Raw genomic sequence first — 222,837 nt, forward strand, 5'->3', positions numbered from 1 at the left:
CCGGCGGCCAACTATCGCATCCGGCCCGACACCCGCCAGCACCTCCTGCACTACCCCCAGCTCTCGATGGTCAAGACACAGACCACCGAGCAGATCGGCTACGACGACCGGCCGGCCGCCCAGAACTTCACGGTCGCCGTCATGTCCTACGAGGGGTTCAACATCGAGGACGCGCTGGTGATGAACGGCGGCTCGGTCGACCGCGCGCTCGCCCGGTCGCACTTCTTCCGGACCTACGAGGGCGAGGAGCGTCGGTATCCGGGCGGTCAGGAGGACCGCTTCGAGATTCCGAGCGACGACGTTCGGGGCGCGCGCGGCGAGGACGCCTACACCCACCTCGACGAGGACGGCCTCGTCAACCCCGAGACGCGGGTCGACGAGAGTTCGGTGCTGCTGGGCAAGACCAGCCCGCCCCGGTTCCTCGAGGAGCCCGACGACATGGGCGGCCTCTCGCCCCAGAAGCGCCGCGAGACCTCGGTGACGATGCGCTCGGGCGAGTCCGGCGTCGTCGACACCGTGACCCTGATGGAGGGCGAGGACGGCTCGAAGCTCTCGAAGGTGTCGGTGCGCGACGAGCGCATCCCCGAGATGGGCGACAAGTTCGCCTCCCGGCACGGCCAGAAGGGCGTCGTCGGCCACATCGCGCCCCAGGAGGACATGCCGTTCACGGAGGAGGGCGTGGTGCCCGACCTCATCCTCAACCCGCACGCGCTGCCCTCGCGGATGACGGTCGGCCACGTGCTGGAGATGATCGGCGGGAAGGTCGGCGCGCTCGAAGGTCGACGCGTCGACGGCACGCCGTTCACCGGCGAGGACGAGGGCGAACTCCGTGGCGCGCTGGAGGACCACGGCTTCAAGTCCTCGGGCAAGGAGATAATGTACTCGGGCGTGACCGGCGAGAAGATCGAGGCCGAGATATTCGTCGGCACCATCTTCTACCAGAAGCTCTACCACATGGTGTCGAACAAGCTCCACGCCCGGTCGCGCGGTCCCGTGCAAGTCCTCACTCGTCAGCCCACCGAGGGGCGGGCCCGCGAGGGCGGCCTGCGCGTCGGCGAGATGGAGCGCATGGTGCTCATCGCCCACGGCTCGGCGCTCACGCTCAAGGAGCGCCTGCTCGACGAGTCGGACCGCGAGTGGATATACGTCTGTGCCAACTGCGGGATGAGCGCGGTCGAGAACGTCGACCAGAACCGCGTCTACTGCCCGAACTGCGACGAGGAGACCGACGTCCACGAGATAGAGATGTCCTACGCGTTCAAGCTGCTGCTCGACGAGATGAAGGCGCTGGGCATCGCGCCGCGACTCGAACTGGAGGACGCAGTGTAACATGTCTACGAATCAAACACCGAAGGAGATCGGCGAGATCAGCTTCGGGCTGATGGACCCCGAGGAGTACCGCGAGATGTCGGCCACGAAGATAATCACGGCCGACACCTACGACGACGACGGCTTCCCCATCGACATGGGGCTGATGGACCCCCGGCTGGGCGTCATCGACCCCGGGCTGGAGTGCAAGACCTGCGGGAAGCACTCGGGGTCGTGCAACGGTCACTTCGGCCACATCGAACTCGCCGCGCCGGTCATCCACGTCGGGTTCACGAAGCTCATCCGGCGGCTGCTCCGTGGCACCTGCCGGGACTGCTCGCGACTCCTGCTCACCGACGACGAGAAGGACAAGTACGAGGCCAAACTCGACCGCGCCACCGAACTCGGCAACGACGTCAACGACGTCACCAAGGCCGCCATCCGCGAGGCCCGCAAAAAGGACCGGTGTCCGTACTGCGGCGAGGTCCAGTACGACATCAACCACGAGAAGCCCACCACCTACTACGAGGTCCAGCAGGTGCTCACCAGCGAGTACTCCGAGCAGATCGCGGCCGCGATGCAGGGCAAGAGCCCCGACGGCGAGGACGACGAGGGCCGCGAACCCATGGCTCCGCAGGAGCTCGCCGACGCGACCGACATCGACCTCTCGCGGGTCAACGACATCATGTCCGGGGAGTTCCGTCCCCGCGAGTCCGACCGGAAGGCCATCGAGTCGGCGCTCGACGTCGACCTGACCGAGGAGGACATGAACAAGCTGATGCCAAGCGACATCCGGGACTGGTTCGAGGCGATTCCGGACGAGGACATCCGGACGCTGGGCATCAACGCCGAGCGCTCCCGGCCCGAGTGGATGATTCTGACGGTGCTGCCCGTGCCGCCGGTCACGGCTCGACCGTCCATCACGCTGGACAACGGCCAGCGCTCCGAGGACGACCTGACCCACAAGCTGGTCGACATCATCCGCATCAACCAGCGGTTCATGGAAAACCGCGAGGCGGGCGCGCCCCAGCTCATCATCGAGGACCTCTGGGAACTGCTCCAGTACCACGTCACCACCTTCATGGACAACGAGATTTCGGGCACGCCGCCGGCTCGCCACCGGTCGGGCCGCCCGCTCAAGACCCTCTCCCAGCGGCTGAAGGGCAAGGAGGGCCGATTCCGCGGCTCGCTGTCGGGCAAGCGCGTGAACTTCTCGGCCCGGACCGTCATCTCGCCCGACCCCACGCTGTCGCTCAACGAGGTCGGCGTCCCCGAGCGCGTGGCCGAGGAGATGACCCAGACGATGAACGTCACCGACCGCAACGTCGAGGAGGCCCGCCGGTACGTCTCGAACGGGCCGGAGACCCATCCGGGCGCGAACTACGTCAAGCGCCCCGACGGTCGGCGGCTCAAGGTGACCGAGAAGAACTGCGAGGAGCTGGCGACCAAGGTCGAGGCCGGCTGGGAGGTCAACCGCCACATGGTCGACGGCGACATCGTCATCTTCAACCGCCAGCCGTCGCTCCACCGGATGTCCATCATGGCCCACGAGGTGGTCGTGATGCCTCACAAGACGTTCCGGCTCAATACCACGGTGTGTCCGCCGTACAACGCCGACTTCGACGGCGACGAGATGAACATGCACGCCCTCCAGAACGAGGAGGCCCGCGCGGAGGCCCGCGTGCTGATGCGCGTGCAGGAACAGATTCTCAGCCCGCGGTTCGGCGAGAACATCATCGGCGCGATTCAGGACCACATCTCGGGGACCTTCCTGCTGACCAACGAGAACCCCCACTTCAACGAGACCCAGGCGCTCGACCTGCTTCGGGCGACTCGCGTCGACGAACTGCCCGAGCCGTCCGGTCACGACGAGGCCGACGAGCCCTACTGGACCGGCCGGGACATCTTCTCGGAACTGCTGCCCGACGACCTCAACCTCGAGTTCACCGGGACGGTCGGCGAGGACGTCATCATCGAGGACGGCCAGCTCGTCGAGGGCACCATCGCCGAGGACGAGGTCGGCGAGTTCGGCGGCGTCATCGTCGACACCATCACGAAGGTATACGGCAACACCCGCGCCCGCATCTTCATCAACGAGGTCGCGGCGCTGGCGATGCGCTCCATCATGCACTTCGGGTTCTCGATCGCCATCGACGACGAGTCCATCCCCGGTCAGGCCCAGGCCCGCATCGACGAGGCCATCGACAACGCCTACGACCGGGTCGAGGAGCTCATCGAGACCTACCAGAACGGCGACCTCGAATCGCTGCCGGGTCGGACCGTCGACGAGACCCTGGAGATGAAGATCATGCAGACGCTGGGCAAGGCCCGCGACTCGGCGGGCGACATCGCCGAGGAGCACTTCGACGACGACAACCCGGCCGTGGTGATGGCCCGGTCGGGCGCGCGCGGGTCGATGCTCAACCTGACCCAGATGGCCGGCTGCGTCGGCCAGCAGGCGGTCCGGGGCGAGCGCATCAACCGCGGTTACGAGGACCGGACGCTCAGCCACTTCAAGCCCAACGACCTGTCGGCCGAGGCCCACGGCTTCGTCGAGCACTCGTACACCGGCGGTCTCGAACCCCGGGAGTTCTTCTTCCACGCGATGGGCGGCCGCGAGGGGCTGGTCGACACGGCGGTCCGGACCTCCAAGTCCGGCTACCTCCAGCGCCGGCTGATGAACGCGCTGAGCGAGCTCGAGGCCCAGTACGACGGGACGGTCCGGGACACCAACAACCGCATCGTCCAGTTCGAGTTCGGCGAGGACGGCACCAGTCCCGTGAAGGTGGCCCACGACGCCGACACAGCCATCGACGTCGACCAGATCGCCGACCGCGTCATCGAGAGCGAGTTCGACTCCGAGGACGAGCGCCTGGAGTTCCTCGGCGAGAAGGCCCGGCCCACGAACCTCTCGGAACACGCCGAGACGCCCACGGTGGCCGACCGCGTGACGGGGGTGGAGTCGGATGACTGAACACGACGTCTCCGAGGACGTCGAACTCGTCATCGAGGACGCCGACCTCCCGCCGCGGCTCAAAGAGGAGGTGTACAGCACGGTCGCCGAGCGCGACGCGACCGTCGAGGAGGCCGACGAGATAGCCACGGTCGTCGCGAACCGCTACCGGGACACCCGGGTCGACCCGCTCGACCCCGTCGGCGTCGTCTCGGCTCAGTCCATCGGCGAGCCGGGGACCCAGCTCACGATGAACACCTTCCACTACGCGGGCGTCGCGGAGATCGACGTCACGCAGGGGCTGCCCCGGCTCATCGAGCTGGTCGACGCCCGGAAGACGCCGGACACGCCGATGATGAAGGTGTACCTCGACGAGGAGTACGCCACCGACCGCGAGCTCGCCCACCAGGTCGTCTGGCAGATAGAGGCGACCAAGATACTCGCGCTGGGCGACGTCTCGACCAACGTCGCCGACATGGTGGTCACCATCGACCTCAACCCGGAGACGCTCCAGGAGCGGTGGCCCACCGTCGAGCATACCGAGGACATCGCGGCCCGGGTCGCCGAGATAATCGAGGACTCGCTGGGCGTCTCGACCACCCAGCAGGGGACGAACGTCCAGTTCGGCCCCGAGGAGCCCAGCTACCGCGACCTGCTCCAGCTGGTCGAGGACCTGCGGGAGATAACGTTCAAGGGCCTCGAGGAGATTACCCGCGTGGTCATCCGCAAGGAGGAAGTCGAGGACGGCGAGGGCGAGGAGTTCGTCCTCTACACCGAGGGGTCGGCGTTCAGCGACGCCATCGAGATCGAGGGCGTGGACGCCAGCCGGTCGACGTGCAACAACATCCACGAGATATATCGCACCCTCGGGGTCGAGGCGGCACGCGAGACCATCATCGAGGAGACCCACAACACGCTGGCCGAACAGGGTCTCGACGACGTGAACGTCCGCCACCTGATGCTGGTCGCGGACATCATGACCAACCGGGGCACCATCGAGTCCATCGGTCGCCACGGCATCGCGGGCAACAAGGACAGCGTCCTCGCCCGCGCGGCCTACGAGGTGACGGTCAACCACCTGCTCGACGCCGCAATCCACGGCGAGGTCGACGACCTCAACGGCGTCATCGAGAACGTCATCGTGGGCAAGCCGGTCGAGATCGGCACCGGCGACGTCGACCTGCGGATGGGCTCGATGGCGGCCGAGGCCGAGCCCGAACCCTCCGACTGACGCATGCGCGTGACCCTCTCGGACGAGGCCCGCCAGTACATCGCGCTGTTCGAGGAGGAGACCGGCGCGACCGCTCGCGACTGCCTCGTAATCGAGGACGGCGACGACCCCGCGGACGGCGAGCCGGGCGCGGACGGCGAGCCGGGCGCGGACGGCGAGCGCGTCGTGTTCCTGGTCAAGCCGGGCGACATGGGCCGGGCCATCGGCTCGGGCGGCGAGACGGTCCGCGAACTCGAAGCGCGACTCGGCAGCGAGGTGACGCTGGTCGAGGACGCCGACACTACCGAGGCGTTCGTCGCCAACGCGCTCGCCCCGGCGGCGGTGTACAACGTCACCGTCAGCGAGGACGACGAGACGGTGGCGTACGCCGAGGTCGACGCGGCCGACACCGGCGTCGCCATCGGCGAGGGCGGCCGCAACATCGATATCGCCGAGCGGCTCGCCAAGCGCCACCACGACGTCGATGACATCCAGTTGACGTGAGGTCGGAGTCGGTGTTTCCATCGGTCTGACGGCTCGCCCCCGAAATTTTAGGCCGGACGCCGCCGTTTCCGAGGGAAAAGTAGTTTTTCGATAGCGGCGACGTTCCCGTGGGGATGGGAATGGATATCAATCGCACACGACAGACGGACGAGCTTCCGGACGTCGACGAGCGCGACCGGCGAAACTTCCTGAAGGTACTGGGCGTGACGGGGAGCGTCGGGGCCGCGAGCGAGCTCTCGCTGGCCGACCTCCGCGGGGCGGTCGGCGCGGAGTCCGGGGAGCTGGCGACGATGGGCGAGGCCATCCGCGCGGACCTCGCTGGCGGGCTCGACGCCGGCCGGCTCGACGCCGCAGTGGCCGGCATCGAGGCGGCCGCCGCCGAACTGCCCGCGGTCCGGGCGGCCGGATTTCCGGCCGAGCCGACGAGCGCGTACGGGGAGCTGACCGAACCGGCGTGGGACGCCTACCACCACCTCGCGGAGGTGGGGCTGTTCGCGTCGGCCGAGCGCCACCTGCCGGAGTTCACGCCCGAACACGTCCGCGCGACCGCCGCCGAACTCGTCCGGGCCGAACCCGCCATCGCGGCGCTGGCCGAGGTCGGACTCGACGAGCGCGAGCGAACCGCGGTGGTCGTCGACGCGGTCACCGAGAACCACCGGCTCGGCCAGTGGGTGTCGACCGCCAGCCTGCCGGCCGACCCGGAGGGGTACGACCCGTCGAACGTCGCACCGCTCCACCAGCGCGCGCTCGGCGGCGCGTTGCTCTGGATAGACGAACTCGACCACCACCTCTGGCAGCGCGAGGCCGTGCTGACGGAGGCCCACCTCGACCGGGCGACGTGGGACGTCAAGCGGATGCTCGGCGGGGCGTACCTGCTCGTCACGGCGGCGGCGGACCTCGCCGGCCCGGAGGAGCTGTCCGACAGTCAACTCACCGCCGCGCTCGCCGGCGGGTCGGCGGTCGCCATTCGGGGGCAGGAGGCGCTGGCCGAGGACGTGTTCCGCGTCTCGGACGCCGACCGCGCGGCCGTGGGAGGTGAGTCTGCGTGAGTACCGACCGACCCCACGCCAGAGTCCGGCGCACCGACGAGGGAACGGTCGTCGAGTACCTCGCCGACGGGCCGACGACGGTCCGCCAGAGCGACCAGCAGATTCCGGAACTCGACGTGACCCAGGAGATGCTGCTCGACGCCGGCGACGACCCCGAGAGCTGGCTGATGTACGGTCACGGCTACGCCCAGCAGCGGTTCACGACCGCCGACGTCGTCGGCCCCGACACCGTCGGCGAGCTCTCGCTGGCGTACACCGTCGAGACCGAGGAGTCGGGCCACCACGAGGGGACGCCCGTGGTCGTGCCCTCCGACCCGCCGGTCATGTACCAGACCAACGGCCCCGGCGTGTTGCGCGCGATAAACGCCCGGTCGGGCGAGGTCATCTGGACCTACCGGTACGCGCCAGACGACAACAACCCCGACCAGCGGCCCGCCATCTACTGTTGCGGGTCGAACAATCGCGGGGTCGCCGTGCTGGGCGACAGGGTGTACATGACGACGCTCGACGCCAGTCTCGTCGCCATCGACCGCTACACCGGCGAACAGCAGTGGTGGTACGACTCCGCGCCCACCGGCGAGGGGTATTCGGCGACGTGGGCACCCGTGATATACGACGGCTACATCCTCAACGGGAGCGCGGGCGGCGAGTACGGCGTTCGCGGGTTCATCGAGGCCATCGACGTCGAGTCGGGCGAGCGCGCGTGGCGGACGTGGATGACGCCCGAGGACCAGTGGATAGGTGACTCGTGGCGCAACGGCGCGGCCACCAACTGGATGACCATCACGGTCGACCCCGACGAGGACCTGCTGTACGCCAACGTCGGCAACCCCGGTCCCGACGTCAACGCCGCGGTCCGACCCGGCCCGAACGTCTACTCGGACTCGGTCGTCGCGCTCGACACCGCCTCGGGCGAGGTCGAGTGGTACTTCCAGGAGGTGGCCCACGACTGGTGGGACTGGGACGCCTCCACGCCGCCGGTGCTGTTCGAGGACGAGGTCGACGGGGAGAGCCGCCAGCTCGTCACTCACCCGGGCAAGACCGGCTGGAACTACCTGCTCGACGCCGGCGACGGGAAGCTCTACGAGCGCAGCCGGGAGTTCTGCCAGCACCTCAACATGTGGGCGCTGCCCCAGGAGACCCTCGAGGAGACGCCGTGGATAATGCCGTCGGCCGACGGCGGTTCGGAGTGGAATCCGTCGTCGTACAGCCCCGAGACGGGCTACCTCTACGTGAAGTCGATGAACTACCCGAGCAAGTTCCAGTGGGACGAGGTCGGCGAGTGGGAGTACCCCTCGACGTATCTGGGCGGGAGCTTCACCGTCTACCCGGAGATGGACGACCCCGGCGAGGCTCCCGTCGAGTGGAACCAGCAGCAGGCCGTCTTCTCGGCGGTCGACCCGGTGAGCGGCGAGGTGGCCTGGCAGGAGTTCTGGCCCGAGTTCGCGATGGGCGGCTCGATGAGCACCGCGACCGGGCTCACCTTCACCGGCAACGGGGCCGGCGAGTTCGTCGCGTTCGACTCGGCCACCGGCGACCGGCTGTGGAGCCACCAGTTCGACGCCTCGGTCAACGCCAGTCCGATGAGCTGGTACGACCCGGCCGAGGGCACGCAGTACGTCGCGGTTCAGGCCGGCGGGGGCGGCCTGCGCTCGGTCCAGGAGGGCAACACCATCGCGGTGTTCTCGCTGTCCGAGTAGCGCGGGCTCGCCGACCCCGCGGCGCGGGGACGCGCCCCCGCGAGCGACTCTACCGACCGGACCGGGGCTAAGCGGCGCACAGAACGCGTGGCCGAGACGCGCTCAGATTCCATAATCCGCCCCTATCGCGTCGTCTGCGCCCGTTTCGACCGCTCGAAAGAGGGAGGCTTAAGTAGCTCCGACGGGTAGGCCACGCCATATGGCGAACGGCAAGTACGCGGCTCGCAAGCTGAAGAAGGACCGCCAGAACCACCGGTGGTCCGACTCCGACTACGCCCGACGCGAGCGCGGCCTCGAGGAGAAGTCCGACCCCCTCGAAGGCGCGCCTCAGGGCCGTGGCATCGTCCTCGAAAAAGTTGGCATCGAGGCCAAACAGCCCAACTCGGCCATCCGGAAGTGCGTCCGGGTCCAGCTCATCAAGAACGGCAAGCAGGTCACCGCGTTCTGTCCCGGCGACGGCGCGATCTCCTTTATCGACGAGCACGACGAGGTGACCATCGCGGGCATCGGCGGTGCGAAGGGCCGCGCGATGGGCGACCTCGGTGGCGTCAACTACAAGGTCGAGAAGGTCAACGGCGTGTCGCTCATCGAACTGGTCCGCGGGAACGCCGAAAAGCCGGTGCGATAACCATGGCGGTCGAAGACCAGCCCGACCCCGACAAACCGGCGGGCACGGACGAAGACGGAGCCGCCTCGGCGAAGCTGTTCGGCGAGTGGGACGTCACCGACGTCCAGTACGAGGACCCCTCGACCGAGCGCTACATCACGGTCACCCCGGTCGCCCACACCATGGGCCGACACGCGGGCAAGCAGTTCAAGAAGAGCGAGGTCTCCATCGTCGAGCGCCTCGTCAACCGGCTGATGCAGACCGAGGACAACACGGGCAAGAAACAGCAGGCGCTCCGCATCACGCGCGAGGCGTTCGAGACGATTCACGACCGCACCGACGAGAACCCGGTGCAGATTCTCGTGACCGCCGTCGAGAACGCGGCCCCGCGCGAGGAGACCGTCCGCCTGAAGTACGGCGGCATCTCGGTGCCGAAGGCGGTCGACGTCGCGCCCCAGCGCCGGGTCGACCAGGCGCTGAAGTTCATCGCCGAGGGCGTGCACAGCGCCTCGTTCAAGACCTCGACCGACGCCGCCGACGCGCTGGCCGACCAGCTCGTCGGCGCGGCCGACTACGACGTTCAGACGTACGCGGTCAACCAGAAAGAGGAGAAAGAGCGCGTCGCGGCCGCCGCTCGCTGATCCCGATTCTCTCCGCGTTTCTCGCCCGCGTCGCCTCGGCCGACCGTCGCTCGCGACGAACCAGCATCTTTTAGGTCAGCCTAAACATCGTCGGCCGTATGGACGAGACGTCGACGCGGCGGGCGTTGCTCGCCGCCGCCGGCACGGTCGCGGTCGCCGGCTGTACGGGACGCGTCGCCGAGGAATCGACCACGAGCGCGGCCGACTCGACCGCGGCCGAAACCGTCGGGACCACTACGGCCGACGACGCGACCGAGACGCCCGAGTACGAGTTCGACCTCGCTCACGACGAGACAGCGTGGGAGCGCTACGACCCCGACTGGTCGGGCCGGACCACCCCGCCCGTCCCGGTCGACCTCGAACCGGAGGTGCTGGTCGAGAACCTCGAAATTCCGTGGGACCTGTCGTTCGCGCCGACCGGGGAGCTGTTCATCACCGAGCGCACCGGCCGCATCCTGCGGTTCGAGTCGGGCGAGGTGAGCGAGGTGACCGCGCCGGGCGGCGTCCTCGATGCCGAAGCGATGCCCACCGACGTCGACGAGCGGACGTGGTTCATCGAGGGCGGCGAGGGTGGCATGCTCGGGGTCGCGGTCCACCCGGCGTACCCCGACGCGCCGTACGTCTACGCCTACTACACCACTCAACCGGACGGCGAACCCAAGACCAACCGCGTGGTCAGGTTCGACGTGAGCGCCGCCGACCCCGCCGCCACCGAGCAGGTGCTCGTCGACGGGATTCCGGGCGACGCCATCCACAACGGCGGCCGCATCGCGTTCGGCCCGGCGAACTACCTCTGGGTGACGGTCGGCGACGCGGGCGAGAAGCAACTCGCGCAGGACCCCGACGCGCTCCCCGGGAGCGTCCTCCGACTGACGCCCGGGGGCGACCCGCATCCCGACAACCCCGACGCGGGCGACCCCCGGGTGTTCACCTACGGCCACCGCAACCCGCAGGGCGTCACGTGGCTTCCGGACGCCCGGCCCGTCGTCACCGAGCACGGCCCGAGCGGCCGCGACGAGACCAACCTCCTCCGGCCCGGCCACAACTACGGCTGGCCCGAGGTGCGGACTGCCGAGGAGTACGCGGCCGACGACGAGTACGCCCATCCGCTGACCAACACCGGCGAGGAGTCGTGGGGCATCTGTGGCTGTACCTTCTACACCGGCGACCGGGTGCCCGAGTGGACGAACCGGCTCGTGGTCGGGACGCTCATCGGGATGCACGTCAACGTCGTGACGCTCGACCGCGAGGGCGAGCAGCCGCCCCGCGACGACGGCGCGGAGGCGTTCGCCGCCGACTGGTACGACGACGCGCTCGCGGCGACCTCCCACCGAACGCTCGACGACGCGTTGGGCCGGGTCCGCCACGTCGAGCAGGGACCGGACGGCTACCTCTACGCCATCACGTCGAATCGGGACGGCCGGCCCACGGCCGACGAGCCGTTCCCCAGGGAGCGCGACGACGTGCTGGTCCGGTTGACGCCGGCGGACGAATAGTCAGTGCCGGCCCGCTCCGCGACTCGGCTCGTGGCTCCTCGCGGCGGTTCCGACGCCGCTTACTCGCCGGCGGCCCCGACGAGGACGAACCGACTCTCGGCGTCGCCGTTGTGAATCTGGCGGGTCGCGTCGGCCGGGATGCGGACGGCGTCGCCTGCCGACAGGGCTACGTCCTCGCCCTCGACGGTCACGGTGGCCGACCCCTCGACGAGGACGTACACCTCCTCCTGGCCGTCGTCGGCGTGGTCGTGTTCCATCCCGGTCCAGCCCGGGTCGGCCTCCAGCACGGACACGCCGGCGTTCTCGCAGTCGAGCGGGTCCCGAAGGAAGTGCAGTCCGTCGCCGACCGGTTCCACGTCCTCGTAGTCGACCTTGGTGTAGGACATCGACCGGGAGTTGGGACGCGACCGTGTTAAGCCTCCCGTCGGGTCGCGTTCGGATACCGCCGGTTCGGGTGACGGTCCGTTCTCGAACGCCCTCTGCGTGCTCTGGAACGACGCTAGAACCGCAACCACAGTCTCGAACGCCCTCTGCGTGCTCTCCGACAGCAGAACAGCAACTGTATCCGCGAAAGCCCTCGGCGCGCTCTCAAATAACAGAATTGCAATTAACTCTTCGAAAGCCCTCGGCGCGCTCGCGGTCGCTCCCCAGGATATTCGCGGCTCTTCACACCGCCCGCCGCGAATAGTTGCCTGCGGAGACGACCACGCGTTGCGCGAGCCCGCCTCGCCCTTTCAGTCCACCAAGGGCATCCGCACCGCAACCGCACCCGTACCGCGACGGCGGGCCTCACCCCTCCCCAGCCTCGGGGCGCACGAGCGCGCCCCTCCCTCGCGCGCTTGGGCGCGACCACTTGCGGGTCGCGCCAGCGCGCGCCGACCGTGGAACATCGAGTCAGTTCACCCCGACCTCGGAAGGTCGTCCCGTTCCGCCTCGCGTGACAGAGTTCTCTCCCGTCTCTGAACACTACCTTCCCTCGCGGTCACAGTTTCAAGTGACTGGCGTCTGCGAGTCCCGGCCCGCCATGGACGAAGCGCTCGAAGCCGTGGACCTCGTCGCGGACTTCGGTCTCGAAGGCATCGTGACGTGGCCGTTCCGACTCGTCGGGCTGGTCGTCCCCGTCGGCGTCGGGCTCCGGCTGTTCACCGACGTCGGGGCGCGTTTCTTCCCGGACGTCGGACTCCGGTCGAGCGGCCAGCGTCAGTCGGCCGCCCGCTGGCCGCCGCCGACCGCGTACTCCCGGGTGGCCTCGACCAGCGCCCGGCGGTACTCGCTCTCGTCGGGGTCCGGGCCGAGCGACGCGAACCGGCGCTTGAACGCCGCGAGGTCGACCTCGCGCGCGTCGTTGGCGGCCGCGTGCGCGAGGTCGTACAGTCGGTGGTCCGACCCCACGAGGTCGTGGCGCTCGACCAGCGCCAGCGCGAACGCGGCGTTGACCGCCGTCATCTCCGGGTCGGCCGTGCCGGTGAGGCGCAGGCCCTCCCGCGCCCGGGTCGGGTCGTCCTCGTCGCGCGGGGGCCGGTCGGCCACCGCCCGCGCGAGCTCGGATTCGAGGAAGGCGACGAGTTTGTCGGTCGGGCCGACCCGGAGGGTGATGTCGTCGGCGTAGATGTCCTTCATGTGGTTGGCGATCTGGTAGCAGTGGGTGACCCGGCGGCGCTCGACCGACTCGCCCGGGAGCGCGAGGAACAGGACCTCCTCGATGGACTGGGTGTGGGAGGGATGGGCCTGCTCGTGGCGGGCCATGTGGGCGAACTCGTGGAGCGCGAGTTCGCGGGCCATCGCGCTGGTGGCGGCCTGCCGGGAGATGTTCAGGACGTGTCGGCCCTCCGGGTGGGCGGTCCACGTCCGCTCGTCGGGGCTGTCCCGGACGTGGACGTGGACGGGGCGGTCGAGGTCGTGGCCGGTCTCGAACAGGTCCCGAGCCCGGAGAAACGGCGCGGGCGGACTCGGCCCGTGGACGCGAACCTCCATGGCTACCACTAACAGACCTCGGCGGATATGACTCTTGCGCTGGAGGAAGTCGGGGCGACACGACCGGTTCGTATCGGGAACAACCGGACGAAAGCAACGCTCGTCGGGCGAGGCGTCGCGTCGCGCCGGGCGGGGAATCCCCGCGCCGCCCGTGATGTCGACCGTCACTCGCTCACACGCTCGCTCGCGGCGAAACACTACGCTTTTCAACTTCCTTCGGGTAGGAAACCCATAATGGGTAGACGAAAGAAGATCGTCGAACAGTGCGAGCGACTGATGGACGAACCGAAGAACATTCGGAACATCGCCATCGCCGCACACGTCGACCACGGCAAGACGACGCTGACGGACAACCTTCTCGCCGGCGCGGGCATGATCGCCGACCAGGGCGAAGCCACGCAGCTGATGATGGACACCGAGGAGGACGAACAGGAACGGGGCATCACCATCGACGCCGCGAACGTCTCGATGACCCACGAGTACGAGGACACCGACCACCTCATCAACCTCATCGACACGCCGGGCCACGTCGACTTCGGCGGCGACGTGACCCGCGCGATGCGGGCCGTCGACGGCGCGCTCGTGGTCGTGGACGCGGTCGAGGGCGCGATGCCCCAGACCGAGACCGTCCTCCGGCAGGCGCTCCGGGAGGGCGTCAAGCCCGCGCTGTTCATCAACAAGGTCGACCGGCTCATTAGCGAGCTCCAGGAGGGCCCCGAGGAGATGCAGCGCCGCCTGCTCAACGTCATCGACGACGTGAACGAGCTCATCCGGGGCATGACCGAGGAGATGGACGACGTCGAGGACTGGACCGTCTCGGTCGAGGACGGGACGGTCGGGTTCGGCTCCGCGCTCTACAAGTGGGGCGTCTCGATGCCGTCGATGCAACGCACCGGGATGGACTTCGGCGACATCATGGAGCTCGAACGCGCCGACAAGCGGGTGGAGCTCCACGAGCGCACGCCCCTCTCGGACGTGGTGCTGGACATGGTCTGTGAACACTTCCCGGACCCCATCGAGGCCCAGCCCCGTCGCATCCCGCGCATCTGGCGCGGTGACGCCGATTCGGAGCTGGCGGAGGACATGCAGCTGGTCAACGAGGAGGGCGAGGTCGTGCTGATGGTGACCGACATCGGCATCGACCCCCACGCCGGCGAGATCGCGGCCGGCCGGGTGTTCTCGGGCACCATCGAGAAGGGCCAGGAGCTGTACGTCTCGGGCACGGCCGGCAAGAACCGGGTCCAGAGCGTCGGCATCTACATGGGCGGCGAGCGCGAGGAGGTCGACCGCGTCCCCGCAGGGAACATCGCCGCCGTCACCGGCCTGAAGGACGCCATCGCGGGCTCGACCGTCTCCAGCGAGGAGATGACGCCGTTCGAGTCCATCGAGCACATCTCCGAGCCGGTCATCACCAAGTCCGTGGAGGCCAAGAACATGGACGACCTGCCGAAGCTCATCGAGACGCTTCGCCAGCAGTCCAAGGAGGACCCCACGATTCAGATCGAGATCAACGAGGACACCGGCGAGCACCTCATCTCCGGACAGGGCGAACTCCACCTCGAGGTCATCACCCAGCGCATCGAGCGCAACCAGGGCATCCCGGTCAACACCGGCGAACCCATCGTCGTCTATCGGGAGGCCATCCAGCAGGCGACCGACACCATCGAGGGCATCTCGCCGAACCGCCACAACCGGTTCTACATCGAGGCCCAGCCCCTCGACCAGGAAATCGTCGACAAGCTGGCGCTCGGCGAGGTCAGCATGGACATGCCCGAACAGGAGCGCCGCGAGGCGCTCCAGGAGGCGGGCATGGACAAAGACACCAGCCAGAACGTCGAACACATCCACGGTCGCAACATCCTCATCGACGACACGAAGGGGATTCAGCACCTCAACGAGACGATGGAACTCGTCGTCGAGGGGCTCCAGGAAGCGCTCGACGACGGCCCGCTCGCGGCCGAACCCGTGCAGGGCGTGTTGCTCCGGCTCAACGACGCGCGGCTCCACGAGGACACCATCCATCGCGGTCCGGCGCAGGTCATCCCCGCGGTCCGGAACGCGGTCCACAACGCCCTCGCCATGGGCGAGGTCCGACTGATGGAGCCGATGCAGGACGTCCGCATCGACGTGCCCAACGACCACATGGGCGCGGCCTCGGGCGAGATTCAGGGTCGGCGCGGCCGCGTCGACGACATGTACCAGGAGGGCGACCTCATGGTCGTGGAAGGCATCGCGCCGGTCGACGAGATGATCGGCTTCTCGTCGGACATCCGGAGCGCCACCGAGGGCCGCGCGTCGTGGAACACCGAGAACGCCGGCTTCGAGGTCATGGCCGACAACCTCCAGCGCGACAAGATTATGGAGATTCGCGAGCGCAAGGGCATGAAGCTCGAACTGCCCGAGGCCATCGACTACTTCTGAGTTCGCGGCCTCGTCGCTCCCCGATTCTCCGCGGCTCGTTCGGGGCGGCCGACACGTCACCGCCGTAGCGTCCGGCGTTCGTCGGCCAGTATTGCGAGCGCCTGAAACCTTATGCTCGCAGGGCTGCGAAAAGAGAGGCGATGAGCGACGACGCCAGCGCCACTCCCCGGGCCTACACGGTCCGACTCGAACTGGTGGACGAACCGGGCGAGCTCCTGCGCGCGCTCGAACCCATCGCCGACAACGGCGGGAACCTGCTGTCTATCCTCCACGAGCGCGGGTCGCTCACACCACGGGGACACATTCCGGTCGAGGTCGACCTCGAATGTCCGCCCGACCGATTCGACGTCATCGTGTCGGCGCTCCGGGACGCGGGCGTCAACGTCATCCAGGCCGGGGCCGAGCGCTACGGCGAGGAGGTGACGGTGCTGGTGGTGGGCCACGTCGTCGAGACCGACCTCTCGGAGACGCTCTCGGCGGTCGAGTCGAACGCCGACGCGAGCGTGGCCGACCTGTCGCTGTCCGCGCCCGGCGGCACCAGCGACGTGTCCAGCGCGCGCCTCCGACTGGCGACCGAGGCGGGCAAGACCGGCGAGGTCCTCGCGGCGGTCCGCGAGGTTGCCGACCGGAAGGACCTCCGCGTGGTCGAACCCCTGACCGAACTGGAGGGGAGCAAATGAAGCTGGCAGTCCTCGGCGCGGGCGCGGTCGGGCGGTCGGTCGCGGAGCTGGCGGGCGAGTACGGCCACGAGGTCACCGCGCTGGCGGACTCGACCAGCGCCGTCGTCGACCCGGACGGTATCGACGTGGCGGCGGCGCTCGCGCTGAAAGACGAGTCGGGGCGCGTCGGCTCGGCCACAGCCGCGGAGGCGCTCGACGCCGAGTACGACGCGCTCGTCGAGGCGACGCCCACGACGCTCGGCGACGCCGAACCCGGATTCGGCCACGTCCGGACCGCGCTCGAGCGTGACCGCCACGTCGTGCTGGCCAACAAGGGGCCGGTCGCCGAGCGGTACGAAGACCTCCGTGCGGCCGAGCGCGACAGCGACGGCCGGGTCCGATTCGAGGCCACGGTCGGCGGCGCGATTCCGGTGCTGTCGACCGTCGAGAGCTACGGGCCCGAGACCATCACCGCCGCGCGGGGCGTACTCAACGGGACCGCCAACTTCGTGCTCTCGCGGATGGCGGCCGAGGGGCTGGGCTACGAGCAGGTGCTGGGCGAGGCCCAGGACCTCGGCGTGGCCGAGGCCGACCCCTCGTTCGACGTGAACGGCACCGACGCGGCCCTCAAGTGCGCCATCCTCGCCAACGTCCTGCACGACGGCGGCTACTCGCTCGACGACGCCGAGGTCGAGGGCATCGCGGACCTGCCGGGCAACGCGCTCGACCTCGCGGCCGAGGACGGCCGGACCGTTCGGCTCATCGGCGAGGCGACTTCCGCCGGGGTCCGGGTCGGACCCCGCCTCGTCCCCGAGAACGGGACGCTGGCGGTGTCGGGCACGCGCAACATCGTCCAACTGGAGACCGACCACGCCGGACGGCTCAACCTCAGCGGCCGGGGAGCCGGCGGACCGGAGACTGCGACCGCCGTGCTCGCGGACGTGAACCGACTCGCGGAGTGACGCCGCGACCGGCTCGATCGTGCGATACCGTACCAATAACCGCAAGAGGGCGACGGGTCGCCCAGCACTGCGTATCGAAATGGTTTTAACCGCTTCTGCCAAAAGATACCGACACAGCGCGTCTGCGCGTGAGATACAAATGAGCGACGAACGACACCAGAACCTGGCCATCATCGGCCACGTCGACCACGGTAAGAGTACGCTCGTGGGCCGACTCCTCTACGAGACGGGGAGCGTACCCGAGCACGTCATCGAACAGCACAAAGAAGAGGCCGAAGAGAAGGGCAAGGGCGGCTTCGAGTTCGCCTACGTGATGGACAACCTCGCCGAGGAGCGCGAGCGCGGGGTCACCATCGACATCGCCCACCAGGAGTTCTCCACCGACGAGTACGACTTCACCATCGTCGACTGTCCCGGCCACCGCGACTTCGTGAAGAACATGATCACGGGCGCGAGTCAGGCCGACAACGCGGTCCTCGTCGTCGCGGCCGACGACGGCGTCGCGCCCCAGACACAGGAGCACGTCTTCCTCGCGCGGACGCTGGGCATCAACGAGCTCATCGTCGGCGTCAACAAGATGGACCTCGTCGACTACGAGGAGTCCAGCTACAAGGAAGTCGTCGCCGAGGTCGAGGACCTGCTCAAGCAGGTTCAGTTCAACACCGAGGACGCCAGCTTCATCCCCATCTCGGCGTTCGAGGGCGACAACGTCGCCGAGGAGTCCGAGAACACGGGCTGGTACGACGGCGAGATTCTGCTCGAAGCCCTCAACGGCCTCGAAGAGCCCGAGCCGCCGACCGACGCCGACCTCCGGATGCCCATCCAGGACGTGTACACGATTTCGGGCATCGGGACCGTCGCGGTCGGTCGCGTCGAGACCGGACTGCTCGAAACCGGCGCGAACGTCTCGTTCCAGCCGTCCGACGTGAGCGGCGAGGTCAAGTCCATCGAGATGCACCACGAGGAGATTCCCCAGGCCGAGCCCGGCGACAACGTCGGTACCAACGTCCGGGGCATCGGCAAGGACGACATCCGCCGCGGTGACGTCTGTGGCCCGGCCGACGACCCGCCGAGCGTCGCCGAGACGTTCGAGGCCCAGATCGTCGTGATGCAGCACCCGAGCGTCATCACCGACGGTTACACGCCGGTCTTCCACGCCCACACGGCGCAGGTGGCGTGTACCATCGAGTCCATCGACGCGAAGATAGACCCGTCGTCGGGCGAGGTCGCCGAGAAGGACCCCGACTTCATCCAGTCGGGCGACGCCGCGAAGGTGACCGTCCGACCGCAAAAGCCCCTCTCCATCGAGCCGGCGTCCGAGATTTCCGAGCTCGGTAGCTTCGCCGTCCGCGACATGGGCCAGACCATCGCGGCCGGCCAGGTCCTCAGCGTCAACGAGCGATAACGCATGCAGCAAGCACGCGTCCGACTGGCGGGAACCAGTCCCGAGGACTTAGACGACATCTCGGACGAGATTCGCGAGATCGCGAGCAAGACGGGCGTCTCGCTGTCGGGGCCCATCCCGCTGCCGACCAAGACGCTGGAGGTTCCCACCCGCAAGTCCCCAGACGGCGAGGGGACCGCGACGTGGGAGCACTGGGAGATGCGCGTCCACAAGCGTCTCATCGACATCGACGCCGACGAACGCGCGCTCCGCCAACTCATGCGCATCCAGGTCCCGAACGACGTCTCCATCGAGATCGTCCTCGAGGACTGAGCGTCACCGCCGACGGACGACCCGCGTCCCTCGGCGTCGAACGCGGCCGAGGCCGTTCTCCGTTTCTCTCGCCGAACAGCCGCGCAGGCGCGACTCCCCTGTCTTTTTGACCGTGCCGCCCGAACAGCCGGGCGTGCAACCGCCGACGAACCCGGTCCGGCGGCGCGGCTGCCCGACACGTAGCCCCCGGTCCCGACCGACCGGAGGTGTCGCCCCGTGAGCCGTCGCCCGCCGCCCGCCGAGGAGTCCGCCCGCGAGTCGACTCGCAGTCCCACGCTCGAAACGCTCGCCGTCTTCGTCGCCGTGTTCGCGGTCCAGCAGGTCGTGGCGCTCGTCTCGCAGGGGCTGGCCGCCGGGCTGTTCGTCCTCGCGCCGCCGGTCTCGGCGCGACCGTGGACCCTCCTGTCGAGCGTCTACGCCCACGACGGGGTCGGCCACCTGCTCTCGAACGCGGTGGTCCTCGCGCTGGTCGGTTTCGCGGTCGAGCGCGTGACGACCCGGTGGCGCTTCCACGCCTTCTTCGCCGGCGTCGGCATGCTGGCGGGCGTCGCGCAGGTCGCGGCCACCGGCGTTCTCGGCCCGGGTACCCCGGTGTTGGGCGCGAGCGGTGCCGTCTTCGGGCTGGCGGGCTACCTGCTCGCGGGCAACGCCGTCACCGACGCGGTGCTGGGCCGGCTGCCGCTGAGCGGCCGGGCGAAGGTCGTCGTCCTGCTCGCGGTCGCGGTCGCGGTGACGCTGGTCACGGCCGCGCCGGGCGTGGCGCTGGTCGCCCACTTCACGGGGTTCGTCCTCGGCGCGGTCGCGGGGCGGGCGAAGTTGCTGGACGCGTGACGGCGGGCCGTCCCGAAACATAACCTTCTAATAAGTGCGGGCGCTACGGCTTACTGCGTTCGCGGGCTCGTAGATCAGCGGCAGATCGCTTCCTTCGCAAGGAAGAGGCCCCGGGTTCAAATCCCGGCGAGTCCACTACCTGCAATCTTTTTCCGGAATTCCGAAGTTCTCGCTCTGGAAAGGGCCTACTACGACATCCTACTCGGCGTTCTACAGGGTAAGAAACCGTGTTTTTTGCCGAATGGCGGAAGGGCTGTCTTCCACCCCTACGCCGTCCGGCGTTCAGGGAGAAGGAAGCCGACCTTTCACCCGAACAGGTAGAACTGGGATGAACGCTGTTACACGACGGGGACGCAAGGAATCGAGGGTCATATCCCAGATGCTCGGTTACCATTCGGACCTACTGTCGACCGCGTCCAAATAAGCTATCGGAGCTACAGTCCGAATCGGGTTCCACCTAAAGGAGTGCGTCTTTAACACAATCACTCGGGTGCATCGGTGCCGAATTTCCGACTCGATTGCACTCATTCGTGACCTAATATGGTGTTTCTGTCGACCTCCCAACTCACCCAACCCTTGAACGGCCCACAGAAATCAGGTAAACCGACTTCCTGGTTCGTCAGCATCGCCGAGTGTGGTGTACTCGACAACGGTGGAAGACCCCATCTCAAAGACGATAACGGAGTCGTCGGACTCAAGCTTCTCACGGATTTCGTTTTTCATTCCCGTCACTTGTCCCTCAGTAAGTTCCCCGTAGAAGACCGACTGTTGGACGTGTTCTAGACGTCTTCGGAGGAGTTTCCGGTAAATGCGTGTGCGGTCCGCAGGAACGTCGTATACTACGATGACCAGCATCTTACCACCAGCGCTCCGTTGGCCGGTACGGCTCGCTCGTTAGAACATGTTTCTTCAGGCTATACACGTCAGTCCGGACCAGCGTCTTGTAGCTCACTTTCCGGTTGAGTCGCGGATGTTCGACGGTCCGATCAAGCGTCTCCTCGTAAGCTTCGAGGACGGTCACTCGTCCGTCTTCGGTCAAAAGACAGCCGTCGAGGTCGCTCTCGAAGTCGTCGATCGCAATTTGTCGGCGATTGACGAGTCGGAACAACACTCTATCGGCGAGGATCGGCTTGAAGATGTCCGCGACGTCAAGCGAGAGCGTGAAGCGGCGCTCCCCCGGTTCATGAACGTAGCCAATTGTCGGATCGAGGGCGGTTTTTCGAATCGCAGAGACGCACGTAGTGTAGACCATCGAATTGAGAAACGAGACGAGCGCATTCGCTTCGTTCGTCGGTGGGTTGTACTCCCGTTTAGTCAACTCGAACGGATCTCGGAGAATCCGGTCGAAACATCGATAGTATATCTTTCGCGCTGTCGCCTCGACGCCGCGGAGTTCGTTTACGTCCGTGATTCCGTCCACTCGTTCGTTCTGTTCCTCGAGTCGGTCCACTGCGCTACCGAAATCCTCCTTTCGACCGTCGTAGTACTGGACGTTCGCCCGCATGTTGTGGATACTCGCGGCGACAATGTCCCGAGCGATACCAAGTCGGCGGTCGTGGTCGTCGTACGCTCGGACCTGCTCGACGACAGTGTTGCCCGAAACCTGCTCGCGCTTCGGGAGATACGAACCCTTGTAGTAGTCGTTCCAGCCGAACACGTGAACTGAAACGCCGTGATCGTTTAGTAGTCCGAGCGCACGCGTGTTGAAGTCGATCTGACCGTGCAGGTACAGCGTGTCAATGCTCTCGACCGGGAGGTACTTCGTCTCACCGTCGAGAGTATCGATGCGGAGCGTCCCTTCGTTCCGAGACAGTTCGCCGTCGGCGAACACGTGGTGATTGTCCTTTGGCATCGTTACACCCAGCAGATATCCTGATACAGGCAGGCGTCGCAGTACGGTTTCTTCTCGAGCTCCGGCGGTGTGTCCCGCTCGACGACCGAGATGATACCGCGCACGGTATCCTCGACCTCTGTGCTGGTCTCCTCGTCAAGTTCCACCTGCTCGCGCTTGCGCTCCTTGGGATACGCCAGTACACCGTCTTTCTCGACGTCGAGCACTTCGTCGAGATACCACAGGTAGTACAGCAACTGCATCCGGGCGGGCTTTTCGAGCGTCGAGGAGACCTTAACTTCCATCACGTCTCCGGAGTCGAGCAGGTCGAGTTGAATCCGACCGTTGATCTGGTACGACCGTCGCTGATCGTCGTAACTCGTCTCGTCGACGTGCGTCCCGCGTTGGATGTTCGTGGTTTCACGGTCGATGTCCAGCCCTCGAGACATGAACCACAACTCGCGCTCGCAGACGTGGTAGTATTGGACCATCAGCCCCGTAATCCGAACTCGCGGTTCGCGGTAAGGGTCGCGCTCGGCAGCGAGATACCTGTCGAGTACGTCGCCTTCGTTGGTCCCCGACATTTGAATTCAAAGACATATCTGTACGATAAAAATTCTTCGCAAGGGTTGGGATCGCCGACGGACAGATCTTCATTTCATTTGGATACATCTGGAACCGCCAGGGCCACGCGTCGGCCCAGGGCGGTATAGCGGCTTCAACCCCACGAGGGTACATCTGGAACCGAGTCGCCGACGTCCTTCCCCGCGAGGTCGAGTACGCTTCAACCCCACGAGGGTACATCTGGAACCTGTACCACGCCACCCCACGTTTATCAACGTAACCGCTTCAACCCCACGAGGGTACATCTGGAACACCCGTCGACCGACAGCGACAGCGACGGATCCGAGTCGCTTCAACCCCACGAGGGTACATCTGGAACCCGCTGCATGAGCGACAACTTGGTCAACCCGGCCGACGCTTCAACCCCACGAGGGTACATCTGGAACTCGAATCGCAACCCGGCCGTCGCCGTCCGGGACGGTGCTTCAACCCCACGAGGGTACATCTGGAACTTGATGTCGTGTCGCTCCGTCCACGTCTCGCCCTCGCTTCAACCCCACGAGGGTACATCTGGAACGAGCAGGTGGTCGATGATGGTGGGGGAGTCGTCGAAGCTTCAACCCCACGAGGGTACATCTGGAACGATGGGTGACGCGCTCCGACTGACGGAGAACTTCACGCTTCAACCCCACGAGGGTACATCTGGAACCTCGCGGATAGTTCGCCAGCCACTCCAACCGGACTCGCTTCAACCCCACGAGGGTACATCTGGAACCGGGGCCGTCCTCGCGGCCCTCGTCGCGCTCGCGCCGCTTCAACCCCACGAGGGTACATCTGGAACCGGGGCCGTCCTCGCGGCCCTCGTCGCGCTCGCGCCGCTTCAACCCCACGAGGGTACATCTGGAACTGCGACGCGAGGCGGGGACGTCGTCACATCCCAGCTTCAACCCCACGAGGGTACATCTGGAACCCGAGAGCGGCGGCCGCCGCAACCGGTGCAGAACTGCTTCAACCCCACGAGGGTACATCTGGAACTCGCCGCCCGTGAGGGCGAGCCACGACCATGCGGTGCTTCAACCCCACGAGGGTACATCTGGAACGCGCATCACCGAGACGCCCGACACCTACGACCGCGCGCTTCAACCCCACGAGGGTACATCTGGAACTCGGTTTCGCGTGGTCGGGAATCGGAGAGTTTTCGAGGCTTCAACCCCACGAGGGTACATCTGGAACGAGAGTGCGTCTCGGTCACGATTACTCGCACGATGCTTCAACCCCACGAGGGTACATCTGGAACGGCGTTGCCGGGGCGGCGATGGAGGCGCTGGTCGAGCTTCAACCCCACGAGGGTACATCTGGAACGCAGTCGTAGCTCATTCCCAGACCCCCGTTTCGCCGCTTCAACCCCACGAGGGTACATCTGGAACACGGTACTGCTGGAGTTGCGGGCGAACGCCCACGTCGCTTCAACCCCACGAGGGTACATCTGGAACTCGAAAACCGACCGAGCGCAACTGTCGTGGACAACGCTTCAACCCCACGAGGGTACATCTGGAACCGAGGTTTCGATTCCGGCCTACCAGCAGTTCCAGACGCTTCAACCCCACGAGGGTACATCTGGAACGATGCCGGGCGGCGACCGCCGTCGAAGCCGACGCTTCAACCCCACGAGGGTACATCTGGAACACGGAACTGCTAGAGCACAGTCCGGACCCGTCGACGCTTCAACCCCACGAGGGTACATCTGGAACCATGCCGGATTTCCCGGCTGTAGCGGTGCTCGTGGCCGAACCCACACAAGTGTTTCCGTCGACCGCCAATTCACCTCAAACCCCCGGGAGGTCGACGGAGAAGAGAATAACTAGAACGTGAATCGACTCGACGGACCGTCATCTTCGTCCGCAACGAAGCCACCGCCGTCGAGTTCGTACGCTCCGTAGCCTTCGTTCCCGCGATGGACGAACACGTCGACTCCGTCGCCGTCCGTTCGCGGGGAGCGATCCACGCGAACGTGGGTCGGCAGCGACTCCTCCAGATCACGCACCGGAATCGACACTCGAAGGTCGGCTAGTTCCGACAGCCGGCCGAACCCCTGGCTCGCATGGCGCTCGAACGCCTCACCAAGCTGGTCGATGCGTTCGCGGTCGGCGTCGGTGACTGCTACGATGAGGTCGACGGTTTCGTAGCTCTCGTCGATGAGCGACTGTCGGCCCAGTTCCTCCGCCCGACTTTCCTCGATCATCTCGACCAGTGCCTCGTTCGCCTTCGATTGGTCCTCCACGGCGTCGAAGTAGCGCGACACCGCCTCGTGTTCCAGTGTCACGCTGGAGAGTTCTCCCAACGCACAGTCACATAGGTCGATGAGTATCTCGGCAGCATCGCTGAGTAGACTTCCATCGTAGACGTACTCGGACGGCGGGTTCCGATCGCTTTCGTCGCCGGTTCTCCTCTCGTCGCTCCGTTCGTCGGCCGCCGCCCCATCGGTCTCGTCGTCCTCGACAGGGGCGAGCGTCCACACGGTTACCTCGCCGTTCTCCGGCCCCCACTCGAACGACCGATTGCACCGGCCAGCAGTCTGCACGACGCTGTCGAGCGGTGCGACGTCGCGGTACGCACGCGCGAAGCTCACGTCGACGCCCGCCTCGATGGCCTGGGTCGACACGAGTACGAACGGAACATCGGCCGTCGATAGCACGTCGGCGACGTGGATCAGGACGCGTCGATCCAGAGGGCGATATTGAGAGTTGAACGTTGCAACGTACCGCCGTCCCGCGCAGTCGTCAGTGGGACCCCAGCCCTCGTGCTCGACGCTCCGTTCGAAACCGAGTTCGCGGAGCGTCCGGTGGGCGAGCTCCTCGTGGTCGGGGAGTCCGTCCAAATCGGTGTCCAACTCCTCGAGAACGTCTGCGTACACGTCCCCGACGTGCGTCGGCTGACGGCCGCTCGCACGGAACTCCTTCTCGACGCGCTCGGTCAGTTCTCGCGAACTCCCGACGGTGTTGCAGACCGCGAGGACGGAGCGCCCGTCGACTGTCGTTTCCATCTCGCCCGTCCCCGCCGAAGGTGGACGCGTCGCGTCGACGATCTCTGCTGCAGCCGCCGCGTGGGAAATCGGTGCTCCACCGTCCTTCGGCGTGGTTGCTCGAACGGACTCGTGGACGGTATAGCGTACTCGGGCCACGGCCTCCGACGCACGACGTTCGAACGAACGAGAGTACGTGGAGTCGGTCCCTGCCGGTAGCAGTTCCGTCTCGGACCCGCCGTCCGGGGCAGTCAACAGCGACTGGGTGTCAAATTTACCCTCCGTGAACAGCGTCGGCTGTGTCGCGGTCATCGAGATGATGTGAGAGTCGTATTCGTCGTGCAGAAGCCGAGTGAGCCGCCGTATCGCGCCCCACCACCGAATCGGGAGCGCCTGCGGTTCGTCGAGGATCACGACAGCGTCACGTAGCGCGGATAGTTTCAGCCCCTGCGCGTTCGTCGGGCCCGCGAGGCTCTCGAACAGTTGGACGAACGTCGTGAGGACGACGCCCGAACGCCAACTCTCGCCGAGGAGTTCGGCTTTCGAGCGACGAGTGTCCGTTTCGACCTCCCCGTTCGTCACGTCCCCCTCGTCGTCGGTGTACGTGACCGTCTCTGCGAGGTAGTGATGGACGGTGAACTCGTTTTTCTCTGGATCGGCGTCGAAGATATCCTCGTCCTCGAAGATGTCCCGCGTCTGCTCGATGATTGACGTGTAGGGCAGGGCGTACACGACCGTCGGTTTTCCCTCGTAATCCCGTCGCTCGGCAATGGCGTCCCGGAGTTCGAATGCGCCGGTGATCCCGGTGAACGTCTTTCCCAGTCCGGTCGGGAGTGTGAGCGTTCCGACCTCGCCGTCGGCCAACTTCGGCGCGTTCGCTCGGACGCGCTGGCGTGCTGCCTCGCGCAGGACGTTCAGCGACGCCTCGTCGCTCGGATCGAAGTCGTCGGTGTCCATGGCTATCTCTCGTGCACCCGAGTCCTCTTGGAGCGTCTCGACGTAGTCGTCCAGTTCGTCGAGGTTGAGCGACTCCGGTTCGAGGTATTCGTCCTCGACACCGCCCGCGGCAGTTTTGTCGGCGAACGTCAGGCAGCTCCAGAGTCGCATTGACCGGTCGTAGAGATCGGCAGGGAGGTTCTCGTTGGAGGCTCTCGTTCGAGACGGGCCTTCCGTGACGGCGTCGAGCAGGTCGTCGAACAGCGCCCCGTTTTCGAATGCCTCCACGAACCCCTCCCACGAGGCGGCCCCGTCGGTTGCGGTCGCCAGTAGGTCTTGGGCGACTTCGCGGCTCGGGTCGTGCGACCGGACGTACCCGAGCTGGACAGTGGCCCAGTTTCTCGGTCCATCGTCCTGTTCTTCCTTTACTGAACGAACTGTCTTTTCGGCGAAGTTCGGAAGCCGCCCGTGATGCCGGAGGATGGCACCCCACGCGGCGAGGCGGTCACGCTCGGTCGCACTCATCGCACCGAGAGCGTAGTAAGCTGCAAACGCACCGAGTCGCGCGTGGTAGGTGTACTGTTGGGGCGACCGTTCGGGATACTCGCCACGAACGTACAACTGGAAGGTCGGTGCGACCTTGCCGAAGTCGTGGAGCCAGCCAACGCAGCGGGCGACCGCCTCCTCGGAAACGTGCGCTTCGGCCGGTTCGCCGGCGAACCGGCCCAGCCGCAGGGTTCGTTCGGCGACCGCTTCCGCGTGGTCCACGAGGAGTTCGTGGTTCGAGGACGCCGACGAGTCATCGTCGTTGTCCTCCGCTGGTCGGGAGATTATCTCGTCGGGAAGGTCGTCTGAGTTCATCTCTTACCGGGGAAACCGTTGGCGTTCATGGATCAAACTCGTCAGTAGAACGCCACTGTCCGACCGTCGACCTCACCGAGCGCGAGCCCGTCGCCAGTACTTTCGAGCGGTTCGTCGTTGGCGGTGAAGGCGTAATCGACGAACTCGGTCGTTCGGCGGTTGCGCCCGTCGGCCTCCATCGCGGCGGGGAGGCGCTCGACGTGGTGGGGCGTCCCCGGACTCGGAACGACCGTCTCGACGGCGTCCGGGATTGCCGAATGGACTTCGACGGTCGACTCGTCCGGGGAAAGTGCAGTCACCTCGTGCTCGACACCCGACGCGGGCGTCTCGACGCCGGCGAGCAGTTCTGACAACCCCAGCGATGGCGTGTAGTACGACGTGCCGCGTTCGAGGTGGTGTTTGAGCGCAGCGTGGAAGTCGGCGTCCTCGACCGCGACGTAGAGGCGATAGGCCGGATTCACGACGTACTCGTAGCTGTGAATCTGACGGTTGTCGGTGCTGTCGGGGAAGTTCACTTTGACCGTATTCTTTCCGCTCCCGCCCGCGCTGTCGAACGTCTCGTCGGGATTCGTACCGAGACCGAGACTCGGCTGAGTCGTGGTGCGGAGGTCGCCGACGACCTCGACGCCCAGGGCCGACACCGCCGGATCGAACACCTCGTAGTAGCTGTCGCGACCGACGCCGACGATGGCGGCGAGCAGCCCGGCCACGGTCGTCCGCGGCGGGAGTCGATACGTCTGCTTCGTGACCGTGCGGTCGATGCGCCTGAAGTGCGCCCAGTCGCCGCGCACGGTGCAGACCAGACACGAGTCCGGGACGCCGTCGACGACTACCGGTGGCGTCTCGCTTCGATTGGGGTCCGGGTCCGTCGGTATCGCGTTCGTGTTAGTCACGTCGAACCCTCATTCGGTGGTCGGAAGCGTCGCCTCGAACTCGTCGTACACGTCGATTTCGCTGGTCGGAACGCCGTGGTCGTCGAGCAGGTCGGCGAGGTCGGCGGCCGTCCAGTCCTGCTCGCCGTCGTAGCTCACGTCGAGGTACTCGTTGCCGACGACGTGGACCGTCTCGACATGGTCGGTCGCGTCCGCGAGTCGATCCACGAATGCGGTCACGTCGAGCGTCGCGTCGGTGACGTTTCGAAGTTCGGCGTCGGACTTCGAACGCTCGGGATCGAGGTCGAAGCCGTTGTGGAGGTCGCCCACGTGGTAGCCGTCGGTGGCGTACTCGACGCGGACGTAGAGCCGGGGCTCCTGTCCCACCTTACTCCGCGAGATGGTCTGGTTCTTCATCGCGCGCCAACACAGCGTGTCGAGTCGTTCGACATCGGTCGCGGTGAGATTCGTGTCGCTCGCGCCGTTCTCGTCCACGAGCCCGTGGAACGGGAAGATGGCGTACTTGAGTCGGTTGTCGTCGAGATCGAACCCGCCGGTCGACTTGTCGTCCTGTGTGGCGATGACGCTGGTCAGCGTGTTCGACTCCTCGTTCTCCTCGACCGCGTTGAGCGACCGGGCGGGGGAAAACTGAACTGGACCGGTGTAATTTCCGCCCTCAAACGCGTCGGCCACGGCGTCGAGGAGTTCGTCGTTGGTGTCCGCGTTGAAGCTCAGCGTCGCCCCGAAGTATCGTACGTCGGTCGCGGCCTCAAGGAAGTCGTCACGGATATCCTCGATCTCGTCCACTTCCTCGGCATCAGTCACATCGCCCAGCACGTCGAGTGCGAGCCGCGCCCGGACCTCGCTCTCGTCGCCACTCTTCTTGATAAACACGCCGTGGCCGTCGGCGTCGAGCTGGTCGCGGAGGTATCGTTTCAAGCGAACGTCCGTGACGACGGCTCGATTGGTAATCGGGTCCTTGCGGGGTCGGTTCTCGTCGAGGGGATTGCCGTTCGGGTTACAGTCCTGTGCGTCGGTGATGAAGACGATTTCGGAGCGGTTGTCGACCGTGTTTGATGTCATTGTGGGGGTTGTGTCGGTGTCGGTGTCAGTGTCGTCGCCCGTTTCGTCGTACCTGTCGAATGTCGTGTTCGAGTCGGTCATTCGTCGTTGAGGACGCCGAGTTCGTCCATGAGCTGGAATGCCTGGTTGCGAGCGTCCGCACCGTAGGTGAGGCCGAGCGCGTAGAAGAATCGAAGGTCGTCAACTGGGAGCGTCCAACTCTTCGGTGGCGCGTCGGCGAACGCATCCATCAGCAATCGCTCGGTCTCTGGGAACAGTTGCCCGGAGGTTCCGACCTCGCTGGCGTAGACCCCTGAACGTTGCGTGAGGTCGCTGTGTACCCGTTGTACTCGGTCGGAGGTCATCCGGTCGGCAGGATGCTGGTCGCGGAGCGTGCGGTTCATGTCTCGCTCGCGGGACTGGTGGTCGGCCAGTTGCCCGACGAGAACGCCAAAGAGGAACGCGCCCCGGCGCTCCTGATTGTTCTGTATCGCTGACCGCTCCTTGAGGAATCGTTCCAGTCGGTACTTTCGTGCGTGGTGGTGTTTCACGTCCCCGTCCGGCGCGAGGTCGTTCGGGTGCGGGAGCGATTCGTCGGGAGCGAGCGGATCGTCGGTTGTCTGGTCCATCGTGGTTCTTGAAGTCGCTTCGAGTTCGGGTCGGTCCTCGGGCGCGTCGAGTAATCCGGCGCGAGCGAGTGCTTCGAACTGGGCGAACTGCGTGAGTACCAGATACGTCGGGAAGGTACCCTCGCTGGCGTCGGTGTCGCTCGCGATTCGGTCGACGTACTGAGAGAGGAGTTTGTCCGCAGGAATCGCTTCGCCGGTCAGCATAGCCGCGACGAGCCACTCGCGGGGGTCGGTGGTCGTCGGGTCGTCCGCGTCCGGATACGCGAGCGTGTCGCGGGCGTAGCTTCCGTCGGTGATTGCTCGAAGCATCCCGTCTCGGGTCGTCTGCTCGCCGACGTGCCGCCAGTCGTCTTCCGGGGGCTGGCGGAAACCCGCGACCGAATCGAACGTGCTACCTTCCAGCACCTCGAGGTGAGCGTCGGCTACTTTCCGCGGCCAGTAGATGCCGGCGTTCGGCACCTCGTGGAGCACGTTGATGTCACCGCTATCGTTGCGAACGCCGATGACGTAAAATCGGAGTTCCTCGGCGAACTCCTCGTTGTTCTTCTCTGCCGACTCCTGTACGTTTGGAATAGTCGTCGCGTCGGCGTTCTCGATTGCGTCGTAGAGCCATCCTGCCTTCTTGGAGCCGCAGTCGACCACGTACGGGAGCGCGTACACGCGGAGGCCGTCACGAGTCCGACTACAGTCTTTCACTAGTGATTTTCCAGATTGAAGCAATAACGCGGCCTGCGAGGAGACAGGATGTGAGTGCCAAGCTCTCTGTGGCTTGAGTTCAGCAAACTTCTCGGAATGCTGAATGGTGAAGAAATCCAGTGGATCGTCTACTGTCCCAAACACTTCGCCCTGCTCACCAGTCACCATGCAGGTTCCCTCGCCTTTCGATGGCTTGTCTGCATTCTTCGTAGCCAGTTTGTGTAGCTTTCGTGCAGCCATTCCCTCATTTAGGATGGGGAGTTGGCCGGGGTAGTAGTACCCGTTATTGTCAGGGGATTCTTCCGGTGGATTACTGAGTGACCCCGTATCGAGTTTGACCGCTACAGTCGCTACCACTTTCGGCGAGTCTTCGCTCGGGAAGTTTGCTTCGAGATAGCGCTCGATTTCACCGTCGAGATCGTTACGCTCTCCGAGTGTTTGGAGGTCATGGATAATCCATCCATCCGAATGTTCATCAGCAACGCGACCGACCGCTGGTTCTTTTCCATTAGCGTTGGCCCAGGTCTCGAAACACTCCCGGCAATACCGAACTGCCGTACTGAGTGACGAACCCTTCTTTGACCCACGCCGAGTGATACTGTGGTCGACTGGTTGACCCCAAGGATAACTTGAGAAGCCCAATTTCTCGACCTCGCTCGGCTGCAGCGGCTCGACGGTGACTCCGTCGAGTACCGGCTCCTCACCGGTCAGGTCGACATTTACCGTGACGAGATACCGGTCCTCATCGGCGTCGGAGACGAACCCGTCGAGTTCACCCGGCGTGTAGTAGAGGTCGAACTCATCGGTAATCTCGCCAGCGGCCGCCTCGGTCATCGCGCCGTACAGCAGTTCTATCCGCCGGAGCGACGAGATGGGTCCGTCTGGCAGGTACTCGTCCAGCGTCTCGGGGTGGAGCCGGGACGTGCGCGACATCAACGACCCCCGTCCGTGGCTGCCTCGTCGGTCGTCGCCTTCGACGATGCGCCCGGCGGCCGTTTCGATCCCTTCTGGACGTTCAGGAACCCAAGTCCGAGCGCGTTGCGTTCCCCGATTCCGGCGTCGAGCGCGAGGTTGAGGTGGCGTCGGTGGTGGTCGTCGCGAACTCGATAGCCGAACCGCCACTTGCTCAGTACGTAGGTCATCTCGACGCCTTGGGTCACCTCGACCGGGACGGCGAACGTCTTGAGGAGATCGTATTCGTCGAAGAGGTCGCCCTCGCGATCGCTCGGGCCAGGCAGGTGGTCGTCACAGAACAGGTCGTGTTTCTGGTCGAGATTGTTCTCGAGCTGGGTCTTGAACGGCCGCAACGAGTGTTCGGGTTGCCAGAACGTCGCCTCGTCGCCCTCATCGTCGATGCCGTACTCGTCGGCCTTCCACGGCGGGATGCGAACGAGGACGCCGGTGCCGGTTTCGAGCGTGCCGCGCGTTCCCGGCTCACCCACGTCGGGGGCGACTGTCGTCACCTCCTCGACGCGGAACGGCATCTCGCCGACGTTGAACTCCCGGTCGGTGACGAGTCCGTCGGCGACCGACGCGAGTAGGTCCCGGTCGGTCGACGCGACGAGGACCGAGCGCTCGTCGTCCTCTTCGATGTCGCCCCACGGGAAGACGTTCGAGAACGAGAATCCGATGGGTCGCTCGGCGTCGTGGAGTTCGTCGTGTTTCGTGCCCCGAAGCCCCTTCCAGAGCCGCCCCCGAAGCTTGTGGTGGTAATCGTTTTGGTATGCCGCGTCCGCCCGAGCGCGTAGGCGTATCAGGAGGCGCACCGCACGCACCTCCGCGTATATCCAATTAATTCAACCATTGGATGCACCTCACGCTGTTAGCGGAAAGAATATGAATGTTTCGCACGTCCAAGAGGTCGGGGCATCTCACGAGCGTTCGACTACAGCAGCCGTCGAGTCGTGTCATGGTATCCGATACATTACTCCGTTACCCTGTATTCTCAATCTCCGTCGACCCCCTGGGGGTTTGGGGTGAATTGGCTGTCGACGGAAACACTTGTGTGGGTTCGGCCACGAGCACCGCTACAGCCGGGAAATCCGGCATGGTTCCAGATGTACCCTCGTGGGGTTGAAGCTGGTTCCGCGTGTGGACGTCACCCCACGACGGCCCGGTTCCAGATGTACCCTCGTGGGGTTGAAGCGAGTCCGGCTGGGGGCCGTGGAGGACGGTCCGCGAGCGTTCCAGATGTACCCTCGTGGGGTTGAAGCGTCTCACGGTCGACCTTCGTTCGGAACCGAAGGGTTCCAGATGTACCCTCGTGGGGTTGAAGCTTTTGCATCAAATCGTTCCGTCGGTTCCGAGAATGCGTTCCAGATGTACCCTCGTGGGGTTGAAGCGGACATCAAGTGGACTGAAGACGAGAACGGCACCCAGTTCCAGATGTACCCTCGTGGGGTTGAAGCGGCATCCAAGACCCTGATGGCGATTTCACCCAAGGGTTCCAGATGTACCCTCGTGGGGTTGAAGCCTCGAGGACGTCGACGTCGCGACCGACGGCGGCTCGTTCCAGATTTACCCTCGTGGGGTTGAAGCTCGCTCACCGAGACCGCGACCGGCATCGTCGGCCCGGTTCCAGATGTACCCTCGTGGGGTTGAAGCGACGACCGAGGCCTCGCCGTCGCCCTCTGCGGCGTGTTCCAGATGTACCCTCGTGGGGTTGAAGCGAATTCGAACCGGACCCCGACTGGTGGGACGAGGACGTTCCAGATGTACCCTCGTGGGGTTGAAGCATCGGGGACGAGGCTTGGCGGGCCGACGCCGAACACGTTCCAGATGTACCCTCGTGGGGTTGAAGCCTCCGGACGGACGAAGCGACCGGCCAGCAGCACCTCGTTCCAGATGTACCCTCGTGGGGTTGAAGCGTGAACGCGGTGATGCGTGGGGACGGCAACCCGGTGGTTCCAGATGTACCCTCGTGGGGTTGAAGCTGGTCTAACGATGACTGAAACGGTCAGCACGCTGGTTCCAGATGTACCCTCGTGGGGTTGAAGCACACCCAGTACTGGAGGGGGTCATCGTACTCCGCGGTTCCAGATGTACCTTCGTGGGGTTGAAGCGGCGGGATGCAAGGACAGGGCGCTCACGCGGCCATGGTTCCAGATGTACCCTCGTGGGGTTGAAGCACCGGCTTCTTGTTCGCGTCGGACTGGGCGAGACCGGCGTTCCAGATATACCCTCGTGGGGTTGAAGCGAGCTGCGAGGAGTACAACAGCCCCGACTACGACGTTGTTCCAGATGTACCCTCGTGGGGTTGAAGCGTCCACGACCCGTGGATTCCCAGCGAGTCCACTCGTTCCTCCCTCGCTTCGCTCGGTTGAGCAGTCGCGGACTCGCTCCGGAGCGCGGCGGCTTGCGCCCCCGTAACTCCGTCAGACGCCCGTCGTACGGCGAAACACAGGCTTTACCACCCGCGACCGCAAGGGAACGCACGATGAGTCTCAGGTGCTCGCTCCTCGGCCACAGTTACGGGGAGGCAGAAATCGAACGCGAACGCGAGGAGCAGGGAAGCGAGGTGGTCGTCACCGTCCGGGAGTTCGAGGAGTGTGCGCGGTGTGGCGACCAGAACGTCCTCAGCGAGAACAAGGAGGTCACCGCCATCGAGTCGCCCGCACCCGACCTCGAATCGGCGGAGTCCGACCCGGACGTGGGCCGGAGTGAGGCCGCCGGCGACGCCACCGGGGCCGCCGGCCGGGCCGGCGTGAGCGGCTCGACCGACCCCGAGGTCTCCGCCGCGGACGACGGGGCCGAGATCATGACGGACGACGGCGGCTCGGGCGGGACCGCCGGCGCGAGCGCGGCGGCCGATACGGGCGCGTCGGCCGACGCCGGCGCGACGGCCGACGCCGGTGCGAGTGGTGGGTCCGCCTCGACCGCGTCCGGCTCGGGAGCGTCGACCGCCCCGGCCGGGACCGACCCCGACGCGGGGCCGTCCGCGGCCGACGACGACGGCGTGATTCTGGACGACGAGGAGTCGAGCGTCGACGACGACCGCCAGCCCGGCGAGTGGCCCGAGGCCGAGACGACCCATCCGGCCGAGGCCGACGAGGGCGGGCACGCCGACTGGCCCGACGTCGGCCGGGAGGACGAGGGGTTCGACGCCGAGCCCGGCGGCGGGAGCGCGGACGTGGAGTTCGGCGGCGGACTCACCCCCGAGTCGGCGGGCGGGGTCAAGGACGCCGACGAGGTGGAGTTCGTCAACGCCGACGGCGACACGCTGGAGGCCCGCGACGCGGATGCGAGTCGGTCCGACCTCTCGTCGGGCATCTCGGCCGGCGCGGACGCACCCAGCCTCTCGGGGCCGGCCGACGACCCCGACGTCGACGCCGAGTTCGTCTGCCCGGAATGTGACTACCGCGAACCGGTCTCCGGGTCGTCGCTGCGCGCGGGCGACATCTGTCCCGAGTGTGCCCGGGGATACCTCGCCACGGAGTGACGCCGCGTTCGTCCACGTGAGCCTCGAAATCGCCGGATACAAGAGTGGACGCGACGCGAAAAGGGTTTACCACACCCTGTCCAAAGCCCGAGTAGCATGAAAGAGTACAAGATGCGACGCGGTGAGCATCTCGACGACCGCATCCCGGACATGAAGGCCACGGTCGAGGAGTACTTCGGCGAGATCACCGGCACCGAAGAGCACGACGGGCACGAACTCTACGTGGTCGGGGACCCCGACAACCCCGTCTTCGACAAGATTCTGGCCGGAGCGGCCGAGTACAGCGGTAAGAAGGACAAACTCGCGGTCCACTTCGAGGAGCGGCCCGCCGAGGACGTCATCGCCGAGGGCCACGCCGACGCCGCCGCCGACGCGGTCGACAAGAAGAACGACTTCCTGCTCGAAGCCACCGGCCGGGACGCCAAGGCCCGCCGGGACTCGATGAAGCGGCAGGTCGAGGACGACGCCGACAAGCCCGACGGCGTCTCGTAGTCCGCCCCGTCTTTTCTCCTCTCGAACGACCCGCCCGCGGAGCCGCCCGGCCGCCGGAACGGTCCTCAGAAGAAGTCGCCGCTGGGCGAGCCCTCGCCCCGGCCGCCCCGGCCGCCCTCGTTGCGGTCGATGCCCATCACGCTCTCGGGCTGGTCTATGTCCCAGTCGCCGGTGCCGTCGTCGGCGACCCGGACGGTCACGTCCTCGACGGCGTCGAAGTCGGCCGCGAGGTCGAGCTTGATGTTCTGGGCGGTTCGGGGACTGATGGCACACCCCGAGCACGCGCCACCCAGCTCCACGACGACCTCGCCGGTCTCGGGGTCGGCCGTCCGGACCGCGCTCTCGCCCCCGTGCATGCTGATGATGGGCATCTGCCCGGTCAGCCATCGCTCGACGCGGGCCTTCAGGGAGTCGTCGTCCTCGGTCATGGGTCGAGGCTACGGACCGCGCCGGTGTAGGACTTTGGGTTCCCGAACCGGCGGTCGGTGCCCAAGACATTACTACCGAGACCGTGGAGATTCCCGCATGGCACTCGACACCATCCTGCTCGCGGTCGGTCCCGGCGACGCCGACCGCACCGAGCGGCTGGCCGACGCGGTGGTCGACGTCGCGAAACCGGCGGGCGCGAGCGTGGTGCTGGCCCACGTCTTCACCGACGAGGAGTACGACGAGGTGCTCGACCACCTCGACTCGGACCCGACGGGCGAGACGACCCCCGACGAGGTGGCGGGTCGCCATGCCACGATTCGGGAACTCGCGCGAGCGTTCGACGAGGCCGGCGTCGCCTACGCCGTGCGGGGACGGGTCGGTTCCCACGGCGACAGCATCGTGGCGCTGGCCGAGGACGTCGGGGCCGACCGCGTGGTGGTGGGCGGGCGCAAGCGCTCGCCCACGGGGAAGGCGGTGTTCGGCAGCACGGCCCAGACGGTCATGCTCAACGCGCCCTGCCCGGTGACGTTCGTCCGGTCGGCGTGAAGCCGGACCGGGTCCTCGGGGCGGCCGCCCCGCGTGCCACCGAATAACGTACTCGCCGCCGAGTAAATGCCCGTAGTTAAGTGCGACCGGCCCGTCCTACCGGCCTGAATGGCGTACTACGCGGGCGTCGATCTGGGTGCGACGAACGTCAGGGCCGCCGTCGCCGACGACGAGGGGGACGTGGTGAGCGTCCACCGGCGGGACACGCCCGGCGGGCCGACCGGCATCGCGGTGACCGAGGCCGTCCTGGAGTGTCTTCGTCGGGCCTGCGCGACCGCCGAGGTGGCCCCCGACCGGCTTCGGGCGGTCGGCATCGGCTCCATCGGCCCGCTCGACCTCGCGGCGGGCGCGGTCGAGAACCCGGCCAACCTGCCCGACGCCGTCGACCGCATCCCGCTGACGGGGCCGGTGGGCGAACTCGTCGACAGCGACCGGGTGTACCTCCACAACGACACGGTGGCGGGCGTCATCGGCCAGCGGTTCTACAGCGACCGCAACCCCGACGACATGGTGTATCTGACCATCTCGTCGGGCATCGGCGCTGGCGTCTGCGTCGACGGACAGGTGCTGTCGGGGTGGGACGGCAACGCGGGCGAGGTGGGCCACATGGTCGTCGACCCGCAGGGCAGGCGGACGTGTGGCTGTGGCCGCGACGGCCACTGGGAGGCGTACTGTTCGGGCGAGAACGTTCCCGAGTACGCCCGCCTGCTCGCGGAAGACGTCGCCGACTCCGACACCGACCTGCCGCTGGATTCGCCGGCGTTCTCGGCGGTCGACGTGTTCGAGGCGGCCGGCGACGACGCCTTCGCCGACCACGTGGTCGACCAACTGGCCCACTGGAACGCGCTGGGCGTCGCCAACGTCGCGCAGGCGTACGCCCCGCTGGTCGTCTACGTCGGCGGCGCGGTCGCGCTCAACAACGAGGCGCTGGTGGTCGACCCCATCCGCGAGCGCATCGACGAGCTGGTGTTCAACAACGTCCCCGACGTGCAACTCACGACGCTGGGCGACGACGTGGTGTTGAAGGGAGCCATCGCGAGCGCGCTCACGGGCGGGACGGGCGACCGAAACCGCTCGTCGAGTTGATTCGCTTCGGAACGCGGTCCTCGCGACTCCGGTGGTTCTTCGGAGCGTTCGCGTGGACTTGTCTTCGCCGAGGATCGCGCTACTTCCATCCGCATTCGCCGCGTTCGCCTGGACTCGTCTTCGCCGGGTTCGCGCCACTCCCATCCGCAATTCGGCGTGCGCTGGCGCGGTCCTCGTGACCGCGCCAAAACGCGCGAGGGAGGCGAGCGCGTTCAGGCGCTCGCCGAGGCTGGGGAGGCGTGAGGCTCGCGGTTGCGGTTGCGGGTCTCATATGTCGAGGCAGTAGCTAGCTCCTTCGCATGGTCCCCCTCCGTTTCAGAACGAACAAAGCTAGCTTCTGCCTCCACCGATGAGTCGCCGCAGCCTCACACCTCCCCAGCCTCCTCGCTCACGTCCGTTCGCTCGTCCCTCGCGCGCGTTACTCGCGCGCGCCGGAGTTGACACGAGGCCGCGACGATGCGACTTGCGAGGACGCGATTTACGAGGCCGCGACTTGCGACTTGCGACGATGCGACTTGCGACGATGCGATTTACGAGGACGCGAAGCGCGAGACGGACGAGCGAACCGACGACTCGACACGGCCCACCGACGCCGACCCTTTATCCCGCTCTGGGCCGTGGCTCCGTCCATGCAGCGCCGCGAGTTTCTTCGGGGGGTAGCGGGGTCGGCCGCGCTGGGGGCGGTCGTCGGGAGTCCGGTCGCGTCGACGAGCGCCACGGCCCATCCCGGGCCGTACCGACCGTTCGGGAACGTCGCCGTCGAGCAGGCCAAGGAGGCCGTCGTCGGCCCGGACGGCGAGTACGTCTACGTGGCGGCCACAGACGGCTTCGCAGTGGTGGACGTGCGCGGACACTGGAATCCGCGAGTCGCGTTCGAGACGCGCGACCTGCTGGTCGACCGCGAGAACGGGCCCCTGCCGATGATTCAGGACGTGAAAGTCGACGGCGACCGGCTGCTGGTCGCCGGGCCGGCAAACCCCATCGGGGGCGACGCGTTGCAGGGGGTGCTGGTCTACGACGTGAGCGACCCCGAGAACCCCGAGCGGGTCGCGTTCCACGAGACCGACCACTCCATCCACAACTGCCACCTGCTGGACGGCGTGGCCTACCTCTCGGCCAACCACGGCGGGCGCAACGCCCTCGTGACGGTCGACGTCGGCGGTGACGACCCGACCGAACTCGGCCGCTGGTCGCTGGCCGACCGCGACGAGCGGTGGGCCGAGATTCCCACGGGGCTGTGGACCGTCCACGACGTCTGGGTGCGCGGAAATCGGGCGTACCTCGCCCACTGGGACGCGGGCGTCGTCGTCCTCGACGTGAGCGACCCCGCCAGCCCGTCGTTCGTCTCCAGATTCGCGGGGCGGTCGCTCGACGACCTCGCCGACGTCCCGCCCGAGGCGTCCCGGGCCCAGTCGCTCGCGCTCCCGGGCAACGTCCACTACGCGATGACCGACGACGCGGGCGACCTGCTCGCGCTCAACCGCGAGGCGTGGGCGGTCGACGGCGAGGGCGGCCCCGGCGGCGTGGCGCTGTGGGACGTCGCCGACGAGACCAGTCCCGAGCGACTCTCGACCGTCGCCCCGCCGCCGACGCCCGACGCCAGCCAGAGCGGGACGTGGACCACCTCGCACAACCTCGATCTCGTGGACGGCCGGCTGTTCACCTCGTGGTATCAGGGCGGCGTGAAGGTCCACGACGTGAGCGACCCCGCGAGCCCCGAGCAGATGGCGTGGTGGCGCGACCCCGACGAGACGGCGTTCTGGACCGCCACGCGCGCCACCGAGCAGTTCTTCGTCGCCACCAGCATCGGCGACTACCTCGGCGGCGTCGAGGGCGAGGCCGGCCTCTACACCTTCCCGATAGAGCGCGACGAGCAGAAGGACCCGCCGTCGCTGACCACGACCGCGACCGATGGGTCGGCTACTACCTCCGGCACCGCCACCGGGGACGGCGCAACCGCCCCGTCGACCACCGAGCGCGCCGCGCTCGACGCCGAGACGACCACGGGGTCGTCTGGCGCGGACGCGACGGGAAACGCGTCGGGATTCGGCGTCGCCACCGGCGTCGCGGCGCTGGTCGGGGCAGGCGCGTGGACGGCGTTCCGGGACTGAGCGACGCCGTGGATTCGCGGTTGGGACGGTCGTTGGGCTCGGCTCTCGGCGGGAGGGAGTTCCCGGCGCGCTGGTGCGAGTATCGACTGGGGGTATGCAACTCGACCGTCTACTCGGCGTACGCTAACTCGGCCCTCGACTCCCGGCGTGCGCTGGCGCGACCGCTTGCGGGTCGCGCCCAAGCGCGCGAGGGAGGGGCGCGCTCGTGCGCCCCGAGGCTGGGGAGGGGTGAGGTCCGCCGTTGCGGTCGCAGTGCGGTTACTCATCGGTCGAGGCAGAAGCTAGCTTAGTCCCGGCTCGACCCGCGAGTGACGGTGAGGCAAAGCTAGCTAGCTACTGCCGAGACGAACGAGAACCGCAACTACGGCCGTGGCCGCCACTATCCTTGAGCCAATGAGAATCCCGCCGCCCACGACCGCATCCGCAACGCCGTCCGCACCCGCAACGCCGTCCGCATCCGCAACGCCGTCCGCATCCGCAACGCCGTCCGCACCCGCAGCCGCGCCGCACCCACAACCACCTATCCCTGGACCTCACCCGAAACCCGAATCACACCGGCCTCACAGCGGCAGCCGGTCGATGACGCGGTCCACGAACGACTGGTCGTCCCCGTTCCGCTCGTTGGGGTCCGGGACCACGCGCTCGTCGGGCGTGATGAGGGTGCGCTGGTCGCCCGAGGTGGCGTCGATGAGGTCGTCGTCCTTGAGGTTGCCCAGCGCGGTTTCGAGGTCGTCGATGCTGGCGTCGACCTCCGACCGGAGCTCGAACACCGTCATTCCGTCGTCGTTCCGGTCGACGAGCGCGTCGAGTACCGCGACCTCCACCTCCTCGCGGTCCCGGTACTCCCGCTTTGCCTTCATACTCGGTCGTACGTTCGGCGGGGTTTTACCTTTATCTGAAAGTCGGCTCGCGGTCGTCCGGACCGGCTCGCCGCGGGGTCGACCGGAACCAAGCGGAAGCCTTACGCCCCGAAGCGACGCACGTCCGGGTATGGAAGTCAACTCCCGCCACCACCTCCGGAGCGACGAGGTGCGCGACGTGGAGGACCGACTGGCCGACCGCCTCGGCGTCGAGGTCGACGCCGACGCGTACGAACTCGTGGAGCTCGACGACTCGGCGTTCGACCTCGTGCTGGTCGACGGCGAGCCGAGCGTCCTCTACGTCGAGCGCGAGGCGAACGCCGCGGAGTCGAGCGGTGACGAACCGCGGGACTGCGAGCCGTTCCTGACCGTTCGCGGGGCCAACGACTACCCGCCCGAGCGCCGCGTGGTCACGGTCGACGCGGGCGCGGTGTCGTTCGTCAGCGACGGCGCGGACGTGATGCGGCCCGGCATCGTCGAGGCCGACGCCGACATCGAGGCGGGCGACCTCGTGGCCGTCGCCGAGGAGTCCCACGGCAAGGTGCTGGCGGTCGGGCGCGCGATGACCGACGGCGACGACATGGTGGGCGAGTCGGGGAAGGTCGTCGAGTCGGTCCACCACGTCGGCGACGACCTCTACGAGTTCGACGTGTAGTCGGCGGCGGTCCACCACCCCAGCGCTGCCACGCCCGCCCCGAGCAACAGCCCCGGCCCGACCGGGACCACCGCCTCGTCCGGGACCGCGCCGCCGACCGCGAGCGCGAGCGATGCCGGGACGCCCACGGGGAGCGCGCTCGCAAGTAGGGCCGCCCCGACCCGTGGCTCGACGCCGTCGACCAGCAACCCGTCACCCGCGACCGTCGCGCCGACCAGCACGAGAATCGACGCCCACACCGAGAGCGTCCAGCCCGCGAGGCGTCCGGCGAGGACGTAGGCCAGCGACCCCGCCAGTCCGGCGAGCAGTCCCGCCGCGAGAAGGGCGACCCCCGCAGTCGCCAGTCGACCCCACGCGCGGCCCGTCCGCGCGCGGTAGCCCGCCACGCCCGCCAGCGCCAGCCCGAACGCGGCGGGCGTGAGCAGGTCCAGCGTCCCGTAGCCGAGCACGGTCACGCCGCCGCCCGACGCGAACCAGAACAGCGGGAGCGCCGCCCACGCGACGCCGCCCGCGACGCCGGCGAGGCCCGCGAGGCGCACGGGAATCGACGAGCCCATCGTGTCCCTACTCGGCGTCTCCGTCCGCCGGTTCGGCCTCGGCGGCGTCCGGTTCGGCCTCGGCGGCGTCCGTCCCGTCGTCGTCCGCCGTCTCGGAGCGCTCGACCGCCATCTCGAACCCCTCGCGTGCGAGTTCGTACGTCTCGCGCAGGTCCGCCACCGGCGTCTCGGTCGCGTCGACCCGGAGGTCGTCGTAGTAGGGCTCCAGCTCGCGGTCCTCCGTGGTCTCGACCAGCAGGGCCGCGCTCTGGACGTGGAGGTCCTCGCGCTTGTCGCCGCCCTCGGCGTGGCCGGCTTCGAGCGCGTCTATCAGTCGCTCGGCGAGCGGCGCGTCGCCGCCCCGGTTCTCGCTGTAGGCCTCGGCCGTGGCGTCGACGACCGACTCTCCGGTCAGCAGGTTCCCGGCCACGGTGTACCCCTCGCGCTCGACGTGGCCGTACCAGTCGTTGCACTCCTCGCCCGAGAACGCGAACGTGCCCTCGGCGTCGACGCCGTGGAGCTGGCGCTGTGGGCTCCCATCGTCGGCGTTCAGCAGGGATTGGAGGGCGTCCCCGACCGCGAGGCCGTCGTCCAGATACGCGATTCCCTTCCGGCCGAGTTCGACGTTGACCAGACTCTGCGTGGCGACGGCCCCGTTCTCGCTCGCGAACGGACACAGCGTGCCGACGGCCGGCAGGCGAGTCGTCACCGCCACGCCGTACCTGTGCTGGTCGTCGCCCTCGCCGTCCTCGTACTCCTCGCGGACGCAGATGCTGAAGGTCACGGCTCAGCTGACGACGGGGCGGGCCAAAAAACGACGCGTCGCGGCAGGGCGGAACGGCGAGCGCAGGCGTCCTTACTGGATTTCGACCGCGAAGTCGTTGACCTCGCCGTACGCGCCCGTGGCGTCGGCGGCGTCGAAGCCGTTCCAGCCGAGTCGCACCCGGAGCAGGGTCTCGCCGGTCGCGGCGTTGCTCGGCACCGGGACGGTCGCGGTGTACGTCGCGGTGTCGTCGTCCACGTCGGACATGATTCGGGTCTCGCTCGCGGTCGACCAGTCCTCGTTCCGGTCCCAGTCGACGTAGACGTTCCCGTAGTGGCCGCCGAACCCGCCGTCGGAGTAGTCGAGCGAGACGGTGAACGAGCCGCCCGGACTCACCGTGAGCGGGCCCGAGCAGGTGAAGTCCTCGTAGGCGTTGCTGGCCGAACTCTCCGAGACCTGCCCGTCGAGGTCCACGTTGTCGATGTTCTCGGCACCGCTCAGGCCGGTCCCGGCCGGCCACAGGGTAGCGTCGAGACAGCCGCCACCGCCGCCGCTGCTGTTGACCGCGGCTTCCACGTCGAGCAGGCCGTTGCCCGACTCGTTGCTCCCGAGGCCGACGTTCTCGGCGGTGTTCTGGAGCGTGGTCCGGGCCTGCGTGTTGGTCTGGCCGTCGGCCATGAGCAGCCCGGCCGCGCCCGAGACGTGCGGGGCCGCCATCGACGTGCCCGAGAGGGTCCGGTAGCCGCCGTTCTGATACGTCGAGTAGACGTTACCGCCGGGCGCGGCGAGTTCGACCTGCGGGCCGGTCGACGAGAAGCTCGACAGCGTGTCGTCGTCGTTGGTGGAACTCACCGCGATGGCGTCGCCGTAGGCCGCCGGATAGCCCACGCAGTTCGAACACGGGCCGGAGTTGCCCGCCGAGGAGACGACCAGCACGCCGTTGCTGTAGGCGTAACTGACCGCGCTCTGGATGGTCGACGAGCCCGAACTCCCGCCGAGGCTGAGGCTGGCGACGTCGTATCCCTGATCGGCGACCCACTGGATGCCGGCCGCCACGTCCGAGAACGACCCGCTCCCGTTGCTGTCCAGCACCTTGGCGGCGTGGAGTGTGGCCTCGGGGGCGACGCCGACCACGCCCTCGGTGTTGTCGACCGCGCCCGCGATGCCGGCGCAGTGAGTGCCGTGACCGTTGTCGTCGTCCCACGACCCGGTACCGGTGAAGTCCTTGCCGGTCCCGACGTTGGCTTGCAGGTCGGGGTGGTCGGCGTCGATGCCCGTGTCGATGATGGCGATTTCGGCACCGTCGCCGGTGTAGCCGTCGGCGTTCGCCACGTCGGCGTCGACCCGGTCGACGCCCCACGTGAGGTCTTGCGCGTGCGCGTGGACCGTCCCGTTCTCCTCGACGAAGCGAACGTTGTCCTCCTGGTCGAGGCTGCTCGCGGCGGCCGGCGACGCTCGGATGGTCATCACGTCGAGGTTTCCGAGGTCCCGGACCACGTCGTCGGCCGCGCTGCGAACGGCCCGCCGAGCGCGCTCGCCGCGGAACCCGACGTTGATCTCCAGGGGCCCGCGCGCGCTGGCGAGACCCGTGACGCCGGTGGCCGCGACCGAACCGCCGGCCAGTTTCAGCACGTTACGCCTCGAAACCGGGTTATTTTCGTCTGTCATGCAAAAGAATGTAATACTACGTGCCATTTAGTTTTTTCCATAAAAATATTGTTGAAATTATCGGGGTCCGTCGCGGTGGTCGCGCCGGCTCGGGCGTCCCCGGTTGGCCGCCGATTCGGACGCGGCGAGGCCGCGGGCCGAATGAGCCCGAGGCGGGCGGTACCGACCGGCGCTGGCGTTCGCCGGCTCAGACGTCGAACGTCTGGACGTACCCTTCGGTCTTGCCCCAGTCGTTGCTCGCGGCGGCGCGGAACTCGTAGGTCCCGCCGTCGAGGCTGTTCGACGCGGTGTCCGAGTAGAACGTCAGCCCGCTCCTGGTCAGGGGCGGCGTGTCGTACGGGAGTCCGTCGCCTTCCGGGCCCCACTCGAACCAGACGTCGGCCGAATCGTCGCCGCCGACCGAGTCGAGGCGGCCGTTGAGCGTGGCGGAGCTACCGCTCACGTCGGCGAACCGCGTCGAAACGCTCGGCAGGCTCCCGCCACCGCCGCCACCGCCGCCGTCGTCGCCGTCGTCCCCGCATTCGGGGCAGGGCTCGTTCGCGGCCGCAGTTCCGACCAGCGAGACGCCGCCGAGGGCGGCCAGCGCCGAGCCGGACAGTTCGAGCACGCTCCGTCTGTCGTGGCGTTCCTCCGTCATACGTCCACAATCAACATAGGCTGCCACAAATATATTGTTGATAAATATCCTCTAAAATCTAGAATTTAGTCGATAGAAAGTGATAAATACGGCTCCGCGGGTCGCAACGCGAACAGAACGGCCGCTTGCGCCCGTCTGACGTAAGAACTATACCCCTCCGCTGGGCCCATGTCCGTATGGGACTCATGAGTGCGATCCTCGGGGACCGGGACGCGACCACCGCCGAGGACTACGTCGAACTCAACCTCGACGACTTCGACACCGCGTCGAGCGAGGCCGCGATGGAGGTACACATCGCCGAGATACAGGGCCAGCAGGACGTCATCGCCATCAAGGACGCGGTGTACGACGGCGATCTCGTGGTCGCGGACATCACTCGACTCCGGACCGAGGACACCACGGTCGACCGCATCACCAACGAACTCCAGCAGGTCGCCCGCGAGGTCGACGGCGACATCGTCCAGAAGGGCGACGACCAGATTCTCGTCGCCCCGACCGGCGTGAAGGTCAGCCGCGAGAAGCTTGGTCGCTGAGCGCGACCACCACGCGGTCTACGCCAGCGCGCGCTCGACGCTCGCCGCGACGCTCCGCGCTTTCTCCGCCAGTGCGTCCGGAACCGCGCCGTCCGCCACGGCCGCGTCGAGTTCGTCGTCGTCGACCCGCTCGACCGTCCCGTCCGGGTACTTCACCACGTCGACGTGGAGGTCGACGTACCGGGCGGCCTCGGGGAACAACTCGACCGGCGTGCAGACGTTGACGTAGGTCCCCTTGCTCTCGCCCTCGGCGCTCCGGTAGGCCGTGGGATACCACCACCGGCCCTCGCGGAACTTGGTGACCGCCGCGTCGCCCGACTCGCGTGGGGTCCCGAGCGCGTCGTACGTGCCCCCGCCCGACAGTTCCCGCCGGACCGTGACCTTCCCCTCCTCGGGTTCGCAGGCGGTCACCTCGCCCCGGCCCAGCGAGAAGCACCGACCGTCGGGCTTGCCGTGGCGGATGGCGAGTCGGTCGCCCTCGCTCGGCCCGAACTGCCGGAGCGCCGCGCCCGTGGGGAACTCGTCGGCGTCGCCGAACCCCGTCCCGAGGTCCTCCACGAAGTCGACCGCCGCGCTGGCCGACTCGTGGGCGGCTTTCACCCGGTGGTGGCCCGGCATCGTGGCCGTGACCGCGCGCCGGTCGGCGTCGAGGCCGAACCGGGACTCGCGGCCGAACCAGACCCACTCGGTCGCGGACGGTGCGAGCAGTCGTCTCGGGACGGACGCCTCGGCGGTGGCGTCCGGGCCCGCCGGCGCGTCCGCGAGGCCGGCGTCGACGGCTTCGGCCCGGTCGAGTGCCCGCGAGAGCGCGTCGTCCATCGCGTCGAGGCCGGCGTCGGCGGCCGCGTACTCCCAGCGGACGCCCCACTCGTCGGGCGGGTCGGTCGGGAGCATCTCGGTGGTCCGGGCGAGTTCGGTCCGGGTCGCCTCGTCGCCCGAAGCCACGACGCCGTCGACGCCCCGCGAGAGGCTGGCGACGCCGCCCAGAACCTGTATCTCGGTGCCGAGTTCGGGCCGCCGGTCGGTCCACGGGGGCGCGGGCTCGTGGACCTGCACCCGCACGCGGTCGCCCTCGTGGATTCGTCGGTCGACGCGCCCGTACGGGAGGTAGCCCTCCCGCTCGCCGAGGTCGAGGACCGCGCCGCCGCCGAGTTCCTCGGTCACGACGCCGTCGAAGACGGCCTCGCGGGGCGCGGGGTCGGTCCATCGGAAGGCGTCGAGGCCCGCGTCCGCGAGGTCGGCCGCGACCGATTCGACGAGTTCGGGGTCCCCGACGACGCCGACGCCCTGCCGGTCGTCGGTGGTCCGGACGCTGGCGTCGTACTCCTCGCCGGCGAACTCGGCGTCGAACCGCCGGCGGATGGGCGGGGAGGCCTGCACGACGTCGAACGCTTCGCGGAGGCGCTCGGTCAGCGCGGTGGCGTAGATGCCCCGGACTCGGACCCCGCTCATGGGTTGTGGCGGGCGAGGCGTGGGTCGGGTCGGTCGCGAACGGGACGATGGCGACCGTCGTCGCGCCGCGGTCGTCGCGTCGCGGTCGTCGGCCGCCCGGCGCGCGTCCGCCGGGCGACGGGTGGAGCGTGCATACGCGAGTGCTGGCGCGGTGGCCCCTTCGGTGTAGCGGTTCGGCGAGCGCGGGGCCAACCGCTCTTCTGTCGCATCACCGAAAACACTTTGATACTTACTGTTCCAGTTACTGGTATGGCTGTCCTGAGTGCCCTCCGACGAACGCCCGGTTCGCTCGCGCGCAACCCGGTCGTGTTCGTCCCGATGTTCGTGTTGCTCGCCCTGCAAGTACCCCAGTACGCCCTCCAGTCGGTGAGTCCGACCCTGAGCATCTTCGTCTCTCTCGGACTCTCGCTGGTGTTTCTGGTCTCCATGCCGTTCTTCCAGGCGGGCATCATCGGCATGGCCGACGAGGCCCTCGACGGTCGGACGTCGCTGAACACGTTCGTCGCCGACGGCAAGTCCAACTACGTCTCGATACTCGTCGCGTACCTGGCGATGCTGGCCATCAACTTCGTCATCGGGACGATAGGCTTCTTCGCGGTCGTCGGGGGCGGCATCTTCTTCCTCGACGGTGGCATGGAGTCCATCCCGACCTCGGTGTTCGCGGTCGTGGCCGTCGTCGTCGCGCTGGTCGCGCTGGGCTACCTCCTGGCCGTCTTCTTCCTCCAGTTCTACGGTCAGGCCATCGTCATCGACGACCTCGGGGCGGTCGAGGGGCTCAAACACAGCGCGGGCGTGGTCCGGCGCAACCTCGCGAGCACGCTGGGCTACACCCTGCTCGTGATGGTGCTGGGCGGCGCGGCCGGCCTCGTCTTCGGACTCGCGTCGGCGGTCGCCTCGACCGGTTCGACGGCGGTCGTCTCGTCGGGTTCGCTGTCGGGCGTGGGAGTCCCCGAACCCTCGCTCGGCATCGTCGTCGCGGGCGCGGCCATCGTGGTCGCCTTCGGGACGGCGCTCGGCGGCGTCTTCGGGGTCTACTCGGTCGCGTTCTACCGCGCCATCGACCGGTAGCCGACCGATTCCCACCCTTTAATCCCGCGCGGCTCCCCATATCCGGACACATGACTGTCATCGAGGACCAGCACGCCGACCTCGGCGCAGAGTGGGCGGAGTTGGGCGGCCGCCGGTTCCCGGCGGCGTACGGCCGGCCCGAGCGCGCTCACCGCGCGGTCCGGAACGTGGTCGGCGTCACGGAGATGCCCTACGGCGTAGTGGTCGTCCGGGGCGACGACCGCGTGGCGTACGTCGACAACGTGGTGTCCAACCGGGTGCCGGCCGACGACGGCGAGGGGGTCTACGCCCTCCTGCTCGACCCGCAGGGCGGCGTCGAACTCGACCTGTACGTCTACAACGCCGGCGAGCAGCTCCTGTTGTTCGTCCCGCCGGGCGAGGCCGCCCCGCTGGCCGACGAGTGGCGCGAGAAGGTGTTCATCCAGGACGTCGAAATCGACGTGGCGACCGACGAGTTCGCGGCGTTCGGCGTCCACGGTCCGAAGGCGACCGAGAAGATAGCCAGCGTACTCAACGGTGCCTCGTCGCCGGAAGAACGCCTCTCGTTCGCTCGCGGGCGGGTGTCCGAGGTCGGCGTCACCGTCGTCCGGACCGACGCGCCGACCGGCGAGGAGGGGTACGAGGTGGTCTGTACCACCGGGACGACGGTGAACGAGACGGGCCACGAGCGAGCGAACGCCGAACTCGTGTTCGACGCGTTGCTCAACCACGGACTGAACGCCGCGCCGTTCGGCAGGCGGACGTGGCACTCGCTCACGCTCGAAGCCGGGACGCCGCTGTTCGAGACGGAACTCGACGGGCGAATCCCGAACGTCGTCGGTCTCCGGAACGCGGTGGACTTCGAGAAGGGCTGTTTCGTCGGCCAGGAGGTCGTCTCCCGCGTCGAGAACCGGGGACAGCCGAGCCGGCGACTCGTCGGCCTCCGGACCGACGCGGTCCCCGAACCGGGCGCGGCCGTCTTCGACGGCGACGAGTCGGTCGGCGAGGTGACCCGCGCGGTCGACAGTCCCTCGCGGGGCGAACCCATCGCGCTCGCCGTGCTGGATTACGGCGTGGCCGACGACGACCCGGTCCTGACGGTTCGCGTCTCGGGCGAGGAGGAACTCGCGTCGCTGGTCGACCTCCCGTTCGTCGAGGGGAGCGATAGGTCGGCCCGACTGCCGGCGTACTGACCCGACGCGCGGCCGCCGCTCGCCGTTCTCACCCGTACTCGCGCGCGACGACCCGAACCAGCGTCCGCGTGAACCCGAGGACGATGGGGCCGACGAAGATGCCCGTGAACCCGAACACGAGGAGCCCGCCGAACATCCCCAGCACCAGCACGGCCGGGTTGAGCCGTGCGCTCCGGCCGCCGACCACCGGCCGGAGGTAGTTGTCGGTCAGATTCACGACGCCGAACCCGTACACCAGCAGGGCCGCCCCGCCGAGGAGTCGGCCGGCGAGCAGGAGGTACGCGCCCGCCGGCAGCCAGATGAACATCGACCCCACGAACGGCAGGACGCCGAACACGACCGCGAGCATCGTCCAGAACAACACGTTCGAGAACCCGAGGACGAACAGCGCGAGTCCCGTCAGCACGGCCTGCACCACCGCGATGACCAGCGTCGTTATCAACACCGCGTAGGTGAGTCGGTCGAGCTCCGCGAGCAGTTCGTCCTGCACGCGCTCGGGCAGCGGCGTCACGTCGCGGACCCACGCCACGGTCGACTCGCCGCCCACGAGCAGGTAGTACAGCGTGAACCCGAATATCGTCGCGCCGAGCGTCAGCTTCGAGACGCCGCCGAGGACCCCAGAGGCCTCGCCCACGACGCGGGTCACGCCCGACTGGACGAGCCCGGCCACCTCTTCGAGCGCCCGGTCGACGTACTCCAGCGGGTCGACCCCGACCGCGTCGACGACCAGTTGCCGGACCGACTCGACCTCCGCGCCGAGGTCGGCCGACCGGACGCTCTCGACGGCGGCCAGCGCCTGCTGGACCACCACCCGGAGCAACAGCGCGAGCGGCAACGCGAACAACACCCCCGCCGCCGCCATCAGGACGGCGGCCGACTTGCGCGGGCCGATTCGGGGCGCGAGCCTGCGCTGAAGCGGAAAGAGCGTGTACGCCAGCAACACCGCGAGCGCGAGGTAAGTGAAGAAGGGCCACACGACCAGCAACGAGGCGTACAGCCCGACCCCCAATAGGGCGAGCGCGAACGCCTTCTCGGCATCCATACCGCGCGTACGACGGCCGCCCGGAAAAAAGCGGGCGCGGAATCCGCTCAATAGACGATGCCGAGCATGCCGTTCGACGAGTCGAAGTCCGAGCCGTTGTACGCGTCCTGATTCTCGGTGCCGTACGAGCCCAGCGACTCCCACGCGTCGAGGAACTCCTGTCGGGAGCCGGCGAACTGCCAGTCGGGGTTCGTGATGTGGCCGTGGTCCCACGGGTCGTGGTGAGCGGCGGAGACGACGCCGTAGTCCTCCTCGTCGGCCGTCGGGACGTCGTAGAGGCGACCGTGCCACTGGGCGGTGATGCCCGTGGACTTCTTGACGTGCTTGTCCTGCTTCTTGGAGACGTAGTCGCTGCCGTCGTAGTAGAGGATGTAGCGGTCGCTCGACGGGACGATGTTACCCCAGTCGCCGTCGTCGACCATCTTCGAGCGCACCCCCTCGGCGTCGAATCCGAGATAGCGACGCCACGCCACGTTGACCGGCGCGGAGCGCTCGCTCACGCTGCCGGACTTGTAGACGTACAGCGGGCCGAAGTAGCTGGGCGAGTGATCGTCGGTTTCGGCGTCGTCCGTCTCGGCGTCGTCGGACGCGTTCAGTTCGGCGTGGATGGACTGCTCGGCGGTCGCGTGCTGGTCGAACGTGCCGAAGACGCCGACGTCGCGGTACTCGACCATGCTGGGACCGTCGGACTCCCGTACCTCCGCGGGCACCCGCTCGGCCGGAAGCGTGACCGGGTCGTACTCGACGGTCGCCTCGCCGAACGCTTTCCGGAGGTCCGGGCTCGTGAACTGCTCGTAGTGGCGGTACTCGTCGCCGTCGCGCTCGAACTGGTGGATGCGCTTGCCGGTCGCCCGGACGGGGCCGTCGCTCTCTCTCGCGGCGGCCGCGCCCGCTGGGACGGCCGCCGCGAGCAGTCCGGCGGCCGCGCCGCGAACGAATCGTCGCCGTCCGATGCCGGTCGAGTCGCCGTCTCGAACCATAGTACTTACCGAACTGTCCCGGGGAACTAAATTCTTTTCCCAGGTAGTTATATTTATTTTATTTATGAATATATCGGTCGCAGTACCGGCGGTTCGGGGTGGAATCGACAGGGTTTCGGCCCCCAGGTTCCTACCGAAACTCGAATGAGCAAGGACTACATCGACGTCCGGGGGGCCGAGGAACACAACCTCAAGGACCTCGACGTCTCCATTCCGCGCGAGTCGTTCAACGTGGTGACGGGGCTGTCGGGGTCGGGGAAGTCCTCGCTCGCGTTCGAGACGGTATACGCCGAGGGCCAGCGCCGCTACATCGAGAGCCTGTCGGCGTACGCCCGCAACTTCCTCGGCCAGATGGACAAGCCGCAGGTCGAGAACGTCGAGGGGCTGTCGCCCGCCATCTCCATCGACCAGAAGAACGCGGCCAACAACCCCCGGTCGACGGTCGGCACGGTGACGGAACTCCACGACTACTTCCGGTTGCTGTACGCCCGCATCGGGACGCCACACTGTCCGGAGTGTGGCCGAGAAGTGGGCGAGCAGAGCGCCCAGAACATGGTCCGGCGCGTCCTCGAACTCCCCGAGGGAACCAAGGCCAAGATAGCGGCCCCGGTGGTCCGCGACCAGAAGGGCGCGTTCGAGGACCTGTTCGACGACCTCGTCTCGGAGGGGTACAGTCGGGTCGAGGTCGACGGCGAGGCGTTCGACCTCGCGCTCGACAGGCCCGACCTCGACGAGAACTACGACCACGACGTCGACGTGATAGTCGACCGCGTCAGCGTCGACCCCGAGGCCCGGAGCCGCATCACCGACAGCGTCGAGACCGCCCTGGCGGAGGCCGACGGCGCGCTGAAGGTCGTCGTCCCCGACCCGCCGGCGGACGCCGCCGAGGACCTCGGCGGGGCCGCGGCGCGCTCGACTGGGGACCTCTCGGAGGGCGACGACGAGGACCGCCTCGTGGTGGAGTTCTCGGAAGACCTCGCCTGCACCCACTGTGGCATCGACTTCCGGGAGATAGAGACCCGGAGCTTCTCGTTCAACAGCCCCCACGGCGCGTGTCCGGAGTGTGAGGGCATCGGCGAGACCAAGGAGGTCGACGAGGACCTCGTGGTCGTCGACCCCTCGAAGCCGCTCAAGCACGTGTTCGAGCCGTGGAGCTACGACCGCACCTACTACCGTCGCCAGCTCGACAACGTGGCCGACCACTTCGGCGTGAGCGTCGACACGCCCTTCGAGGAGTTGCCCGAGCACGTCCGGGAGGCGTTCGTCTGGGGCACCGACGAGGTGGTCCACTTCGAGTGGACGACCAGGAACGGCACCCGGGAGAAAGACGAGCCGTTCGAGGGCGTGATTCCCAACCTCGAACGCCGGCACGTCGAGACCGATTCGGACAGCACCCGCGACCACATCGAGGAGTTCATGGCGGTCACGACCTGCCCCGAGTGCGAGGGCACCCGGCTCAACGACCAGAGCCGGTCGGTGTACGTCGACGGCACCTCGATTACGGCGGTCAACGAGCTGTCCATCGGCGACGCCCTGGACCACTTCGAGGGGCTGGAGGCGCAACTCGACGAGCGCGAGACCACCATCGCCGAGGAGATTCTGAAGGAGATTCGCGCGCGACTCGGCTTCATGGCGGAGGTCGGGCTGGAGTATCTGACCCTCGACCGCGAGGCCTCGACCCTGTCGGGCGGCGAGAGCCAGCGCATCCGACTCGCCACCCAGATCGGTTCGGGACTCGTCGGGGTGCTGTACGTCCTCGACGAGCCCTCCATCGGACTCCACCAGCGGGACAACGACCGGCTGTTGAACACGCTGCAGGAGCTTCGGGACCTCGGCAATACCCTGCTCGTGGTCGAACACGACGAGGAGACGATGCGCCAGGCCGACAACGTCATCGACATGGGTCCCGGCCCCGGCAAGCGCGGCGGCGAGGTCGTCGTCCAGGGCACCACCGAGGAGATAGAGGCCTGCGAGGACTCGCTCACGGGCGACTACCTCGCCGGCCGCAAGGCGATTCCGGTGCCCGACGACCGGCGCGACTCCGAGGAGACGCTGACGGTCGTGGGCGCGCGCCAGCACAATCTGAAGGACCTCGACGTGGAGATTCCGGTCGGGCAGTTCACCGCGATTACCGGGGTGTCCGGCTCCGGCAAGTCGACCCTGATGCACGACGTGCTCTACGAGGGGCTGGCCCGCGAGATGAACGACAACACCAGCGTCGACCCCGGCGACCACGACGCCATCGAGGGCGTCGAGCACGTCGAGAAGGTCCGGCTCATCGACCAGTCGCCCATCGGCCGCACGCCCCGCTCGAACCCCGCGACCTACACCAACGTCTTCGACTACGTCCGGGAGCTGTTCGCCGAGACCAAACTCGCCAAGCAGCGCGGCTACGAGAAGGGCCGGTTCTCGTTCAACGTGAAGGGCGGGCGCTGCGAGGAGTGTGGCGGCCAGGGCACCGTCAAAATCGAGATGAACTTCCTCTCGGACGTGTACGTCCCCTGCGAGGAGTGTGGCGGCGACCGGTACAACGACGAGACGCTGGAGGTCACCTACAAGGGCGCGACCATCGCGGACGTCCTCGACATGTCGGTCGAGGAGGCCTACGACTTCTTCGACCACGACCAGCGCATCGCCCGGCGGCTCGGCCTGCTCAAGGACGTTGGCCTCGACTACATGAAGCTGGGCCAGCCGTCCACGACCCTCTCGGGCGGGGAGGCCCAGCGGGTCAAACTCGCGGAGGAACTCGGCAAGAGAGACACCGGCGACACGCTCTACCTGCTCGACGAGCCGACCACCGGCCTCCACAAGCACGACGAGCGCAAGCTGATAGAGGTGCTCCAGCGACTCACCGACAAGGGCAACACCGTAGTCGTCATCGAGCACGAACTCGACCTCGTGAAAAACGCCGACAACGTCGTCGACCTCGGCCCCGAGGGCGGCGAGGACGGCGGGGAGGTCGTGGCCTCGGGCACGCCGGAGGACGTCGCGCGCGACGAGGACTCGTACACCGGTCGCTACCTCCGGGACATGCTCCCGGACGTCGACCTCGACGGCCCGCGCGCGGACCGCGAGCGGGCCGCGCCCGCGACCGACGACTGACCCGTCCGCTGCCGGCTCCCCGACGAGTCTCCCGTTTTGGCGCTCGGGGCCCGTATCGTCCGACTAACCCCCGGAACTTCCGCGTTACCCACCGTAAACGAGCGGTGTCGGTCGTCGCCGCCGAGCTAAGTACTGGATAACAAAGTACGCATCCGGAGAAATTGTCGTAGCGTGTTCGGACGGGTGGCGGCGGCATCGGCGCAACAAGCGATTGAGCGGCCTGAAGAGCATGAGCTCGGCTGACAACTCACCGGAACAGGAGACGCTGTCGGAGGACCTGATCTTCGACGTCCTCAAGAATCGGCGACGGCGATACACGCTGCATTACCTCAAGCAGCAGGAGCGCCCGGTCGAGCTGAGCGAACTCGCCGAGCAGGTCGCGGCGTGGGAGAACGACACGACGGTCGAGGGGCTGTCGGCCAACGAGCGCAAGTCGGTGTACACCTCCCTCTACCAGACCCACCTCCCGAAGCTCGCGGACGCGGGCATCGTCGACTACAACCAGAACCGCGGGGTGGTGGAACTGTCGGACAACGCCGCCCAGCTTGAGGGCTACCTCCGCCCGCAGGACGACTTTCCGTGGATACGGTACTACGTCGGGCTCGCGGTCGTGAGCGCGGTCCTCGTCGTGGGCGACCTGCTCGGCGTGCCGCCGTTCGACGCCATCCCCGACGAGATATGGGGCGTGCTCATCGTGGCGGCGTTCGCGCTCTCGGCGGCGACCCACTACCTCCGGCGGCGGCGACTCGCCGACCAGGAGGCACCGTCGAACGTGGAGGGGTAGACTCAGTCGGCGAATTTCCGACGCTGGGCTGGGGTCACGAAGTAGCCGTTTTCCCGGCGGTAATTGCGTCTATATCTCGAACTTCAGCTTCCGAAATCCGGCGCGTAAATCCGGCGGGTGCGAGTAACGCGCGAGGGACGAGCGTCGCAGAGAGCGACGACCGAGACGCACAGGAGGCCGGGGGACGGGGGTTGCGGTCGCGGTGCGGTTACTCATTGGCCTCGGTAGTAGCTAGCTACATCGGGATGAACGTTGGATGAGTCGAAGAAGCTAGCTATTGCCTCGACCAATGAGTAACCGCAACCGCACCGCACGGCACCGCGCCTCGTCCTCCCCAACCGCCTGCGTTGCTCGGCCGAAGGCCTGCGCTACTCGGCCCTCGCACGAGATGGCGCGACACGAGGTCGCGCCAGCGCGCGCCGGTTGGAAGGCGACGCCAGCGCGCGCCGGTTGGAAGGCGACGCCAGCGCGCACCAACTGGAAAACGACGCCAGCGCGCTGTGAGACGACCGACCGACCGAGCGCCGACCGGCGAGCGGTGAATACTTGGGTCCCAGCGACGTACGAGCGACCGATGTACGACTTCGTGGTGGTCGGGGTCGGACCGGCTGGGTCGCGGTTCTCCCGCCGGGCGGCCGAACGGGGGTACGACGTGCTGGCGCTCGAACGGGGCGCGGTCGGCGACCCGCTGGCCTGTTCGGGCCACGTCAGCACCGACGTCTGGGAGTTCACCCCCGAGGGCGCGCGCGACCGACTCCTCCAGAACGAGGTGTACGGCGCGCGGTTCCACGTCGGCGGCCCCGACAGCGACCACTACCCCTTCTACAAGCGCGAGGCCGTCTCGAACGTCATCGACCGGGTCGGCCTCGACCGGGAACTCGCCGACGCGGCCCGCGACGCCGGGGCCGACGTTCGGGAGAACCACAGCGTGCAGGCGGTCGACGAGCGCGCCGACCGCGTGGTGGTCACCGCCAGCACGCCCGACGGCACCGAGACGTTCGCCGCGCGAATGGTCGCCGGCTGCGACGGCCCGGTGTCGCGGGTCCGGTCGGAACTCGGCCTCCCCGGCCCCGGCGAGAAGCTACAGGGCGTGTTGGCCTTTTCGGAGGAGGACGACCCCGGGGACTTCGTGGACGTCCACCTGACTGCCCCGCGCTTTTTCGCGTGGCGCATCCCTCGGGGAGAGGCCGGCGTCGAGTACGGCCTCGCGGCCCCGCCGGGGTCGGACCCCTCCGCGACCGACCTGTTCGCCGAGTTCACCGACGACTACGACGTCGAGACCGCCGAGTTCTGCGCCGGCATGATTCCGGTCGGCCCGCCCGAGACGGTGACGAGCCGTCGCGGGTTCCTGCTCGGCGACGCCGCCGCCCAGACCAAGCCCTTTACCGGCGGCGGCATCCTCTACGGCATGACCGCCGCCGACCACGCCGCCCGAACTATCGACCCCGAGCGACCCGCCACCCTGCGGGACTACGAGGACGCGTGGCGCGACGAATTGAGTACCGAGATACGGCTGGGCCACTGGATTCGCAAGTGCTACTCGCTGCCCGAGCGCGTCCAGCACGCCGGGCTGTCGGCGTTCTCGGGCGAGATCGGGGTCCACATGGACAGGCCGACCTCCTTCTTCTCGGTCGAGCACCTGAAGAAGCTGTTGTCGGGGTGACTCCACCCAAACAAAGACGTACCGCCCGCGACAGCTTCCGGTATGCTCGTTCGAGAGGCGATGACGACCGACGTGGTGACGGTCCCGGCCGACGCCCCGCTCCAGCGGGCGGTCGGCCGGATGCTCCGCGAGGGCGTCGGCAGCGTCGTCGTCACCCGCGACGGCGACCCGGCCGGCATCCTGACCGAGACGGACACCCTGAAGGCGGGCTACCTCTCCGAGCGGCCGTTCACCGAGATTCCCGTGACGAAGGTGGCCAGCGACTCGCTGGTGACGATTCCGCCGGGCGTCACGGTCCGGACGGCCGTCGGCCGGATGCGCGACAACGAGGTGAAGAAGCTTCCCGTCGTCGAGGACATGGAGATCGTCGGCATCATCACCGTGACCGACGTGGTGCGCCACCACGAGGCGCTGGTCGACGAGGCGGTCCAGGTGGCCGAGGGGCGACAGGACTGGCCGCCCGAGTCGCGGGGCTGGCGCTCCGACGACTCCTGAACCGGGGCGGTTTGGTCCGGGGCGCACCCGGGCCCCGACCCGCGTTCGAAGCCCCGACTGGTGGGTTCATGGCGGTCGCGGCCCAACCCACCGACATGCTCCCGATAGCCGACGCCTTCGAGTACGACTACCGCGGCTGCGACCTCGTCTTCGGTCGGGGCTGTGCGGACCGACTCGGCGAGTACCTCGCCGACCGCGACTGCGACCGCGCGCTCGTGGTCTGCGGGTCGAACGTCGGCGCGAACCGCGACCTGATGGCCCCCATCGAGGCGGGGTTGGGCGAGCGGCTCGCGGGCGTGTTCGACGGGACCACGCCCGGCAAGCCCGCCGAGTCCGCGTTCGAGGCGATCGACGCGATGCGCGAGGTCGACGCCGACGTTCTCGTGGGCGTCGGCGGCGGCAGCAGCCTCGACGTGGCCCGGCAGGCCAGCGCGTTCGCGCCCGACGGCCGGGCGCTCGCCGACCTCCGGGAGGAAGCCCGCGAGCGCGGCGCGGTCGCGCCGCCGGATTCTGCTCCCGGCGAGCGCCCGCCGGTCGTCGTCGTTCCGACGACGTTCGCGGGCGCGGACGTGTCGGCCGGCGGGTCGCTGCGAGTGCTGTCGGCCGACGAGTCGCCGACCGACCAGCCCGTCCTCGCCAGCGGGACGACGATGCCGGTCGCCGACTTCGCGGACCCCGCGCTGTTCGAGACCACGCCCGCGAGCGTGCTCGCCGGGTCGGCGATGAACGGCCTCGACAAGGGCATCGAGACGCCGTACGCCCGTGACGCCAACCCCGCGAGCGACGCGACGGCGGTCCACGGCCTCCGCCTGCTGAGCGAGGCGCTTCCCGAGGTCGTCGACGGCGAGCAGGCCGCCGGCCCCGACGCGATAGAGCGGGCGGTCGTCGGTTCGCTGCTGGTCCAGCTCGACCGGAAGGTCTCGGTCGTCCACGCCGTCGGCCACGGGTTCGCCCGCCGGTACGACGTCCAGCAGGGCGCGGTCCACGCGGTCGTGGTGCCCCACGTCCTCCGATATCTCTTCGGGGAAGTGGACGCCGCTCGCGACCTGCTGGCCGAGGGCCTCGGCGTCGAGACCGCCGGTCGCTCGGACGACGAGGTCGGCGAGGCGGTGGTCGAGGCGGTCGCCTCGGTTCGGGACGCGCTCGGCGCGCCGACGCGGCTTCGGGACCTGCCCGAGACACGGGAGGCCGACCTGCCCGCCATCGCCGCGTTCGTCGTCGACGACCACCCGATGGAGCGCGCGCCGGCGGGACTCGACCCGAGCGCCCAGGCCGTCGAGGCGGTGCTGCGCGAGGCGTGGTGACGTTGGGCGGTCCGCGCGGGACTACACCGTCTCGGGCAGCCAGCCGCCGTCGACTTCGACGTTCTCGCCGCTGAGGTAGTCGCTGTCCTCGTCGAGGAAAAAGAGGACGGCCTGGGCCACGTCCTCGAAGCCGGCGGGCCGCCCGCGCGGGAGGTCCTCGGGGAACTCGTCGGAGTTCTCGACCACGTAGGGCGAGACCGCGTTGACCGTGATGCCGTCGTCTTGGGTGTCGCTGGCGAGCATCCGGGTGAACATCAACACGCCCTGCTTGGCGATGAAGTACGGCGCGTTCTTCGGGTTCACCATCCCCTTCTCGGCGCTCGCGTAGCCGACGTTCACGATGCGGCCCCACTCGCGCTCGCGCATCCCCGGTAGCGCGCGCTTACAGCAGAGGTAGGTGCCGTTGACGTTGGCCTGGAGGACGGTGTTCCACTGCTCGAAGCTAATCGTCTCCCAGTGGTCGGGCGCGAAGGGGCCGACGTTGTTCACCAGCACGTCGACCGTCCCGAGGTCGGCCTCGATTCGGTCGAACAGGTCGGCCACGTCGTCGGGGTCGGCCACGTCGCCCTGCACGGCGGTCGCGTCGGGCGCGCCGCGCTCGCGGGCCTCGTCGGCGACGGCCTCGGCGGCGTCGCGGCTGGTCCGGTAGTGGACCGCCGTCGACGCGCCCCGCTCGGCCAGCGCGTACAGCAGTTCGCGCCCCACGCCCGTCGCGCTGCCGGTCACCAGCGCGGTCCGGTCGGTCAGGTCGGGTCGTATCACGGCCGAGCGTTGGGACTCGGCACACATTGTTGTTGAGGCCCCGCGCTCGGCGGGCCATCGAACGCCGGTGGGTCCTCCGAGCGCGTCAGACCACGTCCGGGGTCGGGCGGCCGGCTCTCAGTCGTCGGCGGGGACCGAGCCGGTCCAGTTGGCGTCGGTCGTCGCGGTCGTCGGCTCCAGCGAGGGCGTCTCCGTCGCGTCGTCCGCGGCCGCCTCGCCGGTCTCGATTGCGTCGTCGGACGGCTCGTCGACTCGTCCGTCTCGGTTTGTGTCTGTCGATTCTTCCGGTCGTACGTCCTCGCCGTTCCCCTCCGGCGGGGCTGTGTACAGGATGCCCCGGCTCTCGCTTCGGTACGTCATCGTTGACGAGTTTCTCGGTCTTTCCGTATGAAAAAAGTTCTCCCCAACGTGTTAATGGTATCTAACCTCTATTAATACGTATTAGGTTTCTTCGGAGGCCAGATAGTTGGTTCTGGAATCCGAACGCCCGGGCATGGACCCAGACCGAGACCCGGTCGCGGAGAGCGCGACCGACTCCGCCGACCTCTACGACGTGGCGACGTGGGAACGCCGGAGCTGGCTCGACGCCGCGTCGACCGCCATCTACGGGCTGTCGAGCGCGGTCGCGCCGTACGTCGCCGGCCTGTTCGTCCTCCTTATCGTCGTGGTGGAACTGGTGCTGTTCGGGGTCGCGCTCGTCTCGTTCCGGAACCCGGTCGTGGCTGCGCTGGTCCTGCTGTCGATAGTGCCGGCGTTCGGGCTGGCGGCGTACATCTGGTACGCCGACGTCACCACGTCGGAGCCGCTGTCGCTGCTGGCGATGACGTTCCTGCTCGGCGTCCTGCTGGCGAGCTTCGCGGCCGTCATCAACACCACGTTCCAGTTGGTGTTCTCGCTGATTCCGCTCGTCGGGACCGTGCTGTTCTACTTCTTCGTCGTCGCGCCGGTCGAGGAGACGGTCAAGTGGCTCGCGGTTCGGCTCTACGCCTTCCGAAGCGACCAATTCGACGCGGTGGTCGACGGCGCGGTGTACGGCGCGGTCGCCGGCCTCGGGTTCGCCACCATCGAGAACGCCCTCTACATCACGCAGGGGTTCGCCGGGGCGACGGCGGCCGGGACCGACGCCATCGTCGGCGCGAGCCAGACCGCTGCCGCCCGCCTGCTCGCGGGACCGGGCCACGTCATCTACTCGGCGTTCGCGGGCTACTACCTCGGACTCGCCAAGTTCAACCGCGACGACGCCGGCCCGATAGTCATCAAGGGACTGCTCATCGCGGCGTTCATCCACGCGACCTACAACTCCGCCGTGACCTACCTCCCCGCGGCGCTCGAACTCCTCGGGGTCGCGGTCGCGCCGGGCGTGGCGTTCCTCGGGTTCGTGGTGGTGTACGACGGCGTGTTCGGCTACCTGCTCTACCGCAAGATCGCGCGGTACCGGAACGCCTACCGACAGGTCGACATGAACCGGGACGTGAGCTTCGAGGGGAGCGAGGACGAGGCATTCCGGGCCAGTGCCGCCGGAGACGCCGAGGCGTCGAGCGTCGACGACGGGAACGTCGACGCGGACGAACGCGGCGAGCGCGACCACGCAGTCACCGAGGACGCCGCCGGAGGGTCGGTTGCGGACGAACCGGACGGGACCGACGGCGTCGAGGCCCGCGAGGAAGACGCCGCCGACGACCGGCCCGCGAGCGATTCGGAGTGAGTCGAACTCCGACGACCCACAGCGGACCTTCTTTCAGTCGGTCCGCGACGCCTCGCGGGCGTCGCTCGCGTCCCCGGCCTCGTATCCGGCGTCGGCCAGCAGTCGCTCGGCGTACTTGGCGACGACGTCGACTTCCAGATGCACCGGGTCGCCCGGTTCCTTCCCCGAGAGGGTGGTCACGCGCCGGGTCTCGGGGATGACCGCGACCGAGAAGGCGTCCGCGCCGCGCTCGGCGACCGTGAGGCTGACGCCGTCGACCGCGACCGAGCCCTTGTCCACGACGTAGCCGTCGAACGCCTCGGGGATGGCGAATTCGTACTCCCAGTCTTCGCCCACCTGTCGGACGCCCGTGACCTCGCTGGTCGCGTCGACGTGGCCCTGCACGACGTGGCCGTCGAACCGACCGTCGGCGGGCATCGCCCGTTCGAGGTTCACCGGGTCGCCGACCGTCAGGTCGCCCAGATACGTCTTCTCGACGGTCTCGGTCGCCAGAAACACCTCGAACCAGTCCGGGCCGTACTCCTCGACGGTCAGGCAGGCCCCGCTGACGCTGACGCTCTGGCCGCGGTCGAGGTCCTCGGCCACCCCGTCGGCTTCGATGCGAAGGCGTCGCCCGTCGTCGGTCTCGGTCGCGGCGACCACCTCGCCCGTCTCCTCAACGATTCCGGTAAACATGTCATATCTGTGGGTTCGGTCGGATGAAAAGGGTTGCGGAAGTAGCGTCGCGGCGCTGTCGGGGAGCGTTGCGTGGCCGGTGTGTGGACGCCGTACGGGGCGCGGACGCGGTTGCGGGGCGGCGCTGTGCGGTCGCAGTTGCGGTACTCGGTGGCTCAAGTAGAAGCAGCGTCGTCGTTCCCTATCGTCGTCGTCCCCGCGTCGTCGTTTTGCCGTATCGCTCTCGCGTCATCTTTTCGCCGTATCGTTTCCGCGCCGTTCCCTGCCGTCGTCTCCACTTGTCCTCCTCTCGAATCGTTCGAGCTAGCTACTGCCGAGACCTCTGAGAGACCGCGCCGCATCCGCACCACTCAGTACCGCATCCGCACCGCCCAGCACCGCATCCGCACCACTCAGTACCGCATCCGCACCGCCCAGCACCGCATCCACCCGCACCCAGCCGTGTCGGTTCCGGCACGCCGGGGACTTTTTCACGCCCCGCCGGATACCAACCGGCATGAGCGACACGGGCATCATGGGGACCATCCAACTCGCCGCGACCCTCGTGTTCGCGCTCCCCGTCGGCCTGCTCGGACTCCAGTTCCTTCTGGACGGGCGACTCCTGTCGGGGACGGGGTTCGTGGTCGTCGCGGTACTGATGGTCGCGCTGGAGGAGTATCTGACCACGCCGAAAGACGTGCCGGGTGCGGTCGCGCGGAAGGCGGTCGGAACGGTGGCGAAGACGCCGGATGACGAGGAGTGAGGGGTGGGACGGCTCAGTCGTCGTCCGACCGGCCGCCGTCGGCGACCGGTGAGGCCGGCTCGAACTCCGAGTCCGTCTCGATGTCGGCGTCCGGGTCCGGTCCGACGTCCGGGTCCGCACCAGCCTCCGAATCCGCCTCGACGTCGGGGTCCACCTCGCTCTCGGCCTCGGCTCCGACCGACGCCTCCGCGTCGCGGACCTCGAACTGGTCGACGAGTTCCTTCAGCGTCCGCGCGGACTCCGAGACGGTCTTGACGTTGCGCGAGACGTCGTTGATGGCGGCGGTCTGCTCCTCGGTCGCCGACGAGACGGTGCTGGCCTCGGCGGCGGTCTGCTGGCTCACGCTCGACACCTCGTCGACCATCGCCACGACCTGTTCGGTCGAGACCGCCTGGTCGTCGGCCGCGTCGGATATCTCCTCGACGCCGTGCTCGGCCTCCTCGGCGACGTCGGCGATGTCGTCGAACATGTCGATCGCGTCCTCGATGGTCTCCGAGCCGGTTTCGACGCGCCGTTGCATCGAGCGCATGTCGCCGACCGTGTCGTCGGCCGAGTCCTGTATCTCGTCGATGAGTTCCTCGACCTCGTCGGTGGCGTCGCCGGCCTCGCTGGCGAGTTGCTTTATCTCGTCGGCCACGACCGCGAAGCCCTCGCCGGCCTCGCCGGCCCGGGCGGCCTCGATGGAGGCGTTGAGCGCGAGCAGGTTGGTCTGCTCGGCGATTTCGGTGATGAGCCCGACGATCTCGTTTATCTCCTTTATCTGGTCTTCGAGCCCCTCGACCTGTCCGACGGCGGCGTCGGCCTCCGACTCGATGGCGGCTATCTCCTCGGTGGCGTCGGCGGCGTGTTCCCGGCCCCGGTCGGCCAGGGCGGCCGCCTCGCTGGCGGTGTCGACCACGCCGTCGGCCGACGAGGCGACCTCCTCGATGGTCGCCGAGAGGTCGTTCATCTCGCCGGCGGCCGTCTGCAGTTTCTCGGTCTGTCGCTCGGCTCCGTAGGCGATCTCCTCGACCGACTCGGCGGTCTCCTGGCTGGCGGCGTCGATCTCCTCGGCGCTGGTGGCGGTCTGGTCGCTGACCCCCGCGAACTGGTCGGCGAGGTCCTTGACCTCCGCCAAACTGCGCTCGACCTCGGCCAGCCCGGCGTCGAGGTCGGCCATCACCTCGCCGTACTGGCCCGGCAGGTCGTCGTCGAGGTCCTGGTCGAGGCGGCCGTCGCGCAACTGCTGGCTGGCGTCGCGTATCCGGTCGAAGCTCCGGCCGAGCTGGTCGACCCCGGATTCGAGGTCGGCCAGCACCGCCCCGTACTCGCCGGGGAGGTCGGTGTCGACGTCCTGGTCGAGCTCGCCCGCCTTCACGTTCCGGCTGGCGCGTCGAATCTCGCCGAAGCCGGTCTGCAATCTGTCGATGCCCTCCTCGATGTCGGTCATGATGGCCCCGTACTCGCCGGGGAGGTCGGTGTCGACGTCCTGGTCGAGCTCCCCCTCGCCGAGGCCCCGGCTGACGCTCCGGAGCTCGTCGACCTGCCGCCGGAGGTTGCCCTGCATCTCGTCGAACGCGTCGACGAGCTCGCCGATCTCGTCGTCGCCCGCGTCGACCTCGATTTCCTCGTCGAACCGACCCTCCGCGAGCGCGGTCGCCCGGTCGCGGACGCCCTCGATGGGCGTCGAGAAGTACTCGGCCGCCTTGTACCCCAGCCCTAACACGACCACGAGGATGCCCCCGAGCAGCAGGAGGACGACGTTCCGCGCCGTCTCGGTCCGGTCGCTCAGCGCCTCGCCCAGCGCGAGGGCGGGTGCGTTCACGTCCTCCTCGGGGGCGGTCGCGAGCAGCGCGTACTCCCTGTCGCTGAACTCGAGGGGCGCGTACGACACGTAGTAGCCGTGTTCCCCGTCGTCCTCGGAGCGGGTGTACGTGTCGAGGCCAGTCTCGCCGGCCAGTATCCGGTTCTGGGCGACGGTCGCCAGCGCCCCCGCGTACGACTCGTCGCCGATGTTCGTCCCGACCACGGCCCGGTCGGGGTGGCTCAGCACTCGACCGTCGGCGTTGACGAGCGTCAGGTGGCCGGTCTCGGCGACGGTGACGGTGTTCGTCAGCCCCGAGATGATGCTGAAGTTGAACCTGAGCGAGACGACGCCCGCGAACTCGCCGTCGTGGTACACCGGCGTCGCGATGTACATCATCTGTCTGCCGTCGACCATCTCCACGTCGCCGACGTAGACCTCGCCGTCACCGAGCGACTCCGCGCCGCCGAACCACGCCTCGTCGGCGTAGGAGGTGTTCTCGACCGACTGGGAGGACACCTCGCCGGCCTCGTCCCTGACCGTTCGGATGACCCCCTGCCCGGTGTCGTCGGTCAGCACGATCTCGTCGTAGGCCGGCGCTTCACCGCCCTGGACGGTGACCGAACGCTCGTTCAGGTAACTCCGGAACGACTCGCTGATGCCGCTGCGCGCGTCCTCGACCGCCGCGGTCTGGAGCTCGTAGTAGTAGACGTTCGGCGCGATGACCCAGTCGAACTCCTCGTGGTAGGTGTAGGCGATGAACTTCTCCTCGGTCGGGTTGCCCGTCTGGGTTGTGTCCTCCCAGTCGTACTCGGCGACGCCCCACTCGCTCCCGTTCCGGACGGCCGGCGTCGACCGGATGCTTGACTGGACGTCGCTGTACATGGTCAGGCCGGCGTCGTCCAGGAGGTTGTACCCGTCTTCGAGGTCGTGATGGGCGACCACGTCACCTTCCAGGTCGGTCACGTAGGTATAGCCCGACGACCCGACGTAGCCCGGTTGGGCGGCCGCCGAGAGCGTGCCGTTCGGGGCGACGCCGTCGCCGTCGGTCCCGAAGAGCCGACGCTCGACCTCGTCTTTCACCTGCCGTTGCTCGGCCGCCGAGAGCTCGGCCCACTCGCGGCCGTCGTACTTGACGTCGAGAATCGTCCGCCTGGTGGTCTCGACGGTGTCGTGCAACTGCAGGGCGGTCCGGCCGACCTGCTGCTGGTTCTGCTCGCGAGTCAGTTCCATCTCGCCCGCGCTCGCGGCCTCGTAGTTGCGCATCGGCGTGGAGTTCGCGAGCGTGAGCGCGTCGATGCGTCGCGCGTCGAGCAGGTTCTCCAGCTCCTCGTGCCTGGAGTCGACGGTGGTGTTGAGTTCGCTGGTTATCTGGCGCTCGAGGTGGGCGGCGCTCTCGTCCTGGGCGTACGTCCCCAACTGCTGCATGTTCTGGAGCCCGACCACGCCCACCGCCGAGACCGGGACCAGCGAGATGGCGAGCAGCAACACGACCAGCTTGGTTCGTATCTTCATCTGCCCCCACCCGACCCGGTCGCGACACGTTCGCCCGCCCGGTCCCGCGTCTCGCTCTCGGCGTGCGCCCCGCGGTGGTCAGTCCCGTACGTCCGCTCGCTGTTCCCCTTCGATTGGACCATGGACGGAACAGGATAACCCGTTTATATAAACGTTCGCGCCGGATTTTTAGCTGTGATAATCCCCACATTAATTTCTCCAAGATAAATACTGCCCAAAGGGGAAGTACCAAAATTTGGCGACGCTCGCACGACTGTCGGGAGGGCATCGCCGAGCGGACCGACCCCTTCGGGTCAGGAGGTCCGAGGCCGTGCTCGGGCGCACCTGTTGTGCGAGTTCCTCGCCGAATGCCGTAGAGTGGGGGACCCGGCGACGTCGCTCACTGGGCAGGCGGCTCTTCGACCTCGCCGACCACGTCCGCGACGCCCTCGCCGTTGCGCTCGTTGTACAGCAACACGTCGATGGGGAGGGTCGGCGCGCCGCCGACGAGGTTCTCCATGACGACGAGTCGCTCGCGCGCGCGGGACATGCCCACGTAGAACACCCGTCGCTCGTTGTCGGTCAGCGTGGGCACGGGGTCGGTGGTGGAGGTGAACTCCTCGACGTCGTCGGGGAGGGCGGCCTGGTCGACCGTTGCCGCCATCTGCTCGACCACCTTCTCGGTCAGGTCGGTGGCGACGAACACGTGGTCGGCCTCTCGACCCTTCGCGGAGTGGATGGTACCGATGCGGACGCGGTCGGCCGCCACGTCCTGATAGTCGCTCGAGAAGTACGCCTTCATCGAGTTCTTCTGGAAGCTGGTGACCTTCCGGACCATGTCGGCCGCCGAGGCCGGGCCGGGCATGAACGGCGCGAAGTCGGTCACGAAGTCGGGGTCGACCTCTATCTCCGCGAGGTCGTCGGTGTCGGCCTCCGCCTCGCGCTCGTCGATGGCGTCGAACAACTCGTCGCGCTCGCTCGTGCCGAACGCCGAGTCCTGCAGCATGTCGGCCAGCCGCCGGGCCTGCAGGCCGGTGATGGGTTCCTCGTCGTCGACCTTCTCGACGGCGTCGACGTACTGCTGGAGCCGCTCGGTCCACATCCGCTGGTCGGTCAGGCACTTGAACGGGATGCCCTCGTCGATGAACTCGTCGATGAACCGGAACATCTGGTAGCGCGCCCGGAACAGCAACATCAGGGTGCCGTCGTGTTCCTCGATGGTGTACCGGACGTTCCGGACGAGTTCGAGCATCGAGGGGCTGTCGACCTGCTCGACCGCGCCGCCCTCCTTGCGGGGCGAGAGGTTCTTCTCCTGTCGCTCGTCGATGTGGCGGACCTCCTGTTGGACCACCTGGAGGATTTCGGAGGGGAGTCGGTGGGAGGTGTCGAGGATGACGTCGTCGCCGCCCTCGTCGAGCAGGAGCTTGGGGTCGGCACCCTGCCACGCGTAGACGACCTGGTCGTCGTCGCCCGCGATGAGCACCTGGTCCATGTGGGGCTTCCACTCGTCGTAGACGTCGTACTGGAGGCTGGTGATGTCCTGGAACTCGTCGATGACGAGGTAGTCGACGTTCGGGAGGAGCGAGCGCTGTCGAACCCGTTCGAGCATGTCCGCGAAGCCGACGAGGTCCTCCTCGCCCTTGTAGGCGCGCCAGGCCCGAATCGCCTCGGGCACGTCGAGCCGGTCGTCGTCGCTGGGCCACGTCGGGGTGTACTTGTTGCCCTCCTGGGCGTTCGGGTCGATGTCCGGCGGGAGTCGGACCTCCTCGTCGTTCCACTGGAAGGGGACGTCGTACCAGTCGGCGACGTCCCGGCGAGTGCGCTGGAGCCACTGGCTGGTGGCGATTATCTTGTTGCCCAGCGTGGTCGAGCGGGCGGTCCGGCGGCCCGCGCCGCTGTACTCGTCCTCGAACTCGACGCCGAAGTCCTCGCAGAACTCCTTCTTGTCGGACTCGCCGACCACGTCGTTCCGGGAGAGGTCGAGCAGTTCGTAGGCTTTCGCGTGCATCGTACAGACCGTCCCCTGGAGCGAGCGGGGGTTGAGGTCCCGGCGCTCGGCGAGGCGCTCGCGGACCTCGTTGGCGGCCGCCCGGGTGTACGAGACCAGCAGGATATCGTTGACGTCGACGTCGTCCTCGTCGAGAATATCTTCCACGCGGTTGAGGAGTTCGGTCGTCTTCCCGCTTCCCGGGCCACCGAAGAGGCGGGTCACTCGTTGGGCCGTGTCCTGGCTCATTACCCCAATCCCATGTGTCCCGGACTCATAAAACGAGGTGAATCGGACCGGCCGCCGTCGCGGGCGGACGAGGGGCTCCGAAGCCAGGTGACCGACCGGGGCGACCGACCGCGCGTCAGGAGGTGTTTCGCGGTGACCGAGCTTCGCGAACTTCGCTACCGTCTCGTATCTTGTCCTCGCATTCCGGGCACACTCGGGGGTTCTCGACGCCCCGAGGCGTGAACACTCGCGCGTAGGCGTCGGTCACGAATGCGCCGCAGTTCTGGCACTCTGGCATCTCTCCTGTGGCACTACGGAAATATTACAATATATTTCTATCGACACTCCGACGACGGCAGAAAACAACCGAGTGAAGCCTCTCGAACGCAAAATTCGACGGATACCGGCGTACAGACGCCGGAACGAGCAATCGTCTCCGCGCGCTCGCCGGCCGCGGTCCCGGCTCGCGGTCGAACGGTCCCGGCGTTCGGGCCGGGCGGTCAGCGAAACACCGCGTCCCGGCGGGGTCGCGGGCTGCCGTATCTTGTCAGGGTCGCCAACCGCACACCGAACACTCCGTCGCCGACGTCTCGTGGAGGCCGCCACAGTCCGGACACTGTTTCTTGTTGTGGTCGTCCTGCCAGCCGGCGTTCTCGGTCTCGTGGCCGCGCTCGGATAGGAACTCGTCGAAGAGTTCGTCGTCGGTCGATGCGGTCGCCATACGTGGTATGGTAATGCACACCAACCTTATAATCGTGTCGGTGGTTGTCTCGGTTCGCCGACGTATCGAAATCCCTGATTGCTCGCGTGTGAGAACGTATCCCGCGAAGTAAGCGCGTCCTAACCGCCTCCGACCGCGCTACTCGAACTGCACGCCCACGTCGTGCATGCCCTCGTTCTCCATCGCGAGGTTGATGAGCAGCGGCGTCATGCTCTCGACCTCCGGCGCGTTCGCGATTCCGCCCGCGGGGAGCGCGCGCAGTCCTTCGATTCCCTCGGCGAGCTGGACCACGGTCTCGACGGCGTCGCCGTCGTCGCCGACCACGAGCGTATCGAGGTCGAGGTCGACGTCGAGGTTGGCGAGTCGGTCGGCCGAGAGGTTGTGGAACGCGCCGACCACGGGGACGCCGTCGGGCGCGGCGTCGGCGACCAGTCGCGTGACGCTGCCGGCCTTCGGGGGCTGATAGTGGAACCCATCCTCGTCGCGGTCCATCCCGACCGCCGGGGAGACGAGCACGTCGGCGTCCGCGATGCGGTCGGCCACCGACGCGAGGGTGTCCCGGACGTGGTACGCCGGCACCGCCAACACCACCACGTCGGCCCGGTCGGCGGCCATCTCGTTTCCGAACCCCTTCACCTCGCGCTCGACGCCGACGCTGGCCAGTTCGGTCTCGTACTCGTCGGCCTTGCCGCGCGCCCGTTCGGGGTCCCGCGACCCGACGAGTATCTCGTGGCTGGTGTCCCGCGCCCACCGGAGCGCGAGCGCCTGTCCGATGTCGCCGGTTCCGCCGAGGAGTGCGATTCGCATACCCGCCATTCGTCCCGGCGACGGATTAAGTATTCTCACTCCGGAGGGTCGCGTCCGGTCCCCATCGCGGCGCGGGTCGGTCGCCGCTACTCGCCGTCCCGACCCGCCGTCCGACGGGCGACCGACAGCGCGACGAGCAGTACCACCACTCGCCCGGCCAGGTCGAGTACGCTGTCCGGGACAGCCACCAGTTCGACCGCCCGGAAGCCGACGTACACGGAGCCGAACAGCACGAGGAAAAACAGCGTCAGCCGACCGGCGCGGTCGGCCGCGAGTTCGTCGAGTTGGTGGTCGAGATACCAGTGCGCGACAGGCAGTCCGACCACCAGCGAGCCGACCGCGTAAGGCCAGAACGCGGTCGGGTCGGGCGCGACCAGCGACCCGACCAGCACCGCGAGGAACCCGCCGACGCCGAGCGTCCACGCGGCGCGCTCGACTGCCAGCCAGTTCACGCGACCACCTCCCGGGCGCGACCCGCGCCGCCGAAGAAGGCCAGCCACGCGCCGAGCGCGACGCCGACGACCGACGCCGCCGCCGGGACCCCGGTGGCCGACGCGCCGACCGCGAACGCCACCAGCCGCCACGCGAGCGCGACCCCCAGGACGCCCGCGAGGAAGACCGCGTACCGAGCCCACCACCGTCCGGCGGGGTCGCGGTACCGGTAGAGGACCGGGACCGCCACGGCCACCGCCGGGCCGGCGTACAACAGCTGGGTGAACGGGTCGGGCGGGGACATCACCGACCCGAGCACGAACGCGAACAGAAGGCCGTCGGAGACGGCTCCGCCGAGTCGAGACCAGTCCATCGGGTCGTGGTACCGCGAGTCGACTGATAAATTTCCCTATCCCAATAGGTCCGGGAGGTCGTTCACCGACTCGACCACGGCGTCCGCGCCGGCCGACTCGAACGCTCGGCGGCCCGCCGCGCCGGTCAGGCCGCCGGTCAGCACGCCGACGCCGTCGTAGTCCCGCTCCGGGTCGGCCTCGTCGGCGTTTCGGGCGGTCCGCACGTCGTCGAGCGTGTCGCCGGCGTAGACAACCCGGCTGGCGTCGAATCGCTCGGCCAGCGTCACCAGCGCGCGCGGGTGGGGCTTGCCCTCCGCCCAGTCGTCCATGGTGAACCGGTGGTCGTCGGGCAGGTCCAGCCCCGCCCGGTCGAGCGCGATGTCGGCCTCGGCGGCGGGTCGCCCCGTCACCACGCCGAGGTGGAACTCGGCCAGCGCGTCGAGGGTCTCGGGTTCGACCAGCACCGGTTCGTCGTGGACGAACCCCGGCGTATCGAGGTCGGGCGTCCCGCCCTCGATGTCGGCGTAGCGGTCCGACCCGAGGTACAACTGCTGGAACACGTCCCGGAGGCGCTCGGGGTCCCAGTCGGCCCGAACGCGCTCGCGGGCCGACGCCGCGAGCGCCTCGTCGACGACCGCTTCGGCGGCCGCGAGGCCGTCGGCCGAGGCCGCGCCGGCGCTGGCGGCCCGACGTTCGGCGATTCGGTCGGTGAACTCCTCGACGTCGAGTTCCAGTCCCTCGCCGCGTGCGAGGACGAACAGGGCGGCGGCGGCGGTCAGGTCCCAGTCGTTGTTGAACCCGCCGGCGTCCTTGAACGACTGGACGTCGGCCCGCTCGATTGTGTCGCCGTGGACGACTTCGACCGACTCCACGATGGCCCGGCGGTAGGAGTCGGCAACGTCCACCAACACCCCGTCGACGTCCAGCACGACCGCGTCGGCTTGCATGTCCGGGGGTAGTCAGCGCCGGTTGAAGGCTCTTCCGACCTCCGGGCTACTGGTCGGCGAGCCACTCGCGGGCCTCCTCGACGTCGCTCGTGAGAAAGTGGTCGTACGGCACGTCGTCCATCTCCTCGCCGAGGTTCTCCATCTCCATCTTGGAGATGACGCTGTCGGGGTGGACCTGCGCGCTGTGTCGAACGCCCGCTTCGATTATCCTCGGCGTCCACTCCTCGGCCAGCCACGCCTTGTCCTCGTCCTCGTGGGCCTTCACGTTCTGGGTGTCGATGAGCAGCTTCGAGGCGTTCTGGTCCTCGATGGCGTCGAGCAGCGAGTTGGCTCCCGCTCGGAACTCCTCGCCGGTGGTGAAGTCGGTCCACGTGTGGACGACGGCGTCGATGTCGTCGTCCCACTCGATGGTGTAGTCGGCCGTGTCTTCGAGTACTTCTCGGGGCATCGACGCGAACTATGAACATTCCTTATAAATATCTGGCTCCCCAGTAATCAGTTCTAATAATCCGGCGTTCATTCTACGCCCGGTGCTACTATTTTAACGTTCGATGGGCAGACTCCCGGTGCCGTCCTCACGGCTCGCGCGCCCCTTTCACCTGCGCCACGTGGCTGAGCGTGACCAGCCCGAGCCCCCCACGAGGTTCCCGGCGGTGACGACGACCGTGGTCTCGACCAGCGGCCCCGACTCCGCCCCGAGGAACGCGCCGAACCGGGGCTCGACCGCCGCCTCCACGATGCCCAGCGCCGCCATCCCGAAAACGACGGTGAACCACGGATGAAACTGGTCGAGACCAGTTCGAGCGCCGACTGGTCGAGCCGGCGCTCGCCCTCCGCGACCGCGCGGTCGAATATCTCCGCGGGGTCGGGTGGGCCGGGCACGCACCGTCCGCCGGGAGTCGCGAACAAAAGCCTCCCGGCGGAATCCGACGAAACGGGCCTACTCGCGGGCCACGAACATCGTCTCGCCCGGAATCGTCTCGCGGGCGACCGGAATCGCGGGCGGGTCGCCCCCGAGCGTCGTGAACAGGAAGGCGGCGTCCGTCCGGCGCGCGAGGTCGCGCGCCGGGCGGTGGAGTTCCGGCGGCAGGTTCAGCGCGTAGACCGCGTCGGCGTCCCGGTAGAGCGCGAGGTCGGGGTCGACGACGTCGTCGCGCTCGAACCGGACGTTCTCGGGCACCTCGCGCGGCCGGACGTCGGTCGCGGTGACGCGCTTGCCGGCGTCGGCCAGCGCGGCGGCCACCTCGGTCCGGTTGCCGATTCCGACCTCGACGAGGCGCTCGAACTCCGACAGACGGCCGACGATGGCACGACGGGTCCGGGGTACCACGGCGGGAAGTTTATGGGCCGCTCCCCCATAGTGGTTCCCATGCTCGTCGACGTCGTTCCGGTCGGGGACCTCTCCGCGACGGTCAAACGACAGGCCTCGACCGCTCTGCGCTCGGTCTACGACTGCGAGGTCACTATCCACGACGCCCATCCGATTCCCGAGGGGGCCCACGACGACAAGCGCGACCAGTACCGCGCCGAGGAGTTCATCGAACTCGCGGGCCGGGTGGGCAGCGGGGAGAAGAACATCGCCATCACGCCCGAGGACCTGTTCTACCGCCGCCGGAACTACGTGTTCGGCCTCGCGTACCTCGACGGCAACGGGAGCGTCATCTCGACCTACCGGCTCCAGACCTCCAGCGACGGCGGGTTCTCGAACCGGAGCGCGACCGAGATATTCTCCGACCGGGTGCGCAAGGAGGTCGTCCACGAGATCGGCCACACGCTCGGGCTCGAACACTGCGACAACTCCCGGTGCGTGATGAACTTTTCGCCGACCGTCCGCGAGGTCGACGTCAAGGAGGAGAACCTCTGCGGGTCGTGTCAACGCGACGTGCTGTAGGGCGGCGCGGGCTGTCGACCCCTGGGTCCCGTTCTCCCGCTTCGTGGCTTCTACCGCTCGATATCCGCGATTGAACGACAATAGTCGAAATACAGGTCGGTAATCATCGAGGGATTGCCGCGAAGAACATGAGTTAAACGGCCGAAGCTCACTAGGTAAGACGAACGTCGAATCATGTCCGGAAAGTACGACCTCGTAATCGTCGGCGGGGGTATCAGTGGCGCGTCGTTGCTGTACACGACCGCGAAGTTCACCGATATCGACTCCGTCGCGCTGGTAGAGAAGGAATCCGAGATAGCGGCGATCAACTCCCACCACACGAACAACTCCCAGACCCTCCACTTCGGGGACATCGAGACCAACTACACCCTCGAGAAGGCCGAGGAGGTCAAGGAGGGCGCGGAGATGCTCGCGGGGTATCTGGAGAACAACGACCCCGACCGCGAGATGCACGCCAAGCGCAACAAGATGGTGCTGGCGGTCGGTGACGACGAGGTCGCCGAACTCGAAGACCGCTACCACGAGGAGGGCTTTGGCGACCTGTTCCCCAAACTCGAACCCATCGGCCGCGAGGAGATAGCCGACTACGAGCCCAACGTGGTCGAGGGCCGGGACCCCGACGAGGAGATGCTGGCGCTCCGGACCCCGGACGGTTACACGGTCGACTACGGCGCGACCTCGGAGTCGTTCGTCGACCGGGCGACCGAGGAGCCCGACGTCGACGTCTACACCTCCACTGAGGTCGTCGACATCACGCCCACCCTCGACGGCTACACCCTCGAAACCACCGAGGGTCGGTTCGACTGCGACGTCGCCGTCGTGGCCGCAGGCTCCCACAGCCTCCAGATCGCCAAGGAACTGGGCTACGGCGAGGACAAGGTTCTACTCCCCATCGCCGGGAGCTTCTTCCTCGCCGAGGACTTCCTGAACGGGAAGGTGTACACCCTCCAGATGAAGAAGCTCCCGTTCGCGGCGGTCCACGGCGACGCCGACGTCCACGACCCCTCCGTGACGCGGTTCGGGCCGACCGCCAAGCTCGTCCCGGCGCTCGAACGCGGGGAACTCTCGACCGTCGGCGACTTCCTCGACGTGTTCGGGTTCGACCTCGACGCGTTCCTCAGCTACGGCAACATCCTCGCCGACCGCATCCTGCTGCCGTACGTCCTCCGGAACCTCGTCTACGACCTGCCCGAGGTCGGGGCCAAGGAGTTCCTCCCGCACGTCCAGAAGGTGGTCCCGAGCGCCGACCTCGACGACATCTCCCGGGCCGAAGGCTACGGCGGGGTCCGCCCGCAGATCGTCGACACGTCGGGCAAGACCCTCGACATGGGCGAGGCCAAGATCGTCGGCGACGACGTCATCTTCAACATCACGCCGTCGCCCGGCGCGTCGACCAGCCTCAAGAACGCGATGCGCGACACCCACACGCTGATGGACTTCTTCGACGGGGAGTACAGCTTCGACGAGGAGGCGTTCCGGTCCGAGACAATCGACAACTTCCCGCGCCCGAGCGCCGCCGACTACGCGCCGCCCGCCGACGAGTAGCGCCGCCGACGCGCTACCTGCCGACGGGAGCGCCGGCCGTCGGACGACCGCGACGGTCTTCTACTCGCGGGACCCGCGACGCAGCGACGCGGGCAGGCTGACGCCCCGCCACCGGACGCCCTCGACCGCCGCGCCCAGCACCGAGACGGCCGCGACCAGTAGTGTGAGCGCCTGCTCGTCCAGCCCGGCCGGCAGGACGTACTTCACGAGCGCGATTACGTAGCCGAGGTACTGGCTCACGAGCGACTCCCGGCCGCCCCCGGCCAGGTCGGCGTGGGCGGCGGTCGGCCGGTCGGCGCTCCCCTCGCCGGGGACGCGGTCGGCCTCGTAGGGGAGTCCGCCGGTCTCGACCGCCCACACGACCTCGCCGTTCTCGTCGACCTCGACGACCCGGTCGTTGTAGGAGTCGGTGACGAGCGTGTGACCGTTCGACTGGCGGTCGGCGTCCCGGGGCCACTTCAGGGTCGCGCTCCCGCCGAACTCCCAGACCACCTCGTTGTCCGCGTTCAACTCGACCACGCGGTCGTGCTCGCTGTCGGCGACCAGCAGGTGGTCGTCGGCCAGTCGGTCGGGGTTGTGCTGCTCGTACAGCGGGCCGCCGCTCCCCGAGAAGCTGTTCGGACCGACCACGGGTTCGACGGTCACCTCGCGGTCTGACCTGCCGGCGGGCGACGCCGCGTCGTCGGCGTCGCCCGCCGACGCGTTCTCGACGTGGAGTTCGACCACGGTGTCGAAGTTCCGGAGGCTGACCTGAAAGACGCCGGGTTCGAGCCGGTCGACGTCGTTCATGTGGGTCCAGTCGCCCTCCGGTCCCATCCCGTCGGGCCGGTCGTACGTCTCGGTCGCGTTCCACTCCCAGAGAATCTCCCCGTCGCGGTCCACCGAGAACACGCGGTCGTTGCCCATGTCGACCAGCACCCACCGGTCCTCGCGACCGGTCTCGTTCCCGTCGGCGGCGACGGTGTAGTGGTCGGCGTCGTGAAGCTCGTGTTCGTGGAGTTCGGCGTCGTACCACGCGTACTCCCAGACGACGTCGTTCGTCGACTGCTCGACGATGCGGAGGCTGTTCCGAACGCAGTTGCGGAAGCCGTCGTTCCGGTACTGTTCGGGACACTCCGCGTCGGGAATCTCGTCGGCGGTCGATATCTGGACCCGGTCGGGCCCGAGCGCCTCCACGTCGAACACGTCGTCGGTGTCGTCGTACTCCCAGACGAGCTCCCCGTCGGGCGCGACCTCTATGGCCCGACCTTCGTCCTGATACCCCTGGAGCGCGACGTAGGTGTTGTTCTCGGGCGGTTCGTCGTCGACGGTCAGCCGGGGCCGGTCGGGGGCTGCCAGCACGCCGGCCGTGGCGACCGCGAGGCAGACGACCGCGAGGCACGCGAGCAGCTTGGCCCGCCGCTCGTGGCCCGTGCCGAGCCACTCGGGGAGTCGTGTCACTGGGTGGGGCCTAAGGTTCGACTCACGAAAATCGTTCGGTTCTCCGCGCGAGCGCGTCGGCGAGGCGTCGACGCGCCGCTCACCGAGCTACGGCGCGTAGTAGTACTCGCCGTCCTTCTTCTGCTCTTTGTCGAGTTGGCTCCCCGGCTTGTTGATGCGGGGCCGCCCGACGTTCTCGTCGCGCCGGAAGGTGACGTCGAGGTTGGCGAGGAAGTCGTTCATCCCCTCGCGCATCCCCTTGGGCTCGCTGGCGCGGCCGTGGACCGCCGGCTCGCCGTCGAACACCATCAGCCGGTCGGCGAGCAGGTCTATCATGTAGATGTCGTGGTCGATGACCATCACGGTGGCGTCCTGCTGTTCGGCGAACCGCCGGATGGCCTGGGTCGCGCGCACCCGCTGTTCGACGTCGAGGTAGGCGCTGGGCTCGTCCAGCAGGTAGAGGTCGGCGGTCTCCGACAGCGTGGCCGCGATGGCGACCCGCTGGCGCTCGCCGCCCGAGAGGTCGAGCAGGTTCTGCTCCATGATGCGTTCGAGCTGGAGCGGCTGGGCGATTTCGGTGTCCCAGTAGGAGGTGCCGACCCGGTCGGTGATAGACCGCAGGAAGACGTCGACCCGCATCGACTGGTCGATTTCGATGTACTGGGGCTTGTACGCGATGTCGAGGTTCAGGTCGAGGTCGGCTCCCGGTTCGTCGCCGGTCGACGTTCCCGAGGCGCGTAGCGCCTCGCCGCCCCCGTCGGGGTCCAGTTCGCCCGCGAGCAGCTTGGCGAACGTCGACTTCCCGATGCCGTTCGGGCCGACGATGCCCAGCACCTCGTTCTCGTTGACGGTGCCGCCCGCGACGTCGAGGCTGAACTCGCCCTCGCCGTACGACTTCGTGAGGTCGGGGTACTCGACCAGCGGGTCGGCGTGGGTCGCGGTCCGGGGCGCGTGCTCCTCGAACTCGATGGCGTCGGGCCGGATGCGCATGTTCTCGTTGTCGAGGTAGCCCGCGAGGTACTCGTTGATGCCGTTCCGAACCGACTTGGGGCTGGTGATGACGCCGTACGCGCCGGGTTCGCCGTACGCGACGTGGAGGTTGTCCGCGACCAGATCGAGGATGGCGAGGTCGTGTTCGACCACCAGCATCGACTTGCCGTGTTCCTCGGCCATCTCCTGAATCAGGCGAGCGGCCTCGACGCGCTGGCTGATGTCGAGGTACGGCGTTATCTCGTCGACGAAGTAGAAGTCGGCGTCCCGCGCCAGACACGCCACCAGCGCGACCCGCTGGAGTTCGCCGCCCGAGAGGCTGTCGATGTTCTGGTCGACGACGTGCTCGATTTCGAGGCGTTCGAGCAGGTCGTCGAGCACGCCACGCTCGTCGGTGTTCTCCAACAGTGCGGAGGTCGGGCCGTCGAACCGGTCGGGAATCTTGTCGACGTACTGTGGCTTGCGGGCCACGCTCACGTCGCCGTCCTTCACGGCTTCGAGGTAGTCCTGTAGCTCGGTGCCCCGGTAGGCGTCCAGCACCGCGTCCCAGCCCGGCGGGTCGGCGTGGTCGCCGAGATTCGGCGCGAGTTCGCCCGCGAGTATCTTGACGGCGGTGGTCTTCCCGATGCCGTTCGGCCCGAGGATGCCCGTAACCTGCCCCTCGAGCGGAATCGGCAGGCCGTACAGCGAGAAGGCGTTCTCGCCGTATCGGTGGACCGGTTCGTCCTGCAACTCCTGGGGCAGGTTGATTATCTCGATGGCGTCGAACGGACACTTCTCGACGCAGATGCCACAGCTCTCGCCCAGGCATATCTCCTCGCTGATGTGGACCTGGTCGGGGTCGCCCTCCTCGGTGTCCTCGCCCCGGAGCGTGATGCACTCTTTGCCCGTCCGGTTGGGCGGACAGTAGTTCTTGCACTCGTAGTTGCAGCGGTCGGGTTGACACCGTTCGAGGTCCACGACCGCGATGCTGTCCTCGGCCATAATCAGACGGTGACGCCGGTGGTCAGCAGGATGGTCCACGTCACGAACCACAGCGAGAAGGTCATGAACACCACGTAGAGGTGGTCCTTCGTGGAGAACCCGTTGATGTCGATACCGAACGCCTGCAAGACCGGATACTGGACGAGCACGAACCCGCCCATGATAGCCAACCCGAGTCGGTCGGTCGCCGCACTGCCGAGATACGCCGACGAGGCGAGCGCGGCGGCGACGCCCGCCAGCGTGGCCACGGCCGTCACCGTGACGCCTCGTACGTGCGAGGACCGTCGCTCGGACGCCTGTTCCGTTGCCATAGGTAACGTTCGTGGACGCGTGTTGAAGGCCTTTTTGTTACGCTCGGGGCCCGCGCGACCACCGCTCGGATGCGGGTCGTTCTCAATACTTTTATGGCGATGGATTGTTTCGATTCGTAACGATGGCAACGCAGTCCGAGCTTCAGGACATCGACGACCTCCCGCCGAGTGCGAAGCTGGTTTTCAAGGTACTCGAGTACAAGGGAGCGCTCACGCAGAAACAGATCGTCGAGGAGTCGATGCTGTCGGCTCGCACCGTCCGCTACGCGCTCGAACGGCTGGAGGAACTCGGCGTGGTCGAGGAGGACATCTACTTCGCGGACGCCCGCCAGAACCTCTACGAGATCGACGAGATGCCCGACGCCGCCGCCGACGGCTGCGAGGCCCAGAACTGCGCCGACTAGCGGCGTGTGGCCTCCTCAGGGCGTCAGCACCACCTTGATGCAGTCGTCCTCCTTCTCCCGGAAGGTCTCGTACAGCTCGGGCCCCTTCTCCAGAGGCTCGTCGTGGGTGACGACGAACGAGGGGTCGATGTCGCCGTCCTCGATACGTTCGAGCAGCGGGTCGAGGTAGCGCTGGACGTGGGTCTGGCCCGTCTTCACCGTCAGCGCCTTGTTCATCAGCGGGCCGACCGGGAGGTTGTCCACGTCGCCGACGTAGACGCCGGGCACCGAGAGCGTCCCGCCCTTCCGACAGCACTTGATGGCCTCCCGGAGGACGTGCGGTCGGTCGGCCTGCAACCCGACCTCCTGTTTGGCCTTGTCCGAGACGCCGGCGAGTCCCGTGCCGTGGGCCTCGGAGCCGACCGCGTCGATGCAACCGTCCGGTCCGCGCCCGCCGGTCATCGCCATCAGCCGGTCGTAGACGTCCTCTTCCTCGAAGTCGATGGTCTCGGCGTCGCCGTGTTCGCGCGCCATCCCCAGCCGCTCGGGCACCCGGTCGATGGCGACCACCCGGCCGGCCCCGAGCAGCCACGCGCTCTGGATGGCGAACTGGCCGACCGGGCCACACCCCCACACCGCGACCGTGTCGCCGTCCTCGATGTCGGCGTTCTCGGCCGCCATGTACCCCGTCGGGAAGATATCCGAGAGGAACAGGACCTGCTCGTCGGACAGGTCCGAGTCCACCTTCACCGGGCCGACGTCGGCGTACGGCACCCGGAGGTACTCGGCCTGTCCGCCGGCGTAGCCGCCCAGCATGTGCGAGTAGCCGAACAGCCCGGCGGGCGAGTGGCCCATCGTCTTGCGGGCCAGTTCGGCGTTCGGGTTCGAGTTGTCACACAGCGAGTAGAGGCCGCGCTCGCAGAACCAGCACGAACCGCAACTGATGGTGAACGGCACGACCACGCGGTCGCCTTCCGCCAGGTTCTCGACCGCGTCGCCGACCTCCACCACCTCGCCCATCGGCTCGTGGCCCAGCACGTCGCCCTCCCGCATCGTCGGGACGTGGTCGTCGTAGAGGTGGAGGTCCGACCCGCAGATGGCGGTGGCGGTGACCTCGATTATCGCGTCGCGCGGGTTGACGATCTCGGGGTCGGGAACCTCCTCGACGCGGACGTCCTCCTTCCCGTGCCACGTGAGCGCTCTCATCGCACCCTCCCGGTTCGCCCCCGGCTGTCGGTCGTCGGAGTCCGTGCCCCGCCGACCCCGCCTCGGTCGACGCCTCGGTGTGGCCGAGTCCCCCTCTCTCGGAGTAGAACGCTGTCTCTCACGGTGTAATCCCCGCTTCCGAACGCCACACAAGCGCCGGTAAAGATTGTGGCTCGGTCGGGGACGCGGTCGCTCCGGAGTGCGAGGGCAGTCGGCATACGCGCTGCTCGGTCTCGACTCGAATCGAGCCGAGGCCCGAAGAATTTAGGCCTTTGGCTCACAATGTACACACATGAGCGCAGACAAGCGGCGCGTCCAGTTCCGCGCGCCGTCCCGGCTCATCGAACGCGCGGACTCGCTCGCGGACGTCCTCGGGTCGGACCGGACCGACATCCTCACCACGGCCCTCCGCGAGTACCTCCGGGATGCGGCCCACGACGACGAGGTCAAACAGGAGATAGCCGGCGCGTACTACGACGACGAGATCAGCTTCGAGCAGTTGAAGTCGCTGGTCGGGACCGAGGAGGCGGCGAACTTCCGGGTACTGAAACGGCAACTGGACGAGGAACTCACCGACGAACTGACCGAGGTCTGAATGACGGTCGTCGCCGACACCTCCGCGCTCGTCAGCCTCGGCTGCTCGACGGACCCGCCCGTCGTCGATACGCTCCGCTCCGAATACGAGCTTTGCGTTCCGGAAGTCGTCGTCGCGGAACTCGAAGAGGTCGCGGCGTACGACGACGAACACGCGCGGGCGGCGCGTCGCGTGCTAGAGCGCAAGCACGAGATGGAGACTGCACGCGTCTCTCTGGACTCCGAGTTCCCGCTCGACGACGGGGAGAACGCCGCAGTCACGCTGGCGAACGAGCGCGGGGCCGGGATGTTCCTGTGCGACGAGTTCGACAAGATAGGGCTGATCCACGCGTCGCTGGACGACGTGCAACTCGTGACGACGCCGAAGTTCCTCCTCGTCCTCGAAGCGAAGGACCTGCTCGCCCCGTCGGAGGTCACGTCGCTGTTGGACGAGATCGGCGACGTTCGAAGCCGGGACGGAAACGGCTACGTCGAGCGCCTCCGCGACCGTCTCTAGGCCCCGACGACCGTGATGGCTCGCTCCTTGTCTATCGCCAGTTCCAGTTCCTCCGCGATGGCGCTGCCCCGGGACACCTGAATGTCGCCGCCCCGGCCCACGGTCGCGGTGAACAGGTACTCGCCGTCGGCCTGCACCTCGACCGTCTCGCCCGCGTGGCCGTCGGTCGGGATGACGACGTGCCGGGAGGTTATCTCGGGCGTCACGACCTCGCCAGCGCCGCCGGCACCGCCGCCCGCCGCACCGCCCGCGCTGGCTCCCGACGCCGACTGGGGGCGCTCGTCGAGGGTGCGCACGTCGATGTCGATGCCGAGTCGGTTCTCGATGTCGTCGATGCGGCCGCCGCCCTTCCCGATGACGTAGGAGATGTCGTCGTCGCTGACGTACACCGTGGCGCGGTTCTGCCCCTGCACGTCCACCTCGACGCGCCCGCGAGCGACCGACTGTATCTCGCGCTCTATCTCCTGTTTGGCGAGCTTCGAGACGCCGCTCTCCTCGCGCTCGCTCTCGTCCAGCGGCACCGTCACGACCTGCCGGTTGAAGGTGTATATCTCGTACTCCGGCCGGCCGGTCTCGAAGTCCTCGATGACGATGACCGGGCGCGCGAGGTCCTCCTCCATCAGCCCCTCTGGCACCTTGACACGGGTCGAGACGTCGTACACCTTGGTTATCTCGCCGGCCTCGATGTAGACGACGGTGTCGACTATCTGGGGGATCATGCCGAGTTCGACCCGCCCGACCAGTCGCTGGAGCGCGTCGATGGCCCGCGTGGCGTGGACCACGCCGACCATCCCGACGCCCGCCAGGCGCATGTCGGCGAACACCTCGAAGTCGTCGGTCTTGCGCACCTCGTCGTAGATTGTGTAGTCGGGCCGGACCATCAGCAGCGAGTCGGCGGTCTTGGCCATCTCGCCGCCCAACTCGGTGTACTGGGTGATTTCGGGCCCGACCTGCAGGTCGCGGGGCTTCTCCATGGTCTTGACCGCGAAGTCGTTGTCCGCGAGGAACTCCCCGACCGCCTGCGCGAACGTGGACTTGCCGGCGCCGGGCGACCCGGCCACGAGGACGCCGCGCTGGTGGTCGAGCAGCCGGTCTTTGAGCGCGTCGGCGTGCTCGTAGTCGTCCATGTCGGTCTTGACGATGGGCCGGACGGCGGTGATCTCCCACGCGTCGGCGAACGGCGGCTGCGCGATGGCGATGCGGTAGTCCCGGAACTGGACGATGCTCATGCCGGGCTCGTCGAGTTCGATGAACCCCTCGTCGCTCTCCTTGGCCGAGTCGAGTATCTCCTGGGCGTACTCCCGGAGCGTCTCCTCGTCGAGGACGTCGTCGCCGATCTGCTGGTAGGTCATCTCGCCGACCGCGCCCCGCTTGGCCTTGGGTTCGAGTCCGGCCCGGAGGTGGACGCTCATGGTGGACTCGTCGAAGTAGTTCTCGACGGCGAGCCGGCCGACCTCCTCCTCGTCGGTCCGGGGCGCGAGGTACTCCACCTCGATGCCCTTGGCCTCGGCGACCTCGCTCTGGACCACGTCGCTGGTGACGAAGGTCGCGTCGTGGTCGGTCGCCAGTTCCCGGATGAGCGCGTCGATTTCGCCCTCGCTGGCCCGGCCCTGCTCGGCGGCGTCCGGGCGCTCGCCCACGTACTCGAGGTCGATACCCCCCTCGTCGGCCAGTTCCGCGAGCCGCTGGAGCTCCGAGAGGCCGTCCCAGCCGCCCTCGACGCCGCTGTTGGCCTGCGCTTCGAGTTCGGCCACGACCGCCTCGGGGACGAGTATCGTCGCCCCCTCGAAGTCGCCCTCGTCGACGCGCTCGGATATCCGGCCGTCGACGACGACGCTGGTGTCCGGCAAGACGTTCATGCCGGTTCGTACGTCCGGGGCGCTCATAAGGGACGTGCTTCGGGGGTCACGGGCGTCCGGCGGGAAAGCGACGTCGGGCGACCGAGGGGACTGCTGGGACCTCCCGCCACCCGGTCGCCCGTCGGGTCCCGTAACGACCGACTCACTCCTCGTCGCGCTCGGGTCTCGTTTCGAACGAGTACGCCGCTATCTCGGACGCCTCGCACACCGCACATCGGTCCTGTGGCTCGTCGAACTTCGCGCCGCAGTGACGACACTCGTACAGAATGTACGCCGGGCCCTCGGAATCGTCCTCCTCGTGCAGGAGGACGTCCGAGAGGAGCTGTCTCATGGCCGTAGATATCGATACCTGCATAAAAAAGCTGCTGTATGACTGCTTCCGAAACGACCTGTGAATATATTCCGGATTCAAAATCTCCCGGCTGTCCGCGGTAGTCTCCCCGGCGGACCGAATCTAGTTGCCGGTGAACGTCTCCACCGTGTCTTCGGTGATGCCCGACCGCGAGTGAATCGTGACGAAGTCCCCCTCTTCGATCGTCGTCTCCCCGCTCGGCGTAATCGATTGGTCGTCCCGGTCGATTCGCACGACGAGCACGTCCGAGGGAATCAGTTCCTGGTCGTTGGCCTCTTCGAGGGTCTTGCCGGCGGCCGGAGCGCCGCTCTTGACGATGATTTCCACGACGTCGGCGTCGCCGGCGAGCCCCGCGACGCCGGTTACCGGGGAGACGGGCTCGTGGTCCCGCGGGCCGAACTGGGCGTACGGACGGAAGTACTCCCGGTGGATGAGGTCCTCGTTGTCGATCTCGATGCCCAGCGCCGTGATGTCCTGTGCGATTCGGGTCAGGTCGTCCGTGTCGGTGCCGACCGCCTTGACACGGAGGTTCCCCGTTCCGGACATTATCTCCCTGACGTTGATGACTCCCGGCACTTCGAGGACGCGCTGGGCGAGTTCCTGTCGGTCGGTCGCCGAGGTGCTGCAGACGAACTGGTTCGTCAGGAGGCCGTCGGCCCGCTCGTAGTTGACGTGGGCCGGGTAGCCCACGATGACGCCGGCCTCTTCGAGTTGCCGGATTCGATTCCGGACCGTCGGCGCGGAGACGTCGACCTCCGCCGCGATGTCCGGGGCCGACGTGTGGCGCGCGTCCTCGGTGAGAAAGTACAGTATCCGTTCGTCGACGTCATCGATTCGATGGCTCATACTTATACCTGACACGTAGTACCATATCCGTTCTTATACGCTCTTTGCCCTTCGTGGACGGTCCGGGGTTCGTTTCGCCGACGTTCCCGGCGGTCCGACGAGAATCGAGGGGACCGCGCGTGCGCGTCGCCCCCGCGACTGTAGAACGATTACGAACTAGACCGTGGCATTGGGGAACGATTAGTAATTTTCCGCAAGATATTTCCCGGCTCTCGGCGTTCATGTGTCGTATATGAGTGTAGACGAGCCAGTGGCGTCGGACCGACTCCCTTCCGCTCTCGTCGACCGGCTCGACGTGCTCGACGTTCCGGGCCTGCGAGCGGCCCGGACGTACGTCGACGAGCGGATCGAACACTGTACCACGCCGATACGAGAACGGATTCTCGCGGAAGCGACGGGCGAAATCCTCGGTATCGAGGATTACGGACCGTACGTACTCGTTCGAAAACGGCCCGAGCACCGGGACGTTCCCGAGGACTCGCAGCTGGTTTCGCTGTACCACGTGACGCGGGAAAAACGCCCCGACAGCGAAGAGACGCTGAACTGGTCGTTCATCGGACAGGTGATGGACGTGGCAGTTTTTGACTGCGAACACTGCGGGAGGGCGGTAGACGAGCGAGCCAACTACTGTCCGCACTGCGGACACGACGCGTCCGCCCACTCCGCCGAGGGCGAACGATGACTGGCGCGGTACCCCGGCAACTCCGCGCCCCGATACCGAACGCCGACGACGCACAGCGGACGTTCGGGAGCCCCGAACGCCACCGCCTCCCGAGGCGTCGGGGATTCGACGCGAACTTCGGTCGGGGACGGACGCCGTCGAGGGGGTCGTCGGAGCGGTCGAGACGTCCGCGGCCACCCGCCGGGAACGCCTCGTATCGATTGCCGACCGAGAGCGACGGGCCGGCCGTCGTCCGCTCGAACGCGGCGACGGAGGACGAGTAGATGTATCTGATAATCGTCGGCGCGGGCAACATCGGGTCGAACCTGATAGAGCGCGCCGTGTCGGACGGCAACGACGTCGTGGTCGTCGAGAAGGACGAACAGCGGGCCAACGACGCGTCGGCCGAGTACGACTGTCTCGTCTTGCACGACGACGCGACCAACCACGAGACGCTCATGGACGCGGGGATAGACCGCGCCGACGCCGTCATCTCCACGACGGACGTCGACGCGACCAACATCATGGTGATGTTGCTCGCACAGGAGTACGACATCCCGAACCTCGTCAGCGTCGTCCACGACCCCGACAACCTGCCGGTGTTCGAGAAAATCGGCGTCACCATGATAGAGAACCCCCAGCGGCTCATCGCGGATTACCTCTACCACTCGGTCCAGTATCCGTCGGTCAGCGACTTCATCGAACTCGACGATTCGACCGAGCTCGTGGAGTTGACGGTCACCGAGGCCGCGCCGATGAACGGTCAACGCCTCAGCGCTGCGCTCGAATCCGGTGCCCTTCCCGAGGGGTGTCTCGTCGTCGCGCTCAACCGCGACGGGGACTTTCGCGCCCCGCGAGGCGACACCATCGTCCGCGCGGGCGATCAGGTGACGATATTCAACGAGGGCGCGTCGCTGTCCGAAGCGGTCGCAGCGTTCACCGATACGGAGCCATGAGGCTCCGGTACCGGGCCGTCGGCCGGGACGTCGGCCGCATCCTCCAGGTCATCTCCCTGATGGCGGTCGCGTCCGTCGTGATCGCGGTTCTCAATCGCGAGTTCTTCGCCGTTCCGGCGTTCGTCGTGACCGCCGTCGTCATGGCGGGGCTCGGTCTCGCGCTGACGCGGCGATACGGCGACGTCCCGACCTCGGGCAAGGCCGAAGCGATGGTCACGGCCGCCAGCGCGTGGGCGACGGTCGGCGTCCTCGGCGGCCTGCCGTTTCTGCTCATCGCGTGGACGCTCTCGGTCGACCCGTTCGGCGGGTTAGTACACACTCCGCCCCTGGACGACACGACGGCGATTTTCCTCCACCCCCTCGACGCGGTGTTCGAGAGCATGAGCGGCTTCACCGGCACGGGACTGACGGTCGCCGCCGTCGAAGAGCAACTCCCGAGGTCGCTCCACTGGTGGCGGTCGTTCACCGAGTGGATCGGCGGCGTCGGCGTCATCGTGCTGACGGTGGCCATCCTCGCTCGCCCGGGTAGCGGTTCGCTCACGCTGTACGAGAGCGAGGCCCGGTCCGAGAAGATTCACCCGAGCATCGTCAACACCGTCACGGAAATCTGGAAGATATACCTGGGGCTGACGCTCGGGTCCATCGGCCTGCTCCTCGCGGCCGGGATGCCCCTCTGGGGCGCGATAAACCACGGCATGACCGGCATCGCCACCGGCGGGTTCTCCGTCCACGCCGACTCCATCGCTCACTACGCCAGTCCGATAATCGAGTACGCGACGGTCCCGGTCATGGTCGCCGGGAGCATCGCGTTCCCCGTCCACTATCTCATCTTCAGGGGCGAAATCGAGAACTTCTACGCGGACCTGCAGACGCGGTGGGTGTTCATCTGGTTCGGAGCCGGCTCCGTCGCGCTGACGGCGCTTCTGGCCACCAGCGGTCAGTACGAGACGTTAGAGAAGACGTTCCGCGTCGCGCTGTTTCAGTTCGTCTCCGCCACGTCGAACGCGGGGTTCGGCACGGCGGCCGTCGGCGGCGGGACCGAACGGGTCTGGACCGCCGGCGAGACGCTGTTGCTGTGCTTGGGGATGCTCACGGGGGCAGCGGCGGGTTCGACCGTGAGCGGACTGAAGCTCGTCCGGGTCGTCACGCTCGTCAAGGGCACGGCGTGGCAGATCGGAAACGTCCTCCGGCCCGACACTGCAGTTCGGCGACTCCAGATAGGCGACCGGAACCTGAGCGAGGACCAGGTCCAGCGGGAGTACACGGAGGCGACGGTGGTGTTCGTCCTCTGGATAGCGGGCATCGTCGTCGGAGTGGCCGTCCTGTTGCGGATGCTCCCGTCGGCCTATCCCCTGGAGTACGTGATATTCGACGTGATGAGCGCCCAGAGCAACGTCGGTCTGGACGCCGGAGTCACGGGCCCGGGTCTGCCCGACCCCGGAAAGGCGATGCTGATAGTCAACATGTGGATCGGTCGATTGGAGATAATCCCGGTCGCGGTGCTACTGACTGCGGTCTTCCGCCGGGCCGGCCTGTATCGGTGACGGCCGACGCCTCCTCCGGTCCCGACGGCCGACGCCCCCTCCGGTCCCGAGGGCCGACGCCCCCTCCGGTCCCGAGGGCCGACGCCCCCTCCGTTCCGGCGCTTCGGCGACAACACCCTTCAGTCGGGCCGTCGTGTTCTCCGCTCCATGACCGTCCTCGAATCGCTGGCCGCCGACGGCGGCCGGCTGAGCCGGCTGCTCGTCGGCGTGCTCGCGCTCTCGATTCCGGCGAACCTGCTCGCGGGCAACCCCGTCTGGGCCGCGTTCCTGCTCGCGGACCTCGCCGTGCTGGTGTTGCCGGCCGTCGCGCTCCGGGACGCCTCGGCGATGCTCCCGCCGGCGGTGACGGCGCTGGCGGTGTTCCCCGGCGTCTCGCGGCTATTCGCGCCCGAGTGGGTCACCGAGTACGTCACCTACGTCGCGGTCGCCGCGCTGTCGCTGGCGGTCGTGGTCGAACTCGTGCTGTTCACCCGCGCCGAACTGTCCGCGCGGTTCGCGCCCGCGATGGTCGTCCTCACCACCATGGCCGCCATCGGCGCGTGGGCCATCGTGCAGTTCCACGCCGACCAGCATCTCGGCACCGACTTCCTCGGGTCGCTGGACGCCCTGATGTGGGAGTTCGTCCGGGCGACGGTCGCGGGCGTGGTCGCCGCCGGGTTCTTCCGGCTCTACTTCAATCGCCGGGGGCCGAGCGAGCGACTCGCGCTCGACCGAGCAGGGGGCGAGCGCGGATGACCGACCTGCTGTCCGCCGAGCGCGAGCGCTGGCTGGTCCGCCTGCTACAGGTCGGCCTGCTCGGAATCGCTGGCTACGGCCTCTACCGGGGCGAGACCGGCCTCGTCGCCAACGGGCTGCTGTCGTTGGGCGTCACGCTGGTCCCGGCGTACCTCCGGCGAGACACCAGCATCTCGCTGGACACCAGCTACGTGCTGGTGCTCTCGCTCGCCGTGTTCGTCCACGCGGTGGGCGCGCTCGGTCCGTACCAATCGGTACCGTGGTACGACTCGGTGGCTCACGCGCTGTCGGCGTCCATCGTCGCGGGCGCGGGCTACGCCACCGTGAAGGCGGTCGACCGCAACTCCGAGGCCACTCACCTGCCCGCGAAGCTCCAGTTCGCGTTCATCCTGATATTCGTGATGGCCTTCGGCGTCCTCTGGGAGATACTGGAGTTCGGGACCGGGCTGGTCTCGGAACTGGTCGGCGGCGAGCCGGTGTTGGCCCAGTACGGCCTCGACGACGTCGTCTCCGACCTCACGTTCAATCAGGTGGGCGGGATACTCGTCGCCGGCTGGGACGCCGCGCGCCCGAGCGACGCCGCCGACGAGGCGACCGAGGCGCTGGACGAGTAGTCGGGTCGGCGAGCAGACTTACGGCGTCGGCGGCCGAACTGCCGACCGTGCTCGAACTGTATCAGGCCGAGGACTGTCCGCACTCCGCGAGCGTCCGCGAGACGATGCAGGAACTCGGGCTGTCGTTCGTCGCGCACAACCCGCGAACCCGCGACGGGGAGGTCCGCGACGAGGACGCCCGCGACCGGCTGGTCGAGCTGGGCGGCGAGGACCAGATTCCGTTCCTCGTCGACCCCGACCGCGACGCGTCGGTGTACGAGAGCGACGACATCGCGGCGTACCTCCGCGAGCACTACCGGTAAATCGCGCTCGCTCGCGGTCGACAGCCTCGAAGACGACGCCGAGGGCGAAACCGCCGGGGGACTCGACCGACTCCGCGAGCAGGTCCGCGAACTGGAGCGCGAAGTGACGCGAGTCGGTTTGTGGTCGTACGGCACGGTGAACTGGAGTGGCTTCGACGGGAACGGAGCGAACTGCACTCGACGGGACAGACTGCGTCGCACTCGACTGGAAATTCCACGTCGGCGCGCGCTGGCGCGAGTTCATCTCGCGCCATCCCGTGCGAGGGACGAGTAGCGCAGGCCTGTGGCCGAGCAACGCAGGCGGTTGGGGAGGCGTGAGGGTCGTCGTTGCGGTGGGGTTGCGGGTTCTCATAGGTCTCGGCAGTAGCTAGCTCAGAAGTACGTTCTCGAAAGATTCGAGGTCAGATTGCAGCTAGCTATCGCTCGAGCCGATGAGTAACCGCACCGCACGGCACGGCCCTCACGCCTCCCCAACCTCCGCCCTCACTTCGTTCGGTCGTCCCTCGCGCAGTCGGCGCGGCACGGAGGTCGCGCTAGCGCGCGCCGGAATCGAAGTTCAGTCGCGCCCGAACCTACCCGAACCGGTCACGCACAACCCCACGCGATTGCCGTAGAGGGACGTTTTTACCCCGTGGCCCGCAACCACGTCCCATGAGCGAAGTCGTCGAACTCACCCGCGACCTCGTCTCGATTCCGAGCCACGACGACGAGACCGAGGCGGGCGACGCCGTCGAGGACTGGCTCCGCGCCGAAACCGACGCCGAGGTGACCCGCGACGGGGCGGGCAACGTCGTCGCGCGCAGGGGGTCGGGCCCCTCGCTCGCGCTGGTGGGCCACCACGACGTGGTGCCCCCGGACGACTCCCAGCTCGCGGCCGACGGCTCGTACGCGGTCGAAGAGCGCGACGGCCGGCTCTACGGCCGGGGCACCGCCGACATGAAGGGCGCAGTCGCGGCCGCGATGCTGGCGTTTCGGGACGCCGACCTCTCGGAGTGCGAACTCGTCTTCGCCAGCTTCGTCGGCGAGGAGGTCGGCGGCGAGGGTGCGCGCGCCGCCATCGACCGGGGGTTCGCGCCCGACTACGCCGTCGTCGGCGAGGGGTCGACCGGCTACTCCGCGCCGGGCGTGACCGACGTGGCGGTCGCCCACAAGGGCCGGCGGGGAAGCACCGTCACCGCGCGCGGGTCTGCCGCGCACGCCAGCGAACCCGAGGCGGGCGAGAACGCGGTGTATCGGGCCTGCGACGCGGTCGAGGTGATTCGGGACCTCGACTTCCCGGCGGCCGAGGTGTTCGGCGAGCGAGTCCGGGGGAGCGTCGCCGTCACCGAAATCGAGGGCGGGAGCGCGTGGAACGTGATTCCCGAGACCTGCGCGGTGACGGTCGACGAGCGCACGGTCCCCGGCGAGCGCGCGGCCGTGGAGCGGGTCGAAGAGCTTCCGGGCGTCGAGTGGACCGTCGACCAGGACCTCCCGCCGATGCGGTGTGACGACGAGGGGTTCGCCGAGACGGTACTCGGGGCCGCCGAGGCGGCCCAGTCGGGGTCGCCCGAACTGGTCACCAAGCCCCACGCCACCGACGCGGGCTGGCTCGCCCAGGCGGGCACGACCTGCGTGGTCTGTGGCGCGTCCGAACCCGGCGAGGCTCACACCGAGAGCGAGAGCGTCGGCATCGACGTACTGGAGCGCTGTTACGGGATTTATCGGGGCGCGGCCGAGTCGTTCTGAAACCGGCCCGGAGCCGGTTCCGAACGAGCGACGGCGTCAGACTTGGTGGACGTACGCTTCCTCGTCTTCGTACGTCTCGGGGAGGTCGCCGATTCCCCACCCGGACCCGGTGGTCTCGATGTAGTAGTACCTGCGGCCGTCGTGCTCCCAGTAGACGCCGGGCAGGTCCTCGCCGTAGATGCCTACCGCCATGTGCCCCGGCGGCTGGATGAGGACCGTGTCGTAGCCGAACGGTTCGGCCTGTAGAACGGCGGCCAGCATGATGGCGGTGTCCTCGCAGTCGCCGCCCGCCTCGGTGATGGTCTCGGTGATGAACTTGGTGTAATCGTCGAACCCCTTGCTCACGTCGTCGGGCACGTACGGGAGGTTCTGCACGAAGTCGATGACGAACTCGACTTTCGTTCGCTTGTCCGTGAAGCCGTTGCCCTCGGCGTCCTCCGAGAGAATCCCGGCGAGTTCGTCCGCGAATCCCTCCTGTTGAGCGTGGGAGACGTACTCGGGGCGCGAGCGTCCCCGGGGTTCGGCGACCGCCTGTAGATACGACGACTTGTAGACGTAGAAACTGACCGACCACGACTCGCCCTGCGTCGACCCCTCGAACGAGAGGTTATAGGCCCCTTCGATGGCCTTGCGCTCGTAGTTGTCGTCCGAATCGTCGTCGAGTTCGTCGGGATGGGGGCTCCGGCCGATGGTCGCGCCGTCGTCGTCGAGTTCGAAGGGGTCGGTCTCGTGGAGGAAGACGAGGTCGTCGGAGTCGACCTCCTGGGGGGTTGCGTCGCCGGGCATCAGGAACGCGAGGTAGTGGTGGCGCTCGCCCGTCTCCGCGTCCGAGAGGTCCACCGACGCGGTGAGTTCGGTTGCCCCGTCGAGAGTGACGGGGTCGCTGGTTCCGTACGCCACGCCCTCGCCGCGGGGGTATCGGTAGGCGAACGCCAGCAGCTTCACGGAACTCCCATCAAGGTCGGCCGGCACGTCCGGGCCGCCTGGGGCGACGCGGGCGGTCACCGACCGCGAACTGTACGCCGTGACGTGGGACTCGCCGTCCTCCCACCCGTCGCCGGCGGTGAGGGTGTTGGCGTCGGCGAGCGCGGCGTCCGTGGTCGCCTCCTCCTCGATGGTCGTCGCGGTCGTCGTGGTGGCGGTAGTCGTCGTCGTGGCGGTCGTCGCGGTGGTCGTCGTGGCGGTCGTCGTCTCGACGGTTCGCTTGGTCGTCGTCGTCGAGAGGTCGGACTTCTCCTGGACGTCCGGGTCGTCTGGCGCGTAGTCCTCGGAATCGGGAACACCGTCGTCGTCGCTGTCCTGCGTAGTCGTTTCCGATTCGGAGCTATCACCCGACGTACATCCCGCAGCGGTGGTCGCAACCGCAACCGCTCCGAGGAACCGGCGTCTTTCCATACTCGATGAGATAACTGATATATAATAAATGTGTGCGGTGTTTCGGCGAGAAATCCGCGCTTTGATAACCGGTGGCATTCTACGCCACGTCGATGGCAAGCGAAGCCGACGGAGACGAAGGTTCGGACACTTACTCGGAGTTCATCGCGAAGGTAGAGCGGATGACCCACGTCGGACACGCCGGCGGCGTCCTCAACTGGGACCAGGAGGTCATGATGCCCGAGGGCGGCACGCCCGCCCGGTCGAAACAGCGGTCGGCGCTGTCGAGCGTGACCCACGAGATGCTCACGTCCGACGAGATGGCCGACCTGCTCGACCGACTGGACGGCGAGGACCTGACCGACGAGCAGGCGTCGGTCGTGCGCGAGGTCCGGCGCGACCACGAGCGCCAGTCGCGGGTCCCCGAGGAACTCGTCGAGGAGATCTCGCAGGCGTCCTCGGAGGCGATGCCGGTCTGGAAGGAGGCCCGCGAGACCGACGACTTCTCGACGTTCGCGCCCACGCTCGAACGGCTGGTCGAACTCAAGCGCGAGTACGCCGAGCACGTCGACCCCGATAGAGACCCCTACGAGGTGCTGTTCGAGGAGTACGAGCCGTACCTGGGCGTCGAGACGGCCGAGCGCGTGCTCGACCGGCTCCGCGAGGAGCTCGTTCCGCTCATCGAGGCCGTCCGCGAATCGGACGTCGACCTCGCCACCGACGCCTTCGCCGGCGAGTTCGACACCGACATCCAGGAGGAGCTGGCCCGCGACGTGCTCGACGAACTCGGCTACGACTGGGAGCACGGTCGGCTCGACACCGCCCCGCATCCGTTCTCGACGGGCACCCAGTTCGACGCCCGCGTGACCACCCGGTTCAATCCCGAAGACCCGCTGGGCGCGCTGATGAGCACGATTCACGAGTTCGGCCACGCCTCCTACACGCTCGGCCTGCCCCGCGAGCACTACGGCACGCCGCTGGGCCAGTCCCGGGACATGACGGTCCACGAGTCCCAGTCGCGGCTCTGGGAGAACCACGTCGGCCGGTCGGAGGCGTTCTGGGAGCGGTTCCTGCCGGCCGTCCAAGACCGATTCCCGCAGGTCTCGGACGTGTCGGTCGGCGACGCCTACGAGGCCGCGAATCAGGTGTACGAGGACAACCTCATCCGGGTCGAGGCCGACGAGCTCACCTACCACATGCACATCGTGGTCCGGTTCGAGATAGAGCGCGACCTCATCCGGGGCGACCTCGACGTCGAGGAGGTCCCGCAGGTCTGGAACGACAAGTACGAGGAGTACCTCGGGGTCCGGCCCGACACCGACGCGGAGGGCTGTCTGCAGGACATCCACTGGAGCCACGGCGACTTCGGCTACTTCCCCACCTACTCGCTGGGCAGCGTCCTCGCGGCCCAACTGTACGCCAGCGCCGACGAGGCGCTCGACGGCCTCGACGACGAGCTTCGACGCGGCGAGTTCGGCTCGCTCCACGACTGGCTGACCGAGAACGTCCGCAAGCACGGCTCGCGGTACACCACCGACGAGCTCGTCCGGCAGGCGACCGGCGAGGAGTACACCGCCGACTACTTCCTCGACTACGCGACGGCGAAGTACGGCGACCTCTACGACCTCGACGGGTACCAGTAACTCGCCCCCGACGTCTATTTCTCGGGGCACCTCGCCGGTAGAAAGAACTATACGACGTATGGTACAAGTTCGCCAACGAACGAATGGCACGCCGGCCTGTCGACCCCGAGGTAGAGGTGAACGGACGCACCGTGCGGTTGGTCGTGGACGGGCTCGGCGACCACCCCGACGCGACCGAAGCGCGGGGGCGTGAGCTGCTCGCCGAGCACGGCATCGAGGACCCGAACGCGGGGGAGTGGTACCCGCTTCGCGGGTTGCTCGGCGCGCTCGACGCGCTCGAACTGGCGTACGGCGAGTCGGTGCTGACCCACCTCGGGTCGAAGATTCCCGAGTCGGTCGAGTGGCCGTCGGGCGTGACCTCCGCGAGCGGCGGGTTCGAGACGGTCGACGAGGCCTACCGGATGAACCACCGCGGGGGCGACATCGGCTACTACGAGTTCGCCGAGGTCGGCGACCGCGAGCGCCGGGTCACCTGCGCGAACCCGTACCCGTGCCCGTTCGACCGGGGGATAATCCGGGGGACGCTCCGGGCGTTCGGCGAGAAGTTCAGCTACACGCCGATGGTGTTCGTCCGCGAGACCAGCGACCGCTGTCGGGCAGAGGGCGGGTCCCAGTGTACCTACCGCGTGACGTGGTGAGGACCCGCCGCCGTGACCGCTCGGGACCCGGGCGTCCAGACGACCGCGCTCCTGCAACAACCGTTATTGAGGAGGCTGTGGTGCAACGGGTATGACCGACCGCTGCACCCGTCGTCGCTTCCTCGCTGCGGGCGTCTCGGCGGGAATCGCCTCGATAGCCGGCTGTTCCTCGCTGGGTCCCCGGCGGGAGACCGAGCGCTCGCAGCCGACGGCCGCGACGCGACGCGCCGCCGGGAGCGACGACCGGGCCGACGTCATCGGCCGGGCCGGCGACGCGACCGAAACGGCCGACGACGCAACCACCGACCCGAGCGAGCGCGGCGTGGTCGACGTCCGGGGCGCGATATACCTCCCGGCCCGGTCGTTCAACTTCTACCAGCAGTGGGCCGACTACGACGAGGCCGTCGTCGAGCGCGACCTGGGCTACGCGACCGAGGTGAACCTCAACGCCGTCCGGACGTGGGCCAGCTTCGAGTGCTGGCAGGCCGACCCCGAAGCCCACCGGGAGGCACTCGATCACTTCCTGTCGACCGCCGAGGGGTGCGGGCTGGACGTGCTCGTCGGCCTGTTCGACTTCGCGGGCCAGGAGCCGACCGAGGAGCGACTCCACGACACCGACCCCCGGACCGCGACCGGCGTTCGCTCGCCCGGCTCGGCGGTTATGCGCGACCGGTCGCGGTGGGGCGACCCCGAGGCGTACGTCCGGTGGTTCATGGACCACTTCCGGGACGACGACCGCTTGCTCGCCATCGAGGCGATGAACGAGCCGGGGTGGCAGTCCCACGCCACCGAGTTCGCCAGGACCATGTTCGAGGCGATGGCCGACGAGCGCGGGTCCGTGCCGCTGACCGTGGGCTCGACCAGCATGGCCAACAACGCCGAGTACCTCGACTGGGGCAGCGACGCGCTCCAGTTCCACTACAACTTCGCCGAGACGCCCGCGACCTACCGCGAGATGCTCCGGTCGAACCGGGCGGTCGCCGACCGACTCGACGTGCCCGTCTGGCTCTCGGAGTGGCAGCGGGTCCGCTCGGCCACCGGATTCGCCTCCGAGCCGCCCGACGACCAGAAGACCCCCGACTACGCGTCGCTCGCGCCCCTGATACACGAGTCGGGGTTCGGCAACTTCTTCTGGTCGCTGATGGTCCAGCCCGCGTTCGTCCCCGCCCAGCGCCAGTACGGCATCCTCAACGGCCTGTTCCACGAGGACGGGGCGGTGTGGAGCCGCGAGGACGCCCGCGCCATCAAGGCGATGTCGGGCGAGTCCGACCTCGACCTCGAACAGCGCCAGGAGTGGCCCGAGTGGGCCAGCGCGGTCGAGGGCGGCACGTAGCGCCGTCGACCGTCCCGTGCGTTGCCGGGAATCCCACGCTGCCGGGACCCGGATTTTCATGTGCGAGCCGCCGAACCCGAACGTATGGGCGACGCGTACGACGACCTCTGTGACCGATACGAGCGGATAACGGCGCTCGAAGACGCCGGCGGCGTCCTCTACTGGGACCAGCAGGTGATGATGCCCGAGGGCGGCACCCCGGCGCGTTCGGAACAGCTCTCGGCGCTCTCGACGGTGACCCACGAGCGACTCACCGCCGACGAACTCGCCGACCTGCTCGACGCGGCCGACGCCGAGGACCTCGACGACGACCAGCGGGCGGTCGTCCGGGAGATTCGGCGCGAACACGAGCGCGCAGCGAACGTGCCCGAGGAACTCGTCGCCGAACACAGTCGGCTCCAGTCGGAGGCCCAGGACGACTGGCGGGAGGCCCGCGAGACCGACGACTTCTCGGCGTTCCAGCCGATTCTGGAGGACCTGCTCGACCTCCGGGTCGAGCGCGCCGAAGCCATCGACCCGAGTCGGGACCCCTACGAGGTCATGTTCGAGGACGACGAACCGTACCTCGGACTCGACACGGTCGAGGGGATATTCGAGGAGCTCAAGGACGGACTCCTCCCGCTCATCGAGGAGATTCGAGCGAGCGAGGACCCGCCGACCGTCTTCGAGGGCACCTTCGACGTCGACGCCCAGCGGGCGCTCTCGGAGGACGCGCTCGACCTGCTGGGCTACGACTGGGAGCGGGGTCGGCTCGACGTCTCGACCCACCCGTTCACGTCCGGCACCCAGTTCGACGCCCGCGTGACGACCCGGTTCGACGAGACCGACCCGCTCGGGGCGATCGGGTCGACCATCCACGAGTTCGGCCACGCGGTCTACAACCTCGGTCTGTCCCGGGACCACTACGGCTCGCCGCTGGGCAAGTCGCGGTCGTCGGGCGTCCACGAGTCCCAGTCGCGGTTCTGGGAGAACCACGTCGGCCGGACCCGCGAGTTCTGGGAGCTGTTCTTGCCCACGGTGAAAGACCGCTTCCCGCAGCTCTCGGACGCGACCCCCGAGGAAGCGTATCGGGCGGCCAACCGCGTGAAGACGGACAACTGCATCCGGACGGCGGCCGACGAGGTCACCTACCACATGCACATCATCCTCCGGTCGGAGATAGAGCGCGAGCTCGTCTCCGGGGACCTCGACGTGAGCGAGATTCCCGCGGCGTGGAACGGCAAGATGGAGCGGTATCTCGGGGTGCGGCCCGACACCGATACGGAGGGCTGTCTACAGGACATCCACTGGACCGGCCGGTTCGCGGGCTTCCAGAACTACACGGTCGGGAGCGTCCTCGCGGCACAGCTCTGGGCCGCCGTCGAGGACGACCTCGACGACCCGCGCGGGCTGATTCGGGAGGGGAACTTCGACCCGCTCCACGAGTGGTTCCGGGAGAACGTCCACAGCCACGGCCAGCGGTACACCACCGACGAACTGATTCGGCAGGCGACCGGCGAGGACCTGACCGCCGACTACTTCCTCGAGTACGTCACCGAGAAGTACGGCGAAATCTACGACCTCTGAGGAATCGGACGCTCGATTCCGGCTTCCGCCGACGACTCGATACTCTCGTCTTTCCACCCCGGCGCGCGCTGGCGCGACCCGAAGTGGTCGCGCCAACTCGTGCGAGGGATGAGGACCGCAGCGTAGCGAGGACCGCAATCGGTTGGGGAGGTGTGAGGGCCGCGCTGTGCGGTCGCGGTGTGGTTGCGGTGTGGTTGCGGTGCGGTCGCGGTTACTCATTGGTCGAGGCAGTAGCTAGCTTCGTTCGAACAACAACACCGGTAGAACACGTCTCGGCTACACTATCGACGCGGACACCGGGGTTCGCTCGAACGACAATACCGGTAGAACACGTCTCAGCCGGGCTATCGACGCGACGGGGGAGTTCACTCGAACAACAATAACCATAGCCTGGTCGAGGCAGTCGCTGGCGTCACTCACACAAAAACAACGATAGACCGGTCGAGAAGCTACGTCCGAGGCGTCGGAGCGGCCGAATCACGCCCGCCGAGAAGCCGGCGGTACGTTCACGCGCCGGCCTGTTCGAGCGCGTCTTCGAGGTCGTCGCGCTGGGTGACCCCGACGAACCGCTCGACCACGCCGTCGTCGTTCTCGACGACGATGGTGGGGATGGACCGGACCTGATACTCGTTGGCGACGTCCTGATGCTCGTCGACGTCTATCTTCTCGAACTCGACGGCCTCGTCCCAGTCGTCTTCCATCTCTTCGAGGATGGGGTCCTGGGTCTTGCACGGGCCGCACCAATCGGCGTAGAAGTCCTTCAGCGTGACAGTCATTGGTGTACTCCCCAAAGTTGCCTCGCCGCGCGCATAAGGGTTTCCCACCCCCGCGACCTTGCCGCGTCCGCGACCCTGCGACCCGCTCCCGCCCGCTCGCCGCGGTCCGCTCTCGCCCGCTCGTTTCGGCCCGCTCTCGCCCGCTCGCCGCGGTCCAGTCCGCCACGGTCGGCGTCCGGACGCTCCGAAAGGTTTACGCGACCGGCAGACCCACCTACGGACATGAGCAGTGGTCAGAACTCCGGGGGGCTGATGTCCAGCGCCGGACTCGTCCGGTACTTCGACGCCGAGGACAGCAACGCCATCCGCATCGACCCGAAAACCGTCGTCGCCTTCGGCGTCTTCTTCGGCGTGTTGGTCAAGCTCCTGAACGTCCTTGGGTTGTAGCCGCCAATCTGCAGCCGTTTCCGCACCGGGTTCGTCCCCGCATCGTCATTTTTAGTCCCGACTACGCCCGCTCCGACTCTCCTGGCGGCCGCTACTGCTATCCGAGTCCGGGTCCCAGTCACGGTATGTCCCGCCCGCCGTCCCGAACCGCCGACGAAGGGCGTTCCGCGAGCGACGACTCCGAACGCGCCGAGACCGCCGGCTCCGGAGCCCGCGACCGACTCGCGGAGGGCGCGATGGGCGGCGTCGTCGCGACCCTCGTGATGACCGCCTACCGGCTCCCGGTCTCGCGCTCGCTGCCGCCGACCGCGCGCTTCTGGTCGAAATTCGTCGCCGGCGGTCGCCCCGAGGACCAACCCCTGCCGGCGCTCGCGCTCCACCTCTTGTACGGCGCGGGTGCGGGAGCGGCGTTCGGACTGCTCGCGCCGCGTCCCAGCGATGCGTCCGCGACGCCGGGGACCGGGTCCGACGCTCGGACCGACGACGCCGACGAGACCGCCCGACTGGAGGCGGTCGGCCTGCTGGCCGGCGTGGGCTACGCGCTCGCGCTCTCGGCGTTCGGCGAGCGCGCGCTGCTCGACCGACTCCTCGACGTCGACCTCGATTCGGACGAGCGCCTCGTGTTCCACGCCGGCCACGTCGTCTACGGGCTCGCGCTCGGAACGTGGGTCGGCTCCCGGACCGGCGACCGGCGGTAGCTTCGCTCCCGTCGGCCGACGACACCCGCTTGCCGGAAGACGGGTCCTTTTCCCGCCCCGGTTCCCAACTCGCGGGCATGGCTCTCACGGCAGGCGTCGTCGCGGTCCAGGGCGACGTGAGCGAACACGCCGACGCGCTCCGACGGGCGGGCGCGGCCCACGGTCGCGAGGTCGCGGTCGAGGCGATTCGGACCGCCGGAGTCGTCCCCGACTGTGACCTGCTCGCGCTGCCCGGCGGGGAGTCGACCGCCATCTCGCGGCTGCTCGGCGACGAGGGAATCGCCCCGGAGATAGTCGCCCACGTCGAGGCCGGCAAGCCGGTGCTGGCGACCTGCGCGGGCCTCATCGTCGCCTCGACCGACGCGGGCGACGACCGAGTGGACGAACTCGGCCTCGTGGACGCGACGGTCGAGCGCAACGCCTTCGGCAGGCAGGCCGACAGCTTCGAAGCGCCGCTCGACGTCGCGGGACTCGACGACCCCTTCCCGGCCGTCTTCATCCGCGCGCCCGTGGTCGCCGCGGTGGGCGACGACGTCGACGTGCTCGCGAGGTGGGACGGCCGCCCGGTCGCGATTCGGGACGGGCCGGTCGTGGCCACCTCGTTCCACCCGGAGCTCACCGACGACGACCGCCTCCACTCGCTGGCGTTCTTCGAGGGTCCCGACCACTCCACCGACTGAACGGTGGCAACAACACTCACGGTGGTCGGGCCGGTAGTGGCGGTACGAGCCCGTGATGACGATGACGCGCCTGCTCAACGAACACACCGGGACGGTCCACAAGTCCCGGCAGGAATCGCCCGGCGACGAGGCGGTCTGCGGTGCCCTGCGCCACGTCTCGGGACGCCACGTCGCGTCGGTCCCGAACGACGAGCCTCGGACGAACGACGCGGTCGACCGCTGTGGCCGGTGCTTCGAGGACGCGGGCGGCTACTGACCTCGGCCGGCGCGACGGGACCGCCTCGAAGCGTCGTCGCGCACTGCTGGCGCGGTAGGGCAAACTTTTCTTGCTGGCTTCCGTCCGTCCGCACATGGAAGTCGACATAGACGCGGTGCGGGTCGCCGTGACCGAGGACGGACCGGTTCCGGTCGCGGTGCTCGCGCCCCGCGACGAGACCGGCGTGCTCCCCATCTTCATCCGCTTCGCCGAGGCGGTGAGCATCGCACGGGGGATGGAGGCCGACGACGTCGGCCGGCCCCTGACCCACGACCTCACGCTCGACCTCGTGGAGGAACTGGGCGGGCGCGTGACCCGCGTGGTCGTGTCGGCGCTTGAGGACAACACCTACATCGCCGACCTCCACGTCGACACGCCCCGGGGCGAGACCGTGGTCGACGCCCGACCCAGCGACTCGCTGGCGCTGGCGGCCCGGACCGACGCCCCGATCGAGGTCGACCCCGACGTGTTCGAGTCGGGGCGGCGCGACCGCGAGGAGTTCGACGAGCTACAGGACGTCCGCGAGGTCGCGGGGCTCGACGCGTGACCGACGACCCCGACGAACCGGGAGCGGACGCCCCCGACCCCGTGCTGGACGACCTGTTCGCCGTCATCGAGTCCCGCAAGGAGACCCTGCCCGACGACTCGTACACCGCGTCGCTGTTCACCCACGAGAAGGGCGAGAACGCGGTCCTCGAAAAGCTGGGCGAGGAGACCACCGAGCTCGTGCTGGCCGCCAAGGACGACGACCGCGAGGAACTCGCCCACGAGAGCGCCGACATCGTCTATCACCTGCTCGTGTTGCTCTCGATGAAGGGGATGGACCTCGGGGATTTGCGGGCGGAACTCCGCGAGCGGCGGTGAGTTCTCGGAGCGTTTGACCTCCGGCGTCTTGCCGAACGACGTGTGCGGGGCGGTGCGGTGCTGTGCGGGGCGGTGCGGTGCTGTGCGGGGCGGTGCGGTGCTGTGCGGGGCGGCGCGGTGCTGTGCGGGGCGGCGCGGTGCTGTGCGGGGCGGTGCGGTGCTGTGCGGGGCGGCGCGGTGCTGTGTGGGGCAGTGCGGTCTCTCATCGGTCCCGGCAGTAGCTAGTTTCGCCATCTCGTCGAACCCAATTCTGCCGTATTCGAGCTAGCTTTCGCCTCGACACGCGAGACGGCGCGACCGAAACCGCGAGCCTCACACCCCCCGGCCTCGGGCGCGAAGAAAGCCCGGCGATTCCCTACGCCACCTTCTCGAACCGATGCAGGACGACCTCGCTGTCGTCGTCCCACTCGAAGTGGTCGTGGGCGCGGTTCAGCACCTCGCGGTACTGGTCGAGGTCGGCCATCCCCTCGCGCCGGGCGTCCTCGTCGGTCAGGTCGCCGAGCGTCCGCTCGCGAACCTCGACGACGGCGAACGTCTCGCCGTCGAGTTCGAACTCGTCGCCCTCCTCGGCGTACTGGTCGCCGCGGTGAATCTGGATGACCTCGCCCTCTCTGGCCCCCTCGCGCATCCGCTCGTTCGGGAGCAGAACGTCGGCGTCTATCGTCGTCATGCGTGACGGTTGGGAGCCGACCCGGAAAACGGTTCGGTCGACGGGTGGACGCTCACCGCGCGGCGACCCAGCCGCCGAGCGCCCCGGCGAGCGCGCTTTCGAGGCCCAGCACCAGCGCGACGGTGACGCCGACGAGGAACAGCCCGCCGCCCAGAACCGGGCCGAGCGGCCCGAGTTCCACGATGCCCAGCGTCCCCACCGCGATGCCGAGGACGAGCGCGACGAGGATGCCGCCGAGAGAGCCCGCGAGCAGGCCGTGCCACGCGCCCCGGCCCGCGCCGCCGACCATGTAGCCCGCGACGAACCCGCCGACGAGTCCCGGCGTGAGCTGGCCGAGCCCCGGAATTGCGAGGCCGACGATTCCGAGGACGAGCGTGACCGCGAATCCCACTCCGACCGCGTACCAGTCGGTCATAACGTCTCTCCGTACGATTTGGGGCGGGATAAGCCTTCGAGCCGGTGGGGCGGTCGTCTCGCGGTCCGCTCACTCCAGTCCCACTTTCTCGGCGTACGCCGCGAACACGTCCCACGAGGGGTCGACGTCGGGATGCTCGGCGCGCTCGCCGTCGACGTAGACGCCCTCGCCCGCTCGGACCTCGCCGACTTCGGCGGCCGGAATGCCCTCGTCGTCGAGCGCGGCCAGCACGTCGTCGGCCCCGCCCTCGGCCACCGTCAGGACCAGCGTGCCCTCGCTGGTCGCGGCCCACGGGTCGATGTCGAAAAACTCGCACGATTCCGCGACGCCCGGCAGGACCGGCACCGCCGCCGAGTCCACGTCGAGCCGAACGCCCCCGGCGCTGGCGAGTTCGACCAGCGCGCCCCGTAGCCCGCCCTCGGTCGCGTCGTGCATCGCGGTCACCGGCCCGGCGGCCGCCGCAGTCAGGGCGTCCCGGACCGGGCTCATGTCCCAGAACCGCTCTTTGGCCTCGGCGAGGGTCTGGGCCGGCAGCTCGACCGCCTCCTCGAACAGCGTGACCAGAAACCCCGCGACCTCGATTCCGGGTCCCTTGGTCACGAGCAGGCGGTCGCCTGGCGTGGCCCCGTCGGGTCGCACCACGTCCTCGGGGTCGCCCACGGCCAGCGCGGTCGCGCCGCCGACCCACGGGAACCGACAGCCGTCGTACCGGGCGGTGTGGCCGGTCACGATGCTCGCGCCCACCTCGGTCGCCTCGCGGTCGAACGTCTCCCAGACGGTCCCGAACTCCTCGTCGGTCAGGTCCGGCGGGAGCGTGAACGTGACCGCGAGGTGCGAGGGCGGAATCCCCGACACCGCGACGTCCGAGAGCGCGACGTGGACCGCGAACCACGCCGCCTTCTCGAACCCCAGCGCGGGCGTCAGCGACAGGGGGTCGGTAGCCAGCACGACCGCCTCGCCGCCGACCTCCACGACCCCGAAGTCGACGCCGTGCTGCGGGCCGAGGGCGACGTCCTCGCGGTCGGCCCCGAGGTGCGGGTAGATGCGCTCGTCGAAAAATTCCCGGTCGACTTTCCCGAGGTCGGTCATTGGTGGCGGTAGTTCCGGGGTCGACTAATCGGTGGTGGTTCGGACCGTCCTTCCCCGCGAGTAGTTACCCTCGGTAATCAGGTAGGCGGAGGTAACTTTTTGGGCGCTCCGGGAGTACGCCCGGCCATGAGCGACTCGAACGAGCAGTTGGCGGTGTGGTGTGCGGGCAAGGAGTGGTGTCCCATCACCTCCACGGCCACGCTCATCGGCAAGAAGTGGCATCCCGTGGTCGTCCATCGACTCATCCAGGGCGGTCCGATGGGGTTCAACGAACTCAAAGACGACGTGGACGGCATCTCCAGCAAGGTGCTGTCCGACAGCCTCGAAGACCTCGAAGAGAAGGGGTTGGTGAACCGCGAGATAGTGAGCGAGAAGCCGGTTCGAGTCGAGTACTCGCTGACCGACCGCGGTGCCTCGCTCGAATCGCTCATCGAGGAGATGCACGAGTGGGGCGAGAAACACCTCGCCGCCGCCGACGGGAAGGAAGACGCGATCTCGTAACGCTCGGCTCCTCGTCCCGACTGTCACGCCTCGGCCGGTCGATTCGCCGAGAGCTATCTGAACTGGAATTCAAATCGGAACGGTTATCTGAAGCGCTGTTCAACCAGCCCGTGATGGCAAGCTCCACGTCGCGACTCGAACGACTCCTCGCCGACGACCTCGGCGAGTGCTGTGACGCCGACGTACGGCGTCGGCTCGACCAACTGGAGTCGCTGGCCGACGAGGCGACCGCCGACGACGCGGCCCGCGCGGTCTTCGCGGTCCTCGGCGACGAGACGCGCTACCGGCTCGCACGCGTCCTGGCGACCGACGACGGCGAGCGTTGTGTCTGCGAACTCGAACCGCTGGTCGACGTCGGCGAGAGCGCGGTGAGCCACGCGCTCTCGGACCTCGTGGACGCGGGACTGCTCGACCGCCGGAAAGAGGGCAACTGGCGGTACTACGCGAGCACCGCCCTCGCCGACGACCTGTTCGCGACCGCCGACGCCGGGGTGGGCGAACGTGAGTAACGACGTCGCCGGCCGCGACCAGCCCGACGGCGTCGGCCGCGACCACGGCCCGAACTGCGACTGTCCCGACTGTGGCGACCCGCGCTCGATGGACTTCCTCGACAAGTACCTCACCGTCTGGATTTTCGGCGCGATGGCGGTCGGGGTGGGGCTCGGCTTCGTGGCCCCGTCGGTCACCCAACCCATTCAGGACCTCCACCTCGTCGAGATCGGGCTCATCCTGATGATGTACCCGCCGCTGGCGAAGGTCGACTACGGTCAGCTCCCGACCGTCTTCAAGAACGTGAAGGTACTGGGGTTGAGCCTCGTCCAGAACTGGCTCATCGGCCCGACCGTGATGTTCTCCCTGGCGATCATCTTCTTCAGCGGCGTCACGCCCGGCCTGCCCGCCCGCCCCGAGTTCTTCCTCGGACTGGTGTTCATCGGGATGGCTCGCTGCATCGCGATGGTGCTGGTCTGGAACGAGCTCGCGGAGGGCTCGAACGAGTACGCCGCCGGCCTGGTCGCGTTCAACAGCGTCTTCCAGATACTCACCTACGGCGTGTACATCTGGTTCTTCGCGCTCGTCGTCCCGCCCCTGCTCGGCATGGAGTCGCTGGTCGCCGGCATCGAGGCCTTCGACATCACGCCGATGCAGGTCTTCGAGGCCATCGCCGTCTTCCTCGGCATTCCCTTCGCCGCGGGCATCCTCTCGCGGTACGTCGGCACGCGCACGAAGGGCGTCGAGTGGTACGAGGAGACCTTCGAGCCGACGATCAGTCCCCTGACGCTGATCGCGCTGTTGTTCACCGTGGTCGTGATGTTCGCGATGCAGGGCGAGCGCATCGTCGCCCAGCCGACCGACGTCCTGCTCATCGCGGTGCCGCTGACGGTCTACTTCGTCGTGATGTTCTTCGTGAGCTTCGGGATGGGCCGGGAGATCGGCGCGGACTACTCGACGACGACCGCCATCGGGTTCACCGCCGCGTCGAACAACTTCGAGCTGGCCATCGCCGTCGCGGTCGCCGTCTTCGGCGTCGGCTCGGGCGTCGCCTTCGCGACGGTCGTCGGCCCGCTCATCGAGGTGCCGGTCCTGCTCGCGCTGGTCCACGTCGCGCTGTACTTCCAGCGCCGCTTCGACTGGGACGGGTTCGACACCGGTCGCCTCGACGCATCGAACGCGGGTCCCGCCACGAACGATGACTGACGCCGACCCGCAGGTCGCGTTCGTCTGCGTCCAGAACGCGGGCCGCTCCCAGATGGCGTACGCCTTCGCCCTGCGGGAGCGCGACGCGCGGGACCTCGACGTCGACCTCGTGACCGGCGGCACCCGACCCGCCGAGCGCGTCCACTCCGAGGTGGTCGACGCGATGGCCGAGGTCGGCGTCGACGTCTCCGACCGGTCACCCCGGGAGGTGACGGCCGAGGAACTCCGGGCGAGCGACTACGTCGTCACGATGGGCTGTTCGGCCGACGACGCCTGCCCGGCGGGGTGGGCGGGCGAGAACCGCGACTGGGACCTCGACGACCCGGACGGGCGCTCGCCCGACGCGGTCGCGGCGATACGCGACGAGATAGAGCGCCGGGTCGGCGACCTGTTCGACGAACTGGAGCGGGCCGACTGACCACGACTGCGGGTGGTCCCGGCGGTCTCAGACGCGAGAACTGCATTCACAACCACGAAAGCCCTCGGCGCGCTCTCAAACAGCAGAGTCGCAAATACATCCTCGAAAGCCCTCGGCGCGCTCTGGGACAACAATAGAACCGCAACGTCCTCGAAAGCCCTCGGCCCGCTCGCGGTCGCTCTGGCGGATATCCGCGCCTCACAGCACCGCACCGCATCGGCGCGGATAGGGCCGCCAGAGACGACCACGGCCTTCGGCCGCGAGCCCGCCTCGCCCTTTCAGTCCGCCAAGGATGACCCCGCCCGCACAGCCCCCGCACCGCGACGGCGGGCCTCGCCCCTCCCCAGCCTCGGGGCGCACGAGCGCGCCCCTCCCTCGCGCATGTTGGCGCGAGATGAACTCGCGCCAGCGCGCGCCGACGTGGAACGAGAACCGGTAACGCGAGCGAAGTTAGCGTCGCGTGACCGAGTGCTTGCGTCGCCGAACGGGACCCGCGCTCGCGCCCGTACTTTTAAATCACGGAACGGGACGAAGTGGCCCCGATGGGACACCGCGCACTCGTCGCGTACCGCCGCGACGCCGACTCGCCCGACAGCCAAGCCGGCTCCGACCTCGCCGCCGAGGACGCCCGCTACGACCTCCACCGCTCGCAGTGGGGCGGAGCGGGCTTCGCGCTGCTCGACCACGTCTCGGCCGAGACGCCGTACGCCGCCGACACCCAGTTCGCGGTCGACCCCGACCCGGTGGCGACCGACTGCTCGCTCGCGGACGCGGCCAGCGACCACCTCGACTACCTCCACCACGAGGCGTTCTACCGGGTGAGCCGGGACTACGAGGTGACCGCGTACCACGTCCTCTGGTTCGGTCTCGAAGCCGACGCCGACGCGGTCGACCGGAGCGAGACCGTGGGCCACGGCGGGCTAATCGAGGCCCACCCGGACGACTCGGACTACCTTCGCGGCTGGTTCCGGGGCGCGAAGGAGGTGGTCGGCGGGATGGTCGACCGCGACGCGCTCGCTCCGGACGCCGCCGTGGACGCGCTGGCCGACCGGGTCGAGACGTGGGCCGACGACCGGGAGGTGGTCGTCCCCGGGTGACTCGCCGGCCCTCCGGCCGCGCCTCCCGACGCCTGGACGCGGGCCGCTTTTGTGGCTCGGTCGCCTACGGCGAGCCAGTGACGACAGCAGACGGCGACGGTTCGGAGGCCGGCGACGCGGCCGACGCCTCCCTCGACCCCGAGACGGCCCGCAACCGCGTCGCGGCCGCCGTCGAGGCCGGCGACATGGTGACGGTCTTCGGCCGGTGTACGGTTGAGTACGAGGGCCGGGCCGCCAGCACGCTCGGCCCCGGCGACCGACTCGTGGTCCTCAAGCCCGACGGCACCGCGCTGGTCCACACCGACGAGGGCCAGAAGCCGGTGAACTGGCAGCCGCCGGGGTCGACCCACGCGGTCGACGCCAGCGACGGCCAGTTCCGCGTCCGAAGCCGGCGCACCGCGCCCGACGAGGAGCTGCTCGTGGCCTTCGAGCGCGTCGACCGCGTCGCCAGCTTCGACGTGACCGACCGGCAGGACCTCGCGCTCACGGGGACCGAGGCGGACCTCCGGCGGCGAATCCTCGACGACCCCGACCTCGTGGAGCCGGGGTTCGAGCCGCTGGCGACCGAGCGCGAGACGCCCGCCGGCGCGGTCGACGTCTACGGCGAGGACGCCCGCGGCCGGACGGTCGTGGTCGAACTCAAGCGCAAGCGGGTCGGCCCGGACGCGGCGGGCCAGCTCGCCCGGTACGTCGAGGCGCTCGAACGGGACCTCCACGCCGACGCCGAGGTCCGGGGCGTGCTGGTCGCGCCCTCGGTGACCGAGCGCGCCCGCCGGCTGCTCGCCGAGAAGGGCCTGGAGTTCGTCTCGGTCGGCCCGCCCGAGTGACGGCCCGGGAGCGAGTCGCCGGGTATAAGCCCCGCTCGCGCGAGGTTCCGGCATGGACTGGCGACGCGCGCTGTGGTTCGGACTCGCCGGCAGCCTGCTCGTCGGGTACGTCCTCCTGCACACCGGCCTGCTCCCGGTGCCCACCGGCGTCGACGACCGGCGCGGCCTCCGGGTCACCGACTGCGAGGAGACGGTGCGCGGCCGACTCGACGTGGCGGTCGCGGAGTCGTTCGCCCAGCAGTACGTGGGGCTGAGCCGCACCGAGTCGCTGGCCGACGAGGAGGGGATGCTGTTCGTCCACGACGAGGACGGCGAGCGGGGCATCGGCATGCGCAACATGGACTTCCCGCTCGACGTACTGTTCGTCTCGGCCGACGGCGAGATTACGAGCGTCGAGACGCTCGACGCGCCCGACTCGCCGCTCTCGTACTACGTCACCTACGGGACGACTTCGGGACAGGGTCGGTACGTCGTCGAGGCGAACGCCGGCTGGAGCGAGGCCCGCGGCGTGTCGGCCGGCGACTGCGTGCGCGGCCTGCCGAGGTGACGTCGACGGCTCGCGTCCGGCTCCGCTGGCGAACTAGCCACTATCCTGGCGGACTGAACCGGCGAGCGCGCTGGGGGCGTTCGAGGTCACGACCTGCGTTCCACTGGCGTTTCCGAATAGAGCCGTCACTCGACCTCGCGTTTCAGTTCCGCCAGTTCGTTCATCGCCTCCAGCGGCGTCATCGTCGCCACGTCGACCTCGCGCAGGCGCGCGGCGAGTTCGTCCTCGGGGCCGTCGGCGACGGCTCTCGGGGCCGATTCGCCGGTTTCCGGGTCGGCCGACCCGGAAACCGGCTCCGACGCCGCGCTCGCGGGTCGTCCGCTCGCGTCCGAGGCGGGGGAAGCGGCGGCCGCCGCTTCCCCCGCCTCGCTCGCCAGTAACTCGCGGGCGCGCTCGACCACCGAGTCGGGGACGCCGGCCTCGCGGGCGACCTGCACGCCGTAGGAGGCGGTGGCCGCGCCCCGGCGCACCTCGTGGTCGAAGGTCACGTCGCCGCCGGTCTCGTCGGCCGCGAAGTGGAGGTTGACGGCCTCGGGCAGGTCCTCGGCGACGGCGGTGAGTTCGTGGTGGTGGGTCGCAAAGAGGGTGCGCGCGCCCACCTCGTCGTGGAGGTGTTCGGTCACGGCGCGGGCGATGGCGAGGCCGTCGGTCGTGCTGGTGCCCCGGCCCACCTCGTCGAGCAGGACCAGCGACTCGTCGGTCGCGTCCCGGAGGATGGCGGCGAGTTCGGTCATCTCGACCATGAACGTCGAGCGCCCGCCGGCGATGTCGTCGCTCGCGCCGACGCGGGTGAAGATTCGGTCGACCGGCTCGATTCGGGCGCTGGCGGCCGGGACGAAGCTCCCGACCTGCGCGAGGACGGTTATCAGCGCGACCTGTCGCATGTAGGTCGACTTGCCCGACATGTTCGGGCCGGTGACGACCGCGAACCGCTCGTCCGAATCGAGCGCGGCGTCGTTGGGCACGAACGAGTCCTGCGTGCGCTCGACGACCGGGTGGCGGCCGCGCTCGATGGCGATTCCGTCGCCGCCGATTTCTGGCCGAGCGTAGTCCCTGGTCGCGGCGACCTCGCCGAGCGCGGCCAGCGCGTCGAGGTCCGCGAGCGCGTCGGCGACCGCCTGCACGCGCTCGGACTCGTCGGCCACGGTCGCCCGGACCTCGCGGAACAGTTCGTGTTCGAGGTCGTCGGCCCGGCTCTCCGCTCGCAGAATCTCGTCCTCGCGCTGCTTGAGTTCCGGCGTGTAGAACCGCTCGGCGTTCTTGAGCGTCTGCCTGCGGGTGTAGTCGTCCGGGACCGAGTCGAGGTTGGGGTTCGTGACCTCGATGTAGTAGCCGTGGACCGAGTTGTGGCCGACCTTCAGCGAGTCGATGCCCGTGCGCTCGCGCTCGCTGGCTTCGAGGTCGTCTATCCACGACTTGCCCTCGCGCTCGGTCCGGCGGAGGTCGTCGAGTTCCTCGTCGTAGCCCTCCTTGATGACGTCGCCCTCGGTTATCTCTCTGGGCGGGTCCTCCCGGACGGCGCGGTCTATCAGGTCGCGCACCTCGCTCAGTTCGTCGAGGCGCTCGCGGAGTTCGCCGAGCCGCTCGCTCTCGAAGCCCGCCATCTCCGCCTTCAACTCGGGCACCACGTCGAGCGTGGCCTTCAGCGAGCGCAGGTCGCGGGCGTTGGCCCGGCCCCGCGAGATGCGAGCGACGAGGCGCTCGACGTCGTACACGTCCCGGAGCAGGTCGCGGGCTGACTCGCGGGCCTGCACGTCGTGAGTCCACTCCTCGACCGCGTCGAGTCGGGCGTCGATGCGCTCGGGGTCGAGCAGGGGCCGCCGGAGCCAGTCGGTCAGTCGCCGGCTCCCGAGCGCGCAGGCGGTCTCGTCCAGCACGCCCAGCAGCGTCACCCCGGCGTCGCCGTGGACCGTCCGGCGCTCGAACAGTTCGAGGCTGGCGAGCGCGACCCGGTCGAGCAGCATGTACTCCCGCGGCTCGTAGCGCGTGAGGTGGTTGAGGTAGTCGAGCCGGTCGTCGGCCGTCGCGTCGCCGGCCCCGCCCTCGGCGTCGGTCCCGTCCGCGTCGCCGTCGTCGGCGTCGCTTCCCCCGACGTCCGCGCCGCCGCGCGCGTACTCGGCGTACGCCAGCAGCGCGCCGCACGCCCGTATCTCGGCGTCGGCCGCGAGCAGCGAGTCGGGCGAGCCGAAGTACGCCGCGACCTTGCCCGCCGCCGCGTCAGGGTCGAAGGCTCCGGGGTCGTACGGCGAGACCATGCAGTCGCCGTCGAAGACCGCCGAGGTGGCGTCCTCGACGCCCGGTTCCACGATGGCCTCCGCCGGCGCGAACCGGCTGACCTCGTCGGCGACCGCCTCGGCCCGCCGCGCGCTGGTGGCGTAGAAGTCGCCGGTCGAGACGTCCAGCAGCGCCAGCCCGTACCGGTCGGGGTCGCGGGTCAGGCACGCCACGAAGTTGTTGTCGTCGCCGTCGAGCAGTTCGTCCTCGGTCAGCGTGCCCGGCGTCACGACGCGGGTGACCGCCCGGTCGACCACGCCGGTCGTCTCCGCGGGGTCCTGCACCTGGTCGGCGACCGCGACCCGGTAGCCCGCGTCCAGCAGCGTCTCGATGTACGACTCGGCGCTGTCGATGGGGATGCCCGACATCGGGTAGGTGCCGGTCGAGTCCTCGCGCTGGGTCAGCGCGATCTCGAGCAGTCGGGCGGTCCGCTCGGCGGCCTCGCAGAAGGTCTCGTAGAAGTCCCCGACCTGGAACAGCACGAGCGAGTCGTCGTACGCCCGACACAGTTCGTAGTACTGGCGCATCATCGGCGTCAGGTCGTCGGCTCGCTCGGCCATCTTCTCCGGAGGTCCCAGCGCCGCGTCCATGGGTAGTCGTCAGGGGACTGCCCCCGATATACCCCTCGAAACGGACCGCCGGGTCGGGGCGCGCGGGGCGGTCGGACTCGCAGTTCCGATTCGCTCGGGATGCAGGAACCCGAACCGATAAGTATTGCTTCCGAGACGAATCTATATATGATGTCGTTGCCCCTGTGGAAGTTTACCCGGAACCGGTACGGGCGGGCGCTGTACGACGCGCTGGCCGACCGGGGCGTCACGGCGACCAGGATGTACCTCTACCGGGCGGCGCTGGACGACGTCCCCGCCGTCGAACCGCCAGCGGGCGTCCGATTCGCGGTTCGGGACCCCGAGACGCTCGACGCCGACGAGTACGCGGACTTCGCCGACCCCGAACCGGAGGACCTCGCCGTCGTCGCCGAGTCCGACGGCGGCGTCGCGGGCTACCTGTTCCTGACCGACGCCCGACCCAAGCGCGTCGACCCGCTCGCCCGGACTTACGACTTCGAGGGGGCGTACGTCTGGCGGCTGTTCGTCGCCCCGCCGCGTCGCGGTCGCGGAATCGCCACGGCGCTCGTGAACCGGGCGCTCGCGGTCGCTCGCGACGAGCGCGACGCCGAGAGCGCCTGCGCGCTCGTGGCCGCCGACAACCGCCCCTCGCAGTGGGTGTTCGAGACCAACGGGTTCGAGCGCCGCGAGGCCCGCTCGTACGTCCGGCTCGGTCCCTGCGAGTTCCGGCGACGGCGGGCGGCGACCTGATGGGTATATTCGGGAATATATATTTATTTATTGCGTAATTTTATAGTCTTTCGGACGCGTGCTTCGAACACGATGTCGGACGAACCAGGCCCGACCGACTGGACGGTTCCGGCGGTGGCCGCGAGACGACTCGGCGGTCGCGAGTCCGTCTGGGACGGCGACTTCCGGTCGCGGCTGACCCTCGCGGACTACGTCAGTCTGGTCGCGCTGTTCTTCGGCTGGTCGTCGGCGCTGTTGTTCGTCTCGGGCGAGCGAAACTGGGCGATGGTCGTGATGTTCGTGGCGTTCCTGTTCGACAAACTCGACGGCTACGTCGCCCGGCGGACCGGCCAGACGTCGCCGTTCGGTCGGCAGGTGGACTCGTTCATCGACATCTTCGCGTACCTCGTGCCGGCCGCGCTGCTGTACCACTACGCGCTGTCGCCGTCGCTGGCGGTCAGCGCGGTCGTGGGCTTCCTGATACTCGCGTTCGGCGGTCTCCGACTCGTCCGGCACAACGACGAGGGGTTCCTCTCGGACGGGGAGACGAGCTACTACCACGGCACCACGGTCGTCCACACCAACTTCGTGGTCGTCGCCAACTACCTCGCGGCGGCGTACCTCCCGCGCTGGAGTCCGTGGGTCGCGGCCGGAAGCGTCGCGCTCGCCTGCCCGCTGATGGTGTCGAACTACCGGAGCCCGAAGTCGGACGTGGCCCACGTGCTCGCCGGGGGAGCGGCGCTGCTCGCGGCGGCGCTGGTGCTGGCGCTCGAGTTCGGCGTCGGCCTCCCATGAGCGGGGACGGCGTCGTGACGGTCGACCCGCACGTCCACACTCGGGCGTCCTACGACGCGACCGCGAGCGTCCGGGCGGTGCTGGAGCGGGCGAGCGCGGTCGGACTGAACGCCGTCGTCGTGACCGACCACGACGAGATCGAGGCGTCGCTCCGGGCGGCCGAACTCGCGCCGGAATACGGGCTCGTCGGCATCCCCGGCGTCGAGGTGTCGACCGACGACGGCCACCTGCTCGCAATCGGCGTCGACGAGCGCCCCGACCCCCGCCGACCCTTCGCCGAGACGGTCGAGACCGTCCGGGCGGCGGGCGGGGTCGCCGTCGTCCCGCACCCGTTCCAGCGCACCCGCCACGGCGTTCGGAAATCGACTATCCACGACTGCGACGGCATCGAGACGCTCAACGCCTGCTCGCTGTCGAGCTATCGCAACCGGGAGGCCACCCGGTTCGCCCGTCGGCGCGACTACCCGCAACTCGCCGGGAGCGACGCCCACGACGCGGCGCTGGTCGGCCGCGCCTACACCGAGGTTCGGCTTCCGAACGACCCCGCCGACCCGACCCGCGAGGCCGTCCTCGACGCGGTCCGCCGGGGTCGGACGGCCGTTCGCGGCCGGCTCGCGTCCAAGCGGTCGTACCTCCGCAAGTACGTCCGGAACGCCCGCATCCGGGCGCTGTCGCTCCTCTGAGTCTTTCCGACGGGCCGAAACGCGACGGATTTGGGGTCACAGCACCCCGAACAGCGGGAGCGCCAGACAGACCGCCCAGCCCGCGACGCCGACCGCGAGCGCGCGGCGGTCCGGGGGCCCGTCGGCCCGGGCGCTCCCGGCCGCCAGCAGGCCCAGCGAGACCAGCAGCGCGACCCGATGGAGGACGAGCCGTATCGACAGCGCGACCAACCCGAGCGTCGAGAAGTCGAGGACGAACGCGGCTCCGAGTCCGGCGACCGCGAGCGCGAACGCCGTCGTCGGGTCGAGCGGCCGGGCGGTCCGGGCCGCGGCGACCGGGACGCCGACCGCCAGCACCGGGTACAGCGCCCCGGCGAACACCTTGGGCGAGGTCCCCGGGAACGCCCCCTCCAGCCAGACCCCGCTCGCTCGCACCCCGAGGTACAGCGCCACCAGCGTCGCCGGCAGGACGAACTTGCGGCCCTCCTCGGCGACGGCGGACTCGACCGTCGCGCGCACCTCCCGCGCGGAGGGGAGCCTCCGGGTTGTCGACGCGCCCACGACCAGCGCGGCGAGCGCGAGTTCGACCGCCGTAATCCAGCCGTCGTTGCCCCCGCCGCGATTGCCCCGGTACTCCCGGCGGACCTCCGAGACGTACGGCTCGCCGACGAACTCGCGCTCGACGGTCCGGGCCGCGCCCTGCACGTCGGTCACGGTGTGGCGGAGCCGGAACCAGTCCCAGTACTCGGCGTGGGCCTGTAGCGCGGTCCACTCGTCGGCGGCGCGGGGCGACTCGTAGGCCCGGAGGTGCTGGCGCGTCCCGAGGTACGTCCCGGCGTGGAGCTGGTAGTCGGGCCGTACCCACTCGCCGGTCCGGGCTTCGCCAGCGTTCCCGGCGTCGCTGACGTTCGCTCCGCTGGCGTTTGCGCCACTCGCCCGGGCCTCGACGTAGCTGTACCGGGTCGACCCCCGGGCCGCGCTCCAGTCGACGCCGTCGTCGTCGACCACGACCGCGTGGGTACCGGCGTCGGCTTCCGACTCGCCGTCGTCGGTCCGGTTCCATTCGAGGCCGCGCTCGTCGGTCAGCGCCTGCCGGACCTCGCCGGGTCCGCCGTGGAGTACGATGTTGATGGCGAGCGTGCGCGACTCGACCGACCGTCCGGCGCTGGTGTACGGCCACAACAGGCTCTCGCTCCCCTCGGGCCGGACGAGCGCGTCTTCCGCTGGCGCGCCGGAGACGGTCGAGTCGCCGGCGGCCGGTTCGACCGCCGGCGCGTCGGCGGGGCCGGGGAGGCCGCCCCAGCCGGCGACGCCGACCAGCGCGACCGCGACGAGCGCGAGGGCCGCCGTTCGGAGACGAGCCATCGATTCGTTCCGGCGTTCTCACCCCCTCGTCAAGAGTGTATCCCCGAAGTCGGTGACGCTCCGCCCCGTCGCCGGACCGACGGCCGCCGGTCCGGGTCACCCCTCGTGGACGCGGTAGACCACGACGCCCTCGTTCTCGAAGACCGGGTCGTACCGACCGGTCGCCGCCAGCGAGCGCTCGAGCGCGCCCGACGCGGCGTAGCGGTCGCCCCGGACGGTGTACTCGCCTCGCGGCACGTAGAGGTAGTCGGGGTCGGCGTCCACGGTCGCGGTCCACTCCGCGAGGCAGGCCGCCGACTCGCACGTCGAGGCGTTCTCGAAGGCGTGGAGGTGGCGCTGGTAGTCGGCCGGACCGCGCCACTCGACGCCCCACGGCGCGACCAGTATCGTGCGGTCGGCCACCGCAGGGAACCACTCGGCGGCGTCCCCGAGCGCGACGAAGGCGGCGTCGTCGGGCGTCTCTCGCGCGGCCCACGCCATGGCCTCGACGTCGTCGTCGTCGACGAATGCCGGCGTGGTGTCGTCGGTCGGGCCGCCGAACTCGTAGCCCAGCGCGCCGACGCCGACCGACGCGACGACCACCAGCGCCGCGACAGCGACCCTGCGACGGGCCTCGGCGTCGGTCGCGCGCCCCCAACTCACGCGGTCGACCGCGACAATCGCCGCGCCGACCAGCGCGAACGCGCCGACGGTGTAGGCGAACCGGGGCTGCTCGAAGAGGAGTTCCGAGACGAACAGCCACGCCGGCAGGACCCGCCAGCCCGCGACCAGTAGGACCCCGCCCGCGAGAAGCGGCACGGCCGACCACGGCGACATCCCGTCGACCAGCGCCGAGACCAGCCCGCCGCCGACCCCGCCGTGGGTGCCCGCCGCGCCGAGGAACACCGCCGGGCCGTGGACCGACGCCACGGTCGCCCACCACGGCGCGGCCAGCGCCAGTCCGCCGAATCCGACGACCGCGCCGCGAGCGAGTCCCCGGAGCGTCCGGTCGTAGCCCAGCCAGAACACCACGTAGGTCGTCGCGTAGAACAGCGCGTACGTCGGGTGGGTCAGGACGACGAGCGCGAACCCGGCCAGCCCGACCGGGAGCCACCCCGACTCGCGGTCGCGGAACAGCCGGAGGCCGGCGTACGCCCCGACCAGCGACACCAGGAAGGCGGGCGCGCGCACCAGCCCGCCGGCCGAGACGTGCCACTCCAGAATCTGCGGGTTGCACGCGACCAGCAGGCCGGCGGCGGCCCCGCGAAGCCGACCGTCGACGACGTCGCGCCCGAGCAGGTCGCGCCCCAGCAGGTACGCCGGCATCAGCGCGGCGACCACGAACGCGGGCGGGACGAACCGGGCCGTCGCGAACGTCCCCGCGCCGAGGTCGCGGGCGAGCGCGAGGCCGTAGAACGCCAGCGGCGGGTAGGCGAACGGCACGCCCTCGGCGGTGTAGTGGGGAATCGTCGCCGGGAGCGCGTACCCCGCCGCGCGTATCTCGTCGGCGACGACCGTGTACAGGCCCGCGCCGTACGCCGGGTACGGGTTGAGCGCGAGGTAGAGAACCGCCGCCGCGACCCCGACGAGCAACGCCCCGCCGAGCCACGGCGCGTCGGCCCGCGAGAGCGGCGCGGCGGGGAGCCGGTCCCGAGCGGTCGCTCCGAGTCGGGAACGCGGGCTCATCGTCGAGCGGGGGGCGCAATCGCGGGGTCCGAGCCGGTGGCGACCGACAGCGACGCGGGGACGCCGATGGCGCTACGAGGTCTCTGGCGGGTCGTCATCGGCTCTCACCTGCCGCCAGCGCGTGAAAAAAGGTTCCGGTTCGACGCTCGGCCGTTCACGGAACGATTAAACGGGTAACGAGACAAGGGACGGCCGAACGAATGTCCGACTCCGTGCGGTCGGAGACGACCAGACGAGCCGCGTTGGCATCGCTCGCCGGGCTGACGGCGACGAGCGCCGGCTGTCTGGACCGGCTCCGCAACATCCGGGGTCACGACCGCCCCGAACAGCTCTCGCTCACCGTCAAGGCGGTGTCCTCGGACGCCGACCCGTTCGCCATCGACGTCGCGCGGACGCTCGCGAGCAACCTCCGGACCGTGGGCGTCGCGGCCCGCGTCACCCCGGTCACGGTCGAGGAACTCCACCGGCAGGTGCTGATAAACACCGACTTCGACCTCTACGTCGGCCAGTTCCCCGCGACCGGCGGCGTCGACCCGGACGAACTCTACCCGTTCCTCCACTCGACGTTCACCAGCGAGCCGGGGTGGCAAAACCCCTTCGGCTACACCAGCCTCGACCTCGACGAACTGCTCGACCGCCAGCGGCAGTCGTCGGGCGAGCGCCGCGCCCGGACCGTCACCGAGATACAGCACCACGTCGCCCGCGAGGTCCCGTTTCAGGTGCTCGTGTTCCCCGACCACCTCACGGCGCTCCGCGCCAGTTCGGTCGCCGACTGGAACACGGCGTCCGGCGTGCGCTCGTCGGTCGGCCTGCTGGAGACCGAACTGACTGGGACGGGGTCGGGCGCGGCCGAAACCGGGTCGGGCGAAATCGCGTTCCGACTGGCGACGGCAGACCCCCGAATCACCGAGAACCGGAACCCGCTAGCGGTCGAGTTCCGGGAGAACGGCGCGCTCACGGGCCTGCTGTACGACCCGCTGGCGCGCCGATACGGCGACGCGGGCGACCTCGGTCCGTGGCTGGCCCGCGACTGGTCGTGGTCGGGCGACGACGACGCGGCGACCGCGACGGTGACGCTCAGGGAGGGCCTCGCGTGGCACGACGGCGAGTCGCTCACCGCCGCCGACGTCGCGTTCACCTACCGGCTGCTCGCGGACACCTCGCTCGGCGAGCAGGAGTCGCCGGTGCCCGCGCCCCGGTTCCGGGGTCGGTCGTCGCTGGTCGAGGCGGCCGAGGCCGTCGACGACCGGACCGTCGAACTCCGGTTCGCGACCGGGAACCGGAACGTGGCCCGGCGGGCGCTGACGGTTCCGGTCCTGCCCGAACACGTCTGGCGCGACCGGACCGACGAGGCCAGCGTCGTCGGCCTCGGCTTCGACGGCGTGACCGAGGCCATCGTCTGGGGCAACCCCGACCCGGTGGGGAGCGGTCCGATGCAGTTCGGCTCCGCGACCGCGGGCGAGTCGCTCGTCCTCGAACGCAACCCCGACCACTTCCTGAGCCGGGAGTCGCCGGCGGGAATCCCCTCGTCGCTCCGGGGCAAGCCCGCCTTCGACCGGCTCGTGGTCTCCCGGACGACCGCGGACGTCTCGGCCGTCGAACTCGTCGCCGGCGGGGACGCCGACGCGACGCTGTCGAACCTCGGGTCGGACACGGTCCCCCGAATCGGCCGCGACGACTCGCTTCGGCTGACCGCGAACCGGTCCTCGGCGTTCTACCACGTCGGGTTCAACACCCGGCGAGCGCCGCTCTCGAACCCGCGATTCCGGCAGGCGGTCGCGGCGCTGCTCGACCAGGCCCACCTCGCCTCGGAGACGTTCGACGGCTACGCGACGCCGGCGGCCACCCCGCTGGCCGGGACCGACTGGGCGGCCGACGACCTCGAATGGAGCGACGGCGACCCGGTGACGCCGTTCGCGGGCACCGACGGCGAACTCGACGCCGAGCGCGCCCGCGACGCGTTCCGGGACGCGGGCTACCAGTACGACGGGAACGTGAGGCTCGTCGACCGCTGATGTCGTTCGAAATCGTCCTCGCTCGGGTGGTCGGGGTCGTCCTCGCGGCGTGTGCCGTGGGACTCCCGCTCGTCGTGGGGCGGTCGGGGCTCGCGACGCTCCGGCGGGAGGGCCGGCGTCGGCTCCGGCGGGCGCTCCCCGAACTCGCGGCGCTGGGGCTCGTCCTCGGGCTGAACGCGGTCGTCCGCGAGCGCGTCCCGGACGTGGCGTGGCTGGTCGGGTGGAACGTCACCGGCTACATCCACGCGCTGGAGGGCGGGTTCGTGCCGTGGGTCCAGTCGTTCGCCACGCCGGGACTGACCGCGTACTTCTCGTTCGTGTACGTGTTCGGCTACACGTTCCTGCTCGTGTTCCCGGTCGCGGCCTACCTCGCCCACCCCGACCTGACCCGGCTCCGCGAACTCGCGGTGGCGTACGGGCTCAACTACGCGCTCGGGCTGGTCTGCTACGCGCTGTTCGTGGCCTACGGCCCCCGGAACCTGCTCGCCGACCAGGTCGAGCCGCTGCTGTTCGCCACCTATCCCGAGTTCCAACTGCTCACCAGTCAGGTCAACACCAACACCAACGTCTTCCCCTCGCTGCACACCTCGCTGTCGGTCACGGTCGCGGCGTTCGCGTACCGGACCCGGGAGGCGTTTCCGGTCTGGACCGGCGTCGCGTCGATACTCGCGGGGAGCGTCGTCGTCTCGACGGTGTATCTGGGCATCCACTGGCTGACCGACGTGGTCGCCGGCGTCGCGCTCGCGCTGGCCTGCGTCGCGCTCGCGGAGCGACTGGTCGCCGACGAGTCGCCACTGTCGACCCTCCTCGGCGACGCGGCCGACGACGCGTGAGCCCGCCGCCGGAACGACTCGCGGCGAAAGCGCTATCCGGCCCGGTCGGATACGTCCGCCCGTGACCGATACCACCGGGTCGGACGCGACCGCCGACGCCTCGACCGACGCCTCCGACAGACCGGTCCGGCTCGACGACGGCGAGGCCCTCGACCGGTTCGTGGCCGACCACGACCTCGCGCTGGTCGACCTCTACACCGAGGGCTGCTCGCTGTGTCAGGCCATCGAGCCGGTCGTCGGCAACGTCGCCCGCGCGACCGACGCGGCGGTGGGACTGCTCAATCCGCGCGACGACCTCGAACTGGTCGCGGCCTACGACGTCCGGAGCGTGCCCACGCTGTTGCTGTTCGAGGACGGCGAACTTGTCGACAGGATGGCCGAGGGGTTCCGTGGGACCGAGGCGGTCGTCGAGTTCGTGGAGGGGCGGTAATCCGGCCGCCGACTACTCCCGGCCGCGAACCGACGACTGGACCGCGATCTCCGCGACGTTCCCGCCGCACTCGGCGGTCCGGACGAGGCTGTCGACGACCGTGGTCAGCCGATACGCGTCGTCGTCGTCGCGCTCGAACAGCGCGCGATTCAGCGTTTCGGCGTCCGCGACCGTCTCGTCGCGCAGGTCGAGCGCGTCGTGTGCGGCCTCGGCCGCGTCGCCGTCGAGGACCGCGTCGGTGGCGTCCTCGACGATTCGGCGCGAGGCGTCGGCGACCGATTCGAGGTCGTCGCGGAGCGGCGCGAGTTCGTCGGGAGTCCCGGCGTCGGACGGCGAGTCGAGCGTTCGGGCGGTCCGGGCGATCTCGACCGCGTGGTCGGCCACGCGCTCGAGCTGGCGGGCCGCCAGCCGGAACTCGAACAGCTCCGTGCGGTCGACCCCGAGCCGGTCGAGCTCCTCGAAGTCGGTCAGCGACCGCTCGAAGTGGCGGGTTATCATCGCGAACAGCCGGTCGGCCTCGTCGTCCCGGCCGGGGACGTGGTCGGCGTCGGCCCGGCCGGTCGCCGCCGCGGTCGCCGACCGGTGCATCGACAGCGCGACGAACTTCAACTGGATGAGCGACTGGCGGACCGACACGTCGTCGGAGTCGAGCAGGTTGTGTACGACGACCCGGTCGTCGGACTCGGCGACCACCTCGGTCCCGACCAGCGTCTTGGCGAGCGAGCTCGCGGTCCGGCGCTGGTCGGTGCTGAACCCGTCCGCGGCGACGAGTTCTATCTCCTCGAATCCCGACGCGTAGGCCGCCCGCAGCGCGCGCTCGACCGCGTCACAATCCGCGGACTCGACCGCGACCCGGACGGCGTCGAGGTCGCCGCCGTCGACCGCCGAGCCCCGGACGACCAGCGAGCCGTCGTCGTGGCCGTAGAGGTGGACCTCGTCGCCGGCGTCGAGGTCGTGCTCGCGCGCCCACCGCTTGGGGACCGAGACGGTGTAGGTCGACCCGCCGACCTTCTGGAGCTTTCGGGTCTGCATCTCGGGGGCGTCCGACACCGGCATCACCCGAACTTCCCGGTGATGTAGTCTTCCACCCGGTCGTGGTCGGGGTTCTCGAAAATCTTCCCGGTGTCGTCGAACTCCACGAGTTCGCCGCCGGTGAGGAAGACGGCGGTCTTGTCCGAGATGCGGGCGGCCTGTTGCATGTTGTGGGTCACGATGACGACCGTGTACTCCTCGGCGAGTTCGTCGATGAGGTCCTCTATCTTCGAGGTGGCTATCGGGTCCAGCGCGGAGGCCGGTTCGTCCATGAGAATCACGTCCGGGTCGACCGCGATGGCGCGAGCGATACACAGCCGCTGTTGCTGGCCGCCCGAGAGGTCCAGCGCCGATTTGTCGAGTTGGCCGGCGACCTCGTCCCACAGGGCGGCCCGCTTGAGCGCGGTCTCGACGCGCTCGTCGATGTTCTCGGTGTCGTCCTGGACGCGCAGCCCGTAGGCGACGTTGTCGTAGATGCTCTTGGGGAAGGGATTGGGGTGCTGGAACACCATCCCGATGCGGCGGCGCAGCGCCACCGGGTCGATGTCGTCGCCGTAGATGTCGGTCCCGTCGAAGCGGAGCTCCCCCTCGATAGTCGCGGCGTCGACGAGGTCGTTCATTCGATTGACACACCGGAGGAACGTCGATTTGCCACAGCCCGAGGGCCCGATTATCGCGGTGACCTGTCGGGACGGAATCCGGATATCGACGCTCTGAAGCGCCCGGTCCTGACCGTAGGAGACGCTCAGGTCTCGGGATTCGAGGATGGTACGGCTGGAGTTCGGAGCGGTCCGGTTCGCCCCGTCGCTGTCGGTACTCTCGACGGCCGTGTCTATCGTCAGCGTGTTCTCTTGGTCACTCATTGGTTAATCTCCCGGTCGTATCGGTTCCGGACGACGATCGCGGTCGCGTTCATCAGGAGCATCAGGACCAGCAACACGACGGCGGTCGCCGGAACGACGCCGTGTCTGAACTCCGGCATCGCGCTGGACCTGGCGGCGAATATCTGGAGCGGCAGCGCGGTCGCCGACGAGAACAGTCCCTCGGGCGGCGAGTACGTCGTCGTCGCCACCGCGATGATCACGAGCGGGGCAGTCTCGCCGATCGCACGGGCCAGCGCCAGGATGGTTCCGGTGAGTATGCCCGGCACCGCTTCGGGAAACACCACGTTCCGGAGCGTCTGCCAGCGGCTGGCCCCCATACCGTACGAGGCCTCCCGGAGCGAGTCGGGAACGGCGCGAATCGCCTCCTGTGCCGAGACGACCACGATCGGGAGGATGAGGAGCCCGAGCGTGCCCGCGGCGGAAGCGGTGATACCGGTTCCGAACCCCAGCGTGTTCCGGAACAGGGCAAGTCCCAACAATCCGTAGACGACCGACGGAACGCCGGCGAGGTTCGAGATATTCACTTCGAGAAGCGTCGCCAACCGACCGCCCCACCCCGAGTTCGGGGCGTACTCCTCGAGATAGACGGCCGCACTGATGCCGACGGGGAACGCCAGCAGCGCCATGAAGCCGACGATAACGATAGACCCGACGATCTGGGGATAGACGCCGGCGTTACTGGCGTTCAACCCGTCCCACGAGTTCAGCAGTAGCGACGGCGTCAGAAAGCTCTCCAGGCCCTGGATGGCGAGCTGTCGTTCGAGCGCGGCACCCGCGAACACGCCACCGAGGAGGACGAACGGTCCGAGCACGCCGATCCGACCGTCGGACTCCGTGGCGACCGTCGAGCCGACGACGTAGCCCACCGGAACCACGAACGCCGAGAAGAGTACGACCCAGAACGACGGGTCGACGCCGGCACCGAGCAGTCCACCGGCGACGAAGAGCGTACTCAGAACGACGGCCGTCGCGGCGATCACGCCGCGTCTGGGCGACCAGCGACGCGCCGAGACGAGGCCGAGAATCCCGGCGACCGGAAGCGTCGCGATCCCGACGTACGCGACCCACTCGTCCGCGATACCGGCGACCGGACGGAGGACGTCGTAGAACAGCGCGGCGACGGCGAGGCCGAGCACGGCCGCGACCGGTATCACGGGACCGGTGTACGTCCGCTCGTCCGTGACGCGAGCGTACACGCCCACCAGCAGCGGCGGGACAGCGCCGAACAGTAGGAAGACGAGCACGTCGTGCGGGCTCACCGAGTCCGCGACGACGTACGTGACGAGACTCACGGCCAGCCCGCCGAACACGACGGCGAAGGATTTCGCGTTCGCGGCCCGAACGGCCGGGTCCCGTCTCGCGTACCACGTGAACGCGGCGGTCGGCGTCACGAGCGTCCCGAAGTACAGGAGGTACCACTGGGCCGACGCCGTCAGGGGCCGAAACGCGTCGAACGTGATGTAGCCGAACAGGACCAGCAACGAGACGATGCCGACGAGCGTCGCGCCCAGGAGCGCCACCTCGAAGAGGCCGTCCTTGAGCCGCCGGAGCTGCGTTCCGGTCGCCCGACGAAGTCCCTCGCCGCCCTCGTTCTCGGCCGCCATCACTCGTAGGCCTCCCTGAAGCGACGGCGGACGAGTTCGGCCAGGATGTTCATCGCTAGCGTAATCGCGAACAGCGTGATGCCGATCGCGAACATCGCTTCGTACGTGGGCCCTCCCCCATACGAGTCCGCACCCGCGATCTGTACCATCGCAGCGGTCATCGTCTGACTCGACTCCGCGAGATTCCTGACGACGTCGGGGAAGTACGGCATCTGCGGGCTCATCCCCATCGCCATCGTCACCGCCATCGTCTCCCCGATGGCCCGCGACAGCGCGAGGACGTACGAGGCGACGATTCCGGAGGTCGCCGACGGGACGACGACCTTCGTCGAGACGTCGAACTTCGTCGACCCCAGTCCGTAGGCCGCTTCCCGAAGGCTGTCGGGAACCGCGCTCAGCGCGTCTTCGCTGATAGAGGAGACCATCGGGATTATCATGATCCCGACGACGATGCTCGCCGAGAGCGCGTTGAACGTCCCCAGCGACAGCGGAAGCACGCTATCGGCCAGCGGCGTCACGTACACCAGCGCCATGTAGCCGTAGATGACGGTCGGGACGCCAGCGAGTATTTCGAGTGCTGGCTTCAGAATCGACCGCACCTGGTCGTTCGCATACTCGCTGAGGTATATCGCGGCCGCCAATCCGACTGGCAGCGCGATGAGCGCCGAGCAGATAGTGACGATAAGCGTCCCGCTCACGAGCGGTAGCACGCCGTAGCTGTTGCCGATAACCGGGCTCCAGTTCGTGCCGGTGAAGAAGGCGACCGGCGAGATCTCCGTCCAGAACGTGAGTGCGTGGCCGGACAGCGACAGGATGATCCCGACAGTCACGAGGATCGTGAGCAGTGCGCTCGCCGCGATCAGCCGTCCGTACAGCCGCTCCTTGCGGACGACGAACTCGTTTCGCCGGAGCGACCCGGATACTGACTGTGGGTCGTTACTCATGATAAAACTTGAATCGTTGTTGGGCGCGCTCTTCGACCGGCCGGATCACGCGCTGTACTCGTACTCGCCGGCGATCGCCGCTTCGAGGTTGGCGAGGTTGTCCTCGACCATCTCGTCGCTTGCCGGAACGTAGCCGATGTCGCTGGCGACGTAGTCCTCGTCGGCCTCGTTGACGTAGTACTCGATGAACTCCTGGAGGTGGGTCTTCTCCTGAATCTTGCCCATGTGGCCGTAGGTGAACAGCGGCCGGGCGAGCGGGTAGTTCCCGCTCTGTGCGCCTTCGAGGCTCGGCTCGACCGGGTCGCTGCCGCCATCGGTGAGGCTGAGCGCCTTGACCGAGTCCGGGTTGTTCGTGTAGTACGCGAACGGGAGGTATCCCATCGCGTACTCGTTGCCGGCGACGCCCTGTGCGATCAGGTTGTCCTCCTCGGTCCCCTCGAAGTCGCTGCGGATCGGCTGGTCGGCTTCGGTCTCGCCGATGACCGTCTCGGTGAAGTAGTCGTAGGTGCCCGACGTGCTCGCCGGCCCGTAGAGGTCGAACGGCTCGTCCGGCCAGTCGGAGTTGACGTCCGCCCACGTCTCGGGCGCGGTGTCGGGCGACCAGATTGTCTCGAGGTCCTCCAGCGAGATCGAGTCGATGAAGTCGGCCTCGTTGTTGACGACGACGGTGAGCGCGTCCTGCGCGAGGAAGAACTCGACCGGCTCGATGCCGTTGTCGCGGCAGCGCTGGAGTTCGTCCTCGCTGATGGGTCGGCTCGCGTTGTTCATGTCGCTGTCGCCGGGGATGAAGACGTTCTCGAACCCGCCGCCGCTGCCGTCCCGAGTCAGGTTGAAGCTGACTTCCTCGTGTCCCGCGAAGTCCGGGCTCTGGAACCGGCGACTGACCTCCTGTGCGACCGGATACACCGTACTGCTCCCGGAGATGCGGATGTCGCCCGAGAGCTGTTCGGACCCGCCATCGCCGCCGCTACTGTCGTCACCGCCACTGTCGTCGCCGTTGTCCCCACCGTCGCTGTCGCCCCCACTGTCGTCGCTTCCGTCGGTCGTGCTTTGGTCGTCGGACCCACCCGTGCAACCCGCCAACGCTGCCACGCTCGCAGCGCCGGAGGTCGCGAGGAACTTCCGCCGCGATACGAGGTCGCTCAGTCGCTCCGGATCGTGTGTCATCGACTGAAACCGCGACCGAACACTGTAAAGCGATTTATAATAGGGATATAGGTCGATAATCCGAGCGTATAGGGAACTTGTAGATAAATAGCCGACCGTAACCAACGTATCGGGCGGGAGCCGACCGTATCAACATTACGTCTCGATAGCCCTCCATAGACGCCCGGAACCGCCACAGCCGCGACGGCTCGGGAACGTATCACAGTTTATTACTATCTCGGATTCTGAAACGAGGTCGAGATGCCAGAGACGCCGCCACGAACCCCCGAACCGAGTTCGCGCCCGGAGGGACTCGCCCCATGACGCTCGTCGCCGACGACCTCGGCAAACGCTACGGCGACGCGTGGGCGCTCAGACACGTCGACCTCACCTTCGAGTCGGGCGTGGTCGGACTGCTCGGCCCCAACGGCGCGGGCAAGTCCACGTTCATGCGACTCGTGACGACGTTCCTCGACCCCACGGAGGGCACCGTCCGCTGGAACGGGACCGACGTGACCGACGAGCCCCGGGCGATGCGGGAGGCCGTCGGCTACCTGCCACAGGAGTTCGGCGTCTACCCCAACCTGACCGCCCGGGAGTTCCTCTCGTACCTCGCGGCCATCCGGGGCGTGGGGAACGCCGCGGACCGCATCGACGACCTGCTCGACCTCGTGAACCTCGGCGACGCGGGCGACCGCCGGCTCGGCGGGTTCTCGGGCGGGATGGCCCAGCGGGTCGGCATCGCGCAGGCGCTCTTGGCCGACCCCGACCTGCTGGTGGTCGACGAGCCGACCGTCGGACTCGACCCAGAAGAGCGGGTCCGGTTCCGGAACGTCCTCACCGACCTCGGCGAGGACCGCGTCGTCGTGCTGTCGACCCACATCGTCTCGGACGTCGAGGCCACCGCCAGCGACGTCGCCGTGCTCCACGACGGGCGGTTGCTCGTCCACGACCGGCCGGGCGCGCTGCTCGCGCGGGCCGACGGCGCGGTCTGGGAGTGGGTCGTCTCCGAGTCGGAACTCGACGCCGTCGAGCGGTCCCACACCATCAGCGCGACCACGCGCCGCCGGGAGGGCGTCCGGATCCGGGTCGTCGCCGAGGAGTCGCCCGCCCCCGAGGCCGAACCGGTCGAACCGACGCTGGAAGACGCCTACCTCCACGTCGTCGGGGAGAACGCGCGACGATGAGTCGGCGTCGGGACGCGCTCGCGGTCGCGCTCGCCGACTTCCGCGAGCGCTCGCGGTCGTCGACCCTGCTGGCCGTCCCCGTGCTGATCGCCTCCCTCGCGAAGGTGGTGGCGATCGACTCGACGCTCGTCCTCGACGGGGAGTTCACCGGCGTCCCGACCGCGGCGTGGTACGGCGGGATGGTCGCCGGCCTCGCGACCACCGTGCTGTTGGTGTTCGGTTATCCGCTGGTCAACGGCAGCCTGCTCCGGGACCGCGAGGCCAACGTCGCGGAACTCGTGGCGACCTCGCCGCTGTCGAACGCGAGCTATCTGGTCGGCAAGTGGCTGAGCAACCTCGCGGTCCTGACCGTGGCGACGGCGGTGCTGGCGGCCTCGACCGCCGTCGCGTTCGCGCTCCAGGGGACGGGGCCGTTCGACGCGGTCGGGCTCCTCGCCCCGTTCGCGCTCGTGACGCTGCCGACGATGGCGGTCGTGGCGGCCGCGAGCGTCTGCTTCGAGACGACCCGACTCCTCCGGGGGACCGCCGGCACCGCGCTGTACTTCGCGCTCGCGCTCGGCGGCGTCATGCTCAGCATCGTCCCCGAGTCGCCGATGGACCTCGCGGGCGTCTCGCTCGTCCGGGACAGCATGGCCTCGTCGCTGGCCGCCCAGTACCCCGGCTTCGAGCCGCCGATCGCGGGGTTCGCGTACACCGACCAGCCCGCCGAACTCCGGACGTTCGAGTGGTCGGGGCTCGCCCTGACGCCGGCCAGCGTCGCGTCCCGGCTCCCCGTCGTCGGCGCCGCGGCGGTGCTGCTCGGCCTCGCGGCGGTCTCGTTCGACCGCTTCGACGACACCGGAGGCTGGTCGCTCCCCGCACTCGGCGGTCGCGGGTCGGACGAGGGTAGCGAGGCGGCGAGCGGGGCCGAACTGTCGGCGGACCTCGACGACGGGGAGCCGGTCGACGCCGACCCGGCCGACGCCGCCTCGCTGGCTCCGGCGACCACGGGCGGATTCGCGTTCGGCCGGGTGCTCGCGGCCGAGTTCCGGATGATGGTCCGGGGTCGGCGGCGCGCGTGGTACGTCGGCTGTGCGGTCGGACTGGCCGCGACCCTGCTGGCTCCGCTCGGCGCGCTCCGGTCGGTCGTCGTCCCGGTCGCGTTGTTGCTGGCGCTGCCGGCGTGGTCGGGGCTCGGGAGCCGGGAGCGTCGCCACCGGACGTCGGAACTCGTCTTCGTCGACACCGACCCGACGAGGCTGCTGGGCGCGTCGTACCTGTCGGGGCTGGGCCTCGGCGTCGGTCTCGTCGCGCCCGCGCTGGTCCGGTTCGCCCTCGCGGGGAGCTGGACCGCTCTCCTGGGCGCTGTCGCCGGCCTCGCGTTCCTCCCGGCGGCCGCGCTCGCGGCCGGGGTCTGGTCGGGCCGGCAGTCGCCGTTCGAGATCGCGTATCTGGTGGCGTGGTACGTCGGCCCAATGAACGGGGCCGAGCCGCTGGATTACGTCGGAGCGCACCCGACGACCAGTTCGCCCGGCGTCCCGGTCGCGTATCTGGCGCTCGCCGTCCTCGCGCTCGGACTCGCGGTCGTCGGTCGGTACCGCCGGCTCGGGTCGTAACCCACGACCGCCGCGCCGTCGGTCACCGCTTCCCCGGGGATTCCGGAAATCGGGGCCGCCGGAGAGTGGCTTTTCAGTCCGGGTCGCCAAGTCCGGCCGTGAGCAACCAATCCACCGACGACGCGCTCGTGGTCTACTCCGACTACGTCTGTCCGTTCTGCTACCTCGGGAAGGCCGCCATGGAGCAGTACCTCGCCGAGGCCGACGACCCGCCGGCGGTCGAGTGGCGGTTCTACGACCTGCGGGGATACCAACGCGACGCGTCGGGCGAGTTGCGCGAGGACGTCGACGACGGCAAGGACGACGACTACTTCGAGCAGGCCCGCGAGAACGTCGAGCGGCTCAAAGACGAGTACGACGTCGAGATGGCCCTCGACTTCTCGCGGGACGTGGACTCGTGGAACGCCCAGCAGGCCGCGCTGGGCGTCCGCGAGCAGCACGGCGAGGCCGCCTTCCTGCGGTTCCACGAGGCCGTCTTCGACGCGCTCTGGCAGGACGAGCGGGACGTCGGCGACCCCGACGTGCTCGCGGCTATCGCCGCGGACGTGGGCCTCGACTCCGACGAGGTCCGGGCCGCGACCGCGGACGAGACGCTGGCGGCCGGCCTCCGCGAGCGGTTCGAGCGCGCCCAGCAGGCGGGCATTTCGGGCATCCCGACGTTCGTCTACGGCGGCCACGCCGCCCGGGGCGCGATTCCGCCCCATCAGTTCGAGCGACTGGTCGACGGGCCGAACTGAATCACCGTCCGCGCCGGGGTCACGAATCCCCGCGACCGACCGCCGCGACGAGTTCGTCCCGGGCCGCCAGCAGCGTTCCGAGGTGGCCGTGGTCGTCGAACGTCGTCAGCTCCGCCCGGTCGAGCGCCCCGGCCAGCTCGTGCGCCCCCTCGACCGGAGCGTTCGCGTCCGCCTCGCCGTGCCAGACCCGGACCGGGTGGGACACCGACTCGACGGCGACGCTCCACGGGGTCGACAGCAGTCCGAAGTCGGTGACGGTTCCCGACGCGTCGGTCGCGAACGCCTCCCGGAAGTCGGCGGCGACCAGCCGCTCGACGCCCTCGGGAACGTCGACGGGGCTCGACGCGGCCGTGTACTGGGCGGCGACGGTTCCCGCCGGAAGGACGCCGGACAGCGCGGCCTGCGCCCTGAACCCCGCCGAAACGACGACCGGCGCGCGTCGGGCCAGCCGACCCAGCACTCGCTGGGTGCGCGGCGGCTCGGCGAACCGCACCGGCACCGCGCCCGAAACGAGGTCGACCGACTCGACCCGTTCGGGCGCGGTCGCGGCGGCCGCCAGCGCGTAGGCCGCGCCGCCCGAGAACCCCGCGAGCGCGACCCGGTCGGCGTCGACGGCGTCCGCCAGCGTCGCCGCGAGCCGGCCGGCGTCCGACAGGTCGAACCCGGGAGGCAGCTCCGAGTCGCCGTAGCCCGGCCGGTCGGGTGCCACCACTTGCACCCCGGCCTCGCGCGCTGGGCGGTCGAGCAGGCCGCCGAGCAGCCGCGAGCCGGGCGTGCCGTGGAGGAACACCAGCGGCCTGCCCGCCGGGTCGCCGTACGTCGCGTACGACAGGTGCGTGCCCGCGCTCGTCAGGACCGTCCGCATGGGCGGGTCGGTCGCCGTCGGCGAGTCGGTGGCCGTCGTCATCGTTGCCCGATTCGGGGGCGAGAGGGATTTAGGTATCCCCGTTCGGGAACGGTGATTTAAGTATCTCGACGCCGCCCGTGTCGACGTGAAGCGCGTCTCCATCTCCCTCGACAGGTCGCGGGCGGACGCGCATCCGCTCCACCGCGCGGTCATCGACGACGACGCCGTCTCGGAGGCCACGGTGCTGGCGTGGGACGCGGGCCGCCCCACGCCGACGACGCTCTCGCGCCTCGACTGTCCCCGGTCGGCGGCCGAACCGCTGGTCGAGGACCTCGCGGCCGTGGAGTCGTACGCGCTGTCGGCGGACGGCGAGCGGACCTACGCGTTCGTCCGCCAGCGGCGGTTCGAGATGGACGCCCGACTGGCCGACGCGCTCGCGGTCCCCGGGGTCCTGGTCCGTCCGCCCGTCACCTTCGGTGCCGACGGGAGCGTCCGGTTCACGTTCGTCGGGACGCGGGACGCGCTCGGGTCGCTCCTCGAACGCCTCGACGCGACGGGCGGGTACTCGCTGGTCGGCGTCGACGACTACGGCGGTCCCGCCGGCAGCAGTCGGCTCACAGACCGCCAGCGCGAGGCCGTCTCGGTCGCGGTCGACGTCGGCTACTACGACGTCCCGCGCACGGCGACCATGGCCGAGGTCGCGTCCGGACTCGGCTGCAGCGAGAGCACGGCCTCGGAACTCGTCAGGAAGGGACAGGCCGCCATCGTCCGGGCGCAGGTCGACCGGACGTGAGCCGGCGTTCTCCGGGGTCCCCCGAAATTCGTGCCGAAAGCTTCGTCCGCGCGGGCGTCGAGCGTCCGCCATGGACGCCGACGCACTCTCGGAGTTCGACCGGCGCGACTGGCGGACCGACGCCGACCTCGACCCCCTCCGGCTCGCGATGGTCGGACTGGGCTGGTGGACCCGCGACGAGGCCATCCCGGCGGTCGCCGACGGCGACTTCTGCGAGACCACCGTCGCGGTCAGCAGCGACCGCGAGAAGGCCGAGGCGGTGGCCGACGACGCCGACGCGGCGGCCGGGCTGACCTACGAGGAGTTCCACGACGGCCGAGCCACCGACGAGTACGACGCGGTCTACGTCGCCACGCCCAACGCGACCCACCTCGAGTTCGTGGAGTCGGCCGCCGAGTTCGGCAAGGCGGTGCTGTGCGAGAAGCCCATGGAGGCGTCGGCCGACCGCGCGCGCCGGATGGTCGAGGCCTGTGAAGACGCCGGCGTACCGCTGATGGTGGCCTACCGGATGCAGACCGACCCCGCCGTGCGTCGGGCGCGCGAACTCGTGCAGGGCGGCGACCTCGGCGACCCCGTGCTGGTCCACGGGAGCATGTCCCAGCGACTGCTGGCGATGATAGCCGACCCCGACCAGTGGCGGCTCGACCCCGACCTCGCGGGGCCGGGCGCGTCGGTCACCGACCTGGGCATCTACCCGCTCAACACCGCGCGGTTCGTCCTCGACGCCGACCCCGTGGCGGTGTCGGCGCTCGCGCGCTCCGGGGCGGACGCCTTCGACGACGTGCCCGACGAGGCCGCCACCTTCCAGGTCCGGTTCGACGACGGCACGCTGGCGGCCTGCGCGGCCAGCCAGCACGCCCACCGGTCGAGTCACTTCACCGTCGTCGGCACCGAGGGCGAACTCGGCCTCGAACCGGCGTTCTTCGAGAGCGCCGGCCCCGAGTTCGCGCTCGAAGTCGACGGAACCCGCGCGAGCCTCGACTACGAGCAGGTCGACCAGATGCGCGAGGAGTTCGACTACTTCGGCCATCAGGTCCGGACCGGCCGGGATATCTACCCCGACGGCCGCCACGGGCTCGTGGACGTGGCGGCGATAGAAGCGGTCTACGAGAGTGCCGAGGCGGGGACGACCGTCCCGCTCTCGGACATTTGATATCGCGGACAGGGGTTTACAACGTCGTCATCCGTCGGTCGCACCGATAAAAAGGGCCGTTCAGCCGAGGACGTAGCGCAGCCTCGGGTAGCGCTCGACCAGCGTCTCGCCGCCGAGGTCGTACTCCTCGATGACGGCGTCCAGTCCGAGGATGCGGCCCGCGCCGAACGCCGCCACCGACAGGAACACGAGCATGTACGCGAAGTCCCCGTTGATGGGGCCGTGGGCCATCTCCCAGTTCCCGAAGTAGAACATCAGCATCATGAACCCGCCCCAGAACGCGGCGAGGCGGGTCACGAAGCCCACGAGCAGGGCCAGCCCGATGAGGAGCTCACCCCACGGGACGGCGACCGCGAGGAAGTCGGCGAACCACGGGGTCGTCCCCATCCACTCGAACACGCCCGACAGCGGACTCGCGGCCGGCACCGCGTTGGTGAGGTAGCCGGTCGCGCTAAACGGTTCGGCGGCGGTGATCTTGTCCCAGCCCGAGTAGAGGAACGCGTACCCCATCATGAGCCGGAGCGCCAGCACGAACCACGCGCTCAGGCTGTGGGCCTTGCCGTGGACGGTCAACCCGCCGACCGTGCTCTCGAACTCGTTGACTCGGGTCTTGATGTCGTTAGTGGCCATCGTCGCTCGCCTCCAGTCGAAGCGACGTGCGGAGCGCCCATATAAATGGGACGTGATTCCCAGCCTCGGGGAATCGCCCGCCCGGGCCGACTATCGACGGGCGACCGGCCGAGGATTTCACGCGCGATAATGGAGCGTACGTTTTTGTATCTGATACGGTAACACTCAACTATGGGTGCTTGGGTCGACCCCAAGGAGAGTGCGTCCAAAAACTGGGCCGGCGAGGCCGACGAACCCGACGAGCCGTCGATGCGGTCGGTCCGCGACCGCGCGTTCCACACGTCGCTGCCGTTCCAGTACGACACGGTCGTCTCGTTTTCGGGCACGCTGACCGGCCACGACGTCAACGGGACGACGTACCGCTGGGGCAAGTTCCGGCTCAACGGCGGCGTCACGCGGTCGAAGGCGCTCAAGTTCTCGGCCGACGGCTACCTCTGGCGGGGCCCCGGCGCGCCGGCCGACGGCCTCCGATTCAAGGCGCAGGTGACGCGCGAGAGCCCGCCGACCGACACCGAGCCGTTCGGCGAGTACGAGATCTGGCTCCGGTTCCAGTCCGGTCGCGTCGTGACGACCGACGGTCGCCCGACGTTCGAGCCCGACGGCACGTCGCTCACGACGGACCGGACCACCAGGTCGTTCGACGCGCTCCCGGAGACGACCCGGGTGCGCGTCGCCGAACTCGAACTGGTCCGGAACCAGCCGCTGGCGACGTACGCGCTCGGGGTCCGCGAGGAGTGGGGCGAGTACGCCCGCCACTTCCGGTTCATGCCGCAGGCGTTCGGCGGCCGGTGAGTGCCGCCGGACGGTCACTCCCCGCGCACGGGACACGACTCCTCGGCGTACTCGACGGCCGCCAGCGAGTCGATGGGGTCGTCGCCACAGATGGGACACTCCGGATTCGGCCGGAACTCGACTTCCTCGAAGCTCATCGCCATCGCGTCGTAGAACACCATCCGGCCGTCGAGGGACTCGCCAGCGCCCAGCAGGTGCTTGACGGCCTCGGTGGCCTGGATGCAACCGACCGTGCCGGGCAGGACGCCCAGCACGCCCGTACTCGCACAATCCGCCACCATCCCCTCCGGGGGCGCTTCGGGGAACAGACACCGGTAGCACGGCCCCTCGGTGGTGAACGTCGTGACCTGCCCCTCGAACTTGTAGATCGCGCCGTGGGAGAACGGGACGCCCGCCAGCGTGCAGGCGTCGTTGACGAGGTAGCGCGTCCGGAAGTTGTCGGTGGCGTCGACCACGAAGTCGTAGTCGGCGACGAGGGCCTCGACGTTGTCGGGTTCGACCCGCAGCTCGTGGGTCCGCACGTCCACGTCGGGGTTGAGGTCGGCGACGAACTCGGCCGCCGACTCGACCTTCGGCCGCCCGACGTCGTCGTTGCCGTGGATGATCTGGCGCTGGAGGTTGCTCAGCTCCACCTCGTCGTCGTCGGCGACGCCGAGCCGCCCCACGCCCGCGGCCGCGAGGTACTGGATCGCCGGCGACCCGAGTCCGCCCGCGCCGACCACCAATACTGCGGCGTCGAGCAGGGCTTGCTGGCCCTCGGGACCCACCTCGTCCATGATGACGTGGCGCGAATAGCGGTCGAGTTGGGTCGCGTCGAGCGAGAGCGTCATGTCCGGGCGTAGGGCGTTCCCCGATATAAGTTCGCGGTCGCAGTCGCGGTTCGCGGTGCGGTGGCGGTCGCTGGTGCGGTGGCGGTCGCAGTTCTCACAGGTTCAAGCGTAGTGGCGGTTGGTGATGCAGTCGCTGGTGCGGTGGCGGTCGCTGGTGCGGTGGCGGTCGCGGTTCTCATAGGTTCAAGCGTAGTGGCTGTTGGTGGTGGGGTCGCGGTCGCTGGTGCGGTGGCGGTCGCTGGTGCGGTGGCGGTCGCGGTTCTCATAGGTTCAAGCGTAGTGGCGGTTGGTGGTGGAGTTGCGGTCGCTGGTGCGGTGGCGGTCGCGGTCGTTGGGCCAGTTGCGATGGTGCACCGGATACGCGTACCCGTCCGTATCGCACCCGCGATGGCGACCACCACGGCGACAGCAACCGCTCCTCTGCTTGAGCCAATGAGAACCGCCACCGCATCCGCAACCGCATCCGCATCCGCAACCGCCACGACGACAGCAACCGCCACTCTGCTTGAGCCAATGAGAACCCCGACCGCATCCGCAACCGCGACCGCATCCGCAACCGCCGCGGCGACAGCAACCGCTACCGCATCAGCAACCGCCACTGGAGTTACGATTGAACTATTGGAAATCGCGACGGTCCGCAACGAGCGACGGAGTCGTTACTTCGCGCGACCCTGACCGCCGTTGTTGCTCGGGCGGTTGTGCTCGGTGCCCTTGCCCTTCTGCTGGAGGCCGCGGTTGCTCTGGCCGGCGCTGGTCAGGCCGCGGAACGCGCGGCCCTCGTGGTCGTCGTCGCAAATCCAGTTCAGGTCGTCGTCGTTCTGGATGGCCCCGTGTTCGGGGTCGAGCAGGATGACCTCGAACCACTTCTGGCTGCCGTCCTCGCCGACCCAGTAGGAGTTGAGCACGCGCAGGTTGCGGTACTTCCGGGCGGCGCGCTCCTCGCCGATGCGCTGGAGGTTCTTGCGCCGATAGATGCGGTTGACGCCCTGGCGCTTGGTGCGCCGGCCGGCCGTGAACCGCTGCTTGCGGGCCGAGCCCTTGCGGACGCTCACGCGAGCGACCACGACGCCCTGCTTGGCCTTGTAGCCGAGTTCGCGGGCCTTGTCGAGCCGGGTCGGGCGCTCGACGCGCTCGATGGCTCCCTGGTCGCGCCACTCTTGCTTTCGTTGCCACTGGAGTTCGGCGAGGTCGCCGTCGTCCGGGTCTTTCCACGCGTCCTTGATGTGTGAGTAGAAGCTCTTTGCCATGGTGTCTCACCACGGGCGATTGGTGGTTCAGCTCGCGAGGACCGACGCGACGCGCCGCCCTCGCGGGCCACATCCCGTCCTGCGGTCGCGTTCGGTCAGGCCGAACGCGACCCACAGGTGCCCGCTGGTGCCCGTCCGCCAGCGAGTTGTCTGCGATTTCTCGTCGTTCGTGCTTAAGGGCTTCGTCTTCCGGCGAGGCCGTGCGAGCCGAGAGCGTGCCGCCGACGGTTCCGGACCGTTTCGTTCGGTTCGAGCCGGCCGCATTCAACCGAGCCGCGATTAGTGGCCAGATAACAAAGAGCCTCCGCGTCCTACGCCCGGACATGGTACACGACCGAGTGCGGACCGGCCGGGTCGAGTTCGACCGAGCGACGCGACCCCGTGGAGGGCGATAGCATGGCGGTTCTCGAACTCGCCATCGCGTTCTTCGTGCTGGCGGTGATCGCCGGCGCGCTCGGGGCCGGCGGGGTCGCTGGGCTGTCGATGGACGTCGCCAAGTGGCTGGTGGTCGTCTTCCTCGTGTTGGCGGTGCTATCGCTGGTGTTCTGACCTCTCAGGGGTCGTCCCACGTACACGCGGGTTTCACGTATAGCGCGGTCCCGACGTGGCACATGTAGACCTCGTTGACGTTGCACTCGTCGGTGAGCCTGTTGATGGTCTCGATGACCACGCAACTGCCGGTCAGGATTTCCGCGACCGTGCCCAACGTCGCCGCTTCGTCGCCGGGAACCGGCACGAGTTGCACCGCCAGACTCCCGGCGAGCGCGAGCAGGTCGAGAATCCAGCAGATGTCGGCGATGTTGTACGGGCCGCCACACCCCGTGAGGATGTCCTCGTATCCGTCCTTCTCGACCTCGTCGTCCGGAGCGAATCTCTTCACCGCGTCCCCGTTGGCTTCGTCGGAGACGTACCGTTCGACCACTTCGTCACCGTCTCGAATCACTCCGACGACGCTGACGTCGTCCCCTTTTGGGAACAGGACGTACGCGTCGGCCCGCTTGCGCCCCGGTCCGTCGAAGGGGATTCGAAGGAGTACCGACGTCTGTCGGAGGCTGTCGGTGTCGAGGACCCGCTTTTGGGCTTCGACCGCGTCCGGTCGCGGACTGAATCCGTTCCCGCGGAGGTCGGTCGCGAGGCTGCGATAATTGGACGAGTCCTGAACGCGGCCGTACAACCTGCGTGCCTTCTCGGCTCCGAGCGTGGTGTCGGAGATATCGACGTCCGACTCGTCCGCTACGGCCGGTTTCACCACGGACGCGAGCGCCCCGACTCCGGTCCCGGAGATTCCGAGCGTCTGCAGTACCGTTCGGCGATCGAACTCTCGTGAGTTGCCGTCCTCGGGCATGTATCTAACGACCGCCACGAGCGGTTTATTATTTTCTAACTGTCCACTAGATAAATATTATAACATATAAATTAGAAATGTACTACGCGTAGCCGATAGCGACGGCCCCAATCAACAGGAGCGCTTGAACGGCGAGCAGTAGGCCGGTGATGCGGGGTGACAGTCCGTACGGCGTGGTCGGCGCGAACGTAATCGCGCCGAGTCCCAGGACCAGAACGACCAGCGTCCATCGGATTCGCTCGGTCGGTTCCGTCGCCCAGTTCGTAACCCATATCCCGACGATGGAGAGCCCTGCAACGACCAGTCCACCAGTTACTATGATATCAACTAGGGACATCGTCTTACAGTAACGACGGAAAAAATTAAAAAGTTGTCGCTTTGAGGGTTGTGGTCGGCCCGCCCGATACGACCCTCGGAGCGTTATCCGTCGGACGGCGGGCCGTACGCCGTCAGGGACGTGAACGCACCGTCCGCGAGGTCCTCGGCGAGCGTGGCGGCGTCGACCCCGTCACCGACCAGCCGGGGGTACTTGCGCCGGAAGTAGCCGACCACGTTCTCGACGTCGCGTTCGAGCAACTCCTCGGCGTTCTCGTGGTCGGTCGGCGTGGCCTGTGGCCAGTCGAAGATGGTGATGCCGTCCTCGCTCACGAACACGTTGTACTCGCTCATGTCGGCGTGGACGTACCCCGCGTCGTAGGCGTCGGCCATCTCCCGGAGCACGAGGTCGAGAACGGGAACGACCTGCTCGTCTTCGAGCTTCGTCCGCGAGAGCTCCACGCCCCCGATCTTCTCCATCACGATGGCGTGGCGGTTGTGGTCGACGGGCTGTGGAACAGATACGTCCGGGTAGAGGGTTTCGAGCGCGTCGTACTCGCGCTCGGCCGCCTTCCGGGCGGTGTAGAGCCACGAGACGTGTTCGCGGTCGGACGTGTAGTCGCGCTCTTTCATCACCTCGCGGAAGTTGGTGTACCCCTCGCGGTGGTACTTGAGCGCCAGCGGCTTGTACGACTGGACCTCGTAGACGTCGCTCTCCTTGCCGACGCCCAGCGGCGCGCCGAACCCCTCCAGCGTGTCGCGCTCGACGAACGAGTGGAGCGCCAGCGCGTCGTAGCCCTCGAACGCGAGCCGGTAGCCCTCGTACTGTATCGTCTTGCGCTCTATCAGGTCGCGGTCGAGACACCTGTCGAGCCGGTAGTCGACCTCCTCGGCCGTGAGCCGCGAGAACTCCGGCAGCTTCTCGCGGGCGACCCACTCCGAGAAGCGCATCCCCTGCTCGACCCCCGACAGCAGGTGGAAGTCCTCGGGCTCCAGTTCGGCCAGCATGCCCGCGACGTTCTGGACCATCGACTGCTCGTAGTCGGCCGGTCGGTAAAAGTCCCGCGTCCCGCCGGCTGAAACGACCCGATAAACCGATAATCGCGATATGAAATAGCCCGGTCAGCCCGGAACGTGTTCAGACGTAGAACGGGTACTGCCGCCGACGCGCGCGCCTGGTTTTCCCGCCGCTCATTCGGTGGTTTCTACGCCGCGCGTGTTCGACTGTTGCCCGAACGGTGTCAGTCACGCACGCCAAATGACGACAACAGGGTCTACCCGGCATCTGTGGTATCACTCTCATCTGTGTCGGGATGGGAGACTCGGTTCGCGTCCTCCTGGACGCGGTCGTACTGTTCGGTCGCCCACGAGACCGCGTCGGCCGCATCGTTGACCAGAACGCCCTGAATGCCTCGTTTAGTATAGACGATTATGCCAGCGTGTTCGTCGTCCGCGATCCACAGCGAGAACGACGTCGGAACCTCCCCAACGTAGAACGTGGTCCGGTCGTCCGACGTGGCTCTCTCGGTCCCCTCCGGATACAGGTCGCGCAGTCGCCCGATTACGTCCGTCGGGACAACGACGTCTAGCTGGCACTCGTCTTTTGACGTCACGTGGTCGTAGAACGCCTCGGCGTGACCGGCCATCGCGATGGGGGTGAAGCCCCGGATGCGACGCGCGGACTCGATAGCGTCGAGAACCACTCGAATCACGTCGTCGGGAACCGGCGTCGATGCGACGTGAACGTCCGCGCCGATGAGAAAGCGACACCCGACAGCGGTGTCACGGGGGAGTTCATCGATGATGGGTGCAGCCTCGATTAGGCTCCTGAGCCGGTTTTTGTAGTCGACGTGGAGCTCGAGCGCCTGTCGTCCGAGGTCGGTTAGATGCCACTTCCCGTCCTCGTACTCCACGAGATTACTCCGTTCGAGCTCTCGGACGATATCGTCGAGGGTGGAGCGTGGCCTCTCGAGGGTATCAACGAGTTCCTGTTTCGACTCGGGCGTGGTCGCAAGCGTCTGTAGACAGCTTTGCCGTCGCTCGATGAGCGTGACGAGCTCGTTTACTTCTATATCCATATAATTAGAAAAAACACATTAAAACATATAATTTTGGCGGTTGAGGGGACGAGCGTGCGAATCTGGGCTGGGCGTGCGAACGATTCGTAGGGGTAGGAGATTCTCGCCACTCACGATGATAATATAATTTTATAGTTGAAAAGAGTGAATATATATGGGGGTCAACGGAGAGTCGCGGTGAAACCATGACAGATGTCAACCGGAGAAAGCTGCTCAAGGGTATCGGTGTGGCAGCAGGAACGAGTGCCTTCGGGTTCGGGTCCGCACAGGCGGACGGCGGAGACGTTTCGGAATCCGAGGTCGAAGCCGCTCTCGAAACCGAGGAGATCGCGGTCGCGCTGGAGACGGCGGGTCTCCGCGTCGAGTCCCTCCAAACGGGCGACGCGACGGGCCAGACGGTTAACCGGAGTCTCTGGCTCGAAGTCCCCGTTGCGGGCGACGCGGCCGAGTACCTCGCGTACAACGACGAGAACAGCATCGCTGAAATCAAACTCGACGAGACCGAACTCGTCAGAACCGAGAGCCGGGACGACGGCGTCTTCGTCGAGCGACTTCGGATGGGCGAGGCGGTCACCGCCGAAGCGCTCCGGGCGCTGGAGGCCACTCGCGACTGGGAGCAAGCACTCGAAAGCGGTAACGTCGACTCGGTGAACGTCGACGAAGCCGCGGCTCACGTGGACGAAACGTCGGGTGTCAGGCGCGTGTTCGTTCCTGCCGAGCTCGGCGACGGAACGGAGACGTTGCTCATGGCCGAGATCAGCGCGGACGGTGGCCTCGCCTCGGTCTACAGTTTCTCGGGCGGGTCCGACGGACCCACCACGACGGAGTCCGCAATCGACTGTTGGGCGAACTGTATCACGTGGGGTACTTTCTGTAGTACTCCGTGTTCGGTCTGTGTCGGGGCTCCTTCGGCCCCCACCTGTTCGCCGTGTGCCGTCTGTATCGGCGGTACTGCGACCGTCTGTGCCGGGAAGTGTGGCATCGAACAGTTCTGGTAACTGTTCGCTCGCCACCGACCACCCCCGCGGCTTGCGTTCCGGAATCGGGTCTTTCCGTCCGGAATTTTTCGTCCAGCCAGAACCCCCGCAGCGACGACAGCGTCACCCTTCCGTTCGTGCGGTCTCGGTCGTGACCTCGAAGAAGACGTCCTCCAACGTGCTCTCTCCGCCGGTTTCCATCCGATCTTTGAGGGTCTCTGGGGGCCCTTCGGCGACCATTTGGCCCTCGTAGAGGATGCCGACCTCCGTAGCGAGTTCCTCGACGACGGGAAGGATGTGTGTCGACAGGAAAACGGTCGCGTCGTCGGCTGCCAGTTCGGTGATGGTTTCCCTGACCGTCCGAGCGGCCCGGGGGTCGAGCCCACTCGTCGGTTCGTCGAGGATGAGTACGTCCGGGTCGTGCAGCAACGCCTGAATCAACCCCGTCTTCTGTCGCATCCCTTTCGAGTAGGTCGAGATGCGGCTGTCGGCGTCGTCCGCGAGGTCGAAGCGGTCGAGCAACTCCCCAGTGCGTTGTTCGATGTCGGCGGCGTCCATGTCCCGGAGCCCGCCGTGGTATTCGAGCTGCTCACGTGCCGTCAACTCGTCGTAGATAGGGGGTGATTCGGGGAGATACCCGACGTGTCGAATCGCGGTCTCCCGCTCGGTGATCGGCTCGCCAACGATTCGTCCCGTGCCACTCGTCGGTCGGGTGAGCGACGTTAGCATTCGAATCGTCGTCGTCTTGCCCGCACCGTTCGGTCCCAGGAACCCGTAAACCGTTCCGGTCGCGACTTCGAGGTCGAGGTCCGCGACGGCCGTCGTCTCACCGTACTCCTTCGTGAGTTGGTCAGTGCTAATCGCTGGGTTGTTAGTCACGTTTGACACGTCCCGCGCCAGTCTCTTTTACCTATTGGTACGTTGATTTGAAATAATGGGGTCAGGGGAGCGCGTACTGCTCGTACGCTCGGACGCTTCGACGGTACGCGAGCAACGAGACGCCAGCGGCGAGCAGAACTGTCACAAGGAGCGAACCGGCCCCGGCAGTGACCGCCGGCGCTCTCGTTCCCCCGACGAACGCCATCCCGTACGTGACGGTCGCCGGGAGAACGAGCAGGCCGACCAACACCAACACTGCGACCAGTCGGAAGGAGACGTTTCTATCCGTGTGAACTGTCATGTCGGTGAACGGAATCGATATCGGCTGGAAGTCGTAATACGAGACCCGCAGTCCGAGTGCGACTACGAACAGGACGCCGGCCACCGAGAGCGCCACGCCAGCGAGTGCGGTCAGAACCAACTCTATCCGACTCAGCGGGCTCCAGACCCCGATTCCCACCACTGCGATGAACGTAATCGGTGTGCTCACCGTGGTCGCCGCCAGCACCGTCCCCTGAACGAATCTACGACCCGGCACCGTCGTCAGCGTCATCGGCAGCGAGGCGTATTCTGCCCCGAGGCAATCGACGCCGAAGGCGAGGACGGCCCCGACCGCGCACAGCGAGGCGAGTGCGACGACCGAGATGGCCGGTACCGCTCCGGTCGCGAGTATCGGAAGGTAGACCACGGGACCGACGAGGAGTACGAACCCCTGGTAGAGGAGTCCGCGCGGCAAGCGTCGCTCCTGCGTCCATCGCTTCCGCGCGACCGTCAGCGCCGGTCGCGGGACCCAGCCGGCGAACGCGTACTCGGCCAGTCCGTTGCCGACCAGCGGGCGCGAGCGATGCACTGCGGTCGTGCTCACGGAATCGGTAGTCAACGCGCGGTCGGCGAATCCCGTCGCGATCACCGTCAACACCGGAACGCCGATGATAGTCAGCCCGAGCGCAGCGAGGCCGCGACCGAAGCCGACCTCCGCGTTCGGGGCGGCCAGCAGTCCAAGGTCGACGAACCACGCGAACGGCACTGAACGCAGCCAATCCACGACTCGCTCGTTCGATACGGGTCCCTGAACGACCGTCGTCCACACGAGCAAGCCGAGCAAGAATGCGGCGACGTAGGCGTAGTTCCGATAGCGACGGAGACGTGGTGAGCGAAGGGTCGCGAACGTCGTCGCGAAGCTGACTGCGATGCCGAGTACAGTGGTGACCCCGACGAGACCTGCCACGGCGACGCCGATACTGCCTGCGCTGGCCGGTGACCCGGTGCCCACGGCGAACCCTGCCGCGACTCCGAGAACCACCGGGGAAAGGGGAGCGACGGTCCACGCGTACTCCACGATTCCGATGCCGAGGACCACCTCGCGAACCCGGACAGTCGTCAGGAGGTGGTCGACGTTGAGCCGAGCGATTCGCCTGGAGGCTCCCTGAATCCCGGTCCACAGGAACATCGCCGAGGCGGCGACAACCGCCGTCCGTAGAGCGCGAACCGGGACCGAGACGCTCTTGGCGGCCAACGACTGCCCGAAGACGTACGCCCCGACGCCACCTCCGATAGAGAGCCCGACGAGAGCGATGGCGAGGACGGCACGCCACGCCGAGGACCGTCCCGGCCGTCTCCGACTCCGGGCGTGTTCGACGCGTGCGATTTGGACGCTCCGACGAAGCCACGACGGAGGAGTCATCGTGTCTCGACCCCGTTCGCCACTACTATCGAAATCCGCCGACCATCTCGTCGGTACCGAGAGCCGACGCTCGCCGGGGGCCGGTCGATTCGGCTGTTGGTCGCCGTCGTTCGTCCGCGACCAACGCGACGCGGGCTGTCGATTGAACTGTCCATCGGGGATATCTGTACGCCGAAATATTATTTATCTTTTGTCCATAAAGAATATTTCACATTATTGGGGAAGCGATTATATCCGGCTGGCCACCGACCGCACTCGGAAGTCCCCCGTCTCTGTGCCGGTAGCTCGCTTGAGTCTACAGAACTACGACGCGTCCCGCGTTAGGTAGCACGGGGGCGGAATCGCAAACAGTTGCTGTGAACCGATAGCCGTCGAACGCTCACGTCACGTAGTACGTATGTCCCGCTCGACGGTGCGCCGACTGCTCTCCGCTGACCCAGTCGATTTCACGGAGACCAGGTCCGTTCTCGCTGGCTCCGTGCAGGTCGCGTTGGCCGCCGTCGAGTTCGGAGTGATGCTGATGGTGTCGGGCAGTCAGGTCTCGCTGGCGTCGTCCGGACCGGACTCGTCGCCGAACAACTCGACGCAGACCGACGCCCACGCTCGGGTTCGCTTTCCGCGCTTCCCATCGAATCGGGTCAGGTCCATACCTTGTTTAGGTTAGCCTAAAATAATAGTTCTTTCGCTACTCCGTCTCGGCTATCTGCGTGAAGTGCTACAACACCTGTTCGTAGAAGAGCGGGACGCGATTTCCGTTTTTCAGCAACGACCGAGCAGCGCGCGTGATAGTTCCGAAAGCGCTTGTACACCGACCGAAGTCGCTGTCTCGGCCCGTCCGAATTCTCGCCGGTTGGGACGGTCGTTCCGACGACTCACCAGAGTACCGTCGACATGAAGTAGACGAAGATGACCGTCACGACGAACGACGCTACGAGCAGATAAGTCGATGCGGGACTGGTCCCGTCGTCGAACTCGTGAGGCTTCCGGTACGCGAGGACGCCTGCACCGATGCTGAACAGTCCGAGACCGATCCCCGCCGCACCTCCGAGCCCGAACCCGGTTTCGACGACGGTCGTCGCATTATCGACGACGAAGACCACGCCCAATAGCAGGTAAAAGTACGCGAACACGGACGCCCGTCGCACCGTCGGTAACGAACTGGCTTGGATAGGGGTGAACATCCGATATCCATTTCTCCACTCATAATATTTATATTTTCTATACTATTTCTGAATGGCCTGGGGGGAAGTAGTTCGTCGTCGGACTTCCGTACCACTCGATGACTATCGGGGGAGATCGGCCGGTTCGGCGCGTTCGACTGGTCACCGAACGGCTTCGTGCGGGTCAGTACGCGCGTTCTTCCGTGAGCGGTTCGTTCCCGGTTCCACGACCGGTGCATCCGCGACCGTGACGGCATCTACAACCGTTCGGACATCCGTACGCCACTATTCCCTGCCCGTGTGAACCACACCTACAACAGCTATCCGGGCCGAAATCCCCGCCGGAGTTTTGCTTGAACGGCTGAGAAACGCTTCTACGATACTATCCGCGCCCACTCCGCAATCCACTTGGCCCCCTCGCGCGAACCCCGGGTATGGCGCTGTCCGACCGCGAGTGGCGACTGGTCCGCGAGGAGTCGTGGGACGGCCCGCTCGCCATGGCACTCGACGAGATCGCCGCCGAGACGGCCGCCGACGGCGGCCCCCGGACGGTCCGGGTGTATCGGTGGGAGCCCAGTACCCTCTCGCTGGGCTATCGACAGGACCCCGACACGGTGGACTGGGAGTTCTGCGAGCGCGAGGACGTCACGGTCACCCGGCGTCCCACGGGCGGCGGCGGTATCTACCACGACCAGTGGGGCGACATCTCCTACTCCATCGTCGCGCCCGCCGACGAACTGCCGGGCGACCTGATGGAGACGTACGAACTGCTCTGTGCGCCCATCTTCGACGCCTTCGACCGGCTCGGCGTCGACGCCCGGTTCACCGACGAACAACTCCCCGCCGTCCACCAGCCCGCGTGCTACCTCCGGGAACTCCACCCGGCCCACGACGTCGTGGCCGGCGACGACGCGCGCAAGATTTCGGGCAACGCCCAGTACCGGCGGAAGGACGCGGTCATCCAGCACGGCTCGCTCCGGTTCGACCTCGACCCCGAGCGCCACCTCTCGACGTTCGCCGACCCCGACACCACCCCGGCCGAGTTCCGCGAGCGCGTGACCACGATGCGCGAGCAGTCGGGCGCGAGCAGGTCAGAGGCCGTCGACGCGGTCGAGGAGGCGCTCGCCGACTGGGCCGACGCCGAGGAGGGCGGATGGACCGACGCGGAACTGGCGGCCGCCGAGGAGCGGGCCGAAACGAAGTTCGCCAGCGAGGCGTGGGTCCGCGACCGCGAGGACCCCACGGACGGGGATTAGAACCCGAACGCCTCGTCGCCCTCGTCACCGAACTCCTCGGCGATGGCCTCGTGTATCTCCGAGACGGGCGGCTTGTCCCGGGTGGGGTCCAGCGAGTGCTCGCTCATCCAGACGTACCGGACGACGCCGTCGGTGTCGAGCAGGAAACACGACCGGCGCGAGCGCCGGACCAGCTTGAACACCCGGTAGTCGACGTCGAACGCCGACGCGAGTTCGAGGTCGGTGTCGGCGAACAGCGGGAACTGGAGGTTGAGGTAGTCGATGAACTTCTCGTGGGTGTAGGCCCGGGACCTGCTCGCGCCGATGACCTGGACGGTCTCGCCGCTGGCGAACCAGTCGTAGTCGCGGAACGAACACCACTCCTCGACGCAGTCCGGGCTGAAGTCGTTGGTGTAGAACGTGAGCAGGACCGGCCCCTCGTCGAGCAGGTCCGAGAGCGAGACCTCCTCGGTGGTACCGTCGGGGTGGACCAGCGTCTCGCTCACGTCTTGGACCTGTTCGCCCACGTCGAGTCCGGTTGCGTCGGCCATGTGTAGGGCCACAGATTCCGGGTAGAAAGCGCTTTGGTCGGTGGTAAGTCTCGGGCCCTACGTCGCCCGGGTCCGGTAGTAGCTCCGCTCGCCCTCGCCGGCGTCGACCACGCGCCGCTCCAGCGCACCGTGGTCGACGAGTCGGTCGAGGATGGCGCTCACGGTGGCGAGGTCGACGAGACACCCAACCAGTTCGTCGTCGACCGGGCGCTCGACGTTGGCCTCCGACCAGCCGGTCTCCATCACGGCCTCGGTGACCTCCCGGACGTTGTACGCCCGCTCGTCGTTGTTCCGCAGGAACGCGACGATTCGCTCCTCGATGGAGTAGCGCTCGCTCCCCCGCTCGAAGGCGTCGATGCTGATTGGCACGGGCGGGGTACGGCGCGGGCGTCGATAAGGCGTGTGGCTGGCGGGGGTGACGTGCGAATCGCGGTCGTGGAGGCTGTTGTGGGGGTCGCGGTCGCGGTGCGGTACTCAGTGGCTCAAGCGATAGTTCGCTTCTCGTTCCAGTTCCGGAGGCGATTCGATTCGATTCGTTCCAACTCCGGAAGTGAAGGCGATTCGAAGCTAGCTACTGCCTCGACAAATGAGTGACCGCGACCGCACAGCGAGAGCCTCACGCCTCCCCAGCCTCGGGGCGCATGAACGCGCCCCTCCCTCGCGCGCGTTGCTCGCGCGCGCCGACCAAGTACGGTCCGGTTCCCACTCGTTGAACGAAGGTCCCTTCCCACTCCCGGATGGACTGAATCGCCCCGGACGATTTCCGTTCCGCCGGTTCCGAACTCCTTTTGCCCCCGCCATCCCTGCTGGGACACATGAACGTCGGAGCGCACGTCTCCATCGCGGGCGGGGTGGACAACGCCATCGAGAACCAGGTCGAGGTCGGCGGCAACTGCGGGCAGATATTCACCCACTCCCCGCAGGTGTGGCAGGACCCGAACGTCGGCGACGAGGAGGCCGCCGCCTTCCGCGACGGGTCGGCCACCGAGGACCTCGGCCCGTGGGTCATCCACTCGTCGTACCTCGTGAACCTCTGTACGCCCAAAAACGACCTCCGAAAGAAGTCCATCGACTCGATGCAGAAGGAGGTCGACGCCGCCGCCAAACTCGACATCCCGTACGTCAACGTCCACCTCGGCGCACACACCGGCGCGGGCGTCGACGCCGGCCTCGACAACGCCGCGAGCGCGCTCGACGAACTCGAAATCCCCGAGGGCGTGACCGTCCTCGTCGAGAGCGACGCCGGGAGCGGCACCAAGCTCGGCGGCGACTTCGAGCATCTCGCGGCGGTGCTCGACCGCTCCGCACAGGACCTCGACGTCTGTCTCGACACCGCCCACGCGTTCGCGGCGGGCTACGACCTCTCCAGCGCCGAGGCGGTCGAGGAGACGGTCGCGGAGTTCGACGACGTGGTCGGGCTGGAGCACCTGGAGTGCATCCACCTCAACGACTCCAAACACGACTGCGGCACCAACAAGGACGAACACGCCCACGTCGGCGAGGGACGCATCGGCGAGGAGGGGATGGAGACCATCGTGAACCACCCGGACCTCGACGACGTGCCGCTGGTCCTCGAAACCCCCCACGAGGACGGCAAGGGCTTCGCGTGGAACGTCGAGCGCGTCCGGGAACTGCGCGAGTAGCCCCCACGGGACTGCGAGAGCGGTGCGGGAACTGAAACGTCACCAACGACTTTGTGCTCCGAGGTCCCACGTCCACTATGCGCTCACAGTCGATAGCGGGCACGGCGGTCGGCGTCCTCGCGTTCCTGGTCGGACTGGTCGGCTACGTGGCGTTCGGCTGGCGGTTCGGCGACGGGGCGTCGAACCCGCTCACGTTCGGCCTCGCCGTCGTCGCGGTGGCGGTCGCCGTCGGCCTGACCGTTCGGGACCGCCTCTGAGTCGGTCACGCGAGCAGGTAGCTCACCGCCCACAGCGCGCTCATTCCCGCGACCAGCGTCGCCGCGACGTCCCCGGTGTACCACGCGACGGCGGCCGCGACGGCGGCGGCCAGCGGGCGCGGATTCGACGCCGAGAGCGCGACCGTCCCCTCGGGTGCGACGACGTCGGGCGCGACCAGCGCGGCCAGCACCGCCGCCGGCACGAACCGGAGCGCGCGCTCGACGCCCTCGGGAACCTCGTCGAAGCGACCGAACAGCGCCACGAATGACACCCTGATGGCGTAGGTGCCGAGGCCGGCGACGAGGATGACGAGCCACAACACCGGGCCGTCGAGTCGGGCCGCCATCTACCCCACCTCCTCGGTCACGAGTCCGCCGGCGATGCCCGCGACGGCGGCGGTTATCAGTCCGAGGTTGAACGGGAAGCCGGCGGCCGCGACCGCGACGCTCCCGCCGACCACGGCGGCGACGGCGGTCGAGCGGTCGGTGACCGCCGGAATCACCAGTGCCAGGAAGACGAGCGGCACGGCGAAGTCGAGGTGCCAGCCGTCGGGGACGCCCGACCCGAGCGCGATGCCCGCGACCGTGGCGACCTGCCACATCAGCCATATCGGGCCGGCGACCCCGAGGAAGTACCACTTCCGGGAGACGTCGTCGTCGTTCTCGAACTCGAATATCGAGGCGGCGTACGCCTGGTCGGTGAGCAGGTACGACAGCAGCGCCTTCCACCGGGCCGACAGCCGCTCGAAGTGGGGCGCAATCGAGGCGCTGTACATCATCATCCGGAGGTTGATGACGAGGACCGTCGCCACGACCACCGCGGCCGGCGCGTTCTGGCCGACGAGTTCGACCGCCGCGAGCTGGGAGGCCCCGGCGAAGATGACGACCGACATGGCGACAGTCTCGACTACCGGAACGTCCGACCCGACCGCCGCGACGCCGAAGACCATGCCGAACGGCGCGACCCCGAGCATCAGCGGCAGGGCGACCCGAGCCCCCGATAGGAAGTCCGACCGTGGTGACGACACGCCCGGAGGTAGGTCGGCCTCGGGCCATCAAGCTTGGCTTTTCGGCGAACCCGCCGCTCGACCGCCCCGCTTTTGAGTCTCCCGTCCCAACCCCAGTCAGAGACAGCCGTGCGACAGTTCTCCGCAGACTACCTCAAGAATACCCGCCGCGGGATGTGGGACGACCGGTCGGCGCTGGCCGACCTCGACCTCGGGGGCCGCGAGCGCGTCCTCGACGTCGGCTGTGGCACGGGCGAACTCTCGGGCGTCCTGGCCGCGGAGTCGTCCGCCGAGGTCGTGGGCTGTGACGCCGACCCGTCGCTGCTCGCGGTCGCCCGCGAGCAGGCCGACGTCGAGGCCGTGGCGGGCGACGCGCTCCGATTGCCCTTCCGGGAGAACTCGTTCGACCTCGTAGTGTGTCAGGCGCTGCTCATCAACCTCCCCGAGCCCGCTCTCGCGGTCCGGGAGTTCCGGCGGGTCTCCTCGGACCTCGTGGCCGCCGTCGAGCCCGACAACGCGGCGGTGTCGGTCGAGTCGACCGTCGACGCCGAGTCGGCGCTGGCGGCCCGCGCTCGCCGGGCCTACCTCGACGGGGTCGAAACCGACGTGACGCTGGGCGGGGCGGGCACCCGCGAGGCGTTCGAAGATGCGGGACTGGCGGACATCTCCACCCGGCGACACGTCCACGCGCGGACGGTCGAACCACCGTACGCCGAGCGCGACCTGCGCGCGGCCCGCCGGAAGGCCAGCGGCGAGGGGTTGGCCGACGACCGGGCCACCCTGCTGGCGGGCGACCTCTCGGCCGAGGGTTACGACGACCTCCGGACCGACTGGCGCGAGATGGGTCGGGAAGTCGTCGAGCAGATGCGCGCCGAGTCGTATCGGCGCGCCGAGGTGGTCCCGTTCTACGTGACGGTCGGGTCGGTGTGACCGTCGACTGCACCCGTTTCCTCGCGGCCGTGTTCCGAGGCCCAGTTCGAACTCTGGCACGCGATTCTGGACGCGACGGCTCGCGCCGACTCCTATTTTTCCACGTCGGCGCGTGCTGGCGCGACCCGCAAGTGGTCGCGCCATCTCGCGCGAGGGAGGCGAGCGCGTTCAGGCGCTCGCCGAGGCTGGGGAGGGGTGAGGCTCCCGCTGGGCGGTCGTGGTGCGGGGCGGGTGCGGGGCGGGTGCGGGGCGGTGCGGGGCGGGTGCGGATGCCCTCGGCGGACTGAAAGGGCGAGGCGCGCTCGCGTTCATCGTGGTCGTCTCAGCGACCTCTCTCCGTCGCAACTACGTCCGTCGGAGATGTCGCTGAGCGACCGCGAGCGGGCCGAGGGCTTTCGGGAAGTTGATTGCTGTTCTGTCGTCGGAGAGCGGGCCGAGGGCTTTCGGGAAGTTGATTGCTGTCCTGTCGTCGGAGAGCGGGCCGAGGGCTCTCGGGAAGTTGATTGCTGTCCTGTCGTCGCAGTGCGCGCCGAGGGCTCTCGGGCGTTCGATTTCGGAACTATTCACCTCTCTGAACACGCTCCCTTCGCAGACCGAACTTCTTTGTCGGCTCGCGACCACTTTCGAACTATGTTCGAGGAGATTCTCCTGCCGGTCGACGGGAGCGAGGGGACCGACGAGGCGGTCGCGCACGCGCTCGACGTCGCCGAGCGGTTCGACGCCACCGCCTCCGTCGTCCACGTCGCCGACACCAACCGCGACAGCGTGACCGTCGTCGGGACCGAGGTCGTCGACGCGCTCGAACGCGAGGGCGAGGAGATCGTCGAGTCGACGGCCGAGACCGCCCGGCGTCGCGGCGTCGACGTCAGGACCGAGGTGGTGCAGGGCGACCCCGCGTCCGCCATCGCCGAGTACGCGGCCGAGCGCGGGATGGACCTCGTGGCGATGCCGACCCACGGCCGGAGCACCATCGGCGAGTACGTCCTGGGGAGCGTCACCGAGCGCGTGGTGCGACTCGCCGAGGTGCCGGTGCTCACCGTCCGAACGCGGGGCGAGGCCCGGACGGCGTTCCCCTACGAGAGCGTGCTGGTGGCGACCGACGGCAGCGAGGCCGCCCGCGCCGCGACCGACCGGGGCGTCGAACTCGCGGCCGCGCTCGACGCGGCCGTCCAGGCAGTGTCGGTGGTCGACGACGCCTCGCTCGGCCCCGACGTGCGCTCGGAAGCTGCGAGTCGGAAGCTCGACGGCGACGCGACCGAGGCCGCGAGCGCGGCGGCCGACCGCGCTCGCGAGGCGGGCGTCGAGGACGTCGCCGAGACCGTCCGGCACGGCGACGTTCACGGGGAGATTCTGGCGGCCGTCGAGGAGACCGACGCCGACGCGGTCGTGCTGGGCACCTCGGGCCGCGGCGGCGTCGACCGGGTCCTGCTCGGGAGCGTCGCCGAGCGCGTCGTCCGCACCTCGCCGGTGCCGGTTCTGACCGTCCCGCGATAGCGTCCAGTCCCGCGAGATTTTAAGTACGGGGACGGGACCAAACGGGGCCGTGACCTGACCGTCGCCGCGCGGCGGTCGAGACGGGAGCGCCGTGCGCCCCGCGCGGACGAGCGAAGCCTGCACGGCCTGCTCGTAACCTCGGTAGCTACGGCTACACCACGTCGCCGCGCACGGTCGCGCCGTCTTGGCGCTTCCGGTAGGACTCGACGGCCGCCGCCGCCTCCTGGGTGTTCTCCGGGTCCATTCCCAGCATCTCCAGTGCGTCGGGCAGCGTGGGGAAGGCGAGTTCGCTCTCGCGCAGTTTCCGGAGCGCCTCGTCGCTGCGCTGGCCCTCCGCCCAGAGGCAGACCCCACGAGGGTCGAGTATCTGTTCGTAGTCGTCCCGGGCGATGGCTCCGTCCAACCGCTGGGTCACGTTGTCCTCGAAACTGGAGTTGCAGACCTCGAGGTGGACCGGGTCGTCCTCCGGCAACAGGTGCGCGGCCAGACACTTCTCGGGCGCGGCGTAGCCCGCGTCGTTCGCCCGGAGATACTCGGGGTGTTCGTCGGCCCACTCCGCCCGGACGGTCTTGCCCACGCCCTCGATGCCGTGGGTCCGCTCGAACCGCTCGGCAGCGCCGCCGTCGTCGCCCCGGAGGAGGACGTCCTTGGTGAGGTAGACGTCCAGTCGCTCGACGGGGTCGAGTCCGAGTGCCGCGTCGCCGTAGACCCACAGCTCCCGCACCGGGACCGGCATGGTCTCGTCTTCGACGGCGGCGAGGATTTGCTCGGCCCGCTCGATGGCGTCGTCTCGGTTCATCACCTGCGGGTTCGCGTTCCGCCGGGTTAACGATGGCGCGTCGGTGTGGAACTCCCGCGGTCGAGCTATCGACGAGTTCGGCGAGGCGGAGCCTCTCGTCGAACTTCTGGGGCGTTTCGGCGGGCGCTCGCCAGTCCGTGCTGCACTCCGAACGCGAGAGATGAATCTCATGTCGATATATAGAATCCGGTTCTACGGGACCCTTCGACGTCTCCCGGATTAGCCGTCATCTGGACGAGTCGTCCTCGCTCAGCAGGTCGCGGATGTCGTCCTCGTCGAGCAGGTCGACGAGACTCCCGCCCTGCTCCCACTCGCGGCGCTCGGCGTCGGTCAGCCAGTTCGAGGGGTCCCGTCCGTCGGCGTCCATCAGGTCCGAGAGCTTGTCGTCGAGGTCTTCGGGGTCGTATCCACCCACCGGCATAGCGGTAGTACGTCGGATGTTACCTTAGACCATTCGGCGGACGGGCGGTGTTTGGTTAACAATAGGAGCTATTCGAATCACAGGGATTATTAACTAGCTCGATAGTCTTATTAACATGGTGGAGTACACCCGACGACGGATGGTAGAGACGACCGCGAGCGCGCTCGCGGTCGGGTCGTTCGCTGGCTGCCTGAGCGACGCATCGTTCGCGTCCGACCGCGACGCCGACGAACCGACCGCGCAGGCGTCGTTCTTCGTGTTCGGCGACTTCGCGTCGCAGGTGGCCGGCGACGTCGCGACGGCCGAGACCCTCGTTCCGGTGGGCCAGCACGGCCACGGCTGGGAGCCCGGACCGCAGATTCAGGGCGACGTGCTCGACGCCGACCTGTTCGTTCGCGGCGTCGACGGGTTCCAGCCGTGGGCCGACGACATGGCCGGGAACGTCCGCGAGGACGGCGGGGACACCGCGCTCGTGGATGTCGGGTCGAACGTCGACCTGCTCGTGGCCGGGAGCCGCGGGGACGGGAACCACGACGGCGGGGGCCACGAGAGCCACGACGAAGGAGGAGGTCACGACGAAGCAGGGCACGACGGGACGACGGACCACGGCGGCCACGACGAGACGCATCACGGTGACGGTGGTGACCACGAGGGGACCGCTCACGAGGGACACGACGAGGAGAGTAGCCACGACGGAGAAGACGGCCACGACCACGCCGGCGGGACCGACCCGCACTTCTGGCTCGACCCGCTCCGGGCGAAGCGTGCGGTCGAGACGGTACGCGAGGGGTTCGCGAGCGTCGACGGGGCGAACGCGGACGCCTACGCGGAGAACGCCGACGCGTACGCCTCGCGGCTCGACGACCTCCACGCGTCGTTCGAGTCCGCGCTCGACGGCGCTTCGAAGGACGTGATACTCGTGGCCGGCCACGACGCCTTCGGCTACTTCGCCGACCGATACGGCTTCGAGGTCGCGACGCTGACCGGCGTCTCGCCCGACGGCGCGCCGACGCCGAAGGACGTCGAGACCGCCCAGCAGGTGATCGCGGACCACGACCTCGACCACGTCCTCGCGGACCCGCTGGCGTCCCAGCGGGCGGCCGACCAGCTCGTCGCGGAGACTGACGCCGGGTCGGTGCTCCCGCTGACGTCGATTCCCGGTCGGACCGACGAGTGGGCCGACCGGGGCTGGGGCTACGTCGACGTCATGACCGAAATCAATCTTCCGACCCTGGAGCGGGCGCTCGGGGCGCCAGAGCAGTGACCGCGAGGTCCGGCGACGGGTCGGAGGCGTCACCGCCGGCACTCCGCGCCGAGGACGTCACCTTTGGCTTCGGTCCCGAACCGGTGGTCGAGGACGTCTCGCTGACGGTCGCCCCCGGCGCGTTCCTCGGCGTGGTCGGGCCGAACGGGTCGGGCAAGAGCACGCTGCTCGAACTCCTGCTGGGCCTGCGCAGCCCCGACGACGGGTCGGTCCGGCTGTTCGGCGAGCCCGCCGAGTCGTTCGACGACGGCGAGCGCGTCGCCTACGTCGCCCAGGACGTCGCGGGCGCGGTGCGGGAGATGCCCGTCACGGTCCGGGAGGCGGTCCGGATGGGCCGGTACCCCCGTCGCCTCGTCGGGCGGTTCTCCGAGGCCGACCGTCGGGCCGTCGCGGACGCGCTCGACCGGGTCGGCATCGCGGACCTCGCCGACCGGCGCGTCTGCCGACTCTCGGGCGGCCAGCGCCAGCGGGTGTTCATCGCGCGTGCGCTCGCGGCCGAGGCCGACCTGCTCGCGCTCGACGAACCGGCGGTCGGGGTCGACGCCCGGTCGCGCGAGGCGTTCTACGCGATGCTGGCCGACCTGAACGCGGCGGGACTGACGGTCGTCCTCGTGGAACACGACGTCGGCGTCGTGACGACCCACGCCAGCGAAATCGCGTGTCTGAACCGCCGACTGTACTTCCACGGCGACCCCGCCGAGTTCGCCGAGACCGACGCGCTCGCGTCGGCCTACGGGGCGGACCAGCGCGTCCTCCGCCACGACCACGAGCCATGACGCGGGGGATTCTCGCGGGCGACGTCTGCGTCGCTCCGCTGGCGCTCGCCGACTGGCCGTTCGCGCTGCTCGAATGGATGTTGGCGGTCTTCGGCGCGGGGATGGACTGGCTCGCGGGCGCGCTCGGCGTCCGGATGCTCGGCTATCCGTACATGCAGCGGGCGTACCTCGCGGTCGTCTGCATCGGAATCGTCGGGCCCCTGGTCGGCACGTTCCTCGTCCACCGCGAGATGGCGATGATCGGCGACACGCTCGCTCACACCGCGTTCGCGGGGGTCGCGGTCGGACTGTTCGCCAACGGCGTCCTCTCGGTGTCGGTCCCGCCGCTGGCGACGGCGATGGTCGTCGCGATGGGGACGGCGCTGCTCGTGGAGCTGCTCGTCGAGTCCGCGGACGCCCACAGCGACACGTCGCTGGCCATCGTCCTGACCGGTGGCTTCGCGGTCGGGAGCGTGCTCGTCACGGCCACCGACGGCGGCATCGCGGTCGGCATCGACGCCTACCTGTTCGGGAGCCTCGCCACGGTCTCGACGGCCAACGTCGGGCTCCTGCTGGCGATGACCGGCCTCGTGTCGGGGCTGGTCGGCGCGGCGTACCGACCGCTCCTCTTCGCCACGTTCGACGAGACCGCCGCCCGCGCCGCCCGCATCGACGTGTCTTCGTACAACCGGCTGCTGGTCGTCCTGACCGCCGCGGTGGTCGTGAGCGCGATGCAGATTCTCGGCGTCATCCTCGTCGCCGCGATGCTCGTGGTCCCGGTCGCGGCCGCCGCGCGGGTCGCTCGGACGTTCAAGCAGTCGCTGCTGCTCGCGGTCCTCGCGGCGGAGTTGGCGGGCGTCGTCGGCGTCACCGCTTCGTACCAGTACGGGCTGGCAGCTGGTGGGTCTATCGTGCTGGCCGCTATCGCGGTGTACGCCGGTACGCTGACAGTCGGTCGGTTTCGCGGCTGAGCCGGCTGTCGGCGAACCGCGAATCCGGGGCCGCGGCGAAATCGGACTCACGCGCCGAATCCGAGAATTATTCGATATATTATCTTTCTGGCGCAACGTGCTCTCCGAGACGGGGGCGAGCGTCCCGCCGGGAATTGAATTTGCTATAGCGATATACGGTTCACACGTCGCGAGGCGAAACCGACAAACGACCGGAACTGCAACGCCGTCGTGATGGATTGTGACAAATGCGGCCGCGAGTCGGTCATGCACGCGGCGTACTCGGGGCTGCACCTCTGCGAGGAGCACTTCCTCGCGTCGGTCGACAAGCGGGTCCGGCGGCGCGTCCGCGAGGACGGTCTCGTCCCCGACGACGCCACGCCCGAGGACCCGCAGACGTGGGTCGTCGGCCTCTCCGGGGGCAAAGACAGCGTCGTCCTCACCGACGTCCTCCACCGGACGTTCGAGAAGGACCCCCGGATCGAACTGGTCGCGCTCACCATCCACGAGGGCATCGAGGGCTATCGGGACGAGAGCGTCGACGCCTGCGTGGAACTGACCGACGAACTGGGTCTCCGCCACGAACTGGTCACCTACGAGGAGGAGTTCGACGTCCGGATGGACGACGTGGTCGAGAGCGACCCCGAGAACATGGCCGCGTGCGCGTACTGCGGGGTGTTCCGGCGCGACCTGCTGAGCCGGTACGCCGAGGAGCTGGGAGCCGACAAGCTCCTGACCGGCCACAACCTCGACGACGAGGCCGAGACCGCGCTGATGAACTTCCTGGAGGGCGACGTGGCCCAGATCGCCAAGCACTTCGACGCGAGTTTAGGCGCGTTCGACGAGCGCGCGTCCGACGACGACCCGACTCGGGAGACGGGCGACCACTTCGTGCCGCGCGCCAAGCCCCTCCGGGACGTCCCCGAGAAGGAGGTCGCGCTGTACGCCCACCTGGCCGACCTCCCGGCCCAAATCACGGAGTGTCCCCACGCCAGCGAGGCCTACCGGGGCGAGATTCAGGAGTTGCTCTACCAGCTAGAGGAGAACCATCCCGGGACCCGCCACTCCATCATGGCCGGCTACGAGGAACTCGCCGCGCTGGCGGCCGAGGAGTTCGGCGCGCGCGAGGAGGGCAGCACGGACCTCGGGGAGTGCGAGCGGTGCGGCTCGTCGACGACCCGTGACGTCTGCCGGAAGTGCTCGCTGCTCGATTCGATTCACGCGGCCTGACCTCTCGACTGGGGCGGTCGCGCTCGGACGAGTGTTCACCATCCGTGCGCTGACTCGTCCGTCCACCTCGGCGCGCGCTGAGGCGTCTTCCGTTCGGTGCGCGCTGGGGGGAGTTTGTGCACACTGCAGGCGGTCTGCGAGGCGGTCGCGGCGGCGTGCAGTCTCCCGGAGGCTCGAGCAGTCCTAGCGTCGCCACTGGGTCTGGTTCTCCGTCTACGAGTCGAACCTAGCTGCTCCCCTCCGAGAAATTCCGCGGACGTCGGACTCGAAATCCGAGCCCGTCAGCGAATCACGTCGAGGCCGTTGTTCTGCTCGACCTCGTCGTGTCCGCCGTCGCTCTCGGCACCCCACTCGTTCGACCCGCTCGACTCGTGGGTCGACTCCGTGGCGTCGCCGAAGTCCCCGAGCCCGTCGATGTTCTGACTCGCGTCGAACGACTGGTCGCCGGCGTCGTTCATGTGCTCGCGCGACCGGTCGGCCTGCCGCTGGGTGTCCGGACCGAGCACCTGCGCGCTCTGGACGCCGGTCATGATGGCCATGACCCGGACCTTGCCCTTGTAGTCGTCCTGGATGCGTGCGCCCCAGATGACGTTCGCGCTGGCCTCCAGTCGCTCGGTGATGTTGGAGGCGATGGACTCGGCCTCCTTGAGCGTGAGGTCCGGTCCGCCCGTGATGTGGACCAGCCCGCCCGACGCGCCCCGGTAGTCGACGTCGAGCAGCGGGTGGTTCATGGCGTCCCGGACGACCTCCTCGGTCTTGTTCTTGTCCTGGGTCTCGCCCACCAGCATCACCGCGACCCCGCCCTTGTTCATGATGGAGGTCATGTCGGCGTAGTCGAGGTTGATGAGGCTGGGCTGGGTGATGGTCTCGGAGATGCCCTTGACAGTCTCGGCGATGATCTGGTCCATCACCGAGAAGGCCTTGCCGATGGGCAGGTTCGGGACGTAATCGAGCAGCCGGTTGTTGTCCAGCACGATGATGGAGTCGGCCTCGGTGCGGAGCTTCTCGAGTCCCTCCTCGGCCTTCACCGTGCGGGCGCGCTCGACGTTGAACGGCGTCGAGACCATCCCGACCACGATGGCACCCTGCTCTTTGGCGATCTTCGAGACCACGGGCGCGGCTCCGGTGCCGGTGCCCCCGCCCATTCCGGCGGTGACGAACACGAGGTCGGCGTCCCCGAGTACGTCCTTGATGGTCCCCTGGGCCATCTCGGTGGCGCGCTCGCCCATCGAGGGGTCGCCGCCAGCCCCGAGTCCGTTGGTGAGGGACTTGCCGACGAGTATCTTCGTCTCGGCCTCGATCATCTTGAGGTGTTGCTTGTCGGTGTTGATGGCGACGGTGTCCGCGCCTTCGACGCCGATGTTGTACAGCCGGTTGACGGTGTTGTTCCCGGCACCGCCACAGCCGACGATTACGATACGCGGGTCGCCGAACTCGTCGCCGTCGATGGACGCGTCCATCTCGCGGCTCTCCTCGTCGGCGTTCTTCAAGGCGTCCTGAACGATATCCTGCATGGCTCTACACCTTCGCCCACGACCGCTTGTTCGTGGTCTGTTCGGTCGTCTCCTCTTGCTCGTTGAGCATCTCCCGAACGGCGGCCCGAATCGCCTCGCTGCGATTCGGGAACTCGCCGGTCTCGACCATCTGTTCGACCTCCTCGATCTGCTGTTTCGGAATGCGGAGTGTCACACGCTCCATAGTTGGTAGTTCCCCTGTGAGTAAGACGGCACGCGACTTCCCGCGCGTCCTGTCTTACGGCCTGTGAGCGCCGAGCACGGCGGACATCCGCCGCGACGCGCCCCAGTGTAAGACAACCGTCTTACGCGTTCCTACAATCATAGTGAAAACTTAAATAGTTAACGGCAGTCGTAAAACGACGTCTTACGACCGGTCGAGCACGTCGGCAGCGGGCGTCCGACGACCGCAGCCGGGACAGAACCCCCAGTCCGAGCGCACCTCGTCGCCGCACTCGCAGAACAGCCGTCGCGTCGCCTTCTCCCCACAGTTGGGGCAGTACACGTGGTCCTCGGCCAGCGACTCGCCACACTGTCCGCAGGCCGTCTCGCCCGCCGCGACGGCGTCGGACGTCTCGACCGCGGAGCGGTCGTCCGACGAGCGCTCGGCCCGTCCGGAGCCGACGTCGGCGCGCGCGGGTGCGGCCGACTCCAGCGTCACGTCGACGTTCACGTCCTGCGGGCCTCCGTCCTCGCGGCCGTGCGACTCGCGCGCCCCGAGCCGCTCTGCGACGAGTTCGTCCACGCGCTCTGCGAGCAGCGCGTCGAGCGAGCCGGTGGGACCGCGTGCGCGCCGGTCCGGCTCGGGTTCCCGGTTCGGGCCGGGCGTCTCGCGGTCGAGATACGCCCGGAGCGCCTCCCGCATGATCTCGCTCTTGGAGGCGTCCCGCGCCTCGATGCGCTCGACCAGGTCCTCGTCGGCGCGGAAGGTTATCTTGCTCATGTGGCAGTTCGTCTCACGCTATGTAGCCATCCTATTTTAACCTTCCCCCGACATGTCCGACGCGCGGGAGACGTCGCTCCCGACGGCGATTTCGCGCTCGGCGTGCGGTTCGGGTCCGCTCGGCGTGCCCGTCCCCGGGCCCGCGTTCCCGCCGAATAATAACCCTTAAGTCCGGTAGGGCTCCTACGTGAAACTGCGTCCGCCCTTAGCTCAGACTGGTAGAGCAGTCGACTGTAGATCGACTTGTCCCCCGTTCAAATCGGGGAGGGCGGACTTCTTCCCCGGTCGTTCTGTGGCTGATAGCGTATCCTCCGCTTTCAAGCCGGTTAGCGTCTGCTTCGTCTGTTCTGTCCTTCGCCTATCACCCCCGAAAATCTGAGTTCAACGGGACTCCAGTTGCGGCCCTGCGTCGTCTCCCGAATTTCATAGCTGAACCGGCAGTAGCTAGCTACTTTTCTAACGGAGGTCGGTCGCTGTGAGCGAGCAGTCGACGGACGGAACCGAGCAGGTCAGGATTGCTCACCTGTTCGCTGACCACGGCGTCGAGGCCGAGGTACTGGCCGCCCACGCCGAGGTTCACCGGTTCACAATCGACCCGCGACCGAACGAGTTCGTCGCCGAGACGACCGAAATCGACCTGATGGAGGAGATCCCGCGCGGACGCTTCGACCTCGCGCTTCTCCATCCGAAGTGTACGAAGTGGGCAGATATGCCGGACGTGGACCCTGAGGACCACGACAACCAGATTCCCCGCGCTCGGGAACTCGGTTGCCGAATCGCCGACGACTACGTCATCGAGAACAAGCCGCGCGCTCCCCTCGAAGACGCGGTCGTCCTTCACGGTCGGATGTTCGGTCTACCGCTCGCCTACGAGCGAGCGTTCGAGGCGTCGTTCCCCATCCTTCAGCCGCCCCAGCAACAACAGTTCGGGGAAAAAACGGTTTCGCCGTACTTCCTCGCCGACCGCACGACGGAGTGGTGGAAGGCGACGAAGGGCTATCGCGGCGACTACCCGAAACAACATCTGGCAAAGAACGCGCTCCCGGCTGCCTACGTTCGGTTTATCGTTCGGTCGTGGTTAGAGTCGAGGGACACCCGCGATGCCGAGGAAGTGCAGGACAACAACAGCCCTGCACCCCGAACAGTCCCCGAGGATCAGGCTAAACTCACCGACGTGAGCGCTCAGTCCAGCACGGACACCGAGCAGCAGGGAGGTCGGTCGCTGTGAGCGAGCGGTCGGACCCGAAGGTCCGGTTCGTTACTGCTCGTGAACTCGCGGCTGTCGAGCGCGATGACGTACTCGACACGACTGATCTCTGGTCACCGGAGGTGACTGCTCGATGTCGGTAGACCTCTCTGAGTACCGTAGCTACCGATGTCACCAGCTTGACTGTCGGCACCAGTGCTTACGACCTGCTGACTCTGAAGAGGCCCTTCGAGACCTCTGCGTCAACTGCCTTCGTAATTCTGAGAAGCCGGAAGTCGATCTTCTCGATGGTATCGACCTCAACTGGTTTCTTGCCCGACTCGACGAAAACCAGAAAGGAGGACCCGGAATGCGACCCCCCTCCCATGGGGGGTCGACCCGGAAGCCGACTGCTCCGGCCCGACCAACGGGAAGGGCCGAACGTGAATGCGGTACTACACACTTGGAAGCCGGTCAAAGTCGACTGACTGACTTCCCAGCTGGAGGTACGCATGGCGACTAAGGGCCTTCTCGTACCTGAGGCCTTTCAGTATGCGTACTTCTGCGATCAACTCTCGGTGTTTCTCCGATAGTCGTTATGTCGGTCGTGGCTGAGGCATGGGACTCTGGTGAGGATTCTGGTCGATGTACCACATCGACATTATGCCATTACTTAGAAGAGCGTGACCTGCTCGGACATGGCCGCCTACGCGACGGTTCATTTTCTGACCGCGACCTCGACCGCGCCCGACTTCTGAAAGCTATTACCAACAATCCCCAAGGAATCCGTCGAACGACACTTGTACACCTCGTTCTCAAGGGTACGAAGCTCTACGACTCACCCCACAACTACGGTTTTGCTGACGTTGATGGCAACGCGCTCGACCGGCATTCCGACTGGCTCGACCGCCTGCATGGCTCTCCCGACTGGGACGAACTCGACGGTTCGGACTCTGATTATAAGTTTACTTATAGGTTCACGCGAACGCTCGAAGAGTGCGGTTTCGTGCGCTTAAACGACACTTCTACCGGCTGTTTCGTGACGCCGACCTTGGAGTGCCTTGACTTGATTTCAGAAGGCACTCGTGAAACAACCACCTCTGCAAACGCTCTGGTGTACGACCGCCAGTTCTGCTCTAATATCCTGAAAGCCGGGAATCGGCTAACTGACGGGCATAAAGAGACGTTGGCGAACTCGCTACAACGTTACATCGACCGTGTAGAGGATTACCGTCTGCTGTTCGATGTATCGGTTTCCAACGGATTCCGGCAGTCTGGCTCAAAGACCATGACGAAGCGGTATAAGACCCGCTTTAATGACGATGGCCGGATTCGGAAGATGTTGGCTCGCTACAACCAAGCGTTGGACGAAATGAAGGCTGACGCTGATAACGCAGTACTCGTTACGCTGACTTCTGATCCAGGTACGCTCGATGACCCTGATCGTCCTGACCCGCGCTCGATCTCCGAACTTACCGAGCTGATTAACCCGAACTTCCATCGGTTGACTCAATATATGAAGTCAGACCCTTCAACGAAGGGTGATACCCGGAAATCTGGCGTACTGTCCTATGCGACTGATCGCGCCGATGAGGTGACCTCTCGACCGCGCAAAAAACTGGATTACCTCAAGGCTCTGGAGTTTACAGAAAGAGGTCTGCCACACCTGCACGTTCTGTTCTTCGACGTTCCCACGAAGGAATCCGGTGAACTCGAAGGCTGTCCATGGCTGATGCACAAACAGGAACTCTCTGACAAGTGGTCCGACTACGGACAGGGCCAAATCGTGGACGTGTATCCGTTGACTTACCGCGACGACCTCAATGACGTAGAAGGGACCGAGTTTGCGAATGATGACGGGTTCGTCTGCTGGTACCGCTATGGGGATAACGAGCTTGACGACGATCGCGCCGAGGACCTTTCCCGGTCGCACCAAATCGACATGGCTGGCGAAGAGGACAACCCCATGCAGAAAACTGCCGGGCAGTACCTCGGTAAGTATCTCTCTATGACCTTCGCGTCCCTGCTTGATGCTTCCGGCGAAGACCTCGAAGAGCGCGAGGGCTATACCGACAAATTTGCCCGTTGGAAACTCGGAATGTATTGGGCCACTGGAAAGCAATTCTGGTCCATCTCTCGCCGCTTGGAGCGTAAAATTGACCGCGATGACCGGCTCCCTGAAGAGGTTGATCGCGCCGTTCGTTGGGCTTCGAAGCATGACGTACAACTTGCCTGCGAACGGCTCAACGTGGACACTTGGCCCGGTGAGGCTCCCATCGATGGCCAACGTGCCAAATCGACAGTTTCACAAGCTGTGACTGTCCCGTTCGTCCAAATCGACCACGTTGGAACTTACCACTTTTCTGACCTCCCTGGACACATCGATACCACTGCCCGGTCGGACCTCGACCCGGTGACCGCCGATTGTGCTGACTCTGAAGAGCCAGTCAATCTTACTCGAGAAGACCGGCCTCCGCCGATGGTCAGTGTTTGGTCTGAAACTGGCTAATTCCCGTAGTTGGAGCTTTAAGTGTAAACCAGCAGTAGGATTCAATGCAATGTCGAAAACTGATGAAAGTGGTTTCGACCTCGATTCGTTTGCGTCTCCTGACGTGGACGAGTCGGAATCGGATAGCGACTACATCAACCTCGATGCTGGCGAGAGCGTCACTGGTGAGATTACGGACGTTAATCTCACTGCTGGCGACAATGGCCTCATCGAGATCGACGGCAAGACACTCTGGCTGAACGCGACGATGCGCCGCCAACTCGAAAGCGGACTCATCGCTGGCGAGCCGGTCGCGCACGTCAAACTGAACGAAGAGCGGTCGTTCGAGGACGAGAACGGCGAGGAACAGACCTACAACCCCCGCGAACTCCGTTTCAAGGATGACTGACATGACTAACGACGACCCCGAAGCGTTCACTGAGTACATCAAGGCTCACAATGAGACGCAGACGGAGGACAGTCGACTCTCGAAGCTGCTGCGGCCCATCACTCGGAGTGGTCCGTAATGGCGACTCGCTCCAGTGGCGCTCGGTCGATGGTGTCCGACTACGCGAACATCAGGAGCATCCCGGCGATCCTCTCTGTCGCGTTCATCGCGGCCTCGCTGTACCAGTTCGGCGGAATCTCCGCTATCGAACTGATGTGGCTCGGTGGAGCTAATGGCTCCTACACGCTGTCGACCCAGCACTCGCTGCTCGTGTCGCTCGGTGCGTTCGTAGTGGCGTTCGCAAGCTCTGAGACCAAGAGCTTCGAACATTACGAGCTGCAGGAGCAGGTCCTGATCGCGCTGGGTCCGGCGCTGATTCTCGGTAACGAGTACGTCACGGTGGTCTCGGACCTCCTGACGAACATCGGTGATCCGCTGGGAATGCAACTCGCGTTCGTCGCAACCATCGTGAGTTGGGCCGTCGCAGTCCAGTAGACGACTAATCCGTTCTTTGTCATAAACGATGACTGATACCGAACAGACGTTAACTCGGAGAACAGTGCTGAAAGGAACAGCCGCAGCCGCAGGCGTCGGCGCGGCTTCGACCGTGCCACCCCGATCTCCTGTGGGCCGCGTTCAGGGTGTAGCACCAATCGTTGCTGCTGGTGCCTTGGTCGGACTCCATTACCTGATGGAAGCGGGTGCCGATAAGCTTCTCGGCGACAATAAGGATTACAGTGGCTACACTGGTGCGGATGCGCTCAAGTCCGACATCTACGCTGGCGCGCTGGAAATGGCGTCTGCTGACGAACGGGTGATGACCTCTATCCGGAATAATGTCAAGAACTCCCGAAACGTCGCGCTCGCTAAAGGGAAGGCCGCTATCATCGAGAAGATGAATGCGGAGAAGGGCGAGTCAGAAGCCGTTACCGCCATGCAGGAAGCCATCGATGACTACTACCTCACGATTTTCCAGAACATGGCGAATCATTGGAATTCTCAACTCGCCCAAATAAAGCACCACATGGACCAGATATCAACCCATGACGGACTGAGTGTTGGGAGCGGGTTCATCTGGCTCACCTCGTACAACGGCGCTCACGACAACAATCACCAATCGACCACGTGGAGTGGACGATACTCCGACATTTTCACCATCACAGTAGAGCCAATTAATGGTGAAGCGGTCGATGTTGATTTCCTCGTTGCTGACTTTGGTTCCCGTGAGTCTGCGCTGGTGCCACACTACTTCGGAAACCAGCACAAGTCGAAGATGGAGAACCAAGCGAGCGGATTCCTGAATAACTCGCTTCAGTACGCGGCGCTGAAAGTCGGGTACCAAGACCCCAACTCCGACCAGATGGTGTCGCTTCCGTTCAAAGGCACCCGGAACTACGACTCGTTCTCGGACCCGATTGGAGAGGCTTGGGCGTCACTCGTCTCAGAACGCGACGAAGTGAACAGCCAACTCTCCGGGTTTGTCTCAGACGTGTACGCCGAATACGACCCCGGCGAGATTCCGACCGAGGAGCTTGTCGACCCCATCACTGCGTCGACCGAACTCTCGCAGAACTACGACGGAATGCAGGCGCAGGGTGTGCATGCGGCCATGCTCGGCATCTCGACTAACGCGGATTTCAGTGTCCAGATGACGCTTCTGGAAGACAATTCGACCGTCTGGGCTGACATCTACACCGAACACGTCCCGACCGACGACAATGGGAACGAGGTCGGGTTCCAGAGTGGTCAGACCTACAGTCCGTCGACGTGGTCGGACCCGCTCTACATCGCCTACGAGTACGATGGCTCGGCGTCGACTACGACGACCGATGGGAACACGACCTCGACCACGACCACGACGACCGATGAACTGCAAAGCGACTTCGTGCAGATAGAGCAGGATTTCCGAATCGAGTTCGTGGTGAACAAAGACGGTGAGGAGGTCACCTCCTTCCAGACCGAATCGAGGAACAACCAAACGAGCGACGTGACCGCACTCGAAAACGAACTCGCGCAAATCCGCGAAGCACAGTTGGAGATGCAGAAAGAAGCCCAGAACGATGGCGGTGGTGGCTTCGACTTCGGCTCGATCTCCCTCGGCCCGATTCCCGGCGAAGGTGTCGTTCTCCTCGCTGTGGCAGCAGCGGCGTGGCTAAAAGGGAGCTAACGCACCCATGAACCGGTTTTTAATCGTGCTGCTCGCGCTGGTAGCTATTGCTCTCGCGTCCGCCCCTGCTGGTGCGCAGGATGTGCCTATCGACGCTCCTGACGTTCCGAATGGTACGAACGGCTGCGGCGAACCGATTCCGGTCGACAACCACACGGCTGTCTGCGATGCGTCGCTCGACGGCAACACGGCGGTGCTTGTCGTCTACAGCGACCGACCCCAGCGGTCGGTCGTGTTGACCAGTCCCTATCGAGAAGGTGTGATTCCTCAGTCGGAACACTATCTTCGAGAAGGGAGGAACCGAATTACAGTTCGGGTCCCTGAAACGTCTGGTGACGTCGGCGTCACGATTGACACGGGCCGCCGGCTTGTCGGCGTTAGTGTTACTTCGAGTTCGTCCCTGATTGCTGGGCCGTTCGATGGTCGTGACGCGCAGACGGCCGCCGTTGGTGGCGCTTCGTCAGTCGGTTTGGTGACGATCTATCTCACGTTCCGGGCCGTTCTCGGTAAACACGATGAACCGGAGCGGATAGCATGACCGACCCGCACGCGCTCGACCGCCGGCCCGCGACCAAAACCGAACTCCTCATCGACTTCGTGAAGGTTCGGTTCTGGAGTATCATCATGGTCGCTTCTCTTCTCGGAGCGCTGGCGTTCTTCCTCGGTCTCGACCCGAGTGTTCCCCGATGGCTCAAACTCTACGTCGTCACGTTCGTCGTTCTGTCTCCCGCTGGCTGGCTCGTCGGCCAGAAAGTGATTTCTCTCCTCTGGTCGCTGAATTACATCTACCTGCTCGATTTAGACGCTCGCTACGTCGACGGTGCGCTTTACCGGTTCCCGTTCGAGCATTTCCACGAGATTGAGGTGACGAACGGTGCGCTCGACGAGCTCACGTCGAACCTCTACGTCGGGAAAAATGTCGACCTCGAAGAGATGACCGTCGAAGGGACGTGGCGCGGGACGCTGTCCGACCGCGAACTCCTCACTGCGCTCAACAAAGTCGACCAGTGCTACGGTCAGCTTCGAGACGACGCGAAGGAAGGATTCGCGTGGAAGAATAGCGCCTTCACCATCGTCTATAACGCCGTGCGGTCTGGTGTCACGCACGTCGTCAGCACGTTCGAGGAAGGAAGCCTTCCCGACGAAGGCGACGGTCTGGGCGAAGCCGTAGACGACGCGCTCGACCGCTACGACCTCGAACAGGAACTCGAAGAGCTGACCGAACAGGTCGACCCCGACCCGGCCGAAGCCGAACGAGATCCGGCCGACGACCTCGGCGACGATCTCGACGGCGACCCGCTCGACTCGACCGACCCGGTCGAACAGGTCCGCGATAACGCGAAGGTGACTACCGATGACTGACTCACGATACCCCGATTGGTGCAACGTACCTGATTGCTGTGACGAATGTGGAGATGAGTGTGACCCTGATGAGTTGGTCCGTCGTGTGAACGCGATAGAGGGTCCAACGTACCGTTGTGCTTCTTGCATGGTGAAATTCTCATGACCGAATCGGACGAACTCTTCCTGACCGCGGCGAAGCTCCGCGAACAGGTGCGCGGCGAGATGGACGGCGATGACCGGCTCCATCCGCACGCCGGACTCGTCCCGGACGCGAACGACCGCGCAGTGCTTTCGTTCGTCGAACACTCGCTGGCGACCAGCGATGTGGACGCTGGTCAGTTCGAGGACACTGCTCTCGGACAACTGGTCACGTCCAAGCTTCGCACTGACGAAGCGACGGAAGCGGTCTACTCCGGCGATGGGACGGCGCTCTCGCATCTCGTCGGAGTGACGGAACAGGACCTCGACGGGTCGGCGCTCCGGCTCCCGATGAAGCTGCTCGCCCAGTTGGACAACAACGACGCGCCGGCATTCGTCGTTGGCGCTGGAAATCCGAACACAGGGAAGACGAACACGATGGCGCTACTCGCCGAACTCCGTGCTGCCGACCGCGACGATCTCCTCGTGGTCTCGAACGTTCGGTCGTGGGACCTGACCGACGTGGCGGTGACCTCGGCGCACGACTTGCTGGTGACGCTGCTCGAACACCGCGACCGTCCGAAGTTCGTGGTGATCGACGAGGCCTCGACGCACTTCGACGCGCGGACCTATAGCCACGAGGTCGCCACGCAGTGGACGCCACTGGCGAAACGGTTCGCCAAAATCGGCGTCGATGCGTGCGGACTGATCTGCCACTCCGGGAAGGACCTCCACCCCGAAGCGAAGCGACTGGCGACGCTGCCGTACTTCAAGCGGGAGAAGAAGGTCGTGGACTTTTTCGAGCGGTGGCCTGCTGACGCTGATATGCCTACTGACCAGTTGTTCGGTGGCTCTGTAGAAGAGTTAGAGCCGACTGGGAGTGAGTACGACCCCGACGACGCTGCGCCGTGGTCGTGGGATTTGGAGTCTGAGTTGTTCACGCTCGACCTTGGTTGGCAGGAACTTCTCTCTGAATTGCAAGAACGCGGAGCGGCTAAGTAGTATTGACAATTCCAACCCACCCACACGCCCACCCGTTTGGGTGTCTGTCGCGTTATTGTGACTGATAATAGTTTCTAGATACTGAGAATTGTTTCGCTGGAATAGACTGAATGGTCGCCGAATGAGTCCCCGATATGCTGGCGGCGACCGAGTCCCCGATGGGAGAATTCAGTTTGAGAATGCGTCCGTCGAACGAGTCCTCGATGTGCTGACGGCGACCGAGTCCCCGATGAGAGAGCATTACGGGCTTTCTGCGCGAGTGTGTATAATGATATTTTCTTGCATTTCCGTTTCGATTTCGATTCTTCGGCGTTCCCCTTGGCTCATGCGTACGACCTTGCTGTCTTTCTTGAGAACTGTGCCGTCCCCCGTTTCCTGTTCGACAATGATTCGTGTTTTCCCACCTAACCCGTTGTTCTTTGCTATTACCTGACAAACGTCGTTTTGTAGTGTTCTTCTTTGACATTCTACCTCTTTGATTTCAACTAATGTTGCTCCTCCCGTGCATCCCGCCAATCCGACTAGTGACGTTCCGATAGCACCCCGTAAGAAACTCCGCCTATCCATAATTCGAGACGTGGATAGGAGATATTTAGAGTTATTGGTTAGCTTTGGAGTTTGACTGGTGATGGCCGTGGTTGATGAGCCGCGTCGAGTTCACCTTCCAGATAGAGCTGTCCCCAGGTGGTAATCTCATACATTCTCTTGTGAACTGGAGCAAGAAACCCGGCGTAGGTAAGCATCCTACATCGGTCTGAGATGATACCTTTTGTCGCGTCGAACTCTGGTAGTGACGCCATCACCGAAGGAGTAGACCAGCCTTCTTCTTCGATGTGTTCGAGGATTCGGTCATCAAGCTGCTGCATCCAACGTGCTGACCGGCGGAAGGCGACCGGCATCTTAGTCACCCGTTGCTTTTCTCAGAATTCTCATTATTAGCTTCTTCAGTTTCGATAGGTTCCTCCGGTGCGTCTTCGTGAGTGTCGAGTTCTCCCTGAAGATACGCTTCCCCTCGGTCCGTGATCACGTAGACACCGTTTCCGACTGCCTTTAGTAGCCCATGTTCTGCGAGCTTCTTGCATCGACGGGCAATATATTGCCGAGAATAGCGGATAGGTCCGTCCTCCTTCATCTCGGTAGGTGACCCGTGTTCGTTCTCCTTGATGTATTCAAGGACCCGGTCATCTACAATCGACATCCACCGGCCAGACTTTCTCATATATTTCTCATTCCCATTTGTGAACCAAGGGTGATACAAACTGCCCTACTGCCTTTTAGGATAAACATACTCGAATAAGTTCCTCCGTAACCTATAATAGACGAGAGCTAAAATGCGAGACCAGAAATGACTGAGCTTGAACCTCTCGCTCCGTCGGAAGCTCTCGATCTCTACATGGAATCGAGAGACGACGCGTCGGAAAACACAATGGAAGGCCAGTTTTACCGGCTGAAAGCGTTCGTTGCGTGGTGCGACGAGCAGGGTATCGCCAACCTCAACGAGTTGTCTGGTCGAGACCTCTACCAATACCGTATCTGGCGACGCGACGGTGGCTACTCCGGAGAGGAACTCAAGACGGTCACGCTGCGAGGTGACCTCGCTACGCTTCGAGCCTTTCTCCGGTTCTGCGCCGAAATCGACGGCGTCCGGGAAGACCTCTACGACCAAGTTCCGTTGCCGAAGGTTAGCGGCTCGAACGACGTGAGCGAAAGCACCCTCGAACCTGACCGCGCTGTCGAGATCGTCGATTATCTCGACCAGTACGAGTACGCGAGTCGTCGGCACGTTATCTTTCAGCTGCTCTGGCACACCGGTTGTCGGATGGGCGAGCTGCGCGCGCTCGACCTCGGCGATCTCGACCTCGACGGTGACCGGCCCCGCGCTGATGGCCCGGCGATTCACTTCGTTCATCGACCAGAATCGGACACGCCGCTCAAGAACAAGGAGAACAGCGAACGTTGGAATGCCATCAGCGGCCACGTCGCCCAGACGCTCCAGGACTACATCGACGGTCCCCGAGACGATGTTGTCGACGAACATGGACGGGAGCCTCTGATAACTACATCGAACGGTCGAGTCGCGTTGTCGACGATTCGGGATAACGTTTACCGGGTGACCCGTCCCTGTTGGCGCGGCGAAGCCTGTCCGCACGACCGCGATCCGGAGGACTGCGACGCGACCGAGTACGCCCACATGAGTACCTGCCCGTCGGCTCGGTCTCCCCACGACGTCCGGAGTGGCCGGGTGACGGCGTTCCGGCTCCAGGACTCTGACCGGAGCCTCGTGAGTGACCGGATGAATGCCAGCGAGGAGATTCTGGACAAGCACTACGACCGGCGCAGTGAGCGCCACAAGGCCGAGCAGCGACGGAGGTTCTTCGACCTATGAATCAGTTGCTCGAACGAGGTCACGAACGGCTTTGTAGCGCCGTTCGGGGAGGGCGGATTTAGGCAGTAAATCCGACCGAGCCGATTTGGGCTCGGAAGTCACAGCCCGCGCAGCGAAGCGAGCAGGACTGTCTTCCGGCGTTCAAATCGGGGAGGGCGGACTTCCTTACCAAACGATTCGCAACTGATGGTTCTGTGGCTCGCTGAAACAGGGGTCACCTCTGCCGAAGACGGAGCGTCCCCTGACGAAGGGAAGTAAACGCTCGCCGACGCAGACTTCGGACCCGTGGGCCGTTGCACTACAGCTACGACGACGTATCAAGGAAGTGTAACGGTAGCTACGTGGTGCGGATTGAGCAGGTAGAGAAAGAAGACTCAAATACGCCGAATTGCTGAGTCGGGACGAACGACAATGCCATCTGGATACATCATTCCCTTCATTCTGGGTGTCGTCATCTATTACTTTGCGGAAGACGTCGTTCACGTTCGTCGCTTCGGCCCGATAACGGACAGCACACGGTCAAGTGAAACCGGTGGACTTGCATTTCGTGTGATGGGACTCGTGCTGGTCGGTGTTGGAACAGTCAAATTCCTCCACGCATACATCTCGTGGTAGGCACGATAGATACGCGCCCTGTATCTATCACCCCGATAGAGGACCTCGGCCGTGGTATCCTATCTGGCGACGAAGACCGGGCCTGACCATCGCCGTGTCGGTCCTGACGTGGGATGGGATAGTTCGCCGTCCGTGTCCGGGCGTTGCGTCCGTCCTGCTTGAACCTCACTCGGTCCGCCTGCGAGCCCGCACGTACGTCCCGGCTGCCGCCGCCGCCGTCCCGGCGCCCAGCCCGACCGCGCCAACGGTCAAGGGCCACGAGGAACCTCGGTCGAGCCGCTCGAGCGACCCGGCCCCCGAGGCGGGTACCTCGGCCGCGTACCGGTGGACCTCACCCGCTCGAATCCCGCTGGTCCGTCGGGCGTCGAGCCGTTCGCCGTCGGCGTCCGCGACGACCGCCGTGAGCTCGTACTCGGCGTCGGACTCGCCGACGATGCTGACGTCGTAGCGCCCGGGCGAGAACCCGTACCGGTAGCGCATCCGGCTGTACTCGCTTCTCGTCGGGTCGGCGTACGCCCCGTCGTCCCGTCCGAGTGGTCGGTCGTCGGGGCCTACGACGGTCAGCGAGACCTCGTCCGAGTCGACCAGAAACAGCGCGAGGTCGAAGAGTTCCTCGCGAGCGTCCTCGCCGGTCGGCGGGTCGAGCGAGGCGGCGTCGCGGTGGCCGGCGGCGATGGCGCGGTCGCGGCGGTTGAACACGAACTCGTCGTACGCGTCGCCGTACTGGCGGACGGTCGGCCGGGACCCTCCGGTGTCGACCGTGATCGTCGGCGGTGCGTCGACCGACTCGTACCATCGGGCCGGGTAGTTCGGGTCGTAGACGAGCAGTCGGGTCGCGTCCGGCTCCCGCCGGTAGTCGTACACCAGCACCTGGTGGGACGCGCGGGTCCCGCCGTCGAACACCGTGAGTCCCGCGGTGCCGAACTCGTCGACGACCGACGTGACTCGGTCGAGCTGGCGCTCGTAGTCTATCCATTCCGGGGTGAGCATCGCCCGGCGGCCCAGCCACGCCCGCAGGTCGAGGAACTGGGTGAGGTGGTACTGGTCGACCTCGCGGGCCACCGGCGCGACGTCGGCGTCCTCGACGGGCGCGTCCGGATGACCGAACTCGCTGGCCGACTCGCGGTCGAGCGGCATCGAGTCGGGGTTCTCGTAGAACTGCTGGGCCGCGAACACCATGCCGTAGCAGTGGCCGTTGGTCGCCGACTGCTGGTTGACCGAGACGTAGACCTGGGTGGCGATGGCGTCGAGCACGCTCCCGGCGAGGCTCGTCACGTCCACGCCGAGGCTCCGCTTCGCTGGAGTCCTCCAGCGTCGGCCCAGTACCCGACGAACCCGTTCCTCGCCGACGGCCGCGTGGTCGTGGTCGGCGTACGTCTCCCCGCGAGTCGACCAGTTTCGGAACCCGAAGCCGTGTCTGGCGGGCTCGAACGCCGCCGCCGACTGCGTCCGCGTCGCGGCCGTCCGGCCGCCGTCGACGGCGGCACCGAGCGCGCGACCGGTCAGCGAGAGACCGGCGAGGCTCGCGAGCAGGCCTCGCCGGGTCGTGGCGGGTCGCATGTCGTGCCAGAGCGACTACGACCACTTATTTCTATGCCGCTTAACGCGCGTTTCGGGTCACTACGCGGTTCGTTCCGGGTCCGAGCTCCAGCGACGGCTGCTGGCGGCACTCCAGCGCGACGCCAGCGGCTCCCCGGTGGCGCTCGAAAGAAAGTCGAACTGCGCTCGGTCGTGGCCGATTCAGCCGAAAAGTTCGCCGAGGCCCTCGCCGCTGGCCTCGTCGTCCTCGTCGTCCTCGTCGTCGCCGGCGGCTTCCTCCTCGTCGCCACCGTCGTCGGCTTCCTCCTCGTCGGCACTCTCGTCGGCTCCGCCGTCGTCGGCAGCGCCGCCAGCGGCGGCACCGCCCGCGGGGACGGCCGCAGCCTGCTCGACGGCCTCGTCGATGTCGACGTCCTCCAGCGCGGCGACGAGCGCCTTGACGCGGGACTCTTCGACGTCGACGCCGGCGGCGTCGAGCACGCCGGTCAGGTTGTCCTCGTTGATCTCTTCGCCCGATTCGTTCAGGATGAGTGCAGCGTAAACGTATTCCATTGTTGGTAGTGTAGGGGTTGGTTATCCGAACATCGCGCCGAGCGCGTCGCCGCCTTCCTCGTCGTCGTCATCGTCGTCGGCGTCGTCGCTCTCGTCGGCGTCGGATTCGGTCTCTTCGTCGGTCGATTCGTCATCGTCGTCGTCGGCAGTCTCGCTCGTGGCGGGAGCCTCGACGTCACTGAGTTCCTCGGGGAGCGCCTCGGGGTCGTCGACCTGCGCGGCCAGCGCGCGCACCTGCGCGTCGGCCTTGCTCACGAGGTCGTCGGCGAGGTCGGGGCTCTCGACGGCCGCCGACAGGCCGAGGCTCTTGGCCTCGCCCTCGGCCTTCCGGACGAGCGCGGGCGTGGTCTCGGCGGTCGGGTAGACCGCGTTGACCGCGAGGTTGCGAGCGCGGGCCGCGGCGGTCTCGACGTCGGCGCGGTACTCCTCGACGTCGATGGCCAGCTCGTCGGCCTCGAACAGCACGCCGTCGGAGAACACGCCCTTGAGGTCGAGTCCGACCTCCTTGGGCTCCACGCCGAGTTCCGCGAGCACGTTCGCGACGTCCTCGGAGACCTCCTCGCCTTCCTCGGCCACGACGCTGTCCTCGGTCACCTGGATGGAGCCCTCCATGATGCGAGCGGAGGCACCGATGCTCTGGAGCTCGCCCACGAACGGGCCGGGGTCGACGCCGGTGTCGCCCTCGGCGATGACGATCTCGTTGGGGGCGACCTCGCCGGCGCTGATGGGAGCCGGGCTCTTGGACGCTTCGAGCTGCTTGTACAGCCCGAACGGGTTGTCGTTCGTGCCGATGAGCCCGACCTCGCCCGCGACGTAGTCGGTCAGCTCTTCGAGGCCGTCGTCGACCTCTTCGAGGGCGCGCACGACCAGCGTGTTCCGGCTGATGCGGAGTTCGGCGCTGCCGTGCAGGTTGGCCCGCATCGTCTGGAGCTGTCGGGACGGGATGCCCGCCACGTCGACGATGCCGACGCTGCTGTACCCTTCGAGCAGGTCGACGAGGTCGTCGACCTCCTCCTGTTTCCACTCGGGAATCGTCTCGGTCTTGCGCTCGGCTTCGGCGGACATTTCAGGCCACCTCCACGGACGGCCCCATCGTGGTCTTCACGTAGATGGAGTCGATGTTGAGCGGGCCCTTCTCCAGGTTGGCTTCGAGTCGCCGGAGGATGACGTCGATGTTGTCGCCGATCTCCTCGGCGCTCATGTCCTCCGCGCCGACGCGCGTGTGGAAGGTGCGCCGGTCGCCGCTCCGGAGCTGGACCACGTTCTTCATGCGGTCGACGGTCTCGACCACGTCGTCGTCGGGCTGTAACGGCTCGGGCATCTTCCCGCGCGGGCCGAGGACGGTACCGAGGTAGCGACCGATGTCTTGCATCAGCGACGCTTCCGCGATGAAGAAGTCGGTCTCGTCGGCCAGGTCCTTGGCCCGGTCGTCGTCGTCGCCGAGGTCTTCGAGGTCGTCGCCGTCGAGTACCTCGTCGGCGGCGTCCTCTGCGCGCAGGGCGGTCTCGCCCTCCGCGAACACCACTATCTTGGTTTCCTGGCCGGTCCCCTCGGGGAGGACGACGCTCTCGTCGACGCGGTTGGACGGTTCGTTCAAATCGAGGTCGCGCAAGTTGACTGCGAGGTCCACCGTCTCGCGGAAGTTCCGCTCGGGTGCATCCTCGAGTGCGCGAGAGACTGCTTGCTCTATCTCCTGATCTGCCATTGTTCACCTCCGTAGTACGCAGGACGCTCCTACGGATTTTCAGTGACACAGGTTACCGTCCGCCGCCGCGTTCGTCGCGGGTTCGCCCCGTTAGCGAACCCGCGACCGGGTCGACGGCCGACAGTAGACGCCTGTCTCGTTCCGAACGGAAGGTCATCCGAAACTTAAACCCGTCGAAGCAGTAGCGTGGGGCTGTAACTACGCCGCGGAGACGGAGGAAACAGACCGAGTCAGGCCGCCGCTTCTTCCGCGCCGAGTACGTCGTCGTACTCGCCGGCGTCGACCTTCTCCTTGAACTCGCGGGCGTCCTCGCCCTCGATGGTGACGCCGAGCGACGCGCAGGTGCCGACGATCTCCTTGGCGGCGTTGCGGGTGTCGTACGCCAGCAGGTCGGGGTGCTTTTGCTCGGCGATGGTCTTGACCTGTTCGATGGAGAGGTCGGCCACGAACTCCTTCTGGGGCTCGCCGCTGCCCGTCTCGAAGCCGGCCTCGTCCTTGATGAGCGCCGCCGTCGGCGGGACGCCCACCTCTATCTCGAAGCCGCCGTCGTCCTCGACGGTGATGGTCACGGGGACCTCGGTACCGTCGAAGGCTTCGGTTCGGTCGTTGATGTCGCTGACGACCTCCTGTACGTTGACCGCCGTCGGACCGAGCTCCGGCCCGAGCGGCGGGCCGGGGTCGGCCTGCCCACCGGGGACGAGCACTTCTATCGTCTCAGCCATACGTGTACGAACCCGCGCAGCGGTTTTAAGGCTTATCTTTCGAGTCCCCCCGAAGTCGGGAGTCCGGCGGAAAGAAAGGGTTTTTCGGCTCGCATCGCCGACACACTCCCAATGGGCCTGGAGGAGGAGATCGAGGACCTCCGCGAGGAGATCGCCGAGACGCCGTACAACAAGTCCACCGAGGAGCACATCGGACGGCTGAAGGCCAAACTCGCGGAGAAGAAGGAGAAACTCGAGAACCAGTCCTCCGCCGGCGGCGGGGAAGGCTACCACGTCGAGAAGCACGGCGACGCTACGGTGGCGTTCGTGGGCTTCCCGAGCGTGGGCAAGTCGACCCTGCTGAACGCGCTCACGGCGGCCGAGAGCGAGGTGGGCGACTACGAGTTCACCACGCTCGACGTCAACCCCGGAATGTTGCAGTACAACGGCGCGAACATCCAGGTGCTCGACGTGCCAGGGCTCATCGAGGGTGCGGCCCACGGCCGGGGCGGCGGCCAGGAGGTGCTGTCGGTGGTCCGGGCGGCCGACCTCGTGGTGTTCGTGCTCTCGGTGTTCGAGATCGACCAGTACGAGCGCTTGCGCGAGGAACTGTACGAGAACAAGATTCGCCTCGACCAGGAACCGCCGAGCGTCAAGATAGCCAAGAAGGGCAAGGGCGGCATCCGCGTCACCGCCAGCGTCGACCTCGACCTCCCCGAGCGCGTGGTCGGGGAGGTGTTGCGCGAGCACGGCTACGTCAACGCCGACGTGACCATCCGCGAGCAGGTCGACATCGACCGACTCGTCGACGGCGTGATGGACAACCGCGAGTACATCCCCTCTATCGTCTCGGTCAACAAGGTCGACCTCATCGAGCCCGACTACGTCGAGACGGTCAAGCAGGAACTGCGCGACCACGACATCGACCCCGAGGAGGCCGTGTTCATCTCGGCCGAGGAGGAGAAGGGCCTCGACTCGCTCAAAGGGACCATCTGGGAGGAGCTCGGCCTGATGCGCATCTACATGGACAAACCCGGCCGGGGCGTCGACTACGAGGAGCCGCTGGTCCTGCCCCGGGGGTCGACGGTCGGCGACGCCTGCCGGAAGCTGGGCGGCGAACTCGAACAGCGCTTCCGGTTCGCCCGCGTGTCGGGACCGAGCGCCAAGCACGACGAACAGCAGGTCGGCACCGACCACGAACTCGCCGACGAGGACGTGCTCCGGCTGATAACCCGGAAGTGAGCCCCGGATGAGGAGCGTGTCCCCGCCGCGCCCCGAACGCGCTCGGGCGCGCCGCCTGCTCGCGCTCCTCGGTCTCTCCCTGCTCCCGTGGTCGGTGCTGGCCACCGGTGACGTCGTGTTCGCGTGGGGGCTGGCGACGACCGACCCGATTCACGTCACGACGATTACCGATTACCTGTTCGTCTACACTGCGGGCCTGCCCGCGCGACTGCTGGCCTGGCCGGTCGCAGTCCTGCTGTACCTGCTCGCGCTCGCGAGCGTCGCGGTCGGCGCGGTCGCCCCGGAGGACCGCCGGGTGACTGCGGGCCTGCTCGTGCTGGCGGGCGCGAGCCATCTCCGGTTCTCGGTGGGGCTCGCGCGCCCCGGCGTGCTCGCGGTTCCGACCGGCACGGTCCTGCTGTGGCTCGCGGCGTGGTGGTTCCACTGGCCGGACCTCCGGGACGCATTTCGGCCATAGGTCGGGAGCGGCTCCCGTCGGTCACTTCGGCGTGCGCGCTTGACTTTTACGTTCGAGTACGTGGCGTGGGCCCGCCGAACGCGATTCGGGCGCGACGGGTTGTGCGGTGTGGTGGATGGCGCTTCGGCGGGTCGTGGGGAGGTCGTACTGCTAGAGCGGACGCTGAAGTCAGCACGCACGGACCACGCGAAAGAACGAACGACCGATGCCGGAGCCTTCAGGCTTCGACGCTCCGCACGTACTCGTCGTTTATCTCCCACTCGCCGTCCTCGCCCTGCACCATGTACTCGCCGTAGTACGGGACGCGGTTCGCCACGGTCTCGCGGAACGCCTCCCGAATCTCGGCCGTCGTCATCTCGCCCATCGACCGGAGGTCGTCGTTTCGGTTGAGACAGCCCTTGAGGTATCCTTCGTGCGTGACGCGCACGCGATGGCAGTTCGCGCAGAACTGCGGATTCTCGACGGGGTCGACGATCTCGACCATGCCGCCCGACCCGTCCGAGGTGCCGCCCACCCAGTAGCGGTTGCGGTGGTGCATCTCGCGGGTCTCGACCTCGCCGGCGACGTCGGCCAGCCAGTCGTGGACGCGCCCGATGTCGACGTTCCACTCGGGCTTGCCCGTGAGTTCGGGCATGTACTCGATGAGCTGGAGCCGGAGCCCGTCGTTGTCGGCGACGTGGTCGACCATCTCCTCGACGTAGCCCGCCGTGTGCTCGAACACGACCATGTTGAGCTTCACCGGGTCGAGTCCGGCGTCGAGCGCCGCCTCGACCCCCTCTATCACCTTGTCGTACGCGCCGGTCTTGGTGACCGCCGCGAACGCCTCGGGGTCGAGCGCGTCCTGGGAGACGTTCACACGCTCCAGTCCGGCGTCCACGAGGTCCTCGGCGCGACCGGGAAGCAGGCTCCCGTTGGTCGTCATCGACACCGCCATCCCGTCGGGGGTCCGGCGGATTATCTCCTCCAGGTCGTCGCGCAACATCGGCTCGCCGCCCGTGAACTTCACCGCCTCCACGTCGAACTCGCGGGCGACCTCAAGGAAGCGGACGACCTCGTCGGCGGACATCTCGTCGTCCTGGGGGTCCATCGGTCCGCGCGTGTCGCCCAACCCCTCGTTGTGGCAGTAGACGCAGTCGAAGTTACACCGGTCGGTGAGCGAGACCCGCACGCCCGAGACCTCGCGCCCGAACTCGTCCTCCAACATCACGTGAACGTTTCACGCACGGGTCCTTAAATTCGCTGTCGTTACCCGCCGTCAGGTAACTGATTCTCGTTACATGACGGCGTCGAGGTCCCGGTCGACGGTGCGGAACGCCGCCGGCCGCTCGGAAGTTGACAAGCCTTATCGACTCCTCGGTCCCAACGTTCTGGCATGGACGAATCAGCGGTTCGCGACCTGCTCAGGGAGGTCGAGGACCCCGACCTCGGCGACGACGTGGTCTCGCTGGGTCTCGTCAACGACGTGTCCGTCGAGGGCGACGCCGCCGCCGTCTCGCTCGCGCTCGGCGCACCCTACTCGCCACACGAGACCGAGATAGCCGATCGCGTCCGGGAGGTGCTCGGCGAGCACGGCGTCGAGGTCGACCTCTCGGCCCGCGTCGACGACGACCTCGCGGCCGACGAGCAGGTGCTCCCGAACGTCGAGAACGTCATCGCCGTCGCCTCGGGGAAGGGCGGCGTCGGCAAGTCGACCGTCGCGGTCAACCTCGCGGCGGGGCTCTCGAAACTCGGCGCGCGGGTCGGCCTGTTCGACGCGGACGTGTACGGCCCGAACGTCCCGCGGATGGTCGACGCCGAAGAGGTGCCCAGGGCTACCGACGACGAGACCATGATTCCACCCGAGCAGTTCGGCGTGAAACTCATGAGCATGGCCTTTCTCGTGGGCGAGGACGACCCCGTCATCTGGCGCGGTCCGATGGTCCACAAGGTGCTCACGCAGCTCTGGGAGGACGTCGAGTGGGGCCACCTCGACTACATGGTCGTCGACCTCCCGCCGGGGACCGGGGACGCCCAGCTCACGCTCCTCCAGAGCGTCCCCGTCACGGGCGCGGTCATCGTCACCACGCCACAGGAGGTCGCCATCGACGACGCTCGCAAGGGTCTGCGGATGTTCGGCAAGCACGACACGCCCGTCCTCGGCATCGCCGAGAACATGGCGACGTTCAAATGCCCCGACTGCGGTGGCGAGCACGATATCTTCGGTCGCGGCGGCGGCGCGGCGTTCGCCGAGGACAACGACATGCCGTTCCTCGGGTCGATTCCCCTCGACCCGTCGGTCCGGACCGGGGGCGACGAGGGCCGGCCCATCGTGCTCGACGAGGACAGCGACACGGGCGACGCCTTCCGCGTACTCACGGAGAACGTCGCCAACAACGTCGGCGTTATCAGGCGACGCCAGCAACGATAGCACATGTCCCGCGAACAGGGCTCCGACGAGCCGGACGTGGAGCGAGCGAGGACGCTCCGGGCGATCGCCGACGACATCCGTGCCGAGAGCTCCGAGAGCAAACTCGTCGCCGCGATTCTCTACCGCATCAGCGACCTCTACGACCCGGACGAGGAGACCTCGCCCCGCGACATCTACGTGAACATGCGAGAGATCATCCGCACGAAGGAGTCGTAGGTCCCGTTCGAGGCGTTACCGAATTCTTCGGACAGCAAACCAACCGACGACGAGCGCTGCGACGGGATAGGCTATCGGGACGCCTTCGACCTCCCGTCCGCCGCTGAGCCGTTCGCCGAGTCCCCGACTGTAACTGTCGTTGTGATACTCGTAGTTGTCGTTCATCCACGTCGGACGCACGGGGTCGTACGAGGTGTTCCAGACCTGCGTCTCGCCCTCCGTCTCGCCGGCGAACTCGACTTGATCCATCGCGCCCTCCTCGGTGGTCATATTCCCCGTGTAGAGCCTCGCCTCGCCCGCGATCTCGGCCTCGCGGTCGTCGAGTAGTTCCACCGTAATCGTCCGGGAGCTCTCGGGACGAACCGAGGCCGGATACAGACTTCCGTCAGTTCCGACGGTGTGAACCATGAGTTTCGTACTGTAGAGCTGCCGTGACGGGTTGACCAGCGTGACGTTGGCGACCGCCGACGGTTCGCCGTCGATGGTCCCTGTCGTCACCTCCACGTCGGAGATGTACAGCGTCGGAACGTCGCCGGAACTGCTCGAATTTATCTTCCGCGTGAAGTTGAACTGGGTCGAGTTCCCGTAGGTCGAGAACTCAACGGTGTGGTTGTCCTGATTGACGTTGATTCCGGGTGTGATGTTGATTTCCTCGGTTCGTCGTTCGTTCTTGTCGAGCCGGAAGTTCGTATTTTGGACACGCTGTCCATCGATTCGAATGCTATACCCGGTTATTTCATTATCCCATCTAGTCGGGTTATACGTTCCAACGGACACTGTAGATTCCTCTTCTGAGAATGAGACGTTGTAGACGACTCCGTCACTGTCGACTACTGTTCTCTTCTCGGGAACGTCCCCGATAGTGCCTGTAGCAGCCGGTAATAGCACTAGAACGATCAGTAGCGCAGAGAACAGGCCTACAATCATCCCGAACGTGTCGTTTTCGCCCATGATTATATCTCCAAAATGCTCTAGTTAAAAATTATTTCGTTAGCATCTCTGTTTCAATTCACACTCGTCGTACTCATCTCCGGAGTCCAGCACTTCATCCAGAACGGCTTGACGACTCCTCATGCCCACGAACGTCTCTTGCTGGGAAACCTGTCCGACGGGACGCGTCACCTTCGCCCCCGTTTTCACGTTGTAGTACCGTTTGACGCGATTACCGACCACGGTTGCGGACGTCTCGACGACGTGACTCGCGTTGTGGTATTGGGACGTGACGAACCGTTCGGTTCCGATCTGCTTCGTCAGCGTCCATTCCGCGTCCGGCCCCGATTCGCCGATACGCCAGTCGTCGTTTGACGCCGTCTGCTGCGCCTGCCGGTAGTCCGTCGTCGAGTGGGACTCCTGCCACTCGTACTGGGCCGGCCGCACCAACTCGTCGGTCCTGACTACGTATCGCGTGACCGAGTCGGTGTACTGTTCTTTCTGCTCGACTTGGCGTTGGGTCTCGTACTCGGCGTCGTCGATCTTGACCTGCCTCGTCTTCCCAGTCGGGTCGTGGGGCGTGGCTCTCTCCGATGCCGCCCAGTACGTCTCGGTCTTCGTCACCGTGTAGGTGTACGTCTCCGTCGTGGTGTAGGTCCGCGTTTCGGTCGTGTAGTAGGTGTACGTCTCGGTCGTCGGATAGCACCTGTTCAGACGCGGACACTCCAGCACCGTTCGCGTTCCCGTGCGTCTGACCTGCACAGTCCTCGTCTGCGTAATTGTTCGCGTGCCCGTCTTCTCCACTTCGTACTCGCGTTCGTACTGTTTCTGCGTCTGGTACTGTGCGGGCTCTACCATGACCTCGCGCGATTGTCCCGTGGACTCGCCGTTCCAGAGACTCCCATCGTGCCAGCTCGAGCGCGATTCGACAGTATCAGCGCTGTACCAGTCGGTCGTCGTCCGCGTTCGAGTCACCTCTTCGGTGGTCGTCCCCGCACGCTGCCAATCCGAGTGCGTGCCGAGGAACGCGTTCCGAAGCGTTTCCGACTCGAAGTTCCGCCGTTTGTCCTCGTACTCCGCGTCCGCTACCTTGACGCGTTTTTCGAGGACGTGCTCGATTCGATGGTCCGTCGACTCGACCGCGTATCCGTCCCTGAGATATTCGTCCCGCTCTTCCTCGAGGCCGGTGGTCACTTCGTCAAACTTCGGCTTTTCGACAGTGTATTCGAGGTTCCGAACGGAGGCGTTGGTCAAGTACGCGTCGTCCAGCCGGTATAGCCCGACGTCGGGGACGTCGACTTCGTGGAACTTTCGCTCGTTGTCCTCGTTGTAGACTGTTATCGTCGGTACCTCGGAACCATCGGAGAGTTCAGAAGCCGAAATCTCCACGAGTCCGGTGTATCGATACGGGTCTTCGGTCGCGTCAGAATGTCCGCTGCTCGCCGCTGGGACCTGCTCCCACTCGACAACTTCCGACCCTGGAATTCCGGTTTCGATTCCGAGCGAGAAGTTGTCGTAATACGTGGGTTTCGAGAAGTGGAACGGTTCGGTGTTGACTCGAATCCGCACCGTTTCGTTGGGGTAGTACGGCTCGTCGGTGACAGCAGTAACGTTCTCGATGTCGGGCATGTAGTACGCGAGGAAGCCGTGATCCCAACTCGTCCGGAGTTTGTACCCGTCCTCGACGATACTCTCGGCCCGTTCGTACGCGCTGAACTTGGCGGTCGTGTTGTCGGGGCTCGTCGGTTCCGCACCGTATCTCCAAATGTACTTCAGGTCCGTCTTGTCCGGATCGAACGAATCACTCGCATCGACGAGGATCCCGTGCTCGCGCGTGATGTAGTCCTCCGTCCCGTCGTTGAGGACGTCGAGTCGGAGTTCGGGATTGCTTGGAGTGACGTTGAATGAGGCTCGTTCATTACGCTTTGCAGTATGTCTACCAGACTTTATTTCATATCTAGAATCTATATTATATTTTCCAGGATGGTCTCCTGCCCAGTATGATTCCACTGACAGTATTCCCGTTTTAGAATTATATATTCTATTCCGTTTGTTATCTATAGTCGAGATTTCTTTTGAATTTTCTCCATTAAGGGTGATTTGCAATTTGTCCGGGTCCACGCCGTTCAAATCGATCTCCAGCACGTGACGTGCCGTATACCGCTCGGGATCGATACGTTCGTGATAGGAGTCCACGGGTCCGTTGGTGAATTCGGAACGAACGATCTCCGGTTCCTCGACCGGCACGACGTCACGGCTCACTGTAGTCGTCTGACCGCGTGCGTCCGTCGCGACGACAGTCACCGAAGTACGCTCGCCCGGCGTGAACTCGTCGTGCGAGAAGCCGAACCTCAGTTGCCGATGGGTGCGCCTGGGGTTGCGAATCGTCGAGGGCGAGGTCGCGACGGTCTCGCCGTCGACTTCGACTCGAAGACTCAGGAGGTTCTCGTAGCCGTCGGTCGCCGAGAGAGTCCCGGAGATCGAACCCCAGCGGTCGAGCGACTCGAGCGAAACGTTCGGCGTCGGGTCAGCGACGACAGTCGTCGTCCCGTCCGCGAACGTTGCGACGTTCTCGGAACCGTCGACGTAGGTCACGACGGCGTACAGTTCGTGCTCGCCGGGCTCCCAGGTTCGAGTCGTCGAGGTACCGGTGGCGAACCGACCCCCGACGTCGTGCCACTCGACCGAGGCGACCGCGTCGGAAAGCGCGTCGAATCGTACTTCGTACTCCCCGCGAAGCGGTTTCGTTCCCGTCGCGACCGCGTCGCCGCTCACCGTCGGAGCGTTCCGTTCGGCGATCGTCGACCCGGGACCCGACGGGTCCGGTTCGGACGTCCCGTCGTCGGACCGGGAATCGGCCGAATCGGGGTGCACCGACAGCGAGTCCGAGGCGGACTGCCCGTCGGCGTCGTAGACGGTCGCCGTTACCGCTCGGTCGTCCGGAGTCGGGAAGCGCTTCGTCGCGTCGCTCGACGGTTGGTCGGCCGAGAGCGACTGGTTCGCTATCACCGTACCATCGACCGTCCAGACGACGTGATCGAGGGCTGCGGTTCCGGCGTCGAACTCGGCAGTGTAGGTCGCGGCCGTCCCCGCGGTGGGGCTGGATGGTCCGGAGAGGGAGACGTCGGGCCCCGTCCCGGGCGAGACGACCACGTACAGGACGTCGGAACTGGTCGCACCGTCGTCGTCGGTGACGGTGAGCGTGACGCGATACTCGCCCACCTCGGAGGGCTCGAACGCCGTCCGATTGCAGGCCGGACAGTCGGGGACGACGGTTCCGTTGCTGGGCGTGCGGATCGACCACTGATACTGCCGGATGTGTCCGTCGGGGTCCCGCGAGCCGGTGCCGTCGAGCAGCACGGTCGTACCCTTGGTGACCTCCTGGTCGAGTCCCGCGTCGGCCAACGGCGGTTCGTCGTCCGTCGCGTCGGCGGCTCCCGCGAGCGACTTCTCCGCCGGCAGAGCGCCGGCAGTGATGGAGCCGACGACCAGCAGGGTGACGATTGCGACACCGGTCCGCGTTCGCATCGAGGGGGTCCACATAGCGGTGGTTTCCCGCGCTCTCGCTTATATAATTACGTATATTTCGAAAGTATATTTTATATACTTCCGGGAGTTATATCCGCTCTCGGAGGTCGTCGGACAGCCGGTACCCGGCCGGTACGGCCGAATCCTCACGAAAGTTGCTTGCTAATCGATAGCAAAGGCTTTCTGCGTCCATCCCAAATCTCGAACCACTGGGCCTAACGGCCGTGAGAGACCAATATGACTGACGACGAACTCATCTGGCGAATCGCGGGCGGTTCCGGCGACGGGATCGACTCGACGAGCCAGAACTTCGCCAAGGCGCTGATGCGCTCGGGGCTGAACGTCTTCACGCACCGCCACTACCCGTCGCGGATTCGCGGCGGCCACACGTACGTAGAGATTCGCGCGAGCGACGACCCGGTGAAGTCGCGGGGCGACGGCTACAACTTCCTGCTGTCGCTGGGCGACAGTTTCGCCCGGAACCCCCAGGAGGAGGCCTACTACGGGAACGAGGAGACCAAACCGCTGTCGGAGAACCTCGACGAACTCCGGGAGGGCGGCGTCATCGTCTACGACGCCGGCCTGCTCGACACCGACGAGATAGAGAACTTCGACGAGCGCGTCGAGGAGAACGACTGGCACGTCTACGGACTCGACCTGCGCGGACTCGCCAAAGAGCACGGCCGCGAGGTCATGCGCAACACGGCGGGCGTCGGCGCGACGGCCGCGCTGCTCGACATCGACCTCGAACCCATCGAGGAGCTGATGGAGGACGCGATGAGCGGCGACGTGCTGGAGGCCAACCTCCAGATTCTCCACGAGGCTCACGACTCGGTCGCGGCCGACTACGAACACACCCACGACCTGCGCGCGCCGACGGCCGAGGGCGACTACGACGACGACCAGGTGCTCGTCTCCGGCTCGCACGGCATCGCGTACGGTGCCCTCGACGAGGGCTGTCGGTTCATCTCGGGCTACCCCATGACCCCGTGGACCGACGTGTTCACCATCATGACCCAGCACCTGCCGGACATGGGCGGCGTCTCCGAGCAGGTCGAGGACGAGATCGCGGCGGCGTCGCTGGCGATCGGCGCGAGCCACGCCGGCGCGAAGGCGATGTCCGGGTCGTCGGGCGGTGGGTTCGCGCTGATGTCCGAGCCGCTCGGACTCGCGGAAATCACCGAGACGCCAATCGTGCTGGTCGAGGCGATGCGTGCGGGTCCCTCGACGGGGATGCCGACCAAGCCCGAGCAGGGCGACCTCGAACACGTCCTCTACACCTCGCAGGGCGACTCGAACCGCGTCGTGTTCGCGCCGGGCGACCCGGCCGAGTGTTACGTCCAGACCCGGAAGGCGTTCGAGTTGGCCTACGACTACCAGATTCCGGCCATCGTCATCTACGACCAGAAGCTCTCGGGCGGCCACCAGACCGTCCCCGAGGACGTGTTCGACGAGGAGCCCAACCCGGACCTCGGCAGCGTCGTCACCGAGCAGGACCTCGAAGAGGCGGTCCAGGAGGCCGGCCGGTTCAAGCGGTACATGTACGAGTCGGGCGACGAGCGGGGCGGGGTCAGCCCGCGCTCGCTCCCCGGCCAGAAGGGCGGCAACTTCCTCGCGTCGGGCAACGAGCACAACGAGGTCGGCCACATCAGCGAGGACCCCGACAACCGGACGGTCCAGATGAACCGCCGGCTGGCGAAGCTCGACTCCATCCACGAGGAGCTGTCGTCGAACGCCGACCATCAGGCGGTCTACGGTCCCGAGGACGCCGAGTACGGCATCCTGAGCTGGGGCTCGACCAAGGGCGTCGTCGCGGAGGCCGTCGACGTACTCAACGACGAGGGCCACTCGGTCAAGGCGATGAACGTCAGCGACATCATGCCGTTCGCCAGCGAGGAAGTGACCGAGTTCCTCGAAAGCGTCGACGAGGCGCTGGTGGTCGAGATGAACGCGACCGCGCAGTTCCGCCGGCACGTGCAGGGCCAGCTCGGCCGGTTCGGCGAGAAGCTGTACAGCCTGCTCAAGTACGACGGCAACCCGTTCGAGCCCACCGAAGTCGCGGAGGGCTTCCGGGAGCGCATCGGCGGGGACGTCGACCTGAGCCAGTACAACGTCCGCATCGAATCCGCAACGGGTGACTGACATGAGTGCATTCAACGCGATCGGCGAGGACCGGGAGATAGACCGCGACGAGTTCACGCCAACCATCGAACCGCAGGCGACGTGGTGTCCGGGCTGTGGGGACTTCGGCGTGCTGAAGGCGCTGAAGCAGGCGATGCCCGAGGTCGGGCGCAACCCCGAGGAGACCCTGCTGGTCACGGGCATCGGCTGTTCGGGCAAGCTGAGTTCCTACTTCCGGAGCTACGGCTTCCACTCCATCCACGGCCGCTCGCTTCCCGTGGCCCGCGCCGCCAAGATGGCCAACTCGGACCTCGAAGTCATCGCGGCGGGCGGCGACGGCGACGGGTACGGCATCGGCGGGAACCACTTCATGCACACCGCCCGCGAGAACCACGACATGACCTACATCGTCTTCGACAACGAGATATTCGGGCTGACGAAGGGCCAGACCTCCCCGACCAGCCCGAAGGGTCACAAGTCGAAGACCCAGCCCCACGGCAGCGCCAAGCAGCCGATTCGGCCGCTCTCGCTCGCGCTGACCTCCGGGGCGTCGTTCGTCGCGCGGACGGCGGCGGTCAACCCGAATCAGGCCAAAGAGATTCTCGTGGAGGCGATGGAACACGACGGGTTCGCCCACGTCGACTTCCTGACCCAGTGTCCGACGTGGAACAAGGACGCCAAGCAGTACGTCCCGTACATCGACGTCCAGGACAGCGACGACTACGACTTCGACATCACCGACCGCCGCGAGGCCGCCGAGATGATGCACGAGGCCGAGGACGCCCTCTACGAGGGCGAGGTGCTGACCGGCCGGTTCTACAAGGACTCCGACCGGCCGTCGTATCAGCAGGAGAAGCAGGCCGTGGGCGACATGCCCGAGGAACCGCTGGCCGAGCGCTACTTCGACGACGACTACGAGTGGGAGCGCAGCTACGACCTGCTCGACCGCCACAAGTAGCGCGGTCGCCACGGACCGCGAGTAGCGCGGCTCTCGTCGGGGTTTCGTCGGGTTCGTATCGCGACCCCGACCGTTTTCACGTTCGCAAGGTATTTTTTCCCGTATCCAAAAGATACCGGTAATGAGTACGCAGTCGACCGAGGACAGGATTCTCTCCGTCCTCGAAGACGATGCGCAGGCCTCGTACGCCGAGATCGCCGAGCGGGCCAACGTCTCGAAGCCCACGGTCCGCAAGTACATCGACAAACTCGAAGACGAGGGGGTAATCGTGGGGTACTCCGCCGAAATCGACCCGAAGAAACTCTCCAGCAAGTCCATCGCGCTGGTCGGGATGGACGTCGCCAGCGAGAAGTACGTCGAGGCCACGCGCGCGCTGAAGGCCCTCGACGAGATAGAGACGCTGTACACGTCGTCGGGCGACCACATGCTGATGGCCGAGGTCCGCGCGGCCGACGGCGACGCGGTGGGCGAGGTCATCAGCGAGAAGATTCACGCCATCGACGGCGTGACTGCAGCCCATCCGTCGTTCCTCCAGGAGCGACTGAAGTAACTCGGGCGCGCTGTCGTCGGCTCGTGGTTCTCCGTACTCGCTGGCTTCGACGTCGGCCAGCGGTGTGTTTGACCGCCGCCAGCGGTCGGCGCGTGCTGGCGCGGCCCGAAAGTGGCCGCGCCAAAGCGCGCGAGGGATGAGGACCGCAGCGGAGCGAGGACCGCAATCGGCTGGGGAGGCGTGAGGTTCGCGGTCGCGGAGCGGGGCGGCCTGCGGTGCGGGGCGGTCGCGGTTCTCAGAGGTCGAGGCAGTAGCTAGCTTCGATATTCAGGACGTCCAATCGTTCACGACGACCGGCGACGGCGACGCGAAGCTAGTTCTGCCTCGACCTGTGAGAAACCGCACCACTCCACGCTGCGACCGCACCACGTACGAAAGCTCACCCGAGAGTCGAAGCCGAAAATCGGCGGCCCCTGTCAAGAGACCGACCGAGAGCGACCGCGCGGTCTACTCGCCTCAGTCCGCCGGGTGGAGTTCCACGTCCGCCAGCGCCTCCTGAATCCGCTCGCTGGCCTCCGCCAGTTGCTCGGCGCTGTTGGCGTACGACAGCCGCAGACAGTCCTCGGCGTTCGACCCGAAGTCCGGGCCGGGCGTGGCGGCCACGCCCGCTTCTTCGAGGAAGAAGTCGGCGGCGTCGAACGCGTCGCCCGGCAAGTCGCTCACGTCGACCAGCAGGTAGTACGCCCCGCCTGGCGTGTAATCGAGGCTCAGGCCCCACTCTTCGACCTCGCTCACGAGGAAGTCCCGGCGCTCCCGATACGTCTCGCGCACGTCGTCGAGGAAGTCCTCGCCGGATTCGAGCGCCGCGATGCCGCCCGACTGGACGAAGTTGGGCGCACAGATGAGCGTGTTCTGGGCGATGCGGTTGACGTGGTCGACGTAGCCCGGCGGCACGACCACCCAACCCAGCCGCCAGCCCGTCATGGCGAACCGCTTCGAGAAGCCGTCGACCACGAACGCGTCGTCGGTGTACTCCAGCGCGGTGTGGTCCTCGCCGTCGTAGGTCAGCCCGTGGTACACCTCGTCGGAGACCACCGTGGCGTCGGCGGCGTCGGCCAGCGACACCAGGTCGGCCAGCGTGTCGTCGTCGTACACCGCGCCGGTCGGGTTGGCCGGGGCGTTGAGCAACAGCGCCTCCGTCTCGGCGTCGACCGTGCGCGCGAACGCGTCGGGGTCCGGGCGGAACCCATCGTCGGCAGACAGGTCGACCGTCTCGATTCGGCCGTCGCACTGCCGCACGAAGTTGGGGTAGCAGGCGTAGTAGGGGTCGGTCAGCACCACTTCGTCGCCGGGGTCGACCAGCGTGGAGAACGCGAGCAACAGCGCGGGCGACGAGCCGGAGGTGACCACCACGCGGTCGGCGGACACGTCCACGCCGTATCGCCGGTCGTAGTACTCGGAGATGGCCTGCCGGAGTTCGGGCTTGCCCTTCGAGGAAGTGTAGCCCGTCTCGCCCGCGCGGAGCGCCGCGACTGCCGCCTCGGTCACCGCTGCCGGCGTCTCGAAGTCGGGTTCGCCCACTTCGAGGTGTACGACGTCGTCGATGCGGTTGGCCCGTTCGAGCACGTCCATGGCGGCGAACGGGGTCGTCCGAGTCGCGCGCTCCGAAACCATATGCAGTGGAGAACGGGTCACCGGACATAAAGGGTCGACGTGCGAGTCAGTATTTGCCGACGAACTCGACCCGCCTCGGCTCGCACGCCCCGGCCACACCGGGGAGTTTTGTCGCCGCCGCCCCTACCGCCGGCCATGCCGACCTACCAGCGCGAGGTCCGAGTCGCCGCGCCGCTCGACGACGTGTGGGCGTTTCACTCCCGCGTCGAGGGACTCGAATCGCTCACGCCCGACTGGATGGGTCTCCGCGTCGAGGGTGTCCGCCGACCCGGCGACGAGCGCGACGGCGGCGACGCCGACGTACTCGACGCCGGAACCGAAATCCGGCTCTCGGTCCGGCCGCTCGGCGTCGGCCCGCGCCAGCGGTGGACCTCCCGCATCACCCGCCGGGAGCGCGGCGACGGCGGCTCCGGGAGCGACGCTCCCGGCGGCTCGTCACGGGCAGTGCGGAGTGACGGTGCGGCGGTCTTCGAGGACGAGATGGTCGACGGACCGTTCCCCGTGTGGCACCACCGCCACCAGTTCTACGCCGTCTCCGACGACGAGACGCTCGTCCGGGACCGCGTGACCTACGAACTCCCGGTCGTCGGCCGACTCCCGGTGGTCGGCGGACTCCTCGGCCCGCTGGGGTGGCTCGGCTTCGAGCCGATGTTCCGGGAGCGCCACCGCCGGACCAGGCGGATTCTGGAGGAGTGAGCCGCCAGTTGCGACGGTGGACCGCGCGGGCTCCTCAGCCGCCCGCCATCAGCGGCCCGAGTAACACCCCCATCAGGTGGACTCTTCGCGCGCCGAACCCGGCGGGAACGAGACCCACCAGCGTCGCCACCGCGAACACCGCGACGCCGACCAGCCCCGCGAACAGCCAACTGACCCCCACGAGGAGCGCGAGTACCGCGACCGAGAGCCGAACGTGGTCGACCGACCCGACGACCCGGAGGTAGCGGTCGCCGACCCCGAGGACGAGGACGAAGCCCGCGACGCCCGCGAGCGCCGCGCCCGCGAGCAACAGCGGAAGGTTCACCGGGGTGTCGGCCTCCCGGAGCGCGACCATCACGCCGGTCCGGGGCGCGCCGAGCGCGGCCAGCGCGAACAGCGCGAACACGGTGTTGGCGGTGTTGACGCCGCTGGTCGCCACCACGAACCCGCGCGCGTCGGTCGACCCGGGGACGAGCGCGAGCGCCAGCACGGCTGCGACTGCGGCCGACACGCCCGGCAGGTAGCCCACGACGGCACCCGCGACCGTGCCCGCGAACGCCGTGAGCGCGACCGCCCGCCGGGAGACCGCGATACGGGGGTCGTCCTGCTCGGGGACGCCCGACCCCGAGAGCGCTTCCAGCAGGACGGGCGCGCCGAACAGCCCCGCGAACAGCGGCGTGAGCATCCCGCCGGCCGAAAGCGGCGCTGTCGGCGACAGGTCGAGGGTCGCGTGGCCGAGCGCGCCGCTTCCGAGGAATGCCGCGAGCGCGCCGACGACCGCCCGCCTGGACGCCTCGGTCAGGACGAGAAACGCCACCACGCCGCCGAGGACGAGCGGGAGGTGGCTCCGGACCGCGGGGTAGGCGGTCGTCATCGCGCGGGTGACCGGCACCGCGAGCGGGACCGCGAACGCGACCGCGAGGCCGCTCCCGAGCGCCGACAGCCGGATGGCCTCCCGGCCGCGTCCCGCGATGACGAGCCGGTGGGCCGGGACCGCGGTGGCCGCCATCGCGGCGTCGGGCACGCCGAGCGCCATCGCGGGTACGGCGTCGAGAAACGAGTGGACCACGCCGGCCGCGAGCATCGCCGCGCCCACGAGCCGGGGCGGGCCGGGGACGGCGGGCGCGGCCGCCGCCAGCAACAGCGCGAGGTTGTTGACGTGGAGGCCGGGCACGAGCCCGCTCGCGGTGCCGAGCGCGATGCCGGCGAGGACGAACGCGAGCGCCGTGGCCGTGCGGGCCGGTGCGACCGCGAACTGCGCGCCGAGCGCCTCCATCGGGGCAGTTTCGTCCCGTCCTCGGATTTAAAGGTTCGCTCCGATAGAACATCGTCCCGGTCACGCTCGCACCGACGGGAACGTGGCTACCGCTCCGATTGGTCGCCCCCGAGAACCGGCCGCTCACGCGGCGTCGGTCGTTCGCTCGGCGACCGACACCAGCGACCCCCACGTGTTACAGCCGGCCCGCAGCGCCACGAGGTCGTCGGCCCCGATTCGGACGACCACGGCGGCCCCGTCGCGCTCGACGGTCGCGGTCGACCGGTGGCCGTCTATCTCGCCGACCTCCTGTGTCACGGCGCGGGCGACGACGCGAGCGCGGGCGGGCGAGTCGTACTCGAATCTGAGCGCGGCGTCGTGCGGGCGGGCGTCGAGCGAAAGCGGGGGGTCGGCCATCGCGAGAACGAGATTACCGGACGCCGACTTCCTTCACGTCGCGGCTCCGCTCTTTCAGCAGGACGCGGTGGCCACAGTAGGGACACCGGACCCCGCCGTACTCGTCGAGTTCGACGTCGCGCTTGCACCGCGAGCACTTGTAGCTCATTCGTCGTCTTCGCCGAGGGCGGCGCGAATCGAGCGGGTGACGGTGCGACCGGCGGGCGTCTCCGGGCGGTACGAGCCCCCGGCGTACTTGTAGCCACAGCTACCGCACTGCCAGATGCCGGTGCCCTGTCGCTCGACGCGCTCGGCACCGCAGTCCGGGCAGGCGTGCTCGTCGTTCATGTCGCTCTCGATGTCGGCGACGCGCTTGCGGGCGACGCGCCCGTACCGCGCGCCGAATCGGCCGGCGCTACCGGTCCGACTCTTGGTGTTCTCGGCCATAGTGGGCCGTAATTGATTCGGCGCGCTGATAAAGCCTACGAGTCGGGACGGCTACTGCCCGTCGTCGCTCGAGGACTCACTCGGTCGGCGGGTTGACGAGCTCGTGGCCGATGACCGCGAGCGAGGCGACGAACCCGGCGACCGCACCCGGCAACCCGGTCAACTGGCCGACCAGAAACCCACCCCCGGAGAGCATCGGTATCGCCGCGAGGACCGCGTCGTAGTGGGAAACCATCGTGTAATTAGATATAATTAGACGGGGCCAAGAAACTTGCGGCTCGCGGTCGGACGGGGTCCCAGTCGCGGGTGCAGTCGTGGGTGCGGATGCGGTCGCGGTTACGGTTCTCGTCGGTCGAGCGCGAGCCGTGGGCGCGGGTGGACTGCCGTGACGAACGCCGTCGGATAGCGAGTTACCGCCGTTCGATTCGGGGTCGCGGTTCAGGCGTTCTCGAGCAACTCGACCGTTTTCGGGTCGGGGTCGCCGTCGTAATACGTCTCCAAGGCCGTCTCGAACGGCGTCGGGTCGTCCGCGACCGCACCGAAGAGCGTCATGGAGGAACGGAACTTCAGGTCGTCGGGCGAGCCGAATATCTCGCTCGCAGAGCGGCCCGCTACGGCGTTGACGATGTCCGTGCATTCGCGCAGTCGCGGACCCAGTATCGGGTGTGCGAGGTAGGCCTCGGCTTCCGCCCGGGACGATATCGCGTAGCGTCGGGCCATCCGACTGCGGCCGAGTCCGTCCAGTTGCGGGAAGACGAACCACATCCAGTGGCTGCGCTTGCGGCCCGCCCGGAGTTCCCGCTTGACCTCGTCGATTACGGCGTCCTGAGCTTCGACGAACCGTCGCAAGTTGTGGGGGTCGTCGGCGCGCGTCATCTTCTCTCAGCGTGGCTGTTGGGAGTCGGTCGGGAAACTCGTTCGGTGGCTGGGGCGGCGGTCGGACGGTCGTCCCGTGGTCGGTATGTCGTTGCTCACTCGAACACGCGTTCGCGGTCGGCCGTGGTCGACTCCAACTCCTCGGTTTCGAGAAGTCGGTCGAGCCGTCGTTGAAACTCGTCGTGATTCAGTTCGCCCACCGCGTACCGTCGTCGGAGCGCGTCGATTGCAGTCTCGGTTTCGGTATCCGTTCGAGGGTCGTCGTACCCCTCTATCGGGGGTGCGGCCCTCGCCTGTCGGGCGAGTCCCCGCGTCAACTGCCCGGCGACGACGAAGGCCGTGACGGTAATCGAGAGATACAGGAGTGCGACCGCCGCGTTCTGGCCCGAGAGGACGAGGCCAAACGTCATCACGAAAAGGCCGACCAGAGCGGCGGCGAACGCGAGACCGAGTCTGCCGACGGGACTCGCCGGCGCGTATCGGTGGACCAACTCGTACATCGCTTGCATCGTCGCGGCACGACTACAAAGACATTCGGGATTCTGATAGTTCTCCCCTCCCGAGAGGGTGAGCGAGTCACCGAGAACCGCGATACGCCCGGGGGACGACGTGACGAGTAGCCGCCGGACCCGTCACTGCAACCCCGCCTCGGCCAGCGCGTCGTCGAGGTCGGCCCGGATGCGCTCGCCCATCTCGCGGTCCATCGCGGTCGTGACCACCCGGTTCTCCTGCACGCTGGAGCCGTCCCGGAGCAGGAGTCGGACGTTGCCGTTCTCGTCGGCGCGGGTGGCCTTCGCGCGCACGCCGGTCCGACTGCCCGACCCGCCGGCGTCGATGGGACCGGGAATTATCTTCTTGACGTGCGGGTGGCCCGCGACGGTCTGGACCGCGGTGCGGCCCGCGCGGTTGCCGATGAGCGTGGAGTGGCTCCCGCCCAACTTCTCGGCCGGCGCGGCTTCGACCACTTCGAGCGCGCGGTCGTCCCGGCGCGCGAGGACCGCCTCCACGGGGTCGTCGACGTCGTCGTTGCGCCCGCCCACGCGGTAGAACGAGTAGCGAAGTTGGTCGCGCGTCGCCCGGAGGACGTCGCGGTCGCCGGCGGCGTACACCTCCTCGGGGCGCTTGCGCCGGACCTCGTCGGCGACGCGGCCCGCGAAGTTCCGGAGTTCGACCACGCCCGACTCGTCGCCGTCCTCGGGCGTGGTGGTGACGACGGTCTCGCCGACCGCCTCGTCGTCGTCGAGCATCGTGAGCGTCGCCCGGTCGCGGTCGAGGTCGAGCACCACGGCGTCGGCGTTGGCGGTCCGACAGACCAGACAGTAGTCGCCGGGGCGTTCGAGGGGCGACCCGCACTGGCGACACTCCATGGCCTGACAGTAGGTTCCGGGCCGGGTTTAACCCCGGTGTTTCGGACCGTGGGATGCCGGTTCGGTTGCAGTCGGTTCGTCTGAGAACACTCGTCGGCGGCGGCTCGCTCCGGGTTGGCGTCGCGTTCGGGCGCGCGCTGGCGCGGTCTCCTCTCGGCTCGACCGATAGCTAGCTCCGTAGTGCTGGGTTGTTGCTCCGTCGGACGTATTCGAGCTAGCTCCTACCTCGACCTGTGAAAGTCCGCAATCGCGACCGCACAGCGCCGCAATCGCGACCGCACAGCACCGCAACCACAACAGCGAACCACGTACCTCCCCAGCCGATTGCGCGTCTCGCAAGTCGCCCCTCCCACGGGACGGCACGAGATGACTCGCGCCGGGGAGACCGTCCAACCTCGCGAGCCTACTCCGGTCGCAGGCCGTTCGACGACTCGTGCCCCCGCTCAATCGTCGCCCGCGATTCCCTCCGGTTCACGCTCCAGATACTCCTGCGCAGCCTCCCGGAGAACCTCCTCGGGGCCGACCACGCAGTCGCGCCGGAGGTCGGGGAACCGGCCGTCGAGCGCGTCGACCACCCAGCCGTCGAGGTCGGCCGCCGCGTCGAGCGACTGCCCTTCGAGGTGGCCGGCGAGCAGGTCCGCGACCGCGCGGCTCACCGCACAGCTCTCGCTCTCGAAGGCGACGCGCTCGATGGTGCCGTCCGGGGAGACGTCGAGGTGGAACTCGCCCTCGTCGCCGCAGGTGGTCTCCTCGGAGTGCTTGCTGAACGTGGGGTCGGCCAGCCCGCCGGCGTTCTTCGGGTCGCGGTGGTGCTCGTAGACGCGGTCGTGATATCGGTCCGACGAGAGGTACGCCTCGACCTGGGCTCTCGCGTCGTCGAACGCGTCGCCGCCGTCGAGCGCGTCGAGCAGCCGGTCGACCTCCGCCTTCGTGTTGTACACGTAGAACGAGGCCCGGACCGACCCCGGCAGGTCGAGCACGTCGTGGAGCGGCTGGGTGCAGTGGTCGCCCGCCCGGACCGCGATGCCCCGGTCGTTGAGCACCGACGAGAGGTCGTGACCGTGGACGCCCTCGACGTTGAACGCGACCAGTCCCGTGCGCTCGACGCCCGCCGGCGGACCGTAGGTCTCGACGTCGTCGCGCGAGTCGAGGCGTTCGAGCGCGTACTGAGCCAGTTCGTTCTCGTGGGCGCGCACCTCGTCCATCCCGACGTCGTCGAGGTAGTCGGCGGCGGCCGCGAGCGCGATGCCCTCCGCGATGGGCGGCGTGCCCGCCTCGAACTTCCACGGCAGGTCGTTCCACGCGGCCTCGTCGAACGTGACGTGGCTTATCATCTCGCCGCCGTAGCACAACGGGGCCAACTCTTCGAGCAGGTCGCGCTTGCCGTAGAGGCCGCCGACGCCGGTCGGTCCGGCCATCTTGTGCCCGGAGAACGCGAAGAAGTCGGCGTCCATCGCCTCGACGTCCACGGGGCGGGTGGGGGCCGACTGGGCACCGTCCACGAGGATGTACGCCCCGGCGTCGTGAGCCAGTTCGGCCAGCGTCTCGACGGGGTTCACGGTCCCCAGCACGTTCGAGACGTGGGCCACCGACACCACGGCCGTCTCGGGGCCGATGACCTCCTTGGCGTGTTCGAGGTCGAGGCGGCCGTCCTCCGCGACCTCGATGTACCGCACGTCCGCACCCGCCGTCTCGGCGACCTGCTGCCACGTCACCAGCGAGGCGTGGTGTTCCATCTCGGTCAGCACGACCTCGTCGTCCGGCCCGAGTTCGTCGAGCAGGCCGTACGCCACGACGTTGATGCCCTCGGTCGTGTTCTTGGTGAACACCATCTCCTCGCGCCCGCCGCTCGCGCCGACGAACTCGGCGAGCCGGTCGTGGGCCTCCTCGTAGGCGACGGACGCCTCGTGGCTCAGCGCGTGGATGCCCCGGTGGACGTTGGCGTTGTACCCCTCGTAGAACTCCTCGTACACCTCGTACACCTGTCTCGGGGTCTGGGTCGTGGCCGCGTTGTCCAGGTACGTCAGGGGTTCGCCGTTTACCTGTCGGTCCAGTATCGGAAAGTCCTCGCGAATCGCAGAAACATCGACGGGCATGACCGTAAACTCTCGATAGTACGATAAAAATTTGCTTGATGCGTTCAGTATCTGCCGGTTCGTATCGAACGACCCTCACTCGTCGGCGGGGTCGAGCTTCAGGAACTCCCGCAACAGGACGGTCGCGTACGACCCTTTCGGAAGCGCGAAGTCGAACGTCAGTGCGGTGCCGGAGTCGTCGTCCCCGCTCTCCTCGCCGCCGCCGTCCACACCCGACCCGACGCCGAGGTCGGTCCGCACCAGAATCGCGCGTCGGGTACCGGTCGAGTGGAACTCCCCCGGCAGGTCGAAGTCGGCGGGCGCGAGGTCGAGGTCGTCGAGGACCGCGCGCTCGATGTCGCCCGGTTCGCCGTCGCCGAGTTCGGTCTCGGTGCCGACCAGCGGCGCGGTCACGAACGCGCGGTCCCGCTCGCAGTGGCGCGCGACCGTCTCGACCCGATTGTCGGTCACGCGCTGGGAGCGACCGGGGTCCGGGACGGTCAGGCCGTCGACCGTCTCGGCGAAACAGACCACGTCGCCCGCGACCGGCCGGTCGAAGGGGAGTCCGCGCGCCAGTCGCTCGCTCAGGATGCGGTTGAACGCGTACGACTGGGCGGCGTTGACGAACAGTCGCTGGAGGTTCGAGGGGACGGCTTCGAGCGCGGTCCGGAAGTCCTCGGGCCGATTCCCGTCGGACTCGGCCAGCGCCGAGAGCATCGCGCGCTCGAAGCCGAGTCGCTTCGGCGTGGCCTCCAAGGCGGCCTCCCAGTCGCGGTCGGCGAAGTGGTCGGCCACCGCGCGGCGGGCCTCGCGAGACGCCTCGGGTTCGCTCTCGTAGGGGTTGGCGACGTACGCCCGGACGGCTTCCTCCCACTCCTCGCGCACGACGCGGAGGCCGACCTCGTGGGTGACGGGTCGGCGACTGCCGAACCGCTGCTGGCCGAAGAAGTTGGGGACCGCGAGCGGGTCGCCCGCCCACTCGCGGAGCTGGTCCCGGATTTCGCTCGCGTTTTCGGGGCGGTCGGGGTTCCGGACCACGATTTCGAACTCGTTGCCCGCGAGGTCGCCGAACTGGAGGTCCCGGCCCGCCCGCCCCACGACCTCGATTTCGGCGTCGTAGATTGAGACGTCCGCGAGGTCGGTCGAGTCGACCTTCCGGAGGGTGAACAGTTGGGTCGTGACCGCGTGCTTGTCCTTGGTGCCGGCCCACGAGACGCGCTCGCGGCTGATGCCGAGGTCGTCCGAGAGCCGCCGGGCGAAGTCGTTGGTGTCCCACTCCCGGAGGGTCGCCCGCACGACGAGGTAGGGGTACGAGTCGACGTCGGCCTCGGCGGGTTCGGCCTCGAACCGCTCGACCTCCCGGACCCGGAAGTCCTCGGGCGACTCGCGCAGGCGGCCGCCGACGCCCTCGGCGTCGCTCACGAACTGTTCGATGCCGACCGCCCGTTCGACCGGGTACGCCTCGCGCATTCGGACGGGAGTTGGCGGGGGACGCGCTTGTATCTGGCTTCCTGCGAGCAGCAATCTGCCTGGATTGGTCGAGACAGTAGGTCTCCGATTCGTGGGGGAGTTGGAAGGATATTCGGAGTGTTCCGCAAAATCAGTAGAACAGTGTTGTTTCAGAAAGCCCCTGCCCGCTCGCGGTCGCTGTGCGGGATATCCAGCGCGCGCAGTTCTGCGCGCGCTGGATAGGGCCGCGCACAGACGACTACAGTGAACGCGAGCGGGCGGCCCCTTTCAGTCCCACCCACGGTGTTGTCCCGTCGGGTTTCGCCCGGTGGACTGCTCGGCCTGCTCTCTCCCGGTGGACTGTTCACCACCGGCGCGTGCGGGCGCGACCTCGTGTCGCGCCCTCTCGCGCGAGGGAGGCGGCCACGTTCAGGTGGCCGCCGAGGCTGGGGAGGTCTGAGAGGTCCTCGCGGTGCGGTCGCGGTTGCGGTGCGGTAGTGGTGCTGTGGCGGTGGCTCCTAGGCTCAAGCATAGCAGCGGACGCCGAAGCAGTCGCAGTTGCTGTGGCGGTCGCGGACGCGGAAGCAGTCGCGGTTGCTGTGGCGGTCGCGGACGCGGAAACAGTCCCAGATACAGTCGCGGTCGCGGATGGCGTCGCGATTCTCACTGGCTCAAGCACAGTTGCGGTCGCTGCCTCGAAGCCGAATCGCTACAGTCCGTCGACCGAGTTCAGTACAGCGAAAGGTCGCCGGTCACCTTGTCCACGATGTCGTCCTCGCCCGGCCCGACCGCCAGCGCGGTCACGGTCCCGGGGTCCAACTGGGTGTGGCCCGCGTCGCGGACGACCGCGTGGGCAAGCCCCTCGGCGCGGGCCTTCTCGGCGAGTTCGAAGAGCGCGTCCTCGCCGTCGGCCTGCACGACGACCTTCTTCTGGCCCTCGCCCTTCCACTGCTTGCGGGCCTTCGTCCCGGCCTCCTCGTAGGCCGACAGCGAGGCGTGGGCGACCTGCGCCGCGAGTTTCCCTTCGCCCATGCCGAGGTCGGCGCGGGCGACGATGGTCTGTTTCACGTCGGGCCGAACGCTCTCGGGCGTTAAATCGGTGACTACTCGGGCGGCGGACTCCGGCGAGTCGGGCGGCGGTAGCGGACCCGAGAGACCGGTCCATTTAGGTCCCTTCGCGCCAACGCCACGCGTATGATACTCTCGGACGCCGACATCCTCGACCGGATGGCGGACGGCGATCTGGTGGTCGAGCCCCTCGACGACCCGGAGCTTCAGATACAGCCCGCCAGCGTCGACCTCCGGCTCGGTCGGGAGTTCCTGGAGTTCCAGCGCACCAACATCTCCTGCATCCACCCCAACAGCGAGCAGGAGGTCTCCGAGTACGTCGACGAGACCGTGGTCGAGGAGGGCGGGGAGTTCGTCCTCCATCCGGGCGACTTCGTGCTGGGCACCACGGTCGAGCGCGTCGCGATTCCGGACGACCTCATCGCCCACGTCGAGGGCCGGTCGTCGCTGGGTCGGCTCGCCGTGGTGGTCCACGCGACTGCGGGACTCGCCGACCCTGGTTATCAGGGCCAGATAACCCTCGAACTGTCGAACCTCGGCACCGCGCCGGTCGCGCTCGAACCCGGCATGCGGGTCTCCCAGCTCACCTTCACCGAACTCAGTTCGCCCGCCGACCGTCCCTACGGCGAGGGGCGCGGGTCGAAGTACCAGAACCAGTCGGGTCCGCAGGCCTCGCGCATCCAGAGCGACCACGAGTTCGGCGGCGACCAGAAGCCCGACGCAGAGGACGGGCGCGCCGAGGGTGAGAATCGATGAGGTTCGCCGAGGAGATAGTGGTCGAGGAGTTCCTCCCCACCGTGCGGTCGATGCTGGCCGAGGACCTGCGCGAGCGCGGGCTGACCCAGAGCGAGGTGGCCGACCTGCTGGGCATCAGCCAGAGCGCGGTGTCGAAGTACGCCAACGGCGAGGTCGAGCGCAACGAGCGTTTCCTCGGCGACGACCGCGTCCGGACCCTCGTGACCCGGGTGGGCGAGGGGCTGGCCACCGACTCGATGAGCCGGGTCGAGGCGCTGGTCGAGATAGAGGTGCTGATTCGCCGGCTGGAGGACCGGGACGTCATCGCCGAACTCCACGAACTCGAAATGCCCGAACTGTCGGGCTACGGCGGCGACTTCGACGTCCACGACCCCGACGGCGAACTCCGGACGACCGAGCGCGTCCGGTCGTCGCTGCGTCGGGGCCTCCGCATCGTTGAGAGCGCGGCCGGGTTCGCGTCGCTCATCCCCGCCGTTGGGTCGAACCTCTGCGAGTGCACCCCCGACGCCGACGGCATCGACGACGTGGCGGGCGTCCCCGGCCGCATCTTCGACGTGAAGGGCCGGGCGGAGATTCCCTCCGACCCGGAGTTCGGCGTGAGCGAACACGTCGCGTCGGTGCTGCTCGCGGCCCGTCGCGCGGGTAGCGACGCTCGCGCGGCGCTCAACGTCCGGTACGACCCCGACCTCGTGGCCGCGCTCGAAGACGCGGGCCACGCGACCGCGGAGTTCGACGCCGAGGCCGACGACCTCGACGCGGCCGTCGGCGCGGCGGTGGGCGACTCCCCAGAGGCCACCGTGCTCTACCACACCGGCGGCTTCGGCATCGAGCCCATCACCTACCTGCTGGGCGAGGACGCCGAGGCGGTGGCCGAGACCGCCCGCGACCTGCTGTAGTCGTCTCAGGCCCGTCGGCGGCGCGGACCGCCACGCCGTCGACCGACCCGCTCAGTTCGCGCTCTCCTCTATCTGCTGGAGCTGGCCTTCGAGCTGGCTCATCGCCTGCTCGGGGGTGCCGCCCTCGCTCAGCGCCGAGTTGACCTGCTGGGCGATTCGCTGGGACTCCTGGGGCCACACGGGCGTCACCGGCCGCGAGATGGCGTTCTCGCCCGCGACTCGGATGGGCGTCAGGTAGTCGCCCATGACGGGGACCTGCTGGGCCTGGTCGGTCTCCAGCAGGTCGGGCGCGGGCGGAATCCACCCGACGATCTCGAACAGCGCGAGCCGGAAGCTGTCGGCCATCATCGCGTCGAGGACCTCCAGCGCGGCCTCCTGCTTGGTGGAGTTGGGATTCATCGTCATGTGCCAGCCGCCCAGCGCCGCGACCGGACCGCCGGTGCCCGGGTACTGCGCCTCGTCCTCGGTGACGGCGTACGGAATCGGCATCACGCCGAGCGCGTCGCCGAGGTTCTCGTCGCTCCCGCTCTGGTTGATGGAGTAGGGCCAGTTGCGGTGGGCCACCGCGTTGCCCGTGGTGAACGGTCGCCGCGACGGCTCCTCGTCCCACTGGAGCACGCCGGACGGCGAGATGTCGGCGTAGTCGCCGAGCGTGTTCTCGGCCTCCGTGCCGTGGATGAAGGTCCTGACCATCCGGATGGCGTCGAGGACGGGCTGTTCGTTCACCGTGACGGGTCGGTCGCCCACGGGACCGAACAGGTTCTGCGTCGGGTCGCCGAAGTACGCGCCGCCCCAACTCGTCATGAACTCGTTGAACGTGCAACACGGAAGCCCGTTGTACGACTGGGCCTGGAACGTGAACCCGTAGTCCACGTCGTCGGCGTTCTGTTCGAGCACGTCGGCGACGATTTCCGAGAAGCGCTGCCACGTCATCGACTCGGTCGCCCAGTTGTTCCCCTCGGGGTCGTAGCCGGCGTCCTCGACGAGGTCCCGCCGGTACTGCATCGTCGGCAGGTCGATGAACAGCGGCACCCCGTGAAGGTTGCCCTCCGGCCCGCGCGCGGTCTCGACGTGGGCCTCGAAGTAGTCGCCCTCGATGCGACTGATGGTCTCTTCGGGGAGCCGCTGGCTCAGGTCGACGACCTGGTCGCGGTAGATGAACGGGATGGTCCACCCGGTGTCCATCATGAACAGGTCGGGCCGTTCGCGCCCCGACGAGAGCCACTGCTGGTACTGGTCCTGTCGCCCGCCGCCCCACGCCCCGGCGAGGAAGTCTATCTCGATGTCCTGCGAGAGGCCGGCGTCGTACAGCGCCTGCTGGATGGCGTCGCTGTTGTCGCTCGCGAGCTGGTCGGTCGCCCACTGGACGGTCGTCGTCCCCTGAGCGTCGACCTCGCCCGCGTAGCCGGTCAGTCCCACCGCGACGCCCGACGCGCCCGCCGCCTCGATGAATCGTCGCCGGGAGACCGCCCTCCCACGGGAGCCAGTCGTCGCTCGCGAGTCGTCGGTACACTCGTCCGTCGTGTCGTTTCGCATACCCTCGTTCCCCCGACACCGATATCGACTCGGAGAGACATGTATGTTGTTTCAAATAAACGAGGGTATCGGCGGTGATTTTTCGCGATTCGCGCCGGAGAGACCGGACGGTCGCCGTGGTCGAGAGAACGGTAAATGACCGCAGAACGCCGCAGAATTACGCGATTACAGCAGCCCCGTCTTCTGGAGCTTCATCAGGTCCTCGGTGTCGAGGGTCTCGCCTTCCTTGAACTGCTGGTATATCTCCTCGGCCTCCTCTTTGGCCTCCTCGCGCTCTTTTTCCTTCTCGGACTTGCGCTCTTCCTCTTCCTGCTTGTCGAGTTCGCGCAGGCGCTTCTGGACGCGCACGAAGTCCTCGTGGTGCTGGTCGGCGGCCTCCTGGGCCTCCACGAAGCTCTCGTGCATCTCGTCGGCCTCGTCGCGGATGTCGTCGGCCTCCCGATAGGCCTCGATCATGTCGTTGTGGTGCTCCTGGGCCTTGTCGGCGAGTTCGGTCACCTTCTCGTGGTGACGCGAGGCCTCCGCGCGGACCTCCTCGGCCTCCTCGACGAGCTCGTCGAGGTTCTCGCTGTCGTCGAGCTTCTCCTTGCGCTCGGCGAGCTTCTCGCGCTTGGCCTCGATTTTCTCGATGAGTTCGCGCTCGTCTTCGGTCGAGAGCACCTCGGTCTGCTGTTTGAACTCGAGGTCCTCGATCTCGCTCTCGAGCTCCTCGACGTCCTTGCCCTCGTCGAGTTCGAGCTCCTGCTTCTTGCGCTCGACCTCGTCGAACAGCTCGTTGGCCTCGGCGTTGAGCTCGTTGCGCTGCTCCTTGTGCTCCTGGACCTGCTCGTTGAGCTCGTCGCGCTTCTCGCGGTGCTCCTGGGCCTCGTCGACCTTCTCGCGCGTCTCGGCGTTGAGTTCGTCGCGCTTGGACGCGCGCTTGGACGCCTTCTGGTTCAGCTCGTTCCGTCGGTCTCGGAGCTGTCCCGCGAGCTTGATTAGTTGACCTTTCGACTTGTTCTGGAGTTCCTCTTCTGTTACACTTACCATGCGTAGTCAAACCTCGATTCCATGCCCGCCACGACGTTCGGCGTTCGACGTCCGGCCGTTCGGCGTTCCGGTCGCCCGGCCGTCGACGCGCCAGTAGCCGACAGCGGACGCTGTGGCCTACTGGCAATCGGCGGATGACAATAGTCCCATGTCATTTGTCGCACGATGCTTGCCGAACGCTCGTGGCGTTCTGGTACCAGCAAATATCCACCGTGGATATATAAACCTTCCGCCGAAGCGAGGCGTGGAAACGGTTCACACGGCCGCTAACGGCAGTGTAACCGACTCCCACACCTGTCGAGGGGTTATAAACGGTACTCGTTCCGAACCGACCCGTCGGCCCGCCCGAAGGAGGTTTCGACCGCCTCGGCGTCGCCCGGGACCGTCATGGTTCCGGCGCTCGCGCGGTCGAACGCCTCGACCGTCACGTCCGCGCCGCCGGTTCGGTCGCCCGCAGTCCACGACACCGTGCCCGAGACCTCCTCGGGCGTGTCGTTGACCACGGTGAGTTCCCGGGTGTCGCCGCCCTCTGGGTAGGCGTCGAGGACGACCTGGACCGGTTCGAGCGACGCGGCCATCGCCTCGTAGCCGGGCTTCTCGGTGCCGTCGGCCGCGAGGACGCCCATGCCCGCGCCCGCGTCGGCGTCCCGGAGCGCGTCGGCCGCGAGCAGGCCGGTTCCGCGCCGGCGGAGCGTCTCGGTCACCTGTTTGAGGACCCGCGCCTGATACGCCTGCGAGGCCGCCGTCTCGGCGTCGCTGCCGACGTAGGCGGTGTGGGCCTCGGCGTCGAAGTCCGTCGCGTCATCGCCGTCCGCGTCCGCGAGCGACCCCGCGCCGAACCCGCCGACAGCACTCGGTCCGTCGCTCGCGCCGTCGTCGCCACCGCCGTACTTGTCGAGCACCCACTCGGCGTCGCCGGCCTCGCCGTAGTCCCAGCCGGGGTAGACGTGGACCGCGTCGGGGTCGATGCCGGGCGCGCCCGAGACGGGAAACGTCGGCGTGCCGTCGGGGAAGGCGTCGGCGACCTCCCGGGCGGTGGTGGCGTCGAACCCGGCGCGCCACGCCCGCCAGCGCACCTTGTACCGCGCGAGCCGCGACGGACCGACGCCCGCGAGGTGGTCGGTCGGGTCGGCGTGGACCCCGAACGCGGCGACGCACGGGTGGCGTTCGAGCCCGGTCGCGAGTCGCCCCGCAAGGTCGGCGGCGCGGTCGGCGTCGTACTCGGCCGGCCCGGCAATCGGGAGGTCCTGCCAGACCAACAGTCCCGACTCGGCGGCCGTCTCGTAGAACTCGGCGGGCGGGACGTGGCCGTACGCCCGGACGAGGGTGGCGTTGGCGTTGGCCGCGCGCTCGACGTCCCACGTCGGGTCGCCGGTCGGCAGCAGCGAGAACCCGCGGGCGGGGACGCGCTGGCCGTTGACCAGCAGGTAGTCGCTCGCGCCGCCCGCACCGCTCCCGGCGTCGGCACCGCTCCCGCGGTCGGGCGTCCGGACCTCGCAGAGCCCGGTTTCGACCACGCGCTCGGAGTCGCCGAGCTTCGCCCGGACCGCGTAGCGGTGTTGGGGGCCGAAGCCGGCGGGCCACCAGTAGGCCGGGTCCCGGAGGTCGAGGGCCTTCGAGACGGTGACGCGCTCGCCGGCCTCGGCCTCGACGCGGGCGCGCTCCATCACGCCGCCGCCTCGGAACCCCTGCGGGCGGACCGACAGCGAGATGCGGTCGTCGACGGACTCGCCCGCCTCGACCGCGATATCGGCGTCGATTGTCGCGCCGTCGTCGGTCCGGCGGGGCGTCAGCGAGAGGTCGTCGAGGAAGGTCTGCGGGTGGGTTTCGAGTTCGACGCCCCACCAGATGCCGGGCACCGCGCGCTCGTCGGGCACGCGGTCGGTGGCGTAGACGCCGCCGAACGACTCGGGGGCGTAACAGGCCACGACCAGTTCGTTCGTCTCGGCGGGGTCGAGTTCGAAGCGGGCGGGCCGGAAGTAGGCGTCGTGGTCGCCGAGCAACTCGCCGTCGTGCCAGACTCGCGCGCGGGCGAACAGTCCCCGGAGTTCGAGCGTGACCCGCTCGTCGCCGTCGCGGGGGTCGGGGAACTCTGTCCGGTACGCGACGGCGTCGGCTCCGGCGAACCGCTCGGGTCTGCCGGGTACGTCCACGGGGACCGGGTCGTCGAGGGCGGGCGGGTCGTCCGTCGGGGAGGGGTCGACGGCCGCCGCCGTCCAGTCGGTCGGCGTCATACTCTGGGAAGGCGACCCGGGCCGGATAGGTTTTACGTCCCGGACGGGACCAGTTTCACTTCCGCCCCGGCCAAGGCTCAATTTAAGTAGGATGGAGCGACCAGTGAGGCCCATGATGGAGGACCTGCGGTGTGCCTGCGACGCGCGTGGTTGCGGTCGCACGCTCGGCGAGGACGACCTGATGCTCCGGATGACGACCGACGCGGGCGAGCGCCGCGCCTACGAGTGTCCCTGCGGCGCGGTCACGGTGACGGTGGTGCGGTAGCCCTCCCGGACCCGACCGGGGCGTGAGACCGTTCCGAGACGCGTCGCCCGCCATTGCTTGGGCTCGGTGAGCCAGCTCCCGTCCCGGTGTTCGCGGGAGCGACGCGACCGCAGGCTCGTGGGAGCGCGCTCCGACGGTGGGCTGAACGGCCGAGGGCGTTCGAGGACTCTTGTCCAATCGCGTCTGGGTTTCTGGACACTGTTCTGAAGCGTGGCCCCGACCTTTATGCGCTGGCTGACACAACCACCGGTATGGCTCGCGTCAACGTCGTTGCGGACGAGGTGTCGCTCGACGAACCAACGCTGGTCGAGGGGCTCCCGGGCGTCGGACTGGTGGGCAAACTCGCCACCGACCACGTGGTCGACCAGTTCGACATGACCTACTACGCCAGCATCGACTGCGAGGGCCTCCCCAGAATCTCGGTGTACGAGGCGGGCAGCCGGACGGTCCGACCGCCGGTCCGGCTGTACGCCGACGCCGACCGGGACCTCGTGGCGCTCCAGAGCGACGTCCCGGTGTCGGCCTCCGCGGCGTCGGAGTTCGCCAGTTGCGTCACCGACTGGCTGGTCGACCGCGACGTCACGCCGATATATCTGAGCGGGCTCCCCAAGGAGAAGGAACCGGGCGAGATTCCGTCGCTGTACGGCGTCGCGACCGGTGACGCCGGTGGACGGCTCGACGACCACGGCGTCGGCAGCCCGCCCGAGCGCGGCGCGATCAGCGGCCCGACGGGCGCGCTCCTCCACGAGGCGGCCGCGCGCGACCACGACGCCTACGCGCTGGTGGTCGAGAGCGACCCGCAGTTCCCGGACCCCGAGGCCGCTCACATCCTCATCGAGAACGGCATCGCGCCGCTGACCGACCTCGACGTGGCGACCGACCACCTCGTCGAGCGCGCCGAGGAAATCAGCGAGCAGAAAGAGCAACTCGCCCAACGCATGGGCGAGGCCGAGACCGACGAGAGTTCCCAGGCCCAGCCGCTCCGGATGTTCCAATAGAACCTTTTGCTGCGGGCGGCGCACGAGAGCGCCGCCCTTGCAAAACGTTCATGAAAACCACTGCGTCACCCCCTCAGGACCGCGTCTGTGACGCGGTCCTTCGAGGGTTCATTGGGCCGCTCGCTCACGTGCGTTCGCTCGCGGCGAACCGCGCTCGCGCGGACGCTGGCGGTCCATTTCCGGTCGAAGAGCGCGACTCCACCAGACCTAACTCGCCCCCGCGCCTTCGAGGTGGTATGACCGACGCAGAAGACGCAATCGAGGAGTTCCTGGGCGAGGCCGACACGGTGCTGGGCGAGTACGAACAGGGGTACATGGACGCCGACGCCGCGCTGAGTCGGCTGGAGAAGGACGTCGAAACGCTGCGCGAGCAGGTCGAGTAGCGGACGAACGACCGGTCCGGAACACTTACAGCGAGCGACCGGACCAGTCGCGGTCGCGCACCAGCGGGACGACCGCAGTGATCTTGGTCGAGCGTTTGGCAGGGAGCCCTGCGAGCGTGTCGCGGAGCGACCGCTCGCACTGCGACCGCACCGGAAGACGAACCGCGTCTTCCGAGCCCTGGCTCACTTCGTTCGTCAAGACAGCAAACGGTCGTCGGTCGTACTTAGTACTTCGCGTCCGCGCCGGTCGTGGCGTAGATGTCGTCCATGAGCGAGTCGCGCTCGTCTTGCCACGCCGACAGGCCGCGCGGGTCGCTCGGATACGTCCCGTAGTGGTCGATGAGGTCGTCGGCGAGTCGCTTGGTCCGGTAGAGCTCGTAGATGAGGTCCCAGTGGCCGAACGACTTGAGCGCGGTCCGAATCTTGAGTTGCCACCCGATGTTGGCCGACCCGGAGTACAGCGCCTCCGCGAGTTTGGTCGCCGGGAGCGCGCCCAACAGTCCCATCAGGTCGTCGACGTCCACGGCGGTCGCAAAGATGTTGTACACGTCGAGACCGGCGTAGCGCGCGCCGAAGTGGTCCATCACGCGCTCGTTGTACTCCCAGAGGTTGGCCTCGCCCACGTCGCCGTCCTCGATGGCGTCGATGGCGGTCTCGGCCGCGTACTTGCCGGCGTACGCCGCGCCGGCGATGCCCCCGCCGGTCGTGGGGTTGACGTGGCCCGCCGCGTCGCCGACGGCGATGAATCCCGGCGCGACCGCCGAGTCGTACGGCCGGCGGGTCGGCAGGGCCGCCCCGAGTTTGTCCTCGACGGTCGCGCCGTCGAACTCCGGCCGGGACCGGAGGTCGGCCTTGAGGTCGTCGACGAGGTGCATCGGCTCTTCGGTCATCTGGAAGCCCAGCCCGGCGTTTATCTCGGTCTCTGTCCGGGGGAAGTACCAGAGGTAGCCCGCCGCGCGGTCGGTGGGCTTGAAGACGAGGGCGTCGTTCCACGGCACGGGCTCTTCGACTTCGACGACCTCCCGATAGGCCGAGCAGAACTGCGAGTAGGTGACGTTGGTGTCGAAGGTGGCGTCGGCGAGGTCGGCCTTGTCCTGGAGGATGGAGAGCGCGCCCGCCGCGTCTATCACGAGCTCGGCGTCGTAGCGCTGGACGTCGCCGTCGCGCTTGCCCCGGACGCCCGTCACGCGGCCGTCCTCGCGCTGGGTCACGTCCTTGACCACGGTGTCGTAGTGGAACTGCACGCCCGCGCTCTCCGCGCCCTCGATGACCCGCCGGCCGTACTCCCAGCGGTCGATGACCGCGAGTTCGCCGGGGACCGGAATCTCCAGCACGGTGTCCTCCTGGGGAATCTCGAACCGGCCGTGGTCGACGTCGGTGTTGGTGAACGACGGCTCCAGCTGGGACTTCGGGATGGCCTCGGGGAAGGCGTCGGCTCCCTTCAGGGCGTCCCCGCAGGCGATGTGGCCCGCCTCCGTCTCGCTCTTTCGCTCGACCACGACGACATCGTAGCCCGCGTTCGCGGCGGTCGCGCCGGCGTAGCATCCGGCCGTCCCCGCCCCGACGACGACGATGTCGCACTCGTGCGTAGCCATATGCTTGCGCTACGTGACGGAGGGGGCAAAACTCTTTATACGCGACCTGACGGTTCTGTCGGTCCAGGACCGACAGACTCGGCGATAAAGAGTTTAGTGACGGCCTTTCGTAGGTCGGCACATGACCGAGTACACCGTCGAGTTCGTCGGCACGGGCGAGACCATACGGGTCTCCGAGACGGAGACCATCCTGAGCCGGTGTATCGAGGAGGGCGTCGCGCAGGAGTACTCCTGCCGGGTCGGGATGTGTCTGGCCTGCTCGGCGAAAATCGTCGAGGGCGAGGTGACTCAACCGGCCGCCAGAGGCCTGACCGACGAGGAGGCCGAGGCGTACGCGCTGACCTGCATGGCCCGACCCCAAAGCGACCTCGTGCTCGACCGGGGCAAGTATCCGCCGAGCATCGAGGATGCGGCCGCGACCGGCGAGGGTGAGGCTGCGGCGGCCGACGACTGAACGTCCAGCGCTCTTCTGGCGGAGACGCATTCCCGGGCCCCGACCACCCGCGGATTTCGGCCGTTGAACCGGACCACGCCTCTGGCGGACTGCACGGCGAGGCGCGCCGAGGGGTTTCGAGCGACCGTGACTCGTGCACTGGGTGCGGGACCCGGTGGGGAGGCGTCGTCACTCTACGACCGATTCGCCTCGAACCAGTCGGCACCGTAGTCCACGACCGCACGCTGGTCGAGGAGTTTCGCGTCCGCGGGGCCGACCGCGCCGCGAGTGACCGCTTCCGGGCGGTCGTCCTCGAAGTCTTGGCCCGCGTCGGCGAAGTCGTCGGCGTCGTATTCGAGTTGCTCGAACGCGACGAACTCTTGCTCGCCGTCGTCGTCAAGGACCGGCACGGTCTGGTTCGAGACGCCCTGCTCGCGGTCGGCGCGGTGTTCGGCGAGGTGGAGCGAGGTGTTGGTGTCGTGGTCGGTGCCCAGCATCAGGACGGTTCCCCCGCGGTCGTACACGGCCGCCAGCGGCGATTTTTCGCCCATCCCGTGGTCGTAGCTGTGGCCGGCGACTACCTCCTCGGCGTTCGCGCCCCACGCCGCGAACGAGTAGACGGGGTGGCGGCTGCGTCGGACATCGGGATACTTTCGGAAGCACTCCGGAATCGAACCCACGCCCCGGGTGGGCGTCACGTCCGGCCGATACGGGGGTCGCTCGGTCCGGATGACGTCCTCCCAGTCGTCGGGAACCGGCGGGTTGTGCCACCGGGAGGGGTCGGAGTACTGGGGCGAGTGGGTCGGCATCACCAGCGTCCCCTCGGGCGTGAGGGCCCCCATCAGCGCGTCCACGACCGCGGGCGGGCCGCCCGTGACCCACCCGAGCGACGACAGCGACGAGTGGACCAGCAGGGTGTCGCCGGGTTCGACGCCGAGGTCGGCGAGGTCGCCCGCGATTCGGTCGGGCGTCATGGGCTCGTCGGTCTGCTCGATGCGTTCTTCCATGTGGGGACGTGTTCCGTCGGCGAGAAAAGTGTTGCCGCGGCTAGCGTATCGCTACCGCGGCCCGAGGGGCGAGACGGCGATGGGACCGACCGCGAGCGCCGCCCCGTCACGCGCCGGGTCGAACGACTCGGTGGCCGTGTGCCCGTCTCGGGTCAGTCCTCGGCCGCGACCGCGCAGTTGTTCGGCCCCAGTTCCATCTCGAACGCCGTCTCGTCGTCGACCGACTCCCGGCCGAGATTCGCGGGAACGATGTCCCCGTAGTTGGCGGGCCGGGGCGGGAGCGAGTCGAGGACCCGAGCCGCGAACGCGCCCCGGTCGTCGCCGAGTCGGAGACGCTCGCGCACCGCACCGACGCGCGCGGCGTAGGCGTCGTTCTCGCCGGGATTGGGCGACTCGTCGGGGCGGCGGTGGCCGGGCGCGACCAGCACGCCGTCGGGGAGCGCGAGCAGTCGGTCGGTCAGCGTGTCGTACAGCGTCTCCGCGAGGTCGCGCGCACCGTCCGCGTCTCGCGGGTCGACCTGCTCCCCGCTGGTCCCGTCCGAGTCGCCGTGGGCCTCGCGCTCCAAATCCGGCCGGCCGAAACTGTCGGTGAACAGCGCGTCGCCCGAGAGCAGTACGTCGCCGAGCCGGAACGCGGTCAGTTCGGTCGTGTGGCCCGGCGCGTGGACGGCAGTCAGGGCGGCGTCGCCGACGACCAGTTCGTCGCCGTCGCCGACCAGTCGGGCGTCGAACGCGAGGCCGCGCTCGTCGGCCCCGGCGGGGAGGACGGCCTCGATTCCGGACCCGGCGTCGACGCCAGCGCGGTCGGTCCCGGCGAGCGCCTGCACGCCCGAGAGGTGGTCTGCGTGAACGTGCGTGTCGACCGCGTACCGGAGGGTCGCGCCCCGGTCGGCCGCGTCGGCCGCGTAGCGGTCGGCGAACGCCCGGAGCGGGTCGATTACTGCGGCCTCGTCCCCGGCGACGACGAGGTAGGAGAGACAGCCGCTCGCGGGCCGGTCGTACTGGACCACGGCGACGCCCTCGGGGAGCGCGTCGGCCGGGAGGTCGCGGGCGACGTACAGCCGCGCCCAGCCGTGCATTCCGTCCGAGAGGTTGCGCGCGTCGACGCCTTCCGCGCGCAGTCGCTCGGCCACGGTGGCGCTGACCTCCCCGCGCGGGCAGACCGCGACGACCGGTTCGGGGAGGTCGAGGTCCGCCGCGAGGTCGGCCACCTCGCCGCGCGCCGTCGCGGCCGCGAACTCACTGTAGGGAGTCTGTGCGCGCTCGACGTCCCCGCCGGTAATCCGCCACGCCTCTGCCTCCTCGCGGTTGCGCACGTCGAGCAGGCCGACGCGCTCGCCCCGCCGGAGCCGGTCGTAGAGGGCTTCGGGCGTCACCGAGTCGGCGCTCTTCTCTGAAGTGTGGTCCGCAGTGTCGTCGGTCATATCTGTGTGTTGGCTTCCCACCGAGAAAACGCTGTGGCAGGTGCGGGGATTGGTCAGCGAAGCGGTCGGAGTTGGAACGTCCTCGAACGTCCTCGGCGCGCTCTCTGACAATGCTGGAACCGCAAACACATTCCCGAAAGCCCTCGGCGCGCTCGCGGTCGCTGAGACGACCACGCGGTGCGCGAGCGCGCCTCGCCCTTTCAGTCCGCCAAGGGCGGTAGATGTGTCACCGGCCGAAACCGGCCGTCGTCGAACGTGTCGGAACACCGTAAACGCGTCTTGAGTCGGAACCGAATCGACTTTCGTCCGTCTACTCGCCGTCGTGAGGGAGCGACAGCACGACCGCAGTGCCCGACAGCACGCGCTCGCCGTCGGCCTCGGCTTCGGTTTCGACCCGGAGGCGGTCCTCGCCCAGTTCCTCCGCGACGGTCGCGGTCGCGGTGACGGTCCGGCCGGGCGCGACCGGTTTCTCGAAGTCGAGGTCTTGGGAGACGTAGACGATGTCGCCCGGCAGGTCCGCGAGTGCCGCGCTCACGACCCCCGCCGTGAGCATCCCGTGGGCGACTCGCCCGCCGAACAGCCCCTCGGCGGCGTACTCGTCGTCGAGGTGGAGCGGGTTGTCGTCGCCCACCACGTCGGCGTAGTCGTCGATGGTCTCCTCGGTGACCGTCAGGCTCGCCTCCGCAGCGTCGGCCACAGTTGCGACTGGCATGCGAATGCGTGGGGTCGCGCGCCGAATCAATCCGGGGGTTAACATGTAAAACAGACCTTTGAAGGCGGGTACGTCCGTGGATTTCGGTATGCCACATGCGGACAACGACGGCGTCTCGCTCTCCTACGAGGTCGTCGAACCGACGGGCCGGACCGACGGGGCGGCCGGGAGCGTCGAGTCGGACGACGACCCGGCGGACGGGACCGACCCCGAGACCGTCGCGCTCGTGGAGGGACTGGGCTACGGCCGGTGGATGTGGAACTGGCAGCGCGACCGCCTCGCCGACGAGGGGTACCGCGTCGTGGTGTGGGACAACCGGGGCGCGGGCGACTCCGACGCGCCAGAGGGACCGTACACTATCGCCGAGATGGCGAGCGACCTCGAAGCGGTCCTCGCGGACGCCGGCGTCGAGCGCGCCCACGTCGTCGGCGCGAGCATGGGCGGGATGATAGCCCAGCAGTACGCGCTCGACTACGACCGCGCGGCGTCGCTCGGCCTGCTCTGCACCAGTCACGGCGGCGACGAAGCCCACGACGTGCCGCCCGAGACCCAGGCCCGGATGTTCGACGTGCCCGACGACGCCGACGAGCGCGAGGCCATCCGGTACAAGATGGCCCCCGCGATGACCGACGAGTTCCGCGAGGAAAACGACGACCTGATAGCCGACATCGTGGACTGGCGGCTGGAGTCGGACGCGTCCGACGCCGCCCGCGAGGCCCAGGCCGCCGGGGTGATGGCGTTCGACGCGAGCGACCGCCTCGGGGAAATCGGGATACCGGCGCTGGTCGCCCACGGCACCGCCGACGAGGTGTTGCCGGTCGAGAACGCCGACCTGCTCCACGAGAAGCTACCGAACAGCCGACTCGCACTCTTCGAGGGCGGGCCGCACCTGTTCTTCGTAGAGCGGGCCGACGACGTGAACGACCGACTCGTGGCGTTCCTCGACGATGTTTAGCCACGACCAGCGACCCTACGACTGGGTGGGGGCGTGGAGCGAGAAGCGCGCGCAGTTGTCGCCCGACGCGGTTGGGCTCGTGGACGCCACCACGGGCGAGCGCTACACCTACGCCGACCTCGACCGGCGCGCGAACCGGGTCGCCCGACTTCTCCGCGAACGCGGGGTCGCGGCGAGCGACGACGAACCCGACGGTGCAGGTGGGGCCGAGGACGCCGGCGAGCGCGTCGCCGTCCTGTCGCGAAATCGCCCGGAACTGGTCGACCTGTTTTTCGCCACGGCCAAGACCGGCGGCGTCCTCGCGCCCCTCTCACACCGGCTCGCGGCGGGCGAACTGGTCGCGATGCTGAACGACGTCGACCCCGAACTGCTCGTGGTCGAGGAGCCGTTCGCCGACCTCGCGGACGACGTGCTGGCGCGCGAGGAGCGCGAATTCGACTGCTCGGTACTCGCGCTCGGGACCGGCGACGCGAGCGCCACCGCCGACCACCGAGCGTGGTCGGACGCCCTGCCCGACGACGACTCGCCGGTCGAGACGGCCGACGTCTCGATGGACGACCCGCACCTGTTTCTCCACACCGGCGGGTCGACCGGCGTGCCCAAGGAGACGGTCCTCACTCACGGCTCGGTCCTCTGGAACTCCTTTAACACCATCACGGCGTGGGGCCTGCGTCCGGAGGACGTCACCCCGATGGTGTTCCCGATGTTCCACACCGGCGGCTGGAACGTCCTCACCGTGCCCATGTTCCACCTCGGCGCGACGGTCGTCCTCGCGCGGGAGTTCGAGCCGAGCGAAGTACTCCACCTCGTCGAGTCGGAGGGCGCGACCGTCCTCGTGGCGGTCCCGGCAGTCCTCCGGATGATGGCCGCTCACGACGACTGGGCCGACACGGACCTCTCGACGCTCCGGTTGGCCAAGTCCGGCGGCGGCCCCTGCCGCGAGTCGGTGATGGAAGCGTGGTGGGACCGGGACGTGAAGCTCTCGCAGGGGTACGGGCTGACCGAGTGCGGCCCGAACAACTTCACGATGCCCGACGGCTGGCCCACCGAGAAGGCCGACAGCGTGGGCGTCCCCGCGATGCACGTCGACGCGCGAATCGTCGACGACGACGGGGAAACGCTCCCGCCGGGGGAAATCGGCGAACTCGAACTCGCCAGCCCCCACGCCGCCGACCGCTACTGGCACAACGCCGAGGAGACCGAAGCGACGTTCGGCTCTGGGTGGGTCTCGACCGGCGACCTCGCCCGGACCGACGAGGAGGGGTACGTCTACGTCGAAGGCCGGAAGAAGAACATGTACGTCTCGGGCGGCGAGAACGTCTATCCTGCCGCCGTCGAGGACCGCATCGCCGACCACCCCGGCGTCGAGGAGGTCGTGGTCGTCCCGGTCCCCGACGACCAGTGGGGACAGGTGGGCAAGGCCGTGGTGCAGGGCGACGAGTCGCTGACCCTCGAGGACCTCACGAGCTTCCTCGACGGGAAACTCGCGCGGTTCAAACACCCCCGGAAACTCGCGTTCGTCGACGAGATGCCCACCTCGGGCCCCTCGAAAATCGACCGGCAGGCCGTCGAGCGCGAGTTCGGCGCGGAGTAGCCCCGACGCTCGACGGGACTCCGGGAACCGAACCGTCGAATCCGGCCGCGTTCGGTGGCGCAGGTCGAACTCGGTCACGCGGTGGTGCACGAGATGGTATTCCACGTCGGCGCGCGCTGGCGCGACCCCGTGTCGCGCCAACTGCGCGAGGGAGGCGAGCGCGTTCAGGCGCTCGCCGAGGCTGGGGAGGGGTGAGGCCCGCTGTCGCGGTGCGGGTGCGGGGTGGTGTGGATGCGGTGCTGTGCGGATGCGGTGCGGTCGCCTTGGCGGACTGAAAGGGCGAGGCGCGCTCGCGTTCACTTCAGTCGTCTCAGCGACCGCTATTCGACGCAACCACGTCCGTCGAATATGTCGCTGAGCGACCGCGAGCGCGCCGAGGGCTTTCGGGAATGTGTTTGCGGTTCCAACGTCGTCGAAGAGCGCACCGAGGGCGTTCGAGGCTGTGGTTGCAATTCTGCTGCTTGAGAATGTGTCACTACTCGAACTGCTGTTTCTGAACACCATCCACGCGTACTTTTAAATACGAGAGCGGGACGAAACCGGGCCATGTCCGACGACGACGCGCTCGCCGACCGACTCGACGCGGTCGAACGCGCCCTGACCGACGAGGACCTCTCGGTGCCCGACCTCGGCGACGCCGCCGAACTCACCCGCGAGGTCGAGTCGCTGTCGGCTCGCCTCGACGACATCGAGGACCGACTCGACGACCTCGACGCCGCCACGCAGGCGCTCCGGGGGTACGTCGGCAACGTCCGCGCGGTCAACGACGAGGTCGAGCGCCGAGCCGACGCCGCGCTGGCGAAGGCCGAGTCGCTGGAAGCCGACCTCGACGCACTCGAATCCGAGCGACCCGACGCGCCGGACGCGTCGCCCGAGCCGCGAGTCCGGCCGACCGCTCGCGGGCCCTCCGCGCGCGAGGAGACGCCTTCGAGTGACCCGACCGCTTCGACCGAGTGTGGCTGTCCGCGTCGGTGTGGAGCGCACGCTCCGCCGGGCGAAAGGCCCTACGAGCGAAGCGAACGGTCCGCCACGACCCCTCGGGGAGAGACCAGCGACGCGGAATCGAGCGTGCTGGCCCGACTCGCGAGCGCGCTGTCGCGGACGGAGGGGCAGTAGTGTTGCGGCTGGTGCTGGGCGTCGCGCTGGCCGCGGCACTCCTCGGAGCGGTCGCGCCCGCGCTGGAGGACGCCCGCGCGACCCGGACAGACCGTCTCGCCGCGCGCGAACTCGACCGCGTCGCGGCGGCGGCCGAGTCGCTCGCCCGGGAGGAAGCCCCCGGCGCGCGCCGAACGCTCGACCTTTCGCTTCCCGGGGATTCGCCCACGACCGCGCCGCTGGCGTTCGTCGCGCTCGGCGGCGTTCCGAGCGGGGAGACCGCTCCCGTGGACCGACGTGGGGCGAGGACCGACGACGAGCGGGGCGTGCTCGCGTATCGACTCGCCGGCGGACCGGTCGAGGTCAGGCGAGTCGGTCTCGACCTGCGCGCGGGCGGAGACGGGACGCGAGGCGAATCGGACTCGCGAGCGCTCGTCTTGCGCGGTGGCGGTACCTACCACCTGACGCTCCGACTGGTCAGGAATCGAGGGCGGCCGACGGTCGCGGTGGCGGTCGGACGCTCGGTGGGTCGTGCGACCACGCTGGCGCGAGCGAAACCGCCGCCGACCGCAGCGGTTCGGTGACGGCACGCCGAGTCCCGACCGTTTACGGCCGCCAAGCGCCAACCGTCGGGCGTGATAACGCTCGCTTCCGACTTCGGCTCGCCGTATCCCGCGGCGATGAAGGGCGTAATCGCCCAGCGAACCGACGCGCGACTGGTCGACGTCGCACACGACTTCCCGCGCCAAGACGTCCGGACCGCCGCGTTCTGGCTCCGGGAGGTGCTGCCGTACTTCCCGTCGGCGGTCCACCTCGTCGTGGTCGACCCGGGCGTCGGCACCGACCGGGCCGCGCTGGCGATTCGAGCGGGCGACCACGCGCTCGTGGGGCCGGACAACGGCGTCCTGCTTCCGGCGGCCCGCGAACTGGCGAGCGCGAGCGACGCGGCCGATGTCGCGGTGTTCGAGGTCGAGTACGAGGACGGCGAGACGGCGAGTACCACCTTCCACGGCCGGGACGTGTTCGCGCCCGCCGCCGCCGAGGTCCACGAGGCCGGCGTCGAGCGCTTCCACGAGCGCGACGGCGTGGTACCCGCCGAGGGGTACGAGGACCTCCGCTTCCCCGAGCCGGAAATCGAGGACGGGCGCGCGGTCGGCGAGGTCCTCGTGGTCGACGGCTTCGGTAACGCCGTCACCAACGTCCCCGGCGAGTACCTCGACGGCCGCGAGTCGGTCCGGGTCGACGGCGAATCCGCGCCGGTCGAGCGCGCCTACGCCGCAGTCGACGCGGGCCGGCGGCTCGTCACGGTCGGCAGCCACGGCAACGTCGAACTCGCGGTCAACCGGGGCCGGGGCGAGGCGGCATTCGGCGTCGCGGTCGGCGACGAGGTCCGGTTGTCCTAACCGGGTGGGTCACCCCGCGTCGTCGTACCGCGAGGCCACCCGGACGAGTCCGAACAGGACCGCGAGTAGGCCGGCGGTCGTCAGCACGCCGAACGCCGTCATCGCGACCGGCGTCATCTCGAACGAGACCACGCCGAGCAGGTCGACCGAGGCGTCGCGCTGCTGTCCGGACGCGCCGACTATCGCGCCGAGTCCGCCGCCGATGAGGACGACGGCCACCGCGCCCACGAGGAAGACGGGGCGGCCCGACGTCCGCTGGTCCGTGCTCACGCGCTCCGGTTGGGGCCGGGCGTGATTAGGACTGTCGGTGGAGCGTCGAGGTCGTCGGTGTGACCTCCGGTTGGCCCTCCAGGTACGGCCGGGATGAGGGTCTCGGATGTCGCGGTGCTGACCGCCCGCCGGGCCGGACGCTCAGCGTTCGGTCCGACGCAGCGTGTTGGGTCAGAAATCCCCATCCCGACCGTAGCCGCCTTTCCGACCACTACGGCCCGCCGGACCACAGGAACTAAGTTAGTGTTAAACAAACCTAACATCACGGCGTTAAACAGACCTAACATCCATGCGACCACAGACCCGCTATCGGCTCGGACGTATCGCGTACATGGCTACCGTGGTGGCCACGCTGGCGGCCGGAATCGCGGCCGAATCGACGGTGCTGGTCGGGAGCGGTGCTGTCCTGCTCGTCGGCTTCCCGTCCGCGAGCACGTGGCTCGCGGACCGGTTGGGCCACGGACGGCGCGACGAACGGACCCGGCGACTGACACGCACGGCCACCAGCAGGGCGGTCGTCCTCGTATTCGTGGTCGCGTTCGTCGGCTACCTCCTCGGGTCGGTTGCGACCGTTCGGGGTGGACTGAGCGGTCCCGGGGCGTCCCTCTACACGCAGGCACGAACCGTCCTCCTGTGGGTGACCGTGGCGCTGACCGCCTCGGGAGTCGTACACGGCGTCCGGAACTGGCTCCGACGGCGACGGCTGGAGACCTGAGCATGGAGTTCGAGACCGAAATCCGACGACTCCGTGAGGAGCGCGACTTGACGCAGGCCGACCTGGCGGACGAGGTCGGCGTCACCCGGCAGACGATTCTCTACGTCGAGAAGGGCGAGTACAACCCCTCACTGGAGTTGGCCTGGCGAATCGCCCGAGCGTTCGATGCTCGCGTCGAGGACGTATTCGAGCTTCCCGACTAGCAACGTCCGAACCCACGACGACACAGCACCCATGCTAGCAACACTCACTGACACCGGGGAACCGGAGTTCGAGTACGCGGTCGAGGTAACGGACCTACACCAGCAGTTCGACGGCGTCGAGGTCTTGACGGGCGTCACCGTGCGCTCGCGACGGGGTGAAGTGTGTGGACTCCTCGGTCCGAACGGTGCCGGAAAGACGACGACGCTAAAGACACTGGTCGGCGCACTCCGTCCGGTCTCCGGGCGCGTCCGACTCCTCGGACGCCGACCGGCGAGAGACCCCACCGTGCGAGCAGCCGTCGGCGTGGTCTTCGAACACGAGACGCTCAACCCGCGCTGGACCGTCGGCGACAACCTCCGCCACACGTGCGCCGTGTACGAGGTCTCGCCCGACCGGATCGACGAAGCGCTTCGGACAGTCACGCTCAGCCCGGACGAGCGAGACACACCCTTCGGTGACCTCTCGAACGGGATGCAACGGAAAGCCAGCATCGCGAACGCCATCGTTCACGACCCGGAGGTGTTGGTGTTGGACGAACCGACGAACGGACTCGACCCCGACGCACAGCAAACTGTCGTGGAGGTCCTCTCGCGTCTCCGGGAGACGGGTCGAACGATACTCTTCAGCTCCCACGACCTGGGGAAGGTCTCGACGCTGTGTGACCGGGTGAGCATCATCGACGGTGGGGCGACCGTCACCGAGACCGCCGTCGGTGACTCCGAGCGCGACCTGGAGGCGCTGTACTTCGACGCGACGGGGGGTCGGACGTGAACGCGCGCGAACTCGTCGCGCTCGAACTCCGGAACCTCCGCCCGTTCTCGGCGGGCGTGGCGGTCGTGCTGGCGGGCTACGTGGTCGCGGTCAGCCCCCTCGTCGAAATCGTGGCGGCCTTCGGCGACCGACCGACTCTGCTGGCCGGACTCGGCCTCCTGTCGGCGTTCGCGTTCGGGTGGACCTTCGCGTACCTCTTCGGCGGCTTCTCGGCCGTGGTCAAACGCGAGAACGACGTGTACGACCGGTATTTCGCGCTCCCGGTGGCACCGTGGAAAGTATTTCTCGCCGAGGCGGTCGGGGTCGCGGTGCCCGCGTTCGCCTGCACCGCCGGAACCCTCGTCGCCGTCACAGTTATCGCGGAGGACGTGCCGGGGTGGTTCGCGGTCTGGTCGGTCGTGGCGGCGGCCGTCTTCGTCGTCGGCACCACGTCGCTGGTGTTCGTGACGACGCTCTCCTTCGACAATCCGCGCGCCCCGACCATCGCGTACTTCGCCGGAATCGGCCTGCTCTTCGTGGGGGCTCGCGGGGTGGGCGGCCTCCCCGTCGGTCCTGAGGTGATAACCGCGGGTCTCGCGGTCGTCCTCACCGGGCTCTCGGTGGGGGCGGTCGGTGCGCTCACGCGACTTTCGGGTCGCCGGCTTCACGGCTGACGGGCGCGCGCTCGGCGTGACGGCGCGGAACCCTATCGCGGCCGGGAGGTCATCGGTACTGGTTCAGCCGCGCCTTCAGGTCGCGAGCGGCCTCGGCGGCGGCCTCGTCGAAGGCGCGGTCGGACTCCTCGCCCGCGAAGATGATGCCACGCGTGGAGTTGACCAGTCCAGCGCCGTTCGCGGCGGTAGCGCAGGTCGCGGCGGCCTCGACGTCGCCGCCCTGCGCGCCGACTCCCGGCACGAGAAACGGCAGGTCGGGCACGCGCTCGCGGACCGCTCGGAGTTCGTCGGGGGTCGTCGCGCCCACGACGAGGCCCACGTTGCCGTGGCCCCCGTCGTTCCACTCGCTGGCGAGGTCGGCCACGCGCTCGTACACGAGGTCGCCGTCGGCGAGTTCGAGCCCCTGCACGTCCGCGCCGCCGGGATTGGAGGTGCGACAGAGCAGAAAGCAACCCGCGTCCGCGCGGTCGAGGAACGGCGCGAGCGCGTCCCGGCCGAGGAAGGGATTCAGCGTGATGGCGTCGACCGAATCCAGCACCCGGGCGTACTGCCGGGAGGTGTTGCCGATGTCGGCGCGCTTGGCGTCCAGCAGGACGGGAACGCCCTTCTCGCGGGCGTATTCGGCCGTCTTCTGTAGGGCGGCCCAACCGTCGGGGTCCTCGTAGAACGCGGCGTTGGGCTTGAACGCGGCGGCGTGGTCGGCCGTGGCGTCGATAATCCGGCGATTGAACTCCCATCGGGGGAGGTCGGCGTCCGCCACCGCGTCGGGGAGCCGCTCCGGGTCGGGGTCCAGCCCGACGGACACGACGCTTTCGACGGTCCCGATGCGGTCGGCCAGTCGGTCGAAGAAGGCGGTCATCGACCCTCCCTTCCGGGGACGCGGACACAAACGTTGTCATCTCGTCGCGGGCCGCGCCACACCTTTTTACCCGACGGCGACCAACCCTCGCTCATGTACGTCCGGGACGCGAAAAACAGGGAAGAGGTCTGGTTGCTGGACCACATCGAGGCCATGAGCCTCGACGCGACCGCGTTCCGCTCCCGCGACTACGTCGTCGCGGTCGACGAAGCCTCGAACGAGAAGGCCGGCTTCGGTCGCATCCGCATCCACAAGACCGACGACGGCGAGCTGTGCGAACTCACCAGCATCGGGGTGCTGGAGTCGTGGCGACGGCAGGGCGTGGGCGCGCACGTCGTCGAGCGACTGGTCGAACACGCCCGCGACGAGGGGTTCGACCGGGTGTACTCGCTGACCGGCTCGACCGATTACCTCGCGCAGTTGGGTTTTCGCGGCGTCGAGAGCGCCGACCTCCCCGAGAAGCTCCGCGAGCGCCTCGACGCCAAGCGCGGGAACATCGAGCCCGACGCGGTCGGCATGGTACTCGACGTCGAGGCGTTCTCGATGCCCGAGCGGCTCCGCGAGCGGTTCAAGCGCGCTCGGCCCCGCGAGGAGTCGTCCGACGCCGGCGAGTCCGCCGAACCGGCCGAGGACTTCGGCATCGACTCCGAGAGCGCGACCTACAAGTACGACACCGGAAGCTGAGGGGGGCCCGACGAGCGGTCCCGGCCGCGCTCACGTCGCGTCGTCCAGCCCGTCGACGAACGGGTCGGGGTCGTCGTGTCGCAGGACCACGGCGTGCGTGCCGTCGATGCGCCGGACCACGGTCTCGACCGCGTCGACCTCGTCAGTTGCGAACGATGCGAGCGCGTCGCGCTCGACGCCGCCGGCCACGAGCAGCGCCGTCTCGGTTTCGGGGTCGAGCGACGCCAGCGAGAGGAGCCGATGGCCGTCGACGTCGACGTACTCGATTCGGGTTCGCGGGAACGACCCGCCGTCGGCGGCCGATTCGAGCGCGGTCGCCCGGTCGTCGGGCACCGTGAACGCGAGCCGACCGGTCGCCCCGCGTCGGGTCGCCGAGCCGTGGTCGGCCGTCGCGGTCGTCACGTCGTAGCCCTCGCGCTCGTAAGCGCGCTCGCGCTCGTCCAGTGCGTCTCGAAATCGATTCCACGCCGTCGTGAGTGGGTCTTCGGTCACGTGCTTACCCTCCTGCGCCGCTGGCCGCGGTCGCCGCTTCTCCTTCGCCGCCCTCGGACTCGGGGTCGATGGCGTCCCGGATGCCGTCGCCCAGCGCGTTGAAGCCGGTGACGACGATCACGACCAGCACGCCGGGGACGAACGCGATGTGCCACGACACCGTGGCGAGGTACGGCTGGCCGATGTCGACGATGCGGCCCCACTCGGGGGTCGGCGAGGTCACGCCCAGCCCGAGGAACGACAGCCCCGCGATGCCGATGATGATGCCGCCGAGGCTCATCGAGACGTACACGAGCAGGTAGCCGAGGATGTACGGGAGCATGTGGCGTCGCATCGTGACCGACGACGCCAGCCCGATGCTGTCGGCGGCGTCGACCCAGCCCCGCTCGGCGACCTGTAGCGCGGGGCCCCGGACCGCCCGCCACAGCGAGGGCCACCCGGTCAGCGCGAAGATGAGCGCGAGCAGGACCCCGCCGCTGTAGAGGCTCGCCAGCCACGTCTCCGAGAGCACCACCGACAGCAACATGACGACGAGCAACTGCGGGAGCGCCTGGGTCGCGTCGCTCAGCAGGACGACCGCGAGGTCGACGAGCCCGCCGTAGTAGGCGCTGGCCACCGCCAGCGTCGCCGAGACGACCGCGCTGAGGCCGATGGCGAGCAGGCTGATGAACAGCGACACCCGCGCGCCGGCCGCGACGAACGTGAACAGGTCCTGTCCCGAGGGGAGCGTCCCGAACGGGTGGAACCGGCCGAACTCGTCGTACTCGGCGAAGCCGACGTTCCGGTCCGTGGTGCCCTGCGAGACCGACGCGAGGTTGGCGTCGCCGACCGTGAGCTCCTGCACTTCTCCGAGGTCGTCGTCGTAGGTCTCGATGGTGTAGCTGTACGGGTCGTAGGAGTTGCGCTCCATCGTCGTCGGCCCCAGCGCGGGCGCGAACACCGCCATCACGACGAACGCCAGCACCACGACCAGCCCGAACTGCCCCCACCGGTGGCGGCCGAACCGACGGAACACGTCGTCTCTGGGCGTCCAGTCGGCGATTCGGTACTCGCGTCGGTACGTCCGGACGCCGCGCCACAGCACCCAGACCCACGCCGTCGCGTAGGCGTAAATCAACGCGACGCGAAGCCCCCACGCGGCGGCGGGCGAGAGCCCGAGGAAGGTCCCCTGCCAGCCCTCGCCGGGAACGTGGATTCCCTGATTGGGTATCGTCTCCCGGCTCAGCAGGGTCGGCAGGGCGTCGCCGAGCGCCGCGAGCCCCACGTCGACCGGGAGCGCGGTCCCGAGGAGGCTACACAGCGCGCCCACCTCGACGACGGCCAGCGCGGCCGCGACGGCTAGCCACCGGAGCGCGGGCTCGGGGTTGGCCCGGACTCGGGCGGCGAACCCCGCCTCGCGGGCGTACTCGGCCGGGTCGACGGTCCCGCCGTCGGGGCGAGCGCCCCCCGCGCGGTCGTCGTTCGTCATCGCTCCCCCTCGTAGCCGACGCGCGGGTCTATCACGGTGTACAACACGTCCTGTGCGATGTTGATGGAGACGGTCAGCAGGATGAACACGTACATCAGCGACCCCGCCAGCGGGAGGTCGCCCTGCGTGAGCGCGTCGTAGAACAGCGTCCCGATACCGTTGATGCCGAACACGACCTCCACGAGCACCGACCCGCCGACCAGCAGGTACGCCTCGCTGGTGACGATGGGAATCAGCGGAATCATGGCGTTGCGGAGGACGTGCTTCCAGACGACCCGGCTCTTCGAGACGCCGATGGCCCGCATCGTGTCGACGTAGTCGTCGTGAATCGTTTCGAGGACCGCGGTTCGGGACAGCCGGAGTTCGTTGCCCATCGACGCCGACCCCAGCACCAGCGCGGGCGGGAGTATCTTCTTGGTGGCCGCCAGAAAGCCGTCGACGGTGCCGAGC

General features: G+C 67.7%; 225 protein-coding genes, 2 tRNA genes, 2 pseudogenes and 2 CRISPR repeat arrays (2 of these 231 running past the window's edge). Of the genes and pseudogenes, 119 read left to right on the forward strand and 110 right to left on the reverse strand.

All coding sequences use genetic code 11. The features are described 5' to 3' along the window. The 9 genes from rpoB to EPL03_RS02535 form a co-directional block, all read left to right on the forward strand. Positions 1-1,329, forward strand: the 3' portion of a protein-coding gene (gene rpoB / locus EPL03_RS02495) for a DNA-directed RNA polymerase subunit B (protein WP_135827757.1). It extends 498 nt beyond the left edge of the window; 1,329 of the gene's 1,827 nt are visible here — the last part of the coding sequence; its start codon lies off the left edge, out of view; the stop codon is at positions 1,327-1,329. Position 1,330: 1 nt separating this feature from the next. Next, positions 1,331-4,282, forward strand: coding sequence for a DNA-directed RNA polymerase subunit A' (locus EPL03_RS02500; protein WP_135827758.1), 2,952 nt, complete (start codon positions 1,331-1,333; stop codon positions 4,280-4,282). Next, positions 4,275-5,492 carry a DNA-directed RNA polymerase subunit A'' gene (rpoA2, locus tag EPL03_RS02505; protein WP_135827759.1) on the forward strand — a complete coding sequence of 406 codons (1,218 nt, stop codon included), beginning with the start codon at positions 4,275-4,277 and terminating at the stop codon, positions 5,490-5,492. Before EPL03_RS02500 ends, rpoA2 begins: the two co-directional genes overlap by 8 nt. A 3-nt stretch (positions 5,493-5,495) precedes the next feature. Further along, the gene (locus EPL03_RS02510) at positions 5,496-5,975 is read left to right on the forward strand and encodes a NusA-like transcription termination signal-binding factor (RefSeq protein ID WP_135827760.1); all 480 of its coding nucleotides are present in this window, start codon (positions 5,496-5,498) and stop codon (positions 5,973-5,975) included. Positions 5,976-6,088: 113 nt separating this feature from the next. Continuing rightward, positions 6,089-7,024 (forward strand): hypothetical protein, encoded by a 936-nt coding sequence (locus EPL03_RS02515; protein ID WP_210424885.1) that lies wholly within the window; start codon positions 6,089-6,091, stop codon positions 7,022-7,024. After that, positions 7,021-8,724, forward strand: a complete 1,704-nt coding sequence (locus tag EPL03_RS02520; RefSeq protein ID WP_135827761.1) for a pyrroloquinoline quinone-dependent dehydrogenase — start codon at positions 7,021-7,023, stop codon at positions 8,722-8,724. The genes EPL03_RS02515 and EPL03_RS02520 overlap by 4 nt, the downstream gene beginning before the upstream one ends. Positions 8,725-8,923: 199 nt before the next feature. After that, the gene (locus tag EPL03_RS02525; RefSeq protein WP_135827762.1) at positions 8,924-9,352 is read left to right on the forward strand and encodes a 30S ribosomal protein S12; all 429 of its coding nucleotides are present in this window, start codon (positions 8,924-8,926) and stop codon (positions 9,350-9,352) included. A 2-nt stretch (positions 9,353-9,354) separates the two neighbouring features. Continuing rightward, positions 9,355-9,972, forward strand: coding sequence for a 30S ribosomal protein S7 (locus tag EPL03_RS02530; RefSeq protein WP_135827763.1), 618 nt, complete (start codon positions 9,355-9,357; stop codon positions 9,970-9,972). A gap of 98 nt (positions 9,973-10,070) precedes the next feature. Next, a complete protein-coding gene (locus EPL03_RS02535) occupies positions 10,071-11,468 on the forward strand; it encodes a PQQ-dependent sugar dehydrogenase (protein WP_135827764.1) in 1,398 nt (465 codons plus the stop codon). A gap of 59 nt (positions 11,469-11,527) precedes the next feature. Here the strand turns inward: EPL03_RS02535 and EPL03_RS02540 are convergent, their stop codons facing one another. Together EPL03_RS02540 and EPL03_RS02545 are read right to left on the reverse strand one after the other, a co-directional pair. After that, on the reverse strand, positions 11,528-11,854 hold the full coding sequence (locus tag EPL03_RS02540) for a cupin domain-containing protein (RefSeq protein WP_135827765.1): 327 nt from the start codon (positions 11,852-11,854) through the stop codon (positions 11,528-11,530). An 814-nt stretch (positions 11,855-12,668) separates the two neighbouring features. Then, positions 12,669-13,442, reverse strand: a complete 774-nt coding sequence (locus EPL03_RS02545; RefSeq protein ID WP_135827766.1) for a DUF5781 family protein — start codon at positions 13,440-13,442, stop codon at positions 12,669-12,671. Between the two features lie 234 nt (positions 13,443-13,676). Here EPL03_RS02545 and EPL03_RS02550 point away from each other — a divergent pair, with 234 nt between their 5' ends. The 7 genes from EPL03_RS02550 (at position 13,677) to EPL03_RS02580 (ending at position 20,167) form a co-directional block, all read left to right on the forward strand. Further along, a complete protein-coding gene (locus tag EPL03_RS02550; RefSeq protein WP_135827767.1) occupies positions 13,677-15,863 on the forward strand; it encodes an elongation factor EF-2 in 2,187 nt (728 codons plus the stop codon). 140 nt (positions 15,864-16,003) lie between these two features. Then, on the forward strand, positions 16,004-16,543 hold the full coding sequence (locus EPL03_RS02555; protein ID WP_135827768.1) for an amino acid-binding protein: 540 nt from the start codon (positions 16,004-16,006) through the stop codon (positions 16,541-16,543). Continuing rightward, entirely contained in the window at positions 16,540-17,484 is a 945-nt protein-coding gene (locus EPL03_RS02560) for a homoserine dehydrogenase (RefSeq protein WP_135827769.1), read from the forward strand. Before EPL03_RS02555 ends, EPL03_RS02560 begins: the two co-directional genes overlap by 4 nt. A 139-nt stretch (positions 17,485-17,623) precedes the next feature. Beyond that, the gene (gene tuf, locus EPL03_RS02565) at positions 17,624-18,889 is read left to right on the forward strand and encodes a translation elongation factor EF-1 subunit alpha (protein ID WP_135827770.1); all 1,266 of its coding nucleotides are present in this window, start codon (positions 17,624-17,626) and stop codon (positions 18,887-18,889) included. 3 nt (positions 18,890-18,892) lie between these two features. Continuing rightward, a complete protein-coding gene (rpsJ, locus tag EPL03_RS02570) occupies positions 18,893-19,201 on the forward strand; it encodes a 30S ribosomal protein S10 (RefSeq protein ID WP_135827771.1) in 309 nt (102 codons plus the stop codon). A 216-nt stretch (positions 19,202-19,417) separates the two neighbouring features. Continuing rightward, a complete protein-coding gene (locus tag EPL03_RS02575; RefSeq protein ID WP_135827772.1) occupies positions 19,418-20,032 on the forward strand; it encodes a rhomboid family intramembrane serine protease in 615 nt (204 codons plus the stop codon). Between the two features lie 63 nt (positions 20,033-20,095). Beyond that, a tRNA-Ala gene (locus EPL03_RS02580) sits at positions 20,096-20,167 on the forward strand. 459 nt (positions 20,168-20,626) lie between these two features. On the opposite strand, the gene cas2 is transcribed toward EPL03_RS02580, so the two are convergent. From cas2 to cas6, 8 genes are all read right to left on the reverse strand, one after another. Further along, positions 20,627-20,887 (reverse strand): CRISPR-associated endonuclease Cas2, encoded by a 261-nt coding sequence (gene cas2, locus EPL03_RS02585; RefSeq protein ID WP_135827773.1) that lies wholly within the window; start codon positions 20,885-20,887, stop codon positions 20,627-20,629. A gap of 1 nt (position 20,888) precedes the next feature. Beyond that, positions 20,889-21,884 (reverse strand): type I-B CRISPR-associated endonuclease Cas1b, encoded by a 996-nt coding sequence (gene cas1b, locus EPL03_RS02590; RefSeq protein ID WP_135827774.1) that lies wholly within the window; start codon positions 21,882-21,884, stop codon positions 20,889-20,891. Positions 21,885-21,886: 2 nt separating this feature from the next. Beyond that, positions 21,887-22,447 carry a CRISPR-associated protein Cas4 gene (cas4, locus tag EPL03_RS02595; protein WP_135827775.1) on the reverse strand — a complete coding sequence of 187 codons (561 nt, stop codon included), beginning with the start codon at positions 22,445-22,447 and terminating at the stop codon, positions 21,887-21,889. Between the two features lie 131 nt (positions 22,448-22,578). Then, positions 22,579-24,178: a CRISPR direct-repeat array (repeat unit 30 nt; unit sequence GCTTCAACCCCACGAGGGTACATCTGGAAC). A gap of 110 nt (positions 24,179-24,288) precedes the next feature. Next, positions 24,289-27,246, reverse strand: a complete 2,958-nt coding sequence (locus tag EPL03_RS02600; protein WP_135827776.1) for a CRISPR-associated endonuclease Cas3'' — start codon at positions 27,244-27,246, stop codon at positions 24,289-24,291. Positions 27,247-27,287: 41 nt separating this feature from the next. Then, positions 27,288-28,139 (reverse strand): type I-B CRISPR-associated protein Cas5b, encoded by an 852-nt coding sequence (gene cas5b, locus EPL03_RS02605; protein WP_135827777.1) that lies wholly within the window; start codon positions 28,137-28,139, stop codon positions 27,288-27,290. 9 nt (positions 28,140-28,148) lie between these two features. Continuing rightward, a complete protein-coding gene (cas7b, locus tag EPL03_RS02610) occupies positions 28,149-29,201 on the reverse strand; it encodes a type I-B CRISPR-associated protein Cas7/Csh2 (RefSeq protein ID WP_135827778.1) in 1,053 nt (350 codons plus the stop codon). Between the two features lie 77 nt (positions 29,202-29,278). Continuing rightward, the gene (cas8b, locus tag EPL03_RS02615; protein ID WP_168216165.1) at positions 29,279-31,339 is read right to left on the reverse strand and encodes a type I-B CRISPR-associated protein Cas8b/Csh1; all 2,061 of its coding nucleotides are present in this window, start codon (positions 31,337-31,339) and stop codon (positions 29,279-29,281) included. Between the two features lie 98 nt (positions 31,340-31,437). Next, positions 31,438-32,271, reverse strand: coding sequence for a CRISPR-associated endoribonuclease Cas6 (cas6, locus tag EPL03_RS02620; RefSeq protein ID WP_135827780.1), 834 nt, complete (start codon positions 32,269-32,271; stop codon positions 31,438-31,440). Between the two features lie 284 nt (positions 32,272-32,555). Further along, a CRISPR array of direct repeats spans positions 32,556-33,768; the repeat unit is 30 nt; unit sequence GTTCCAGATGTACCCTCGTGGGGTTGAAGC. Positions 33,769-33,941: 173 nt separating this feature from the next. Here cas6 and EPL03_RS02625 point away from each other — a divergent pair. Further along, positions 33,942-34,943, forward strand: a complete 1,002-nt coding sequence (locus EPL03_RS02625; RefSeq protein WP_135827781.1) for a DUF7093 family protein — start codon at positions 33,942-33,944, stop codon at positions 34,941-34,943. 96 nt (positions 34,944-35,039) lie between these two features. Continuing rightward, complete coding sequence (locus EPL03_RS02630; RefSeq protein WP_135827782.1) at positions 35,040-35,435, forward strand: DUF5611 family protein; 396 nt, start codon at positions 35,040-35,042, stop codon at positions 35,433-35,435. Positions 35,436-35,500: 65 nt separating this feature from the next. Here EPL03_RS02630 and EPL03_RS02635 read toward each other — a convergent pair whose 3' ends face one another. Continuing rightward, positions 35,501-35,863, reverse strand: coding sequence for a NifU family protein (locus EPL03_RS02635; RefSeq protein WP_135827783.1), 363 nt, complete (start codon positions 35,861-35,863; stop codon positions 35,501-35,503). Between the two features lie 97 nt (positions 35,864-35,960). Between EPL03_RS02635 and EPL03_RS02640 the strand changes: the two genes are divergently transcribed. From EPL03_RS02640 to EPL03_RS02650, 3 genes are all read left to right on the forward strand, one after another. Then, a complete protein-coding gene (locus EPL03_RS02640; RefSeq protein WP_135827784.1) occupies positions 35,961-36,410 on the forward strand; it encodes a universal stress protein in 450 nt (149 codons plus the stop codon). Between the two features lie 108 nt (positions 36,411-36,518). After that, the gene (locus tag EPL03_RS02645; protein WP_135827785.1) at positions 36,519-37,496 is read left to right on the forward strand and encodes an ROK family protein; all 978 of its coding nucleotides are present in this window, start codon (positions 36,519-36,521) and stop codon (positions 37,494-37,496) included. A 629-nt stretch (positions 37,497-38,125) separates the two neighbouring features. Next, complete coding sequence (locus EPL03_RS02650) at positions 38,126-39,607, forward strand: LVIVD repeat-containing protein (RefSeq protein WP_135827786.1); 1,482 nt, start codon at positions 38,126-38,128, stop codon at positions 39,605-39,607. Between the two features lie 560 nt (positions 39,608-40,167). Here the strand turns inward: EPL03_RS02650 and EPL03_RS02655 are convergent. Next, a complete protein-coding gene (locus EPL03_RS02655; RefSeq protein ID WP_135827787.1) occupies positions 40,168-40,467 on the reverse strand; it encodes a DUF6432 family protein in 300 nt (99 codons plus the stop codon). Between the two features lie 130 nt (positions 40,468-40,597). Between EPL03_RS02655 and EPL03_RS02660 the strand changes: the two genes are divergently transcribed. Continuing rightward, entirely contained in the window at positions 40,598-41,122 is a 525-nt protein-coding gene (locus EPL03_RS02660) for an RNA-binding protein (protein WP_135827788.1), read from the forward strand. Here EPL03_RS02660 and EPL03_RS02665 read toward each other — a convergent pair. The 4 genes from EPL03_RS02665 to EPL03_RS02680 all read right to left on the reverse strand — a co-directional run bounded on the left by EPL03_RS02665 (position 41,104) and on the right by EPL03_RS02680 (position 44,726). Then, positions 41,104-41,679, reverse strand: coding sequence for a hypothetical protein (locus tag EPL03_RS02665; protein ID WP_135827789.1), 576 nt, complete (start codon positions 41,677-41,679; stop codon positions 41,104-41,106). The genes EPL03_RS02660 and EPL03_RS02665 overlap by 19 nt on opposite strands. Positions 41,680-41,686: 7 nt before the next feature. Then, positions 41,687-42,442 carry a DUF1028 domain-containing protein gene (locus EPL03_RS02670; RefSeq protein WP_135827790.1) on the reverse strand — a complete coding sequence of 252 codons (756 nt, stop codon included), beginning with the start codon at positions 42,440-42,442 and terminating at the stop codon, positions 41,687-41,689. Positions 42,443-42,514: 72 nt separating this feature from the next. Then, complete coding sequence (locus EPL03_RS02675) at positions 42,515-44,089, reverse strand: S8 family peptidase (RefSeq protein WP_135827791.1); 1,575 nt, start codon at positions 44,087-44,089, stop codon at positions 42,515-42,517. Between the two features lie 187 nt (positions 44,090-44,276). Continuing rightward, the gene (locus EPL03_RS02680; RefSeq protein ID WP_135827792.1) at positions 44,277-44,726 is read right to left on the reverse strand and encodes a hypothetical protein; all 450 of its coding nucleotides are present in this window, start codon (positions 44,724-44,726) and stop codon (positions 44,277-44,279) included. Positions 44,727-44,902: 176 nt separating this feature from the next. Here EPL03_RS02680 and EPL03_RS02685 point away from each other — a divergent pair, with 176 nt between their 5' ends. Further along, positions 44,903-45,259, forward strand: coding sequence for a cell division protein SepF (locus tag EPL03_RS02685; RefSeq protein WP_135827793.1), 357 nt, complete (start codon positions 44,903-44,905; stop codon positions 45,257-45,259). Between the two features lie 18 nt (positions 45,260-45,277). Here EPL03_RS02685 and EPL03_RS02690 read toward each other — a convergent pair whose 3' ends face one another. After that, on the reverse strand, positions 45,278-46,711 hold the full coding sequence (locus EPL03_RS02690) for a ribonuclease FAU-1 family protein (protein WP_135827794.1): 1,434 nt from the start codon (positions 46,709-46,711) through the stop codon (positions 45,278-45,280). Between the two features lie 249 nt (positions 46,712-46,960). Between EPL03_RS02690 and EPL03_RS02695 the strand changes: the two genes are divergently transcribed. Both EPL03_RS02695 and ygfZ read left to right on the forward strand, forming a co-directional pair. Further along, positions 46,961-47,779, forward strand: coding sequence for a DUF7847 domain-containing protein (locus EPL03_RS02695; protein WP_135827795.1), 819 nt, complete (start codon positions 46,961-46,963; stop codon positions 47,777-47,779). 50 nt (positions 47,780-47,829) lie between these two features. Next, complete coding sequence (gene ygfZ / locus EPL03_RS02700) at positions 47,830-48,951, forward strand: CAF17-like 4Fe-4S cluster assembly/insertion protein YgfZ (protein ID WP_135827796.1); 1,122 nt, start codon at positions 47,830-47,832, stop codon at positions 48,949-48,951. 28 nt (positions 48,952-48,979) lie between these two features. On the opposite strand, the gene EPL03_RS02705 is transcribed toward ygfZ, so the two are convergent. After that, the gene (locus EPL03_RS02705) at positions 48,980-49,993 is read right to left on the reverse strand and encodes an AI-2E family transporter (RefSeq protein ID WP_135827797.1); all 1,014 of its coding nucleotides are present in this window, start codon (positions 49,991-49,993) and stop codon (positions 48,980-48,982) included. 47 nt (positions 49,994-50,040) lie between these two features. After that, positions 50,041-50,973 carry a hypothetical protein gene (locus EPL03_RS02710; RefSeq protein ID WP_135827798.1) on the reverse strand — a complete coding sequence of 311 codons (933 nt, stop codon included), beginning with the start codon at positions 50,971-50,973 and terminating at the stop codon, positions 50,041-50,043. A 144-nt stretch (positions 50,974-51,117) separates the two neighbouring features. Between EPL03_RS02710 and uvrA the strand changes: the two genes are divergently transcribed. The 5 genes from uvrA (at position 51,118) to EPL03_RS02735 (ending at position 58,321) form a co-directional block, all read left to right on the forward strand. Continuing rightward, positions 51,118-54,075 carry an excinuclease ABC subunit UvrA gene (gene uvrA / locus EPL03_RS02715; RefSeq protein ID WP_135827799.1) on the forward strand — a complete coding sequence of 986 codons (2,958 nt, stop codon included), beginning with the start codon at positions 51,118-51,120 and terminating at the stop codon, positions 54,073-54,075. Positions 54,076-54,304: 229 nt separating this feature from the next. After that, the gene (locus EPL03_RS02720; protein WP_135827800.1) at positions 54,305-54,859 is read left to right on the forward strand and encodes a DUF7344 domain-containing protein; all 555 of its coding nucleotides are present in this window, start codon (positions 54,305-54,307) and stop codon (positions 54,857-54,859) included. 574 nt (positions 54,860-55,433) lie between these two features. Continuing rightward, positions 55,434-56,522: a geranylgeranyl reductase family protein gene (locus EPL03_RS02725; RefSeq protein ID WP_135827801.1), complete on the forward strand. Its 1,089-nt coding sequence runs from the start codon at positions 55,434-55,436 to the stop codon at positions 56,520-56,522. Positions 56,523-56,564: 42 nt separating this feature from the next. After that, positions 56,565-57,017 (forward strand): CBS domain-containing protein, encoded by a 453-nt coding sequence (locus EPL03_RS02730; protein ID WP_135827802.1) that lies wholly within the window; start codon positions 56,565-56,567, stop codon positions 57,015-57,017. Positions 57,018-57,112: 95 nt separating this feature from the next. Continuing rightward, on the forward strand, positions 57,113-58,321 hold the full coding sequence (locus EPL03_RS02735; RefSeq protein WP_135828566.1) for an iron-containing alcohol dehydrogenase family protein: 1,209 nt from the start codon (positions 57,113-57,115) through the stop codon (positions 58,319-58,321). 21 nt (positions 58,322-58,342) lie between these two features. Here the strand turns inward: EPL03_RS02735 and EPL03_RS02740 are convergent, their stop codons facing one another. Next, a complete protein-coding gene (locus EPL03_RS02740; protein ID WP_168216166.1) occupies positions 58,343-59,083 on the reverse strand; it encodes an SDR family NAD(P)-dependent oxidoreductase in 741 nt (246 codons plus the stop codon). A gap of 117 nt (positions 59,084-59,200) precedes the next feature. Next, a complete protein-coding gene (locus EPL03_RS02745) occupies positions 59,201-59,443 on the reverse strand; it encodes a hypothetical protein (RefSeq protein ID WP_244605184.1) in 243 nt (80 codons plus the stop codon). Between the two features lie 133 nt (positions 59,444-59,576). Here EPL03_RS02745 and EPL03_RS02750 point away from each other — a divergent pair, with 133 nt between their 5' ends. Then, on the forward strand, positions 59,577-60,788 hold the full coding sequence (locus EPL03_RS02750) for a PrsW family intramembrane metalloprotease (RefSeq protein ID WP_135827804.1): 1,212 nt from the start codon (positions 59,577-59,579) through the stop codon (positions 60,786-60,788). Positions 60,789-60,821: 33 nt separating this feature from the next. On the opposite strand, the gene EPL03_RS02755 is transcribed toward EPL03_RS02750, so the two are convergent. After that, positions 60,822-61,463 (reverse strand): riboflavin synthase, encoded by a 642-nt coding sequence (locus tag EPL03_RS02755; protein WP_135827805.1) that lies wholly within the window; start codon positions 61,461-61,463, stop codon positions 60,822-60,824. A 496-nt stretch (positions 61,464-61,959) separates the two neighbouring features. Here EPL03_RS02755 and EPL03_RS02760 point away from each other — a divergent pair, with 496 nt between their 5' ends. Beyond that, complete coding sequence (locus EPL03_RS02760; RefSeq protein WP_135827806.1) at positions 61,960-62,205, forward strand: DUF7533 family protein; 246 nt, start codon at positions 61,960-61,962, stop codon at positions 62,203-62,205. A 13-nt stretch (positions 62,206-62,218) separates the two neighbouring features. Here the strand turns inward: EPL03_RS02760 and EPL03_RS02765 are convergent, their stop codons facing one another. The 12 genes and pseudogenes from EPL03_RS02765 to EPL03_RS02805 all read right to left on the reverse strand — a co-directional run bounded on the left by EPL03_RS02765 (position 62,219) and on the right by EPL03_RS02805 (position 72,287). After that, positions 62,219-65,503: a methyl-accepting chemotaxis protein gene (locus EPL03_RS02765; RefSeq protein ID WP_135827807.1), complete on the reverse strand. Its 3,285-nt coding sequence runs from the start codon at positions 65,501-65,503 to the stop codon at positions 62,219-62,221. Next, the gene (locus EPL03_RS20600; protein WP_280178818.1) at positions 65,500-65,625 is read right to left on the reverse strand and encodes a hypothetical protein; all 126 of its coding nucleotides are present in this window, start codon (positions 65,623-65,625) and stop codon (positions 65,500-65,502) included. The genes EPL03_RS02765 and EPL03_RS20600 overlap by 4 nt, the downstream gene beginning before the upstream one ends. 257 nt (positions 65,626-65,882) lie before the next feature. Next, entirely contained in the window at positions 65,883-67,718 is a 1,836-nt protein-coding gene (locus EPL03_RS02770; RefSeq protein WP_135827808.1) for a UvrD-helicase domain-containing protein, read from the reverse strand. Between the two features lie 115 nt (positions 67,719-67,833). Then, complete coding sequence (locus EPL03_RS20830; RefSeq protein ID WP_253483020.1) at positions 67,834-67,995, reverse strand: DUF7563 family protein; 162 nt, start codon at positions 67,993-67,995, stop codon at positions 67,834-67,836. Positions 67,996-68,244: 249 nt separating this feature from the next. Further along, positions 68,245-68,418, reverse strand: coding sequence for an HVO_0416 family zinc finger protein (locus EPL03_RS19740; RefSeq protein WP_168216167.1), 174 nt, complete (start codon positions 68,416-68,418; stop codon positions 68,245-68,247). 138 nt (positions 68,419-68,556) lie between these two features. Then, the gene (gene npdG, locus EPL03_RS02775; RefSeq protein WP_135827809.1) at positions 68,557-69,225 is read right to left on the reverse strand and encodes an NADPH-dependent F420 reductase; all 669 of its coding nucleotides are present in this window, start codon (positions 69,223-69,225) and stop codon (positions 68,557-68,559) included. Positions 69,226-69,311: 86 nt separating this feature from the next. Next, positions 69,312-69,677, reverse strand: coding sequence for a hypothetical protein (locus EPL03_RS02780; protein WP_135827810.1), 366 nt, complete (start codon positions 69,675-69,677; stop codon positions 69,312-69,314). Then, positions 69,674-70,030, reverse strand: a complete 357-nt coding sequence (locus EPL03_RS02785; RefSeq protein ID WP_135827811.1) for a DUF7534 family protein — start codon at positions 70,028-70,030, stop codon at positions 69,674-69,676. The genes EPL03_RS02780 and EPL03_RS02785 overlap by 4 nt, the downstream gene beginning before the upstream one ends. A gap of 36 nt (positions 70,031-70,066) precedes the next feature. Continuing rightward, positions 70,067-70,957, reverse strand: a complete 891-nt coding sequence (locus EPL03_RS02790) for a TIGR01548 family HAD-type hydrolase (RefSeq protein ID WP_135827812.1) — start codon at positions 70,955-70,957, stop codon at positions 70,067-70,069. 46 nt (positions 70,958-71,003) lie between these two features. Next, positions 71,004-71,405, reverse strand: a complete 402-nt coding sequence (locus tag EPL03_RS02795; protein ID WP_135827813.1) for an STAS/SEC14 domain-containing protein — start codon at positions 71,403-71,405, stop codon at positions 71,004-71,006. A 258-nt stretch (positions 71,406-71,663) separates the two neighbouring features. Next, positions 71,664-71,839: pseudogene (locus EPL03_RS20695) on the reverse strand (formate/nitrite transporter family protein); the annotation flags it as partial. Positions 71,840-71,897: 58 nt separating this feature from the next. After that, on the reverse strand, positions 71,898-72,287 hold the full coding sequence (locus tag EPL03_RS02805; RefSeq protein ID WP_244605186.1) for a UPF0146 family protein: 390 nt from the start codon (positions 72,285-72,287) through the stop codon (positions 71,898-71,900). A gap of 39 nt (positions 72,288-72,326) precedes the next feature. Here EPL03_RS02805 and EPL03_RS02810 point away from each other — a divergent pair, with 39 nt between their 5' ends. Together EPL03_RS02810 and EPL03_RS02815 are read left to right on the forward strand one after the other, a co-directional pair. Beyond that, positions 72,327-72,848, forward strand: a complete 522-nt coding sequence (locus tag EPL03_RS02810; protein WP_135827815.1) for an archaemetzincin family Zn-dependent metalloprotease — start codon at positions 72,327-72,329, stop codon at positions 72,846-72,848. Between the two features lie 174 nt (positions 72,849-73,022). Beyond that, positions 73,023-74,393, forward strand: a complete 1,371-nt coding sequence (locus EPL03_RS02815) for an FAD-dependent oxidoreductase (RefSeq protein WP_135827816.1) — start codon at positions 73,023-73,025, stop codon at positions 74,391-74,393. 60 nt (positions 74,394-74,453) lie between these two features. Here EPL03_RS02815 and EPL03_RS02820 read toward each other — a convergent pair whose 3' ends face one another. The 3 genes from EPL03_RS02820 to EPL03_RS02830 all read right to left on the reverse strand — a co-directional run bounded on the left by EPL03_RS02820 (position 74,454) and on the right by EPL03_RS02830 (position 78,097). Further along, the gene (locus EPL03_RS02820) at positions 74,454-75,833 is read right to left on the reverse strand and encodes an aryl-sulfate sulfotransferase (RefSeq protein ID WP_135827817.1); all 1,380 of its coding nucleotides are present in this window, start codon (positions 75,831-75,833) and stop codon (positions 74,454-74,456) included. Positions 75,834-75,920: 87 nt separating this feature from the next. Beyond that, positions 75,921-77,786 carry a ribosome biogenesis/translation initiation ATPase RLI gene (locus EPL03_RS02825; protein ID WP_135827818.1) on the reverse strand — a complete coding sequence of 622 codons (1,866 nt, stop codon included), beginning with the start codon at positions 77,784-77,786 and terminating at the stop codon, positions 75,921-75,923. A 2-nt stretch (positions 77,787-77,788) separates the two neighbouring features. After that, positions 77,789-78,097, reverse strand: a complete 309-nt coding sequence (locus EPL03_RS02830; protein ID WP_135827819.1) for an EMC6-like membrane protein — start codon at positions 78,095-78,097, stop codon at positions 77,789-77,791. A 122-nt stretch (positions 78,098-78,219) separates the two neighbouring features. On the opposite strand from EPL03_RS02830, the gene EPL03_RS02835 reads away from it, so the two are divergent. After that, positions 78,220-78,501: a helix-turn-helix transcriptional regulator gene (locus EPL03_RS02835; protein WP_135827820.1), complete on the forward strand. Its 282-nt coding sequence runs from the start codon at positions 78,220-78,222 to the stop codon at positions 78,499-78,501. Positions 78,502-78,516: 15 nt separating this feature from the next. Here EPL03_RS02835 and EPL03_RS02840 read toward each other — a convergent pair whose 3' ends face one another. Continuing rightward, on the reverse strand, positions 78,517-79,686 hold the full coding sequence (locus tag EPL03_RS02840) for a zinc-dependent alcohol dehydrogenase (RefSeq protein ID WP_135827821.1): 1,170 nt from the start codon (positions 79,684-79,686) through the stop codon (positions 78,517-78,519). A 292-nt stretch (positions 79,687-79,978) separates the two neighbouring features. Between EPL03_RS02840 and EPL03_RS02845 the strand changes: the two genes are divergently transcribed. Next, positions 79,979-80,281, forward strand: a complete 303-nt coding sequence (locus EPL03_RS02845) for a hypothetical protein (protein WP_135827822.1) — start codon at positions 79,979-79,981, stop codon at positions 80,279-80,281. Beyond that, a complete protein-coding gene (locus tag EPL03_RS02850) occupies positions 80,282-80,776 on the forward strand; it encodes a hypothetical protein (RefSeq protein WP_135827823.1) in 495 nt (164 codons plus the stop codon). On the opposite strand, the gene EPL03_RS02855 is transcribed toward EPL03_RS02850, so the two are convergent. The 3 genes from EPL03_RS02855 to EPL03_RS02865 all read right to left on the reverse strand — a co-directional run bounded on the left by EPL03_RS02855 (position 80,773) and on the right by EPL03_RS02865 (position 83,833). Continuing rightward, positions 80,773-82,635, reverse strand: a complete 1,863-nt coding sequence (locus tag EPL03_RS02855; RefSeq protein ID WP_135827824.1) for a PINc/VapC family ATPase — start codon at positions 82,633-82,635, stop codon at positions 80,773-80,775. The genes EPL03_RS02850 and EPL03_RS02855 overlap by 4 nt on opposite strands. 142 nt (positions 82,636-82,777) lie before the next feature. Beyond that, positions 82,778-82,966 carry a hypothetical protein gene (locus tag EPL03_RS02860; protein ID WP_135827825.1) on the reverse strand — a complete coding sequence of 63 codons (189 nt, stop codon included), beginning with the start codon at positions 82,964-82,966 and terminating at the stop codon, positions 82,778-82,780. A 123-nt stretch (positions 82,967-83,089) separates the two neighbouring features. Further along, complete coding sequence (locus tag EPL03_RS02865) at positions 83,090-83,833, reverse strand: Lrp/AsnC family transcriptional regulator (protein ID WP_135827826.1); 744 nt, start codon at positions 83,831-83,833, stop codon at positions 83,090-83,092. 232 nt (positions 83,834-84,065) lie between these two features. Between EPL03_RS02865 and EPL03_RS02870 the strand changes: the two genes are divergently transcribed. The 7 genes from EPL03_RS02870 to EPL03_RS02900 all read left to right on the forward strand — a co-directional run bounded on the left by EPL03_RS02870 (position 84,066) and on the right by EPL03_RS02900 (position 90,370). Beyond that, a complete protein-coding gene (locus EPL03_RS02870; RefSeq protein WP_135827827.1) occupies positions 84,066-84,515 on the forward strand; it encodes a zinc ribbon domain-containing protein in 450 nt (149 codons plus the stop codon). 263 nt (positions 84,516-84,778) lie between these two features. After that, positions 84,779-85,450, forward strand: coding sequence for a potassium channel family protein (locus tag EPL03_RS02875; RefSeq protein WP_135827828.1), 672 nt, complete (start codon positions 84,779-84,781; stop codon positions 85,448-85,450). Further along, positions 85,447-86,994: a TrkH family potassium uptake protein gene (locus tag EPL03_RS02880; RefSeq protein ID WP_135827829.1), complete on the forward strand. Its 1,548-nt coding sequence runs from the start codon at positions 85,447-85,449 to the stop codon at positions 86,992-86,994. The genes EPL03_RS02875 and EPL03_RS02880 overlap by 4 nt, the downstream gene beginning before the upstream one ends. 147 nt (positions 86,995-87,141) lie before the next feature. Next, a complete protein-coding gene (locus EPL03_RS02885; RefSeq protein ID WP_135827830.1) occupies positions 87,142-87,729 on the forward strand; it encodes a hypothetical protein in 588 nt (195 codons plus the stop codon). Further along, a complete protein-coding gene (locus tag EPL03_RS02890; protein WP_135827831.1) occupies positions 87,726-88,343 on the forward strand; it encodes a hypothetical protein in 618 nt (205 codons plus the stop codon). Before EPL03_RS02885 ends, EPL03_RS02890 begins: the two co-directional genes overlap by 4 nt. A 47-nt stretch (positions 88,344-88,390) precedes the next feature. Further along, positions 88,391-88,645 (forward strand): glutathione S-transferase N-terminal domain-containing protein, encoded by a 255-nt coding sequence (locus EPL03_RS02895; protein ID WP_135827832.1) that lies wholly within the window; start codon positions 88,391-88,393, stop codon positions 88,643-88,645. A 651-nt stretch (positions 88,646-89,296) separates the two neighbouring features. Then, positions 89,297-90,370: a M20 family metallopeptidase gene (locus tag EPL03_RS02900; protein ID WP_135827833.1), complete on the forward strand. Its 1,074-nt coding sequence runs from the start codon at positions 89,297-89,299 to the stop codon at positions 90,368-90,370. Positions 90,371-90,406: 36 nt separating this feature from the next. On the opposite strand, the gene EPL03_RS20270 is transcribed toward EPL03_RS02900, so the two are convergent. Next, on the reverse strand, positions 90,407-91,765 hold the full coding sequence (locus tag EPL03_RS20270; protein WP_210424886.1) for a twin-arginine translocation signal domain-containing protein: 1,359 nt from the start codon (positions 91,763-91,765) through the stop codon (positions 90,407-90,409). Positions 91,766-91,857: 92 nt separating this feature from the next. Here EPL03_RS20270 and EPL03_RS02910 point away from each other — a divergent pair, with 92 nt between their 5' ends. The 4 genes from EPL03_RS02910 (at position 91,858) to EPL03_RS02925 (ending at position 96,924) form a co-directional block, all read left to right on the forward strand. Beyond that, on the forward strand, positions 91,858-93,387 hold the full coding sequence (locus EPL03_RS02910; RefSeq protein WP_135827835.1) for a carboxypeptidase M32: 1,530 nt from the start codon (positions 91,858-91,860) through the stop codon (positions 93,385-93,387). An 83-nt stretch (positions 93,388-93,470) separates the two neighbouring features. After that, complete coding sequence (locus tag EPL03_RS02915) at positions 93,471-94,025, forward strand: hypothetical protein (RefSeq protein ID WP_135827836.1); 555 nt, start codon at positions 93,471-93,473, stop codon at positions 94,023-94,025. Positions 94,026-94,116: 91 nt separating this feature from the next. After that, positions 94,117-95,358 (forward strand): glycoside hydrolase 5 family protein, encoded by a 1,242-nt coding sequence (locus EPL03_RS02920; protein ID WP_244605187.1) that lies wholly within the window; start codon positions 94,117-94,119, stop codon positions 95,356-95,358. Between the two features lie 84 nt (positions 95,359-95,442). Further along, positions 95,443-96,924 carry a carboxypeptidase M32 gene (locus EPL03_RS02925; RefSeq protein WP_135827837.1) on the forward strand — a complete coding sequence of 494 codons (1,482 nt, stop codon included), beginning with the start codon at positions 95,443-95,445 and terminating at the stop codon, positions 96,922-96,924. A gap of 506 nt (positions 96,925-97,430) precedes the next feature. Here EPL03_RS02925 and trxA read toward each other — a convergent pair. Continuing rightward, entirely contained in the window at positions 97,431-97,700 is a 270-nt protein-coding gene (gene trxA, locus EPL03_RS02930; protein ID WP_135827838.1) for a thioredoxin, read from the reverse strand. Between the two features lie 222 nt (positions 97,701-97,922). Between trxA and EPL03_RS02935 the strand changes: the two genes are divergently transcribed. The 6 genes from EPL03_RS02935 to hisE all read left to right on the forward strand — a co-directional run bounded on the left by EPL03_RS02935 (position 97,923) and on the right by hisE (position 100,585). Further along, positions 97,923-98,087 carry a preprotein translocase subunit Sec61beta gene (locus EPL03_RS02935; RefSeq protein ID WP_135827839.1) on the forward strand — a complete coding sequence of 55 codons (165 nt, stop codon included), beginning with the start codon at positions 97,923-97,925 and terminating at the stop codon, positions 98,085-98,087. Between the two features lie 125 nt (positions 98,088-98,212). Next, positions 98,213-98,785 (forward strand): hypothetical protein, encoded by a 573-nt coding sequence (locus tag EPL03_RS02940; protein WP_135827840.1) that lies wholly within the window; start codon positions 98,213-98,215, stop codon positions 98,783-98,785. Between the two features lie 77 nt (positions 98,786-98,862). Beyond that, the gene (gene pdxT / locus EPL03_RS02945; protein WP_135827841.1) at positions 98,863-99,465 is read left to right on the forward strand and encodes a pyridoxal 5'-phosphate synthase glutaminase subunit PdxT; all 603 of its coding nucleotides are present in this window, start codon (positions 98,863-98,865) and stop codon (positions 99,463-99,465) included. Positions 99,466-99,520: 55 nt separating this feature from the next. Then, entirely contained in the window at positions 99,521-99,721 is a 201-nt protein-coding gene (locus tag EPL03_RS02950; protein ID WP_135827842.1) for a hypothetical protein, read from the forward strand. A 94-nt stretch (positions 99,722-99,815) separates the two neighbouring features. Next, on the forward strand, positions 99,816-100,268 hold the full coding sequence (locus EPL03_RS02955; protein ID WP_135827843.1) for a bifunctional nuclease family protein: 453 nt from the start codon (positions 99,816-99,818) through the stop codon (positions 100,266-100,268). Beyond that, positions 100,265-100,585 carry a phosphoribosyl-ATP diphosphatase gene (gene hisE, locus EPL03_RS02960; protein WP_135827844.1) on the forward strand — a complete coding sequence of 107 codons (321 nt, stop codon included), beginning with the start codon at positions 100,265-100,267 and terminating at the stop codon, positions 100,583-100,585. The genes EPL03_RS02955 and hisE overlap by 4 nt, the downstream gene beginning before the upstream one ends. 355 nt (positions 100,586-100,940) lie before the next feature. Here hisE and EPL03_RS02965 read toward each other — a convergent pair whose 3' ends face one another. The 3 genes from EPL03_RS02965 to EPL03_RS02975 form a co-directional block, all read right to left on the reverse strand. Continuing rightward, a complete protein-coding gene (locus EPL03_RS02965; protein ID WP_135827845.1) occupies positions 100,941-101,255 on the reverse strand; it encodes an ASCH domain-containing protein in 315 nt (104 codons plus the stop codon). A 52-nt stretch (positions 101,256-101,307) separates the two neighbouring features. Next, on the reverse strand, positions 101,308-101,670 hold the full coding sequence (locus EPL03_RS02970; RefSeq protein ID WP_135827846.1) for a DUF5518 domain-containing protein: 363 nt from the start codon (positions 101,668-101,670) through the stop codon (positions 101,308-101,310). Positions 101,671-101,739: 69 nt separating this feature from the next. Beyond that, positions 101,740-102,759: an AIR synthase family protein gene (locus tag EPL03_RS02975; RefSeq protein ID WP_135827847.1), complete on the reverse strand. Its 1,020-nt coding sequence runs from the start codon at positions 102,757-102,759 to the stop codon at positions 101,740-101,742. Positions 102,760-102,885: 126 nt separating this feature from the next. On the opposite strand from EPL03_RS02975, the gene EPL03_RS02980 reads away from it, so the two are divergent. The 7 genes from EPL03_RS02980 (at position 102,886) to EPL03_RS03010 (ending at position 107,844) form a co-directional block, all read left to right on the forward strand. Further along, on the forward strand, positions 102,886-103,260 hold the full coding sequence (locus EPL03_RS02980) for a winged helix-turn-helix transcriptional regulator (RefSeq protein WP_135827848.1): 375 nt from the start codon (positions 102,886-102,888) through the stop codon (positions 103,258-103,260). Positions 103,261-103,373: 113 nt separating this feature from the next. Then, complete coding sequence (locus tag EPL03_RS02985; protein WP_135827849.1) at positions 103,374-103,769, forward strand: ArsR/SmtB family transcription factor; 396 nt, start codon at positions 103,374-103,376, stop codon at positions 103,767-103,769. An 88-nt stretch (positions 103,770-103,857) separates the two neighbouring features. Continuing rightward, positions 103,858-104,955 (forward strand): ACR3 family arsenite efflux transporter, encoded by a 1,098-nt coding sequence (gene arsB, locus EPL03_RS02990; protein WP_210424916.1) that lies wholly within the window; start codon positions 103,858-103,860, stop codon positions 104,953-104,955. Continuing rightward, the gene (locus EPL03_RS02995) at positions 104,948-105,373 is read left to right on the forward strand and encodes an arsenate-mycothiol transferase ArsC (protein ID WP_135827851.1); all 426 of its coding nucleotides are present in this window, start codon (positions 104,948-104,950) and stop codon (positions 105,371-105,373) included. Before arsB ends, EPL03_RS02995 begins: the two co-directional genes overlap by 8 nt. Before the next feature lie 542 nt (positions 105,374-105,915). Continuing rightward, on the forward strand, positions 105,916-106,470 hold the full coding sequence (locus EPL03_RS03000) for a DUF6735 family protein (RefSeq protein ID WP_135827852.1): 555 nt from the start codon (positions 105,916-105,918) through the stop codon (positions 106,468-106,470). A 77-nt stretch (positions 106,471-106,547) separates the two neighbouring features. Then, on the forward strand, positions 106,548-107,297 hold the full coding sequence (nucS, locus tag EPL03_RS03005; protein ID WP_135827853.1) for an endonuclease NucS: 750 nt from the start codon (positions 106,548-106,550) through the stop codon (positions 107,295-107,297). A 52-nt stretch (positions 107,298-107,349) separates the two neighbouring features. After that, positions 107,350-107,844 carry a DUF192 domain-containing protein gene (locus tag EPL03_RS03010; protein ID WP_135827854.1) on the forward strand — a complete coding sequence of 165 codons (495 nt, stop codon included), beginning with the start codon at positions 107,350-107,352 and terminating at the stop codon, positions 107,842-107,844. Positions 107,845-107,969: 125 nt separating this feature from the next. Here the strand turns inward: EPL03_RS03010 and mutS are convergent, their stop codons facing one another. Further along, the gene (gene mutS, locus EPL03_RS03015) at positions 107,970-110,708 is read right to left on the reverse strand and encodes a DNA mismatch repair protein MutS (RefSeq protein WP_135827855.1); all 2,739 of its coding nucleotides are present in this window, start codon (positions 110,706-110,708) and stop codon (positions 107,970-107,972) included. A 147-nt stretch (positions 110,709-110,855) separates the two neighbouring features. Here mutS and EPL03_RS03020 point away from each other — a divergent pair, with 147 nt between their 5' ends. The 3 genes from EPL03_RS03020 (at position 110,856) to EPL03_RS03030 (ending at position 112,894) form a co-directional block, all read left to right on the forward strand. Further along, positions 110,856-111,437, forward strand: a complete 582-nt coding sequence (locus tag EPL03_RS03020) for a GNAT family N-acetyltransferase (RefSeq protein ID WP_210424887.1) — start codon at positions 110,856-110,858, stop codon at positions 111,435-111,437. Between the two features lie 72 nt (positions 111,438-111,509). Continuing rightward, positions 111,510-112,211, forward strand: a complete 702-nt coding sequence (locus tag EPL03_RS03025) for a CDP-alcohol phosphatidyltransferase family protein (protein WP_135827856.1) — start codon at positions 111,510-111,512, stop codon at positions 112,209-112,211. After that, the gene (locus tag EPL03_RS03030) at positions 112,208-112,894 is read left to right on the forward strand and encodes a CehA/McbA family metallohydrolase (protein ID WP_135827857.1); all 687 of its coding nucleotides are present in this window, start codon (positions 112,208-112,210) and stop codon (positions 112,892-112,894) included. The genes EPL03_RS03025 and EPL03_RS03030 overlap by 4 nt, the downstream gene beginning before the upstream one ends. A gap of 36 nt (positions 112,895-112,930) precedes the next feature. Here the strand turns inward: EPL03_RS03030 and EPL03_RS03035 are convergent, their stop codons facing one another. Both EPL03_RS03035 and EPL03_RS03040 read right to left on the reverse strand, forming a co-directional pair. Further along, on the reverse strand, positions 112,931-114,238 hold the full coding sequence (locus EPL03_RS03035; protein WP_135827858.1) for a hypothetical protein: 1,308 nt from the start codon (positions 114,236-114,238) through the stop codon (positions 112,931-112,933). Between the two features lie 96 nt (positions 114,239-114,334). Further along, complete coding sequence (locus tag EPL03_RS03040) at positions 114,335-115,903, reverse strand: ArnT family glycosyltransferase (protein ID WP_135827859.1); 1,569 nt, start codon at positions 115,901-115,903, stop codon at positions 114,335-114,337. Positions 115,904-116,103: 200 nt separating this feature from the next. Between EPL03_RS03040 and EPL03_RS03045 the strand changes: the two genes are divergently transcribed. From EPL03_RS03045 to EPL03_RS03055, 3 genes are all read left to right on the forward strand, one after another. Then, positions 116,104-117,918 (forward strand): ABC transporter substrate-binding protein, encoded by a 1,815-nt coding sequence (locus tag EPL03_RS03045; RefSeq protein ID WP_135827860.1) that lies wholly within the window; start codon positions 116,104-116,106, stop codon positions 117,916-117,918. After that, the gene (locus EPL03_RS03050; RefSeq protein ID WP_135827861.1) at positions 117,918-118,751 is read left to right on the forward strand and encodes a phosphatase PAP2 family protein; all 834 of its coding nucleotides are present in this window, start codon (positions 117,918-117,920) and stop codon (positions 118,749-118,751) included. Before EPL03_RS03045 ends, EPL03_RS03050 begins: the two co-directional genes overlap by 1 nt. 61 nt (positions 118,752-118,812) lie before the next feature. Beyond that, positions 118,813-119,181 (forward strand): thioredoxin family protein, encoded by a 369-nt coding sequence (locus tag EPL03_RS03055; RefSeq protein WP_135827862.1) that lies wholly within the window; start codon positions 118,813-118,815, stop codon positions 119,179-119,181. Positions 119,182-119,193: 12 nt separating this feature from the next. Here EPL03_RS03055 and EPL03_RS03060 read toward each other — a convergent pair whose 3' ends face one another. Genes EPL03_RS03060 through EPL03_RS03080 form a run of 5 tightly spaced genes read right to left on the reverse strand, consistent with a single transcriptional unit; the run spans position 119,194 to position 124,812 of the window. After that, complete coding sequence (locus tag EPL03_RS03060; protein WP_135827863.1) at positions 119,194-120,237, reverse strand: phosphate signaling complex PhoU family protein; 1,044 nt, start codon at positions 120,235-120,237, stop codon at positions 119,194-119,196. Continuing rightward, a complete protein-coding gene (pstB, locus tag EPL03_RS03065; RefSeq protein WP_135827864.1) occupies positions 120,237-121,076 on the reverse strand; it encodes a phosphate ABC transporter ATP-binding protein PstB in 840 nt (279 codons plus the stop codon). Before pstB ends, EPL03_RS03060 begins: the two co-directional genes overlap by 1 nt. Continuing rightward, entirely contained in the window at positions 121,073-122,701 is a 1,629-nt protein-coding gene (pstA, locus tag EPL03_RS03070) for a phosphate ABC transporter permease PstA (protein ID WP_135827865.1), read from the reverse strand. The genes pstB and pstA overlap by 4 nt, the downstream gene beginning before the upstream one ends. Next, the gene (gene pstC / locus EPL03_RS03075; RefSeq protein WP_135827866.1) at positions 122,701-123,645 is read right to left on the reverse strand and encodes a phosphate ABC transporter permease subunit PstC; all 945 of its coding nucleotides are present in this window, start codon (positions 123,643-123,645) and stop codon (positions 122,701-122,703) included. Before pstC ends, pstA begins: the two co-directional genes overlap by 1 nt. A gap of 45 nt (positions 123,646-123,690) precedes the next feature. Next, positions 123,691-124,812, reverse strand: coding sequence for a phosphate ABC transporter substrate-binding protein PstS family protein (locus tag EPL03_RS03080; RefSeq protein ID WP_135827867.1), 1,122 nt, complete (start codon positions 124,810-124,812; stop codon positions 123,691-123,693). A 299-nt stretch (positions 124,813-125,111) separates the two neighbouring features. On the opposite strand from EPL03_RS03080, the gene EPL03_RS03085 reads away from it, so the two are divergent. The 3 genes from EPL03_RS03085 to EPL03_RS03095 all read left to right on the forward strand — a co-directional run bounded on the left by EPL03_RS03085 (position 125,112) and on the right by EPL03_RS03095 (position 128,310). After that, positions 125,112-125,978, forward strand: a complete 867-nt coding sequence (locus tag EPL03_RS03085; RefSeq protein ID WP_135827868.1) for an ABC transporter ATP-binding protein — start codon at positions 125,112-125,114, stop codon at positions 125,976-125,978. Continuing rightward, positions 125,975-127,573 (forward strand): ABC transporter permease, encoded by a 1,599-nt coding sequence (locus EPL03_RS03090; protein WP_135827869.1) that lies wholly within the window; start codon positions 125,975-125,977, stop codon positions 127,571-127,573. The genes EPL03_RS03085 and EPL03_RS03090 overlap by 4 nt, the downstream gene beginning before the upstream one ends. 98 nt (positions 127,574-127,671) lie before the next feature. Then, positions 127,672-128,310 carry a DsbA family oxidoreductase gene (locus tag EPL03_RS03095; RefSeq protein WP_135827870.1) on the forward strand — a complete coding sequence of 213 codons (639 nt, stop codon included), beginning with the start codon at positions 127,672-127,674 and terminating at the stop codon, positions 128,308-128,310. 19 nt (positions 128,311-128,329) lie between these two features. On the opposite strand, the gene EPL03_RS03100 is transcribed toward EPL03_RS03095, so the two are convergent. Next, complete coding sequence (locus EPL03_RS03100; protein WP_168216168.1) at positions 128,330-129,217, reverse strand: alpha/beta fold hydrolase; 888 nt, start codon at positions 129,215-129,217, stop codon at positions 128,330-128,332. An 85-nt stretch (positions 129,218-129,302) separates the two neighbouring features. Between EPL03_RS03100 and EPL03_RS03105 the strand changes: the two genes are divergently transcribed. Together EPL03_RS03105 and gfo6 are read left to right on the forward strand one after the other, a co-directional pair. Further along, entirely contained in the window at positions 129,303-129,950 is a 648-nt protein-coding gene (locus EPL03_RS03105) for a helix-turn-helix domain-containing protein (RefSeq protein ID WP_135827872.1), read from the forward strand. A 70-nt stretch (positions 129,951-130,020) separates the two neighbouring features. After that, a complete protein-coding gene (gene gfo6, locus EPL03_RS03110) occupies positions 130,021-131,103 on the forward strand; it encodes a D-xylose 1-dehydrogenase Gfo6 (RefSeq protein WP_135827873.1) in 1,083 nt (360 codons plus the stop codon). A 60-nt stretch (positions 131,104-131,163) separates the two neighbouring features. Here gfo6 and EPL03_RS03115 read toward each other — a convergent pair whose 3' ends face one another. Beyond that, the gene (locus tag EPL03_RS03115) at positions 131,164-131,733 is read right to left on the reverse strand and encodes a DoxX family protein (RefSeq protein WP_135827874.1); all 570 of its coding nucleotides are present in this window, start codon (positions 131,731-131,733) and stop codon (positions 131,164-131,166) included. A gap of 171 nt (positions 131,734-131,904) precedes the next feature. Here EPL03_RS03115 and EPL03_RS03120 point away from each other — a divergent pair, with 171 nt between their 5' ends. Beyond that, positions 131,905-132,525 carry a hypothetical protein gene (locus tag EPL03_RS03120; protein WP_135827875.1) on the forward strand — a complete coding sequence of 207 codons (621 nt, stop codon included), beginning with the start codon at positions 131,905-131,907 and terminating at the stop codon, positions 132,523-132,525. Positions 132,526-132,539: 14 nt separating this feature from the next. Here EPL03_RS03120 and ubaA read toward each other — a convergent pair whose 3' ends face one another. Beyond that, positions 132,540-133,355 (reverse strand): SAMP-activating enzyme E1, encoded by an 816-nt coding sequence (gene ubaA, locus EPL03_RS03125; RefSeq protein WP_135827876.1) that lies wholly within the window; start codon positions 133,353-133,355, stop codon positions 132,540-132,542. A 656-nt stretch (positions 133,356-134,011) separates the two neighbouring features. Continuing rightward, positions 134,012-134,602 (reverse strand): 50S ribosomal protein L15e, encoded by a 591-nt coding sequence (locus EPL03_RS03135; protein ID WP_135827877.1) that lies wholly within the window; start codon positions 134,600-134,602, stop codon positions 134,012-134,014. A gap of 396 nt (positions 134,603-134,998) precedes the next feature. Here EPL03_RS03135 and EPL03_RS03140 point away from each other — a divergent pair, with 396 nt between their 5' ends. Next, positions 134,999-135,151, forward strand: a complete 153-nt coding sequence (locus tag EPL03_RS03140) for a DUF1328 family protein (RefSeq protein WP_135827878.1) — start codon at positions 134,999-135,001, stop codon at positions 135,149-135,151. Between the two features lie 4 nt (positions 135,152-135,155). Here the strand turns inward: EPL03_RS03140 and EPL03_RS03145 are convergent, their stop codons facing one another. From EPL03_RS03145 to EPL03_RS03160, 4 genes are all read right to left on the reverse strand, one after another. Further along, the gene (locus EPL03_RS03145) at positions 135,156-135,947 is read right to left on the reverse strand and encodes a hypothetical protein (RefSeq protein ID WP_135827879.1); all 792 of its coding nucleotides are present in this window, start codon (positions 135,945-135,947) and stop codon (positions 135,156-135,158) included. An 82-nt stretch (positions 135,948-136,029) separates the two neighbouring features. After that, positions 136,030-136,284 carry a hypothetical protein gene (locus EPL03_RS03150; RefSeq protein WP_135827880.1) on the reverse strand — a complete coding sequence of 85 codons (255 nt, stop codon included), beginning with the start codon at positions 136,282-136,284 and terminating at the stop codon, positions 136,030-136,032. An 83-nt stretch (positions 136,285-136,367) separates the two neighbouring features. Continuing rightward, complete coding sequence (locus EPL03_RS03155; protein ID WP_135827881.1) at positions 136,368-137,291, reverse strand: serine/threonine-protein kinase RIO2; 924 nt, start codon at positions 137,289-137,291, stop codon at positions 136,368-136,370. 245 nt (positions 137,292-137,536) lie between these two features. After that, positions 137,537-138,340, reverse strand: a complete 804-nt coding sequence (locus tag EPL03_RS03160) for a helix-turn-helix transcriptional regulator (RefSeq protein ID WP_135827882.1) — start codon at positions 138,338-138,340, stop codon at positions 137,537-137,539. A 185-nt stretch (positions 138,341-138,525) separates the two neighbouring features. On the opposite strand from EPL03_RS03160, the gene EPL03_RS20275 reads away from it, so the two are divergent. After that, positions 138,526-139,338: a hypothetical protein gene (locus EPL03_RS20275; RefSeq protein WP_210424888.1), complete on the forward strand. Its 813-nt coding sequence runs from the start codon at positions 138,526-138,528 to the stop codon at positions 139,336-139,338. A 102-nt stretch (positions 139,339-139,440) separates the two neighbouring features. Here the strand turns inward: EPL03_RS20275 and EPL03_RS03170 are convergent, their stop codons facing one another. The 3 genes from EPL03_RS03170 to EPL03_RS03180 form a co-directional block, all read right to left on the reverse strand. After that, positions 139,441-140,196, reverse strand: coding sequence for an ABC transporter ATP-binding protein (locus tag EPL03_RS03170; RefSeq protein WP_135827883.1), 756 nt, complete (start codon positions 140,194-140,196; stop codon positions 139,441-139,443). Between the two features lie 61 nt (positions 140,197-140,257). Further along, positions 140,258-141,880, reverse strand: coding sequence for a hypothetical protein (locus tag EPL03_RS03175; RefSeq protein WP_135827884.1), 1,623 nt, complete (start codon positions 141,878-141,880; stop codon positions 140,258-140,260). A gap of 872 nt (positions 141,881-142,752) precedes the next feature. Then, a complete protein-coding gene (locus tag EPL03_RS03180; protein ID WP_135827885.1) occupies positions 142,753-143,010 on the reverse strand; it encodes a hypothetical protein in 258 nt (85 codons plus the stop codon). A gap of 464 nt (positions 143,011-143,474) precedes the next feature. Between EPL03_RS03180 and EPL03_RS03185 the strand changes: the two genes are divergently transcribed. Beyond that, positions 143,475-144,296 carry a lipoate--protein ligase family protein gene (locus EPL03_RS03185; protein WP_135827886.1) on the forward strand — a complete coding sequence of 274 codons (822 nt, stop codon included), beginning with the start codon at positions 143,475-143,477 and terminating at the stop codon, positions 144,294-144,296. On the opposite strand, the gene EPL03_RS03190 is transcribed toward EPL03_RS03185, so the two are convergent. Next, positions 144,293-144,826: a peroxiredoxin gene (locus EPL03_RS03190; protein WP_135827887.1), complete on the reverse strand. Its 534-nt coding sequence runs from the start codon at positions 144,824-144,826 to the stop codon at positions 144,293-144,295. The genes EPL03_RS03185 and EPL03_RS03190 overlap by 4 nt on opposite strands. Before the next feature lie 57 nt (positions 144,827-144,883). Then, a complete protein-coding gene (locus EPL03_RS03195) occupies positions 144,884-145,195 on the reverse strand; it encodes a hypothetical protein (RefSeq protein WP_135827888.1) in 312 nt (103 codons plus the stop codon). Positions 145,196-145,641: 446 nt separating this feature from the next. Here EPL03_RS03195 and EPL03_RS03200 point away from each other — a divergent pair, with 446 nt between their 5' ends. Together EPL03_RS03200 and EPL03_RS03205 are read left to right on the forward strand one after the other, a co-directional pair. Next, complete coding sequence (locus tag EPL03_RS03200) at positions 145,642-146,469, forward strand: deoxyribonuclease IV (RefSeq protein ID WP_135827889.1); 828 nt, start codon at positions 145,642-145,644, stop codon at positions 146,467-146,469. Between the two features lie 77 nt (positions 146,470-146,546). Then, the gene (locus tag EPL03_RS03205; RefSeq protein ID WP_135827890.1) at positions 146,547-146,726 is read left to right on the forward strand and encodes a hypothetical protein; all 180 of its coding nucleotides are present in this window, start codon (positions 146,547-146,549) and stop codon (positions 146,724-146,726) included. 5 nt (positions 146,727-146,731) lie between these two features. On the opposite strand, the gene EPL03_RS03210 is transcribed toward EPL03_RS03205, so the two are convergent. Then, positions 146,732-147,073, reverse strand: coding sequence for an AzlD domain-containing protein (locus tag EPL03_RS03210; protein ID WP_135827891.1), 342 nt, complete (start codon positions 147,071-147,073; stop codon positions 146,732-146,734). Beyond that, positions 147,074-147,700, reverse strand: a complete 627-nt coding sequence (locus tag EPL03_RS03215; protein WP_135828571.1) for an AzlC family ABC transporter permease — start codon at positions 147,698-147,700, stop codon at positions 147,074-147,076. It lies immediately after the preceding gene. Between the two features lie 162 nt (positions 147,701-147,862). Between EPL03_RS03215 and EPL03_RS03220 the strand changes: the two genes are divergently transcribed. Further along, the gene (locus tag EPL03_RS03220; protein WP_135827892.1) at positions 147,863-148,663 is read left to right on the forward strand and encodes a class I SAM-dependent methyltransferase; all 801 of its coding nucleotides are present in this window, start codon (positions 147,863-147,865) and stop codon (positions 148,661-148,663) included. 345 nt (positions 148,664-149,008) lie between these two features. On the opposite strand, the gene EPL03_RS03225 is transcribed toward EPL03_RS03220, so the two are convergent. Next, positions 149,009-149,230: a hypothetical protein gene (locus tag EPL03_RS03225; RefSeq protein WP_135827893.1), complete on the reverse strand. Its 222-nt coding sequence runs from the start codon at positions 149,228-149,230 to the stop codon at positions 149,009-149,011. Between the two features lie 63 nt (positions 149,231-149,293). Between EPL03_RS03225 and EPL03_RS03230 the strand changes: the two genes are divergently transcribed. Continuing rightward, positions 149,294-150,157: a universal stress protein gene (locus EPL03_RS03230; RefSeq protein WP_135827894.1), complete on the forward strand. Its 864-nt coding sequence runs from the start codon at positions 149,294-149,296 to the stop codon at positions 150,155-150,157. Positions 150,158-150,308: 151 nt separating this feature from the next. Here EPL03_RS03230 and EPL03_RS03235 read toward each other — a convergent pair whose 3' ends face one another. Both EPL03_RS03235 and EPL03_RS03240 read right to left on the reverse strand, forming a co-directional pair. Next, the gene (locus EPL03_RS03235; protein WP_135827895.1) at positions 150,309-150,956 is read right to left on the reverse strand and encodes a DUF7095 family protein; all 648 of its coding nucleotides are present in this window, start codon (positions 150,954-150,956) and stop codon (positions 150,309-150,311) included. Positions 150,957-151,182: 226 nt separating this feature from the next. Then, entirely contained in the window at positions 151,183-151,377 is a 195-nt protein-coding gene (locus EPL03_RS03240) for a hypothetical protein (RefSeq protein ID WP_135827896.1), read from the reverse strand. A 115-nt stretch (positions 151,378-151,492) separates the two neighbouring features. On the opposite strand from EPL03_RS03240, the gene EPL03_RS03245 reads away from it, so the two are divergent. The 4 genes from EPL03_RS03245 (at position 151,493) to ncsA (ending at position 155,576) form a co-directional block, all read left to right on the forward strand. Further along, positions 151,493-152,641 carry a metal ABC transporter substrate-binding protein gene (locus EPL03_RS03245; RefSeq protein ID WP_135827897.1) on the forward strand — a complete coding sequence of 383 codons (1,149 nt, stop codon included), beginning with the start codon at positions 151,493-151,495 and terminating at the stop codon, positions 152,639-152,641. Continuing rightward, positions 152,638-153,417 (forward strand): metal ABC transporter ATP-binding protein, encoded by a 780-nt coding sequence (locus EPL03_RS03250; RefSeq protein WP_135827898.1) that lies wholly within the window; start codon positions 152,638-152,640, stop codon positions 153,415-153,417. The genes EPL03_RS03245 and EPL03_RS03250 overlap by 4 nt, the downstream gene beginning before the upstream one ends. Then, entirely contained in the window at positions 153,414-154,367 is a 954-nt protein-coding gene (locus EPL03_RS03255; protein ID WP_135827899.1) for a metal ABC transporter permease, read from the forward strand. Before EPL03_RS03250 ends, EPL03_RS03255 begins: the two co-directional genes overlap by 4 nt. A gap of 213 nt (positions 154,368-154,580) precedes the next feature. Beyond that, positions 154,581-155,576 (forward strand): tRNA 2-thiolation protein NcsA, encoded by a 996-nt coding sequence (ncsA, locus tag EPL03_RS03260; protein WP_135827900.1) that lies wholly within the window; start codon positions 154,581-154,583, stop codon positions 155,574-155,576. A gap of 281 nt (positions 155,577-155,857) precedes the next feature. Here the strand turns inward: ncsA and ftsZ are convergent, their stop codons facing one another. From ftsZ to EPL03_RS03275, 3 genes are all read right to left on the reverse strand, one after another. Then, a complete protein-coding gene (ftsZ, locus tag EPL03_RS03265; protein ID WP_135827901.1) occupies positions 155,858-157,090 on the reverse strand; it encodes a cell division protein FtsZ in 1,233 nt (410 codons plus the stop codon). Between the two features lie 4 nt (positions 157,091-157,094). Then, positions 157,095-157,274, reverse strand: a complete 180-nt coding sequence (locus tag EPL03_RS03270; protein WP_135827902.1) for a ribbon-helix-helix domain-containing protein — start codon at positions 157,272-157,274, stop codon at positions 157,095-157,097. Between the two features lie 183 nt (positions 157,275-157,457). Beyond that, on the reverse strand, positions 157,458-158,033 hold the full coding sequence (locus EPL03_RS03275; RefSeq protein ID WP_135827903.1) for a double zinc ribbon domain-containing protein: 576 nt from the start codon (positions 158,031-158,033) through the stop codon (positions 157,458-157,460). A 199-nt stretch (positions 158,034-158,232) separates the two neighbouring features. Between EPL03_RS03275 and EPL03_RS03280 the strand changes: the two genes are divergently transcribed. After that, positions 158,233-158,306 (forward strand) — tRNA-Tyr (locus EPL03_RS03280). Between the two features lie 202 nt (positions 158,307-158,508). Next, a complete protein-coding gene (locus EPL03_RS03285; protein ID WP_135827904.1) occupies positions 158,509-159,261 on the forward strand; it encodes a hypothetical protein in 753 nt (250 codons plus the stop codon). A 178-nt stretch (positions 159,262-159,439) separates the two neighbouring features. Here EPL03_RS03285 and EPL03_RS19750 read toward each other — a convergent pair whose 3' ends face one another. Further along, complete coding sequence (locus EPL03_RS19750) at positions 159,440-159,607, reverse strand: hypothetical protein (RefSeq protein ID WP_168216169.1); 168 nt, start codon at positions 159,605-159,607, stop codon at positions 159,440-159,442. Positions 159,608-159,817: 210 nt separating this feature from the next. Between EPL03_RS19750 and EPL03_RS03290 the strand changes: the two genes are divergently transcribed. From EPL03_RS03290 to EPL03_RS03320, 7 genes are all read left to right on the forward strand, one after another. Next, entirely contained in the window at positions 159,818-161,728 is a 1,911-nt protein-coding gene (locus EPL03_RS03290) for a rep family protein (protein WP_135827905.1), read from the forward strand. 49 nt (positions 161,729-161,777) lie between these two features. Next, the gene (locus EPL03_RS03295; protein WP_135827906.1) at positions 161,778-162,116 is read left to right on the forward strand and encodes a hypothetical protein; all 339 of its coding nucleotides are present in this window, start codon (positions 161,778-161,780) and stop codon (positions 162,114-162,116) included. Positions 162,117-162,233: 117 nt separating this feature from the next. Beyond that, entirely contained in the window at positions 162,234-162,650 is a 417-nt protein-coding gene (locus tag EPL03_RS03300; protein WP_135827907.1) for a hypothetical protein, read from the forward strand. Between the two features lie 196 nt (positions 162,651-162,846). Beyond that, positions 162,847-164,322, forward strand: coding sequence for a hypothetical protein (locus EPL03_RS03305; protein WP_135827908.1), 1,476 nt, complete (start codon positions 162,847-162,849; stop codon positions 164,320-164,322). Positions 164,323-164,329: 7 nt separating this feature from the next. Beyond that, positions 164,330-164,860, forward strand: a complete 531-nt coding sequence (locus tag EPL03_RS03310) for a hypothetical protein (RefSeq protein WP_135827909.1) — start codon at positions 164,330-164,332, stop codon at positions 164,858-164,860. After that, complete coding sequence (locus EPL03_RS03315; protein WP_135827910.1) at positions 164,857-165,684, forward strand: hypothetical protein; 828 nt, start codon at positions 164,857-164,859, stop codon at positions 165,682-165,684. Before EPL03_RS03310 ends, EPL03_RS03315 begins: the two co-directional genes overlap by 4 nt. A gap of 204 nt (positions 165,685-165,888) precedes the next feature. Beyond that, on the forward strand, positions 165,889-166,806 hold the full coding sequence (locus EPL03_RS03320; RefSeq protein ID WP_244605189.1) for a hypothetical protein: 918 nt from the start codon (positions 165,889-165,891) through the stop codon (positions 166,804-166,806). A gap of 904 nt (positions 166,807-167,710) precedes the next feature. On the opposite strand, the gene EPL03_RS03330 is transcribed toward EPL03_RS03320, so the two are convergent. Further along, positions 167,711-168,025: an ArsR family transcriptional regulator gene (locus tag EPL03_RS03330; protein WP_135827912.1), complete on the reverse strand. Its 315-nt coding sequence runs from the start codon at positions 168,023-168,025 to the stop codon at positions 167,711-167,713. 126 nt (positions 168,026-168,151) lie between these two features. Here EPL03_RS03330 and EPL03_RS03335 point away from each other — a divergent pair, with 126 nt between their 5' ends. Further along, positions 168,152-169,192, forward strand: a complete 1,041-nt coding sequence (locus EPL03_RS03335) for a tyrosine-type recombinase/integrase (protein ID WP_135827913.1) — start codon at positions 168,152-168,154, stop codon at positions 169,190-169,192. A gap of 411 nt (positions 169,193-169,603) precedes the next feature. Next, positions 169,604-169,807: a hypothetical protein gene (locus tag EPL03_RS03340; RefSeq protein WP_135827914.1), complete on the forward strand. Its 204-nt coding sequence runs from the start codon at positions 169,604-169,606 to the stop codon at positions 169,805-169,807. Between the two features lie 165 nt (positions 169,808-169,972). Here the strand turns inward: EPL03_RS03340 and EPL03_RS03345 are convergent, their stop codons facing one another. The 5 genes from EPL03_RS03345 to EPL03_RS03365 form a co-directional block, all read right to left on the reverse strand. Next, positions 169,973-171,367, reverse strand: coding sequence for a hypothetical protein (locus EPL03_RS03345; protein WP_135827915.1), 1,395 nt, complete (start codon positions 171,365-171,367; stop codon positions 169,973-169,975). Positions 171,368-171,547: 180 nt separating this feature from the next. Further along, positions 171,548-171,898, reverse strand: a complete 351-nt coding sequence (gene rpl12p, locus EPL03_RS03350) for a 50S ribosomal protein P1 (protein ID WP_135827916.1) — start codon at positions 171,896-171,898, stop codon at positions 171,548-171,550. A gap of 21 nt (positions 171,899-171,919) precedes the next feature. Further along, complete coding sequence (locus EPL03_RS03355) at positions 171,920-172,963, reverse strand: 50S ribosomal protein L10 (protein WP_135827917.1); 1,044 nt, start codon at positions 172,961-172,963, stop codon at positions 171,920-171,922. Position 172,964: 1 nt separating this feature from the next. Further along, positions 172,965-173,603: a 50S ribosomal protein L1 gene (locus EPL03_RS03360; RefSeq protein WP_135827918.1), complete on the reverse strand. Its 639-nt coding sequence runs from the start codon at positions 173,601-173,603 to the stop codon at positions 172,965-172,967. A gap of 230 nt (positions 173,604-173,833) precedes the next feature. Next, complete coding sequence (locus EPL03_RS03365; protein WP_135827919.1) at positions 173,834-174,325, reverse strand: 50S ribosomal protein L11; 492 nt, start codon at positions 174,323-174,325, stop codon at positions 173,834-173,836. Between the two features lie 111 nt (positions 174,326-174,436). Here EPL03_RS03365 and EPL03_RS03370 point away from each other — a divergent pair, with 111 nt between their 5' ends. Both EPL03_RS03370 and EPL03_RS03375 read left to right on the forward strand, forming a co-directional pair. Further along, complete coding sequence (locus tag EPL03_RS03370; protein WP_135827920.1) at positions 174,437-175,546, forward strand: OBG GTPase family GTP-binding protein; 1,110 nt, start codon at positions 174,437-174,439, stop codon at positions 175,544-175,546. Between the two features lie 7 nt (positions 175,547-175,553). Next, positions 175,554-176,003, forward strand: coding sequence for a TIGR04206 family protein (locus EPL03_RS03375; protein WP_135827921.1), 450 nt, complete (start codon positions 175,554-175,556; stop codon positions 176,001-176,003). Between the two features lie 217 nt (positions 176,004-176,220). Here EPL03_RS03375 and moaA read toward each other — a convergent pair whose 3' ends face one another. Beyond that, on the reverse strand, positions 176,221-177,207 hold the full coding sequence (gene moaA, locus EPL03_RS03380; RefSeq protein ID WP_135828573.1) for a GTP 3',8-cyclase MoaA: 987 nt from the start codon (positions 177,205-177,207) through the stop codon (positions 176,221-176,223). Positions 177,208-177,375: 168 nt separating this feature from the next. Between moaA and EPL03_RS03385 the strand changes: the two genes are divergently transcribed. Next, positions 177,376-178,410, forward strand: coding sequence for an Mrp/NBP35 family ATP-binding protein (locus EPL03_RS03385; RefSeq protein WP_135827922.1), 1,035 nt, complete (start codon positions 177,376-177,378; stop codon positions 178,408-178,410). A 3-nt stretch (positions 178,411-178,413) separates the two neighbouring features. Beyond that, positions 178,414-178,626 (forward strand): hypothetical protein, encoded by a 213-nt coding sequence (locus EPL03_RS03390; RefSeq protein ID WP_135827923.1) that lies wholly within the window; start codon positions 178,414-178,416, stop codon positions 178,624-178,626. Positions 178,627-178,641: 15 nt separating this feature from the next. Here the strand turns inward: EPL03_RS03390 and EPL03_RS20435 are convergent, their stop codons facing one another. The 3 genes and pseudogenes from EPL03_RS20435 to EPL03_RS20700 all read right to left on the reverse strand — a co-directional run. Then, positions 178,642-179,577 (reverse strand): hypothetical protein, encoded by a 936-nt coding sequence (locus tag EPL03_RS20435; RefSeq protein ID WP_244605191.1) that lies wholly within the window; start codon positions 179,575-179,577, stop codon positions 178,642-178,644. Positions 179,578-179,616: 39 nt separating this feature from the next. Continuing rightward, positions 179,617-182,331 (reverse strand): hypothetical protein, encoded by a 2,715-nt coding sequence (locus EPL03_RS03400; protein WP_135827924.1) that lies wholly within the window; start codon positions 182,329-182,331, stop codon positions 179,617-179,619. A gap of 429 nt (positions 182,332-182,760) precedes the next feature. Beyond that, a pseudogene (locus tag EPL03_RS20700) lies at positions 182,761-183,099 on the reverse strand (PKD domain-containing protein); the annotation flags it as partial. Positions 183,100-183,321: 222 nt separating this feature from the next. On the opposite strand from EPL03_RS20700, the gene EPL03_RS03405 reads away from it, so the two are divergent. From EPL03_RS03405 to lrpA1, 3 genes are all read left to right on the forward strand, one after another. Beyond that, on the forward strand, positions 183,322-185,226 hold the full coding sequence (locus tag EPL03_RS03405) for a 2-oxoacid:acceptor oxidoreductase subunit alpha (protein ID WP_135827925.1): 1,905 nt from the start codon (positions 183,322-183,324) through the stop codon (positions 185,224-185,226). Between the two features lies 1 nt (position 185,227). Beyond that, complete coding sequence (locus EPL03_RS03410) at positions 185,228-186,163, forward strand: thiamine pyrophosphate-dependent enzyme (RefSeq protein WP_135827926.1); 936 nt, start codon at positions 185,228-185,230, stop codon at positions 186,161-186,163. 121 nt (positions 186,164-186,284) lie between these two features. Continuing rightward, entirely contained in the window at positions 186,285-186,713 is a 429-nt protein-coding gene (gene lrpA1 / locus EPL03_RS03415) for an HTH-type transcriptional regulator LrpA1 (protein ID WP_135827927.1), read from the forward strand. 456 nt (positions 186,714-187,169) lie between these two features. On the opposite strand, the gene EPL03_RS03420 is transcribed toward lrpA1, so the two are convergent. Then, positions 187,170-188,327 (reverse strand): pyridoxal phosphate-dependent aminotransferase, encoded by a 1,158-nt coding sequence (locus EPL03_RS03420; protein ID WP_135827928.1) that lies wholly within the window; start codon positions 188,325-188,327, stop codon positions 187,170-187,172. Positions 188,328-188,462: 135 nt separating this feature from the next. Here EPL03_RS03420 and EPL03_RS03425 point away from each other — a divergent pair, with 135 nt between their 5' ends. Continuing rightward, positions 188,463-189,023, forward strand: coding sequence for an SRPBCC family protein (locus EPL03_RS03425; RefSeq protein ID WP_135827929.1), 561 nt, complete (start codon positions 188,463-188,465; stop codon positions 189,021-189,023). A gap of 34 nt (positions 189,024-189,057) precedes the next feature. Here EPL03_RS03425 and EPL03_RS03430 read toward each other — a convergent pair whose 3' ends face one another. The 11 genes from EPL03_RS03430 to pth2 form a co-directional block, all read right to left on the reverse strand. Next, positions 189,058-190,299, reverse strand: a complete 1,242-nt coding sequence (locus EPL03_RS03430; protein WP_135827930.1) for a tripartite tricarboxylate transporter permease — start codon at positions 190,297-190,299, stop codon at positions 189,058-189,060. 123 nt (positions 190,300-190,422) lie between these two features. Next, positions 190,423-190,695 (reverse strand): KEOPS complex subunit Pcc1, encoded by a 273-nt coding sequence (locus EPL03_RS03435; protein WP_135827931.1) that lies wholly within the window; start codon positions 190,693-190,695, stop codon positions 190,423-190,425. A 13-nt stretch (positions 190,696-190,708) separates the two neighbouring features. Beyond that, positions 190,709-190,843: a DNA-directed RNA polymerase subunit P gene (locus tag EPL03_RS03440; protein ID WP_135827932.1), complete on the reverse strand. Its 135-nt coding sequence runs from the start codon at positions 190,841-190,843 to the stop codon at positions 190,709-190,711. Beyond that, complete coding sequence (locus tag EPL03_RS03445) at positions 190,840-191,121, reverse strand: 50S ribosomal protein L37ae (RefSeq protein ID WP_135827933.1); 282 nt, start codon at positions 191,119-191,121, stop codon at positions 190,840-190,842. Before EPL03_RS03445 ends, EPL03_RS03440 begins: the two co-directional genes overlap by 4 nt. Positions 191,122-191,197: 76 nt before the next feature. After that, complete coding sequence (locus EPL03_RS19755) at positions 191,198-191,356, reverse strand: hypothetical protein (RefSeq protein ID WP_168216170.1); 159 nt, start codon at positions 191,354-191,356, stop codon at positions 191,198-191,200. A 203-nt stretch (positions 191,357-191,559) separates the two neighbouring features. Next, entirely contained in the window at positions 191,560-191,997 is a 438-nt protein-coding gene (locus EPL03_RS03450; RefSeq protein ID WP_135827934.1) for a DUF1810 domain-containing protein, read from the reverse strand. A gap of 95 nt (positions 191,998-192,092) precedes the next feature. After that, a complete protein-coding gene (locus EPL03_RS03455; protein WP_210424889.1) occupies positions 192,093-192,407 on the reverse strand; it encodes an SHOCT domain-containing protein in 315 nt (104 codons plus the stop codon). 222 nt (positions 192,408-192,629) lie between these two features. Further along, the gene (locus EPL03_RS03460; protein WP_135827935.1) at positions 192,630-193,364 is read right to left on the reverse strand and encodes a DUF2103 domain-containing protein; all 735 of its coding nucleotides are present in this window, start codon (positions 193,362-193,364) and stop codon (positions 192,630-192,632) included. A gap of 443 nt (positions 193,365-193,807) precedes the next feature. Next, complete coding sequence (locus tag EPL03_RS03465; RefSeq protein ID WP_135827936.1) at positions 193,808-195,460, reverse strand: SufS family cysteine desulfurase; 1,653 nt, start codon at positions 195,458-195,460, stop codon at positions 193,808-193,810. A 75-nt stretch (positions 195,461-195,535) separates the two neighbouring features. After that, entirely contained in the window at positions 195,536-196,909 is a 1,374-nt protein-coding gene (gene truD, locus EPL03_RS03470; RefSeq protein WP_135827937.1) for a tRNA pseudouridine(13) synthase TruD, read from the reverse strand. 708 nt (positions 196,910-197,617) lie between these two features. Next, positions 197,618-197,956 carry a peptidyl-tRNA hydrolase Pth2 gene (gene pth2 / locus EPL03_RS03480; RefSeq protein ID WP_135827938.1) on the reverse strand — a complete coding sequence of 113 codons (339 nt, stop codon included), beginning with the start codon at positions 197,954-197,956 and terminating at the stop codon, positions 197,618-197,620. A gap of 126 nt (positions 197,957-198,082) precedes the next feature. Here pth2 and dcd point away from each other — a divergent pair, with 126 nt between their 5' ends. Both dcd and EPL03_RS03490 read left to right on the forward strand, forming a co-directional pair. Next, entirely contained in the window at positions 198,083-198,712 is a 630-nt protein-coding gene (gene dcd / locus EPL03_RS03485) for a dCTP deaminase (protein WP_135827939.1), read from the forward strand. Beyond that, positions 198,709-199,608: a thiamine-phosphate synthase family protein gene (locus EPL03_RS03490; RefSeq protein WP_135827940.1), complete on the forward strand. Its 900-nt coding sequence runs from the start codon at positions 198,709-198,711 to the stop codon at positions 199,606-199,608. Before dcd ends, EPL03_RS03490 begins: the two co-directional genes overlap by 4 nt. 51 nt (positions 199,609-199,659) lie before the next feature. On the opposite strand, the gene EPL03_RS03495 is transcribed toward EPL03_RS03490, so the two are convergent. The 3 genes from EPL03_RS03495 to EPL03_RS03505 form a co-directional block, all read right to left on the reverse strand. Continuing rightward, on the reverse strand, positions 199,660-201,057 hold the full coding sequence (locus tag EPL03_RS03495; RefSeq protein WP_368277065.1) for an extracellular solute-binding protein: 1,398 nt from the start codon (positions 201,055-201,057) through the stop codon (positions 199,660-199,662). Between the two features lie 252 nt (positions 201,058-201,309). Continuing rightward, positions 201,310-202,173 carry a coiled-coil protein gene (locus tag EPL03_RS03500; protein ID WP_135827942.1) on the reverse strand — a complete coding sequence of 288 codons (864 nt, stop codon included), beginning with the start codon at positions 202,171-202,173 and terminating at the stop codon, positions 201,310-201,312. A 305-nt stretch (positions 202,174-202,478) separates the two neighbouring features. Next, complete coding sequence (locus EPL03_RS03505; protein WP_135827943.1) at positions 202,479-204,407, reverse strand: glycoside hydrolase family 2 protein; 1,929 nt, start codon at positions 204,405-204,407, stop codon at positions 202,479-202,481. A 112-nt stretch (positions 204,408-204,519) separates the two neighbouring features. Here EPL03_RS03505 and EPL03_RS19760 point away from each other — a divergent pair, with 112 nt between their 5' ends. The 3 genes from EPL03_RS19760 (at position 204,520) to EPL03_RS19765 (ending at position 206,053) form a co-directional block, all read left to right on the forward strand. Then, positions 204,520-204,672, forward strand: a complete 153-nt coding sequence (locus EPL03_RS19760) for a hypothetical protein (protein WP_168216171.1) — start codon at positions 204,520-204,522, stop codon at positions 204,670-204,672. A 251-nt stretch (positions 204,673-204,923) separates the two neighbouring features. Then, positions 204,924-205,670, forward strand: coding sequence for a proteasome assembly chaperone family protein (locus EPL03_RS03510; RefSeq protein WP_135827944.1), 747 nt, complete (start codon positions 204,924-204,926; stop codon positions 205,668-205,670). A gap of 236 nt (positions 205,671-205,906) precedes the next feature. Beyond that, positions 205,907-206,053: a hypothetical protein gene (locus EPL03_RS19765; protein ID WP_168216172.1), complete on the forward strand. Its 147-nt coding sequence runs from the start codon at positions 205,907-205,909 to the stop codon at positions 206,051-206,053. A gap of 224 nt (positions 206,054-206,277) precedes the next feature. Here EPL03_RS19765 and EPL03_RS03515 read toward each other — a convergent pair whose 3' ends face one another. Next, positions 206,278-207,648: a geranylgeranyl reductase family protein gene (locus EPL03_RS03515; protein WP_135827945.1), complete on the reverse strand. Its 1,371-nt coding sequence runs from the start codon at positions 207,646-207,648 to the stop codon at positions 206,278-206,280. A 121-nt stretch (positions 207,649-207,769) separates the two neighbouring features. Here EPL03_RS03515 and EPL03_RS03520 point away from each other — a divergent pair, with 121 nt between their 5' ends. After that, positions 207,770-208,102 carry a 2Fe-2S iron-sulfur cluster-binding protein gene (locus tag EPL03_RS03520; protein WP_135827946.1) on the forward strand — a complete coding sequence of 111 codons (333 nt, stop codon included), beginning with the start codon at positions 207,770-207,772 and terminating at the stop codon, positions 208,100-208,102. A gap of 173 nt (positions 208,103-208,275) precedes the next feature. On the opposite strand, the gene EPL03_RS03525 is transcribed toward EPL03_RS03520, so the two are convergent. From EPL03_RS03525 to EPL03_RS03535, 3 genes are all read right to left on the reverse strand, one after another. Continuing rightward, positions 208,276-209,088: an AAC(3) family N-acetyltransferase gene (locus EPL03_RS03525; protein WP_135827947.1), complete on the reverse strand. Its 813-nt coding sequence runs from the start codon at positions 209,086-209,088 to the stop codon at positions 208,276-208,278. 152 nt (positions 209,089-209,240) lie between these two features. Then, complete coding sequence (locus tag EPL03_RS03530; protein WP_135827948.1) at positions 209,241-210,512, reverse strand: MBL fold metallo-hydrolase; 1,272 nt, start codon at positions 210,510-210,512, stop codon at positions 209,241-209,243. Between the two features lie 310 nt (positions 210,513-210,822). Next, positions 210,823-211,224, reverse strand: coding sequence for a MaoC family dehydratase (locus EPL03_RS03535; protein WP_135827949.1), 402 nt, complete (start codon positions 211,222-211,224; stop codon positions 210,823-210,825). Between the two features lie 88 nt (positions 211,225-211,312). Here EPL03_RS03535 and EPL03_RS03540 point away from each other — a divergent pair, with 88 nt between their 5' ends. The 5 genes from EPL03_RS03540 (at position 211,313) to EPL03_RS03560 (ending at position 216,271) form a co-directional block, all read left to right on the forward strand. Further along, positions 211,313-212,179: an alpha/beta fold hydrolase gene (locus EPL03_RS03540; RefSeq protein ID WP_135827950.1), complete on the forward strand. Its 867-nt coding sequence runs from the start codon at positions 211,313-211,315 to the stop codon at positions 212,177-212,179. After that, positions 212,172-213,773, forward strand: coding sequence for an AMP-binding protein (locus EPL03_RS03545; protein WP_135827951.1), 1,602 nt, complete (start codon positions 212,172-212,174; stop codon positions 213,771-213,773). Before EPL03_RS03540 ends, EPL03_RS03545 begins: the two co-directional genes overlap by 8 nt. Before the next feature lie 546 nt (positions 213,774-214,319). Then, a complete protein-coding gene (locus EPL03_RS03550; RefSeq protein ID WP_135827952.1) occupies positions 214,320-214,889 on the forward strand; it encodes a DUF7310 family coiled-coil domain-containing protein in 570 nt (189 codons plus the stop codon). After that, positions 214,889-215,452, forward strand: coding sequence for a DUF7311 family protein (locus EPL03_RS03555; RefSeq protein WP_135827953.1), 564 nt, complete (start codon positions 214,889-214,891; stop codon positions 215,450-215,452). Before EPL03_RS03550 ends, EPL03_RS03555 begins: the two co-directional genes overlap by 1 nt. A gap of 51 nt (positions 215,453-215,503) precedes the next feature. After that, the gene (locus tag EPL03_RS03560; RefSeq protein WP_135827954.1) at positions 215,504-216,271 is read left to right on the forward strand and encodes an SAM hydrolase/SAM-dependent halogenase family protein; all 768 of its coding nucleotides are present in this window, start codon (positions 215,504-215,506) and stop codon (positions 216,269-216,271) included. 9 nt (positions 216,272-216,280) lie between these two features. Here the strand turns inward: EPL03_RS03560 and EPL03_RS03565 are convergent, their stop codons facing one another. Next, positions 216,281-216,541 (reverse strand): DUF7520 family protein, encoded by a 261-nt coding sequence (locus EPL03_RS03565; protein WP_135827955.1) that lies wholly within the window; start codon positions 216,539-216,541, stop codon positions 216,281-216,283. 331 nt (positions 216,542-216,872) lie between these two features. Between EPL03_RS03565 and EPL03_RS03570 the strand changes: the two genes are divergently transcribed. From EPL03_RS03570 to EPL03_RS03585, 4 genes are read left to right on the forward strand one after another with little or no spacing between them, the layout of a single operon-like run. Beyond that, positions 216,873-217,256 carry a hypothetical protein gene (locus tag EPL03_RS03570; RefSeq protein WP_135827956.1) on the forward strand — a complete coding sequence of 128 codons (384 nt, stop codon included), beginning with the start codon at positions 216,873-216,875 and terminating at the stop codon, positions 217,254-217,256. 2 nt (positions 217,257-217,258) lie between these two features. After that, positions 217,259-217,459 (forward strand): helix-turn-helix transcriptional regulator, encoded by a 201-nt coding sequence (locus EPL03_RS03575; RefSeq protein WP_135827957.1) that lies wholly within the window; start codon positions 217,259-217,261, stop codon positions 217,457-217,459. A 31-nt stretch (positions 217,460-217,490) separates the two neighbouring features. Beyond that, positions 217,491-218,231, forward strand: a complete 741-nt coding sequence (locus EPL03_RS03580; protein WP_168216173.1) for an ABC transporter ATP-binding protein — start codon at positions 217,491-217,493, stop codon at positions 218,229-218,231. Continuing rightward, positions 218,228-218,884, forward strand: a complete 657-nt coding sequence (locus tag EPL03_RS03585) for a hypothetical protein (RefSeq protein ID WP_135827959.1) — start codon at positions 218,228-218,230, stop codon at positions 218,882-218,884. Before EPL03_RS03580 ends, EPL03_RS03585 begins: the two co-directional genes overlap by 4 nt. A gap of 49 nt (positions 218,885-218,933) precedes the next feature. Here EPL03_RS03585 and pyrF read toward each other — a convergent pair whose 3' ends face one another. Beyond that, complete coding sequence (gene pyrF, locus EPL03_RS03590) at positions 218,934-219,743, reverse strand: orotidine-5'-phosphate decarboxylase (RefSeq protein ID WP_135827960.1); 810 nt, start codon at positions 219,741-219,743, stop codon at positions 218,934-218,936. A 93-nt stretch (positions 219,744-219,836) separates the two neighbouring features. On the opposite strand from pyrF, the gene EPL03_RS03595 reads away from it, so the two are divergent. Further along, positions 219,837-220,427, forward strand: a complete 591-nt coding sequence (locus EPL03_RS03595) for a GNAT family N-acetyltransferase (RefSeq protein WP_135827961.1) — start codon at positions 219,837-219,839, stop codon at positions 220,425-220,427. 30 nt (positions 220,428-220,457) lie between these two features. Here EPL03_RS03595 and EPL03_RS03600 read toward each other — a convergent pair whose 3' ends face one another. The 3 genes in view from EPL03_RS03600 to EPL03_RS03610 are tightly spaced (at most 4 nt apart) and all read right to left on the reverse strand, a layout consistent with a single transcriptional unit that may run on beyond the window. Then, positions 220,458-220,919, reverse strand: a complete 462-nt coding sequence (locus EPL03_RS03600) for a DUF7529 family protein (protein WP_135827962.1) — start codon at positions 220,917-220,919, stop codon at positions 220,458-220,460. Positions 220,920-220,923: 4 nt separating this feature from the next. Then, a complete protein-coding gene (locus EPL03_RS03605) occupies positions 220,924-222,387 on the reverse strand; it encodes an ABC transporter permease (protein ID WP_135827963.1) in 1,464 nt (487 codons plus the stop codon). Next, positions 222,384-222,837: the end of an ABC transporter permease gene (locus EPL03_RS03610; RefSeq protein WP_135827964.1), read on the reverse strand. Its footprint extends 572 nt past the window's final position; 454 of the gene's 1,026 nt are visible here — the last part of the coding sequence; the start codon falls outside the window, past its right edge — the gene reads right to left on this strand; it ends in the stop codon at positions 222,384-222,386. Before EPL03_RS03610 ends, EPL03_RS03605 begins: the two co-directional genes overlap by 4 nt.

Origin of the sequence: Halorussus halobius (genome assembly GCF_004765805.1) — an archaeon.
GTDB classification, from domain to species: Archaea; Halobacteriota; Halobacteria; order Halobacteriales; family Haladaptataceae; genus Halorussus; species Halorussus halobius.

Bases quoted from the DNA above. Each gene is read 5' to 3' on its own strand.
- EPL03_RS03580 (WP_168216173.1), top strand. From the start codon at position 217,491: ATGCTAGCAACACTCACTGACACCGGGGAACCGGAGTTCGAGTACGCG.
- gfo6 (WP_135827873.1), top strand. From the start codon at position 130,021: ATGGACGCCGACGCACTCTCGGAGTTCGACCGGCGCGACTGGCGGACC.
- EPL03_RS03490 (WP_135827940.1), top strand. From the start codon at position 198,709: ATGAGGTTCGCCGAGGAGATAGTGGTCGAGGAGTTCCTCCCCACCGTG.
- EPL03_RS20270 (WP_210424886.1), bottom strand. From the start codon at position 91,765: ATGGAAAGACGCCGGTTCCTCGGAGCGGTTGCGGTTGCGACCACCGCT.
- EPL03_RS03605 (WP_135827963.1), bottom strand. From the start codon at position 222,387: ATGACGAACGACGACCGCGCGGGGGGCGCTCGCCCCGACGGCGGGACC.
- EPL03_RS03060 (WP_135827863.1), bottom strand. From the start codon at position 120,237: ATGCCGGTGTCGGACGCCCCCGAGATGCAGACCCGAAAGCTCCAGAAG.
- pyrF (WP_135827960.1), bottom strand. From the start codon at position 219,743: ATGACCGCCTTCTTCGACCGACTGGCCGACCGCATCGGGACCGTCGAA.
- EPL03_RS03315 (WP_135827910.1), top strand. From the start codon at position 164,857: ATGACCGACCCGCACGCGCTCGACCGCCGGCCCGCGACCAAAACCGAA.
- EPL03_RS03210 (WP_135827891.1), bottom strand. From the start codon at position 147,073: ATGGCGGCCCGACTCGACGGCCCGGTGTTGTGGCTCGTCATCCTCGTC.
- EPL03_RS03435 (WP_135827931.1), bottom strand. From the start codon at position 190,695: ATGGCCGACCCCCCGCTTTCGCTCGACGCCCGCCCGCACGACGCCGCG.
- EPL03_RS03160 (WP_135827882.1), bottom strand. From the start codon at position 138,340: ATGGATATAGAAGTAAACGAGCTCGTCACGCTCATCGAGCGACGGCAA.
- EPL03_RS02940 (WP_135827840.1), top strand. From the start codon at position 98,213: ATGTCCCGCCCGCCGTCCCGAACCGCCGACGAAGGGCGTTCCGCGAGC.
- EPL03_RS02765 (WP_135827807.1), bottom strand. From the start codon at position 65,503: ATGAAGATACGAACCAAGCTGGTCGTGTTGCTGCTCGCCATCTCGCTG.
- EPL03_RS03390 (WP_135827923.1), top strand. From the start codon at position 178,414: ATGTCCCGCGAACAGGGCTCCGACGAGCCGGACGTGGAGCGAGCGAGG.
- cas7b (WP_135827778.1), bottom strand. From the start codon at position 29,201: ATGACATCAAACACGGTCGACAACCGCTCCGAAATCGTCTTCATCACC.
- EPL03_RS03000 (WP_135827852.1), top strand. From the start codon at position 105,916: ATGGGACACCGCGCACTCGTCGCGTACCGCCGCGACGCCGACTCGCCC.
- EPL03_RS02830 (WP_135827819.1), bottom strand. From the start codon at position 78,097: ATGGCAACGGAACAGGCGTCCGAGCGACGGTCCTCGCACGTACGAGGC.
- EPL03_RS03425 (WP_135827929.1), top strand. From the start codon at position 188,463: ATGCCGACCTACCAGCGCGAGGTCCGAGTCGCCGCGCCGCTCGACGAC.
- EPL03_RS03440 (WP_135827932.1), bottom strand. From the start codon at position 190,843: ATGAGCTACAAGTGCTCGCGGTGCAAGCGCGACGTCGAACTCGACGAG.
- EPL03_RS03240 (WP_135827896.1), bottom strand. From the start codon at position 151,377: ATGCCGGTGGGTGGATACGACCCCGAAGACCTCGACGACAAGCTCTCG.
- tuf (WP_135827770.1), top strand. From the start codon at position 17,624: ATGAGCGACGAACGACACCAGAACCTGGCCATCATCGGCCACGTCGAC.
- EPL03_RS02645 (WP_135827785.1), top strand. From the start codon at position 36,519: ATGGCGTACTACGCGGGCGTCGATCTGGGTGCGACGAACGTCAGGGCC.
- EPL03_RS03320 (WP_244605189.1), top strand. From the start codon at position 165,889: ATGGACGGCGATGACCGGCTCCATCCGCACGCCGGACTCGTCCCGGAC.
- EPL03_RS02640 (WP_135827784.1), top strand. From the start codon at position 35,961: ATGGCACTCGACACCATCCTGCTCGCGGTCGGTCCCGGCGACGCCGAC.
- EPL03_RS02680 (WP_135827792.1), bottom strand. From the start codon at position 44,726: ATGACGGAGGAACGCCACGACAGACGGAGCGTGCTCGAACTGTCCGGC.
- rpsJ (WP_135827771.1), top strand. From the start codon at position 18,893: ATGCAGCAAGCACGCGTCCGACTGGCGGGAACCAGTCCCGAGGACTTA.
- EPL03_RS02970 (WP_135827846.1), bottom strand. From the start codon at position 101,670: ATGACCGACTGGTACGCGGTCGGAGTGGGATTCGCGGTCACGCTCGTC.
- EPL03_RS03300 (WP_135827907.1), top strand. From the start codon at position 162,234: ATGGCGACTCGCTCCAGTGGCGCTCGGTCGATGGTGTCCGACTACGCG.
- EPL03_RS02890 (WP_135827831.1), top strand. From the start codon at position 87,726: ATGACCGACCTGCTGTCCGCCGAGCGCGAGCGCTGGCTGGTCCGCCTG.
- EPL03_RS02875 (WP_135827828.1), top strand. From the start codon at position 84,779: ATGTATCTGATAATCGTCGGCGCGGGCAACATCGGGTCGAACCTGATA.
- EPL03_RS03405 (WP_135827925.1), top strand. From the start codon at position 183,322: ATGACTGACGACGAACTCATCTGGCGAATCGCGGGCGGTTCCGGCGAC.
- EPL03_RS03245 (WP_135827897.1), top strand. From the start codon at position 151,493: ATGGTGGAGTACACCCGACGACGGATGGTAGAGACGACCGCGAGCGCG.
- EPL03_RS03100 (WP_168216168.1), bottom strand. From the start codon at position 129,217: ATGACGACGGCCACCGACTCGCCGACGGCGACCGACCCGCCCATGCGG.
- EPL03_RS03570 (WP_135827956.1), top strand. From the start codon at position 216,873: ATGGCTACCGTGGTGGCCACGCTGGCGGCCGGAATCGCGGCCGAATCG.
- EPL03_RS03275 (WP_135827903.1), bottom strand. From the start codon at position 158,033: ATGAGCAAGATAACCTTCCGCGCCGACGAGGACCTGGTCGAGCGCATC.
- EPL03_RS20275 (WP_210424888.1), top strand. From the start codon at position 138,526: ATGACAGATGTCAACCGGAGAAAGCTGCTCAAGGGTATCGGTGTGGCA.
- EPL03_RS03190 (WP_135827887.1), bottom strand. From the start codon at position 144,826: ATGGCCGACGCAACCGGACTCGACGTGGGCGAACAGGTCCAAGACGTG.
- ygfZ (WP_135827796.1), top strand. From the start codon at position 47,830: ATGACTGTCATCGAGGACCAGCACGCCGACCTCGGCGCAGAGTGGGCG.
- EPL03_RS02880 (WP_135827829.1), top strand. From the start codon at position 85,447: ATGAGGCTCCGGTACCGGGCCGTCGGCCGGGACGTCGGCCGCATCCTC.
- EPL03_RS02660 (WP_135827788.1), top strand. From the start codon at position 40,598: ATGGAAGTCAACTCCCGCCACCACCTCCGGAGCGACGAGGTGCGCGAC.
- EPL03_RS03550 (WP_135827952.1), top strand. From the start codon at position 214,320: ATGTCCGACGACGACGCGCTCGCCGACCGACTCGACGCGGTCGAACGC.
- EPL03_RS03035 (WP_135827858.1), bottom strand. From the start codon at position 114,238: ATGGCTCGTCTCCGAACGGCGGCCCTCGCGCTCGTCGCGGTCGCGCTG.
- EPL03_RS02625 (WP_135827781.1), top strand. From the start codon at position 33,942: ATGAGTCTCAGGTGCTCGCTCCTCGGCCACAGTTACGGGGAGGCAGAA.
- EPL03_RS02755 (WP_135827805.1), bottom strand. From the start codon at position 61,463: ATGTTTACCGGAATCGTTGAGGAGACGGGCGAGGTGGTCGCCGCGACC.
- EPL03_RS03010 (WP_135827854.1), top strand. From the start codon at position 107,350: ATGGACTGGCGACGCGCGCTGTGGTTCGGACTCGCCGGCAGCCTGCTC.
- EPL03_RS02910 (WP_135827835.1), top strand. From the start codon at position 91,858: ATGGCAAGCGAAGCCGACGGAGACGAAGGTTCGGACACTTACTCGGAG.
- EPL03_RS02555 (WP_135827768.1), top strand. From the start codon at position 16,004: ATGAGCGACGACGCCAGCGCCACTCCCCGGGCCTACACGGTCCGACTC.
- EPL03_RS19760 (WP_168216171.1), top strand. From the start codon at position 204,520: ATGATGGAGGACCTGCGGTGTGCCTGCGACGCGCGTGGTTGCGGTCGC.
- EPL03_RS03335 (WP_135827913.1), top strand. From the start codon at position 168,152: ATGACTGAGCTTGAACCTCTCGCTCCGTCGGAAGCTCTCGATCTCTAC.
- EPL03_RS03520 (WP_135827946.1), top strand. From the start codon at position 207,770: ATGACCGAGTACACCGTCGAGTTCGTCGGCACGGGCGAGACCATACGG.
- EPL03_RS03235 (WP_135827895.1), bottom strand. From the start codon at position 150,956: ATGAACCGAGACGACGCCATCGAGCGGGCCGAGCAAATCCTCGCCGCC.
- EPL03_RS02845 (WP_135827822.1), top strand. From the start codon at position 79,979: ATGAGCGCAGACAAGCGGCGCGTCCAGTTCCGCGCGCCGTCCCGGCTC.
- EPL03_RS02825 (WP_135827818.1), bottom strand. From the start codon at position 77,786: ATGGCCGAGGACAGCATCGCGGTCGTGGACCTCGAACGGTGTCAACCC.
- EPL03_RS03510 (WP_135827944.1), top strand. From the start codon at position 204,924: ATGGCTCGCGTCAACGTCGTTGCGGACGAGGTGTCGCTCGACGAACCA.
- EPL03_RS03115 (WP_135827874.1), bottom strand. From the start codon at position 131,733: ATGGCCACTAACGACATCAAGACCCGAGTCAACGAGTTCGAGAGCACG.
- EPL03_RS19750 (WP_168216169.1), bottom strand. From the start codon at position 159,607: ATGGGAGGGGGGTCGCATTCCGGGTCCTCCTTTCTGGTTTTCGTCGAG.
- EPL03_RS02870 (WP_135827827.1), top strand. From the start codon at position 84,066: ATGAGTGTAGACGAGCCAGTGGCGTCGGACCGACTCCCTTCCGCTCTC.
- EPL03_RS02515 (WP_210424885.1), top strand. From the start codon at position 6,089: ATGGGAATGGATATCAATCGCACACGACAGACGGACGAGCTTCCGGAC.
- EPL03_RS02635 (WP_135827783.1), bottom strand. From the start codon at position 35,863: ATGACCGAGGACGACGACTCCCTGAAGGCCCGCGTCGAGCGATGGCTG.
- EPL03_RS03515 (WP_135827945.1), bottom strand. From the start codon at position 207,648: ATGGCTACGCACGAGTGCGACATCGTCGTCGTCGGGGCGGGGACGGCC.
- EPL03_RS02710 (WP_135827798.1), bottom strand. From the start codon at position 50,973: ATGGTTCGAGACGGCGACTCGACCGGCATCGGACGGCGACGATTCGTT.
- EPL03_RS03040 (WP_135827859.1), bottom strand. From the start codon at position 115,903: ATGAGCCCGCGTTCCCGACTCGGAGCGACCGCTCGGGACCGGCTCCCC.
- EPL03_RS03045 (WP_135827860.1), top strand. From the start codon at position 116,104: ATGTCCGACTCCGTGCGGTCGGAGACGACCAGACGAGCCGCGTTGGCA.
- EPL03_RS03270 (WP_135827902.1), bottom strand. From the start codon at position 157,274: ATGGAGCGTGTGACACTCCGCATTCCGAAACAGCAGATCGAGGAGGTC.
- EPL03_RS03230 (WP_135827894.1), top strand. From the start codon at position 149,294: ATGTTCGAGGAGATTCTCCTGCCGGTCGACGGGAGCGAGGGGACCGAC.
- EPL03_RS02955 (WP_135827843.1), top strand. From the start codon at position 99,816: ATGGAAGTCGACATAGACGCGGTGCGGGTCGCCGTGACCGAGGACGGA.
- EPL03_RS02540 (WP_135827765.1), bottom strand. From the start codon at position 11,854: ATGTCCTACACCAAGGTCGACTACGAGGACGTGGAACCGGTCGGCGAC.
- EPL03_RS03545 (WP_135827951.1), top strand. From the start codon at position 212,172: ATGTTTAGCCACGACCAGCGACCCTACGACTGGGTGGGGGCGTGGAGC.
- EPL03_RS03385 (WP_135827922.1), top strand. From the start codon at position 177,376: ATGGACGAATCAGCGGTTCGCGACCTGCTCAGGGAGGTCGAGGACCCC.
- EPL03_RS02550 (WP_135827767.1), top strand. From the start codon at position 13,677: ATGGGTAGACGAAAGAAGATCGTCGAACAGTGCGAGCGACTGATGGAC.
- lrpA1 (WP_135827927.1), top strand. From the start codon at position 186,285: ATGAGTACGCAGTCGACCGAGGACAGGATTCTCTCCGTCCTCGAAGAC.
- EPL03_RS02760 (WP_135827806.1), top strand. From the start codon at position 61,960: ATGAGCGACACGGGCATCATGGGGACCATCCAACTCGCCGCGACCCTC.
- EPL03_RS03375 (WP_135827921.1), top strand. From the start codon at position 175,554: ATGAGGAGCGTGTCCCCGCCGCGCCCCGAACGCGCTCGGGCGCGCCGC.
- cas1b (WP_135827774.1), bottom strand. From the start codon at position 21,884: ATGCCAAAGGACAATCACCACGTGTTCGCCGACGGCGAACTGTCTCGG.
- EPL03_RS02525 (WP_135827762.1), top strand. From the start codon at position 8,924: ATGGCGAACGGCAAGTACGCGGCTCGCAAGCTGAAGAAGGACCGCCAG.
- cas8b (WP_168216165.1), bottom strand. From the start codon at position 31,339: ATGACCGAGGCGGCCGCTGGCGAGATTACCGATGAGTTCGACCTCTAC.
- mutS (WP_135827855.1), bottom strand. From the start codon at position 110,708: ATGGACGCGGCGCTGGGACCTCCGGAGAAGATGGCCGAGCGAGCCGAC.
- EPL03_RS03310 (WP_135827909.1), top strand. From the start codon at position 164,330: ATGAACCGGTTTTTAATCGTGCTGCTCGCGCTGGTAGCTATTGCTCTC.
- EPL03_RS03525 (WP_135827947.1), bottom strand. From the start codon at position 209,088: ATGGAAGAACGCATCGAGCAGACCGACGAGCCCATGACGCCCGACCGA.
- EPL03_RS03140 (WP_135827878.1), top strand. From the start codon at position 134,999: ATGGCGGTTCTCGAACTCGCCATCGCGTTCTTCGTGCTGGCGGTGATC.
- EPL03_RS02865 (WP_135827826.1), bottom strand. From the start codon at position 83,833: ATGAGCCATCGAATCGATGACGTCGACGAACGGATACTGTACTTTCTC.
- moaA (WP_135828573.1), bottom strand. From the start codon at position 177,207: ATGTTGGAGGACGAGTTCGGGCGCGAGGTCTCGGGCGTGCGGGTCTCG.
- EPL03_RS03090 (WP_135827869.1), top strand. From the start codon at position 125,975: ATGAGTCGGCGTCGGGACGCGCTCGCGGTCGCGCTCGCCGACTTCCGC.
- EPL03_RS03430 (WP_135827930.1), bottom strand. From the start codon at position 190,299: ATGGAGGCGCTCGGCGCGCAGTTCGCGGTCGCACCGGCCCGCACGGCC.
- EPL03_RS02725 (WP_135827801.1), top strand. From the start codon at position 55,434: ATGTACGACTTCGTGGTGGTCGGGGTCGGACCGGCTGGGTCGCGGTTC.
- EPL03_RS03505 (WP_135827943.1), bottom strand. From the start codon at position 204,407: ATGACGCCGACCGACTGGACGGCGGCGGCCGTCGACCCCTCCCCGACG.
- EPL03_RS02675 (WP_135827791.1), bottom strand. From the start codon at position 44,089: ATGACAGACGAAAATAACCCGGTTTCGAGGCGTAACGTGCTGAAACTG.
- EPL03_RS03120 (WP_135827875.1), top strand. From the start codon at position 131,905: ATGGGTGCTTGGGTCGACCCCAAGGAGAGTGCGTCCAAAAACTGGGCC.
- EPL03_RS02655 (WP_135827787.1), bottom strand. From the start codon at position 40,467: ATGAAGGCAAAGCGGGAGTACCGGGACCGCGAGGAGGTGGAGGTCGCG.
- EPL03_RS03445 (WP_135827933.1), bottom strand. From the start codon at position 191,121: ATGGCCGAGAACACCAAGAGTCGGACCGGTAGCGCCGGCCGATTCGGC.
- EPL03_RS19740 (WP_168216167.1), bottom strand. From the start codon at position 68,418: ATGGCGACCGCATCGACCGACGACGAACTCTTCGACGAGTTCCTATCC.
- EPL03_RS02850 (WP_135827823.1), top strand. From the start codon at position 80,282: ATGACGGTCGTCGCCGACACCTCCGCGCTCGTCAGCCTCGGCTGCTCG.
- rpl12p (WP_135827916.1), bottom strand. From the start codon at position 171,898: ATGGAATACGTTTACGCTGCACTCATCCTGAACGAATCGGGCGAAGAG.
- EPL03_RS03340 (WP_135827914.1), top strand. From the start codon at position 169,604: ATGCCATCTGGATACATCATTCCCTTCATTCTGGGTGTCGTCATCTAT.
- EPL03_RS03030 (WP_135827857.1), top strand. From the start codon at position 112,208: ATGAGCGGGGACGGCGTCGTGACGGTCGACCCGCACGTCCACACTCGG.
- EPL03_RS03420 (WP_135827928.1), bottom strand. From the start codon at position 188,327: ATGGTTTCGGAGCGCGCGACTCGGACGACCCCGTTCGCCGCCATGGAC.
- EPL03_RS02950 (WP_135827842.1), top strand. From the start codon at position 99,521: ATGACGATGACGCGCCTGCTCAACGAACACACCGGGACGGTCCACAAG.
- EPL03_RS02985 (WP_135827849.1), top strand. From the start codon at position 103,374: ATGGCAAGCTCCACGTCGCGACTCGAACGACTCCTCGCCGACGACCTC.
- EPL03_RS03020 (WP_210424887.1), top strand. From the start codon at position 110,856: ATGATGTCGTTGCCCCTGTGGAAGTTTACCCGGAACCGGTACGGGCGG.
- pdxT (WP_135827841.1), top strand. From the start codon at position 98,863: ATGGCTCTCACGGCAGGCGTCGTCGCGGTCCAGGGCGACGTGAGCGAA.
- EPL03_RS02665 (WP_135827789.1), bottom strand. From the start codon at position 41,679: ATGGGCTCGTCGATTCCCGTGCGCCTCGCGGGCCTCGCCGGCGTCGCG.
- EPL03_RS02535 (WP_135827764.1), top strand. From the start codon at position 10,071: ATGGACGAGACGTCGACGCGGCGGGCGTTGCTCGCCGCCGCCGGCACG.
- EPL03_RS20830 (WP_253483020.1), bottom strand. From the start codon at position 67,995: ATGCCAGAGTGCCAGAACTGCGGCGCATTCGTGACCGACGCCTACGCG.
- dcd (WP_135827939.1), top strand. From the start codon at position 198,083: ATGATACTCTCGGACGCCGACATCCTCGACCGGATGGCGGACGGCGAT.
- EPL03_RS02935 (WP_135827839.1), top strand. From the start codon at position 97,923: ATGAGCAGTGGTCAGAACTCCGGGGGGCTGATGTCCAGCGCCGGACTC.
- EPL03_RS03575 (WP_135827957.1), top strand. From the start codon at position 217,259: ATGGAGTTCGAGACCGAAATCCGACGACTCCGTGAGGAGCGCGACTTG.
- ftsZ (WP_135827901.1), bottom strand. From the start codon at position 157,090: ATGCAGGATATCGTTCAGGACGCCTTGAAGAACGCCGACGAGGAGAGC.
- EPL03_RS02925 (WP_135827837.1), top strand. From the start codon at position 95,443: ATGGGCGACGCGTACGACGACCTCTGTGACCGATACGAGCGGATAACG.
- EPL03_RS19755 (WP_168216170.1), bottom strand. From the start codon at position 191,356: ATGGTTTCCCACTACGACGCGGTCCTCGCGGCGATACCGATGCTCTCC.
- EPL03_RS20435 (WP_244605191.1), bottom strand. From the start codon at position 179,577: ATGGGCGAAAACGACACGTTCGGGATGATTGTAGGCCTGTTCTCTGCG.
- EPL03_RS02650 (WP_135827786.1), top strand. From the start codon at position 38,126: ATGCAGCGCCGCGAGTTTCTTCGGGGGGTAGCGGGGTCGGCCGCGCTG.
- EPL03_RS02815 (WP_135827816.1), top strand. From the start codon at position 73,023: ATGTCCGGAAAGTACGACCTCGTAATCGTCGGCGGGGGTATCAGTGGC.
- EPL03_RS03185 (WP_135827886.1), top strand. From the start codon at position 143,475: ATGGCGCTGTCCGACCGCGAGTGGCGACTGGTCCGCGAGGAGTCGTGG.
- EPL03_RS02920 (WP_244605187.1), top strand. From the start codon at position 94,117: ATGACCGACCGCTGCACCCGTCGTCGCTTCCTCGCTGCGGGCGTCTCG.
- EPL03_RS03460 (WP_135827935.1), bottom strand. From the start codon at position 193,364: ATGGAGTGTCGCCAGTGCGGGTCGCCCCTCGAACGCCCCGGCGACTAC.
- EPL03_RS02835 (WP_135827820.1), top strand. From the start codon at position 78,220: ATGGCAACGCAGTCCGAGCTTCAGGACATCGACGACCTCCCGCCGAGT.
- EPL03_RS03465 (WP_135827936.1), bottom strand. From the start codon at position 195,460: ATGCCCGTCGATGTTTCTGCGATTCGCGAGGACTTTCCGATACTGGAC.
- EPL03_RS02980 (WP_135827848.1), top strand. From the start codon at position 102,886: ATGAGCGACTCGAACGAGCAGTTGGCGGTGTGGTGTGCGGGCAAGGAG.
- EPL03_RS02545 (WP_135827766.1), bottom strand. From the start codon at position 13,442: ATGGAGGTTCGCGTCCACGGGCCGAGTCCGCCCGCGCCGTTTCTCCGG.
- arsB (WP_210424916.1), top strand. From the start codon at position 103,858: ATGGACTTCCTCGACAAGTACCTCACCGTCTGGATTTTCGGCGCGATG.
- EPL03_RS02915 (WP_135827836.1), top strand. From the start codon at position 93,471: ATGGCACGCCGGCCTGTCGACCCCGAGGTAGAGGTGAACGGACGCACC.
- cas4 (WP_135827775.1), bottom strand. From the start codon at position 22,447: ATGTCGGGGACCAACGAAGGCGACGTACTCGACAGGTATCTCGCTGCC.
- EPL03_RS03360 (WP_135827918.1), bottom strand. From the start codon at position 173,603: ATGGCAGATCAGGAGATAGAGCAAGCAGTCTCTCGCGCACTCGAGGAT.
- EPL03_RS02790 (WP_135827812.1), bottom strand. From the start codon at position 70,957: ATGCAAGCCGACGCGGTCGTGCTGGACGTCGACGGGGTGTTGGTGGAC.
- cas2 (WP_135827773.1), bottom strand. From the start codon at position 20,887: ATGCTGGTCATCGTAGTATACGACGTTCCTGCGGACCGCACACGCATT.
- EPL03_RS03150 (WP_135827880.1), bottom strand. From the start codon at position 136,284: ATGTCCCTAGTTGATATCATAGTAACTGGTGGACTGGTCGTTGCAGGG.
- EPL03_RS03450 (WP_135827934.1), bottom strand. From the start codon at position 191,997: ATGACGCGCGCCGACGACCCCCACAACTTGCGACGGTTCGTCGAAGCT.
- EPL03_RS03595 (WP_135827961.1), top strand. From the start codon at position 219,837: ATGTACGTCCGGGACGCGAAAAACAGGGAAGAGGTCTGGTTGCTGGAC.
- EPL03_RS02685 (WP_135827793.1), top strand. From the start codon at position 44,903: ATGGGACTCATGAGTGCGATCCTCGGGGACCGGGACGCGACCACCGCC.
- EPL03_RS03370 (WP_135827920.1), top strand. From the start codon at position 174,437: ATGGGCCTGGAGGAGGAGATCGAGGACCTCCGCGAGGAGATCGCCGAG.
- EPL03_RS02885 (WP_135827830.1), top strand. From the start codon at position 87,142: ATGACCGTCCTCGAATCGCTGGCCGCCGACGGCGGCCGGCTGAGCCGG.
- EPL03_RS03255 (WP_135827899.1), top strand. From the start codon at position 153,414: ATGACGCGGGGGATTCTCGCGGGCGACGTCTGCGTCGCTCCGCTGGCG.
- EPL03_RS03175 (WP_135827884.1), bottom strand. From the start codon at position 141,880: ATGACTCCTCCGTCGTGGCTTCGTCGGAGCGTCCAAATCGCACGCGTC.
- EPL03_RS03500 (WP_135827942.1), bottom strand. From the start codon at position 202,173: ATGGTAAGTGTAACAGAAGAGGAACTCCAGAACAAGTCGAAAGGTCAA.
- EPL03_RS19765 (WP_168216172.1), top strand. From the start codon at position 205,907: ATGACCGACGCAGAAGACGCAATCGAGGAGTTCCTGGGCGAGGCCGAC.
- EPL03_RS03455 (WP_210424889.1), bottom strand. From the start codon at position 192,407: ATGACGTTTGGCCTCGTCCTCTCGGGCCAGAACGCGGCGGTCGCACTC.
- EPL03_RS03215 (WP_135828571.1), bottom strand. From the start codon at position 147,700: ATGCTCGGGGTCGCGCCGTTCGGCATGGTCTTCGGCGTCGCGGCGGTC.
- EPL03_RS02750 (WP_135827804.1), top strand. From the start codon at position 59,577: ATGGACCCAGACCGAGACCCGGTCGCGGAGAGCGCGACCGACTCCGCC.
- EPL03_RS03155 (WP_135827881.1), bottom strand. From the start codon at position 137,291: ATGGTCCAGAACGTCGCGGGCATGCTGGCCGAACTGGAGCCCGAGGAC.
- EPL03_RS02560 (WP_135827769.1), top strand. From the start codon at position 16,540: ATGAAGCTGGCAGTCCTCGGCGCGGGCGCGGTCGGGCGGTCGGTCGCG.
- EPL03_RS03205 (WP_135827890.1), top strand. From the start codon at position 146,547: ATGCGCTCACAGTCGATAGCGGGCACGGCGGTCGGCGTCCTCGCGTTC.
- EPL03_RS02855 (WP_135827824.1), bottom strand. From the start codon at position 82,635: ATGAACGTCTTGCCGGACACCAGCGTCGTCGTCGACGGCCGGATATCC.
- EPL03_RS03345 (WP_135827915.1), bottom strand. From the start codon at position 171,367: ATGCGACCCGCCACGACCCGGCGAGGCCTGCTCGCGAGCCTCGCCGGT.
- EPL03_RS03305 (WP_135827908.1), top strand. From the start codon at position 162,847: ATGGAAGCGGGTGCCGATAAGCTTCTCGGCGACAATAAGGATTACAGT.
- trxA (WP_135827838.1), bottom strand. From the start codon at position 97,700: ATGACTGTCACGCTGAAGGACTTCTACGCCGATTGGTGCGGCCCGTGC.
- EPL03_RS02500 (WP_135827758.1), top strand. From the start codon at position 1,331: ATGTCTACGAATCAAACACCGAAGGAGATCGGCGAGATCAGCTTCGGG.
- EPL03_RS03365 (WP_135827919.1), bottom strand. From the start codon at position 174,325: ATGGCTGAGACGATAGAAGTGCTCGTCCCCGGTGGGCAGGCCGACCCC.
- EPL03_RS02995 (WP_135827851.1), top strand. From the start codon at position 104,948: ATGACTGACGCCGACCCGCAGGTCGCGTTCGTCTGCGTCCAGAACGCG.
- EPL03_RS02730 (WP_135827802.1), top strand. From the start codon at position 56,565: ATGCTCGTTCGAGAGGCGATGACGACCGACGTGGTGACGGTCCCGGCC.
- npdG (WP_135827809.1), bottom strand. From the start codon at position 69,225: ATGCGAATCGCACTCCTCGGCGGAACCGGCGACATCGGACAGGCGCTC.
- EPL03_RS02690 (WP_135827794.1), bottom strand. From the start codon at position 46,711: ATGAGCGGGGTCCGAGTCCGGGGCATCTACGCCACCGCGCTGACCGAG.
- ncsA (WP_135827900.1), top strand. From the start codon at position 154,581: ATGGATTGTGACAAATGCGGCCGCGAGTCGGTCATGCACGCGGCGTAC.
- EPL03_RS03200 (WP_135827889.1), top strand. From the start codon at position 145,642: ATGAACGTCGGAGCGCACGTCTCCATCGCGGGCGGGGTGGACAACGCC.
- ubaA (WP_135827876.1), bottom strand. From the start codon at position 133,355: ATGACGCTCTCGCTCGACGCGACCCAACTCGACCGCTATTCGCGCCAC.
- EPL03_RS02840 (WP_135827821.1), bottom strand. From the start codon at position 79,686: ATGAGAGCGCTCACGTGGCACGGGAAGGAGGACGTCCGCGTCGAGGAG.
- EPL03_RS03290 (WP_135827905.1), top strand. From the start codon at position 159,818: ATGTCGGTCGTGGCTGAGGCATGGGACTCTGGTGAGGATTCTGGTCGA.
- EPL03_RS02695 (WP_135827795.1), top strand. From the start codon at position 46,961: ATGGCTGTCCTGAGTGCCCTCCGACGAACGCCCGGTTCGCTCGCGCGC.
- uvrA (WP_135827799.1), top strand. From the start codon at position 51,118: ATGAGCAAGGACTACATCGACGTCCGGGGGGCCGAGGAACACAACCTC.
- EPL03_RS02795 (WP_135827813.1), bottom strand. From the start codon at position 71,405: ATGCCCCGAGAAGTACTCGAAGACACGGCCGACTACACCATCGAGTGG.
- EPL03_RS03355 (WP_135827917.1), bottom strand. From the start codon at position 172,963: ATGTCCGCCGAAGCCGAGCGCAAGACCGAGACGATTCCCGAGTGGAAA.
- pstA (WP_135827865.1), bottom strand. From the start codon at position 122,701: ATGGCGGCCGAGAACGAGGGCGGCGAGGGACTTCGTCGGGCGACCGGA.
- EPL03_RS03330 (WP_135827912.1), bottom strand. From the start codon at position 168,025: ATGAGAAAGTCTGGCCGGTGGATGTCGATTGTAGATGACCGGGTCCTT.
- EPL03_RS03080 (WP_135827867.1), bottom strand. From the start codon at position 124,812: ATGACACACGATCCGGAGCGACTGAGCGACCTCGTATCGCGGCGGAAG.
- EPL03_RS03085 (WP_135827868.1), top strand. From the start codon at position 125,112: ATGACGCTCGTCGCCGACGACCTCGGCAAACGCTACGGCGACGCGTGG.
- EPL03_RS02630 (WP_135827782.1), top strand. From the start codon at position 35,040: ATGAAAGAGTACAAGATGCGACGCGGTGAGCATCTCGACGACCGCATC.
- EPL03_RS03135 (WP_135827877.1), bottom strand. From the start codon at position 134,602: ATGGCAAAGAGCTTCTACTCACACATCAAGGACGCGTGGAAAGACCCG.
- EPL03_RS02530 (WP_135827763.1), top strand. From the start codon at position 9,355: ATGGCGGTCGAAGACCAGCCCGACCCCGACAAACCGGCGGGCACGGAC.
- EPL03_RS03540 (WP_135827950.1), top strand. From the start codon at position 211,313: ATGCCACATGCGGACAACGACGGCGTCTCGCTCTCCTACGAGGTCGTC.
- EPL03_RS02705 (WP_135827797.1), bottom strand. From the start codon at position 49,993: ATGGATGCCGAGAAGGCGTTCGCGCTCGCCCTATTGGGGGTCGGGCTG.
- EPL03_RS02965 (WP_135827845.1), bottom strand. From the start codon at position 101,255: ATGACGACGATAGACGCCGACGTTCTGCTCCCGAACGAGCGGATGCGC.
- EPL03_RS02745 (WP_244605184.1), bottom strand. From the start codon at position 59,443: ATGACGTACCGAAGCGAGAGCCGGGGCATCCTGTACACAGCCCCGCCG.
- EPL03_RS02975 (WP_135827847.1), bottom strand. From the start codon at position 102,759: ATGACCGACCTCGGGAAAGTCGACCGGGAATTTTTCGACGAGCGCATC.
- EPL03_RS02900 (WP_135827833.1), top strand. From the start codon at position 89,297: ATGAGCGAAGTCGTCGAACTCACCCGCGACCTCGTCTCGATTCCGAGC.
- EPL03_RS02600 (WP_135827776.1), bottom strand. From the start codon at position 27,246: ATGAACTCAGACGACCTTCCCGACGAGATAATCTCCCGACCAGCGGAG.
- EPL03_RS02720 (WP_135827800.1), top strand. From the start codon at position 54,305: ATGAGCTCGGCTGACAACTCACCGGAACAGGAGACGCTGTCGGAGGAC.
- EPL03_RS03050 (WP_135827861.1), top strand. From the start codon at position 117,918: ATGTCGTTCGAAATCGTCCTCGCTCGGGTGGTCGGGGTCGTCCTCGCG.
- EPL03_RS03145 (WP_135827879.1), bottom strand. From the start codon at position 135,947: ATGCCCGAGGACGGCAACTCACGAGAGTTCGATCGCCGAACGGTACTG.
- rpoA2 (WP_135827759.1), top strand. From the start codon at position 4,275: ATGACTGAACACGACGTCTCCGAGGACGTCGAACTCGTCATCGAGGAC.
- EPL03_RS03025 (WP_135827856.1), top strand. From the start codon at position 111,510: ATGTCGGACGAACCAGGCCCGACCGACTGGACGGTTCCGGCGGTGGCC.
- EPL03_RS03410 (WP_135827926.1), top strand. From the start codon at position 185,228: ATGAGTGCATTCAACGCGATCGGCGAGGACCGGGAGATAGACCGCGAC.
- truD (WP_135827937.1), bottom strand. From the start codon at position 196,909: ATGCGCGAGGCGTACCCGGTCGAACGGGCGGTCGGCATCGAACAGTTC.
- EPL03_RS02770 (WP_135827808.1), bottom strand. From the start codon at position 67,718: ATGAGCCAGGACACGGCCCAACGAGTGACCCGCCTCTTCGGTGGCCCG.
- EPL03_RS03535 (WP_135827949.1), bottom strand. From the start codon at position 211,224: ATGCCAGTCGCAACTGTGGCCGACGCTGCGGAGGCGAGCCTGACGGTC.
- EPL03_RS03295 (WP_135827906.1), top strand. From the start codon at position 161,778: ATGTCGAAAACTGATGAAAGTGGTTTCGACCTCGATTCGTTTGCGTCT.
- EPL03_RS02860 (WP_135827825.1), bottom strand. From the start codon at position 82,966: ATGAGACAGCTCCTCTCGGACGTCCTCCTGCACGAGGAGGACGATTCC.
- pstB (WP_135827864.1), bottom strand. From the start codon at position 121,076: ATGAGTGACCAAGAGAACACGCTGACGATAGACACGGCCGTCGAGAGT.
- EPL03_RS02510 (WP_135827760.1), top strand. From the start codon at position 5,496: ATGCGCGTGACCCTCTCGGACGAGGCCCGCCAGTACATCGCGCTGTTC.
- EPL03_RS03530 (WP_135827948.1), bottom strand. From the start codon at position 210,512: ATGACCGACGACACTGCGGACCACACTTCAGAGAAGAGCGCCGACTCG.
- EPL03_RS02735 (WP_135828566.1), top strand. From the start codon at position 57,113: ATGCTCCCGATAGCCGACGCCTTCGAGTACGACTACCGCGGCTGCGAC.
- EPL03_RS02810 (WP_135827815.1), top strand. From the start codon at position 72,327: ATGCTCGTCGACGTCGTTCCGGTCGGGGACCTCTCCGCGACGGTCAAA.
- EPL03_RS02785 (WP_135827811.1), bottom strand. From the start codon at position 70,030: ATGGACTGGTCTCGACTCGGCGGAGCCGTCTCCGACGGCCTTCTGTTC.
- pstC (WP_135827866.1), bottom strand. From the start codon at position 123,645: ATGAGTAACGACCCACAGTCAGTATCCGGGTCGCTCCGGCGAAACGAG.
- EPL03_RS20600 (WP_280178818.1), bottom strand. From the start codon at position 65,625: ATGGTCCAATCGAAGGGGAACAGCGAGCGGACGTACGGGACTGACCAC.